At 61.1% G+C, this 227,165-nt stretch carries 210 protein-coding genes, 4 tRNA genes and 1 other annotated feature (2 of these 215 cut by a window edge); of the genes, 114 read left to right on the top strand and 100 right to left on the bottom strand.

Annotation, left to right across the window (positions count from 1 at the left end):
• Nucleotides 1-1,072: the 3' portion of a selenium metabolism membrane protein YedE/FdhT gene (gene yedE / locus ACJ8IM_RS09285; RefSeq protein ID WP_016929320.1), read on the top strand. The gene continues 143 nt to the left of window position 1, outside the view; only the last 1,072 of its 1,215 coding nucleotides appear in the window; its start codon lies beyond the left edge, outside the window; its stop codon occupies nt 1,070-1,072.
• The gene (yedF, locus tag ACJ8IM_RS09290; RefSeq protein WP_004933486.1) at nt 1,069-1,308 is read left to right on the top strand and encodes a sulfurtransferase-like selenium metabolism protein YedF; all 240 of its coding nucleotides are present in this window, start codon (nt 1,069-1,071) and stop codon (nt 1,306-1,308) included. Before yedE ends, yedF begins: the two co-directional genes overlap by 4 nt.
• Before the next feature lie 38 nt (nt 1,309-1,346).
• On the opposite strand, the gene ACJ8IM_RS09295 is transcribed toward yedF, so the two are convergent.
• On the bottom strand, nt 1,347-2,360 hold the full coding sequence (locus tag ACJ8IM_RS09295; protein WP_172448237.1) for a luciferase-like monooxygenase: 1,014 nt from the start codon (nt 2,358-2,360) through the stop codon (nt 1,347-1,349).
• Nucleotides 2,361-2,590: 230 nt separating this feature from the next.
• Between ACJ8IM_RS09295 and ACJ8IM_RS09300 the strand changes: the two genes are divergently transcribed.
• The 4 genes from ACJ8IM_RS09300 (at nt 2,591) to ACJ8IM_RS09315 (ending at nt 6,363) form a co-directional block, all read left to right on the top strand.
• Complete coding sequence (locus ACJ8IM_RS09300) at nt 2,591-3,562, top strand: HlyD family secretion protein (RefSeq protein WP_033636831.1); 972 nt, start codon at nt 2,591-2,593, stop codon at nt 3,560-3,562.
• Nucleotides 3,544-4,698 carry an ABC transporter permease gene (locus tag ACJ8IM_RS09305; RefSeq protein ID WP_033652764.1) on the top strand — a complete coding sequence of 385 codons (1,155 nt, stop codon included), beginning with the start codon at nt 3,544-3,546 and terminating at the stop codon, nt 4,696-4,698. Before ACJ8IM_RS09300 ends, ACJ8IM_RS09305 begins: the two co-directional genes overlap by 19 nt.
• Nucleotides 4,695-5,834, top strand: coding sequence for an ABC transporter permease (locus ACJ8IM_RS09310; RefSeq protein WP_033648660.1), 1,140 nt, complete (start codon nt 4,695-4,697; stop codon nt 5,832-5,834). Before ACJ8IM_RS09305 ends, ACJ8IM_RS09310 begins: the two co-directional genes overlap by 4 nt.
• A 157-nt stretch (nt 5,835-5,991) precedes the next feature.
• On the top strand, nt 5,992-6,363 hold the full coding sequence (locus ACJ8IM_RS09315) for a hypothetical protein (protein ID WP_144337664.1): 372 nt from the start codon (nt 5,992-5,994) through the stop codon (nt 6,361-6,363).
• Between the two features lie 308 nt (nt 6,364-6,671).
• Here the strand turns inward: ACJ8IM_RS09315 and ACJ8IM_RS09320 are convergent, their stop codons facing one another.
• The gene (locus tag ACJ8IM_RS09320) at nt 6,672-7,550 is read right to left on the bottom strand and encodes a U32 family peptidase (RefSeq protein ID WP_033652765.1); all 879 of its coding nucleotides are present in this window, start codon (nt 7,548-7,550) and stop codon (nt 6,672-6,674) included.
• A gap of 11 nt (nt 7,551-7,561) precedes the next feature.
• Nucleotides 7,562-8,557 (bottom strand): ubiquinone anaerobic biosynthesis protein UbiU, encoded by a 996-nt coding sequence (gene ubiU / locus ACJ8IM_RS09325; RefSeq protein ID WP_033648657.1) that lies wholly within the window; start codon nt 8,555-8,557, stop codon nt 7,562-7,564.
• Nucleotides 8,558-8,815: 258 nt separating this feature from the next.
• On the opposite strand from ubiU, the gene ubiT reads away from it, so the two are divergent.
• Together ubiT and ACJ8IM_RS09335 are read left to right on the top strand one after the other, a co-directional pair.
• A complete protein-coding gene (ubiT, locus tag ACJ8IM_RS09330; protein ID WP_033633544.1) occupies nt 8,816-9,337 on the top strand; it encodes a ubiquinone anaerobic biosynthesis accessory factor UbiT in 522 nt (173 codons plus the stop codon).
• On the top strand, nt 9,331-9,834 hold the full coding sequence (locus tag ACJ8IM_RS09335) for a GNAT family N-acetyltransferase (RefSeq protein ID WP_033648656.1): 504 nt from the start codon (nt 9,331-9,333) through the stop codon (nt 9,832-9,834). The genes ubiT and ACJ8IM_RS09335 overlap by 7 nt, the downstream gene beginning before the upstream one ends.
• On the opposite strand, the gene ACJ8IM_RS09340 is transcribed toward ACJ8IM_RS09335, so the two are convergent.
• The 4 genes from ACJ8IM_RS09340 to speFL form a co-directional block, all read right to left on the bottom strand.
• Nucleotides 9,821-10,126, bottom strand: coding sequence for a GIY-YIG nuclease family protein (locus tag ACJ8IM_RS09340; protein ID WP_139291246.1), 306 nt, complete (start codon nt 10,124-10,126; stop codon nt 9,821-9,823). The two genes, ACJ8IM_RS09335 and ACJ8IM_RS09340, sit on opposite strands and share 14 nt — an antisense overlap.
• Before the next feature lie 86 nt (nt 10,127-10,212).
• On the bottom strand, nt 10,213-11,529 hold the full coding sequence (potE, locus tag ACJ8IM_RS09345) for a putrescine-ornithine antiporter (RefSeq protein WP_025305085.1): 1,317 nt from the start codon (nt 11,527-11,529) through the stop codon (nt 10,213-10,215).
• 62 nt (nt 11,530-11,591) lie between these two features.
• Nucleotides 11,592-13,754 carry an ornithine decarboxylase SpeF gene (gene speF / locus ACJ8IM_RS09350; RefSeq protein ID WP_033652766.1) on the bottom strand — a complete coding sequence of 721 codons (2,163 nt, stop codon included), beginning with the start codon at nt 13,752-13,754 and terminating at the stop codon, nt 11,592-11,594.
• Nucleotides 13,755-14,028: 274 nt separating this feature from the next.
• A complete protein-coding gene (gene speFL / locus ACJ8IM_RS09355; protein ID WP_004933443.1) occupies nt 14,029-14,133 on the bottom strand; it encodes a leader peptide SpeFL in 105 nt (34 codons plus the stop codon).
• 433 nt (nt 14,134-14,566) lie between these two features.
• Here speFL and ACJ8IM_RS09360 point away from each other — a divergent pair, with 433 nt between their 5' ends.
• On the top strand, nt 14,567-15,007 hold the full coding sequence (locus ACJ8IM_RS09360) for a YhbP family protein (RefSeq protein WP_033652767.1): 441 nt from the start codon (nt 14,567-14,569) through the stop codon (nt 15,005-15,007).
• Between the two features lie 30 nt (nt 15,008-15,037).
• A complete protein-coding gene (locus ACJ8IM_RS09365) occupies nt 15,038-15,670 on the top strand; it encodes an NAD(P)H-binding protein (protein WP_033652768.1) in 633 nt (210 codons plus the stop codon).
• Here ACJ8IM_RS09365 and phnP read toward each other — a convergent pair.
• The 11 genes from phnP to phnF are packed head-to-tail and all read right to left on the bottom strand — an operon-like array spanning nt 15,627 to nt 23,930.
• Nucleotides 15,627-16,409, bottom strand: coding sequence for a phosphonate metabolism protein PhnP (gene phnP / locus ACJ8IM_RS09370; RefSeq protein ID WP_033641671.1), 783 nt, complete (start codon nt 16,407-16,409; stop codon nt 15,627-15,629). The two genes, ACJ8IM_RS09365 and phnP, sit on opposite strands and share 44 nt — an antisense overlap.
• 12 nt (nt 16,410-16,421) lie before the next feature.
• Nucleotides 16,422-17,024: a DapH/DapD/GlmU-related protein gene (locus ACJ8IM_RS09375; protein WP_033652769.1), complete on the bottom strand. Its 603-nt coding sequence runs from the start codon at nt 17,022-17,024 to the stop codon at nt 16,422-16,424.
• Nucleotides 17,021-17,590, bottom strand: coding sequence for a ribose 1,5-bisphosphokinase (gene phnN, locus ACJ8IM_RS09380; RefSeq protein ID WP_033652770.1), 570 nt, complete (start codon nt 17,588-17,590; stop codon nt 17,021-17,023). The genes ACJ8IM_RS09375 and phnN overlap by 4 nt, the downstream gene beginning before the upstream one ends.
• Complete coding sequence (gene phnM, locus ACJ8IM_RS09385) at nt 17,590-18,726, bottom strand: alpha-D-ribose 1-methylphosphonate 5-triphosphate diphosphatase (protein ID WP_033652771.1); 1,137 nt, start codon at nt 18,724-18,726, stop codon at nt 17,590-17,592. The genes phnN and phnM overlap by 1 nt, the downstream gene beginning before the upstream one ends.
• A complete protein-coding gene (gene phnL / locus ACJ8IM_RS09390) occupies nt 18,726-19,430 on the bottom strand; it encodes a phosphonate C-P lyase system protein PhnL (protein ID WP_033652772.1) in 705 nt (234 codons plus the stop codon). Before phnL ends, phnM begins: the two co-directional genes overlap by 1 nt.
• A 16-nt stretch (nt 19,431-19,446) precedes the next feature.
• Entirely contained in the window at nt 19,447-20,235 is a 789-nt protein-coding gene (gene phnK, locus ACJ8IM_RS09395) for a phosphonate C-P lyase system protein PhnK (protein ID WP_033652773.1), read from the bottom strand.
• Nucleotides 20,235-21,095: an alpha-D-ribose 1-methylphosphonate 5-phosphate C-P-lyase PhnJ gene (locus tag ACJ8IM_RS09400; protein WP_016929301.1), complete on the bottom strand. Its 861-nt coding sequence runs from the start codon at nt 21,093-21,095 to the stop codon at nt 20,235-20,237. Before ACJ8IM_RS09400 ends, phnK begins: the two co-directional genes overlap by 1 nt.
• Complete coding sequence (locus ACJ8IM_RS09405; RefSeq protein ID WP_033652774.1) at nt 21,088-22,173, bottom strand: carbon-phosphorus lyase complex subunit PhnI; 1,086 nt, start codon at nt 22,171-22,173, stop codon at nt 21,088-21,090. The genes ACJ8IM_RS09400 and ACJ8IM_RS09405 overlap by 8 nt, the downstream gene beginning before the upstream one ends.
• Entirely contained in the window at nt 22,173-22,754 is a 582-nt protein-coding gene (gene phnH / locus ACJ8IM_RS09410; protein ID WP_033652775.1) for a phosphonate C-P lyase system protein PhnH, read from the bottom strand. The genes ACJ8IM_RS09405 and phnH overlap by 1 nt, the downstream gene beginning before the upstream one ends.
• A 3-nt stretch (nt 22,755-22,757) precedes the next feature.
• Nucleotides 22,758-23,201: a phosphonate C-P lyase system protein PhnG gene (gene phnG / locus ACJ8IM_RS09415; protein WP_033652776.1), complete on the bottom strand. Its 444-nt coding sequence runs from the start codon at nt 23,199-23,201 to the stop codon at nt 22,758-22,760.
• On the bottom strand, nt 23,202-23,930 hold the full coding sequence (gene phnF, locus ACJ8IM_RS09420; protein ID WP_033648644.1) for a phosphonate metabolism transcriptional regulator PhnF: 729 nt from the start codon (nt 23,928-23,930) through the stop codon (nt 23,202-23,204).
• Nucleotides 23,931-24,157: 227 nt separating this feature from the next.
• On the opposite strand from phnF, the gene ACJ8IM_RS09425 reads away from it, so the two are divergent.
• Both ACJ8IM_RS09425 and ACJ8IM_RS09430 read left to right on the top strand, forming a co-directional pair.
• Nucleotides 24,158-25,213 (top strand): permease, encoded by a 1,056-nt coding sequence (locus tag ACJ8IM_RS09425; RefSeq protein WP_033652777.1) that lies wholly within the window; start codon nt 24,158-24,160, stop codon nt 25,211-25,213.
• Between the two features lie 45 nt (nt 25,214-25,258).
• Nucleotides 25,259-25,456 carry a hypothetical protein gene (locus ACJ8IM_RS09430; protein WP_229601672.1) on the top strand — a complete coding sequence of 66 codons (198 nt, stop codon included), beginning with the start codon at nt 25,259-25,261 and terminating at the stop codon, nt 25,454-25,456.
• Between the two features lie 131 nt (nt 25,457-25,587).
• Here the strand turns inward: ACJ8IM_RS09430 and ACJ8IM_RS09435 are convergent, their stop codons facing one another.
• The 4 genes from ACJ8IM_RS09435 to ACJ8IM_RS09450 all read right to left on the bottom strand — a co-directional run bounded on the left by ACJ8IM_RS09435 (nt 25,588) and on the right by ACJ8IM_RS09450 (nt 30,506).
• Nucleotides 25,588-26,361: an LEM-3-like GIY-YIG domain-containing protein gene (locus ACJ8IM_RS09435; RefSeq protein ID WP_033652779.1), complete on the bottom strand. Its 774-nt coding sequence runs from the start codon at nt 26,359-26,361 to the stop codon at nt 25,588-25,590.
• 215 nt (nt 26,362-26,576) lie between these two features.
• A complete protein-coding gene (gene nrdG, locus ACJ8IM_RS09440) occupies nt 26,577-27,041 on the bottom strand; it encodes an anaerobic ribonucleoside-triphosphate reductase-activating protein (protein WP_033652780.1) in 465 nt (154 codons plus the stop codon).
• A 167-nt stretch (nt 27,042-27,208) separates the two neighbouring features.
• On the bottom strand, nt 27,209-29,347 hold the full coding sequence (gene nrdD, locus ACJ8IM_RS09445) for an anaerobic ribonucleoside-triphosphate reductase (protein ID WP_033652781.1): 2,139 nt from the start codon (nt 29,345-29,347) through the stop codon (nt 27,209-27,211).
• A 244-nt stretch (nt 29,348-29,591) separates the two neighbouring features.
• Nucleotides 29,592-30,506 (bottom strand): LysR family transcriptional regulator, encoded by a 915-nt coding sequence (locus tag ACJ8IM_RS09450; protein WP_033652782.1) that lies wholly within the window; start codon nt 30,504-30,506, stop codon nt 29,592-29,594.
• 106 nt (nt 30,507-30,612) lie between these two features.
• Here ACJ8IM_RS09450 and ACJ8IM_RS09455 point away from each other — a divergent pair, with 106 nt between their 5' ends.
• Nucleotides 30,613-31,137 (top strand): NAD(P)H-dependent oxidoreductase, encoded by a 525-nt coding sequence (locus ACJ8IM_RS09455; protein WP_033652976.1) that lies wholly within the window; start codon nt 30,613-30,615, stop codon nt 31,135-31,137.
• 29 nt (nt 31,138-31,166) lie between these two features.
• On the opposite strand, the gene treC is transcribed toward ACJ8IM_RS09455, so the two are convergent.
• The 3 genes from treC to treR all read right to left on the bottom strand — a co-directional run bounded on the left by treC (nt 31,167) and on the right by treR (nt 35,593).
• Complete coding sequence (treC, locus tag ACJ8IM_RS09460) at nt 31,167-32,831, bottom strand: alpha,alpha-phosphotrehalase (RefSeq protein ID WP_033652783.1); 1,665 nt, start codon at nt 32,829-32,831, stop codon at nt 31,167-31,169.
• A 269-nt stretch (nt 32,832-33,100) separates the two neighbouring features.
• A complete protein-coding gene (gene treB, locus ACJ8IM_RS09465) occupies nt 33,101-34,516 on the bottom strand; it encodes a PTS trehalose transporter subunit IIBC (RefSeq protein ID WP_033636857.1) in 1,416 nt (471 codons plus the stop codon).
• A 129-nt stretch (nt 34,517-34,645) separates the two neighbouring features.
• Nucleotides 34,646-35,593 carry a trehalose operon repressor TreR gene (gene treR / locus ACJ8IM_RS09470; protein WP_033652784.1) on the bottom strand — a complete coding sequence of 316 codons (948 nt, stop codon included), beginning with the start codon at nt 35,591-35,593 and terminating at the stop codon, nt 34,646-34,648.
• 423 nt (nt 35,594-36,016) lie between these two features.
• Here treR and mgtA point away from each other — a divergent pair, with 423 nt between their 5' ends.
• Together mgtA and ACJ8IM_RS09480 are read left to right on the top strand one after the other, a co-directional pair.
• The gene (mgtA, locus tag ACJ8IM_RS09475; RefSeq protein ID WP_033652785.1) at nt 36,017-38,725 is read left to right on the top strand and encodes a magnesium-translocating P-type ATPase; all 2,709 of its coding nucleotides are present in this window, start codon (nt 36,017-36,019) and stop codon (nt 38,723-38,725) included.
• 211 nt (nt 38,726-38,936) lie between these two features.
• Nucleotides 38,937-41,327 carry a family 20 glycosylhydrolase gene (locus ACJ8IM_RS09480; RefSeq protein WP_033652786.1) on the top strand — a complete coding sequence of 797 codons (2,391 nt, stop codon included), beginning with the start codon at nt 38,937-38,939 and terminating at the stop codon, nt 41,325-41,327.
• Nucleotides 41,328-41,363: 36 nt separating this feature from the next.
• On the opposite strand, the gene ACJ8IM_RS09485 is transcribed toward ACJ8IM_RS09480, so the two are convergent.
• The 6 genes from ACJ8IM_RS09485 to argF all read right to left on the bottom strand — a co-directional run bounded on the left by ACJ8IM_RS09485 (nt 41,364) and on the right by argF (nt 49,594).
• Nucleotides 41,364-44,351: a non-ribosomal peptide synthetase gene (locus ACJ8IM_RS09485; protein ID WP_033652787.1), complete on the bottom strand. Its 2,988-nt coding sequence runs from the start codon at nt 44,349-44,351 to the stop codon at nt 41,364-41,366.
• 204 nt (nt 44,352-44,555) lie between these two features.
• The gene (ridA, locus tag ACJ8IM_RS09490; RefSeq protein ID WP_033636862.1) at nt 44,556-44,942 is read right to left on the bottom strand and encodes a 2-iminobutanoate/2-iminopropanoate deaminase; all 387 of its coding nucleotides are present in this window, start codon (nt 44,940-44,942) and stop codon (nt 44,556-44,558) included.
• Between the two features lie 157 nt (nt 44,943-45,099).
• On the bottom strand, nt 45,100-45,564 hold the full coding sequence (gene pyrI, locus ACJ8IM_RS09495; RefSeq protein ID WP_033636863.1) for an aspartate carbamoyltransferase regulatory subunit: 465 nt from the start codon (nt 45,562-45,564) through the stop codon (nt 45,100-45,102).
• A gap of 12 nt (nt 45,565-45,576) precedes the next feature.
• The gene (gene pyrB, locus ACJ8IM_RS09500) at nt 45,577-46,512 is read right to left on the bottom strand and encodes an aspartate carbamoyltransferase (protein ID WP_033636864.1); all 936 of its coding nucleotides are present in this window, start codon (nt 46,510-46,512) and stop codon (nt 45,577-45,579) included.
• A 298-nt stretch (nt 46,513-46,810) separates the two neighbouring features.
• Nucleotides 46,811-48,379, bottom strand: coding sequence for an ABC transporter substrate-binding protein (locus ACJ8IM_RS09505; protein WP_033652788.1), 1,569 nt, complete (start codon nt 48,377-48,379; stop codon nt 46,811-46,813).
• Nucleotides 48,380-48,574: 195 nt separating this feature from the next.
• The gene (gene argF, locus ACJ8IM_RS09510) at nt 48,575-49,594 is read right to left on the bottom strand and encodes an ornithine carbamoyltransferase (RefSeq protein ID WP_033652789.1); all 1,020 of its coding nucleotides are present in this window, start codon (nt 49,592-49,594) and stop codon (nt 48,575-48,577) included.
• Nucleotides 49,595-49,756: 162 nt separating this feature from the next.
• Between argF and rraB the strand changes: the two genes are divergently transcribed.
• Both rraB and miaE read left to right on the top strand, forming a co-directional pair.
• Nucleotides 49,757-50,182 carry a ribonuclease E inhibitor RraB gene (gene rraB, locus ACJ8IM_RS09515; protein WP_004933365.1) on the top strand — a complete coding sequence of 142 codons (426 nt, stop codon included), beginning with the start codon at nt 49,757-49,759 and terminating at the stop codon, nt 50,180-50,182.
• Between the two features lie 179 nt (nt 50,183-50,361).
• A complete protein-coding gene (gene miaE / locus ACJ8IM_RS09520) occupies nt 50,362-51,126 on the top strand; it encodes a tRNA isopentenyl-2-thiomethyl-A-37 hydroxylase MiaE (RefSeq protein WP_015376459.1) in 765 nt (254 codons plus the stop codon).
• A gap of 15 nt (nt 51,127-51,141) precedes the next feature.
• Here the strand turns inward: miaE and ACJ8IM_RS09525 are convergent, their stop codons facing one another.
• The 5 genes from ACJ8IM_RS09525 to pepA form a co-directional block, all read right to left on the bottom strand.
• On the bottom strand, nt 51,142-52,749 hold the full coding sequence (locus tag ACJ8IM_RS09525) for a GMC family oxidoreductase (protein ID WP_033652790.1): 1,608 nt from the start codon (nt 52,747-52,749) through the stop codon (nt 51,142-51,144).
• A gap of 225 nt (nt 52,750-52,974) precedes the next feature.
• Nucleotides 52,975-53,478 (bottom strand): GNAT family N-acetyltransferase, encoded by a 504-nt coding sequence (locus ACJ8IM_RS09530; RefSeq protein WP_033636872.1) that lies wholly within the window; start codon nt 53,476-53,478, stop codon nt 52,975-52,977.
• A 200-nt stretch (nt 53,479-53,678) separates the two neighbouring features.
• Nucleotides 53,679-56,555, bottom strand: coding sequence for a valine--tRNA ligase (locus ACJ8IM_RS09535; RefSeq protein WP_033648627.1), 2,877 nt, complete (start codon nt 56,553-56,555; stop codon nt 53,679-53,681).
• Between the two features lie 12 nt (nt 56,556-56,567).
• Complete coding sequence (locus ACJ8IM_RS09540) at nt 56,568-57,017, bottom strand: DNA polymerase III subunit chi (RefSeq protein WP_033631663.1); 450 nt, start codon at nt 57,015-57,017, stop codon at nt 56,568-56,570.
• Nucleotides 57,018-57,101: 84 nt separating this feature from the next.
• Entirely contained in the window at nt 57,102-58,613 is a 1,512-nt protein-coding gene (gene pepA, locus ACJ8IM_RS09545) for a leucyl aminopeptidase (protein WP_033636874.1), read from the bottom strand.
• A gap of 282 nt (nt 58,614-58,895) precedes the next feature.
• On the opposite strand from pepA, the gene lptF reads away from it, so the two are divergent.
• Nucleotides 58,896-59,990: an LPS export ABC transporter permease LptF gene (gene lptF, locus ACJ8IM_RS09550; protein ID WP_033652791.1), complete on the top strand. Its 1,095-nt coding sequence runs from the start codon at nt 58,896-58,898 to the stop codon at nt 59,988-59,990.
• Nucleotides 59,990-61,060: an LPS export ABC transporter permease LptG gene (gene lptG, locus ACJ8IM_RS09555; RefSeq protein WP_033636876.1), complete on the top strand. Its 1,071-nt coding sequence runs from the start codon at nt 59,990-59,992 to the stop codon at nt 61,058-61,060. Before lptF ends, lptG begins: the two co-directional genes overlap by 1 nt.
• Before the next feature lie 59 nt (nt 61,061-61,119).
• Here lptG and ACJ8IM_RS09560 read toward each other — a convergent pair whose 3' ends face one another.
• Complete coding sequence (locus ACJ8IM_RS09560; RefSeq protein ID WP_033636877.1) at nt 61,120-61,878, bottom strand: DeoR/GlpR family DNA-binding transcription regulator; 759 nt, start codon at nt 61,876-61,878, stop codon at nt 61,120-61,122.
• A 200-nt stretch (nt 61,879-62,078) separates the two neighbouring features.
• Here ACJ8IM_RS09560 and ACJ8IM_RS09565 point away from each other — a divergent pair, with 200 nt between their 5' ends.
• Entirely contained in the window at nt 62,079-62,795 is a 717-nt protein-coding gene (locus ACJ8IM_RS09565) for a helix-turn-helix transcriptional regulator (RefSeq protein WP_033636878.1), read from the top strand.
• On the opposite strand, the gene ACJ8IM_RS09570 is transcribed toward ACJ8IM_RS09565, so the two are convergent.
• The 9 genes from ACJ8IM_RS09570 to ACJ8IM_RS09610 form a co-directional block, all read right to left on the bottom strand.
• Nucleotides 62,796-63,488 carry an acyl-homoserine-lactone synthase gene (locus tag ACJ8IM_RS09570; RefSeq protein WP_080289878.1) on the bottom strand — a complete coding sequence of 231 codons (693 nt, stop codon included), beginning with the start codon at nt 63,486-63,488 and terminating at the stop codon, nt 62,796-62,798.
• 1,210 nt (nt 63,489-64,698) lie between these two features.
• A complete protein-coding gene (locus ACJ8IM_RS09575; protein WP_033652793.1) occupies nt 64,699-65,091 on the bottom strand; it encodes a VOC family protein in 393 nt (130 codons plus the stop codon).
• A 1-nt stretch (nt 65,092) separates the two neighbouring features.
• Entirely contained in the window at nt 65,093-66,424 is a 1,332-nt protein-coding gene (fucP, locus tag ACJ8IM_RS09580; protein ID WP_033648624.1) for an L-fucose:H+ symporter permease, read from the bottom strand.
• Nucleotides 66,421-67,950 (bottom strand): xylulokinase, encoded by a 1,530-nt coding sequence (locus tag ACJ8IM_RS09585; RefSeq protein WP_033652795.1) that lies wholly within the window; start codon nt 67,948-67,950, stop codon nt 66,421-66,423. The genes fucP (ACJ8IM_RS09580) and ACJ8IM_RS09585 overlap by 4 nt, the downstream gene beginning before the upstream one ends.
• Before the next feature lie 66 nt (nt 67,951-68,016).
• Nucleotides 68,017-68,730 (bottom strand): deoxyribose-phosphate aldolase, encoded by a 714-nt coding sequence (gene deoC / locus ACJ8IM_RS09590; RefSeq protein WP_197668561.1) that lies wholly within the window; start codon nt 68,728-68,730, stop codon nt 68,017-68,019.
• A gap of 191 nt (nt 68,731-68,921) precedes the next feature.
• On the bottom strand, nt 68,922-70,307 hold the full coding sequence (locus ACJ8IM_RS09595; protein ID WP_074027173.1) for a GntP family permease: 1,386 nt from the start codon (nt 70,305-70,307) through the stop codon (nt 68,922-68,924).
• A complete protein-coding gene (denD, locus tag ACJ8IM_RS09600) occupies nt 70,307-71,272 on the bottom strand; it encodes a D-erythronate dehydrogenase (RefSeq protein WP_033652796.1) in 966 nt (321 codons plus the stop codon). Before denD ends, ACJ8IM_RS09595 begins: the two co-directional genes overlap by 1 nt.
• Nucleotides 71,273-71,302: 30 nt before the next feature.
• Entirely contained in the window at nt 71,303-72,070 is a 768-nt protein-coding gene (locus tag ACJ8IM_RS09605; protein ID WP_033652797.1) for a DeoR/GlpR family DNA-binding transcription regulator, read from the bottom strand.
• 55 nt (nt 72,071-72,125) lie between these two features.
• Nucleotides 72,126-72,380, bottom strand: coding sequence for a hypothetical protein (locus ACJ8IM_RS09610; RefSeq protein WP_144337666.1), 255 nt, complete (start codon nt 72,378-72,380; stop codon nt 72,126-72,128).
• A gap of 82 nt (nt 72,381-72,462) precedes the next feature.
• On the opposite strand from ACJ8IM_RS09610, the gene ACJ8IM_RS09615 reads away from it, so the two are divergent.
• The 5 genes from ACJ8IM_RS09615 (at nt 72,463) to ACJ8IM_RS09635 (ending at nt 80,683) form a co-directional block, all read left to right on the top strand.
• Nucleotides 72,463-72,547: transfer RNA gene (locus tag ACJ8IM_RS09615), tRNA-Leu, on the top strand.
• An 885-nt stretch (nt 72,548-73,432) separates the two neighbouring features.
• On the top strand, nt 73,433-74,923 hold the full coding sequence (locus ACJ8IM_RS09620) for an ATP-binding protein (protein ID WP_080289880.1): 1,491 nt from the start codon (nt 73,433-73,435) through the stop codon (nt 74,921-74,923).
• Nucleotides 74,913-77,666: a Z1 domain-containing protein gene (locus tag ACJ8IM_RS09625; protein WP_144337668.1), complete on the top strand. Its 2,754-nt coding sequence runs from the start codon at nt 74,913-74,915 to the stop codon at nt 77,664-77,666. Before ACJ8IM_RS09620 ends, ACJ8IM_RS09625 begins: the two co-directional genes overlap by 11 nt.
• A complete protein-coding gene (locus ACJ8IM_RS09630; RefSeq protein WP_072008375.1) occupies nt 77,659-78,627 on the top strand; it encodes a PD-(D/E)XK motif protein in 969 nt (322 codons plus the stop codon). Before ACJ8IM_RS09625 ends, ACJ8IM_RS09630 begins: the two co-directional genes overlap by 8 nt.
• Entirely contained in the window at nt 78,620-80,683 is a 2,064-nt protein-coding gene (locus tag ACJ8IM_RS09635) for an AIPR family protein (protein WP_051917585.1), read from the top strand. Before ACJ8IM_RS09630 ends, ACJ8IM_RS09635 begins: the two co-directional genes overlap by 8 nt.
• A gap of 91 nt (nt 80,684-80,774) precedes the next feature.
• On the opposite strand, the gene ACJ8IM_RS09640 is transcribed toward ACJ8IM_RS09635, so the two are convergent.
• Nucleotides 80,775-82,433, bottom strand: a complete 1,659-nt coding sequence (locus tag ACJ8IM_RS09640) for a DNA cytosine methyltransferase (RefSeq protein WP_229601673.1) — start codon at nt 82,431-82,433, stop codon at nt 80,775-80,777.
• On the opposite strand from ACJ8IM_RS09640, the gene ACJ8IM_RS09645 reads away from it, so the two are divergent.
• Nucleotides 82,416-82,874, top strand: a complete 459-nt coding sequence (locus tag ACJ8IM_RS09645) for a very short patch repair endonuclease (protein ID WP_071845097.1) — start codon at nt 82,416-82,418, stop codon at nt 82,872-82,874. The two genes, ACJ8IM_RS09640 and ACJ8IM_RS09645, sit on opposite strands and share 18 nt — an antisense overlap.
• A gap of 41 nt (nt 82,875-82,915) precedes the next feature.
• Here the strand turns inward: ACJ8IM_RS09645 and ACJ8IM_RS09650 are convergent, their stop codons facing one another.
• Both ACJ8IM_RS09650 and ascF read right to left on the bottom strand, forming a co-directional pair.
• Nucleotides 82,916-84,346, bottom strand: a complete 1,431-nt coding sequence (locus ACJ8IM_RS09650; RefSeq protein ID WP_033652799.1) for a 6-phospho-beta-glucosidase — start codon at nt 84,344-84,346, stop codon at nt 82,916-82,918.
• 16 nt (nt 84,347-84,362) lie between these two features.
• Nucleotides 84,363-85,805: a PTS cellobiose/arbutin/salicin transporter subunit IIBC gene (gene ascF / locus ACJ8IM_RS09655; protein ID WP_033652800.1), complete on the bottom strand. Its 1,443-nt coding sequence runs from the start codon at nt 85,803-85,805 to the stop codon at nt 84,363-84,365.
• 284 nt (nt 85,806-86,089) lie between these two features.
• Here ascF and ACJ8IM_RS09660 point away from each other — a divergent pair, with 284 nt between their 5' ends.
• The 8 genes from ACJ8IM_RS09660 to ACJ8IM_RS09695 all read left to right on the top strand — a co-directional run bounded on the left by ACJ8IM_RS09660 (nt 86,090) and on the right by ACJ8IM_RS09695 (nt 96,628).
• Nucleotides 86,090-87,112 (top strand): LacI family DNA-binding transcriptional regulator, encoded by a 1,023-nt coding sequence (locus tag ACJ8IM_RS09660; protein ID WP_122302052.1) that lies wholly within the window; start codon nt 86,090-86,092, stop codon nt 87,110-87,112.
• Between the two features lie 111 nt (nt 87,113-87,223).
• Nucleotides 87,224-88,102, top strand: coding sequence for a helix-turn-helix transcriptional regulator (locus ACJ8IM_RS09665; protein ID WP_033652802.1), 879 nt, complete (start codon nt 87,224-87,226; stop codon nt 88,100-88,102).
• Nucleotides 88,103-88,202: 100 nt separating this feature from the next.
• Nucleotides 88,203-89,879, top strand: a complete 1,677-nt coding sequence (locus tag ACJ8IM_RS09670) for an ATP-binding cassette domain-containing protein (protein WP_033652803.1) — start codon at nt 88,203-88,205, stop codon at nt 89,877-89,879.
• On the top strand, nt 89,869-91,506 hold the full coding sequence (locus ACJ8IM_RS09675; protein ID WP_051917587.1) for an ATP-binding cassette domain-containing protein: 1,638 nt from the start codon (nt 89,869-89,871) through the stop codon (nt 91,504-91,506). Before ACJ8IM_RS09670 ends, ACJ8IM_RS09675 begins: the two co-directional genes overlap by 11 nt.
• Nucleotides 91,507-91,593: 87 nt before the next feature.
• The gene (locus ACJ8IM_RS09680; protein ID WP_193145599.1) at nt 91,594-93,732 is read left to right on the top strand and encodes a TonB-dependent siderophore receptor; all 2,139 of its coding nucleotides are present in this window, start codon (nt 91,594-91,596) and stop codon (nt 93,730-93,732) included.
• Nucleotides 93,732-93,980 carry a hypothetical protein gene (locus tag ACJ8IM_RS09685; protein WP_033652804.1) on the top strand — a complete coding sequence of 83 codons (249 nt, stop codon included), beginning with the start codon at nt 93,732-93,734 and terminating at the stop codon, nt 93,978-93,980. Before ACJ8IM_RS09680 ends, ACJ8IM_RS09685 begins: the two co-directional genes overlap by 1 nt.
• A complete protein-coding gene (locus ACJ8IM_RS09690; RefSeq protein WP_051917588.1) occupies nt 93,977-95,398 on the top strand; it encodes a PepSY-associated TM helix domain-containing protein in 1,422 nt (473 codons plus the stop codon). Before ACJ8IM_RS09685 ends, ACJ8IM_RS09690 begins: the two co-directional genes overlap by 4 nt.
• Nucleotides 95,399-95,401: 3 nt before the next feature.
• A complete protein-coding gene (locus tag ACJ8IM_RS09695; RefSeq protein WP_033652805.1) occupies nt 95,402-96,628 on the top strand; it encodes a RhtX/FptX family siderophore transporter in 1,227 nt (408 codons plus the stop codon).
• Between the two features lie 157 nt (nt 96,629-96,785).
• On the opposite strand, the gene ACJ8IM_RS09700 is transcribed toward ACJ8IM_RS09695, so the two are convergent.
• From ACJ8IM_RS09700 to ACJ8IM_RS09760, 13 genes are all read right to left on the bottom strand, one after another.
• The gene (locus ACJ8IM_RS09700) at nt 96,786-97,208 is read right to left on the bottom strand and encodes a hypothetical protein (protein WP_033652806.1); all 423 of its coding nucleotides are present in this window, start codon (nt 97,206-97,208) and stop codon (nt 96,786-96,788) included.
• Nucleotides 97,209-97,264: 56 nt separating this feature from the next.
• On the bottom strand, nt 97,265-98,227 hold the full coding sequence (yjiA, locus tag ACJ8IM_RS09705) for a GTPase (protein WP_033652807.1): 963 nt from the start codon (nt 98,225-98,227) through the stop codon (nt 97,265-97,267).
• Nucleotides 98,228-98,248: 21 nt separating this feature from the next.
• Entirely contained in the window at nt 98,249-98,452 is a 204-nt protein-coding gene (locus ACJ8IM_RS09710) for a YbdD/YjiX family protein (RefSeq protein ID WP_004953088.1), read from the bottom strand.
• A gap of 217 nt (nt 98,453-98,669) precedes the next feature.
• The gene (locus ACJ8IM_RS09715; protein WP_033652808.1) at nt 98,670-100,850 is read right to left on the bottom strand and encodes a carbon starvation CstA family protein; all 2,181 of its coding nucleotides are present in this window, start codon (nt 100,848-100,850) and stop codon (nt 98,670-98,672) included.
• A 261-nt stretch (nt 100,851-101,111) separates the two neighbouring features.
• The gene (locus ACJ8IM_RS09720; protein ID WP_033652809.1) at nt 101,112-101,996 is read right to left on the bottom strand and encodes a LysR family transcriptional regulator; all 885 of its coding nucleotides are present in this window, start codon (nt 101,994-101,996) and stop codon (nt 101,112-101,114) included.
• A gap of 27 nt (nt 101,997-102,023) precedes the next feature.
• On the bottom strand, nt 102,024-102,716 hold the full coding sequence (locus ACJ8IM_RS09725; protein WP_019453282.1) for an MgtC/SapB family protein: 693 nt from the start codon (nt 102,714-102,716) through the stop codon (nt 102,024-102,026).
• Between the two features lie 112 nt (nt 102,717-102,828).
• Nucleotides 102,829-103,608 (bottom strand): ABC transporter ATP-binding protein, encoded by a 780-nt coding sequence (locus tag ACJ8IM_RS09730; protein WP_033652810.1) that lies wholly within the window; start codon nt 103,606-103,608, stop codon nt 102,829-102,831.
• Nucleotides 103,609-104,193: 585 nt separating this feature from the next.
• Nucleotides 104,194-105,276, bottom strand: coding sequence for a porin (locus ACJ8IM_RS09735; RefSeq protein ID WP_033652812.1), 1,083 nt, complete (start codon nt 105,274-105,276; stop codon nt 104,194-104,196).
• Nucleotides 105,277-105,308: 32 nt separating this feature from the next.
• Nucleotides 105,309-106,100, bottom strand: a complete 792-nt coding sequence (locus ACJ8IM_RS09740; protein ID WP_033652813.1) for an ABC transporter ATP-binding protein — start codon at nt 106,098-106,100, stop codon at nt 105,309-105,311.
• Between the two features lie 15 nt (nt 106,101-106,115).
• Nucleotides 106,116-107,642, bottom strand: a complete 1,527-nt coding sequence (locus tag ACJ8IM_RS09745) for an ABC transporter permease subunit (protein WP_101455731.1) — start codon at nt 107,640-107,642, stop codon at nt 106,116-106,118.
• 679 nt (nt 107,643-108,321) lie between these two features.
• Complete coding sequence (locus tag ACJ8IM_RS09750) at nt 108,322-109,011, bottom strand: trehalose-6-phosphate synthase (protein WP_033652815.1); 690 nt, start codon at nt 109,009-109,011, stop codon at nt 108,322-108,324.
• A 13-nt stretch (nt 109,012-109,024) separates the two neighbouring features.
• On the bottom strand, nt 109,025-109,429 hold the full coding sequence (locus ACJ8IM_RS09755) for a GNAT family N-acetyltransferase (RefSeq protein ID WP_229601674.1): 405 nt from the start codon (nt 109,427-109,429) through the stop codon (nt 109,025-109,027).
• A 35-nt stretch (nt 109,430-109,464) separates the two neighbouring features.
• On the bottom strand, nt 109,465-110,835 hold the full coding sequence (locus ACJ8IM_RS09760; protein WP_060438138.1) for a glutamine synthetase family protein: 1,371 nt from the start codon (nt 110,833-110,835) through the stop codon (nt 109,465-109,467).
• Nucleotides 110,836-111,080: 245 nt separating this feature from the next.
• On the opposite strand from ACJ8IM_RS09760, the gene ACJ8IM_RS09765 reads away from it, so the two are divergent.
• Complete coding sequence (locus tag ACJ8IM_RS09765) at nt 111,081-111,407, top strand: hypothetical protein (protein WP_033652818.1); 327 nt, start codon at nt 111,081-111,083, stop codon at nt 111,405-111,407.
• Here the strand turns inward: ACJ8IM_RS09765 and ACJ8IM_RS09770 are convergent.
• From ACJ8IM_RS09770 to ACJ8IM_RS09785, 4 genes are read right to left on the bottom strand one after another with little or no spacing between them, the layout of a single operon-like run.
• The gene (locus ACJ8IM_RS09770) at nt 111,398-111,793 is read right to left on the bottom strand and encodes a hypothetical protein (RefSeq protein ID WP_033652820.1); all 396 of its coding nucleotides are present in this window, start codon (nt 111,791-111,793) and stop codon (nt 111,398-111,400) included. The two genes, ACJ8IM_RS09765 and ACJ8IM_RS09770, sit on opposite strands and share 10 nt — an antisense overlap.
• Before the next feature lie 13 nt (nt 111,794-111,806).
• Nucleotides 111,807-112,199: a hypothetical protein gene (locus tag ACJ8IM_RS09775; protein WP_033652821.1), complete on the bottom strand. Its 393-nt coding sequence runs from the start codon at nt 112,197-112,199 to the stop codon at nt 111,807-111,809.
• Nucleotides 112,200-112,226: 27 nt separating this feature from the next.
• Nucleotides 112,227-112,616, bottom strand: a complete 390-nt coding sequence (locus ACJ8IM_RS09780) for a hypothetical protein (protein WP_033652822.1) — start codon at nt 112,614-112,616, stop codon at nt 112,227-112,229.
• Nucleotides 112,616-113,620 (bottom strand): hypothetical protein, encoded by a 1,005-nt coding sequence (locus tag ACJ8IM_RS09785; protein ID WP_015376494.1) that lies wholly within the window; start codon nt 113,618-113,620, stop codon nt 112,616-112,618. The genes ACJ8IM_RS09780 and ACJ8IM_RS09785 overlap by 1 nt, the downstream gene beginning before the upstream one ends.
• 271 nt (nt 113,621-113,891) lie before the next feature.
• On the opposite strand from ACJ8IM_RS09785, the gene ACJ8IM_RS09790 reads away from it, so the two are divergent.
• On the top strand, nt 113,892-114,242 hold the full coding sequence (locus ACJ8IM_RS09790) for a type II toxin-antitoxin system RelE/ParE family toxin (protein WP_033652823.1): 351 nt from the start codon (nt 113,892-113,894) through the stop codon (nt 114,240-114,242).
• A gap of 3 nt (nt 114,243-114,245) precedes the next feature.
• Nucleotides 114,246-114,545, top strand: coding sequence for a helix-turn-helix domain-containing protein (locus ACJ8IM_RS09795; RefSeq protein ID WP_019453270.1), 300 nt, complete (start codon nt 114,246-114,248; stop codon nt 114,543-114,545).
• Here ACJ8IM_RS09795 and ACJ8IM_RS09800 read toward each other — a convergent pair.
• The gene (locus tag ACJ8IM_RS09800) at nt 114,535-115,452 is read right to left on the bottom strand and encodes a LysR family transcriptional regulator (RefSeq protein ID WP_033636930.1); all 918 of its coding nucleotides are present in this window, start codon (nt 115,450-115,452) and stop codon (nt 114,535-114,537) included. The genes ACJ8IM_RS09795 and ACJ8IM_RS09800 overlap by 11 nt on opposite strands.
• A 168-nt stretch (nt 115,453-115,620) precedes the next feature.
• Between ACJ8IM_RS09800 and ACJ8IM_RS09805 the strand changes: the two genes are divergently transcribed.
• The 7 genes from ACJ8IM_RS09805 (at nt 115,621) to ACJ8IM_RS09835 (ending at nt 122,852) form a co-directional block, all read left to right on the top strand.
• Nucleotides 115,621-116,319 (top strand): CoA transferase subunit A, encoded by a 699-nt coding sequence (locus ACJ8IM_RS09805; RefSeq protein ID WP_004933280.1) that lies wholly within the window; start codon nt 115,621-115,623, stop codon nt 116,317-116,319.
• An 11-nt stretch (nt 116,320-116,330) separates the two neighbouring features.
• Nucleotides 116,331-116,984, top strand: coding sequence for a CoA transferase subunit B (locus ACJ8IM_RS09810; protein WP_033648566.1), 654 nt, complete (start codon nt 116,331-116,333; stop codon nt 116,982-116,984).
• Nucleotides 116,985-116,997: 13 nt separating this feature from the next.
• Nucleotides 116,998-118,182 (top strand): acetyl-CoA C-acetyltransferase, encoded by a 1,185-nt coding sequence (locus tag ACJ8IM_RS09815; RefSeq protein ID WP_033652824.1) that lies wholly within the window; start codon nt 116,998-117,000, stop codon nt 118,180-118,182.
• 18 nt (nt 118,183-118,200) lie between these two features.
• Nucleotides 118,201-119,124 carry a 3-hydroxyacyl-CoA dehydrogenase family protein gene (locus ACJ8IM_RS09820; RefSeq protein WP_033652825.1) on the top strand — a complete coding sequence of 308 codons (924 nt, stop codon included), beginning with the start codon at nt 118,201-118,203 and terminating at the stop codon, nt 119,122-119,124.
• Between the two features lie 45 nt (nt 119,125-119,169).
• The gene (locus tag ACJ8IM_RS09825; protein ID WP_033652826.1) at nt 119,170-120,561 is read left to right on the top strand and encodes a GntP family permease; all 1,392 of its coding nucleotides are present in this window, start codon (nt 119,170-119,172) and stop codon (nt 120,559-120,561) included.
• Between the two features lie 12 nt (nt 120,562-120,573).
• Nucleotides 120,574-121,344, top strand: a complete 771-nt coding sequence (locus ACJ8IM_RS09830; RefSeq protein WP_033652827.1) for a 3-hydroxybutyrate dehydrogenase — start codon at nt 120,574-120,576, stop codon at nt 121,342-121,344.
• Between the two features lie 371 nt (nt 121,345-121,715).
• Nucleotides 121,716-122,852 carry a porin gene (locus tag ACJ8IM_RS09835; RefSeq protein WP_033652828.1) on the top strand — a complete coding sequence of 379 codons (1,137 nt, stop codon included), beginning with the start codon at nt 121,716-121,718 and terminating at the stop codon, nt 122,850-122,852.
• A 38-nt stretch (nt 122,853-122,890) separates the two neighbouring features.
• On the opposite strand, the gene ACJ8IM_RS09840 is transcribed toward ACJ8IM_RS09835, so the two are convergent.
• A complete protein-coding gene (locus ACJ8IM_RS09840) occupies nt 122,891-123,712 on the bottom strand; it encodes an AraC family transcriptional regulator (RefSeq protein WP_033652829.1) in 822 nt (273 codons plus the stop codon).
• A 120-nt stretch (nt 123,713-123,832) separates the two neighbouring features.
• Between ACJ8IM_RS09840 and ACJ8IM_RS09845 the strand changes: the two genes are divergently transcribed.
• The 3 genes from ACJ8IM_RS09845 (at nt 123,833) to ACJ8IM_RS09855 (ending at nt 126,248) form a co-directional block, all read left to right on the top strand.
• Entirely contained in the window at nt 123,833-124,210 is a 378-nt protein-coding gene (locus ACJ8IM_RS09845; RefSeq protein WP_033652831.1) for a hypothetical protein, read from the top strand.
• Between the two features lie 10 nt (nt 124,211-124,220).
• Nucleotides 124,221-125,096: a helix-turn-helix domain-containing protein gene (locus ACJ8IM_RS09850; RefSeq protein ID WP_033652832.1), complete on the top strand. Its 876-nt coding sequence runs from the start codon at nt 124,221-124,223 to the stop codon at nt 125,094-125,096.
• A gap of 231 nt (nt 125,097-125,327) precedes the next feature.
• Nucleotides 125,328-126,248 carry a L,D-transpeptidase family protein gene (locus ACJ8IM_RS09855; RefSeq protein WP_025305160.1) on the top strand — a complete coding sequence of 307 codons (921 nt, stop codon included), beginning with the start codon at nt 125,328-125,330 and terminating at the stop codon, nt 126,246-126,248.
• Between the two features lie 124 nt (nt 126,249-126,372).
• Here ACJ8IM_RS09855 and ACJ8IM_RS09860 read toward each other — a convergent pair whose 3' ends face one another.
• Nucleotides 126,373-128,412, bottom strand: coding sequence for a TonB-dependent receptor (locus ACJ8IM_RS09860; RefSeq protein WP_051917589.1), 2,040 nt, complete (start codon nt 128,410-128,412; stop codon nt 126,373-126,375).
• Nucleotides 128,413-129,013: 601 nt separating this feature from the next.
• On the opposite strand from ACJ8IM_RS09860, the gene ACJ8IM_RS09865 reads away from it, so the two are divergent.
• The 5 genes from ACJ8IM_RS09865 to ACJ8IM_RS09885 are packed head-to-tail and all read left to right on the top strand — an operon-like array spanning nt 129,014 to nt 134,392.
• Nucleotides 129,014-129,421, top strand: coding sequence for an ExbD/TolR family protein (locus ACJ8IM_RS09865; RefSeq protein ID WP_004933244.1), 408 nt, complete (start codon nt 129,014-129,016; stop codon nt 129,419-129,421).
• 1 nt (nt 129,422) lies between these two features.
• Entirely contained in the window at nt 129,423-130,169 is a 747-nt protein-coding gene (locus tag ACJ8IM_RS09870) for an energy transducer TonB family protein (RefSeq protein WP_033636946.1), read from the top strand.
• A gap of 39 nt (nt 130,170-130,208) precedes the next feature.
• Nucleotides 130,209-132,452 (top strand): TonB-dependent receptor family protein, encoded by a 2,244-nt coding sequence (locus tag ACJ8IM_RS09875; RefSeq protein WP_033636947.1) that lies wholly within the window; start codon nt 130,209-130,211, stop codon nt 132,450-132,452.
• 46 nt (nt 132,453-132,498) lie between these two features.
• Nucleotides 132,499-133,149 (top strand): MotA/TolQ/ExbB proton channel family protein, encoded by a 651-nt coding sequence (locus ACJ8IM_RS09880; protein ID WP_033636949.1) that lies wholly within the window; start codon nt 132,499-132,501, stop codon nt 133,147-133,149.
• On the top strand, nt 133,142-134,392 hold the full coding sequence (locus tag ACJ8IM_RS09885) for a phospholipase D-like domain-containing protein (protein ID WP_033652834.1): 1,251 nt from the start codon (nt 133,142-133,144) through the stop codon (nt 134,390-134,392). The genes ACJ8IM_RS09880 and ACJ8IM_RS09885 overlap by 8 nt, the downstream gene beginning before the upstream one ends.
• Nucleotides 134,393-134,429: 37 nt before the next feature.
• On the opposite strand, the gene ACJ8IM_RS09890 is transcribed toward ACJ8IM_RS09885, so the two are convergent.
• The 4 genes from ACJ8IM_RS09890 to ACJ8IM_RS09905 form a co-directional block, all read right to left on the bottom strand.
• Entirely contained in the window at nt 134,430-135,539 is a 1,110-nt protein-coding gene (locus ACJ8IM_RS09890; RefSeq protein ID WP_033652835.1) for a DmpA family aminopeptidase, read from the bottom strand.
• A 2-nt stretch (nt 135,540-135,541) separates the two neighbouring features.
• Nucleotides 135,542-136,918 (bottom strand): APC family permease, encoded by a 1,377-nt coding sequence (locus tag ACJ8IM_RS09895; protein ID WP_033652836.1) that lies wholly within the window; start codon nt 136,916-136,918, stop codon nt 135,542-135,544.
• 223 nt (nt 136,919-137,141) lie between these two features.
• Nucleotides 137,142-138,644: a CoA-acylating methylmalonate-semialdehyde dehydrogenase gene (locus tag ACJ8IM_RS09900; protein ID WP_033652838.1), complete on the bottom strand. Its 1,503-nt coding sequence runs from the start codon at nt 138,642-138,644 to the stop codon at nt 137,142-137,144.
• 10 nt (nt 138,645-138,654) lie between these two features.
• Nucleotides 138,655-139,995: an aspartate aminotransferase family protein gene (locus ACJ8IM_RS09905; RefSeq protein WP_033652839.1), complete on the bottom strand. Its 1,341-nt coding sequence runs from the start codon at nt 139,993-139,995 to the stop codon at nt 138,655-138,657.
• Between the two features lie 135 nt (nt 139,996-140,130).
• Between ACJ8IM_RS09905 and ACJ8IM_RS09910 the strand changes: the two genes are divergently transcribed.
• The gene (locus ACJ8IM_RS09910; RefSeq protein WP_033652840.1) at nt 140,131-141,060 is read left to right on the top strand and encodes a LysR family transcriptional regulator; all 930 of its coding nucleotides are present in this window, start codon (nt 140,131-140,133) and stop codon (nt 141,058-141,060) included.
• A gap of 257 nt (nt 141,061-141,317) precedes the next feature.
• Here ACJ8IM_RS09910 and ACJ8IM_RS09915 read toward each other — a convergent pair whose 3' ends face one another.
• Nucleotides 141,318-142,445 (bottom strand): iron-containing alcohol dehydrogenase, encoded by a 1,128-nt coding sequence (locus ACJ8IM_RS09915; protein ID WP_033652841.1) that lies wholly within the window; start codon nt 142,443-142,445, stop codon nt 141,318-141,320.
• Nucleotides 142,446-142,674: 229 nt separating this feature from the next.
• Here ACJ8IM_RS09915 and ACJ8IM_RS09920 point away from each other — a divergent pair, with 229 nt between their 5' ends.
• From ACJ8IM_RS09920 to ACJ8IM_RS09930, 3 genes are all read left to right on the top strand, one after another.
• On the top strand, nt 142,675-143,433 hold the full coding sequence (locus ACJ8IM_RS09920) for a helix-turn-helix transcriptional regulator (protein ID WP_033652842.1): 759 nt from the start codon (nt 142,675-142,677) through the stop codon (nt 143,431-143,433).
• Between the two features lie 221 nt (nt 143,434-143,654).
• A complete protein-coding gene (locus tag ACJ8IM_RS09925; protein ID WP_043148190.1) occupies nt 143,655-144,956 on the top strand; it encodes an NAD(P)/FAD-dependent oxidoreductase in 1,302 nt (433 codons plus the stop codon).
• A gap of 18 nt (nt 144,957-144,974) precedes the next feature.
• Nucleotides 144,975-145,340: a cupin domain-containing protein gene (locus ACJ8IM_RS09930; RefSeq protein WP_015376517.1), complete on the top strand. Its 366-nt coding sequence runs from the start codon at nt 144,975-144,977 to the stop codon at nt 145,338-145,340.
• A gap of 38 nt (nt 145,341-145,378) precedes the next feature.
• Here the strand turns inward: ACJ8IM_RS09930 and ACJ8IM_RS09935 are convergent, their stop codons facing one another.
• The 4 genes from ACJ8IM_RS09935 to ACJ8IM_RS09950 form a co-directional block, all read right to left on the bottom strand.
• Entirely contained in the window at nt 145,379-146,185 is an 807-nt protein-coding gene (locus ACJ8IM_RS09935; RefSeq protein WP_033652843.1) for an alpha/beta hydrolase, read from the bottom strand.
• Between the two features lie 94 nt (nt 146,186-146,279).
• Nucleotides 146,280-147,392 carry a class II histone deacetylase gene (locus ACJ8IM_RS09940; protein WP_033652844.1) on the bottom strand — a complete coding sequence of 371 codons (1,113 nt, stop codon included), beginning with the start codon at nt 147,390-147,392 and terminating at the stop codon, nt 146,280-146,282.
• The gene (locus tag ACJ8IM_RS09945; protein ID WP_033652845.1) at nt 147,389-148,576 is read right to left on the bottom strand and encodes an MFS transporter; all 1,188 of its coding nucleotides are present in this window, start codon (nt 148,574-148,576) and stop codon (nt 147,389-147,391) included. The genes ACJ8IM_RS09940 and ACJ8IM_RS09945 overlap by 4 nt, the downstream gene beginning before the upstream one ends.
• A 139-nt stretch (nt 148,577-148,715) precedes the next feature.
• Nucleotides 148,716-149,363: a helix-turn-helix transcriptional regulator gene (locus ACJ8IM_RS09950; protein ID WP_033636963.1), complete on the bottom strand. Its 648-nt coding sequence runs from the start codon at nt 149,361-149,363 to the stop codon at nt 148,716-148,718.
• A gap of 482 nt (nt 149,364-149,845) precedes the next feature.
• On the opposite strand from ACJ8IM_RS09950, the gene ACJ8IM_RS09955 reads away from it, so the two are divergent.
• The 7 genes from ACJ8IM_RS09955 to ACJ8IM_RS09985 all read left to right on the top strand — a co-directional run bounded on the left by ACJ8IM_RS09955 (nt 149,846) and on the right by ACJ8IM_RS09985 (nt 157,307).
• The gene (locus ACJ8IM_RS09955; RefSeq protein WP_033652846.1) at nt 149,846-151,558 is read left to right on the top strand and encodes an arylsulfatase; all 1,713 of its coding nucleotides are present in this window, start codon (nt 149,846-149,848) and stop codon (nt 151,556-151,558) included.
• Nucleotides 151,555-152,739, top strand: a complete 1,185-nt coding sequence (locus ACJ8IM_RS09960) for an anaerobic sulfatase maturase (protein WP_101455735.1) — start codon at nt 151,555-151,557, stop codon at nt 152,737-152,739. The genes ACJ8IM_RS09955 and ACJ8IM_RS09960 overlap by 4 nt, the downstream gene beginning before the upstream one ends.
• A gap of 129 nt (nt 152,740-152,868) precedes the next feature.
• Complete coding sequence (locus ACJ8IM_RS09965) at nt 152,869-154,362, top strand: APC family permease (RefSeq protein ID WP_033652848.1); 1,494 nt, start codon at nt 152,869-152,871, stop codon at nt 154,360-154,362.
• The gene (locus tag ACJ8IM_RS09970; RefSeq protein WP_033652849.1) at nt 154,337-154,927 is read left to right on the top strand and encodes a DUF3156 family protein; all 591 of its coding nucleotides are present in this window, start codon (nt 154,337-154,339) and stop codon (nt 154,925-154,927) included. Before ACJ8IM_RS09965 ends, ACJ8IM_RS09970 begins: the two co-directional genes overlap by 26 nt.
• Complete coding sequence (locus tag ACJ8IM_RS09975; RefSeq protein ID WP_033648535.1) at nt 154,920-155,702, top strand: SDR family NAD(P)-dependent oxidoreductase; 783 nt, start codon at nt 154,920-154,922, stop codon at nt 155,700-155,702. The genes ACJ8IM_RS09970 and ACJ8IM_RS09975 overlap by 8 nt, the downstream gene beginning before the upstream one ends.
• Nucleotides 155,703-155,713: 11 nt before the next feature.
• Complete coding sequence (locus ACJ8IM_RS09980; RefSeq protein ID WP_033648533.1) at nt 155,714-156,511, top strand: molybdenum cofactor biosynthesis F family protein; 798 nt, start codon at nt 155,714-155,716, stop codon at nt 156,509-156,511.
• A gap of 4 nt (nt 156,512-156,515) precedes the next feature.
• A complete protein-coding gene (locus ACJ8IM_RS09985) occupies nt 156,516-157,307 on the top strand; it encodes an SDR family oxidoreductase (RefSeq protein WP_033648531.1) in 792 nt (263 codons plus the stop codon).
• Nucleotides 157,308-157,363: 56 nt separating this feature from the next.
• Here ACJ8IM_RS09985 and hpaR read toward each other — a convergent pair whose 3' ends face one another.
• Nucleotides 157,364-157,816: a homoprotocatechuate degradation operon regulator HpaR gene (gene hpaR, locus ACJ8IM_RS09990; RefSeq protein WP_033652850.1), complete on the bottom strand. Its 453-nt coding sequence runs from the start codon at nt 157,814-157,816 to the stop codon at nt 157,364-157,366.
• Between the two features lie 327 nt (nt 157,817-158,143).
• Here hpaR and ACJ8IM_RS09995 point away from each other — a divergent pair, with 327 nt between their 5' ends.
• From ACJ8IM_RS09995 to hpaC, 11 genes are all read left to right on the top strand, one after another.
• On the top strand, nt 158,144-158,776 hold the full coding sequence (locus tag ACJ8IM_RS09995; protein ID WP_033636979.1) for a fumarylacetoacetate hydrolase family protein: 633 nt from the start codon (nt 158,144-158,146) through the stop codon (nt 158,774-158,776).
• On the top strand, nt 158,773-159,537 hold the full coding sequence (locus ACJ8IM_RS10000) for a fumarylacetoacetate hydrolase family protein (protein ID WP_033652851.1): 765 nt from the start codon (nt 158,773-158,775) through the stop codon (nt 159,535-159,537). Before ACJ8IM_RS09995 ends, ACJ8IM_RS10000 begins: the two co-directional genes overlap by 4 nt.
• On the top strand, nt 159,534-160,988 hold the full coding sequence (gene hpaE / locus ACJ8IM_RS10005) for a 5-carboxymethyl-2-hydroxymuconate semialdehyde dehydrogenase (RefSeq protein ID WP_033652852.1): 1,455 nt from the start codon (nt 159,534-159,536) through the stop codon (nt 160,986-160,988). Before ACJ8IM_RS10000 ends, hpaE begins: the two co-directional genes overlap by 4 nt.
• 37 nt (nt 160,989-161,025) lie before the next feature.
• Nucleotides 161,026-162,099: a 3,4-dihydroxyphenylacetate 2,3-dioxygenase gene (gene hpaD / locus ACJ8IM_RS10010; protein ID WP_004933173.1), complete on the top strand. Its 1,074-nt coding sequence runs from the start codon at nt 161,026-161,028 to the stop codon at nt 162,097-162,099.
• Between the two features lie 50 nt (nt 162,100-162,149).
• Entirely contained in the window at nt 162,150-162,536 is a 387-nt protein-coding gene (locus tag ACJ8IM_RS10015) for a 5-carboxymethyl-2-hydroxymuconate Delta-isomerase (protein WP_004933172.1), read from the top strand.
• 14 nt (nt 162,537-162,550) lie between these two features.
• Nucleotides 162,551-163,354: a 2-oxo-hept-4-ene-1,7-dioate hydratase gene (hpaH, locus tag ACJ8IM_RS10020; RefSeq protein ID WP_033652853.1), complete on the top strand. Its 804-nt coding sequence runs from the start codon at nt 162,551-162,553 to the stop codon at nt 163,352-163,354.
• Nucleotides 163,355-163,432: 78 nt separating this feature from the next.
• Nucleotides 163,433-164,227: a 4-hydroxy-2-oxoheptanedioate aldolase gene (gene hpaI / locus ACJ8IM_RS10025; RefSeq protein WP_033636985.1), complete on the top strand. Its 795-nt coding sequence runs from the start codon at nt 163,433-163,435 to the stop codon at nt 164,225-164,227.
• Nucleotides 164,228-164,230: 3 nt separating this feature from the next.
• Nucleotides 164,231-165,601: a 4-hydroxyphenylacetate permease gene (hpaX, locus tag ACJ8IM_RS10030; protein WP_033652854.1), complete on the top strand. Its 1,371-nt coding sequence runs from the start codon at nt 164,231-164,233 to the stop codon at nt 165,599-165,601.
• Between the two features lie 34 nt (nt 165,602-165,635).
• Complete coding sequence (gene hpaA, locus ACJ8IM_RS10035; RefSeq protein ID WP_033636987.1) at nt 165,636-166,532, top strand: 4-hydroxyphenylacetate catabolism regulatory protein HpaA; 897 nt, start codon at nt 165,636-165,638, stop codon at nt 166,530-166,532.
• Nucleotides 166,533-166,710: 178 nt separating this feature from the next.
• A complete protein-coding gene (gene hpaB / locus ACJ8IM_RS10040) occupies nt 166,711-168,273 on the top strand; it encodes a 4-hydroxyphenylacetate 3-monooxygenase, oxygenase component (RefSeq protein ID WP_033636988.1) in 1,563 nt (520 codons plus the stop codon).
• Nucleotides 168,274-168,289: 16 nt separating this feature from the next.
• Nucleotides 168,290-168,805 carry a 4-hydroxyphenylacetate 3-monooxygenase, reductase component gene (gene hpaC / locus ACJ8IM_RS10045; RefSeq protein ID WP_033652855.1) on the top strand — a complete coding sequence of 172 codons (516 nt, stop codon included), beginning with the start codon at nt 168,290-168,292 and terminating at the stop codon, nt 168,803-168,805.
• A gap of 33 nt (nt 168,806-168,838) precedes the next feature.
• Here the strand turns inward: hpaC and ampH are convergent, their stop codons facing one another.
• Both ampH and ACJ8IM_RS10055 read right to left on the bottom strand, forming a co-directional pair.
• On the bottom strand, nt 168,839-169,981 hold the full coding sequence (gene ampH / locus ACJ8IM_RS10050) for a D-alanyl-D-alanine-carboxypeptidase/endopeptidase AmpH (RefSeq protein WP_033652856.1): 1,143 nt from the start codon (nt 169,979-169,981) through the stop codon (nt 168,839-168,841).
• 125 nt (nt 169,982-170,106) lie between these two features.
• Complete coding sequence (locus ACJ8IM_RS10055) at nt 170,107-170,865, bottom strand: FadR/GntR family transcriptional regulator (protein ID WP_033636991.1); 759 nt, start codon at nt 170,863-170,865, stop codon at nt 170,107-170,109.
• Between the two features lie 235 nt (nt 170,866-171,100).
• Here ACJ8IM_RS10055 and ACJ8IM_RS10060 point away from each other — a divergent pair, with 235 nt between their 5' ends.
• From ACJ8IM_RS10060 to fucP (ACJ8IM_RS10090), 7 genes are read left to right on the top strand one after another with little or no spacing between them, the layout of a single operon-like run.
• The gene (locus tag ACJ8IM_RS10060; RefSeq protein WP_016929185.1) at nt 171,101-171,841 is read left to right on the top strand and encodes an SDR family oxidoreductase; all 741 of its coding nucleotides are present in this window, start codon (nt 171,101-171,103) and stop codon (nt 171,839-171,841) included.
• Between the two features lie 25 nt (nt 171,842-171,866).
• On the top strand, nt 171,867-172,712 hold the full coding sequence (locus ACJ8IM_RS10065; RefSeq protein WP_033648523.1) for a fumarylacetoacetate hydrolase family protein: 846 nt from the start codon (nt 171,867-171,869) through the stop codon (nt 172,710-172,712).
• A 14-nt stretch (nt 172,713-172,726) separates the two neighbouring features.
• Entirely contained in the window at nt 172,727-174,004 is a 1,278-nt protein-coding gene (locus tag ACJ8IM_RS10070; RefSeq protein WP_033652857.1) for an L-fuconate dehydratase, read from the top strand.
• Nucleotides 174,005-174,018: 14 nt separating this feature from the next.
• Entirely contained in the window at nt 174,019-174,882 is an 864-nt protein-coding gene (locus tag ACJ8IM_RS10075) for an amidohydrolase family protein (RefSeq protein WP_033652858.1), read from the top strand.
• Complete coding sequence (locus ACJ8IM_RS10080) at nt 174,860-175,636, top strand: SDR family oxidoreductase (protein WP_033652859.1); 777 nt, start codon at nt 174,860-174,862, stop codon at nt 175,634-175,636. The genes ACJ8IM_RS10075 and ACJ8IM_RS10080 overlap by 23 nt, the downstream gene beginning before the upstream one ends.
• Complete coding sequence (locus tag ACJ8IM_RS10085) at nt 175,633-175,992, top strand: L-rhamnose mutarotase (protein WP_033652860.1); 360 nt, start codon at nt 175,633-175,635, stop codon at nt 175,990-175,992. The genes ACJ8IM_RS10080 and ACJ8IM_RS10085 overlap by 4 nt, the downstream gene beginning before the upstream one ends.
• 40 nt (nt 175,993-176,032) lie before the next feature.
• Nucleotides 176,033-177,262, top strand: a complete 1,230-nt coding sequence (gene fucP / locus ACJ8IM_RS10090; protein WP_033652861.1) for an L-fucose:H+ symporter permease — start codon at nt 176,033-176,035, stop codon at nt 177,260-177,262.
• 1 nt (nt 177,263) lies between these two features.
• Here fucP (ACJ8IM_RS10090) and ACJ8IM_RS10095 read toward each other — a convergent pair whose 3' ends face one another.
• Nucleotides 177,264-178,466 carry an MFS transporter gene (locus tag ACJ8IM_RS10095; RefSeq protein WP_033652862.1) on the bottom strand — a complete coding sequence of 401 codons (1,203 nt, stop codon included), beginning with the start codon at nt 178,464-178,466 and terminating at the stop codon, nt 177,264-177,266.
• A gap of 108 nt (nt 178,467-178,574) precedes the next feature.
• Here ACJ8IM_RS10095 and ACJ8IM_RS10100 point away from each other — a divergent pair, with 108 nt between their 5' ends.
• Nucleotides 178,575-179,486 (top strand): LysR family transcriptional regulator, encoded by a 912-nt coding sequence (locus tag ACJ8IM_RS10100; RefSeq protein WP_033637002.1) that lies wholly within the window; start codon nt 178,575-178,577, stop codon nt 179,484-179,486.
• Nucleotides 179,487-179,496: 10 nt separating this feature from the next.
• Here ACJ8IM_RS10100 and ACJ8IM_RS10105 read toward each other — a convergent pair whose 3' ends face one another.
• Nucleotides 179,497-180,693 (bottom strand): MFS transporter, encoded by a 1,197-nt coding sequence (locus tag ACJ8IM_RS10105; RefSeq protein WP_033652863.1) that lies wholly within the window; start codon nt 180,691-180,693, stop codon nt 179,497-179,499.
• 137 nt (nt 180,694-180,830) lie between these two features.
• Between ACJ8IM_RS10105 and ACJ8IM_RS10110 the strand changes: the two genes are divergently transcribed.
• Nucleotides 180,831-181,427, top strand: a complete 597-nt coding sequence (locus tag ACJ8IM_RS10110) for a TetR/AcrR family transcriptional regulator (RefSeq protein ID WP_033652864.1) — start codon at nt 180,831-180,833, stop codon at nt 181,425-181,427.
• A gap of 13 nt (nt 181,428-181,440) precedes the next feature.
• Here the strand turns inward: ACJ8IM_RS10110 and ACJ8IM_RS10115 are convergent, their stop codons facing one another.
• Nucleotides 181,441-182,343, bottom strand: coding sequence for a GGDEF domain-containing protein (locus ACJ8IM_RS10115; protein WP_371514369.1), 903 nt, complete (start codon nt 182,341-182,343; stop codon nt 181,441-181,443).
• Between the two features lie 442 nt (nt 182,344-182,785).
• On the opposite strand from ACJ8IM_RS10115, the gene ACJ8IM_RS10120 reads away from it, so the two are divergent.
• Complete coding sequence (locus tag ACJ8IM_RS10120; RefSeq protein ID WP_033637006.1) at nt 182,786-183,070, top strand: DUF1435 domain-containing protein; 285 nt, start codon at nt 182,786-182,788, stop codon at nt 183,068-183,070.
• An 89-nt stretch (nt 183,071-183,159) separates the two neighbouring features.
• Here ACJ8IM_RS10120 and ACJ8IM_RS10125 read toward each other — a convergent pair.
• From ACJ8IM_RS10125 to ACJ8IM_RS10140, 4 genes are all read right to left on the bottom strand, one after another.
• Nucleotides 183,160-183,246: transfer RNA gene (locus ACJ8IM_RS10125), tRNA-Leu, on the bottom strand.
• 42 nt (nt 183,247-183,288) lie between these two features.
• Nucleotides 183,289-183,375, bottom strand: a tRNA-Leu gene (locus tag ACJ8IM_RS10130).
• Between the two features lie 36 nt (nt 183,376-183,411).
• Nucleotides 183,412-183,498, bottom strand: a tRNA-Leu gene (locus ACJ8IM_RS10135).
• 72 nt (nt 183,499-183,570) lie between these two features.
• Nucleotides 183,571-184,515 carry a LysR family transcriptional regulator gene (locus ACJ8IM_RS10140; protein ID WP_033652866.1) on the bottom strand — a complete coding sequence of 315 codons (945 nt, stop codon included), beginning with the start codon at nt 184,513-184,515 and terminating at the stop codon, nt 183,571-183,573.
• Between the two features lie 118 nt (nt 184,516-184,633).
• On the opposite strand from ACJ8IM_RS10140, the gene ACJ8IM_RS10145 reads away from it, so the two are divergent.
• On the top strand, nt 184,634-185,626 hold the full coding sequence (locus tag ACJ8IM_RS10145) for an aldo/keto reductase (RefSeq protein WP_033649117.1): 993 nt from the start codon (nt 184,634-184,636) through the stop codon (nt 185,624-185,626).
• Nucleotides 185,627-185,676: 50 nt separating this feature from the next.
• Here the strand turns inward: ACJ8IM_RS10145 and rsmC are convergent, their stop codons facing one another.
• Complete coding sequence (gene rsmC, locus ACJ8IM_RS10150) at nt 185,677-186,717, bottom strand: 16S rRNA (guanine(1207)-N(2))-methyltransferase RsmC (RefSeq protein ID WP_033652867.1); 1,041 nt, start codon at nt 186,715-186,717, stop codon at nt 185,677-185,679.
• 146 nt (nt 186,718-186,863) lie between these two features.
• On the opposite strand from rsmC, the gene ACJ8IM_RS10155 reads away from it, so the two are divergent.
• From ACJ8IM_RS10155 to yjjJ, 16 genes are all read left to right on the top strand, one after another.
• The gene (locus tag ACJ8IM_RS10155; protein WP_033637012.1) at nt 186,864-187,301 is read left to right on the top strand and encodes a DNA polymerase III subunit psi; all 438 of its coding nucleotides are present in this window, start codon (nt 186,864-186,866) and stop codon (nt 187,299-187,301) included.
• Nucleotides 187,246-187,689, top strand: coding sequence for a ribosomal protein S18-alanine N-acetyltransferase (rimI, locus tag ACJ8IM_RS10160; protein ID WP_033649119.1), 444 nt, complete (start codon nt 187,246-187,248; stop codon nt 187,687-187,689). Before ACJ8IM_RS10155 ends, rimI begins: the two co-directional genes overlap by 56 nt.
• Before the next feature lie 154 nt (nt 187,690-187,843).
• Entirely contained in the window at nt 187,844-188,149 is a 306-nt protein-coding gene (locus ACJ8IM_RS10165; protein WP_033652868.1) for a helix-turn-helix domain-containing protein, read from the top strand.
• Nucleotides 188,150-188,152: 3 nt separating this feature from the next.
• Nucleotides 188,153-189,418, top strand: coding sequence for a type II toxin-antitoxin system HipA family toxin (locus ACJ8IM_RS10170; protein ID WP_033652869.1), 1,266 nt, complete (start codon nt 188,153-188,155; stop codon nt 189,416-189,418).
• Between the two features lie 146 nt (nt 189,419-189,564).
• Complete coding sequence (gene prfC / locus ACJ8IM_RS10175) at nt 189,565-191,154, top strand: peptide chain release factor 3 (protein ID WP_004933094.1); 1,590 nt, start codon at nt 189,565-189,567, stop codon at nt 191,152-191,154.
• A 516-nt stretch (nt 191,155-191,670) separates the two neighbouring features.
• The gene (gene osmY, locus ACJ8IM_RS10180) at nt 191,671-192,285 is read left to right on the top strand and encodes a molecular chaperone OsmY (protein WP_033637016.1); all 615 of its coding nucleotides are present in this window, start codon (nt 191,671-191,673) and stop codon (nt 192,283-192,285) included.
• A 161-nt stretch (nt 192,286-192,446) separates the two neighbouring features.
• Nucleotides 192,447-192,608, top strand: a complete 162-nt coding sequence (locus ACJ8IM_RS10185; protein WP_004857650.1) for a DUF1328 domain-containing protein — start codon at nt 192,447-192,449, stop codon at nt 192,606-192,608.
• 68 nt (nt 192,609-192,676) lie between these two features.
• The gene (locus ACJ8IM_RS10190) at nt 192,677-192,862 is read left to right on the top strand and encodes a CsbD family protein (RefSeq protein WP_033649120.1); all 186 of its coding nucleotides are present in this window, start codon (nt 192,677-192,679) and stop codon (nt 192,860-192,862) included.
• Between the two features lie 10 nt (nt 192,863-192,872).
• Nucleotides 192,873-193,991, top strand: a complete 1,119-nt coding sequence (locus ACJ8IM_RS10195; protein WP_033652870.1) for a patatin-like phospholipase family protein — start codon at nt 192,873-192,875, stop codon at nt 193,989-193,991.
• Entirely contained in the window at nt 193,988-194,770 is a 783-nt protein-coding gene (locus tag ACJ8IM_RS10200) for a TatD family hydrolase (protein WP_033652871.1), read from the top strand. Before ACJ8IM_RS10195 ends, ACJ8IM_RS10200 begins: the two co-directional genes overlap by 4 nt.
• A 183-nt stretch (nt 194,771-194,953) precedes the next feature.
• Complete coding sequence (locus ACJ8IM_RS10205) at nt 194,954-196,231, top strand: NupC/NupG family nucleoside CNT transporter (protein ID WP_033637021.1); 1,278 nt, start codon at nt 194,954-194,956, stop codon at nt 196,229-196,231.
• Nucleotides 196,232-196,601: 370 nt separating this feature from the next.
• Nucleotides 196,602-197,381: a deoxyribose-phosphate aldolase gene (deoC, locus tag ACJ8IM_RS10210; protein ID WP_033652872.1), complete on the top strand. Its 780-nt coding sequence runs from the start codon at nt 196,602-196,604 to the stop codon at nt 197,379-197,381.
• 66 nt (nt 197,382-197,447) lie between these two features.
• On the top strand, nt 197,448-198,770 hold the full coding sequence (deoA, locus tag ACJ8IM_RS10215) for a thymidine phosphorylase (protein WP_033652873.1): 1,323 nt from the start codon (nt 197,448-197,450) through the stop codon (nt 198,768-198,770).
• Nucleotides 198,771-198,840: 70 nt separating this feature from the next.
• Entirely contained in the window at nt 198,841-200,064 is a 1,224-nt protein-coding gene (gene deoB / locus ACJ8IM_RS10220) for a phosphopentomutase (protein WP_033652874.1), read from the top strand.
• A gap of 107 nt (nt 200,065-200,171) precedes the next feature.
• On the top strand, nt 200,172-200,903 hold the full coding sequence (gene deoD, locus ACJ8IM_RS10225) for a purine-nucleoside phosphorylase (protein WP_033652875.1): 732 nt from the start codon (nt 200,172-200,174) through the stop codon (nt 200,901-200,903).
• Nucleotides 200,904-201,040: 137 nt separating this feature from the next.
• Nucleotides 201,041-202,384, top strand: a complete 1,344-nt coding sequence (gene yjjJ, locus ACJ8IM_RS10230; protein ID WP_033652876.1) for a type II toxin-antitoxin system HipA family toxin YjjJ — start codon at nt 201,041-201,043, stop codon at nt 202,382-202,384.
• Between the two features lies 1 nt (nt 202,385).
• Here the strand turns inward: yjjJ and ACJ8IM_RS10235 are convergent, their stop codons facing one another.
• On the bottom strand, nt 202,386-203,069 hold the full coding sequence (locus tag ACJ8IM_RS10235) for a YtjB family periplasmic protein (RefSeq protein ID WP_033652877.1): 684 nt from the start codon (nt 203,067-203,069) through the stop codon (nt 202,386-202,388).
• Between the two features lie 110 nt (nt 203,070-203,179).
• Between ACJ8IM_RS10235 and serB the strand changes: the two genes are divergently transcribed.
• From serB to ACJ8IM_RS10255, 4 genes are all read left to right on the top strand, one after another.
• A complete protein-coding gene (gene serB / locus ACJ8IM_RS10240) occupies nt 203,180-204,157 on the top strand; it encodes a phosphoserine phosphatase (protein ID WP_016929162.1) in 978 nt (325 codons plus the stop codon).
• Between the two features lie 19 nt (nt 204,158-204,176).
• The gene (gene radA, locus ACJ8IM_RS10245) at nt 204,177-205,562 is read left to right on the top strand and encodes a DNA repair protein RadA (protein WP_025159617.1); all 1,386 of its coding nucleotides are present in this window, start codon (nt 204,177-204,179) and stop codon (nt 205,560-205,562) included.
• A 58-nt stretch (nt 205,563-205,620) separates the two neighbouring features.
• Nucleotides 205,621-206,895 carry a multifunctional transcriptional regulator/nicotinamide-nucleotide adenylyltransferase/ribosylnicotinamide kinase NadR gene (gene nadR, locus ACJ8IM_RS10250; RefSeq protein WP_033637030.1) on the top strand — a complete coding sequence of 425 codons (1,275 nt, stop codon included), beginning with the start codon at nt 205,621-205,623 and terminating at the stop codon, nt 206,893-206,895.
• 132 nt (nt 206,896-207,027) lie between these two features.
• Nucleotides 207,028-208,461 carry a glycosyltransferase family 39 protein gene (locus ACJ8IM_RS10255; RefSeq protein ID WP_101455736.1) on the top strand — a complete coding sequence of 478 codons (1,434 nt, stop codon included), beginning with the start codon at nt 207,028-207,030 and terminating at the stop codon, nt 208,459-208,461.
• Between the two features lie 31 nt (nt 208,462-208,492).
• Here ACJ8IM_RS10255 and ACJ8IM_RS10260 read toward each other — a convergent pair whose 3' ends face one another.
• Nucleotides 208,493-209,494, bottom strand: coding sequence for a zinc-binding alcohol dehydrogenase family protein (locus ACJ8IM_RS10260; protein ID WP_043148173.1), 1,002 nt, complete (start codon nt 209,492-209,494; stop codon nt 208,493-208,495).
• Between the two features lie 97 nt (nt 209,495-209,591).
• Here ACJ8IM_RS10260 and ACJ8IM_RS10265 point away from each other — a divergent pair, with 97 nt between their 5' ends.
• Nucleotides 209,592-210,503, top strand: a complete 912-nt coding sequence (locus tag ACJ8IM_RS10265) for a LysR family transcriptional regulator (RefSeq protein ID WP_033652881.1) — start codon at nt 209,592-209,594, stop codon at nt 210,501-210,503.
• 41 nt (nt 210,504-210,544) lie between these two features.
• Here the strand turns inward: ACJ8IM_RS10265 and ACJ8IM_RS10270 are convergent, their stop codons facing one another.
• Entirely contained in the window at nt 210,545-211,540 is a 996-nt protein-coding gene (locus ACJ8IM_RS10270) for an NADP-dependent oxidoreductase (protein WP_101455737.1), read from the bottom strand.
• A 13-nt stretch (nt 211,541-211,553) separates the two neighbouring features.
• Entirely contained in the window at nt 211,554-212,522 is a 969-nt protein-coding gene (locus tag ACJ8IM_RS10275) for an SDR family NAD(P)-dependent oxidoreductase (protein WP_033652883.1), read from the bottom strand.
• 163 nt (nt 212,523-212,685) lie between these two features.
• On the opposite strand from ACJ8IM_RS10275, the gene ACJ8IM_RS10280 reads away from it, so the two are divergent.
• A complete protein-coding gene (locus tag ACJ8IM_RS10280) occupies nt 212,686-213,591 on the top strand; it encodes an AraC family transcriptional regulator (RefSeq protein ID WP_033652884.1) in 906 nt (301 codons plus the stop codon).
• A 29-nt stretch (nt 213,592-213,620) separates the two neighbouring features.
• Here the strand turns inward: ACJ8IM_RS10280 and ettA are convergent, their stop codons facing one another.
• The 4 genes from ettA to ACJ8IM_RS10300 all read right to left on the bottom strand — a co-directional run bounded on the left by ettA (nt 213,621) and on the right by ACJ8IM_RS10300 (nt 217,822).
• Nucleotides 213,621-215,288 (bottom strand): energy-dependent translational throttle protein EttA, encoded by a 1,668-nt coding sequence (gene ettA / locus ACJ8IM_RS10285; protein WP_025159620.1) that lies wholly within the window; start codon nt 215,286-215,288, stop codon nt 213,621-213,623.
• A gap of 142 nt (nt 215,289-215,430) precedes the next feature.
• Nucleotides 215,431-215,928 (bottom strand): OmpA family protein, encoded by a 498-nt coding sequence (locus ACJ8IM_RS10290; protein ID WP_033649136.1) that lies wholly within the window; start codon nt 215,926-215,928, stop codon nt 215,431-215,433.
• Between the two features lie 38 nt (nt 215,929-215,966).
• Nucleotides 215,967-217,214, bottom strand: a complete 1,248-nt coding sequence (locus ACJ8IM_RS10295; RefSeq protein WP_033637037.1) for a diguanylate cyclase domain-containing protein — start codon at nt 217,212-217,214, stop codon at nt 215,967-215,969.
• Nucleotides 217,211-217,822, bottom strand: coding sequence for a YfiR family protein (locus tag ACJ8IM_RS10300; protein WP_369783288.1), 612 nt, complete (start codon nt 217,820-217,822; stop codon nt 217,211-217,213). Before ACJ8IM_RS10300 ends, ACJ8IM_RS10295 begins: the two co-directional genes overlap by 4 nt.
• Before the next feature lie 633 nt (nt 217,823-218,455).
• On the opposite strand from ACJ8IM_RS10300, the gene sltY reads away from it, so the two are divergent.
• Together sltY and trpR are read left to right on the top strand one after the other, a co-directional pair.
• On the top strand, nt 218,456-220,384 hold the full coding sequence (gene sltY, locus ACJ8IM_RS10305; protein WP_033652886.1) for a murein transglycosylase: 1,929 nt from the start codon (nt 218,456-218,458) through the stop codon (nt 220,382-220,384).
• Between the two features lie 54 nt (nt 220,385-220,438).
• Entirely contained in the window at nt 220,439-220,768 is a 330-nt protein-coding gene (gene trpR / locus ACJ8IM_RS10310) for a trp operon repressor (protein WP_004933017.1), read from the top strand.
• Nucleotides 220,769-220,779: 11 nt separating this feature from the next.
• On the opposite strand, the gene yjjX is transcribed toward trpR, so the two are convergent.
• Nucleotides 220,780-221,298 carry an inosine/xanthosine triphosphatase gene (gene yjjX / locus ACJ8IM_RS10315; RefSeq protein WP_033637040.1) on the bottom strand — a complete coding sequence of 173 codons (519 nt, stop codon included), beginning with the start codon at nt 221,296-221,298 and terminating at the stop codon, nt 220,780-220,782.
• Between the two features lie 101 nt (nt 221,299-221,399).
• On the opposite strand from yjjX, the gene gpmB reads away from it, so the two are divergent.
• On the top strand, nt 221,400-222,047 hold the full coding sequence (gene gpmB, locus ACJ8IM_RS10320) for a 2,3-diphosphoglycerate-dependent phosphoglycerate mutase GpmB (RefSeq protein ID WP_025305227.1): 648 nt from the start codon (nt 221,400-221,402) through the stop codon (nt 222,045-222,047).
• Here the strand turns inward: gpmB and robA are convergent.
• The gene (gene robA, locus ACJ8IM_RS10325; protein WP_033637041.1) at nt 222,044-222,913 is read right to left on the bottom strand and encodes an MDR efflux pump AcrAB transcriptional activator RobA; all 870 of its coding nucleotides are present in this window, start codon (nt 222,911-222,913) and stop codon (nt 222,044-222,046) included. The genes gpmB and robA overlap by 4 nt on opposite strands.
• Before the next feature lie 342 nt (nt 222,914-223,255).
• Here robA and creA point away from each other — a divergent pair, with 342 nt between their 5' ends.
• Nucleotides 223,256-223,735, top strand: a complete 480-nt coding sequence (creA, locus tag ACJ8IM_RS10330) for a protein CreA (RefSeq protein WP_033652887.1) — start codon at nt 223,256-223,258, stop codon at nt 223,733-223,735.
• A 51-nt stretch (nt 223,736-223,786) separates the two neighbouring features.
• Here creA and arcA read toward each other — a convergent pair whose 3' ends face one another.
• Nucleotides 223,787-224,503: a two-component system response regulator ArcA gene (gene arcA / locus ACJ8IM_RS10335; RefSeq protein ID WP_004933003.1), complete on the bottom strand. Its 717-nt coding sequence runs from the start codon at nt 224,501-224,503 to the stop codon at nt 223,787-223,789.
• 629 nt (nt 224,504-225,132) lie between these two features.
• Between arcA and ACJ8IM_RS10340 the strand changes: the two genes are divergently transcribed.
• From ACJ8IM_RS10340 to thrA, 3 genes are all read left to right on the top strand, one after another.
• The gene (locus tag ACJ8IM_RS10340) at nt 225,133-225,819 is read left to right on the top strand and encodes a tRNA/rRNA methyltransferase (RefSeq protein ID WP_033652888.1); all 687 of its coding nucleotides are present in this window, start codon (nt 225,133-225,135) and stop codon (nt 225,817-225,819) included.
• A 212-nt stretch (nt 225,820-226,031) separates the two neighbouring features.
• Nucleotides 226,032-226,100: a thr operon leader peptide gene (thrL, locus tag ACJ8IM_RS10345; protein WP_086581142.1), complete on the top strand. Its 69-nt coding sequence runs from the start codon at nt 226,032-226,034 to the stop codon at nt 226,098-226,100.
• Nucleotides 226,039-226,156 (top strand) — a sequence feature (Thr leader region). It overlaps the preceding gene by 62 nt.
• A 24-nt stretch (nt 226,157-226,180) precedes the next feature.
• Nucleotides 226,181-227,165 carry the 5' portion of a bifunctional aspartate kinase/homoserine dehydrogenase I gene (gene thrA, locus ACJ8IM_RS10350; RefSeq protein ID WP_060422500.1) on the top strand. It continues 1,475 nt past the right edge of the window, so the window shows 985 of its 2,460 coding nt (coding positions 1-985); it begins with the start codon at nt 226,181-226,183; its stop codon lies beyond the right edge, outside the window.

Raw genomic sequence — 227,165 nt, forward strand, 5'->3', positions numbered from 1 at the left:
GGGCGGCCATGTGCTGCAGTGGTTCGGCCTGCACCCCGAGCAGTGGGGCTATTTCAAGGTTATCGGCCTGCAGGGCACGCCGCTGGAGCGCATCGACGGGCGCATGATCATCGGCATGTTCGCCGGCTGCATCGCCGCCGCGCTGTGGGCCAACAACATCAAGCTGCGCCAGCCGCAGCACCGCATTCGCATCGTGCAGGCGCTGCTGGGCGGCATTATCGCCGGCTTCGGCGCGCGCCTGGCGATGGGTTGCAACCTGGCGGCATTCTTCACCGGCATTCCTCAGTTTTCGCTGCACGCCTGGTTCTTCGCGCTGGCGACCGCCGCAGGTTCGTACTTCGGCGCCAAATTCACGCTGCTGCCGATGTTCCGCATCCCGGTCAAATTGCAAAAGGTGAAGGCCGCCGCGCCGCTGACGCAGAAGCCTGAGCAGGCGCGCCGCCGCTTCCGGCTGGGCATGGCGGTCTTCGGCCTGGCGGTGGCTTGGTCGCTGTGGACGCTGTTCGATGCGCCGAAGCTCGGTATCGCCATGCTGTTCGGCATCGGCTTCGGTCTGCTGATCGAACGCGCGCAGATCTGCTTTACCTCGGCGTTCCGCGATCTGTGGATCACCGGCCGCACCCACATGGCGAAAGCCATCATCATCGGCATGGCGGTGAGCGCCATCGGCATCTTCAGCTACGTGCAGCTCGGCGTGGCGCCGAAAATCATGTGGGCCGGCCCGAATGCGGTGCTGGGCGGCTTGCTGTTCGGCTTCGGCATCGTGCTGGCCGGCGGTTGCGAGACCGGCTGGATGTACCGCGCGGTGGAAGGGCAGGTGCACTACTGGTGGGTGGGGCTGGGCAACATCATCGGCGCCACGCTGCTGGCCTATTACTGGGACGATCTGGCGCCGGCGCTGGCGACCGACTACGACAAGATCAACCTGCTCGACACCTTCGGCCCGATCGGCGGCCTGCTGGTGACCTACCTGCTGCTGGCGCTGGCCTTCGCCGCCATGCTGTGGTGGGAGAAACGCTTTTTCCGCGCCCGGCCTGAGGCGCAGGTGGTGAATTTGAGGAGCATGCCATGAAAGAGACGACGATAGTGCCGGACTACCGGCTGGACATGCTGGGCGAGCCTTGCCCGTACCCGGCGGTGGCGACGCTGGAGGCGATGCCGCAGCTGAAGCCGGGGGAAATCCTGGAGGTGATCAGCGATTGCCCGCAGTCGATCAACAACATTCCGCTCGATGCGCGCAACCACGGCTACAAGGTGCTGGATATCCAGCAGGACGGGCCGACCATCCGCTATCTGATCCAGCGTTAACGCCGAGGCGGTGGGGTTCCCCACCGCCTTTTCGCGTTTTATCCCTTCACGACATCGCCTTTCACTTCGGCAACAATCTCGAACGAACGCAGCCGCGCCTGGTGATCGAAGATCTGGCCGTTGACCATGATCTCGTCGGCATCGGTTTCACGCAGCAGCGTTTGCAGCCCGTGGCGCACGGTTTTTTCATCGCCGACGATCGACATCCGCAGCGCCTGCTCGACGCCGTATTGCTCACCGGCGGTCCACAGCGCGTGGATGTTATCCACCGGCGGCGGCAGCGGGCCGGGCGATCCGCGGCGCAGGTTGATGAATTGTTGCTGCATCGAGCTGAACAGGAAGCGCGCATCGCTATCGCTGTCGGCGGCGATCACGTTGACGCACACCATGGCGTGCGGTTGCGCCAGCTGTTTGGACGGTTTGAAGTTTTCGCGGTACAGCTGCAGCGCCTGGAACAGCATATCCGGGGCGAAGTGCGAGGCGAAGGCGAACGGCAGGCCAAGCTGCGCCGCCAACTGCGCGCTGTAGAGGCTGGAGCCGAGCAGCCAGAGCGGCACGTGCAGCCCCTGGCCCGGCACTGCCTGCACCGGTTGGCCGGGCTGCGCGTCGCAGAAGTAGTTTTGCAGCTCCTGCACGTCGCGCGGGAAGGTATCCACATCGCCGGACAGGTGGCGGCGCAGCGCCATCATGGTGCGCTGATCGGTGCCGGGCGCGCGGCCCAGCCCCAGATCGATGCGGCCGGGATAGAGCGACTCCAGCGTGCCGAACTGCTCGGCGATCACCAGCGGCGCATGGTTCGGCAGCATCACGCCGCCGGAGCCGAGGCGAATGCTCTGGGTGCCGGCGGCCAGATAGCCCAGCAGCACCGAAGTGGCGGCGCTGCCGATGCCGGTCATGTTGTGGTGCTCGGCCAGCCAGTAGCGCCGGTAGCCCCAGCGTTCGGCGTGCTGTGCCAAATCCAGCGAACAGTGGAAAGCGTCGCGCGCTTTGGCCCCTTGCGGGATTGGCGATAAATCCAGTACCGACAGCGGTACCGCAATGTTTTCAGTCATAACATCGTCCATCAGAGAGTGGATCGCTTAAAGGGCGATTGCAGGAATCTGCATACCAAAAAGCCGAAAATGATGCTTTTTAGTGTTAAAAGCATAATCCAATTTATAGTTATAAAAGAGGAGATATGTGCTTGTGATATCCTCATGAGAGCAATGGTGTTTTTTGGAGCAATTTGAGATATGGAAATGATGATCCCCGCCCGCCGCTTACCGTTCCGGGAGCCGACATAATGAAAAAAAAGACGCTGTTTACCCTGTTGCTGATGATGGTGGCGATCGCATTGGCGGTCCTGTTCCGCGCGCACAATCAGGATCTGTTACTGCAGGGTGAAGTGGACGCTCCCGAAGTGATCGTCGCTTCCAAGGCGAAAGGCCGGGTGGTTGAACGCCTGATCGAACGCGGTGACGACGTGAAAAGCGGCCAGCTGATTATCCAGCTCGACAGCCCCGAACTGATGGCGCAGCTGCGTTCCGCGCAGGCCACGCGCGACGAGGCCAAGGCGCAGCTCGATCAGTCGCTGCACGGCACCCGTGAAGAGAGCATCCGCAACCTGCGCGCCAATCTGGCGCAGGCCGAAGCGCAGTACCGCAATGCGCAAAACGACTACAACCGCAACCTGAGCGTGGCCGGCAAGGGCTATATTTCGAAGTCCGAGCTGGATGCTTCGCGCCGGGCGCGCGACACCGCCTTCCAGCAGGTGCAGGCGGCCAAGGCCAACCTGGACGAAGGTATCAACGGCGACCGCGTCGAGCTGCGGCAACAATACGCGGCGGCGCTGCGGGCGGCGGAAGAGAACCTGCTGCAGATCCAGGCGCAGAGCGACGATCTGCAGGTGAAAGCGCCGGTAGACGGCGAAGTGGGGCCGATCCCGGCCGAAGTGGGCGAATTGCTGAACGCCGGCAGCCCGCTGGTGACGCTGATCCGGGTGCCGGACGCCTACTTCGTGTTTAACCTGCGCGAAGACATCCTGGCCCACGTGCGCAAAGGCGACAAGGTCAAGCTGCGGGTGCCGGCGCTGAAGGACAAAATGATCGACACCGAGGTGCGCTACATCGCGCCGCTGGGGGATTACGCCACCAAACGCGCCACCCGCGCCACCGGCGACTTCGACCTGAAAACCTTCGAAGTGCGCCTGTATCCGTCACAGCCGGTGGACGGCCTGCGTCCGGGGATGAGCACCTTATGGCAATGGAAAGAGTAAGGGCCGGCTGGCGCTGCTTCAGTCACGCGTTCGACAAAGAGTGTCGCGTCGCCTTTCGCAGCCCGGTGGTGCACTGGCTGAGCTGGATTTTTCCGCTGATCCTGTTTGGGCTGATCAGCAGCAACTTCTCCGAAGGCACGCTGCTCGATCTGCCGGTCTCAGTGGTGGACAGCGATCACAGCCCGCTGTCCAAGTCGCTGACGCGGCGGCTGGACGCCGGGTCACACGCCCACGTCGAGGCCTACGGCGGCGGGCTGCCGGAGTCGCTGAACCGCCTGCGCAGCGCGCAGGATTACGCGTTGCTGTACATCCCGCCGGACTTTGAGGCCAACGCGCTGTCGGGCAAGCAGCCGAGCGTGGTGATGTACTACAACGCGTTGTTCTACGGCGCCGGGCTGTACTCCACCCAGGACTTCGGCGGCCTGATGAATGAAATCAACGCCAGCACCCGCAGCATCATCGCCACCGAGATGGGCAAATCGCTGCCGCCGCTGGCGGACGTAACGCTCTCTTACGGCAGCCTGTTCAACGCCAGCGGCAGCTATATCTATTACCAGCAGTTCGCCGCCACCATCCATCTGCTGCAGTTGTTCGCGGTGACCTGCATGATCTACGTGCTGGCGCGCAGCAAGTCGCTGCTGCAGGCCAAGCCGTTCAGCCTGGCGCTGCTCGGCAAGCTGGCGCCGTACACGCTGTGTTTCACCACCCTGCTGATGGTGGAGATCGCGGCGCTGGTGGGCATCTTTGACGCCCGCGTCAGCGGTAACCCGCTGTTTATGCTGATGATCGGCCTGTTTTACGTGATGGCAGCGCAGAGCATCGGCCTGCTGCTGTACACCTTTACCGGCAGCACCATCACCGCCTACAGCCTGATCGGTATTTTGGTCAGTATCGCGATGACTTTCTCCGGCATGGCGGTGCCTGAGCTGTCGATGCCGCTGCCGGCGCGCATCATTTCCAACATCGAGCCGCTGACCCACGCGCTGTACGCGATGTTCGACGTGTTCCTGCGGCAGGTGCACGCCAGCGCCATTTTCAGCGTGTGTGCGCTGCTGGCGGTCTACCCGCTGGTGGCCGCGCTGCTGGTGCGCAATCGCCTGCCGGCGCGGCTGGCAAAAGAGGGGAACGCCGGATGAAACTCTATTGGCAAACCTTCGTTAAGGTGCTGCTCGGCATGCTGGAGCGGCCGGTATGGCTGATGCTGATCCTGTCGCTGTGCATCATGAGCATGGTGTACGCCAACCGCACGGTGTGGGATCTGCCGGTGGGGGTGGTCGATCAGGATCACAGCACCGCCAGCCGGCAGCTGATCCGCCAACTGGACGCCACCTCCAAGATAGCGATCGAAACCTACGACAGCCTGGAGCAGGCGCAGCGCGATCTCAGCTGGCGCAAGCTGTTTGCGGTGATCATCATGCCGGTGGATCTGGAGAAGAAGATCCTCAGCGGGCAGAACATCGTGGTGCCGGTGTACGGCGACGCCACCAACCGCCTGGCCAACGGCCAGATCCAACAGGACGTGGTGGCGGCCTACCAGCAGCTGCTGACGGAGTACAACAACGGGCTGCTGCTGCGCAGCGGCTTCAGCGAACGGCAGGCGCAGATACTGCTGACGCCGATACTGGGGCAAACGCTGGACGTGTTTAACCCCGGCATCAGCTTCGCGGCGATCATCTTCCCCGGCCTGCTGGTGATGCTGTTGCAGCACTCGCTGCTGATCGCCTGTATCCGCGTCAACATCGCCATGAAGAGCATGCCCGGCGGCAAGGCGCCGCTGGCGGCGCACCTCGGCGGGCTGACGGCGCTGCTGCCGATCTGGCTGTTCCTGTCGATCGTGCTGTTCGTGCTGTGGCCGTGGGTATTGGGCTACAGGCAGACGGCGAACATCGCCGAACTGCTGCTGCTGACCTTCCCGTTCCTGCTGGCGGTGCTGGGGCTGGGCAAGCTGGTGACCGAGTGCCTGCGCAGCGTCGAGATGATCTACCTGACGCTGGCGTTCATCACCACGCCGATCTTCTACCTGTCCGGCACCATCTGGCCGCTGCAGTCGATGCCGGCCTGGGTGCGCGCCATCTCGTACAGCATTCCTTCCACCTGGGGCACCAAGGCGATCGCCGGCGTCAACCAGATGGGGCTGTCGCTGAACGAAGTGTGGGGCGACGTGATGATGATGCTGGTGCTCGGCGTGGTCTACACCCTGCTGGGCTTCGGCGTCGGCTTCTTGCGCAACAGCGTGGCGCTGCGCGGGATGTTCAGGAAACGGCGGGCGTAGGGGACCAATAAAGGCGCCATATTCGGCGCCTTTATTATTTCGTATTATCGATATGTTTAAGGTTGTTTATTTAGCGGGATGTCTATTGTTATTTTGATTTAATTTCTTATATTGACTTTGGTAATTGTCATTGTCGGCCGGTTTAGGGAACTAATGGTTGACGTTAGTTTTATCTATAACGTGTTATTTAAAGGATGATATAAATATGTCAACAATAAGAGAGCTTGCTTCTGATGAGATGAAACTGATTGGCGGTTGTGGTGATGGAAATAACGGCGGCGATCGTGACAGGCCAAGCAGAGGTGCACCAAACTCCTGTGCCAATCAGGTTGGAATGGGTATCATCATTGGCGCATTTACCGGTTTTTCAGGTGGCCCGCCAGGGATGATAGGTATGGCGGTTGCCGGTGGCTTGATGGGGGCGGTCTCTTGCGCCGATAACAGCCCCGCAGGGAATAATAAGAATAACGGTGGTGCCTTGGGTGGCAATAAAAACGCCAATAGCGTTAATGGGCAGTGTCGATGGTGATGAGAACATCGCTTTTACCGTTTCAACAATAGAGGGTGGGTTATGGCCAATAGACGTCTTTTAGACCCGCTTTGTAATATGATGGCGCTAACGTTGAGCATGTTACTTGTCTCGTTCTCCTCGCTAAGTATTATTTCATACGGAGAACATTTGGTAGATGCGGTCATCGCGGTTTTTACTTATTTTGGTATCAGAAGCTGCTGCCAGATGTGTGTAAATTTATTCCATTGGTTCCACGGCGGAAATAACCGTATTCATCTTGATAAATAAACAATGCCGGCGGCAGTGCGCCGCCGGCGCTTACCTCGCTAAGACACCAACTCCAATCCCGCCACGCGGCGCCAGTAGCCGTTGCAGTCGGCGTGATCGGTCAAGGCCAGCGGCTTTTCGCCGCGTTCGTTGGCGCGGAAGGCATCGATTTGCGCCAGCGTCTCTGCACCCTGCGGCGACAGCCGCACGATGTCCACCAGCCCCTGCATGCTCGGCAGGTCGTTGCCGAGGTTGTAGCAGTAGCCGCTCATGGTCTGAATGCCGTTGAGCACGAACACCTGCTGCTGTTCCTGCGAGCGCATCATGCGGCCCTGCGGATACTTGATGCAGCAGGTTTCGCACTCGTCCTTGCCGCGGTTCTCCGAGCGGGCGGTGAAGCAGCGCGCCGAATAGGCCAGCGGCAGGTGGCCGTAGCTCAGCACCTCCACCTCGAAATCGTGGCGAAAGCCCAGCTCGTCGCACTGTGCCAGCAGGTTGGTCAGCCAGTCGCGCGACAGCTCGACCGGCATGCACCAGCGCATCATGCCCTGGCGGCGCAGCAGGCGCAGGGTATAGGCGTTGTAGCAGTTCAGCGCATGGCCGGCGACGAACGGCAGACCGCGCTCCGCCGCCATGTTCACCGCGCCCAGATCGTTGGCTTCAAACAGGAACTCGCCGTTCTCCACATAGCGTTTCAGCTCATTCAGCTCGGACGGCGCCTGCAGCAGCGCCAGCGTGGAGATCACCACCTGCTTACCGCTGCGGGCGATTTCGCGCGCCAGCGCCAGCCAATCGCCGACCTTCATCTCGCGCCGCTTGGTGCAGACGCTCTCGCCGAGGTAAATGATGTCGGCGCTGCTCTCTGCCGCCTGCTGATAGAACGCCGCGATGTCGTTTTTCGGCCAGTAGTAGAGCACCGGCCCCAGTGCGTATTTCATGTTTCCTCCGGCTACTGCCATTTGCGGTGATAGGCGCCCAGCGTGGTCTGGGTGCCCTCGGACATCGCGCCCAGCGTCTCCATCCAGGCGGCGTCGGCACGGTAGGCGGCCGGATCGGCCTGGCAGCGATCGAGCGCCTGGCGCCAGACGCGCGCCACCTGGCTGACGTAAGCCGGGCTGCGCTGGCGGCCTTCGATCTTCACCGAGGCGATGTTGGCGGCCAGCAGCTCCGGCAGCAGCTCCAGCGTATTGAGGCTGGTGGGCTCTTCCAGCGCGTGGTAGCGCACGTCGTCCACCAGATAGCGGCCCTTGCACAGCGTCGGGTAGCCGGCGTTTTCATGGTCCTGGTAGCGGTCGATCAGCACGTCGTTCAGGCGCGACTCCATGCCCTGCGGGGTTTGCTGCCAGCGCACGAACCGTGCCGGCGAACAGGCGCCGACGGTGTTCGGCGATTCGCCGGTCAGGTAGGAGGAGAGATAGCAGCGTCCCTCGGCCATGATGCACAGGCTGCCGAAGGCGAACACTTCCAGCGGCACCGGGCTGGTGCGCGCCAGCTGTTTCACCTGATGCATCGACAGCACGCGCGGCAGTACCACCCGGCCCACCTCGAAGTTGCGCTGGTAGAAACGGATCGCCTCCTCGTTGGTGGCGGAGGCCTGCACCGAAACGTGGCGCTCCAGCTGCGGGTAGCGCTGGGCGGCGTATTCCAGCATCGCCAGATCCGCCAGAATCAGCGCGTCGGCGCCCAGCTGGGCTGCCATATCCACCGCGCGCTGCCAGCGGACGTAGCCGTCGGGATGGGCGAAGGTGTTGATGGCGATATGCAGCTTGCGGCCGTGGCGATGCACGTAATCGACCGCTTCCTGCAGCTTTTTCTCGGTGAAGTTGAGGCCGGCGAAGTGGCGCGCGTTGGTATCGTCTTTCAGGCCGATGTAAACGGCGTCGGCGCCGTTATCCACCGCGGCCTTCAGGGCCGGCAGGTTGCCGGCGGGACAAAGCAGCTCCATAGATTTATCCTGGCTTAGCCGTGCACCCGGCCGGGCGCACGCTGTCTTTAAAGGTTGCCGACGGCGGTGTTCCGCCGGCAAACGCGAATCGGGGAGGCCATTTTAGGCAAAGGGGCGCACACAGGTTTTGATTTGGGGCAGCTTATGGCGTATTGATAAACATGGCGGTGAAATGCACTATTTGTTGATATAGACCGCTGAAGCCGCGCGCCAGTGTGGCAAAATAGCGGTAGTCCGTATTGAAAGGAGTGGATGACCGTGTTGGAACAACTACGAGCACGCCTTGTGCGCCAGGGGCCGTCGCTGCTGCGCATCCCGCTGAAATTCACGCCGTTCGCCCTGCAGCGTCAGCTGCTGCAACAGGTGCTGAGCTGGCAGTTCCGCCAGGCGTTGGCGGATGGCGATCTGGAATTTCTCGAATCGCGCTGGCTGAAGATCGAAGTTCGCGATCTGGCGCTACACTGGTTTATGACGGTAGAAAACGACAAACTGGTGGTCAGCCAGCACGCCGAAGCGGACGTCAGCTTCAGCGGCGACGCCAACGATCTGATCCTGATCGCGGCGCGCAAGCAAGATCCGGATACGCTGTTCTTTCAGCGTCGGCTGCAGATTGAAGGGGATACCGAATTGGGCCTGTATGTGAAAAATTTGATGGACGCCATCGAGCTGGAAAGCATGCCTGCGCCGCTGCGCATGGGGCTGTTGCAGTTGGCTGATTTTGTCGAAGCAGGGTTGCAGGAGGGCACGGCGTCGGCTTCCCGTGTGGCGGTATCATGCTGATCCGCGTAGAGATCCCGGTAGACGCGGCGGGCATCGATGCCTTGCTGCGCCGCGCCTTTGGCCGCGACGACGAAGCCGATCTGGTGCAGCAGCTGCGCGAAGACGGCCTGCTGACGCTGGGCGTGGTCGCCACTGACGACGAAGGCGGGGTGGTGGGTTACGCCGCGTTCAGCCCGGTGGACGTGGCCGGCGAAGATCGCCAATGGGTGGCGCTGGCGCCGCTGGCGGTAGACGAAAGCCTGCGCCGCCAGGGGCTGGCTGAAAAGCTGGTGTACGAAGGTTTGGATTCGTTGAACGAATTCAGCTACGCCGCGGTGGTGGTGCTGGGCGATCCGGCCTACTACGGCCGCTTCGGTTTTAAACCGGCCGCCGCCTATGGCCTGAACTGCCGCTGGCCGGACACGGAAAGTGCGTTCCAGGTGTATCCGCTGGCGGAAGACGCCCTGAATGGCGTCAGCGGCGAAGTGGCTTTTTCGGCGCCGTTTAATCGCTTTTAACGACCGGCAATAGATACTCCAACGACAGCGGCGGGTGATTCACCAGCCGCTCTTTTTGTATTTTGCTCAGCTGCTTGACGCGGTATTCCAGCTTCAGCGCCGTTGAGCGATCCCCCACCTGGCAGTGAAACGCCAGCGTCAATTCCCCTTTGCCGCGCAGCGCCTTGGCGCCTTTGCCGGCTTGATGCTGCGCCAGGCGGCGCGCCACGTCGGTGGTGATGCCGGTATACAGCATGCCGCTCGGTAAACGCAGCATGTAGAGGTGCCAGGGAGTGGGGGAGGTGTCGGTCATCGTACGCCGCTTTGGTGGCCAGGGTCGGCGTATGATGGCATGTTCGCCATCACAATCCCATCCCCGGCCGCCGGTGCCCTACCGCTTTACCCCTTTTTTCCCGCCAGCTCGAAGCGCGGCGAGACGATGCCGTACAGCGTCCAGCCGAGGAAGGTGGCGATGGCGCCCCACATCATCGCTTCCTCACCGGAGCTGTAGAGCGCGTAGAAGCTGTACAGCGCGCCGATGCCGGCGATGATATTGGCGATGCGCGCCTTGTTGTCCGGCACCTTCGCCACTTTCTGAATAATGACCAGCGCCGCCATCGACAGGATGTAAGGGATGATGTTGGTCACCACCGCCAGGTTCACCAGCACGTTGAACTGCTTGTTCAGCGACGGGCTGATGGTCATCAGCGACAGGCCGCTCTGGATGACGACGATGGTCAGCATGCCTTTAACCGGCGCGTCGGCCTTGCTCAGCTTGGAGAAGATTTTCGGGAAGAAGCCGCTGTCGGCGGAGGATTTGAACACCTGAGCGATGGTGAACTGCCAGCCGAGCAGCGAGCCGACGCAGGACATGACCATCAACGCCATGATGATCTTGCCGACCGTCGGGTTGAACATGTGGGAGAACGCCAGCCCGAATGGGGCGGTAGAGTTGGCCAGATCCATGTTCGGCACGATGCCGGCGATCACGTTGGTTGAAATGATATAGATCACCGCCGCGCTGAGGGTGCCGCCCAGTACGGCGATCGGCACGTTGCGCTCCGGATTTTCCACCACGTCGGTATTGGCGCAGGCGGATTCCAGCCCCAGGAACGCCCACAGGGTCATTGAGATGGAGGCGCCGATGGCTTCGAAGGTTGGCACCTGATGCGGGTTCCAGGCGGCGACGTAGGCGCTGCCGCTGAACCAGTACCAGCCGATGACCGAGATGCCCACCACCGGAATGATTACGCCCCAGACGGTGATGCCGCTGATTTTGCCGGTGATGCGCGCGCCGCCGAAGTTGGCGACGGTCGCCAGCCACAGCACGCCGATGGTGGCGATACAGATCCCGAGCGGGCTGAGGGTGGTGTCGAACAGCTCGGTGCCGTAGCCGACGGCGGAAATGGCGATGGCGATGTTGGCGATCAGCAGCGAAACGCCGTAGGTGTAGTTCGCCATAAAGTTGCCCGATTTGCCGAAGGCGTATTCGGCGTAGCCACCCATGCCGCCGGATTTACGGCTGAACATGCCGCATTTGGCGAAGGCGTAGGCCAGCGCCATCGAGCCGACGGCGGTCACCAGCCAGGAAACGATCGAAATCGTGCCCACTTCGGCCAGCTTGGTCGGCAGCATAATTATGCCGGAACCCATCATATTCACGGCGGTCAGGATCGTTAATTGCACGACACCCATTTTATTATTGGACTTACTCATGATCATTTTCTCTTTTAGGATGCGAACCGGGCGGCGAGAATCATCGCCGCCCCGTAAGGTGATTAATTTTTCATGACGTAGCCGTAAGCGCGGTTCCAGCCGTCCTCATCCTGTTGGATATAAACGCCCTGCAATTCCGGCGCGAATCCCGGCAATAAGTTGATGCCTTCTTCCAATGCCAGGAAATAACGCTGCGCGGCGCCGCCCCAAATTTCACCGGGCACCACGCACAGCACGCCCGGCGGGTAAGGCAGGGCGCCTTCGGCGGCGATGCGGCCCTCGGCTTTAGCCAGCGAGACCAATTCCACATTGCCGCGCACGAACTCGGTATTGGCGTCCTGCGGATTCATCACCACGCGCGGGAAATAACTTTTGCGGAACATCTCTTTTTGCAGTTCTTTAACGTCGTAGCTGACGTAAAGGTCGTGCATTTCCTGGCACAGCTGGCGGATGGTGTAGTTTTTGTAGCGCTGCTGGTGGTTTTTATAGACCGCAGGCAGCACCTCGCTGAGCAGGGAGTTTTGCTCGATGTGCTGCTCGAAGCGGGCGATCAGGGCCACCAGATGCTGCATCTTGGCGATGTCTTCCGCCGGCGTCAGCAGGAACAGGATCGAGTTGAGATCGCATTTTTCCGGCACGATGCCGTTTTCACGCAGGTAGTTGGCCAGAATGGTCGCCGGGATGCCGAATTCGCTGTAGCTGCCGGTGGCGGTATCGATGCCCGGCGTGGTGAGCAGCAGTTTGCACGGATCGACGAAGTACTGTGATTCGGCATAGCCCTCAAAGGCGTGCCATTTCTCGCCGGGCACGAAGTTGAAGAAGCGCAGATCGTTGGCCATCGCCGCGGTGTCATAGGCCTGCCACGGCTTGCCGTCGATCTGATCCGGCACGAACGGTTTGATCATCGTACAGGTGTCCAGCAGCATTTTGCGCGCTTCGATCCCCACGCGCACGCACTCCTGCCACAGACGCTGGCCGCTCTTGCCCTCGTGCATCTTGGCGTTGACGTCCAGCGCGGCGAACAGCGGGTAGAACGGGCTGGTAGAGGCGTGCAGCATAAAGGCGTTGTTGAAGCGCTTGTGGTTGCAGTAGCGGCTCTGGCCCTTGATGTGCCTGTCTTTTTTGTGGATCTGCGAGGTTTGTGAGAAGCCGGCCTGCTGTTTGTGCACCGACTGGGTGACGATGATGCCGGGATCGTTTTCGTTCAGCTCCAGCAGCAGCGGCGAGCAGTCTTTCATCATCGGAATGAACTGCTCATAGCCTACCCAGGCGGAGTCGAACAGGATGTAATCGCACAGGTGGCCAATCTTGTCGACCACCTGGCGGGCATTGTAGATGGTGCCGTCGTAGGTGCCGAGCTGGATGATCGCCAGGCGGAACGGGCGGGCTGCGTTGGCGCGTTCCGGCGCCACTTCGCGGATCTGTTGGCGCAGGTAGCGTTCGTCAAAGCAGTGCGCGTCGATGCCGCCGATAAAGCCGAACGGGTTGCGGGCGGTTTCCAGATACACCGGCGTGGCACCGGCCTGGATCAACGCGCCGTGGTGGTTGGATTTATGGTTGTTGCGGTCGAACAGCACCAGGTCGCCGCGCGTCAGCAGGGCGTTGGTCGCCACCTTGTTCGAGGCCGAGGTGCCGTTGAGCACGAAGTAGGTCTTGTCGGCGTTGAACACCTTGGCGGCGTGTTGCTGCGCTGCGCAAGGCGCGCCTTCGTGGATCAACAGGTCGCCCAGTTTGACGTCGGCATTGCACATATCGGAGCGGAAAAGCGTTTCGCCGTAGAAGTCGAAGAACTGGCGGCCCGCCGGATGTTTACGGAAGAACTCGCCGCCCTGGTGGCCTGGGCAGGCGAAGGTGGCGTTGCCCATTTCCACGTACTGCGTCAGCGTATTGAAGAACGGCGGCAGCAGCTCGCTCTCATATTTGGCGGCGGCGGCCTCCAGCTGTTTGCCGTAGAACTGGGTATTCTTGCCGCACAGCTCAAACACGCCATGCAGCGCCGGCAATACGGCGTTATCCAGCTCTTCTTCGCAGCAGACGGCGACGAACAGCGGAATGTTCAGGCCGTGCTCTTCAATGCGCGCCACCATGCCGTGCGTGACGTCGTCTACCGACAGCACGATGGCGGCGACGTCATTGAAATCGCTGTGATGCACATCGACGATGTCGCGTTCAGTTTCAAAGCAGCCGAGGGTTTGGGTGTTGGCGGCAATTTTTAATTTTTTCATTTTTCTCATTCTTCAGGCAAAGGCAGTCCGTCGGCAAATAATTCCATTTGCCGCTAACGCCTTCACGAAAATAAAGGTGTGCGAGAACCCAGCGATGCCGAAAGGCATTAACTGTGTTCGTTGTTTTATTTAGCTTGGATGCGCTTGGCCGAAATTAATAATGAATTGCGTGTCCTTCCCGGTTAGCGAGAAAGCGATATTATCACCGGCGTGCGGAGAATAAATAAAAACGCAATGACACTCTTATCAACGGCGTAAGAGCGAGGGGAGAGGGTTATCTGTAGTTGAAGAATGCGAAGCTAAAGCAGCTGCGATGAGCCATCATCATAATATGGGTTGTGCGCCTGATATGCGCCATTTTGCGGTTATTGTTTTCCATTTTCTAATCCACCTTGCTGAGTGAAAAGATGGCGCTATTTTAACGCAAGGTTGGCTAAAAATCGTGATGAATGTCACATAAATGCCGGTGTTTATAAATAACTATTCACCTGTTATGCAATGAATTGCATAAACAGCGTTCAGGTGGGCCAACGGACTTGTAAACGAATTGCTAATCGACTCCGGGCGGGTGCGCTAAATTTGCGTGTCGTCAGGATGGGAATAAAAGAACCGGTCGAATAAGTGGTTGCATAACGATCAAATAAATCCGTCTTGTATTTTTTATGTTATAAATATTTTCCTGGCCTAAGTTAATAAAAATGCATTTATTGTGTTTTTATATTCAATTTGGGTTTTTGATGATTATCGTTATTTGTGACTCGCCTCAACAACGCAGGGTAAGATGAAGTGAGTGAACAAGGAGGCGAGTAACCTTGAATACCCCAGAACAACGGCAGCAGATTGCGGATTTCATCGGCAAACAACACGTCTTGACGCTGTGCGCCGGCGACGGCCTCGACATGTGGTGCGCCAACTGTTTTTACGTGTTCGACGCCGCGGCGATGGCGCTGTGGCTGATGACCGAACCGCACACCCGTCACGGCGGGTTGATGCTGAACAACGGCCGGGTGGTCGGCACCATCGCGCCGAAGCCGAAAAGCATCGCGCTGATCCGCGGCGTGCAGTACCGCGCCGAGGCGGTGCTGCTGAGCGGCGAAGAGGCCGACGCGGCGCGCGCGCGTTACTGCAAGCGCTTCCCGATCGCCAGGGCGATGAAAGCCTCGGTTTGGCGGCTGGATCTGCACGAGGTGAAGATGACCGACAACACCCTCGGCTTCGGCAAGAAGCTGCATTGGGCGCGGTCTATACTTTAAGTTGACGTATTGATTACAACGGGGGATTGCATGGCGCGAGCACTGTTAGTCGGCGCAACCGGGCTGGTGGGGCGCGAGTTGTTGCAGCTGTTGCAAAGCGATCCGCAGATAACGGCCATCGTGGCGCCGACGCGCACGCCGCTGCCGCCGCACGGCAAGCTGACCAACCCGGTCGGCGATGCGCTGTTCGAACTGCTGAGTAGCCTGCAGCAGCCGGTCGATCTGGTGTTCTGCTGCCTGGGCACCACCCGCCGGGCGGCGGGTAGCGCCGATGCCTTCCGCTACGTCGATTACCAGTTGGTGGTGGAGAGCGCGCTGACTGGCCGCCGGTTGGGGGCGCAGCACTGTCTGGTGGTGAGCGCGTTGGGCGCCAACGCGGATTCCACCTTCCTGTATAACCGCACCAAAGGCGAGATGGAGCAGGCGCTGCGCGAACAGCACTGGCCGCGCCTGACGCTGGTGCGGCCTTCCATGCTGGTGGGGGATCGCCCTGCGCCGCGCCTGATGGAGCGCCTCACGCTGCCGCTGTTCAGGCTGCTGCCCGGCAAATGGCGCGCCGTCTCCGCCAAAGACGTGGCGCAAACGCTGCTGCAGCAGGCGTTTACGCCGGGCGAAGGGGTCAGGGTGCTGGAGTCGGATCGGCTGCACTGCTACCGAGGCTGACGCTGAGGTGGTCGAACGCCAGCTCCAGCCCGGCGGGCAGTTCGTTGTCCAGCAGCCACAGATCGAGATGATGGCTGATGTGCGTCAGCAGCGTGCGTTTGGGCTGCAGCAACCGCTGCGTCTCCTGCGCGCGGGTCAGGTCGTTGTGGTTGCGCGGCGCCTGCGGCTGCGGCGGCAGGCTGCAATCGAGCACCAGCAGATCCAGCGCCACGTTCTGCAGATAGTCGGCGGTGGCCGGCGGCAGGCCGACGGTGTCGGTCAGGTAGGCCAGCGCAGCGCCCGCCGCCTGGATCAGATAGCCGTGGGTCAGTTTGGAGTGTTGCAGCGGCAGCGGGGTGATGCGCATGCCGCCCAGTTCGACGGTGGCGAAGGGCGCCAGCGGCGGCTGAAACGCCAGAATGCCCGGGTGTTTGAACAGATCGTCGCAACCCTGTTCATCCGGCGGGCCATACACCGGAATGGAATTTCCGCACCCCCAACGCAAAGGAAATAACCCCTGAACGTGATCCATGTGGTAATGTGTCAGTAAAAAACGTTGAATTTGCCCCGCCGAAAATCGCCGCTCCAAAGCCGGCAATCCCGCATCCAATAAGGTCGTTTCCCCCTGATAGTTAAGCATGGCGCTGCATGCTCGCCGCCGAAATGCCGGCTCGCGCCGCGCCCGTTGGCAGATCAGGCAGTCGCAGCCGAACACCGGCACCTGCTGCGCGCCGCCGGTGCCGAGAAAGGTCAGTTGCATCGCTCCCCTCCGTTAAAGGTACTTCTGCGCAAAGCGGTTGATGTCGCGAAAATCCGCCAGCCGCGCCTGCAGCGTGGCGTGATCCCAGTGCCACCACTGGCTGCGTTCGATGCGTTCTATCAGCGCGTCGTCAAAGCGCATGCCGATCTTCTTGGCCGCCACGCCGGCGACGATGCTGTAAGGCTCCACGTCTTTGGTGACCACCGCCGCGCTGCCGATCACCGCGCCGTTGCCGACGCTGACGCCCGGCATCAGGATGGCGTTATGGCCGATCCACACGTCGTGGCCGACGGTGACGTGGTGCTCGCGCCGCCAGTCGAAGAACGCCGCGTCGTCTTCCCCCAGCCCGTATTCGGAGGCGCGGTAGGTAAAGTGGTGCTGCGCGATGCGCTGGTAGGTCGGGTGGTTGCCGGGATTGATGCGCGCATAGGAGGCGATGGAGACGAACTTGCCGATGGTGGCGTAAAAGATCTGGTTGTGCCCGGCGGTGTAGGAGTAGTCCCCCATCTCCACTTCTTCCAGGATCGCATCGTCGGCCAGATGCACATACTGGCCGAGCCGGGTGCGGTTAAGGGTCACGTTGTTGCCGATTTTCGGCTGGGCAAAGTCGTTCATGGCGTCGCGTCCTGAGCTTGTCGGGTGGCGGTAGGCAGCAGCGCCAGCAGCGCCGCCAGGGTGTCGTCGAGTGGGCCATCGTTGTGCAGCAGCCGGCAGCCGGCGGGCAGACTCTGCTGATATTCCGCCGCCCGCGCCAGCCGCTGCTCGATCTGTTCGGCGCTTTCTCGCCCGCGTTCCTGCAGGCGGCGGCGCAGGATCCCGGCGCTGACCTGCAGGCACACCGGCAGCAGCTGCGTACCATAGCGCTGCTGCGCCTGCGGCAGGTGGGCGCGCGAACCGTTGACCGCCACGTCGATCCCCTGCAGCAGCCAAAGATCCACTTCGATCCCGAACGCGTAGCGCTGCTGGTGGGCCTGCCAGTCGAGCGCGAACAGCCCCTTGGCGCGGCGGCGCAGAAATTCCGGTTCGCTCAGCGCGATGTGATTCTCGCAGCCGGCGTCCGCCGGCCGGGTGATGTAACGGTGCGCCACCAGCGGCGCACTGTCGGCGTCGGCCCGCAGCGCGGCCAGCAGGCTGTCCTTGCCTGCGCCGGAAGGCCCCATCAGGTAGATGAGCCGCGCCATCAGAACACCTGCCGGCCCTGGCGCCACACGTTCTGCACATAAACGTGCTCGCCGTGCGGCCGCGCCAGCACCAGATCCGCCCGCAATCCTTCGGCGATGGTGCCGCGATCCTGCAGATCCAGTGCCCGCGCCGGGTTGCGGGTGATCATGCGCACCGCCTGGGGCAGGTCGTAGGCGTTGCGTTCGTCCGCCGCGAGGCGAAACGCCGCGTCCAGCAGGCTGGCCGGGTAATAATCGGAAGAGAGAATATCCAACACCCCCAGCGCCGCCAGATGGTGCGCCGCCACGTTGCCGGAGTGGGAGCCGCCGCGCACGATGTTCGGCGCGCCCATCAGCACCTGCAGGCCCTGTTGGTGCGAGGCGCGGGCGGCCGCCTCGGTGGTGGGGAACTCGGCGATGGCGCTGCCCAGCGCGCAGGATTCGGCAACGTGCGCGGCGGTGGCATCGTCATGGCTGGCCAGCGAGATGCGGCGCGCGCGGCAGTGGGCGGCGATCGCCTCGCGGTTCGGCGCGGCCCAGCGGGCGGACAGGGCGACCTGCTGCTCCTCGTACTCGCTCATCTGCTGGTCGTTGAGGTGGTATTTGCCCTGATAGTATTCGCGGTACTTTTCGCGCGAGGCGAACTGGCGCTGGCCCGGCGAATGGTCCATCAGCGACACCAGCGACACGCCCGGCTTGTCCATCAGCTGTTCGAACAGCGGCAGCGTGCTCTCGTGCGGCAGCTCGCAGCGCAGGTGCAGCCGGTGCTCGGCGCGGTTCACCCCGGCGCGCTGGCTGTGGATCACCGCGTCGATCATCTTCTGCAGGTTTTCCAGCCGGTGGCCGCCGTCGCGCACGTCGCCGATCGCTACCGCGTCCAGTACCGTGGTGATGCCGTTGGCCACCATCAGCGCGTCGTGGCTGCTCATCGCCGAATGGGCCGGCCAGTCGACGTTCGGGCGTGGGGTGAAGAACTTGTCCAGGTTGTCGGTATGCAGTTCGATCAGCCCCGGCAGCAGCCAGCCGCCGTCGCCGTCCAGCGCCTGCGGCAGCCGGCTCGGGCCGTCGGTGAAGCTGCGGATCACGCCGTCCTGCATCTCCAGCGAGCCTTGCACCACCTGGTCATCCAGCACCAGCTTAACGTTATTGACGATCATCAGAGGGCCTCCAGCGCCTGCGGCGCCTGCATGTCATAAAGCCGGTCGGCGACCTGTTGGCGGACGCCTTCATCGTGAAAAATGCCGACGATCGCCGCGCCGCGCGCCTTGGCGCGTTCGATAAGCTGCACCACCGCCGCGCTGTTGCGGCTGTCGAGCGAGGCGGTCGGTTCGTCCAGCAGCAGAATGGGGTAATCGACGATAAAGCCGCGCGCGATGTTCACCCGCTGCTGCTCGCCGCCGGAGAAGGTGGACGGCGCCAGCGGCCACAGGCGCTGCGGCACGTTGAGCGCAGCGAGCAGCGCCTCGGCGCGGTCACGGCACTCGGCGCGCTCGACGCCCTGTTCCAGCAGCGGCTGCATCACCACCTCCAGCGCGCTGATGCGCGGGATCACCCGCAGGAACTGGCTGACCCAGCCCAGCGTATGGCGGCGCACCGCCAGAATTTGGCGCGCGTCGGCGCTGACCATGTCCAGCCAGTCGCCCTGGTGGTTGATCCAGATATGGCCGCTGTCCGGCAGGTAGTTGGCGTACAGCGAGCGCAGCAGGGTGGATTTGCCGCTGCCGGAGTGGCCGTGCAGCACCACGCATTCGCCGCCGTGGACCGTCAGGTTGGCGTCGTGCAGCACCGGCAGGCGGGTGCCGTACTGCTGGTGCAGCACGAAGGTTTTACTGAGATGTTCAACTCGGATTTGCATAGTCATCTGTTATCGCCTTGGGTTACGACAGCACCGAAGAAACCAGCAGCTGGGTATAAGGATGGTGCGGATCGTCCAGCACCCGGTCGGTCAGGCCGCTCTCCACCACTTCGCCCTGTTTCATCACCAGCAGGCGATGGGCCAGCAGCCGCGCCACGCCGAGATCGTGGGTAACGATCACCGCCGCCAGCTGCATTTCCACCACCAGGTTGCGCAGCAGATCGAGCAGGCGCGCCTGCACCGACACGTCCAGCCCACCAGTCGGCTCATCCATAAACACCAGCTTGGGGTGGGTGACCAGGTTGCGGGCGATCTGCAGCCGCTGCTGCATGCCGCCGGAGAAGGTGGTCGGCAGATCGTCGAGGCGCGACAGCGGGATTTCGACGTCTTCCAGCCACTGGCCGGCCTGGCGGCGAATGTCGCCATAGTGGCGCTGGCCGATGGCCATCAGCCGTTCGCCGATGTTGCCGCCGGCGGAGACCTGCGGCCGCAGCCCGTCGAGCGGGTGCTGGTGCACCACGCCCCAGTCGGTGCGCAGCAGGCGGCGGCGATCGCTCTCCGCCATGGCGTACAGGTCGTGTTCCTGGTCCGCCTGCGGGCGGTACAGGATCTGCCCGCGCTGCGGCACCAGCCGCGCCGAGATCGACTTCAGCAGCGTGGTTTTGCCGGAGCCGGATTCGCCGACGATGCCCAGCACTTCACCGGGGTAGATGTCGAACGACACGTCGCTGAAGCCCTTGCCGGGGGCGTACAGGTGGGTGAGCCGGTTCACCGACAGCAGCGGAGTGGTGCTCAAAGGGGTGGAAGTCATCAGTGCTGCGCCTCTTGCGAAGATTGCGCCAGCTGCTGCCGGCAGTAGTCGGTGTCCGAACAGACGAACATGCGGTTGCCCCGATCGTCGAGCACCACCTCGTCCAGGTAGCTGTGGCGCGAGCCGCACAGCGCGCAGGGTTCGTCCCACTGCTGCACGCTGAACGGATGGTCGTCGAAGTCCAGGCTCTCCACCTTGGTGAACGGCGGCAGGGCGTAGATGCGTTTCTCGCGCCCGGCGCCGAACAGCTGCAGCGCCGGCATCATGTGCATTTTCGGGTTGTCGAATTTCGGGATCGGCGACGGATCCATCACGTAGCGATCGTTGACCTTCACCGGGTAGGCATAGGTGGTGGCGATGTGGCCGTAGCGCGCGATGTCCTCATACAGCTTCACCTGCATCACGCCGTACTCCTCCAGCGCGTGCATCTTGCGGGTCTCGGTTTCGCGCGGTTCGATAAAGCGCAGCGGCTCCGGGATCGGCACCTGATAGATCAGGATCTGGTCTTCGCGCAGCGCGGTTTCCGGAATGCGGTGACGGGTTTGGATCAGCGTGGCCTCCGGCGTGCGTTCGGTGGTGGCCACCCCGGCGACGCGCTGGAAGAAGCGGCGGATTGACACCGCGTTGGTGGTGTCGTCGGCGCCCTGGTCTATCACCTTCAGCACGTCGGCGCGGCCGATAACGCTGGCGGTGAGCTGAATACCGCCGGTGCCCCAGCCGTAGGGCATCGGCATCTCGCGGCCGCCGAACGGCACCTGATAGCCGGGGATCGCCACCGCCTTGAGGATGGCGCGGCGGATCATGCGCTTGGTCTGCTCGTCCAGATAGCCGAGGTTATAGCCGGTCAATACTTCACTCATCGCGGGCCTCCTGACGCTCGCTGTATTCCTGTCGCAGCCGCTTGAGCAGCTCCAGTTCGGCCTGGAAGTCGACGTAGTGCGGCAGCTTGAGATGGGAGACGAAGCCGGCGGCCTCGACGTTGTCGGCGTGGGCCAGCACGAACTCTTCGTCCTGCGCCGGGCCGGCGACGCCTTCGCCGTAGTCGGGGCTTTGCAATGCGCGATCTACCAGCGCCATCGCCATCGCCTTGCGTTCGGCGCGGCCGAACACCAGTCCGTAACCGCGGGTGAAGTGCGGCGGGTGGTCCTTTGGATCGACGAAGCCGTTGACCATTTCGCACTCGGTCAGCAGGATTTCGCCGATATCGATGGCGAAACCGAGCTCTTCAGGCACGATCTCCACCGAAACGTGGCCGGTGCGGATCTCGCCGGCGAACGGGTGGTTGCGGCCGTAGCCGCGCTGGGTGGCGTAGCCGAGCGCCAGCAGAAAACCTTCGTCGCCGCGCACCAGCTGCTGCAGGCGCGCCGAGCGCGAGCAGGGGTAAACCGGCGGGTTGCGGGTGATGTCGTCCGGCGTGCTGCCGTCGTCCTGTTCCTCCCGCGCCAGCTGCTGGCGACACAATAGATCGAACACGTGGCTGCAGTTGTCCGGCAGCGGTTCGTCGGCCTGTGGCGCGCGCGGCGCCTCGCCTTCCGCCAGCAGCGCGAAGTCCAGCAGCCGGTGGGTGTAGTCGTAGGTTGGCCCCAGCACCTGCCCGCCGGGCAAGTCCTTGTAAACCGCCGAGATGCGCCGCTCCAGCCGCATGTTTTCGCTGGCCAGCGGCTCGCTGACCGCCAGGCGCGGCAGGGTGGTGCGATAGGCGCGCAGCAGGAAGATCGCCTCCACCAGATCGCCGCTGGCCTGTTTGATGGCCAGCGCCGCCAGCTCGCGATCGTAGATGCCGCCTTCGGTCATCACCCGATCCACCGCCAGCCCCAGCTGCTGTTCGATTTGTTCCGCGCCGAGCGCCGGCAGCGCGTCGTCGCCGCGCCGCAGCTGTTCCTGCAGCTGATGGGCCGCCTCAATGGCTTTTTCGCCCCCTTTTACCGCTACGTACATCAGCACACCTCCACGCGGGTGGTCCGCGGGATCGCCAGCAGGCGATCGCCGCAGGTCAGCAAAATATCCAGCCCCAGCGGGAAGCGCTGCGGGCGGTTGACCAAATAATCCAGCAGCGCCGGCGGCAGGCGCGGCGCAATCAGGCGTTGGCTCTCGATGCCGGGGCCGGTCAGGCGCAGCGCGGCGCCGTTCTCCAGCTCAGCAAGCTGCACCACCACCGTGGCGCCGAATTCCGGCGAGATTTCAGTGCCGTGCGGCAACGCCTGCAGATCGGCGGCCTGCACGTGCTCATCGAACAGGGCAAAACAGACCTCCTGCGCCGTGGCGGCCAGCGGCGCACCGCTGTGAAAACGAATGTTTGTTAGCACTTGCTCACTTTTAAGCGCTGCGCACAGCTGCAGCGGCGTTTCCTGATCGGCCAGCGTCAGCAGAGCGGCGGTGCTGGCGGCGTTCAGCGGCGCCCAGGCCGGGCCGTTCGGCAGCGTCACCCGGTGGCCCGGTTCGCTCAAGGCTTTAAGAATCAAACGGAAAGCGTGCTGCGATTGGTCTATCGGTTGTTCAAAACCGGTCAATAAACTCATGGCTTAATCCCCTCGCACCAGCGTAAAGAAATCCACCCGGCTGGCGGCGATCGCCCGGGCGCGCAGCTGGCGCTGCTCGTGCTGCAGTGCGGCCAGCGGCGCGATCAGCTGTTGTTGCAGGCGTTCGCCGTGTTCCGGCTGTTGCAGCAGCGCATCGGCCAGCGCGCACAGCTCGGCGTGTGCCTTGTCGCGCCCGGCGATATAGCTGTAGCCGTAGCCGCCGTTGTCCAGCTGCACCACCGCGCGGGTGACCGTCATGTCCCCCAGCACGAAGCGGCGGCCGGTGGCGCCCATGCGCCCCTGCAGCTGGGCCAGGCCGATCTCTGGCGCGCGGATGCTGCGGTAACACGGGCTGAGGTTCAGCGCCTGCCAGTGGCTGCGCAGCTGCTCGGGCCGGCTGTGCGCCAGCACCGACATCCAGCGTTGTCTCGACTCTAAGGCTTGCATTCAGTGCTCCATCGTCAGTTCAATCATGTCGGCGCGGGCCAGGCTGACGGAGTATTCCGCCACGTCTTCGCCGCCGCTGCGGACGTTAAGGGTGCGCACGCACAGCAGCGGCGCGTGGGTGGCGATCTCCAGCAGCCGGCTCTCTTTGGCCTGCGCGCGGCGCGCGCTGATGCGCGTCTGGCGGCGGGTCAGCGCCTGCTGGAGGTGCTGTTCGATAAACTGGTGCAGCGAACCGCTGTGGAACTGCTGCAGCGCCGGCCACCAGTCCAGATCGGGCAGATAGTGGTCGATCACGCTCATCGGCACGCCGTTGACCCGGCGCAGGGTGCGCAGGTGGATCACCATTTCGCCTTCTTCACGCGAGAGCGCGCTGGCGACATGCCCATTGCACGGGCGCAAGACGGCGAGTAAGCGCTCACTGGTGGGGTGGCTGCCCTGCTCGAACAGGTTCTGGCTGAAGCGGGTATTGGCGTGCAGCGGGTAGTCGTAAGGCCGCATCAGCACCAGAATGCCGACGCCGTGGCGGCGCTGCAGCCAGCCGCGTTCTACCAGTTGATCCACCGCGCGGCGCAGGGTGTGGCGATTGACCTGGTAACGTTCGGCCAGCTGCTGTTCCGAAGGCAGGTAGTCGCCGCAGCGGTACTGCGTGCGCAGCTCCTGTTCCAGCTGCGCGGCGATCTGCTGATAGCGGGTGGGGTAAGTGGTCGGATGTCTAGATAACTCCATCATAATAAAAACCTCGTCATACCGATGGCTGTGCGATGAAGGCGAAAGCGGTGCGTTTCATCGTGCGTCTACCCTGTGGTTTTCAAGTTGGCATCATGGTGCCGGGCGCAGATGACAATCGCGTTACGCCGCGGTGGCGAACAGATGAACTATTTAGGACAGCCCTGGCGTGCACGGGCGGCGGCGGCGCGCTATGCTGGCTCCTTTGTTGACTGACTCTGGCCGCTACCATGCCGCAACCTCTGAACGCCCCTGAACACGCCCCACGCGCCTGGCCGCTGTGGAAACCGATCCTGTTTCTGCTGGTGGTGGCCATCGGCCTCTACTACGTCAAATGGCAGCCTTACTACGGCAAGGCCTTTGTGGCGGCGGACAGTCACTCGATCGGCAAGTCGATCCTGGCCGACGGCGCCGCGAGCCCCTGGCTGGCGGCCTGGCAGTACGCGCTGGTCTACTTCACCGCGGTATGGAAGGCGGCGCTGCTCGGGGTGCTGTTAGGTTCGCTGGTACAGGTGCTGATCCCGCGCGACTGGCTGGCGCGCACGCTCGGCCACCGGCGTTTTTCCGGCACCGTGCTGGGGGCGCTGATCGCGCTGCCGGGCATGATGTGCACCTGCTGCGCCGCACCGGTCGCCGCCGGCATGCGCCGCCAGTCGGTGTCCAGCGGCGCCGCGCTGGCCTTTTGGCTCGCCAACCCGGTACTGAACCCGGCGACGCTGGTGTTCATGGGGTTTGTGCTCGGTTGGCCGTTTGCCGCCATCCGTCTGGTGGCGGGCGTGGTGATGGTGTTGGGCATCGCCTGGCTGGTGCAGCGCGTGACCGCCAACGACCCGCAGCCCGCCGCGCCTCAGCCGCCGGTGATGACGGCGCAGAACGACGAGCAGCCGTTCCTCGCCCGCTGGGGCAAAGCGCTGTGGGCGCTGTTTTGGTCGACCATTCCGATCTACGTGCTGGCGGTGCTGGCGCTGGGCGCGGCGCGGGTCTGGCTGTTCCCGCACGCCGACGGCGCCGTCGACAATAGCCTGCTGTGGATCATCGGTCTGGCGATCGTCGGCTGCCTGTTCGTTATCCCCACCGCGGCGGAGATCCCGATCGTGCAGACCATGATGCTGGCGGGCATGGGCACAGGCCCGGCGCTGGCGCTGCTGATGACCCTGCCGGCGGTCAGCCTGCCTTCGCTGCTGATGCTCAACAAAGCCTTCTCCGCCCGGGCGCTGTGCCTGACGGCGGCGCTGGTGGCGCTGTGCGGCGTACTGACCGGCGTGGTGGGGATGGGGTTGGTGTAACTTGCCGTTGCTGATGAGTGGCCCGATGCTGTCACAAGGGAGGAGATGGAAATGGAACAGCGGAATAAACTTGAAATGGACGTAGAGGCGATGTTGCTGGAGCAAGCGTTGCGTGAAAGGGTGGATGCCGCCTTTGAACGCTTAAAAAACGGCACCGCGGTTTATCTCAGCCATTCGGAGGCAGAAAAACGAATGGCTATATTTAAAGCAAAAATCATGGCGCGCTATCGGCGGGGGTGTTGAGGGGGATTCGTTTAGACCTGGGCTGGCAGTGTCTACGGATAGAACTGCCAGGCTGCTTTGAGCGAGGAGCGGAAGTTGGTACTTTTCCCAAAAGGTGACTACAGAATTAGTAGCTATTCACCATTCCGAAATCAAAAACCTGGAGAATATTTCACAGGAGACATAGCACCTTTCTTTCTTAGAATATCCGGAATCTTTTTACCAAGATAAATCTTCGTTATCTCTGGGGGGGCGACTCTTCCTCGGAACCCAAAGCGGGATTTTTGAGTAGATTCAAACTCATCGTCTGCATCCCATGAAGGCATCTCTGGAAAATTCTCACGAGTAGATTTGAGCCACTCATCAGCGATATAAACCCCTCTTACGATCCCCCTCACTGTAGCTAGTATGACCTCAGCTTTACAGGCACGCTCAATGCTGACACGCCAGCTAAAACGTACGGCATCATAGAGGTCTACATCCTTTGAACTTCTATTAACTGATATCATCAGAACTTTATGCTGGAACACAACTGTTTCAGGTTGGTATGTAGCGATTAACTCTTTGATGTGCGCTGCACCATATTCATTGCTGCCAGCACCGTTCATGATGTTAGTTAAACCAGGATAGGCGTCTATAAGTGCGGCTTCAACCTCGTAAGCAGTCTTTTCATCAGCCATTCCGTGCCGATGGATAACATGGATGACTTCGAGACCTGCTAGTCTTATCTCTCTAAGTTGCTTGAGTTTGTTACTAAGCAGTTCATTATCATCAGCTATTGCGACCTCACCGCGCATATGAGCAAATACACGATTACCTTTTCCCTTCCCCACATAGAAAGTACTTCCATCCCTTGGATCAATCAATCGGTATACATACCAACCAAGATGTTCCATAACTCCCGGTGGAAACTCATTAATATCCATGTCAAAACACCTATCACTCGATTTATAAAACATACTTTAAACATAGTACTGTCGATTAATGACTAATAGTACCCAATAATTTTTCCCTGTGATTGATACAGCGGGGAATTAGCAAAATATGCTTCTGGCACAAATACGCCCGTCAGATTGGCTCCATGCTGCAGATGTGTCAGATCGAATCTGGATGAATACCTATTGAAACGTGTGTTGATAGCTCATCGCAACCTATGCACCACCTGGTTGCTGCTGCCGCGCCAAATCAGCGCCGGGTCTTTCAAATCCTGCACGAACTTGCCGTCGATCAGCACGTTGATCCTGTCCACCACCTGCATTTGCTGCGCGTCCAGCTCCGCCAGCCGGTAGCCGGTCCACAGCCAGATATCTTTGCCGGGGCACTCGGCGCGCACCCGTTTCACCAGCGTTAAGATGCTCGGCACGTTGGCCGGGTGCAGCGGATCGCCGCCGGAGAGCGACAGCCCTTGGCGCGGCACGCGCGTATCGTTCAGATCGGCGATGATGCGGTCTTCCAACTCCGGGGTAAACGGCTGGCCGGAGTTGAGCCGCCAGGTGCTTTTGTTGTAGCAGCCGGGGCATTGGTGCACGCAGCCGGCGACAAACAGCGTGCAGCGGGTGCCGGGGCCGTTGACCACGTCGATCGGGTAATACTGGTGATAATTCATGTGAGGCCTGCCCATCAGGCTATTTTACTGGCCATTTTGCCTCCGGCAGTGCTCCCAATCCTTACGTACTGCGTGTACGCTCCGGTTGGTGCGCGCTGGCCGAAGGCAAACTGGCTGCGACAATCACGCCTGATGAACAGGCTTCTGCCTGGGTTGCGCGGCGTTTCTCAGCCGAGCTGCCCATTACCGAGGTGTTTCACCCGGCGTTTCACCTCTTCCTGCTTGCCGGCGTTGAACGGCCGGGCATCGGGGCTGCCGAGGTAGCCGCACACCCGGCGGGTGACCGAGACCTTGGCCGAGTCGTGGTTGCCGCATTTCGGGCAGGTGAAGCCTTTGCTGGTGCAGGAGAATTCACCGGTGAAGCCGCACTCGTAGCACTCGTCGATCGGCGTGTTGGTGCCGTAGTAAGGCACCCGGCTGTAGCTGTAGTCCCACACGTCTTCCAGCGCCTTCAGGTTGTGCTGCAGGTTCGGGTATTCGCCGTAGCAGATGAAGCCGCCGCTGGCCAACGGCGGGTAGGGCGCTTCGAAGTCCAGCTTGTCGTACGGATTGACCTTCTTCTCCACGTCGAGGTGGAAGCTGTTGGTGTAATAGCCCTTGTCGGTGACGCCCGGCACCACGCCGAAATCAGCGGTGTCCAGCCGGCAGAAGCGATCGCACAGGTTCTCGCTCGGCGTGCTGTAGAGGCTGAAGCCGTAGCCGGTTTCGTCTTTCCAGGCGTCGACGGCGGCACGCAGCCGCGCGACGATCGCCACCGCTTTGGCGCGCAGCGCCTCGTCGTCATACACGTGGTTTTTGCCGCCGAACAGCGCGTTGATGGTCTCGTGCAGGCCGATGTAGCCCAGCGAAATCGAGGCGCGGCCGTGCTTGAAGATATCGGCGATATTGTCGTCGGCCTTGAGCCGCACGCCGCAGGCGCCTTCCATGTACAAGATTGGCGCCACCCGCGCCTTGATGCCTTCCAGCCGGGCAATGCGCGTCATCAGGGCCTTTTTCGCCAGCTGCAGGCGCTGATCCAGCAGCGCCCAGAAGCGCGACTCATCGCCCATCGCCTCCAGCGCGATGCGCGGCAGGTTGAGGCTGATGACGCCGATGTTGTTGCGGCCGTCGTGCACCAGCTCGCCATCCTGCTCGTAGGTGCCGAGGAAGCTGCGGCAGCCCATCGGCGTTTTGAACGAGCCGGTGACCTTCACCACCTGATCGTAGTTGAGGATGTCCGGGTACATGCGCTTGCTGGCGCACTCCAGCGCCAGCTGCTTGATGTCGTAGTTCGGATCGCCGTACTGGTGGTTGAGGCCGTCGCGGATGGCGAACACCAGTTTGGGGAACACGGCGGTCTTGCGGTTTTTGCCCAGCCCGGCGATGCGGTTTTTCAGGATTGAGCGCTGGATCAGGCGCGATTCCCAGCTGGTGCCAAGGCCGAAGCCGAAGGTGACGAACGGCGTCTGGCCGTTGGCGGTGTGCAGGGTGTTGACCTCGTACTCCAGCGACTGGAATGCGTCGTAACACTCTTTCTCGGTGCGCGCCATAGCATAGCCTTTGGCGTCCGGGATCTGCCACGCTTCCGCCACCAGCAGGTGTTTGCGGAAGCTCTCGTCGACGAACGGCGCCAGAATTTCATCGATGCGGTTGATGGTGGTGCCGCCATAGATATGGCTGGCGACCTGGGCGATGATCTGCGCGGTCACGGCGGTGGCGGTGGAGATCGACTTCGGCGGCTCGATCTCGGCGTTGCCCATCTTGAAGCCGTTGGTCAGCATGCCTTTCAGATCGATCAGCATGCAGTTGAACATCGGGAAGAACGGCGAGTAGTCGAGATCGTGGTAGTGAATTTCGCCGCGTTCATGGGCCAGCACCACGTCGCGCGGCAGGATGTGCTGCTTGGCGTAGTGTTTGGCGACGATGCCCGCCAGCAGGTCGCGCTGGGTGGGGATCACCTTGCTGTCCTTGTTGGCGTTTTCGTTCAGCAGCGCGCGGTTGCTCTGCTCGACCAGGCCGCGAATCTCCTGGTTCAGGCGGCCGCGCAGCTCGCGCGCCACGTCGCGATCGTGGCGGTATTCGATATAGGCGCGCGCCAGCTGTTTGTATTCGCCGGCCATCAGATGGTTTTCCACCGCCTGCTGGATCTCGTGGATATCGACGCGCGGCTGCTGCTCCATGCGCTGAGCGACCACGCGGGCGACGGTGGCGCAGTAGTCGGCGTCGACTACGCCCACCGCCAGCGCGGCGCGCTCGATGGCCTGCGCGATGCGCGCTTCGTCAAAAGGTACCTGGCAACCGTCCCGCTTAATCACTACTGGTTTCACGTTGTACTCCTTGTTCCCCGAGGGAGCGTTCATACCCGCCTGGCGTGGCGAGCAACCGTCAAATTTCGCTTATCCACAGGGCAAAGCCGCAGCGCGCAAGGGCTGTGGCGGCGTGTGGATGATTTTGTGGATAACTACTATATATAGGTGTTCGCAATTCTTAATGCACTATATATAGATATTGGCGAGATTCTTTTGATGTAGAACAAGGAAAACGGAAGAGCGTGCGCAAGCTGAACAGTCGTCAATCGCTCACTGGCCGATCGCGAAAATGTTCCAGCAGAAAGTCGACCCAGACGCGCACCCGCGGCGGTAGATCCGCCGAGGCGTAATAGAGCCACAGCTGCACCGGGCGCGGCCAGCACTCCGCCAGCACTGGCCGCAGCGTGCCCTGCTCAAAGTGCTTTTCGAGGTACCAGCGCGCCAGGTTGACGATGCCGAGCCCGGCCAGCGCCGCATCCAGCAACATTTCCGGGCGGCTCACCACCAATCGGCCGCTCAGATCCAGCGCCAGCGTTTCGCCCTGATGGCGCAGCTGCCATTTGACGTGGCGGCCGTTGCTGGGGTTGCGGTGCAGCAGGCAGTCGTGCCGCAGCAGGTCGTGCGGCGTTTGCGGTTCACCGCGCCGCGCCAGATAGTCGGGCGACGCCGCCAGCGCCATATGCATCGGGTAGAGCGGGCGCGCCACCAGCCGGCTGTCGGGATCGACCCGGCTGCCGATGCCGACGTCGAAGCCTTCGCCCACCAGATTCACCACCCGGGCGTCCAGCGACAGATCGAGATCGATCTGCGGGTAGCGCGCCAGAAATTGCGGGATCAACGGCATCAGCATCTGGCGGCCGAAGCCGGGGATCATCGTGACGCGCACCACCCCGGCCGGCGCCTGCCGCTCGCCGCCGGCGCTTTCCAGCGTCGCCGCCAACGCCTGCCACAGCGGCGCCACCTGCGCCAGCAGCGCTTTGCCCTCGTCGGTCAGCAGCACGTTGTGGGTATTGCGCTGAAACAGCCGCAGCGCCAGCTTATCTTCCAGCGCGCGGATATTTTTGCTGACCGCCGCCGGCGTGACGCCCAGTTGGCGGGCGGCGGCGGAGAAATTTTGCGCCTGCGCGGCGGCGAGGAAGGCCGGCAGCAGGCGGTGCACGTCAAAGGGCAGCGACATAGTGGTTGATACTTTCGGTTGAAATTGAAGTGACCTTGAACAGCCTACACCCGAAGCGGCAGAAATGGAAAAATGCCTCATCTTCTTTACGTTCAAGGAATCCTTTATGTCACGCATTTTAGTGTTAACCGCCCACCGCACTCCCGACGAGTCGCGCATCAACCAGGCGCTGATCGAGGCCGTGCGCCCGCTGCCTAACGTGACCGTGCACGAACTGATCCGCGCTTACCCGGATTACCGCATCGACGTGGCGCGCGAACAGGAGCTGCTGGAAAGCCACGATGCGGTGGTGATGATGTTTCCGTTTTTCTGGTACAGCTCGCCGGCGATCCTGCGCGAATGGCAGGACGCGGTATTAACTTATGGTTTCGCCTACGGCAGCGAGGGCACCAAACTGCACGGCAAGCCGCTGCAGCTGGTGGTGAGCACCGGTGGCAACGCGCAGGCCTACACGCCGGCAGGCTACAACCGCTATCCGGTGCAGGATCTGCTGCTGCCGTTCCACGCGCTGGCTAACCTGACCGGCATGGATTATCTGCCGCCGCATCTGGTGCAGGGCGTGAGCGACATGAGCGATGAGCAGTTGGCGCAAGCGGCCGCCGGGGTGGTGGCGCTGATGGGGACATTGTAGGGCGCAGTTCATCGCTGCGCCCTGCGGGGTCAGTCTTCGAGCAGCCACCACACCGCTTCGAACGGCCGCAGCGTCAGCGCCTGCGGCTGGTCCTCCGAGTCGCTGTAGTTGCTCATCAGCGGGCGCCATTGGGCGGAGGCTTCCACGCCTTCCGCCGTCCAGGCCAGCGGTTCGCGGCTCAGGTTGGCCACCACCAGCAGGCGCTGGCCGTTCCAGCTGCGCTGATAGCACCACAGCGCCGGGTGATCCGGCGCCAGATCCTGATAGTCGCCGTGGGTCAGCAGCGGATACTGCTTGCGCAGGGTGATCAGCTGGCGGTAGGCGTAAAACACCGAGTCGAGGTCGGCCAGCGCCGCGTCGGCGTTGATCTGCGGGTAGTTCTCGGCGCAGCCGATCCACGGCGTGCCGGTGGTGAAACCGGCGTGCGGCGCGGCGCTCCACTGCATCGGCGTGCGGCCGTTGTCGCGCGATTTGTCCGCCAGGATCGCCAGCAGTTCGGCGTCGCCGCGGCCCTGGGCGCTCAGCTCGGCGTACATGTTCAGGCTTTCCACGTCGCGATACTGCTCGATGGCGCGGAAGCCGGGGTTGGTCATGCCGATCTCTTCACCCTGATAGATATAAGGGGTGCCCTGCATGCCGTGAAGCACCATCGCCAGCATTTTGGCGGCCGGCACCCGCAGTGCGCCTTCATCACCGAAGCGCGACACGATGCGCGGCTGATCGTGGTTGCACCAGAACAGCGCGTTCCAGGCGCGGTTATGCATCCCCTGCTGCCAGTGGCGGAAGATCTGCTTCAGTTCCACATAATCCGGCGCCGCCCGCGTCCATTTTTCACCGCCGGCGTAGTCCACCTTCAGATGGTGGAAGTTGAAGGTCATCGACAGCTCTTCGCCGCTCTGCGCCGCGTACTGCCGGCAATGCTCAAGCGTGGTGGAAGACATCTCGCCCACCGTCATCAGGCCGCGCGGCTGGAATACGTCGCGGCTCATTTCCTGCAGGAATTCGTGGATGCGCGGGCCGTCGGTGTAGAAGCGGCGGCCGTCGCCCTGGCTGTCGGACGGGAAGTCCTGCTGCTTGGACACCAGGTTGATCACGTCGAGGCGCAGGCCGTCGACGCCTTTGTCCGCCCAGAACTGACACACTTTCTTCAGCTCTTCGCGCACCGGCGGGTGTTCCCAGTTGAGATCCGCCTGCTCGACGGCGAACAGGTGCAGATAGTACTGGCCACTGTCGGCGTGCCACTGCCAGGCGTTGCCGCCGAATTTGGAGCGCCAATTGTTCGGCGGCATATCCCCTTCGCCGTCGCGCCAGACGTAAAACTGGCGATACGGGCTGTGGCGATCCTGCGCGGCCTTGAACCACGGGTGCTCGGTCGAAGTGTGGTTGAACACCATGTCCATCACGATGCGGATGCCGCGCCGGTGGGCGGCGGCGACCAACTGCTCGAAGTCCGCCATGGTGCCGTAAGCCGGATCGATGGCGCAGTAGTCCGCCACGTCATAGCCGTTGTCCACCTGCGGCGATACATAGACCGGCGTCAGCCAGATGGCGTCGACGCCCAGCTCCTGCAGATAGTCCAGCCGCCGGGTCACGCCGGCCAAATCGCCGTAGCCGTTGCCGGTGCTGTCCTGAAAACTCTTCGGATAAATTTGGTAGATGACGCCGTTCTGCCACCAGGGGGTTGGGTTGCTCATAGCTGTATACCTTTGAATCGTGACAACGGGCCTGTACCCTTCATCTTTCAAACTGCAGCGTTGTTGGCTGCCGGCGCTGCACCCCAGTCACTTACTTGAGTAAGCTCCTGGGGATTACGAGCCTCGTCCTGAGGCTCGCCCTTTGGGCCAGCGCAGGCGCTGTTCAAATCGGTTCCCGACCGATTTGTGACACCCTTGCCGCCTAGCTGCAGCTCGAAAGCTATAGGGTATTTCCAGCCCCTACATTCATGTTGCGTATTTTGCGTCAATTAAACCGGCAGCTCGCCGCGGGCGGCCTTGCGTTTGTAGACCATGATGGTCAGCACCAGCGGGATGACGATCGCCACCAGAATCGCCAGCGAGTAAATCAGCCAGAACTGCGGCTTGATAGACAGGATGCCCGGCAGGCCGCCGACGCCGATGCCGTTGGCCATCACGCCGTCCAGGCCGCAGATCAGGCCGGCGATCGCGGAGCCGATCATCGCGCACAGCATCGGGAAACGGTATTTGAGGTTGATGCCGTACATCGCCGGTTCGGTCACGCCGAGATAGGCGGAGATCGCCGCCGGCACCGAGATTTCACGCTCGTTGGCCTTGCGGCTGATGATGATGATGCCGAGCACCGCCGAGGCCTGCGCGATGTTGGACAGCGCAATCAGCGGCCACACCGGGGTGCCGCCCATGCTCTGGATCATCTGCATGTCGATGGCCAGCGTGGTCTGGTGCACGCCGGTGATCACCAGCGGTGCATACAGGAAGCCGAACAGCGCGGCGCCCACCGGGGCGAAGCTGCCGGTCATCACCGCTTTCACCGCCCAGGCAACCCCGTCGCCGATCATGCGGCCGAACGGCCCGATCAGCGCGTGCGCCAGGAACACCGCCAGCAGCAGCGAAACCACCGGCACCACCACCAGATAGAGATAGTCGGGGACGATCTTTTTCAGCCGGGTTTCGATCCAGCCCAGCGCCATGCCCGCCAGGATCGACGGGATCACCTGCGCCTGATAGCCGACTTTCTGGATCACGAACCAGCCGAAGTTCCACACTTCCGGCGTTTGCTGGCCGAGCAGGTAGGAGTTCATCAGCTGCGGCGACACCAGGGTGACGCCCAGCACGATGCCGAGCACCGGGGTGCCGCCCATCTTTTTCACCGTCGACCAGCAGATGGCCACCGGCAGGAACATGAAGATCGCTTCACCGAGCAGCCACAGGAAGTCGTAAATGGTTTTCCACGCCGGGTGCATCTGCGCCAGCGTTTGGCCGCCGGACATCGGGATATCGCCTATCACGTTGCGGAAGCCAAGGATCAGACCGCCGCTGATCAGCGCCGGCAGCAGCGGGAAGAAGATCTCGGCGAAGTGGGAGATGGTGCGCTCGGTCCAGGTCATGTTCTGGCGCGCGGCCACCTTGGCCTGTTCCTTGTCGGCCTCGTTGACGCCGGTGCTGGCGATCAGCGCCTGATAGTAGTCGCCGACGTCGGTGCCGATCACCACCTGGAACTGCCCGGCGTTGGTGAAGCAGCCTTTGACCATCGGCAGCTCTTCGATTTCCTTGGGGCTGGCCTTGCTGGGGTCGTTGAGGACGAAACGCAACCGGGTAATGCAATGGCTGACGGTGGCGATGTTTTCGCGGCCGCCGACCAAAACAATCAGGCGATCAATATCCTGCTGTTTTACTTTGCTCATTATGGGATACCTGCAGAGGTGTTGGCTGAGTAATGATCAAAGCTTAGTCACTCGGATTTTTTTATGGAATGGGAACGTTCCCGGTTTGGGGCGAGGATCACAAAATGACAAAAAATGGTCGTCTTTTAATCAGGAAAGTTTGCTGGGCACCACCAGGCGGCGGATCCCCTGTTCACCGTTGAGCTGCGCCAGCAGCTGTTGCGCCGCCAGCAGGCCGGCGCTGCCGTAGCCGAACTCCACCGACAGGGTGTCGGGGAACAGAAAGCTGAGCAGCGGGGTGTTGCCGATGGCGCACACCTGGATGGCGTGCGTCGGCTGCTGCTGCAGGTATTTGATTGCCCCCAGGGCGATGCTGTCGGAGGCGCAGATCAGCGCGCTGGTGTGCGGGTCGATCACCTCGGCGGCGTGTTGGAAACCGCTCTGGTAGCTCAGCTCGCCCAGCGTGGCGCGCGGCGTGAGCTTGAGGCGCTCGCAGGCGTCGAGATAGGCCTGGTAGCGGCGCTGGCCGGTGGTGGCGTCGCTGAGCTGCACCCCCAGATAGCCGATGTGCCGGTGCCCTTGCCGATACAGGCGATCCATCAGCAGGTTCACCGCGCCGGCGTCGTCGTAGCAGACGGACGAAAAGCCGTCGTATTCGCGCACCATCACCACCATTTTTTCCTGCCACGGTTTGAGCATCGCCGCGGTCAGCCCGGTAAAGCCGAACAGGATCACGCCGTCGACGTTGCGCTGGCGCAGCACGTGCAGGTGCTCCTGCACCAGGCGGGTTTCGAACTGGCTCTCCATCACGATAGGATCGAAGCCCTGCTGATACAGCAGCGGCAGCATGGTGCGCACCGCCTGGTTTTCCGACGGCGAATCGAGACGGGAAACGATGATGCCCACCACTTTGTCGCTCTGGCCGCGCATGGCGCGCGCCGACTTGGAGGGGGTAAACCCTTGCTGACGGATCACCGCCTCCACCCGTTCGCGGGTCTGCGGGCTCACGCTGCCTTCGTTGTTCAGCACCCGTGAGACGGTGGATTTGCCTACGCCGCTCAGGCGTGCGATGTCCTTGATGGTCAGCCGGTTTTGCATGGTTTACTTTTCGTTGAGGTGGACAGGCGTAACATAATGGCCTGTAAAACAATGCCCGTCAGCATAGCTCATTTTCCCACGCGGATCTTGAGGCAATACGGGATTGTTGCACTGCGCTGAACGGCCGCTCCTGCCGCTCTGTTTTTCCCTTTACCGGAGGTGATTCCCCATATGGACCCCGACCCGACCGCTTTAGACACTCACTCGGTTCACCGGTAAAACCTTTCCGCCTGGCGCTGCTGTTTTACCGGTGAAGTACATCACGGTAACCGGTGGCGCGCGCTTCGTCGTTCGCTCCTGCTGCTGAAAAAAGAATAAGGATCTGCGTTGGCAGAGGCTTTTTGGCGCACCCGCCATCCGTCCGGCCGATGACGATCCCCGTTTACCCGCTGCCGTGAGGCACCGGGCGACGAGGTGCGAACCATGAAACTGAAAAAACTCCCCCGTCAGCTGCTGGGCCTGTTCGCCCGCGGCCTTCCGCGCCGTTTGGTGCGCCGCGACAGCCTGCTGGACGGCGTCGGCGGCGCTGCGCACGATATGCCGGCCGGCCTGGCGCAACAGCGGCTGGAATGCGCCGCCGCAGAGACGATGCAGCTGTTTGAGCGTTTCCACAGCCACCCGGAAGGCATCACCGCCCATGAGGCAGAGCAGGTGCGCCGGCGCTGCGGCGAGAACGTCATCGACGATCAGCAGAAAGAGGCCTGGTGGCAACACCTCTGGCACTGCTACCGCAACCCGTTCAACCTGCTGCTGACCGCGCTCGGCATGATCTCGTACGCCACAGAGGATCTCACCGGCGCGCTGGTGATCGCGCTGATGGTGCTGATCTCCACGCTGCTGAACTTCATCCAGGAGGCGCGCTCCAACCGGGCGGCCGATGCGCTGAAAGCGATGGTGAGCAACACCGCCACGGTGATCCGCAGCGATGCGCTCACCGGCAAGAGCGAACACGTGGAGCTGCCGATCGCGCAATTGGTGCCGGGCGATATCGTCAAGCTGGCGGCCGGGGACATGATCCCGGCGGATCTGCGCCTGCTGTCGGCCAAGGATCTGTTCATCAGCCAGGCGGCGCTGACCGGTGAATCGCTGCCGGTGGAAAAATCCGCGGCGCCGCAGGCGCTGGCGGCCGATCCGCTCGACTGCCAGAACCTGTGCTTCATGGGCACCAACGTGGTCAGCGGCACCGCGCTGGCGATGGCGATCGGCACCGGCGGCGGCACCTATTTCGGCCAGCTGGCGCAGCGCGTCACCAGCCAGGAGCAGCAGCCGAACGCCTTCCAGAGCGGCATCAGCAAGGTCAGCTGGCTGCTGATCCGCTTTATGCTGGTGATGACGCCGATCGTGCTGCTGATCAACGGCTACACCAAGGGCGACTGGTGGGAAGCGGCGCTGTTCGCGCTGTCGGTGGCGGTCGGGCTGACGCCGGAAATGCTGCCGATGATCGTCACCTCAACGCTGGCCAAAGGGGCGGTGAAGCTGTCGCGCCAGAAGGTGATCGTCAAACGCCTGGACGCCATCCAGAACTTCGGCGCCATGGATATTCTGTGCACCGACAAGACCGGCACCCTGACCCAGGACAAGATCGTGCTGGAACGCCACACCGATGCGTTCGGCGCCGGCAGCGAGCGGGTGCTGCGCTACGCCTGGCTGAACAGCTTCTACCAGACCGGGCTGAAAAACCTGCTCGACGTGGCGGTGCTGAGCTGCGCGGAGCAGAATCGGCAACCGGCGGCGTTGCAAAACTACCGCAAGGTAGATGAGATCCCGTTCGATTTCGTGCGCCGCCGCATGTCGGTGGTGGTGGCCAAGGACAACGAGTATCACGAGCTGGTGTGCAAGGGCGCGCTGGAAGAGATGCTGGCGATTTGCAGCCACGTGCGCCACGAAGACGAGGTGATCCCACTGAGCGAGGCGCTGCTGGCGCGCATTCGCCGCATCACCGACGATCTCAACCAGCAGGGGCTGCGGGTGGTGGCAGTGGCCAACAAGCTCCTGCCGGCGCAAACCCATGAATACGGCGTGGCGGATGAGTCGGATCTGATCCTCGAGGGCTACGTCGCCTTCCTCGATCCGCCGAAGGAGAGCACCGCACCGGCGCTGGCGGCGCTGAAACAGAACGGCGTCACGGTGAAGATCCTCACCGGCGACAACGAGCTGGTGGCCGCCAAGGTGTGCCGGGACGTCGGGCTGGAGGCCGATAGTCTGCTGCGCGGCAGCGAGATCGAACAGATGGACGACGAGCAGCTGGCGCAGGCGGCGGCGCGCACCACGGTGTTCGCCAAGCTGACGCCGCTGCACAAGGAGCGCATCGTCAAACTGCTGCGCCGCCAGGGGCACGTGGTGGGCTTTATGGGCGACGGCATCAACGATGCGCCGGCGCTGCGCGCGGCCGATATCGGCATCTCCGTCGATTCGGCGGTGGACATCGCCAAGGAGGCGGCGGACATCATTCTGCTGGAAAAAAGCCTGATGGTGCTGGAGCAGGGGGTGATCGAAGGGCGCCGTACCTTCGCCAACATGCTGAAATACATCAAGATGACCGCCAGCTCCAACTTCGGTAACGTGTTCAGCGTGCTGATCGCCAGCGCCTTCCTGCCGTTTCTGCCGATGCTGCCGCTGCACCTGTTGATTCAGAACCTGATGTACGACATCTCGCAGATCGCCATCCCGTTCGATAACGTCGACGACGATCAGATCACCCAGCCGCAGCGCTGGAACTCCGCCGATCTGGGGCGGTTTATGGTGTTCTTCGGGCCGATCAGCTCGATCTTCGACGTGCTGACCTTCAGCCTGATGTGGTGGGTATTCAAGGCCAATACGCCGGAAATGCAGACGCTGTTCCAGTCCGGCTGGTTCGTGGAAGGGCTGCTGTCGCAAACGCTGATCGTGCACATGATCCGCACGCGCAAAATTCCGTTTATCCAGAGCCGCCCGTCCTGGCCGCTGTGCATCATGACGCTGGCGGTGATCGCCACCGGCATCGGCCTGGTGTTCTCGCCGCTGGCCGGCTTCCTGCAGCTGCAGGCGCTGCCGCTCGGCTACTTCCCGTGGCTGGTGCTGATCCTCGCCGGCTACATGGTGCTGACCCAGTGCGTGAAAGGCTGGTTCGTGCGCCGCTACGGCTGGCAATAACCCGTTCGCCCCCTCCGGCCGGGAGGGGGCAACTGTGATCCCGTCCGCTTTTTCACCGCAACGGTTGGACATCTGTTCTGGGCTGAGTCTTTATCTACAGCGTTGGCTGTTTTCCCCTGCGCCTTTCAAGCCACCGCGTTGTTGTTTATCGCCTAGCGGTGGTTTGAAATTCATTGGGGATATTTTGTTTTTTTCCTCTGAGGAATTTCCGATGCACAGACCTTTCCGTTATACGCTACTGGCTTCATCGTTATGGTTTTCTTGCGGCGCGCTGGCGCAGCCGGCCGGCGATCTGCCGCTGATGCCCTGGCCGCAGCAGGTGGAAGTAACGCAACCGGCGGGCAAGCTGGTGCTGGATCACCGTTTGTCTCTGACGCTGCAAGGCGACGATCTGGGCGACGCGCTGCCGCGCTGGCGCCAGCGCATCGAACTGCAGACCGGCTGGACGCTGGCGCCGATGGAAGAAGCGAACGGCGCGGCGATCAAGGTGGTGATCAAGGACCGGGTGGCGGCGCAGCCGCTGCCGGGCAGCGATGAGAGTTACCGGCTGGCGGTCACGCCGCAGGGCGCCACGCTGACCGCCAACACCCGTTTCGGCGCGCTGCGCGGCATGGAGACCCTACTGCAGCTGCTGCAGACCGACGGGCAAAATACCTTCCTGCCGCTGGTGGATATCCGCGACGTGCCGCGTTTTCCGTGGCGCGGCGTGCTGCTGGATTCGGCGCGTCATTTCCTGCCGCTGCCGGACATTCTGCGCCAGCTCGACGGCATGTCGGCGGCCAAGCTTAACGTGTTCCACTGGCACCTGACCGACGATCAGGGCTGGCGCTTTGCCTCCGAGCATTATCCCAAGCTGCAACAGCAGGCCAGCGACGGCCAGTTCTACACCCGCGAGCAGATGCGGCAGGTGGTGGCTTACGCCACGGCGCGCGGCATTCGCGTGGTGCCGGAGATCGACATGCCGGGGCATGCCTCCAGCATTGCGGTGGCCTATCCCGACCTGATGAGCGCGCCGGGGCCGTATCGGATGGAGCGCGAGTGGGGCGTGCATAAGCCGACGCTCGATCCGACCCGCGACGAGGTGTATCAGTTTGTCGACACGATCGTCGGCGAGCTGGCGGCGATCTTCCCCGATCCTTATCTGCACATCGGCGGCGATGAGGTGGACGCCAGCCAGTGGCGGGCGTCGCCGTCGATTCAGGCGTTTATGCAGAAGAACGGGCTGGCGGATACCCATGCGCTGCAGGCCTACTTCAACCAGAAGCTGGAAAAGATCCTCGAGAAACACCAGCGGCAGATGGTCGGCTGGGACGAGATCTATCATCCGTCGCTGCCGCGCTCGATCGTCATTCAGTCCTGGCAGGGGCAAGACTCGCTGGGCGCCAGCGCGCAGGACGGCTATCAGGGCATCCTCTCCACCGGTTTCTACCTCGATCAGCCGCAAAGCACCGCCTATCACTACCGCAATGAAATTCTGCCGCAGCCGCTGGGGGTCGAGACGGCGGTGCAACCTGGCGAGCAGGCGCAAAGCTGGGGCTTCAGCATGCCGCGCCTGAAGGGCAGCGCGGTGGAGGGCAGCTTCACGCTGATCGAGGGCAAGCAGGGCTGGCGCGGCTTTATCGATTTCAACGGCAAATCGCGCCGCGCGGTGCACGACATTGTCTGGCGCACGCCGCAGCAGGTGACGTTCCGCGTCGATACCTGGATGGGTGACACGCGGCCGGTGTTCACGCTGCAGCAGGACAAGCTCAGCGGCTATACGTTGGTCGGCAACGTGCTTTACCCCACCCGCGGCGACAAGCTGGCGGCGGTGCCGGCGGGCAAGATGCCGGTGGTGCCGGACGAGAAGGGGCAGGCCAACATTCTCGGCGGTGAAGCGGCGCTGTGGGCGGAAAACGTGCGCGCGCCGCTTCTCGATCTCAAGCTGTGGCCGCGCGCCTTCGCGGTGGCGGAGCGGCTGTGGTCGGCGCAGGACGTCACCGACGAAAACAACATGTACCGGCGGCTGGCGGCGATCGACGCCTGGTCGGTGGTGTCGGTCGGCCTGCAGCAGCACGCGGAAACGGCGCGCGAATTCACCCGGCTGAGCAACAGCGTGCAGATCGTGCCGCTGCAGATCCTGGCCGAGGCGGTGGAGCCAGCGCAGTATTACACCCGCCAGCACCTGAAGTTCCAGGCCGGCAACTATCACCAGTTCGAACCGCTGAACCGCTTTGCCGATGCGCTGCCGCCGGAGAGCGGCGCGGTGCGCGACATGCAGGCACTGGTCGCAGCCTTGTTGAAGGATAAGCGCGATAAGGCGGCGGCGCAGGCGCTGCGCGAACGACTGCAGCGCTGGCAGGCGAACGGCGCGGCGCTGCAGACGGCGATCGCGGGCAACCGCACGCTGCGAGAGCTGGCGCCGGTGGCGCAGGACGTCGATGCCTTGGCCACGCTGGGCTTAATGCTGCTGGATCGCCATCAGCAGGGCAAACAGCTGAGCCGGGCCGAGGCCGAACAAGCGCAGCGCCAGCTGGATGAGGCGGCGCAGACGCGCGACGAGGTGGTGATTGCGGCGGTGTACCCGCTGGAGGCGCTGCTGCGGGGGCTTAAAACGGAGTGAGGGTGACGGGGCTCGGCCAGCTGAGCCCCGGTCTCGTTACGCCCGAAGCGACAGCGGCGCATACCCGATGGCGTGCTGCAGGTAATTCAGCAGCAGCTGGCGGGTGAAGCGCGGCTCATCGATACCGCTGCCCTGCAGGAAGCGTTGCAGGTTGCTGCAGTCCCACCGATAGGTGTCTTGATAGAGCTCCACCGTCGATAGCTCGTCCACCATAGGATCCTTGAACAGGCTGAGCAGCGGGTACAGCGGCGCGTCGCTGTCGTTTTCCCATTGGGCTCGCCACTGTGCGAAGGGCAGAGGATGAAAGCGATAACCGAACTCGCGCTCCAGCAGGCTGAAAAACTCACGCAGCGTCAGATTATTGTCACCTTGATGGATCAGGTTGAATTTCTGCCCCAGCGCCTGCGGGTTGCGAGAGACGTGGGCGATGGCCCGGGTCATGTAATCCACGGTGGTCAACCCTTCGCGCAGATCCCGTAAATCCGGCACCGTGCCGCTGCTGATGCAGGTTCTCACCAGCCGCGCCCACCATTGGTAATCGGCGTTGACGCCGGTGCGGCTGTGGCAGGTGGCGTAGCCCAGGCGGAACGTCATCAGCGGCAGGCCTTGCTTCGCCGCCAGATCGGCGATTTTCTCCATCACCCATTTGCTGCGCACGTAGCCGATATCGCGGCTGACCGCCGGCAGGTTTTGATCGATATCGTCGCTTTCCCGCATCACCCGCTTACCGGTGTGCAGATGCCCCCAGCTGTAAACGGAGATGGTCGACAGCAGCATCAGCGGCTTGGTGCGGCTATGCGCCGCGAAACGAATGATTTCCCGCAGGCCCTGTACGTTGTCGCGCTTCATGTAGGCGTAAGGCTGGATAAAATTCACCGCGCTGGCCGAATGGTAAATCAGATCGATATCCTGACTTAACACCCGGTAAGCCGCCGGGGCCAGCGAGAAATGGTGTTCCGCCACGTCGCCGGGCAGGATATGGAGGCGTGCGCGCTGCCCGGCGCTCAACGCGATCCGGTAGCGCTGCAGCACCGCCTCCAGCCGCTGTCTCGGCGGCAGTTTGGTGCCGTCGCGCACCAGACAGTACAGCTCGGCGTCGGTGGTGTGCAGCAGATCGGCCAACAGGTGCGCGCCGACGAAGCCGGTGGCGCCGGTCAGCAAAATGGCGCGCGGCGCGCTGATTTGCCGCGCATCGAACGTCGGATCGACGACGAGATCCGACGGCAAATACACGTCATCCTGCAAGGCGCGTGCCTGCTCGCCGTCTTGAGGTTCAGGCGTTTGTTCTTGTCCCTGGCGTTGCGCCATCGCCTGCGCCAGCGTCTTCAGGTTCGGGTATGCATAGATATCACGCACATAGGTTTTGACCGCGAACGCTTTACCCAGTTGGTTTGCCAGGTTTGCCGCCAGCAGCGAATGCCCGCCCAGCGCGAAGAAATCATCGTCGGCGCGGATATGATCGATTTTCAGCAGCCTGCGCCACAGATCGGCGACGATCCGCTGGTGGCCGTCGAGCGGTTCAGCAGGGGCCGGCTGAGCCTCGGGCGCCAGGGCCAACAGCGCCGCCTGGTCGATTTTACCGTTGGCGTTGATCGGCAACCGATCCAGATGCCGGTACTCGGCGGGCAGAGAGTAGGCGGGCAGCTGATCCTGAAGCTGCCGTTTAACCCGTGCAATGAGATCGCCGCCGGGATCTTCACCGGTCAAAAACGCCAGGATCCGCTTGTCGCTCGGATTGTCCGTTTGATTGACGAGGGCGATGGCGGTTTTTACGCCGGAGACCTGCGTCATCAGGCTGCCGATTTCACCGAGTTCCACGCGATTGCCGCGGATTTTGACCTGGGCGTCGAGGCGCCCCAGGTACTGAATGCGGCCGTCAGGCAAGCGGCGCGCCCGATCGCCGCTGCGGTACAAGCGCTGGCCGCCGACGTGCGGCGAAGTGACAAAACGCTCGGCGGTCAGCTGCGGGGCGTTCAGGTAGCCGCGCGCCAGGCAGAGGCCGCTGATGCAGAGCTCGCCAGATTCGCCGTCGGTTACCGGCCGCAGGCGCTCGTCGAGGATGAATACCTGCGTATCGGCGATGGGCCGGCCAATCGTGGACGGCGGGTTTTGCGTCGCGCAGCGCACGCGGTTGCAGGTGGCGAAGATGGTGGCCTCCGTCGGGCCGTAGTAATCCACCACTGCATAGCCGATGCCGCGCAGCTCGAGCGGATTCAGCTTTTCACCGGCGGTGAACAGGTATTTCAGCGCCAGCCCGGCGGGCTGCGGCGCGCCGATGACCTCCGGCACCAATACCGTAGGGACAAAGGCGTGGGTGAGGCGATGCCGGGCGAAGAAGGCCAGCAATGCGTCCGGCTGCAGGCGGGTCTCCTCGTGCGGCAGATACAGGGTGCCGCCGCCGATCAGCGGTGCCCAGATTTCCCATTGCGCCACGTCAAAACCGACGCCGGCAATCAGCGTGGAACGGCTGTGTTCATCCATCGCGAAACGTTGGTTATGCCAGAGGAGCAGGTTTAACAGCGAACGGTGTTCGATCATGACGCCTTTGGGCGCGCCGGTGGTGCCGGAGGTGAAAATAATATAGGCAAGCGCATCGGAGGGCGGAGGGGAAAATACAGTTATGGAAACTTTAGTCAGGGAAATATTATCAATGGAAAGGACTTTGCGCGGGAGGTTGTCGATATTTACACGAGCATCATGGTTGCTGAAGAGGATTATCGGCGAGCCACTTTGTTCGATAATATTGCGAATGCGCCGTTCGGGATAGCGGGCGTCAATGGGAATATAGCAGGCTCCGGCCTTGGCGATCGCCATCATGCCGATCGGTAATTCCACCGTGCGCTGCGCGACCAGCGGCACGGCATCGCCGGGCCGAACCCCTTCCTGTTTCAGGCGCGTGCACAGTGTGCTGCTGGCTTCATCCAATTGACGGTAGGTCAGATGTTTATTATCGCCGACGACGGCGGTTTTTTCCGGATAACGGGAAGCTTGTTGGATAAAATAATCCAATACGCTAGGTGCCATGGTTATCTCCTGCCATTATTCACGGAGTGAACGAAATGAAACAGCAATGACCCGGCCGGGTGAGAAATAATTATAGGCGTGTTTTTATTGTGGGATTGTAAATGTGAGCGGTATTACGCTATCGCTATAAATTAATTGGATTAATAAAATTCTTACCAATGAAAACGGCCAGCCGAAGCTGACCGTCATTCGCGTGCGTGTCGATTAACGACGCACGGCGATGGCTTCGATTTCGATCTTCACGTCTTTCGGCAGACGCGCCACTTCCACGCAGGAGCGGGCCGGGAACGGCGCGCTGTGCTCGGTGAAGAAGGTTTCGTACGCGGCGTTAACGGTGGCGAAGTCGTTCAGATCTTTCACGAACACGGTGGTTTTCACGATGTCGGCGACGATCAGGCCGGCGGCTTCGACGATCGCTTTGACGTTTTCCAGCGACTGGCGCGCCTGAGCGGCCACGTCGTCGGCGACGGCGCCGGTTTTCGGATCGACCGGGATCTGGCCGGAAGTGATGATCATGCTGCCCAGATCAACGCCCTGCACGTAAGGACCAATGGCTGCCGGGGCGAGTTCAGTGCTGATATTACGTGACATGTTTTCTCCTGATAGACCCGTTGTCTTTCACGCCGCCGCGCGGTCGGCCGCAGCTTGAAATTCGGTGGGTAGCAACGTGGGTAGAGTTATTTTCAGGCACCCATTATAGGGAGTGACGCGCAGATTAACAGCGCCGCTCCCGTTAAAAGGGCAGAATTCAGTCGGCCTGCAACACCACCTGATGCTCGAACTCTTTCTCGCAATAGCGGCACTTCAGGTGCACTTCGCCGTCGCGCGGCTTCACGCTGAAGCTTGACGCCACCGGCTCGCTGCGGCTGATGCAGTTGCTGTTCGGGCAGGTTAGCACGCCGTCGATGTGATCTGGCAGGCTGAGGGTCAGCTTGCGCACCACTTCATAGTTATCGATGCGGTTCACCGTGGCCTTCGGCGCGTACATCGCCAGCTGGTTGGCCTGCTGCTCGGTCAGGAAGGTGTTCTCGATCTTGATCAGATCCTTGCGGCCCAGCGCGTTGGAGGGCAGGTTCAGGCCGATGGTGATGCGCTGGTCGGTGGCGGTCAGCTTGAACAGCGTCAGCAGTTTGAAACCGATCTGCGCCGGAATGTGGTCGATCACCGTGCCGCATTTGATCGCTTCGACCTGCAGTTTGTTGTCGTGAGTCATGGCGGTTCCCCCTTAAAGAGCCAAATCTGCGTTGAGCACCAGCGCAAGCAGCGCCTGGCGGGCGAAGATGCCATTGCCCGCCTGCTGGAAGTAGTAGGCATGCGGCGTTTTATCCACGTCGGTGGCGATCTCGTCGATGCGCGGCAGCGGGTGCAGCACCTTGAGGTTGGCGCGCGCGCCGGCCAGATCCGCGGCGCGCAGCACGAATTGCGCTTTCACGTTGGCGTACTCGGACGGGTCGAGGCGCTCTTTCTGTACCCGGGTCATGTAGAGAATATCCAGCTCCGGCACCACTTCTTCAATGCTGCTGTGCAGGCTGTACTCGATGCCTTTCTCTTCCAGCATTTTCAGGATGTAGGCCGGCATCGCCAGCGCGTCCGGGGCGATGAAGTAGAAGCGGTTGCCTTCGAACTTGGCCAGCGCCTGAGTGAGCGAGTGCACGGTGCGGCCGTACTTCAGGTCGCCGACCATGGCGATGCTGAGGTTGCTCAGGCGCCCTTGGGTTTCCTGGATGGTGAACAGATCCAGCAGGGTCTGGGTCGGGTGCTGGTTGGCGCCGTCGCCGGCGTTGAGCACCGGCACATTGCCGGAGAATTCAGCGGCCATGCGCGCCGCGCCTTCCTGCGGATGGCGCATCACGATGGCGTCCACGTAGGTGCTGATCACCGAGATGGTGTCAGCCAGGGTTTCGCCTTTCTTGCCGAGCGAAGTGTTGCTGCCGTCGGCGAAGCCTACCACCGAGGCGCCGAGGCGGTGCATCGAGGTTTCGAACGACAGGCGGGTACGGGTCGAGGCTTCGAAGAAGCAGCTGGCGATCACCTTGTGTTTCAACAGTTCCGGCTGCGGATTGGCTTTCAGACCGGCGGCGGTGCGCAGCACCAGCTCCAGATCCTCACGGCTGAGATCGTTAATAGAGATGATGTGTTTGTGATACAGCGGGTTGGCCATTTTTCACTCCTCCTCGACGCGTGCCCGTGGCGCGGGACTTTGGGATATTCTCAAGGCAAAAAAAAAGCCCCTCAATGAGGGGCTTGAAACGATCGGTTTAGCAACAGGAGAAACAACGGCAGCTGGCCGCCGATAGGCAGTCGGTTTTGTCGATTGCGGCTAACAAAACAAACGTCGTTTTTCATGCTTTCTCCTGGCAAATTGTGGCGCATTATACTCGCGCTTTTCGCCACTGCAAGCGTTAAAACGCCGTTTTTGCCGCCCCGCAATCGATTGGCCGGCGATGGGCGCCCGCCGGCTATTTGCTGACGCGATCGTAGTAGACCATGTCGGCGTTCAGCCCCTGCTGGTAGCCTTTGACGTTGTCGCGCAGCACCACTTCGGTTTTGGCCTGATCGATAAACACGTACGGCGAACTGCGCTGCAGTTCCTGCTGCATGGCGGTGTACAGCGCGCGGCGCTTGGCCGGATCGGCTTCGGCCAGCGCCGCCAGAGTCTGCTGGTTCAACTGCGGGATCTGCCAGCCGTTCAGCCCGGCCACCGTGCTGCTTTTGCCGTCGTTGTAGGCGAAGGCGCTGGCGTTGGAGTGGGCGTCGAAGTAATCCGGGATCCACAGGCGGATCGCCGCCTGATGCTGCCTGGCGCGCACGCGGGAGTAAACCTGGCTGCCCGCAGCCGGCAGCAGCTCGACCTTCACGCCAGCGGCGGCGAAGCTGCCCTGCAGCGCCTGCGCGATAGTGATGAACGGCGGTTTGTTCTCTACGTCCAGCGTAAAGGTGGCGTGGGTGATGCCTGCCTTGGCCAGGATGGCTTTCGCCTTGGCCGGATCGTAGCTGAACGGGTTGGTCTCCAGCGCGCCCGGCAGCCCGACCGGCAGGAAGCTCTGGTGCACGAAGTATTGGCCCTTCAGCAGATCCTTCGTGATGCCCTGATAATCCACCAGATAGCGCGCCGCTTCCCAGAAGGCCGGGTTGTTCAGCAGCGGATTGGCGCCGTTGCCGGTGTTGAACACCAGGTAGTTTTGTTCGGCGGACGGGATCTCCAGCACCTTGACGCCCGGTTGGTTTTTCAGCGTGTCGGTCTGATCGGCGCCCAGTTCGCGGGCGATATCGGCGTCGCCCTGCCGGATCAGCAGGCGGCGGGTGGCCGGATCCGGCACGTTTTTAATGATGATGTTTTTCAGCTGCGGCTTGTCGCCCGGCGTGGTGGGGTTGGCGTCCAGCACGATCGCCTGATGCGGCTGATAGACGCGCATCTTGAACGGGCCGCTGCCGGCGGAGTGCATTTTCAGCCAGGCGTTGCCGAAGTCGCCGTCTTTGACGTTGGCCAGCGCCGCCTTGCTGTCGACGATCGAGGCGATCGGCGTCGAAAGAATATTCAGCGCCACCGCCGGGCTGACGTCCGCCGTCCAGCGCAGCTGCACGGTATGTTCGTCGATCTTCTTCAGCTGCGCGTCGATGTTGTCCGGCTGCCAGCCGAGCACGTTGAGGATGAACGCCGGCGACTTGTTCATCTTGACCGCGCGGCTGTAGGAAAAGATCACGTCGTCGGCGGTCAGCGGGTTGCCGGAGGCGAACGCCGCCTGCGGCCGCAGTTTCACCGTCAGCGTTTTGGCCGCCGCATCGCTCTGCCAGCTTTCCGCCAGCACCGGCGCCACCTTGGCCGGATCGTCGCGATCCGCCTGCACCAGCCGCTGATACAGGCTGGGCACCGTCTGGATGCTGGAGAGTTCGTTGGCTTCCGCCGGATCGAGGCTGACGATGTCATCCAGCGATTGCACCACCACCAGCGTATTCGGCGGCGTGGCGGCTAACGCGGCGGCGGGCAAGGCGGCGAGCAGGAACAGCGGCAAGAGTTTGGCTTTCATCGGTGTGTATCCCCTGAAGGCGCCGCCAGGCGACGCTGAGAACGGTTTGTTATCGTTGGTTTTTACGGCGCGGGCGCCGTCGGCCTGTCACGGTAGAGCCTTTGCCGGCGGTGAGCAAAGGTCAATCCGCTATTTGATATTCCTGGAATATATTAGCCGCCCTGGCCGGGGGCGCCAGGGCGGAGGGGAGGACGGTCAGAGGGTTTCGCTCAGCGTGGTGACCAGCACCGCCTTGATGGTGTGCAGCCGGTTTTCCGCCTGATCGAACACCACGCTGTGCGCCGACTCGAACACTTCGTCGGTCACTTCCATGCCGCCGTGCAGATCGTACTGCTGCGCCATCTGCTTGCCGAGCGTGGTTTGATCGTCGTGGAACGCCGGCAGGCAGTGCAAGAACTTCACGTTCGGGTTGCCGGTCAGCTTCAGCATTGCCATGTTGACCTGATACGGCCGCAGCAGCGCGATACGCTCCCGCCAGGTCTCTTTTGGTTCGCCCATCGACACCCACACGTCGGTGTAGAGGAAGTCGGCGTCTTGCACCCCTTCGGCGATGTCTTCGGTCAGGGTGAGTTTCGCGCCGGTTTGCTGCGCCAGCGCCTGGCACTCGGCCACCAGCTCCGGCTGCGGCCAGCAGGCCTTAGGCGCCACCAGCCGCAGATCCATGCCCGCCAGCGCGGCGGCTTCCAGCAGCGTGTTGCCCATGTTGTTGCGCGCGTCGCCGACGTACGCCAGCTTCACTTCACTCAGCGCCTTGCCCGGCAGGTGCTCCTGCACGGTGAGCAGATCCGCCAGCAACTGGGTGGGGTGGAACTCGTCGGTCAGGCCGTTCCACACCGGCACGCCGGCGTGCTGCGCCAGGGTTTCGACCAGCGCCTGGCCGTAGCCGCGATACTGAATACCGTCGTACAGGCGGCCCAGCACCCGGGCGGTGTCTTTCATCGACTCCTTATGGCCGATCTGGCTGCCGCTCGGGCCGAGGTAAGTGACCTGCGCGCCCTGATCGAATGCGGCAACTTCGAAAGAGCATCGCGTGCGGGTCGAGTCTTTTTCGAAGATGAGCGCAATGTTTTTGCCCTGCAGCCGGCGCTGTTCCTGCCCCTGCTTCTTGGCCTGCTTCAGCTCGGCCGCCAGTTTCAGCAGCGCCTGCAGCTCGGCGGGGGTGAAATCCATTAACCTCAGAAAGTGACGTTGGTAGAACGCATTGCCGGTGCTCATAGTCCGATTCCCTGATTGCTTAATTGAATTAAAATTCACTTTATATGTATGAATATTCAATTTCAACCCCGGCGAGGAAATCTTTCACGTTTATCGTGGAAGCAATGTCGGCGGTGTGTGAAAATAGAAGGAATGAAGGCCATTTGACTTGAGGATATAGGCATGGCAAACCGCGAATTGCTGGAAGAACAACGTGAAGAGACCCGCCTGATCATCGAAGAACTGCTGGAAGACGGCAGCGATCCGGACGCGCTCTACACCATCGAGCACCATCTGTCCGCCGAGAAATTTGAGGTTCTGGAGCAGGCCGCCGTTGAAGCCTTCAAGCTGGGCTACGAAGTGACCGACGCCGAAGAGCTGGAAGTGGAAGACGGTTCGCTGGTGATGTGCTGCGACGTGATCAGCGAAGTCGGCCTGAACGCCGAACTGATCGACGCCCAGGTCGAGCAGCTGGTGGCGCTGGCGGAACGCTGCGGCGTCAACTACGACGGCTGGGGCACCTACTTCGAAGATCCGAACGGTGAAGACGGTGAGGATGACGAAGACGGCGACTACATCGACGAAGACGACGACGGTAAACGCCACTAATCCCTTTCCGATTAATGCCTGTGGGCCGGCTCTCGCCGGCCCCTGATATCCCCGTCGTCTTTCAAGCTACAGCGTTGTTGGCTGCACTCTCTCACCCCAGTCACTTACCTGAGTAAGCTCCTGGGGATGAGTGAGCTGGCCGCCTAGCTGCAACTTGAAATACATAGGGCAATGACGCCATGACATACCAATCCCTGTTAGCCCCGATTTTAAGCTTCCTGCACTGTGAAACTCCTGACGCCTGGATCGACGCCGCGCGCCGTCCGGAAAACCTGCAGCTGTTGCTGACCGACCACCTGGTGTGCGAGCTGAAAGCCGCGCAGACCGGCATGTGGCTGATCCGCCGCTACGTGGCGGACAAAGAGAGCGGCGACGCGCTGTTGGCGCTGCTGCGCCCTTACGAGGCGTTTCTGCACGAAGCGCAGGGCGCGCCGGACACGCTGTTTCGCCAGGGCCAGTTCACCCGCAAGATCCTGCCGAAAAACGGCTCGGCCTACGGCCAGGATCTGGCGGATCGCATGGTGCTGTTGATCAAGGAAGAGCTGCATCACTTCTCGCAGGTGCTGGAGATCATGCAGGCGCGCGGGATCCCGTATCGCAAGATCACCGCCAGCCGCTACGCCAAGGGGATGATCCGCGAGATCCGCACTCACGATCCGGCGACGCTGATCGACAAACTGATCTGCGGCGCTTACATCGAAGCGCGATCCTGCGAACGCTTCGCCAAACTGGCGCCGCACCTGGACGACGAGCTGAACCGCTTTTACGTCTCGCTGCTGCGCTCCGAAGCGCGCCATTATCAGGACTACCTGACGCTGGCGGAACAGATCGCCGGCGGCGACATCAGCGAACGGGTGGCGCATTTCGGCCGCCTCGAAGCTGAACTGATCCTGTCGCCGGACAGCGAGCTGCGTTTCCACAGCGGCGTGCCCGCCGCCGCCTGACGTTGAGGCGCGCCCTTACTGCGGCGCGCCCAGCAACAGATCCACCGCCTTTTCCGCCAGCATGATGGTCGGCGCATTGGTGTTGCCGCTGGTGAGCTGCGGCATCACCGAGCAGTCGATCACCCGCAACTGCTCAAATCCGTGCACCCGCAGTTGCGGATCGGTCACCGCGTCCTGCGGCGACGGCCCCATGCGGCAGCTGCCTACCGGGTGATATACCGTCTTGCAGAAGTTGCGCACGAACTCTTCCAGCTGCGCCTCATCACGCGTCCACTCCGGCTGCGGCATCAGCAGATCCTTGATCAGAGGCTTCAGCGCCGCGGTTTGCAGGAAGCCCAGGCCGAACTTCACCGCGCGCACGCTGCCGGCCAGATCGTCCGGGTGGCCGAGGTAGTTGGCGTGCAGCTTGACCGGATCGTGCGGGTTGCTGCTGCGCAGCAGCACTTCGCCGCGCGCCTTCGGCTGCAGGTAGCCGACCTTGAGCGTGAAGCCGTGAATGTTCGGCAGCGGTTCGCCGGGCACGTCGTCCCAGCTGTCCAGCAGCGGCAGGAAGTGGATCTGCACGTCCGGCCGGCCGTCGCCCTGGCTGTCGGTGAAGGCGGCGCCTTCCAGCACGTTGGACGAGAGCACGCCGCTGCGAAACGCCAGCCACTGCGCGCCGTGGCTCAGCGCCTGCAGGCCGCGATCGGCGCCGAACAGGCTGATCGGCTCGCGGGTGCTGACGTTGATCGACATGTGCAGATGGTCGTGGAAGTTTTTACCCACCGGCAGATCCGCCCGCACCTCGATGCCCAGCTGCTGCAGGTGGTCGCGCGGGCCGATGCCGGACAGCATCAGCAGCTTCGGCGAACCGACCGCGCCGGCGCTGACGATCACCTCTTTGGTGGCGCGCGCGGTCACTTCCGCGCCGCCGTTCTGGCTGTAGACCACGCCGGTGGCGACGTTGCCCTCGAAGGTCAGCCGGTGCGCCAGCGCGTTCAGTTTCACCACCAGCCGCCGTTCGTCGCGCACCGCCTTCAGGTAGGTGCGGGCGGTGCTGGCGCGTTCGCCGTTGTGGGTGGTGGTTTGGTAGAAACCGACGCCGTGCTGGCTGTCGCCGTTGAAGTCGTTGCGATAGGGCAGGTTCAGCTCCTGGCCGGCGCGGATAAACGCCATGCTGAGCGGGTGGCGGTAGCGGTTTTCGCTGACCGGCAGCAGCCCGTCAGCGCCGTGGTAGTCGTCCGACAGGCTTTCGTTGGCCTCGGCGCGTTTGAAATAGGGCAGCACCTCCCGGTAGCTCCAGCCGGCGCAGCCATAGCGCTCGGCCCAGTCGTCGTAGTCCTGCGGCTGGCCGCGCAGGTAGATCATGCCGTTGACCGAACTGCTGCCGCCCAGCACCTTGCCCTGCGCGATCTGCATGCGGCGGTTGTTGGCGTGCGGTTCCGGCTCCGTTTCGTAGGGCCAGCTCTTTTTGGCGATGATCTTGGCCACGCCGGCCGGCATCTTGATGAACAGGTTATTGTCGTCGCCGCCGGCTTCCAGCAGCAGCACCCGCGCCTGGGTGCGGCGGATCAGCTGCGCCGCCAGCACGCAGCCGGCGGAACCGGCGCCGACGATGATGTAATCAAAGGTATTTTCCGACATGACAGCTCTCCGTGCGCGATTGGGATACTGGCAGAGTAACGCGGGGGAAAAAGCGGTCAATTTGCGATCGTTAATTTATTAACGAACTTCACATTAAATTTGCATCGTGGTTTTTAACGTCAGTTTATCTGCTTGAAATACGGCGTTATAGCGAGTTTTACTGATTGATTGCGATATTAATAAAAAAGGCGCAGCAAGCTGCGCCATGATGTGCAGGCGGGGCGATTACAGCGTTTTCAGCATGGTGACTTCGCAATCGACGTGGCCGGTAGCGCCCATCGCGTGGTCGATGTGTTCGAAGCCCAGATGTTCGTACAGCGCAACGGCCTGCGTCAGGCTGGCGGTGGTCTCGAGGTAACAACAGCGGAAGCCGTGCCGGCGGGCGAAATCCAGCGCCTGCAGCGCCAGGCGTTTCGCCAATCCCTTGCCGCGCAACACCGGCAGGAAATACATCTTCTGCAATTCGCATATATCGTCTGCGCCGCCCTGCAGCGGCGCGATGCCGCCGCCGCCGGCGACCTGGCCGTCTACCTCGATCACCCAGTAAGCGCTGCGCGGCAGGCTGTAGAGCTGATACAGGGCGTCCAGATTGGGATCGGAGACGGTATAGCCTTTATCCGCCGTCAGGCCGTGCTCGGCGGAGACTTCGCGAATGACGTGAGCAATGGCGGCATTGTCTTCCGCCGTGATGGGGCGCACCAGCAGGCGCGCCGGGGTTGCTGTTGTCATGTTTACACTCGCCATTGAAAGAGACCACGTTCGTTTTTCGTTTTTATCGCAGCACGAAACGCGCCGGGGATTATTTCCCGGCGGCGTCCCTGCAGCAGTAATATCTTGTAATAACACCTAACCCGGCCCGGATGCAACGGCGATAAAAAAACAGCGGGGAAGACCCCGCTGTTTTTCAGGCGTTGGCGTGAGCCGGTGGATTACAGCGCGGCGATGGTCGCCTGCTGTTCCTGCAGCTTCACTTTGCCTTCTTTGCAGGCCGCCAGACGATCGCGTTCTTTGGCGACCACCGCTTCCGGCGCGCGCGCCACGAAGCCTTCGTTCGCCAGCTTGCCTTCGATCGCGGCGATTTCCGCATCCAGTTTGCCCATCTCTTTCGCCAGACGCGCGATCTCGGCGTCTTTGTCGATGAAACCGGCCATCGGGATCAGCAGCTCGGCGCCGTCCACCAGTTTGGTGACGGAGACCGGGCCTTTCTCACCGGCCGGCAGCAGCGCGATGGATTCCAGGCGCGCCAGACGGGCGATAAAGCTTTGGTTCTCCTGCACGCGGCGCTGGGCGTCGGCGCTGCAGTTGCGCAGCAGCACGTCGAGCGCTTTGCTTGGCGCGATGTTCATCTCGGCGCGGATGTTGCGCACGGCGATGATGGTTTGCTTGATCCACTCCAGATCGTTCAGCGCCTGCTCGTCTTCCAGCGCGGCGTCGTAGGCCGGGAACGGCTGCAGCATGATGGTGTCTGCGGTCGTGCCGGTCAGCGGCTTCACGCGCTGCCAGATGGTTTCGGTGATAAACGGAATGATCGGGTGCGCCAGGCGCAGCAGCGCTTCCAGCACGGTGATCAGCGTGTGGCGGGTGCCGCGCTGTTCCGCTTCGCTGCCGTTGCTCACCACCGGCTTGGTCAACTCCAGATACCAGTCGCAGAACTGGTTCCAGGTGAATTCGTACAGGATGTTGGCCGCCAGATCGAAGCGGTAGGTGTCCAGCGCTTCGCGGTAGGCTTTCACCGTGCGGTTGAATTCGGCCAGGATCCAGCGATCCGCCAGCGACAGCACTTTCTCGCCGCCGTTGAAGCCGCAGTCGTGCGCTTCGGTGTTCATCAGCACGAAGCGGCTGGCGTTCCACAGCTTGTTACAGAAGTTGCGGTAGCCTTCCAGGCGCTTCATGTCCCAGTTGATGTCGCGGCCGGTCGAGGCCAGCGCCGCCAGGGTGAAGCGCAGGGCGTCGGTGCCGTGCGGCTCGATGCCGTTCGGGAACTGCTTCTCGGTGCGCTTGCGGATTTTCTCCGCCAGCTGCGGCTGCATCATGTTGCCGGTGCGTTTTTCCAGCAGATCTTCCAGCGAGATGCCGTCGACCATGTCCAGCGGATCGATCACGTTGCCTTTCGACTTGGACATCTTCTGGCCTTCGTCGTCGCGGATAAGACCGGTCATGTAGACGGTCTTGAACGGCACCTGCGGCTTGCCGTTTTCATCCTTGATGAAGTGCATGGTCAGCATGATCATGCGCGCGATCCAGAAGAAGATGATGTCGAAGCCGCTGACCATCACGCTGGTCGGGTGGAAGGTTTTCAGCGCCTCGGTCTGCTCCGGCCAGCCCAGGGTAGAGAAGGTCCACAGGCCGGACGAGAACCAGGTGTCCAGCACGTCTTCGTCCTGGGTCAGCACCACGTCGGCGCCCAGGTTGTTCTCGCTGCGCACTTCTTCTTCGCTGCGGCCCACGTAGACTTTGCCGTTCACGTCATACCAGGCCGGGATACGGTGGCCCCACCACAGCTGACGCGAGATGCACCAGTCCTGAATGTCGCGCATCCAGCTGAAGTACATGTTTTCGTACTGCTTCGGCACGAACTGGATTTCGCCCTGTTCGACCGCTTCCACCGCCACCTTGGCCAGCGGCGCGGTGCGCACGTACCATTGGTCGGTCAGCATCGGCTCGATCACCACGCCGCCGCGGTCGCCGTAAGGCACCGTCAGGTCGTGCGGTTTGATCTCGTCCAGCAGGCCCAGATTATCGAAGGCGGCAACCACCGCTTTACGCGCCGCGAAGCGCTCCAGGCCGCGGAACTCGGCCGGGATCTCGTTGCAGTAGTCGGTGCAGACTTCGCCCAGGGTGTTGAACACTTCCGCTTCCTGGCGGATGTCGCCGTCGAAGGTCAGAATGTTGATCATCGGCAGGCCGTGGCGTTTGCCGACTTCGTAGTCGTTGAAATCGTGCGCCGGGGTGATCTTCACGCAGCCGGTGCCTTTTTCCATATCGGCGTGTTCGTCGCCGACGATGCGGATGCGGCGGCCGACCAGCGGCAGAATGATCTCTTTGCCGATCAGGTCTTTATAGCGCGGATCTTCCGGGTTGACCGCCACGCCGGTATCGCCCAGCACGGTTTCCGGACGGGTCGTGGCGACCACCAAGTAGTCTTTGCCCTCGGCGGTTTTCGCGCCGTCGGCCAGCGGGTAGCGCAGGTGCCACATGGAACCTTTGGATTCGCGGTTTTCCACTTCCAGATCGGAGATGGCGGTGCGCAGCTTCGGATCCCAGTTCACCAGGCGCTTGCCGCGGTAGATCAGGTCTTCTTTGTGCAGACGGACAAACACTTCGCGCACCGCGTTCGACAGGCCTTCGTCCATGGTGAAGCGCTCGCGCTCCCAGTCCACGGAGTTACCCAGACGGCGCATCTGGCGGGTGATGGTGCCGCCGGACTCCGCCTTCCACTGCCAGATCTTGTCGATGAACGCGTCACGGCCGTAGTCGTGGCGGGTTTTGCCTTCTTCCGCGGCGATCTTGCGCTCCACCACCATCTGGGTGGCGATGCCGGCGTGGTCGGTGCCCGCCTGCCACAGGGTGTTTTTACCCTGCATGCGCTGATAGCGAATCATGGTGTCCATGATGGTCTGCTGGAACGCGTGGCCCATGTGCAGGCTGCCGGTGACGTTCGGCGGCGGGATCATGATGCAGAAGCTTTCCTGGCTGGTGTCGCCGTTCGGCTTGAAGTAACCCTGATTCTCCCAGTGATCGTACAGCTTCTGTTCGATCTGCTTTGGGTCGTATGCGGTGTCGAGCTGACTGTTTGTCTTTTCCATTCTTTATCGTATTCAGTGAGTTGGCGGCGTAGCCGTGGTCAAATGGAAGCCGACGCTGCGATAGGCCTTGTAACGGTCGCGCGCCAACTGTTTCAGAGTGTCTTCGTAAGGAACGAAGTCTACCACTTCATGGAAAGCGGTAGCAAAATCGGCAAACTGCGGCAGCAGGGCGATCAGCAGATCGCGCGGGGCGTTGCCGCGCTTGCCGGGCCAGCACAGTTCCACCGGCGCGCCGTAGTGCGGCCCTTCGCCGGCCAGGTTGTGCGGCACGAATTCATGCGGCTCGCGCTGCCATAGCGCTTCGTCCAGCCGCTGGGCCTGCTCCTGGCTCTCGCAGGCGATCAGCACCCGTTTGCCGGAACGGAAGCCGTTGGCGGCAACGGCGCAGGCCACGGCCTCATGGGCGCTGAGCGCACCAGACGGTTCCGCGTTGTCGAGCAAATAAAACGTCGCCTGTTTCATTAAGGATCCACCGCTGCCGATAAAAAAATGTAGGGGCACAGCATGCTGTGCCCCTTGGGATTATACCTGAATTACCGCTCAGATTTAATCGTCGCCGTTCAGGCCCGCGCGGTTCAATAGGAACTGCGACAGCAGCGCCACCGGGCGGCCGGTCGCGCCCTTGGCTTTACCGGAGCGCCAGGCGGTGCCGGCGATATCCAGGTGCGCCCAGGTGTACTTGCGGGTGAAGCGTGACAGGAAGCAGGCGGCGGTGATGGCGCCGCCAGGGCGGCCACCGATGTTCGCCATGTCGGCGAAGTTGGAGTCCAACTGCTCGTAGTACTCGTCGGCCATCGGCAGGCGCCAGGCGCGGTCGCCGGCCTGCTCGGAAGCGCCCAGCAGTTCGTGCGCCAGCGGGTTGTGGTTCGACATCAGGCCGGTGATGTGGTGGCCCAAGGCGATCACGCAGGCGCCGGTCAGGGTGGCGATGTCGATCACCAGCTCCGGCTCGAAGCGCTCGACGTAGGTCAGGGTGTCGCACAGCACCAGGCGGCCTTCGGCGTCGGTGTTCAGCACCTCGACGGTCTGGCCGGACATGGTGGTCAGCACGTCGCCCGGACGGTACGCCCGGCCGCCCGGCATGTTTTCACAGCCGGCCAGCACGCCGATCACGTTCAGCGGCAGGTTCAGCTCCGCCACCACGCGCATCACGCCGTACACGGTCGCCGCGCCGCACATGTCGTATTTCATCTCGTCCATGCCGTCGGCCGGTTTGATCGAGATGCCACCGGAGTCGAAGGTCAGCCCTTTGCCTACCAGCACGATCGGCTTAGCGTCCGGATTTGGGTTGCCCTTATATTCCATCACCGACATCAATGATTCGTTCTGCGAACCGGCGCCGACCGCCAGATAGGCGTTCATGCCCAGCTCTTTCATCTGCTGTTCGCCGATGACGCGGGTGGTGATGTGGGTGCTGAAGGCGTCCGCCAGCTGGCGGGCCTGCGAGGCCAGGTAGCCGGCGTTACAGATGTTCGGCGGCATGTTGCCGAGATCTTTGGCCGCCTTGATGCCGGAAGCCACCGCCAGGCCGTGCTGGATGGCGCGCTCGCCGCTGGTGAGCTCACGGCGGGTCGGCACGTTGAACACCATTTTGCGCAGCGGACGACGCGGCTCCACCTTGTTGCTTTTCAGCTGATCGAAGGTGTAGAGCGTCTCTTTGGCGGTTTCCACCGCCTGACGCACTTTCCAGTAGGTATTGCGGCCTTTTACATGCAGCTCGGTCAGGAAGCAGACCGCTTCCATCGAGCCGGTGTCGTTGAGGGTATTGATGGTTTTCTGGATCACCTGCTTGTATTGGCGCTCATCGAGCTCGCGCTCTTTGCCGCAGCCGATCAGCAGGATGCGCTCGGAGAGAATGTTGGGCACATGGTGCAGTAGCAGCGTCTGCCCGACCTTGCCTTCCAGTTCGCCACGGCGCAGCAATGCGCTGATATAACCATCACTGATTTTGTCGAGTTGTTCTGCGATAGGGGACAGGCGGCGCGGTTCGAAAACGCCGACTACAATACAGGCACTGCGCTGTTTTTCCGGGCTACCGCTTTTTACACTGAACTCCATGCACTCTCCTGAATCTTAAAGACAAAGGCGGACGCTACGGCTAGAATAACCGACTCCGTAACGATCTCCCGCCATTTGAGTTAACGGATTATGTTAACCTGAACGGCGTAAATTGCTCTGTTTTGGCGACTATAAGCAAGTTCCTATAGGACACCCAAACGGCTTGATGTTGTAATACTATTTTAGCTGTGAAGGTTGCCATATGATGAGAATAAATGGCGGATTAGCGATGAAATTATCGATTTTCCTGCAAAAAGACAAGTTTTCACAGGCGTAATAAGCGTGATCATCATAAGATATCTGGTACGGGAAACGCTCAAGAGCCAAATCGCCATCCTGTTCATCCTGCTTCTGATCTTCTTTTGTCAGAACCTGGTCAGGGTGTTGGGCGATGCGGTGGACGGCAATATCCCGACAAACTTAGTCCTCTCCCTGCTGGCGCTGGGCGTGCCGAAAATGGCGCAGCTCATCCTGCCGTTGAGCCTGTTTCTCGGCTTGCTGATGACGCTTGGGCGGTTGTATACCGAGAGCGAAATCACCGTTATGCACGCCTGCGGGCTGGGCAAACGCACCCTGATTATCGCCGCCATGATCCTGGCGCTGTTCACCTCTGCGGTCGCGGCGGTGAACGTGTTTTGGGCCGGCCCCTGGGCTTCGCGCTATCAGGACGTGGTGGTGAACGAAGCCAAGGCCAACCCGAGCATCGCCGGGCTGGCGGAAGGGCAGTTCAAACCCTCGCAGGACGGCAACGCGGTGCTGTTTATCGGCAACGTGAAGGGCAGCACCTTCAACGACGTGTTCCTGGCGCAACTGCGGCCGAACGGCAACCAACGCCCGTCGGTGGTGGTGGCCGAGCACGGCAACATCGTGCAGCAGAAAGACGGCTCGCAGGTGGTGACGCTCGACAAGGGCACCCGCTTTGAAGGCACCGCGCTGCTGCGCGACTTCCGCATTACCGACTTCAACGACTACAAGGCGGTGATTGGCCACCGCACCGTGGCGGCGGACAACACCGAATCCGAACAGATGTCGATGCAGACGCTGTGGGAGTCCGACGATCCGGACGCGCGCGCCGAGTTCCACTGGCGCCTGACGCTGGTGGTGTCGGTGGCGCTGATGGCGCTGCTGGTGGTGCCGCTCAGCGTGGTGAACCCGCGCCAGGGCCGCGTGCTGAGCATGCTGCCGGCCATCCTGCTGTATCTGATCTTCTTCCTGCTGCAGACCTCGCTGCGCTCCAACGCCGGCAAGGGCAAGCTGGATCCGATGCTGTGGCTGTGGCTGGTTAACGGCGTTTACTTCGCGATCGCGCTGGCACTGAACCTGTGGGATACCGTGCCGATGCGCAAGCTGCGCGCACGCCTGAGAGGAGCGGCCTGATGTTTGGCGTATTAGACCGGTATATCGGTAAAACGATTTTCAACACCATCATCATGACGCTGTTCATGCTGGTGTCGCTGTCCGGCATCATCAAGTTCGTCGATCAGCTGCGCAAGGTCGGCCAGGGCGAATACACCGCGTTGAGCGCCGGCATGTACACCTTGCTGAGCGTGCCGAAAGACATCGAGATCTTCTTCCCGATGGCGGCGCTGCTCGGTGCGCTGCTCGGCCTGGGCCAGCTGGCGACGCGCAGCGAACTGGTGGTGATGCAGGCTTCCGGCTTCACCCGCCTGCAGATCGCCGGCTCGGTGATGAAAACCGCCATTCCGCTGGTGCTGTTGACCATGGCGATCGGCGAGTGGGTGGCGCCGCAGGGCGAGCAGATGGCGCGCAACTACCGCGCCCAGCAGATGTACGGCGGCTCGCTGCTCTCCACCAAGAGCGGGCTGTGGGCGAAGGACGGCAACGACTTCATCTACATCGAGCGCGTCTCCGGCGATAAAGAACTCTCCGGCGTGAACATCTACCACTTCAACGATCAGCGTCGCCTGGAGACGGTGCGCTATGCCGCCACCGCCAGCTTCGAGAACGGAGTGTGGCAGCTTTCGCAGGTGGATACCTCGGATCTGACCGACCCGAAACAGGTGACCGGCACCCAGACGCTGACCGGCGAATGGAAAACCAACCTGACCCCGGACAAGCTGGGCGTGGTGGCGCTGGATCCGGATTCGCTCTCCATCAGCGGGCTGCACAACTACGTGAAGTACCTGAAGCAGAGCGGCCAGGAGGCCAGCCGTTACCAGCTCAACATGTGGAGCAAAATCTTCTCGCCGCTGTCGGTGGCGGTGATGATGCTGATGGCGCTGTCGTTCATCTTCGGCCCGCTGCGCAGCGTGCCGATGGGCATCCGCGTGGTGACCGGCATCAGCTTCGGCTTCCTGTTCTACGTGCTGGATCAGATCTTCGGCCCGCTGAGCCTGGTGTACAGCATGCCGCCGGTGTTGGGCGCGCTGCTGCCGAGCATGCTGTTCCTGCTGATCAGCGTGTATATGCTGCTCAAACGCAAGTAGCGGGGCGATCGGTAGTGAAGAAAGGCGTGGCCGCGGGGCCGCGCCTTTTTTGTTGGGGGTTAGCTGACGCTCAACAGCGCAATGCCGGCATCCTGATAGGCCTGCGCGTCTTCCGGCAGGCGATCCAGCACCAGGGTGTCGATCTGGGCAGGGGAGGCGAACTGCGCCAGCGAGGTGTTGCTCAGCTTGGAGTGATCGCACACCACGATCACCTGATTGGCATGTTCCACCATCGCGCGCTTGGTTTCGGCCAGCATGATGTCGGCCACGCAGGCGCCCTGTTTCAGCGATAGCGCGTTGGCGCCCATAAACGCCTTGTCGATGTTCAGCGTATCCAGCAGCGAACGGCCGTTGATGGCGACCGCGCAGTGATAACCCTTTTTGACGATGCCGCCCAGCAGGATGATCTGGATCGATTCGACGTCTTCCAGACTCTTGGCGATCATGAAATCGTTGGTGACTACGGTCAGGTTGCGGCGCTGGCGCAGATGGCGGGCGATCTGCAGGGTGGTGGTGCCGGTGTCCAATACGATGATGTCGCCGTCTTCCACCAGGCCGGCGGCCAATTGACCGATTTGCTCCTTGGCGCTGAGGTTCACCTCTTCACGCTGATCGGAACCGACCTCGAAGCTGGCGCGGGTGCGCAGAATGGCGCCGCCGTGGGTGCGCGTCAGCATGCCGGCGTCTTCCAGAATGCGCAGATCGGTGCGGATGGTGGCGCCGGAGACGTTAAAGCGCGAGCTCATTTCCCCCACGGAGAGCTTGCGCTTCTCCTTGAGTATGGCGAGGAGTTTTTCCTGGCGCTCTTCTGCGAACATGCTCACTCATTCACTCCTGACAGGCACAATGGACGTGCGGCTAATATACCCCGCGCATCGGCGGCAGGCAAAGCGCTTGCCGGCCGCCGCTGGCAATATTCCAGCGGGCATTATCCGTGCGAGATGCGAAGGTTACGGCGCACCGATCCTTTTTGGTATAGTCTACCCTGCGGTGTATTGGGTAGCGGGGCAGGCAGTTAATGGAATATGAAGAAAATATCAGTCACATTATCAGCAAGCATCTGGAAGCAGCATTAGGCGATTTCGGCGAGCTTATCTGGGCCTACGTGGTGTTATCCAAGAAAGATATGTCATGTATTTTTGGCGTCACCAATTACCCCGGTGAATGGGTAAAGCAATATAAAGAGCAAGGGCTGCAATATACCGATCCGGTGGTTATTACGGCGCTCAATCGCCTGACACCTTTCGCCTGGGATGAGAATCTCATGGCTGGCGCCGGCTTCCGTTTTTCTGAGTTGTTCGAGCAAGCACGCGAATTCGGCGTAGCCGATGGCTATACCTTCGTGTTGCATGACTTTAATAATAATCTGGTGACCCTTTCCTTTACCCTCGCTGCCGAGCGCAAGGCGGAAACCATGCAGATGCTGAATCAGCATAAAGGCGATATTTCGTTGCTGCTGGCATCGACCCATGAGATGTATTTAACGCTGACTTCACTGTCGGAAAAAAACACCGCGCGCCAGGAAAAAAACGCCCGTTTTACAGAGAGAGAGAACGAGATCCTCTATTGGGCCAGCGTGGGGAAAACCTACCAGGAAATGGGCATGATCCTGGGGATCAAAACCTGCACCATCAAGTTTCATATGGGGAACATTGTCAAAAAACTGGGGGTGGCGAATGCCCGGCATGCTATCCGTTTAGGGATGGAACTTCAGCTGATTAAACCGGTGGGGTGATTAGAACGCAGGTTCGTCGCTCAACGGCCAGGCGTTTAGCATGTGCTCGTCTTGCGTATTCAACTTTTTGAATATTCTGTTTTTTAATGCCTCCTGGCTCTGACGGTCAACGTGGCCCAACAGCAAATGAACGGGCTCGTTCTTTTCCGACATGCCTGTCTTCAACTGCGTGACGTTCCAGCCGGAGCTTTTGATGATATGCAACATCGGGTGGCTGGAGACTGCCAATATGCCGTCATAACCGTGTTGCCGCGCATAGTTGATTAGCGACAAGAACAGCGCCAGGGTCACAGGGAACCGGCGGCCCAGCAGAGACTGGGTCCTTTCCTTATCGACGAAAAAGCGTGTGGACTCGATGAAATTCCCCTCTGGAATGACGACGTCATGAAAGAAAGAGGAAAATGCGCTGTTCAGCATATTCTTGTGTTTCATATCAATCATCCTCGTACCACAAATTATCATGTTGTCCTTTACGCCAAATATATAGTTTGTCTTATCATTATCAAACTCATCCAGCTCCTTGCCGTCTGAACAGTTCACGGCCCATTGCAGCCTGTCTTTAAAGACGTTTTTCCTTAAAACATAAAGATCTGCTGATTTTTCGGTGCTCATTGATGCGTAGTTGGTGCTGTAAATATTAAACATAATGTTACCTTTGAATAAATTAAGAGAAATAACTTTATCCAGTAACATCAGAGAAGTTTCACTACGAGCATGCCGGTGCATGAGAATGATAAGGCTTTTTAAGCGATCGGCGCTAACCTTATTATGCCGTGCGGCGAGGCAGCTTCAGGGCAATTGAACGGTGAACAAAGCAGGTCGACGAGATTGAACGGCTTGGCCGATTAAAGGCTGGAGAGGATTGACTATCAATGACTGCCGAGCCGTATCTGCCATGGTGAAATATTAATTATTGACGTTATAATTTAGGGGGATTTTATTATTTTAATAAATTAATTCTTACTATTTGTTACTGGGGGGTGTCGATAGGGCATGGATTTGCCGTCCGGCAGAGGAATAGGAGTGAAAAGAGCGGCTGGTGTGATTTCTACAGTACGTCCTCGGACCTGTCTTCATGCAGTGGTAAAATGCGATATTAAAAAATATCTGATAGAGATCACATTATTTTAATGACAGGACCGGTGCTATTTCTCGACGGCTCTGCGGGTATGTTGGGTTGCTGAGTAAAATGAGCGGTGTATGGTGGCCATGGTAGAACGCCGTGGCTGCTGAGATACAGAGCGAAAAATAGTGCTGGCACCTGATTTCTGCTATGTGAAATAATAACCCAACTGAACTGATGAAGGTCTAGTTGGGTACTATACTTTAGTCTAACTAGCTTCTAACTCCCTAAGGCGATACACTTTTCTAGTCAATTTTCGACGAAAAAAACATAAAAAAAACCTGACCTCGTAGGGTCAGGCTGCCAAGATCGGCCAACACCAGGGAAAATTTTCTTACACCATCTTAAAGCTATCAACTCAGCAGAGGCAAGTGTTCTCTGCTGGTTTTTAGCTTTGGGTTGCTGTTTTGTTACGTATGCACGCTATTTTCTGTTGGTTCCAGATAAAATCCCATCTAAAGAAATAACATCTATCCCCTGACAACCCCGTTCCCATTGGCTTATTCCAGTCATGACTACCATAAATGAAAAAATATTGTTCCTGCAATGTTAAGTAAACTTATTCTTTATTGGCTGACACATGGATATGCAATTATTTGCAGTGTTGCCATTGCGGTTGGGGATTATTTGGCGCAGCCTGGTAGGGCGCTTGAGGGAATGTGGGCGATGGCCGATAAGGCGCATGGCTATGGCGGTAAAGGCTCGTGTGCTGACAAAAAATCGAATGAGGCCCGATGGCTTATCACAGCCATCGGGCCTTGTGCTATGGGGGAAGAAACATTACAGCGGCTGGCTGAACTCCACCCGCTCGCCGTCCGGCCCGGCGATCATCAGATAACGCACGCCGTTGGCACCGCTGGGCTGCAGCGTCGGCCCTTCAATCACCGGATACCCCAGCTCCGCCAGCCAACGCTGCGTGGCCGCCAGATCGATGACCCGCAAAGCGATATGGTCGATACCATAGGCGCTAGGGGAGCGAGTCAGCCCTTCGTCAGGTAACTGGTATAACTCCAGCGTTAGCTCACCCAACTGCAAAAACTGTACGGCGACGGGGCCGCCGAGCGCCAACGTTTGCCGGGGTTCGAAACCGAGCGAGCGATAGAAGCCGGCGGCTCGTTCGATATCGGCGCAGCGCAGACCGACGTGCATCAATCCGTTAATCCGGTGTGCCATATCAAATCCCCTTGCGCGCGCAGTAGAAGCCATAGAAGGCGACGTAGGCGAAGCAGACCAGCGGTACTGCGAAGGCGATCTGCATATCGCCGCCGTTGAGATCGGAGATGATGCCCATGAGTAACGGCACCACCGCGCCGCCGATGATCGACATCACCACGATCGAACCGGCCACCTGAGTTTCTTCGCCCAGCCCTTTGATCGTCAGGCCAAAGTTGGTTGGCCAGCACAGCGCCATGCAAAAGTTAACGCCCATGATCGCCACCACCGCCAGCAGGCTTTGGATGTTGACGGCCAGCAGCAACAGCAGCACGCATACCGAACAGAACACGCCGAGCAACCGCGCCGGGCTGAACTTTTTCATCAGCGCGGTGGTGACCACCTTGCCGGCCGAGTAACAGACCAGCGTGGCCAGCAGCCAGTAGGTGGCCGAATGCTCGGTTGCCCCCTGTTCAATCATTTGCACAAAACGAATGGTGAAACTCCACAGCCCTACCTGCGCGCCGACATACAGGAACTGGGACAGCACCCCCAATCGAAAGCGCGGCAGCGCCAGCAGGATCTTCAGCGATTGCATCAGCGGCTTGCCCGCTCCCTGGTGCGAGCGTTGGGTTTTGCAGGCGGGGAATTTCACCGCCACGAAGATCAGCGCCAACACGATCAGCACGCTGCCGATGATCAGATAAGGCGTGACCACCTGCGACACCATCTGGGTGCGCGCCGCTTCGGCCACAGCCGGTGGCATTTGCAGCAGCTCGGCGTGGCTGGGATCGTTTTTGCCGAACACCAGCTGCTGGCCGATCAAGACGCCAAAAATGATCCCCAGCGAGTTGAAGATCTGCGAGAAGTTGATGCGCTGGGTGGAGGTTTCCAGCGGCCCCAGCAGGCTGGAGTAGGTATTGGCGGAGGTTTCGAGGAACGACAGCCCGGTAGCGATCACCCCCAGGCAGGCCAGGAAAGCGCCGTAGGTCATGATCTGCGCCGCAGGAATAAACAGGAAACAGCCGAGTGCGTACAGGCACAGGCCGATCACGATCGCCACCTTGTACGAGTAGCGTTTGATCACCGCTGCGGCGGGCAGCGCCATCACAAAGTAGCCGAGGAAGAAGATCGACTGCACCAGCGCGGTTTGGGTATCCGACAGATCGAACCCCTTCTTGAACTGTGCGATCAGAATATCGTTCAGGTTGCCGGCCATGCCCCACAGGGCGAACAGGCAGCAGACCAGCATCAGCTGCAGCCAGGGCGTGGCGGGCAGATAAGCGCTGCGGTCGATACTTTCGGCCGCGGCGTGCTGCGCGATGTCGCCCTTGTTAATCAGAGAGTCGCTCATTGCGGTGTTCCTTCATCCGGAGAAAAAGAGAACGAGCTAATAACGTCAAGCTGTTCGTAGAGGGGTTGCGCCTGGCGGTAGAGCTGTTCGAACAGCTCGAAGCAGCGCAGGTAGTGTTCGTGCTGGCGCGGATCGGGGGTAAATTCGCGCTCGATGCTGACGGTGCGGCTCACCCCCTGGGCGAAACTGCTGAACAGCCCGACGCCGACCCCGGCGACGATCGCGCAGCCGGTGGTGCCGTTCTCCTGATTGCGCGTCTGCAGCAACGGCAGGTTGTAGACCGAGGCCTTGATCTGCAGCCACAGCGGGCTGCGTGCGCCGCCGCCCGAAGCGATCATTGCCTCCGGCTCCTGCGCGTGGCGCCTGAGCTGCTGCAGATTACGCAGGGAGGCCAGCGCTACGCCTTCCAGCACCGCGCGGTAGAGATGCGGCTGCCTATGCTTGCGCTGCAGGCCGAAGAACTGCGCGCGCGAGTTGGTGTGTTCCGCCAGCCGCTCGCCGGTCAGGTAGGGCAGGAACAGCAGCCCCTCGGCACCCGGCGGCACCTCGGCCGCCATATCGAGCATCTGCTGATGGCTGAGTTGGCCGGCGTTCAGCGCCGAACGCGCCCAGCGCATGGCGTCGCCACCGGCATCGAGCAGGGTAAAACCGCCCCAGGCCGAGTTGGCCAAGTGCAGGTTGTTGACGCCGGCGGAGAGCAGCGGGTGTTCCGAGACCACGGTGAGCAGCGTCGAGGTGCCGGTGCTGTCGGAGGCAATGCCGGCCTGATAGACGCCGGAGCCGAGCAGGGTAGCGGCCATATCCGCCGTGCCCGCCACCACTGGCACCCCCGGCGGCAGACCGGTAACGCTTGCCGCTGCGGGCGTAATGTGGCCAATCACCTCGCTGGAGAGATGGATGGCGGGCAGCTGATCGGCGCGCAGCCCGAACTGCCGCAGCGCCTCTGGCGACCACTGCAGCGTGGCGCTGTCCATCAGGTAATAGCAGGAGGCTTCGCTGTAGTCGGTGGCGCGTACGCCGCAGAGCCGGAAATTGACGTAATCCTTTGGCATCAACACCGTGGCTATGCGCTCCCACTGCGATGGATGATGCTCGCGCAGCCAGGCCAGCTTGAACGCCGGCCAGGCGGCGGTGGGGGGATTGTTCAACAGTTCAAGCCAGGGCTGCGGCGGCTGTTGGTGGCTAAAGCGCGCCACCTGCGGCTGCGCGCGTTTGTCGTTCCACAGCATGGCGCGATCGACGACCAGCTCGCCGTCGGTATCGAGCAAAACTGTGCCGTGCATCTGCCCGCAGGCGCCGACGGCGGCGATACGCGGCCAGTATTCGGCGTAGCGCGCGTACAGCTCCTGCGTACATTGGCAGACACTCTGCCACCACAGTGAAGGCGGTTGTTCCGACCAACCGGCCTGCGGCGTGATCTGCTCGTACTCGCGCTGCGCGAAGCCAAGGATTTCCCCGGTGTTGGCGACCAGCCCGGCGCGGGTGCTGCCGGTGCCGATATCAAGGGTAAGAAGTAAATCTTTCATTGTTATCACTCCCGTGGCGGATGGCGCGGGCCACCCGCAGAAGCGTGCGCTGGGATCGCGCAGGATTTAGTTATCGTTCAGTTCCGGGAACAGGCCTGGATCCTGTTCAAGCTGCTCCAGCACGCGCTGGGTGGCCGCCGCGCTCATGCCAAAGCGGCGTACGCCCAGCCGATACAACGCGCGCACCGTGTCCAGATCGCGAATGCCGCCGGCCCCTTTGATCTGGATGCGGCCACGCAACTGATCGGCGATGATCGCCACTTTCTCTACCGTGGCGCCGGTCGGTGCCCAGCCGGTGGAGGTTTTCACCCAGGCCATGCCGACTTCGACGGCGATATCGCACACCCGACGGATCTGCTGCTCGTTCAGATAGTGCGTCTCCAGAATGACTTTGGCCGGCACCGGCGCGGCGGCCTCGACTACCCGGCGCAGATCTTCGCGCACGTAGTCGTAATCCCCCGACAGCACCTTACCGATGTTCACCACCATATCGACCTCGCGCGCGCCCTCGGCGATCAGCTGGCGCACCTCCTGCACCTTGAGATCGGTGGTCTGCCCGCCGCCGGGAAAGCCGACCGGCCCGCCAATCATTACGTCCGCCTGGCCGCGCTCCGGCAGCAGGGTGCTGAGGAAACGCGTCCAGCACGGCAGCACGTGTACCGAGATGATGCGATAGCGGCTGGCCAGCGCGGCGCAGTGGCGCACGTCTTCCTCGGTATTGGTGGCTTGCACCGCGCTCAGGTCGATCAACCTGGCCATGCGTCTGGTTGTTTCATTCATTGCGTTTATCCTTCTTTTATTTTCATTTGATTTTATTTATTCACCTTATTCTCTTTCATATGGCTTTAAAATCAGCATTTGGTGAAATTGTGATCGGATCTGCGGTTTTGTGGTGAGGGGCGTGAAAGGGAGAAGAAAAAAAGGGCGCGATCTGGCAGATCGCGCCCTGGGGGTTGACGTTGGGGGAAGCGTTACAGCAGCCAGTCCAGCAATACCACGCCGCACAGGCTGATGGCCCAGGCGATAGTGGTGGGCACCGACCACACCATCATCTGCTGGCGCACGTCCTTGATGCCCATCATGCGGTTGACCACCCAGAACATGCTGTCGTTGAAGTAGCTGAAGAACAGCGCGCCCAGGGTGGCCGCCTGCGCCGCCGCCAGCATATTGACGCCGGGCAGCAGGCTGACGATCGGCGCCGATATTGAGGCGGCGGTGATCATCGCCACCGTGCCGGATCCCTGTATCACTCGCACCAGCGTGGCGATGACGAACGGGATCAGCACCGGCGAGATCGGCAGCCCGGCGACCTGTTCCGCCAGCTGCGTGCCGGCGCCGCTCTCGCGCAATACCGCCCCCAGCGCGCCGCCGGCGCCGGTAACCAGCAGGATGATGCCGGCGGTCTGCAGGCCTTCTTCCAGCCGCTCCAGCGTGTCGTGCTTGTTGGCGTGCGGCATCAGGGTGTACACCGCCAGCAGCACGCTGATCGCCAGCGCGATCATCGGCGAGCCGAGAAACGCGAAGCTTTGGCCCCACAGGCTCTCCGCCAGCCAGCCCATGCCCTCGCGCTTGGCCAGCATATTGTTGACCGCGTTGACGAAGATCAGCCCGATCGGCGTCAGGATCGGCAGCAGCGACAACATCAGGCTCGGCAGCGCCTTGCCCTCTTTCTCCGCCAGATACTGCTGATGCGCGGCGCGCAGATCCTGCGGCGCTTCCTCTTCCTGCGGCATAAAGTCCGGGTAGCGCGCGCCCAGCCAGCGCGCATACAGCACGATGCCGATCACGCAGGGAATGGCCAGCACCAGCCCGGCCAGCATCATGGCGCCGATATCCACGCCGAAGATGCCCGCCACGCCCAGCGGCCCCGGCGTCGGCGGCACCGCGTGGTGGGTGAGGATCAGCCCGCCGGCCAGCGCGACGCCGAGCGTCAGCAGGTTGCGCTTGCCCTTTTTCGCCAGCGCCTTGACCAGCGGATAAAGGATGACGAACGCCGAGTCGACGAAGATCGGGATGCTGACGATATAGCCGGTGATGGCCAGCGCCCACTCCTCGCGCCTTTTGCCCAGCCACTTGATAAAGCTGTAAGCGATCTGCTCGGCGGCGCCGGAGACCTCCAGCACCCGGCCCATCATCACCCCCAGCCCGATGACGATGCCGATGCTGCCGAGCGTGGAGCCGAAGCCCTTGGTGATGGCGTCGACGGTTTGCGTGGCACCCATGCCGCCGGTAATGCCGGCGATGGAGGCGGCGATCAGCATGGCGATCAGCGCATGCACGCGGGTGCGCAGCACCAGGAAGATCAGTGCGAACACCGCCACCGCCAGCCCGATGATTGGGGTATACATCGCCATGATCAGCCCCCGCCTTGCGGCATGTCGTCGCGGATAAAGGCGCGGATAGCCTGCTCGAAGCTTTCATCGGCGGTGAAGCCCAACTGCTGCGCCCGCCGGGTGTCGAACTCGCCCGGCCAGCCGGCGACGATGCGGTTGATGGCGGCGTCCGGCTCGAATCGCACCCGCGCGGCGACGGCGTCACCGGCCACCGCGCGCAGCGCTTCGAGCATCTCCCGCACGCGCACGCTGATGCCGGGCAGGTTGAGCGTGCGCAGCGCGCCGAACGCCGAAGCGGGCAGCGTGGCGGCGTGGATGAAGTTGCTCACCACCGCGGCCGGGCTGGAGAGCCACAGCGCCAGCTCGGCGTCTACCGGGCACACCGCCGGCTCGCCGTGCAGCGGCTCGCGGATGATGCCGCTGGCGAACGACGAAGCCGCCTTGTTCGGCTTGCCCGGCCGCACGCTGATGGTGGGCAGGCGCAGCACGCGGCCATCGACGAAGCCTTTGCGCGCATAGTCGTTGATCAGCAGCTCGCACATCGCCTTCTGCGCGCCGTAGGAGGATTGCGGGGTGACCGCACAGCGATCGTCGATCACCGGCGGCAGCTCGCCGCCGAACACCGCCAGCGAACTGGTGAAAATGAACTTCATGCCCGGCGCACGGTGGCGCGCCGCTTCCAGCAGTTGGCGGGTGGCATCGAAATTGACCTGCATGCCGAGATCGAAATCGCTCTCCGCATGGCTGCTGACGATGGCCGCCAGGTGGAACAGCACGCCGCAGTCGGCGTCGATCAGCCGCTCCGCCGCGCCGGGCTGCGACAGATCGAGCGCCAGACACTGCAGGCGCGCATCCGGCAGCGGGGCGGGCGGCGGGGTGATGTCCGCCAGGATCAGCGTGTCGAAGGCCAGCGGGCAACTGCCGTGCAGCAGCGCTTTCGCCAGCCGCTGGCCGAGAAAACCGGCGCCGCCGGTGATGACGATGTTCATATGGTGCTCCTTTCCCTAGCGTTGTTGTTATCAGAGTTGGACGTTGTGCAGTTGCAGACCGCGCTCGCGCAGCAGCTGCTGCGCCTCCGGCGGCAGCGCGGCGTCGCAGATGATGTCGCTCAGCGCCTCCAGCGGGCAGACGCGGAACATGCCGTATTTGCCGTACTTGCTGCTGTCGGAGACCAGCACCCGGCGGCGGGCGACCTCCAGCAGCGCCTGCTTGACCAGCACCTTCTCCTCGTGCGGCGTGGAGAGGCCGTGTTCCAGATCCCACGAGCTGGTGCTGATGAAAGCCACGTCGATATTCAGGCTGCGCAGCAGCATGGCGGCGCTGTTGCCGACGCAGGAGTAGTTGCGCTGATCCACCTGGCCGCCGGTGTGGAACAGGCTGAGCTGCGGGCGATTCATCAGGTGCTGGATGATGGAAAAATCGTTGGTGACTACCGTCAGATTGAAACGCTCCGCCAGGCTGCGGGCGATCTCGAAGGTGGTGGTGCCGGCGTCCAGATAGACCACCTGGCCGTCTTCCACCAAGCTGGCGGCGTATTTGCCGATCTCGCGCTTGTGGCGATGGTGCAGCTGCGCCTTCTCGCAATAGGCCAACTCCTGGCGCAGCGCCTCGCTCAGGCGCACGCCGCCGCTGACGCTGACCACCTTGCCTTGCTCTTCCAGCACGCGGATATCGCGCCGCACCGTCATGTGGGAGACGCTCATCAGCTCCGACAGCGCGCTGATGCTCGCCAGCTGATATTCATGCACATAGCGATAGATGTAATCGCGGCGTTCAGACGGGATCATGTTCGCTCCTGTGGCTCCGGCGGCGGCAGGGGCGCCGCGAAGTTGTTATTTTTTGTTATGGAGGAACATCTTCAACCATCGCGATTAACAAGTAAGCGACAGTTATCACAAATGCCGGCGTGGGGGTTGGGGCGGTTTTGTTATTTAACTTTATGATTAATTGCTTATTATTGGGTTTTCTCGGTGTTTTTTCTCGCAACACCATGTTGTGATAATTAATGTGACGCGCCACAAGGTTTGTGAAGCGGGCGGGGTGGGAAAGCGGCGAGGAAGGGCAGGCAAACGTGCGCTGCGGCGCTTTTTTCGACACTTAACTCATTGAACAACGGATAAGTGTTGCGTGACGATCGCGGGAAGGTATAATGCACCCGTTTTCCGCATACTACTTCAGTGCCGAAGTGGCGAAATCGGTAGACGCAGTTGATTCAAAATCAACCGTAGAGATACGTGCCGGTTCGAGTCCGGCCTTCGGCACCATTAAGTACTGCGCGAACAAGAAGCCACCGAGAGGTGGTTTTTTTGTGTCTGGAATCTGCACGCTGCCACTCCTGCCCATCAAATTGACGCATTCACCATTCCCGCTATAAGTATCCTGTTATCTCCCCCGGAAATATCAAAAAATGCGCCGAACTGAAACAAGTGTACTTACGCAATTACCGATCAGCCTCGCGGTTGTCCTGCCTGAGCCACCGAACTGAGTGTGCACGTAGGCGCCGAAAAAAAATGCCTTATTCGTATTGGAGGAGTCGGGGTTCCAATCCAGACTGCGGATCTTTTTGCAGCACGGTAAATATATTCTGGCTACCGCCTACATGGAATGGGCTGGATAAATTCACAGGGTATTGTGGTGAGGGATGTGACTAAGATTGCATAAAAAATGAAATTTGTATGTGTAGAATTGCCTTATATGGGGATGTTTCATAGGTCTGTGATTCGCTGTTAATCTCCCGAATTTTATTGTAAATGACTATTCATGACGGTAACCTCTGTTGTAGCCAGTGGCAACAATATGTATAGATTCTTGCTAGCGTGGTTTGTAATTGATAATTTTATATAAAAATTATCCTATTTATACCTCGGTGGTTGCTTAAGTTAAATGTGAACAAAATGTGCTCGTATCATGGAGTGCTTCTATTTGCTTTTGGGTATGGGAATTATTATAGCGCATCATCTTTGGGGAGGTTAGATAGAGAGTTTTTCTTTGTAATATGCGTAATTAGTGACTGTGGCCAACGTATTTATAAAGTGATCTATGCTTAAATATCCCTCATCATTAATGGCAAAAAAATAATTACATGTGAAATTATTAACAAATGAACCATGCGGCGATTTTTTTGTATAGAATGGGCTTAGGAGAGGAAAATGAGGGTTTCAAATCCCCCCCAAGCAAGAGACCTGATGGTAACTGCTCGGAGTTTTGGCAACTATGATCTTGCAGCAGCTCTTGCTGATCTGATTGATAACAGTATCAAGGCTAAGGCTACTCGGGTAGATATCAATTTTGAACTAGAGAAAACCGGTAAAGAAGTGGTTGTTAGGATTCGGGATAACGGCCTGGGGATGACTCTGGATGCTCTAAAAGTGGCTATGCGTCCCGCAAGTACCAACCCAGAAGATGACAGGGAACCGGACGATCTTGGAAGATTTGGTTGGGGGTTAAAATCTGCATCTCTTTCGCAAGCTCGAATGCTCACAGTTGTTTCTTGGTGTGATGGGGTTATTAGTGCTGCGCGATGGGATATCGATGATATTGATGATTGGGGAATGGAAGTCATGGAAGGAGCAGAAGCAGAAAGTCTTTTGTCTGTTCCATGCAAATCTCAATCGGGAACTGAAGTAATATGGACTCGTTGCGATCGAGTACTTAATAGTGAAATCAACTCCTCTTTTGATGACTCTCTTACTTTTGCTATTGCACATTCAAATCAACAGCTTTCATTGATCTTTCACCGATATCTTGCTGGGGAAGCAGATAGGCGTTTGACAATCGCGGTTAATAGTCGCCAGTTACGCCCAATCGATCCATTCATGATATCTCATAATGCTACACAGACCTTAGATGCTGAACTTATTAAGACAGCGAATGGAGCTGTAATTAGTATTCAGCCCTATATTTTGCCGCATTTCTCAAAGTTAACTGTTGAGGAACAGAAAGTACTTGGTGGTTCTGAAGGGATGGTCCGTAATCAAGGGTTTTATGTATATCGAAACAAGCGATTAATCATCTATGGGACCTGGTTCCGGTTGATTCCGCATGGTGAACTTTCTCAGTTGACTAGGATCAGAGTCGATATTCCAAATAGTGCTGATGCTGAATGGAGAATCACTGTAGATAAATCGGATGCACAACTCCCGGTTGCTCTTAAACGCCGTCTCCAAGACGTTGTCAAACGTTTCAATCTGCGTTCATTCTCGGTACATCGTAAAAAAGGAATTTCTCTAGATGTTCCGAAAGTCCATTCTGTATGGCTCCGCCATATAAAACATGGTCAGATCTATTATAGAGTAAATCGAGAGCATCCTATCGTAGCGAGCCTATTAGATATGGAGTGTGTCTCAAATAATGCTGATGCCGTGCTTCGGTTACTGGAGTCTTATTTTCCAACAGACAGATTTATTGCTGATGCTAACGGTTCTGGTGTCAGTCAATGTTCGACATCAACTGAAGAGTTTGAATCTATTGTCGACCAATGTGTTATAAATTTCCTTCAAAGTAATGATGGATCCTTTGAAGTTGATACCTTTTTAGATTTTATAAGAGATGTAGAACCTTTTTCCAGTCAATGGATATACACGGAGAGTTATGTTCGAAAAAATACAGCCGAAAAGTGGGGTATGAAAAGTGGATTTTGAAGCTGCTCTTAGTTTTCTTCGTACGGAGATCGACAAATCTATAAAAGGACGGTTTCCTGTTCCTAAAGGATTCCTTGAAAATCATGTTAGAGAAAAATCAGGTATTTCAAAGATTCTCGAAAAAGGATTGGCTGACCGACTTATTCGGCATCTTGAGACGCTGTATGGAACGAGCCAAGATAAAGGTCATGTACTAAAAACCGACTTCGAAGAGTGGTACAGAAAACGTCAAGGAGAGATAAACTCCTACTTCTGGCGTCGATTGCAAAAATACTGGTTGGATCACTCAATACTCCCAGTTCAGGTTGTTAAAACCGTTGATAAGGTAACAGACGAAATTGTTGGCTACCTAGGTGATCCTCTGGAGAATAAGTCATGGTGCCGTCGTGGCCTTGTTATGGGGCATGTGCAGTCAGGTAAGACGACAAATTATTCAGCACTCATTGCCAAGGCTGCAGACGCCGGTTACCGAGTCATTATTGTGTTGGCAGGGCTTACTAATTCACTTAGATATCAAACTCAGGTAAGGCTAGATCAGAGCTTTGTGGGGAAATCTTCACTTGGTGATACAGTGGCATCGGTTATTTACCCTGTATCTCATGTTTTTAAGGGGATCGAAGACGAAAACTCTGACATTCGACATCCATATTGTGGAACAACGCAAGTTTCAGATTTTAATGTTGGGAAGGCGACAGGAATAGGCGCTACAGAAGAAAACTTTGCTGATCCTATATTGTTTGTGACGAAAAAACACAATAAAGTACTTGAGCAGCTTGCTATTTGGCTTAGAGGGTTACGCCAAGGTGGACAACTTGAAGGGCCGATGTTGTTAATTGATGATGAAGCTGATAATGCATCGATAAATACCGAAAAAAACCCTAATGCTACATCAACAATCAATGCTCGTATCCGTGAGTTATTAGATTGTTCCCGACGTTCATCATATGTTGGATACACTGCGACGCCATTTGCTAATATTTTTATTGACCCTGACACAAATGACGAAATGCTCAAGAATGATCTTTTCCCTGAGCATTTCATCAAGTCACTTGAACCACCAGAAAACTATATTGGTGCTGATAAATTGTTTTCTGAAAATGGTAAGTTCTATAAGACTTGTGTAAGACCTATCCCTGATGACTACAAGGATCTTCTGCCACTTAAGCATAAGTCAGGATATATAGTTACAGCATTGCCTCAAAGTCTCAAAGATGCGGTTTTCGAATATGCACTTTTCAGATGCCTTCGAACGCTAGCCGGTGAAGGAGGGCGACATTCGTCAATGCTTGTGAATGTCAGCAGGTTTAATGCAATTCAACAACAGGTACACAATGAAATTTATCGCCTTGTTCAAGAAATGAAAGCTGCTATCGATGTATGGGCTGTGAACCCAACTTGGGAACGTTCCGAGATTCTAAGTCGTATGTACAAGGTTTGGTGTAATGAATACGAGATGTATTCAGAATTTAATTGGGATGAAGTTAGAGAGGTTCTAAAACAGGCAGTTTCATCTATTGAGGTTCGTCTAGTTAATATGCGTGGTGGCGGATTGGACTATGATAAGGCACCTGAATTTGGCCTTCATGTAATCACTGTCGGTGGGTTGGCACTTTCACGTGGTCTCACCTTGGAAGGGCTTGCTGTCTCATATGTACTTCGTAATGTCGGGGCCGCCGATACTTTACTCCAAATGGGACGATGGTTTGGTTATCGCCCTGGATACGAAAAACTCTGTCGTATCCATGCAACGACGGATATGCTTGGAGATTTTCGTGAGGTCAGTGGCTCAGTTGAAGAGCTGCGAGGTGACCTTGTGCGAATGGAAAAAATGGGGCTTACACCAGATCAGTTTGGCCTCAAAGTTCGTCAGAGTTCAACAGGTATTGCTATCACTGCGGCGAACAAAATGAGGGCTGCAAAACCACTTCTGATTGCCTTGGATCTGTCCGTTCGCCATCTTCAAGCATACGAATTGTTTAATAGCTCCGAAATTAACCGCAAACATCTCGATGCTGTCACTTCTTTAGTCAAAATCCTTAACTCAGAAATTCCTAATAAGCGAGTGAGTGATGAATCTGCGTTTGTCTGGTCTCGTATCAACGTTACCGTCGTGAAAGAGTTTCTTCAAAAATTTAAATTACCGCAACTGGAGTTTGCTTTAGGTAACGAAGAAAGAAGCTTGGCTTTGGATTATATCTCAGATCGTGCTGCAGGTGAGCTAGCTAGTTGGGATATAGCGATTCCTTTTAGAAAAAAAAGCTCGTTAAAATTCCCCTTGGATCTCGGTATTGAGGGGGCTGAGAGTGTTTTTTGTCGTGAGCGCCACAGCGGGATTCCAAAGTCAGATGACCCTGATGTTGTAAAAGTTACAGAGAAAAATATAGTAGCAGATAAAGCCCCCACTGATCTCAAGTATGGTGAAAGAGGGGAAAGTCTGGAGGGTAAAATAAAAAAAATTAGAGAGGGGGACTCAAAAATTCGTGCTGAGAAAGCCTGTTTACTTTCTAGAGAGCGCCCTTTACTTGTAATTCATTTGTTTGATTTCGAATTTGATCTTGAGAGAGGTAAGGATAAGTCACTAAAATTCGAGAAGAACTTGCCTGTAGTGACATTGAGTTTGGCTTTTCCTGAAACTAGCGTTCAACCGATACAACGTGAATATGCTATTTCTGTCAGAATGCGCCAGCTCTTGAAGCAGCAGCTGGAGGAAGCCCAAACCGATGAGGATATATTCGATGAGTAGTGAATTTACGGGGAAATGGGATGAAATAGCTGGGCGAGGACACAGTGCAGGACGTTTTCGTGTTTGCCCTGATCACCAACTTGATCTTTTTATAGGTTTTTCATTAGTCGGAGAACGAGAGTTTACGTTGGAGTCTTCTACAGTGGACTTTGATGTGGGCGAGCTCCCCATATTCGAGAATATGGCTGTCCAACTTGAATATGAAAACGGTATTTATTGCCTTACTTTAAGATTGATAGAGCGTGCTTTAACTGATCTATTCTCAATTATTTGCAGCGATCTTGTAGAAGCTTCATCAGTGGCGGAAAATGCGGGCAGTGCTATTCAGATTTTTGTGAACAGACTTAATCGCTGGGCGGAATTGCTGCGTCGTCGACGTACTCGTGAACTTTCTTTCAAGGAGAGACTGGGTCTTCTGGGGGAACTGAGTATGTTGGTTTGGGTTATTAAAGTCTGTGGTGTTGATGCCCCATTGGCCGTCCGTGGGTGGAGAGGGCCAGATGACGATACCAATGATATCGGTTTGAACAATGTACGTATAGAAGTTAAAGCGCAGCTTTCGACCCAACGGCAATCACTGAAAATATCTTCGCTTGATCAATTGGACTGGGATAACCGAAATCTGTTCATCGCAGTAAACCGTTTCAGCCCTTCCGATGATGGTGTGAGTCTATCGTCTTTGTCCTTGGCTGTGTCCTCAATGTTAGCAATCAACAGTCATGGGTTTATGGAGTTTCAGCGCAAATTGATCGTTGCAGGTTACGATCCAGATGCTGATTATATTCATGATGCATTCAAGCTTGAAGAATTAAGTGTTTATAGAGTTTCAGAGGGGTTCCCGCGCTTGATTCCAAGCAATGTCCCGCTTGGAATTATCAAGGCTAGGTATGAAATTTCCTGTGAAACGATAAAAGATTTTCTGATAACGTCATCGGAATTAGAGGCCCTGATAAATGGTTGAACTTCAAGATGAATACTTGTATCTACATGAAGAGGTTCGCGTTGGTAGCATTGCGAACCACGAGCTTCAGATTACGGAGTTTTTTCGAATCTACTCGTCGCTTGCTGCAGAGAATGGAGATACACCAGATATGGAGTATTGCCCGGTTCTTAGGGAGGGATTGGGGGGATACCGTGTTGATGGTTACGCACTAGATATACTAGAAAGTGAAGCCAGTGAGTCTGGTGATCTCTACTTGGCTGTTTGTGACTACCGCCAAGTAGAAGAACTACCAGCAATCAACAGCCGGGACATCGAGCGTGTAGTCGATGGTGTTGAGCGATTCTTCAAGGCTGCAACAAGTCGAAAATTTCTTGATAGCCTAGAAGAGGCTAGTCCAGCTTATCAACTTGTTTTACTTATTCAGCAATATAGCACGAGAATTAAGCGACTTCGCGTCATCATTTTTACTAACGGTCATTTGCGTATCCGCAAAAGCATCTTTGAAACGAAAGATCTTGATGGCATTACCATGCATATCAATGTCCTTGACTTAGAACGCTATTCAAAGATTTCTTCAACTGGCGGGGAACCTGTTGAGATTGATTTTGATGAAAACTTCGATGGTGCTATCGAGTGTTTACCAGCCTCGGTTGGTGCAGATAGCTATCAGAGCTATCTCTTTGCGATCCCTGGTTCAGTGTTGGCAGCAGTTTTTGCAGCATTTGGAAATCGTTTACTTGAGCAGAACGTCAGAACTTACCTTCAGGCAAAGACTGGTGTCAACAAAGGTATTCTGCGCACAATTGCAGAGGATCCAAGTATGTTCTTTGCCTACAATAATGGCGTTACTGCAACGGCATCTTCTGTGCTAACACGAAGGCTTTCTAATGGTGCATTGGCTATATACCATATCAAAAACTTCCAGATCGTGAATGGTGGGCAAACCACAGCATCACTTCTCTATGCTCGTGATGGTTTAGGTAAGAAGCTTGACCATGTTTATGTTCAGGTGAAGCTATCGGTAGTTGATGAAATGCGTTTGGCTGATGTCGTTCCGCGAATTTCAGAGTACGCCAACACGCAAAATAAAGTTTCTTTAGCTGATCTTGCCTCCAATAGTCCGGTACAAATTCGAATTGAGCGTTTTTCCAAAGAGATCTCCGTACCACAAAAAGCCGGTGAGTTGCATACTAGTAAGTGGTTCTATGAGCGTACTAGAGGCCAATACAAAAACCTCTTTGCCTATAAAACCAAGTCTGAACGCAACAAACTCGAGTTGATGTACCCGAAAACAAGACTCGTGACAAAGACAGATCTAGCTAAATATGAGTTGTCTTTTGATGGGCGGCCTCATTACGTTAGTGAGGGTGCTCAGAAATGTTTCAACCGCTATACGACATTGGTACTCTTGAAACTTGGAGACGGCACTTTACTTAGTGAAACATGGTTTCGCAGAGCAATGGCTAAAGCATTACTATTCATTGGCCTTGATGAGGCCATTCAGAAGTCATCGTGGTATCTGATGGATAGAGGTTACAAAGCCCAAATAGTTACGTATACGATCGCAGCCTGTGCGAATGAGTTTCGTATAAGAAGCCAACAGATAGATCTAGATCGGATATGGCGAGAGCAAAGTATCCCAATCTCATTGCTTGGCTGGATGCTTAAAGAAGCGAGGCAGGTTGCAAAAATTTTGAGATCTCCCCCTGACAATGTCAGGAACATATCGGAATTTGCAAAACGAGACTTTTGCTGGGAGTTGTATGTGAAGGGAAAAATCGGTTCACCGGATGACTCTATTCTTCAGTTCGGCGTTTCTATTGAAGATTACAATGATGAAACAAGACAAGGCAGTCGTGAAACAGCTAGGCGATTAGATATTGACTTCGATATTAAGGTAACTGGTTTGGTACATCGAGCGAATGACATCATCATTCAGGCTAATAAAATTGGTGCTGCATCTCCCCAAAACATAAGTGCCTTAACCAAGGTTGCTGCGGGTAATTTAAGTCTATCCAAAGGGGAGAAAACCGCTCTTAAGTATCTGCTGGAGCGGTTGGAAATCGAATATTAAAATTGATTAGTTACGGCCATTGCAAGCTGTTTACTGAGGTAATGGCCGATATGTAAATTGTCTAGAATGCTGGAGGTTAGTCTTGGAGCTTCTATGCCAAAATCTTGGCTACGATTCCAGCAATTTGATTCGCCAAAAGTGGCGGCACTGCATTCCCAACTTGGTGGTACTGTTGGGTACGACCACCCTGGAAAAAGTAGTTGTCTGGGAAAGTCTGTAGCCGAGCAGCTTCTCGCACAGTCAGGCTTCTACACTGTATCGGGTCATAATGAATGAAATAGTGTCCATCTTTAGATATGTGACTTGTAATCGTTGTCGACGGGTTATCTTTAATTTGAACCCTAAATCTGTCCGAAAACTTGCCTGACTCCCAGTTCTTATGAGCAGGAGCGAGTCTTGGCAAATTAAATTCCTTATGTCCCTTTGGCGATCTTTTGTGAACAGAAGCGAAGGTTGCGGCATAACCATAACGGGCAAGATCATCTATGCGATGCCCACGAGTTTCATGGTTAAGCCAGACATTTAGGTAGGAGTCTAATAACCATTCATCTAATTTATCATGTCCTGTTTGTCCTAAATAACCGGCTTTTCTAGGTAGCCTTATACTTCCTGTGGCTTGGACGCAGCCGATGCTGGAAGCGGTTTTTTGTAGATAAGGTGCTAAATTTTTTACGGTATCGTCAGATGTCGATGCAGCCTCTGCCAGTGTTTGCAGTTCCTTACCAACTAGTTCTGCCCATAAAGTATTGGAGTCCTTTTCTTTGCTTAACAAACTTCTCAAAGCAGGGAGACCTCCAATAGCATCTTCGACTGATACTGAGTTTTGGCAAGACAACTTGGGCAACTTGTCTTGATAGCGATCTTCTCTTATCCCTAATAAAATGACTCTATGGCGAGCCTGCGGTATGCCAAAGTCTTCGGCACGAATGATATATTTCGTTAGATCCAGCTGACTCGGATCATCACCATCACTAAACACTTGATCGCTGACGAGTGACACTATGTGATAGCGCTGACCTTTTTTTTCTGCACTCAAGGCAGCATTTGGATTGGCAAGGTCTTTCAGGATTTCATGGAATATTTTTTTGCCATTTATGGTCGACGAGAGAATTCCTTTAACGTTCTCCATGACAAAAATATCCGGTTGGTAGTTTTGTATGATCCTTAAGTATTCACGATAGAGAAAATGGCGATGATCATCTTCAGCCTTGTAGTCAGCGTTACCTTTGTTTCTGGCTCTACCTACCAGTGAATACGCTTGGCAAGGCGGCCCACCAATTAACACCCAGGGTTCTTCAGGGGGGCGTTTATCTAATGCTGCTTTAATTGAAGCATCAAGAGTAGCATTTCCATCAACGCTGCCAATTTCTATGCACATAGCTTCTTTACCGGCCTTATGCCAAAGATCTTCTGTTTCAGAGCTGTATGGTTTTTCGGCTTGGCCATTGCAAAAGCGATAGTAATCACCCAGTTTGCTTGGTCTACTACTACAGAGTAATCGATAGAAGGCTCGGAGACGGAGAGTTTGGTGAGCAATAGGATCCTTTTCAGCCGAAACTGCGATCTGGAACGCGGTCCCGTTTTTCAACGAAGAGAAGCCTTCACCCAAGCCACCAGGTCCGGCAAAAAGATCTACTATTGGAATCGGTAATGAAGTTGTACTCATGAGTTCTTTTTGTAGTTTTAATAAGGTAGCCAAGATACCAGGAAGAGACACAAACGGGAAGCAATCATGGATGTCGTCGACCAAAAAACACGCTCTAGAATGATGTCAGGCATCAAAAACAAGAATACGCGGCCGGAAATGCTCGTACGTAAGTACTTACATGCGAAAGCTTTTCGATTCAGACTGCACGTTGCAGATTTACCCGGAAAACCCGATTTGGTTCTTCCCAAGCACAAATTGTGCATCTTTGTGCATGGCTGTTTTTGGCATCGCCATGAAGGATGTCGTTATGCTACGACTCCGGCTACTCGCACTGAGTTTTGGACTAAAAAACTTGCATCGAATAAACAACGCGATATTCGCGTCAAGATGCAACTGCTTGACGCTGGATGGCGAGTCTTCGAAATCTGGGAGTGCGGTCTTAGAAAGAAAGATGGTGATTCCTTAAGTTGGTTGCCAGAGTTTATCAACAGCGATGTTCAGACTCTTAGTTGGCCTGACTATGTTTGCAGTGGGGATATGTAGTCAGGTGACAAGCTAATTTGATCTTGGTTAGAACTTCCCCACTACCCCAAATCCCCCCCATTGCTGGCAATCACCTTCTTATACCACCAGAACGATTTCTTGCGGGTGCGGGCGAGGGTGCCGTTGCCTTGGTCGTCGCGGTCGACGTAGACAAAGCCGTAGCGTTTGCTCATTTCGCCGGTCGAGGCGGCCACCAGGTCGATGCAGCCCCAGGTGGTGTAACCCAGCACCGGCACGCCGTCGGCGATGGCGTCGGCCATGGCGCGGATGTGTTCGCGCAGGTAGCTGATGCGGTAGTCGTCTTCTATCTCGCCTGCTGCATTGAACTCGTCGTGCGCGCCCAAGCCGTTTTCCACCAGAAATAGCGGCTTTTGGTAGCGGTCGTACATCATGTTCATGGTGATGCGCAGCCCCAGCGGATCGATGCCCCAGCCCCAGTCGCTGCGCGGCAGGTGCGGGTTCGCCAGCGATTTCACCACGTTGGCGGCGCTGCTGTTGTTGTCGTTCATGTCGGCGGAGGCGCAGCGCGAGGCGTAGTAGCTGAAGGAGACGAAGTCGACGGTGTGCTTCAGGATGTCGGCGTCTTCCGGCGCCATCGCGACGCTCACGCCTTTCTCGCGGAAGACGCGAGCGGCGTAGGAGGGGTAAGCGCCGCGCGCCTGCACGTCGATAAAGAACAGGTTTTCGCGATCTTTCTCCAGCGCGGCCCACACGTCTTCCGGCTTGCTGGACCACGGGTAGAAGTTGCCGCCGGCCAGCATGCAGCCCACCTGGTTGGCGGGGTTCACTTCGTGGGCGATGCGCGTCGCCAGCGCGCTGGCCACCAGTTCGTGGTGCGCGGCCTGGTATTTCACCTGTTCGGGGTTTTCGTCCGCTTCAAACACCAACCCCGCGCCGGAGAACGGGCTGTGCAGCAGGATGTTGATCTCGTTGAAGGTCAGCCAGTATTTCACCAGCCCGTCGAAGGCTTCGAAGCAGGTGCGGGCGTAGCGGGTGAAAAACTCCACCATCCTGCGGCTGCGCCAGGAACCGTATTCGGTCACCAGATGCATCGGCACGTCGAAATGGCACAGGGTCACCAGCGGCTCGATGCCGTATTGGCGGCACTCTTCGAACAGGCTGCGGTAGAAGGCGATGCCTTCGGGGTTGGGCGTCAGCTCGTCGCCGTTGGGGTAAATACGGCTCCAGGCGATGGAGGTGCGAAACACGGTAAAGCCCATCTCCGCCATCAGCGCGATGTCGTCGCGGTAGCGGTGGTAGAAATCGATGGCGTCGTGGCTGGGATAAAATTCGTCGTCGCGCAGGCTAAAGCGCTTCTCCAGCCCGAGTTTGACCGCCATGCGGTGCGGGCCGTGCGGGATCATATCGACGGTGGTCAGCCCTTTGCCGCCCTCGCGATAGCCGCCTTCCGCCTGGTTGGCGGCTAAAGCGCCGCCCCATAAAAACCCTTTAGGGAATGTTGAGTCAGACATGCAATCCTCTGGTGTCTCAATGCGTTGCGCTGGCGGCGTTCGCCGCCGGTGCGGTTTGGCCGGGTGCGGCGGCGTTTTCCGGCAGATCCTCGAAGCCCAGCATTAGCGTGAGCGCGAACGACAGCACCACCGAGAGCGCCATCACCGCCACCACCCACACGATGCTCATCGGGTTGGCCGGATCGAAGAACTGCACGCTGGTGAACAGCCCGGGCGAGGCCATCGAATGGCTGGCCAGCCCGCCGATGCCGGCGACCGCGCCGCAGACGAAGCCGCTGATCAGGCTGGCGACCAGCGGCCGTTTCAGGCGCACCGCCACGCCGTACAGTGCCGGTTCGGAAATCCCCGCCACGATGGCGGAGGCGGCGGCGGCCAGCGCGGTCTGGCGCAGCTCGCGGTTCTTGGTTTTCAGCGCCACCGCCAGCGAAGCGCCGCCCAGCGACAGGTTGGCGCCGATCTCCGAAGGCATCACCATGCCCTCTTTGCCGGTCTCGGCGATGGTCTGGATGATGGTCGGGGTAAACACCCGGTGCATGCCCGTGATCACCAGCAGCGGCCAAATCGCCCCCATGATGGCCACGGAGAGCCAGCCCAAATAGCCGTGCACGGTGTAGACCAGCGCAGAGATGCCGCTGCCGATCCAGATGCCGAGCGGCCCGATAAGCAGAATGGCGATCGGCGCGGCGATCAGCACGATCAGCATCGGTTTGAGGAAGTTCTTGGTCACCGCCGGGGTGATGCGATCCACCCCGCGTTCGATGTGCGACAGGATCCAGGTCATCACCAGCGCCGGGATCACCGTGTAGGTGTATTTCACCGCCGTCACCGGGATGAAGGCGAATTCCACCGCCTGGCCCTGTGCCGCCTTGGCCATCAGATCGATAAAGTTGGGATGCACCAACACCCCGGCGATGGCGATCGCCAACGACATGTTGGTTTTGAACTTCAGCGCCGCCGAAGCGGCGACCATCACCGGCAGGAAGAAGAATGCGCCGTCGCCGATCACGTTGAGGATGACGAGGGTCGAGGAGCCTTTTTCGAATACCCCGGCCATGTCCAGGATCATCGCCAGCAGCTTCACCATCGAGCCGCCGATGATGGCGGGGATCAGGGGCGACATGGTGCCCACCAGCGCGTCGAGAATGCCGGCGACGATGCCCTTCAGGGTGAGTTGGCGTTTCACCGGGGTGGCGGGGGCCGCCGCGCCCGGCATGCCGAGCGCCAGCACCGCCTGATAGGCCTTGGCCACCTCGTTGCCGATGATCACCTGGCACTGCTCGCCGCTGTGCACCACGCCCAGCACGCCGTCGATAGCTTTCAGCGCCGGGGTGTCGATCCGCGTTTTGTCTTTCACCACGAATCTCAGGCGGGTCATGCAATGGGTCACGGCCTCGATATTGCCCGCGCCGCCCAGGGCGGCCACGATGGCGTGCGAGATCTCTGCGTAGTTCTTCGGCATGGCGTGTCGTCTCTCAGATAGCAATTCGGATAGCCTAAAGGCGAATATTTACTGCCTGGGCGATCCGTCGTTCCATCCGTATGAAACGCCCATAAGAAACCGGTTTCACAAAATCATGTATTGGTGTTTTATTGTTGGCAAGAACTATGATTTTTGGCGTTTCGTTTTCGTGATCTGGATCGTCAGGGATAAGTGCGCACCGACGCACAGGGGGGCGAAAGCGTTCCAAACGCCGGGCGTCTTGGGTAGACTGCGCTGAACCCATGGATTTTGGCGGCGCACAGATGGCAACGATACTCGAGGTGGCGAAAAAGGCCGGCGTTTCAAAGGCGACGGTGTCGCGCGTGTTGTCCGGCAGCGGCTATGTCAGCGAGGAGAAACGCGCGTTGGTGGATAAAGCCATCGCAGAAACCGGCTATCGGCCCAACCTGCTGGCGCGCAGCCTGGCGACCAACACCACCCAAACCCTCGGCCTGGTGGTCACCAACACCCTCTACAGCGGCAACTATTTCAGCGAACTGATGGCGCAGTCGGCGCGCATCATGGAGGCGAACGGCCGCCAGCTGATCCTGGCGGACGGCAAGCACACCGCCGAAGAGGAGCGGGCCGCCATTCAGTTTTTGCTGGATCTGCGCTGCGACGGGGTGATCATCTATCCGCGTTTTCTGTCGATCGCGGAAATGGACGAGATCGTCTCCCAGCACCGCCAGCCGATTCTGGTGATCAACCGGCGGCTGCGGCTGAACGACAGCTACTGCATCTTCAGCGATCAGCACGCCGCCGGCGCGGCGGCGGTGGCGCACCTGATCGCGCGCGGGCATCGCGACATCGCCTTTATCACCGGCTCGCTCGATTCCCCCACCGGGCTGGAGCGGCTTTCCGGCTACAAATCCGCGCTAGCGCAGCAGGGCATCGCGGTTAACGAGGCGTTGATCGTCGAGGGGAAATGGCACGCGCAAAGCGGCGTGGCGGCGGTCGATGCGCTGCTGGCCGGCGGGCAGCCGTTCAGCGCCATCGTCGCCGGCAACGACGAGATGGCCATCGGCGCGATGAAGCGGCTGGCAGAGCGTGGCGTGGCGGTGCCGGAGGCGGTATCGGTCATCGGCTTCGACGACATCCCGCTGGCGCCCTATACCGTGCCGTCGCTGTCGAGCATGAAGATGCCGGTCACCGAGATGATCCAGGAGACCATCAACCGCCTGCTGTCGATGCTGGACGGCGGCGAGCTGAGCAAGCGCCCCAGCTTCCCGGCCAGCCTGATCGAGCGCGAGTCGGTGGCGGCGGGGCCGTATTGGGGTGGTAACTGATCCATCCGCGCCTCAATAGACAAACCCGACGGCCGGCCTTATATTGCTAATGAGAATCACTATCAAAAACCTCGCCGACGGTCGGCGTCATCATTCACAGGCAGGGCGAACATGTCTACGTCCCCCCAGCGGTTACTGCAGGAATATCATCAGCAAGCGCAGGACTATGCGCTGTCGGACATGCTGCGTGCGCGGCGCGGCGTGTTGGCCGCCGATGTCGACATCGAGCTGGATGAACCCCACCGCGCGGGGCTGAAGATCGTGGTGATCCGCCGCGGGCGTCTGCGCTGTGAAAGCGGAACGGGGCCGCAGGTGGAGCTGAACGGCCCTTCGCTGTTGCTGGCCGCCGGGCGGGACGACTTCGTGTTGAACAACCTGTTCCAGGCCGGCGAACCGCTCGATTATACCCTGCTGCAGTTCTCAGCCGCCTGGCTGGAGCAGAACGATGTCCGCCTGCCGCCCGGCCTCGATGGGCGGCGGCATGCGCAGTTGGTGCCGCTGGCGGCGCCGACAGCGCTGATCGGCCAGGCCCGGCAACTGTTCGCCTGCCCGCTGCACGAGTCGCAGCGCGGGCTGTGGTTCAGCGCCAGGGCCAACGAGCTGGCGGCGCATTGCCTGCATCAATGCTGGAACCGCAGCGCTGCCGCGCCGTCTGTTGGCGTGCACCTGGCCGCGCGCGATGTGGCGCGCCTGCAGCTGGCGCGCGAAATCCTGTTGGCGGAGATGGAGCAGCCGCCGAGCCTGGATCAACTGGCTCAGCGCGCCGGGTTGAACACCCGCAAACTCACGCAAGGGTTCCGCCAGCTGTTTGGCGCCAGCGTATTCGGCCTGCTGCAGGAGCACCGGCTGCAAACCGCTTGGCGCTTGCTGAGCGAGCAGGATCTGCACGTTTCCACCGTCGCCTGGCAGGTGGGTTATACGCCGGCGCACTTCTCCGTCGCCTTCCGCAAGCGTTTCGGCGTCATGCCCTGCGACGTCAAAAAGCGTTAGCCACGCAATCGAAAGAAAAAGTCTCGCCGGCGAAAGCCTTTACGGATGAGGACGTCCGCCGCTTTTGGCTACAGTAAGCGCCTTTGCTGTGGAGGATCTCATGCTGAGTGACCTGCGGGCGCTGACGCGTCCTTTCCGCATCATGCTGTATTCCGCGCTGGCGCTGCAGGCGCTGGCCGGCGTCAGTTCGCTGTTTCCCTGGCTGGCGATAGCCCGGCTGGTGGACGCCGATCCGGCGACCTATTCCTTCTGGCTTGGCGTCGCCGCCGGTGGCCTTGCGCTGTGGCTGTTCGCCCAAACGCTGGCGCTGCACCTCACTCATCTGCTCGACGCGCGTTTGTGTCATCGGCTGCGCAGCCAATTGGCCGCCAAGCTGGTGCGTCTGCCGCTGAACTGGTTTGTGCGGCAGGGCGAGAGCGGCGCCGCCCGGGCGCTGTCGCAGGACATTCAGGCGCTGCATCAGCTGGTGGCCCATGCGCCGGCGGAGTTGGTGCAGTTGGCCGTGGTACCCGGCTGCGCGCTGGCGCTGCTGGCGGCGGTGCAGTGGCCGCTGCTGCTGTTCGCGCTGATACCTTTGCTGGCGGCCGCGCTGCTGTTTCGCGTCATCCGTTCGCCGCGACTGCGGCCGGCGTTTGAACAACGCGATCGGGCGTTTCGGCAGTTGAACGACGATTATCGGCAGCTGGCGGCGCATCCGCTGTTGGCGCGCCAGTTTCCCGGTGCGGGCATCGAAGCGCGTGCGCGGCAGAGCCTGCGGGGCTTTCTCGCCGCCTTTCACCGTTGGCTGCGGCGTATCGGCGCGCTCGGCGCCGTGACCCAATTACTGCTCAGCGCCGCGCTGTCGGCCGGTTGGCTGTTGCTCGGCGCCCGCTGGCTGGCGCCCAATCTCACGCTGGCGGAGCTGGCGCTGTTCGTGTTGCTGTTGCGCAGCGTGGCGCAACCGGTGATGGCGATGGGGCACGGCGGCGATGCATTGCGCGCGGCGACGCTGGCCGCCGGCCGCATTCGGGCGCTGCTGGCGCATCCCGAAATTCGCTGGGGAGGGCGCTCGACGATCGCTTCGGCGCCGCAGGGGGCGGCGCTGCAGCTGAGCGATCTCGGTTGCCGGCAGGACGAACGCTGGTTGCTGCAGGGCGTCAATCTGGCCGTCGAACCGGGGGAATGGCTGGCGATTGTCGGGGCGTCGGGCAGCGGTAAAAGCACGCTGCTGCGGTTGATCGCCCGTTATAGCGAGCCGGATAGCGGAACGGTATCGCTCGACGGCGTGCTCGCCGACGCGTTCTCGGCGCAGGCATTCAATCAGATGGTGGCCGTGGTGCCGCAGGAGAATACGCCGCCGGCGATGTCGCTGCGTGACAACCTGACGCTGTTCGTCGACGGGGCCGACGATGCGCAGCTGCGGCGCGTGCTGGCCGCGCTGGGGCTGGCGGCGCGTTTGCAGGATAGGTTGGACGATACGCCTTCGCTTTCCGGCGGGGAGGCGCAGCGTCTCGCCATCGCCCGGGCGTTGCTGGCGCGGCGGCCGCTGCTGTTGGCCGACGAACCGACTTCGGCGCAGGATCAGCAAAATCGCGAACGCATTCTGACGGCGCTGGCGCAGCTGCCCGCCACCCGGCTGGTGGCAACGCACGACGCGGAACTGTGCCGCCGCGCCGATCGGGTGGCGGTGCTGGCGGAGGGGCGGTTGCTGGCGGTCGGCACGCCCGCCGAGATGGCGGATCATCCGGCATTGTTGGCGGCGTTGGCCGAGCGCCAGGAGGCGGACGATGAAGTTTGAGTTGGTGAAAGCGTTGGCCCCGGCGCTGTTGCTGATGGCGCTGGCCGCCGCGTTGGATGGCGTCTGCGCCTTGCTGCTGGCGGCAGCGGTGGCGAACTGGCAGCAAAATCCCGGCCATTGGCTAGGGCTGCTGGCGCTGGCTACGCCTCTCTTGCTGGCGGTGCAGTATGCGGCGGCCTCCCGCGGTTTCTTCGCCGGCGGCGCGGTGATGAGCGCGTTGCTGCGGGCGCTGTTCCGCCGTCTGCCGCGCACGCTGTCGCCGCAGGAGCAGGCACCGGGTCTGTTGGCCGGGGCCATCGGTCAGACGATGTCGGCACCCGCGCACCTGCTGGCGCCGTTGGTTGGCGCGGTCGTCACGCCGCTGGCGCTGATCGCCGGGCTGGCCTGCCTGAGCCCGGGAGTGGCGCTGATGCTGCTGGCGGCCTGCGTGCTGTTGATGCTGGTGTTGCGCGGTTCGGCGGCCCGGCTGCACCGGCGAGAGCGAGAGCTTGGAGAGGCCAATCAGAGTATTGAAGGGGCGCTGATGCAGTTTGCCCGTCATCAGGCATTGCTGCGCTTCGGCTACGGGCAGGCGGCCGCCGCCGAGGCGTTGACGCAACGGTTGGATGACCATCATCGGGCGCACGCCGCGCTGCTGCGCCAAAGCTTGCCATATCACCTGTTGTTCAGCGCCGGGCTGCAGCTGACGCTGTTGGCGGCATTGTGGTTCGGTGCCCATGAGGTGCTGGCGCAGCGCCTGAACGTCGCCCAATGGCTGGCGCTGATGATTGTTCTGGCCCGCTTGTTGGAGCCGTTGCTTCAGCTTTCTCACCTCGATCAGGCGCTGCGTCAGTTGAAGAGCGCGTGGGCGCAACTGCGGCAGGCGCTGGCGTCGCCCGCGTTGCCGCTGCCGGAACGGGACGGCGCGGCGCCGCAGGACGACGGCATCGCGCTTGAGGCGCTGAGCCTGGCGGCGGCGCACGGCGGCTGGCGGCTGCGGGAAATAGGCGGAGCCTGTGCCGCCGGAGAGATGTTGGCGATCGTCGGCCCTTCGGGCGCCGGCAAAAGCAGCCTGCTGAGCCTGATGGCGCGCACGCAGGATCCGACGGCGGGGCGGGTGTTCTACGGCGGCCGTGACGTGCGCGCGCTGTCGGCGCGGCAATTGGCGGGCGGTCGCGGCGTGATGTGGCAAGACAATCGCCTGCTGCGCGGCAGCGTGCGCTGGAATCTGACCCAGGGGCGAACGGATATCGGCGATGAGCGTCTGCTGGCGCTGTTGGCGGCGCTGGATCTGCCGCCCGACGTGCTGGAAGAAGAGGTCGGCAGCGACGGCGATCGTTTCTCCGGCGGGCAGAAGCAACGGCTGTGCCTGGCGCGCACGCTGCTGCAGGGGGCGCCACGATTGTTGTTGGACGAACCGGGCGCCAGTCTGGATCTGCGCAACGCCGAGCGCGTGGCGGCCCTGCTGGCCGGCTGGCCCGGCACGCGGGTCGTCGTCACCCACGATCCCGCGTTGGCCTGTCGGGCGGATCGAGTGTGGGTACTGGAAGGCGGGCGGCTGACGGCGGCGGGCAGCCCGGATGCGCTGCGCGAGGCGGGGGGCTGGTTCGCCCGTTTCTGCCAGGCGAAAATGACCGGCGATCGATAGAGAAACTCCGGCAATCGAAAAAGTCGCGGCGGCCGTTTTGTTAGATTGATAACGATTATCATTTAACAATAACAATCAGGGAAAAACATGCGACTCATTCACCTCTCACCAGTGGCGGCCGCGATGCGCCGCGGCGCGTTGCTGTGCGCGCTGTGCGGCACCGGGGCGCTGGCGCAGGATGCGCCGGCCAAAACGGACGTAAAAGAAGATACCCTCACCGTGACCGCCGGCGCGGCGGCGCGGGATGACTATGTGGCTCCCGGCGTCACCACGCTGGGGAAAATCCCGCTGAAACCGCGTGAAGTGGCCCAGTCGGTCAGCGTGATCGATCGCCAGCAGATGGAGCAGCAGAATCTCACATCGCTGGATGCGGTGATGACGCGCGCCACCGGCGTCACCAGCGCCCCCTTCGTGTTGCTGACCACCGCGTGGTATGCGCGCGGCTTCAAGATCGATTCGTTCGAACTGGACGGCGTGCCGACGCTGCTGGGCAATACCGCCAGCTCGCCGCAGGACATGGCGGTGTATGAGCGGGTGGAGATCCTGCGCGGCTCCAACGGCCTGCTGCACGGGCTCGGCAACCCGGCGGCCACGGTCAACATGGTGCGCAAGCACGGACTGGCGCAAAACCGCGCGCAGTTTACCGCCAGCGCCGGGAGCTGGAATCAGTATCGCGGCGAAGCGGACGTGGGCGGCCCGCTGAACGCGTCGGGCAGCGTGCGCGGCCGTGCGGTGATGGCATGGGAAGATCGCGATTATTTCTATCGCGTCTCGGATCAGAAAACCCGTTTGCTGTATGCCACCGTCGACGCCGATCTGACGCCGGATACCCTGCTGCGTGTCGGCGCGCAGTACCAAACCATCGATTCCGTCACCAATATGGCCGGGGTGCCGATGGGGAAAGACGGCAGCGATCTGCACCTGCCGCGCAGCACCTATCTGGACGTGGACTGGGATCGCTTCAAATGGGACACCACGCGGCTGTTCGCCGCGGTGGAGCATCGGCTGAACGACGACTGGCAGGCCAAGCTGAGCGGCGACTATCTGCACGCCAAGTCTCGCCTGCTGTATGCCGGCGCCTGGGGCAACGTCGATCCGGCCACCGGCGACGGCGCGGCGCTGATGGGCGGCGCCTATCGTTTTCGCAATCAGCAGCTGGGGCTGGACGCCAGCCTGAACGGCAAGATCGACGCCTGGGGGTTGCGGCACGAGCTGGTCGTCGGCGCCAGCTACACCCATGCCGAAGAAGAACAGTTCACCGCACGGTTTGATTCGGTGTTTCAGGTGCCGGTGAACGTCTACCGCTGGGATCCGCACGGCGTGCCGAAGCCAGCGATCGGCGCTTACAGCTCGCCGGGGTCGACCAAAACCGTTCAGCACGGGGTGTACGGCATGGGCCGCATTAAACTGGCGGAGCCGCTGACGCTGGTGGCCGGCGCGCGCGAAAGCTGGTGGCAACTGCGTTCGCCCAGCGACACTCTGGAAGAGAACGCGCGTCTGACCCCCTACGGCGGCCTGATCTGGGATTTCGCCAAAGACTGGTCGTGGTATGCCAGCTACGCCACGGTGTTTCAGCCGCAGAGCGGCAAAACCTGGAGCGGGCAGATGCTTAAGCCGGTGGAGGGCCGCACGTTGGAAAGCGGGGTGAAGGCGTCGCTGATGAATGGCGCGCTCAACCTCTCGGCCGCGGCGTTCCGCATCGATCTGGAGAACAACCCGCAGGTGGATCCCGATCACCCGGGCGGCGGTTTCGATACCTGGTATATCAGCGGCGGCAAGGCTCGCAGTGAAGGCCTCGAGCTGGAAGGGCGCGGATACCTCACGCCATGGTGGGACGTCACGCTCGGCTACACCTATACCGACACGCGCTACACCCGCGACGCCGGCAACCAGGGGCGCGCCTACAACAGCCTGACGCCGCGTCATATGCTGCGGCTGTGGAGCGATTACGACCTGCCGTGGGATCAGCGCAAGTGGAGCATCGGCGGCGGCATCCAGGCGCAGAGCGCGTTCAGCAGCGCCAATGGCGCGACGACGCTGCGCCAGGGCGGCTATGCGCTGGTCAACGCACGGCTGGGGTATCGCATCGACGAGACCTGGTCGGCGGCGCTCAACGTCAACAATCTGTTCGATCGCCGCTACTACGCCGGGCTTTTCTCGCCGCAGTGGAACAACCGTTACGGTGAACCGCGCAACCTGATGTTCACCGTCAAGGCCGAGTTTTGATGAATATGCGCGTATGGGCGGCGTGCCTCGGCAGCGCCATGGGGGGCGTTACCCTGGCGCTGCTGTTGGCGCGCGGCTATCCCTCGGCCGACCCGCTCGATCGGCTTTACGGCGCGCTGTTTCTGGCGTTGTTCGGCGGCATCGCGTTGCTGACGTATAGCCTGCTGGCGCCGGACTGGCGTCGCACGCTGCTGCGCGCCTGGTTGTGGTGGCCGCTGCCGCTGGCGCTGCTGGAGGCGTGGCGATGAACGCCGTCGCGCGACGGGCTTTGGCGGCGCTGCATCGGGGCTGCGGCGCGTTGTTCGGCTGCGCGCTGTTCGTGGTCCTGTTCACCGGCTGCTGGAGCCTGGCCGGCGACAGCTTCACGCTGTGGTGGAACGGCGTGACGATGAGCGGCGAGCAACGGCCGTTGGCGCAGCTGCTGGACGACGCGAAAGCCTACGGTGAAGACGGCGCGGCGCCTTACGTCATGCTGCCGAGCGCGCGTTATCCGGTGATTCGCTTTTGCCGCGCCCCGGACGACTGCGCCCTCGCGTTGAGCGCCGTCAGCGGGCGGCTGGTCAGCCTGACGGCGCCGACCACGCTGTTGGTGACGCTGCACAAGAACCTGTTTCTCGGCTTTCCCGGTCGGGTGTTTCTCAGTTTGTTCGGCATCGCGTTCGCTTTGCTGCTGATCAGCGGGATTGCGCTGCATGGTCGACGGCTGCGCCAGCTGTTGCAGCTGCGGCGGCGTCAGGGGCTGCGGGTGCTGCTGTTCGATCTGCACAATCTGTTGGGGCTTTGGTGCTATCCGTGGCTGGTGATGTTCGCTTTGACCGGCGCGTTATCCGGCCTCGGCGCGCTCGGTACTGTGCTGCTGGCCGACCGCGTCAGCCCCGGTGCGCCGCAGCGGGTGATGGCGCAGCTGATGGGCGGTGCGCAACCTGCACCGCCCTTGCCTGACGCCGGGCGTACTCTTGCGCAGACGATGGCGGCGCTGCGGCGCCAGGCACCGGAATTTACGCCGCAAACCCTGCAGCGCGCGCCGGATGGTGCATTGCTGGCGGTGGGCGGCGTCACTCGCGGTATTCCCAGCAGCGCGCTGTTCGAGCAATTTCGTTTCGGCAGCGGCGAGCAGCCGGCGCTGATGCGGCGCAGCGCCGCTCATCAGGGGCCATGGACGCGCGCGTTCATCGCCGTTCAGCCGCTGCACTATGGCCAATACGCCTGGTTGCCGCGGGCGGCGGCGGCGGTGAGCGCGCTGCATTTTTTGGCCGGGTTCGGCGCGGCGACGCTGGCGCTGAGCGGGCTGGGATTGTGGTGCCTACGGCAGCCGCAGCGCCGTGCCGCGCGCTTTATCACCGGCGTCTGCTGTGGTCTGACGGTGGCGGGAAGTCTGCTGTTGGCCGCCCGGCCGCTGGCGGCGTTCCCTGCCGCCTGGCTGTTTTGGGGAATGTGGGGCGCGGTGGCGCTGTTGGCGTGGCGAGTTTGGCCGGGGTGGTTATTGTTCCTCAGCGGAATGGCCAGCGGTACGGCGCTGCTGGTGGCGGCGCTCGGCCATATACTCAGCGCCGGCCCCGGCCTGTACTGGCTGGACAGCGCTTTACTGTTAGTCAGCGCGGCTCTGTTCGCCGCCGGCTCCTTGTTATGGCAATCGCGCGGCGCCTGGCCGCGCCAATTGGAGTAAAACATGCGACAACTATTGCAACATCGGCATCTGGTGCTGACCCTGGGGCTGCTCTATTTTAGTCAGGGCATCCCGATCGGCATCGCCATGGATGCGTTGCCGACCCTGCTGCGCCATGACGGCGCCAGCCTGCAGGCGCTGGCATTTTTGCCGCTGGTGGGGTTGCCCTGGGTGGTGAAGTTTCTTTGGGCGCCGCTGGTGGATAATCACTGGTCGCCACGCTTCGGACGCCGCCGCAGTTGGATTATTCCGCTGCAGTGCGTGGTGACGATGTGCCTGATCCTGCTCAGCGCGGTCGGCATTTCCGCGGCGGCGGCAGGGCTGTGCGTCGCGCTGCTGGCCGTCGCGTCGCTGGCCAGCGCTACGCAGGATATCGCCACTGATGGCATGGCGGCGGAACACGTCAGCGGTGAGTTGCTGTCGCGCGTCAATGCCATTCAAATCGCCGGGGTGATGAGCGGCTTCTTCGTCGGCGGGGCGGGCATGATGATGCTGAGTGCCCGGGTAGGCGTGCAGGGTGCGCTGCTGGCGATGGCGATCTTCCCTGCCGTCAGCCTGCTGGCGATTGGCCGCTTCCGACAACACGCCGATCTGCCGCCCGAACGCGCCGATTCGCGTCCGGCCAGCCTGCTGCGCACGCTGCGCCGTCGCGGCGCGGCGCGGTTGCTGACGCTCACGCTGCTGTCGGCGGTGACCGCGGTATCCGGCTTCGGGTTGGCCAAGCTGTTTTTAACCGATCACGGTTGGACGCCGGCGCAGGTCGGCCAGATCGGCATGGCCGGCGGCATGGTGACGCTGGTGCTCGGGTGCGGTGGCGGCGCCTGGCTGGTGAGCCGGCTCGGGGTGTGGAAGGCGTTCGCGGTTGGCCTGGGTTGTGCGCTGTGCGCCTCGCTGTGCTGGCTGGCGATGGCCAACTGGGGTCTGCAATCCGGCGGCGTGATCGCCGCGGTGATGGGAGGCGCGCTGGCTTCCGGAGTGACCTCGGTCGCTATCATGACTGCCGGCATGCAGTTCGCTGCGCAGGGCGATCAGGCGGGCACAGACATGACCATGGTGCAAAGCTCGCGCGATATCGGGGAAATGGTCAGCAATATGCTGATGGTGGGGATGACCGCCAGCCTGGGCTACCGTTTTTCCTTCGCGTTGGCGGCCGCTTTGGCCGTGCTGCTGCTGGGCATCAATCTGGCCAGCAACCGGCACCCTGCGGCGGTGCGGCGGCAAGAAGAGTAGAGGAGATAGTTGGGGCCGGTTAAACCAGCTATCGATGTTTAACTGCGGCGAGCTGAGCAAGCGCCCCAGCTTCCCGGCCAGCCTGATCGAGCGCGAGTCGGTGGCGGCGGGGCCGTATTGGGGAAAGACATAATCGCGTACCCGCCTTTTTCAGGTGCTACAACGCTTGAACCCGTCCCTTCGACAAAGCAAAAATCCCCAGCGCGCTGCCCAACGCCAGGGCGCTGGCGGCTGCCGTGGATAGCGCGAACTCGCGCGTGTAGGGCAACAGCAGGCCAGCCGCAGAGATGCTGCCCAGTAGCAGGCTAAAGAACAGCGCTTTTTTACGATAGGGCGCCTTTAGGTTGAGATAGGCGGCGACGGCGCAGACGATAAGTGTTCCGCCGACGACGACCAACAGCGGCAGGATAATGAATGCCCCGGCGAGGAGATTGGACAGCCCAACGTCCCCCACGCCGGCGTAAGAGACAATAAGGAACATGATGCCGATGGCTAATACCGTGCTCAGTTTGATGACGATATAAGTGCTCGCGCACAGGTTAAGCGCCTTTAATGCTACTAGCATCACGTTGTTTGCCATCGTTCATCCTTGAGTTTGTCGGATAGGGGCCGCGTTGGTCTGGGGAATGGTTTATCTTACCCCAACCCCCCAATCCTTCCACGAATCTCCTCCTCCGGCAGATCCACACCAATAAATACCAAGGTGCTCCGACGTTCCTCATCAGGCAGCCACTCCCGATCCCAGTCGGCGTTATACAGGCGCTGTACGCCCTGGAAAAGCAGGCGGCGCGGCTCGTCTTCGATAGACAGGATGCCTTTGTAGCGCAGCAGGTTGTCGGCGTATTCCAGCAGCAGGCCTTCCATCACGTCGGAGATTTGCATCAGCGGCAGCGGGCGCTCCAGCGTCACGACAATTGAGCGGATGTCGCTCTGCGGCTGCGGGATGCGGCGGAACAGCGGGGCGTGCGGCGTCAGGTTCAGCTTGTCGTTCAGCGTGAAGCCTTCGATGTCGAACAGCACGCTCAGATCGATATCGCCGTGCGTCACCTGGTAGACCGGCGCGCGGGCGTTCATCCGCTGCAGCCGCTGGATCAGCGCCTCGCAGTCCGGCGCCACGTCGGTTTTGGTCAGCAGGATGCGGTCGGCGTAGCCCACCTGCGCCTGGGCGATGCTGAACTGGCTCAGCTGCTGCTCGGCGTGTACCGCGTCCACCAGGGTGATGATGCCGTCCAGCAGGAAGCGCTCGCACAGGATCTCGTGCGAGAAAAAGGTCTGGGTAATCGGGCCGGGATCGGCCATACCGGTGCATTCGATGATCAGCCGGTCGAACGCCAGCTGGCCGCTGTCGACGCCGTCCAGCAGATCCAGCAGCGCGTCCGCCAGTTCGTTGGATTTGCTGCAGCAGATGCAGCCGTTGCTCAACGTGGTGATGCGGCTGGCGCGATCGCCGATCAGCGCGTCGTCGATCGGCACTTCGCCGAACTCGTTCTCGATGACCGCGATTTTATAGCCGTGTTCGGCGTTCAGGATGTGGCGCAGCAGGGTGGTTTTGCCGGCGCCCAAAAAGCCGGTCAGGATGGTGACTGCAATGGGTTTCATACGGGTCCTTGTGACTGCGGGTTAACAGCAGCGCATGCCGCCTTTGCCGTCGCCGCCGTAGCGCGCTTGCTGGCGCTCGCGGAAAAATTCTTTATAGGTCATCACCGGCTTGTCCGGGTGGTTGTCTTTCATGTGCTGGACGTAGGTATCGTAGTCAGGCACGCCCACCAACATGCGCGCCGCCTGCCCGAGATACTTCCCCGCCTGGCCGAGATTTCCGAACATAAGCCTTCTCCAACTTTACCCTGCATCACTACAGCGCTTGCTTAAGCCTGATATTAGGGGAAGCCGGGGGATGGGGTTCCCGCAGGGATGCCCCACCTCCGGGTCGCCCCGGGTATCTCGATTGCATCGCGCCGCACGCCTGGCATCTTGCGATACGCAGGCCGTGCGGCTTTGGGTACTGCTTAACGTTATTATGCAGGGTATCCGTTAAATCACATCAATGCTGGGTCGAAACTTTGACTTCCCCCTCAGTTACGCCGTCGGTAGGCGCGGCCTGCGGCACCGGCACGTAAGGTGTTTCCTGGTCGGTGCGTTTCGGGTTCTTGTGCGCCGCCATCGCGGTTTTCACCCCGTAGAAGATGATGCTGTACACCACCAGCAGGAACAGAATGCTCAGCCCGGCGTTGGTGTAGTTGTTCACCACGATGTGGTTCATGTTGGCGATCTGCTGGGCGCTCAGCTCGGCGCCGCCTTCGGCGATCTTGCGCTTGTACTCGCCGGCCAGGAAGAAGAAGCCTTCCAGCTGCGGGTTGTCGCTGAACAGCTTCAGGCCCAGCGCGTAGGTGGTGCAGATCAGCAGCCACACCGCCGGCAGTACGGTCACCCAGATGTATTGGGTACGCTTCATCTTAATCAGCACAACGGTGCCCAGCACCAGCGCCACGGCGGCCAGCATCTGGTTGGAGATGCCGAACAGCGGCCACAGGCTCTTCACGCCGCCGAGCGGATCCACCACGCCCTGATACAGCAGGTAGCCCCACAGCCCGACGCAGCCGGCGGTGCCGACGATGCCGGCCACCAGCGAGTCGGTTTTCTTCAGGAACGGCACGAAGTTGCCCAGCAGATCCTGCAGCATAAAGCGGCCGGAGCGGGTGCCGGCGTCCAGCGCGGTCAGGATGAACAGCGCCTCGAACAGAATGCCGAAGTGGTACCAGAAGCCCATGTTGGCGCCCGGAATGATCTGGTGGAACACGTGGGCGATGCCCACCGCCAGCGTTGGCGCGCCGCCGGCGCGGTTCAGCACCGAAGGTTCGCCGATGTCGGTGGCGGTCTGCAGGATCTGTTCCGGGCTGATGACGAAGCCCCAGGAGCTGACCGCCGCCGCCGCGTGCACGGTGACGTCCTTCAGCGAAGCCATGATCATCGGCGCGTCTTCGGTGCCCAGGCGGTGCAGATCCGGCATGGTGATGCCCAGCGCCGCCGGCGGGGTGTTCATGGCGAAGTACAGGCCCGGCTCGATGATAGAAGCCGCCACCAGCGCCATGATGGCGACGAAGGACTCCATCAGCATTGCGCCGTAGCCGATAAAGCGCGCGTCGGTCTCATTGGCCAGCAGCTTCGGCGTGGTGCCGGAGGCGATCAGCGCATGGAAGCCGGAGACCGCGCCGCAGGCGATGGTGATGAACAGGAACGGGAACAGGGTACCTTTCCACACCGGGCCGGTGCCGTCGACGAACTGGGTGACCGCCGGCATTTTCAGCTCAGGGTTGAGGATCACGATACCGATCGCCAGCCCGACGATCACGCCGATTTTCAGGAAGGTCGCCAGGTAGTCGCGCGGCGCCAGAATCAGCCACACCGGCAGCAGGGCGGAGACGAACGCGTAGCCGATCAGCGTGAAGGTGATGGTGGTGTCTTTAAAGGTCAGCGCCGGGCCCCAGTACGGGTCGTGCGCCACCACGCCGCCGAACCAGATGGCGGCCACCAGCAGCACGATGCCGATGATTGACACTTCACCCACGCGGCCGGGGCGCAGGTAGCGCATGTAGATGCCCATAAACAGCGCGATCGGCACGGTGGAGCAGACGGTGAATACCCCCCACGGGCTCTCCGCCAGCGCTTTCACCACGATCAGCGCCAGCACCGCCAGGATGATGATCATGATCAGGAAGCAGCCGAACAGCGCGATGGTGCCCGGTATCGGCCCCATCTCTTTTTTGATGATCTCACCGAGCGAGGCGCCGTTGCGGCGCGAGGAGATGAACAGCACCATAAAGTCCTGCACCGCCCCCGCCAGCACCACGCCGCCCAGCAGCCACAGCGTGCCGGGCAGGTAGCCGACCTGCGCGGCCAGCACCGGCCCCACCAGCGGCCCGGCACCGGCGATGGCGGCGAAGTGGTGGCCGAACAGCACGTTCTTGTTGGTCGGCACGTAGTTCAGGCCGTCGTTGTTGACCACCGCCGGGGTGGCGCGGCCGGCGTCCAGCTTCATCACCTTGGTGGCGATGTACAGGCTGTAGTAGCGGTAGGCCACCAGATACACCGCCACCGAAGCGACGACGATCCACAGCGCGCTGATGTGTTCGCCGCGGCGCAGCGCCACCACGCCGAGGCAGGCTGCGCCGAGTATCCCCAGCAGCATCCACGGAATGTGCTTTAAAATCCCCTCTCGTTTCATGAGGTATCCTTAATTCCAGTCTGCAAAATATGAATGAACTCATCCGCTTGTAAGAGATGTCAGAGTGGCGCGGCGAGCCGTAGCGTCTTTCCCGAGGTAAGGCGGGTTTAGGAACAGCTCATCATCGCCGGGGGTAAGGGGGGAAGACAGGCGTATTTCGGTCAGCGGTCAGATCCGCCGGGTGAACGGTTGGATTGGCGGGGTAAGCGGTTGGCGGCCTGAGCCAGAGAGTCGGCCGCCGGCGGGCAGCGGCCTGTCTCCTCAGGCCGTCTGCATGGCCTGCAGCAGGTGGATAAACGCGGCGCTGAGCGGCGGCGTCGCCGGCTCATGGCGGGTAAAGACGTAAAAGCGCGCGCTGATGTCTATCTCCTGCGTCGGGATTTTCTGCAGGTGCAGCTGCGGGGCGTAGTGTGCGACCACCCGATCGCTCAGCAGCGCGATATAGCCTTGCTGCCTGACCAGGCACCAGGTCGCCAGAAAGGAGTCGGTCTCGACGATCTGGCCGTGCGGCGTATAGCGTTCGGCGATCTCGCGGATGGCGGCATGCCCCACCGAGCAGGAGCGCGGCACCACCCATTTGGCCTCGGCCGGCGGCTGCCCGGCTGCGGTAAGATCGCCTCCCTGATAGAGCGAGAAGCGCTCGCTCTTCAGCGCCTGCATGGCCAGATCGGCGCCGCCCGCCGCGCCGTTCAGGCTGCTGACCGCCAAATCCAGCTCGCAGTTTCGCAGCCGGGCCAGCAGGCCTTCCGGGCCGTCCTCCACCACCGTCACCCGGGTATGCGGGTAGCGGCGGTTGAAGCCTTCGAGCACCTGAGGCAGGTAGCACAGCAGCGGATCGACGCTCATCCCCACCCGCAGGCGCTTCTCGCCGTCAGCGCTCATGCCGCGCAGCTCGTCAAACGCGTTGAGCAACTGATTGGTGGCGGCGTCTATTCGCCGGTAAAACAGCTCGCCGACCGCCGTCAGGCGCACGCCGCGGTTGCTGCGCTCCAGCAGCCGCGCACCGATGGTCATTTCGAGCTCTTTAAGCACCCGGCTGAGCGTCGGCTGCGAGATGGCCAGCTTTTTCGCGGCCTCGTGCAAACTTCCACAGTGGACAATGTCTTTGAACATCGTCAGATGCGCCAGCTTTGGCATGGTTTTCATGGTTGATCTCCCTGGAAGTGAAAGGCATCAGCCGGAGCCGGCGATGCGGCTGTAATAGGCCTGTTTCATCATGCTGTCGTTCAGCAATTTATTGATGGTCTGGTCGAGCACCGGCGTGGTGACGGAGGCCGGCATCAGCGTGGCGGTGATCTCCACGTCGTCGTCGCCAAAGGGTTCGATATCCAGATGCGAGATAAAGCAGTTTTCCCCTTGCAGCACCTGTTTGAATTTGGCCAGCGCCTCACGCTGCTCATGCTCGAAGGCAATGACGCAAATCTGGTAGGTAGACTCGCCGTTAACGTCATTGAAGGGCTGTTTGTTGACCATATTGACCAGCGGGCGCAACAGGGTGTTGGCGGCGAGCACAAACAGCGTGGCGGCCAGCGCGTCACCGTACAGGCCGCAGCCGGCGCAGGCGCCGACCGCCGCGGAGCCCCAGAGCGTGGCGGCGGTGTTCAGGCCGCGGATGTTCATCCCTTCCTTCATGATGGCCCCGGCGCCGAGAAAGCCGACGCCGGAGACCACGTAGGAGATGACGCGCACCGCGCCGCCGCTGCCGTCGATGGTCATGGCCAGATGGACGAAGATCGCCGCGCTGGTGGCCACCAGCGTGTTGGTGCGCAGCCCGGCGGTGCGCTGGCGGAACTGTCTTTCGTAGCCGATGGCGGCGCCCAGGACGGACGCGGTCAGCAGCGTCAGCAGTGTATGAATGAAATGCATGATAATAACTCGATGTATTATCCGCTTATCATGAGCCACCCGTGGCGGGGTAACTCTTGATAAACAGGTAGTTAAGTTGGCGGGATTCCGTCCCGCCAGGCCAGGGCGGCGCTCAGTGCGCGGCGGCGATCTGCCGGCTGAGCGTCTCGCTGATTTTGTCCGTCAGCGGCTGCATCCCCTCGTGGGTGCGCGCCTCGCGGCGCTGCGTGATGTGATAGCAGCCGTCGAGGGTGCCGGCGCCCAGCAGGAGGACGCGGTCAGACATCATCACCGCCTCCTCTACGCTGTGGGTGACCAGCACGATGGAGCGGGTTTTGATTTGGCGCGTGCTCCAGATACGCAGCAGATCGCTGCGCAGGTGTTCGCCGGTATAGACGTCCAGCGCGGAAAAGGGCTCGTCCAGCAACAGCAGCATCGGTTCTACCGCCAGTGCGCGCGCGAAGCCGACCCGCTGGCGCATGCCGCCGGAAAGCTCGCGCGGGTAGGCGTCGCGGTAGGGCGAGAGCCCGACCAGATCGAGCATTTTCAGCGTCTGGGCTTCGACCACCTGCGGCGGCAGATCCTGCGCCTGCAGCCCGAAGGCGATATTTTGGTAGACGTTCAGCCACGGGAAAATGGCGAAGGTCTGGAACACCATGTTGATCTGCGGATTCGGCCCCGAGACTTTTTTATCCCCCAGCATCACGGTGCCCAGATCCGGCGCGATCAGGCCGGAAAGAATGCGCAGCAGGGTGGATTTACCCGAGCCGGACTGCCCCAAAATGCTGACGACCTCGTTGTCGTAAAGGCGCAAATTGATTTCATTCAGCACCAGACGTTTTTCTTTACCGGTAGGCTGAACGCTTTTGCTGACGTTATTGACCGTCAGCAGCGTGGTTTTTTTTACCAACATGATCTGTCTCCACCCAATTAAAAATATGAGCATGGAAAAAGGGCCGATATTTATCGCCGGGCAGGCGTAAAATAAATGCGGGTGCAAATAAGCCTGACCGTTATCGGACTGTTAATACGCTTATGCTGGAGGGGTTAGCCCATCGGGCGTGCCGGTGCGGCATGCGCGGAGGCCAGAGGCTGAAGGGTAAAGCGAAGGGATGCTATAACTGACTCATATCCTGACACTTTCAGGATGCAATGGGATGACTATTGCTCCTGTGACCTCAGCGATTCCAACAATAAAATAAACAACCAACTGTCGCCGTCCATATCATTCTCCCGTTATTTTTCGTGTGGCCATAATACGCGTGCCATAGCCTGTTATTCAATGTGGTTACGCCGAATTATGGCGGCAAAATGTAATTTAATATGAATGCGGGAAAGATTTTCTTTGTTCATTAAACGGGGCGTAAACGGAAGGTGCGAGAATGAATATAGGCATCATTTTATGGAAATATAAACCTGAATTAAACGAGAGAATAAGAGGCCAGCGGAAAGTCACATAATAAACCGGCCGGAGAGCGCCCTCCGGCCGGGATGAGGATCAGAACTGATACATGATGCCGGTTTCGACGATGTCGTCGGCGCCGGCGCCGACGGCGTTCTGCCGTTGCAGCAGGTTGAGTTTGTACTCCACGTAGGTCGACATGTTGGCGTTGAAGCTGTAATTCAGCGCCAGATCCAGGTATTTGACCAGATCGGCGTCGCCAATGCCGGGCAGGTTGCGGCCGCGCGTTTGCAGGTAGGCCACCGAGGGCGTGACGCCGGAATCGAAGTGATACTGCGCGACCGCCTCAATAGCGTCCGCGCGGGGGGCGAAGCCGGCGTAGCGATCGCCGTCGACGTAGGTCATGTTCTCGGTGCGCGCGTAGCTTGCCGCCAGGTAGAGGTTGTCCTGGTCGTATTTCAGCCCCAGGGTCCAGGCCCGGGCGCGATCGCCGTCAGCCAGGCCGAAGCGCTGTTGCGCCACGGTGCGCGCAGAGTTGGCGTAAGCGGCGCCAACGTTGAGCCCCACGCCGGTGTCGTAGGTGGCGGAAAAGGCGTAGCCATCGCCGTTTTGCGTCTGGATATCCTTCGCCCGTTGAGCGTCGTCTCCCCGATTCTTCCCCTGATATTGCAGGCCGAGATCCAGGCCGTCGACCAGACCACCCAGGCTGCGGCTGTGGTAGGTCAGCAGGCCGTTGGCGCGGCCGGTCATAAAGTTGTCGGCCGCTTCGTAGCTGTCGTTGCCGAATTCAGGCAGCACGTCCGTCCAGCCGGCCACGTCATACAGCAGGCCGTAGTTGCGGCCGTAATCCAGGCTGCCCCAGTGGCCGAACGTCAATCCGGCAAAGCCCAGGCGGGTATAGCTGTCGCCCGGCCCGGCGCTCTCCGGCTGATCGAGCCCTGCCTGATATTCCCATTGGCCATACCCCGTCAGCCCGTCGCCGATCTGCGTCTCGCCTTTGAAGCCGAAGCGGGTATAGGAGCGGTCGCCGTTATTGTCGGCGTCGCTGCTGAAGTAATGCACGCCGTTCAGTTGGCCGTACAGATCCAGTTTATTGCCGTCTTTATTGACGATTTCCGCGCCGGTGGCGGCCGCCGGCAGCAGGATGACCAGCGTCATCAGCACGCTTTTATGGTTCATTTCAGTTCCCCAAGTGGATGAAAACAGGGCCGTTAACCGGCTGATTGCGCTTGCGCGATTTTTTTGTACAGGCAGCTGCGGATCCGATCGGTGAGGTGCCGCAGGCTGTCCCGGTTGCGCGCCGCACGCGGGATATTGACGCTGAACTCGTCGTCGATCCGTTTGCTGGTCGCGTCCAGGATCAGCACCCGATCGGACATCAGCACCGCTTCTTCGACGTCGTGTGTCACCATCACCATGGCGCGCGTGCGCAGCCGGTTGTCTCCCCACAGCGTCAGCAGGTCGCCCCGCAGTTTTTGCGCGGTAAAGATATCGAGGGCGGAGAAGGGTTCGTCCAGCAGCAAGAGGTCGGGCTCTACCGCCAACGCCCGGGCGAAGCCCACCCGTTGACGCATGCCGCCCGAGAGCTCGCGCGGCCAGGCGTGCTCATAGCCGGTCAGGCCCACCAGGCGCAGCAGCGCTCCCAGCCGCTCGGCGATCGTCTGCGGCGGCAGCCGTTGCGCCAGCAGGCCGAAGGCGATGTTGTCGTACACCGTTAGCCAGGGATAGAGCGCGTAGGACTGAAACACCATGCCGACGTTGGCGCTCGGGCCGTCGACCGGTTTGCCCGCCAGCGTGAGCGTGCCGCTGTCCGGTGGGATCAGCCCGGCCAGCATGCGCAGCAGCGTGGACTTGCCCGAGCCGGATTGCCCCAGAATGGTGACGAACTCGCCGGCGTGCACGGTCAGCGTCACGTCGCGCAGCACGGGTTTGGGGCGCTTGTTTTCGCCGATAAACGTCTTGTTCAGCCGGCTGGCGCTGATAATTACCTCTTGAGTCAGCATGTTGTTCCCCCTTGATCAGTCATATTTGAATTTGGTTTCCGCGATGCGATACAGCGGTTGCCAGACGAAGATGATGCACAGCGCCACCAGCGCGCACATGGCGGCGCAGCCCAGCGCGGACTCCGGGTTCTTGCCGGCGTCGGTGACGACAGAAATGAACGCGCCCAGCCCGGTGGCGCTGAGGGTGGTGCTGCCCCACTGGATCACCTCGGCGGCGATGGCGCTGTTCCAGGCGCCACCGGCGGCGGAGATGATGCCCGTCACGATGTAGGGGAAAATCGCCGGCAGCATGTAGTAGCGCCACCAGCGGAAGCGGCGCAGCCCGAAGGTTTCGCTGACTTCGGTGATCTGCGTCGGAATGGCGGATACGCCGGCGATCACGTTAAACAACACGTACCACTGGGTGCCCAGCATGATCATCGGGATGGCCCACCAGCCGAGATCCTGATGATAAATGGCGATGAAGGCGGCGATCAGCGGGTAGAAAATGTTGGGCGGAATGGCCGCCAGGATCTGGATGATCGGCTGGAAGATCTTCACCAGCCGCGGATTCATGCCGATCCACACCCCCAGCGGCGTGAAGATCGCCACGCTGAGCAGCATGGCCGCGGCCACGCGCGCGGTGGTGAGCAGCATCCATTCCGGCAGCATGGCGAAGTACTGTTTGGGGAAGTATTCCCACAGCCGGTAACCGAACCAGACGCAGGCCAGCACCACGCCGAGATACCACAGGCTGCGCCACAGCCAGTTTCCCTTGGCTGCGAGCCTGAACAGGCGGTGCAGGCCGAGGGCGTACCACAGCCGCGGCAGCTTGAACAGCCACAGGTCAGCCAGCGCGCGCAGCGTGTGGCCCAGTGCCGCACCGACGTGCGAAAAGGCCAGACTGTTGTAGAACCACGGATTGCCGAACGGCCGGCTGGCGGTGACGTCTTCGTATTTGAAGCGCGCGGTGTAGCGCACCAGCGGGCGGAAAACCAGCTGATCGAGCAGCACGATGTTGGCGGCCAGCGCGACGATCGCATACAGGATCGCCGGCACGTTCTGCTGCGCCAGCGCTTCGGCAATATAGGAGCCGACGCCGGGCAGTTCGACCGAGCGATCGCCGACCGGAATGGCTTCGGAGGCCACCAGGGCGAACCAGGCGGCGGATTGCGACACCATGGCGTTCCACAGCAGGCCCGGCACCGAATAGATGAACTCCAGCCGCCAGAAGCGTTGCCACGGGTTGTAATTGAAGCTGCGGGCGGCTTCATCCAGCTCCTTGGGCACGATGCGCAGCGTCTGATACAGCGTCAGCATCATGTTCCAGGCCTGGCCGGTAAACACCGCGAAGATGGCGGTGCACTCCAGCCCCATCACGCTGTGCGGGTAGAGGTTGAGAAAATACACGGTCGTGAAGGTCAGGAACCCCACCAGCGGCACCGACTCCATAAAGTTGACGAAGGGCAGGATCACCCGGCGCAGCGGCGTATAGCGTGCGGCCAGCACGGCGAATACCACAGAAAACAGCAGCGACCAGGCCATGCCGAGGAGAAAGCGCATGCTGGTTCTGAGCGAATAATAAAGCAGGTTCCAGGCATCAAGACTAATGGCAGAGACGTTTTGTTCATTGAAGTCACCGTGCATGTCACCCCAGGCACGAATAAAAAAGGCAATGAAAAAAACACCGATGGCGATAACGATAAAGTCATTTAAATAAGACTTTCTGAAAACAGATGTACCCCGGTTATTTTGCATAACGCAATACCTTATTTTTCCCATAAGAAATCCGTCGGCGCTCGGGGAATATGCCCGGCGACACCAGATAAATACCGCCGTAGCGGCTGAGACAGACGTTGTTTTCGCAGCGGGGCGATGGGTGGGCCGGCAGAGTGGGAAAGGCCGTCAGAAGGGGAACGGTTGCCGCATTCCGTGTCTTTCAGAATGCAACGCGGATGGCATTATTGAAAGACGCCCAATAGCATTAGCGTAAAACTAAAACTTTCATCGCCCATGGGGCCCTCCTCGGTTTAAATATGGCAGGGAGAGGGTAATGTTTTTCGCCAATAAAAAGCAATTGGCGCCGCGCGGTTTTTACGGTTGATGTGTAACAGGATAAATATTCATTTTTTAATCGCTATATCCGGAAAATAAATTAACGCATGGTGATGGCAATAAAGACGGGAAAAATAAATCGCGGCGAAATAAAACGGCGCGCCTGAAGGGTGCGCGCCGCCGTAAATCAATAAACCTGCCTGCCGTTGATGCCAGCGGGGAAAATGCCGGTGGCGAAAATATGCCCGTTGGCCTGGATCTGGTCGTCGGGCAGCATCTCCAGCGGGAACTCGGCGGCCAGGCAGCTGAGAAAGGCATTGCGATCGTCCGTGGTGGTAAAGCCAATCAGATCGTAGAACAGCAGCGAGGCGATCAGCTGGCGATGTTCCGGGATGCGCCGCAGCAGCGCCGCCGACGGGAACGGCAGGTGGAAGAAAAACGCGCAGGCGTTAAGCAGCCCTTGCTCCTTCAGCGCCTGGGCGCAGGGCAGCAGCTGGTAGTCGTCGATGCAGACGGTATCGCCGGGGCACAGGTGCTCGCAGGCGATATCGGCAAACCGGCGGTTCAGCTGCCGATAGGCGCGGTAGTTTTCCGGCGTGAAGTGCGCCTTCTCCGGCTGGTTGTGGAACACCGGCCACAGGCCGTCGTGGTAATAGCCCTGATAGTGGCGGCGAAACTCCTCGATCGACAGCGGAAAGGTCACCTGATCGTAACCGGCGCGCTGCCGGCAGCTGATCGGGCGCTGCGCGAAATTCTGCACGTCGCCGTTCCAGCCGAGCCACAGCCCCGGTTCGGCATCGGTCGCCAGCGTCTGGCCGGCGCAGGCCAGATCCTTACCGTCGCACTGCTTGTTGGAAATCAGCACCAAACGAGACATGGGGGCCTCCTCATCAGTGAAGGGCGCGCAGGGCGTGTGCCGAACCATCGGCGCGCCAGGGTGCTTGCAGGGCGGGCAGCGTGACGCGCAGGCCGCGCAAGGCCGGATGCGCCAGGCAGCAGCGCGTCAGCCAGCTTCCCAACCCGACGCCGCGGTATTCGGCGCTGATGAACAGTTCGCTCACCGAGGCGAAGGTGGCGTAATCGGTCACCATGCGGGCGAAGCCGAGCAGGTGGCGCTTGCGGTACAGGCCAAAGCACAGGCCGTGGTACACCAGGCGCTCGGCCGCCGCCCGATCCGGCAGGCTGAGAAAACGTTGGATCGCCTCGATATCCAACAATTGCCGATCGGTGCTGATATGAAAAACGCCTTTACGCCAGCAGAGTAGCGGCTGCACGGGCGCTCGTTGCGGTTGCATATTCATGATTATCCTTAGGTTAATGAACCGGGGGGTTACAGCATCCAGCCGAGTTCGGCGGCGGTGACCTGTTCCTCGAAGCGGCGCAGTTCGGCGCTTTTGCAGGTGTGCCACAGGGTGCAGAACGCCGGGCCGAGCAGCTCACGCAGCGGATCGCTGTGGCGGAACAGCGCCAGCGCCTCCTGTTGGCCGAGCGGCAAGGGCGCGGCGTTGTCGCTCTCGCAGCCGTTGGCGGCGGGCGGCAGCGGCAGCGGCTGTTCCAGCCCGTGCAGCAGGCCGCCGAGCATCACCGCCAGCGCCAGATAAGGGTTGGCGTCGGCGCCGGCCAGGCGGTATTCGATGCGCTGGTTGGCGCTGTCGGCGCAGGGCAGGCGCAGCGCCACCGTGCGGTTGTTGTGGCCCCAGGAGGCGCGCAGCGGCACGTGCATGCCGGGGCGGAAGCGGCGAAACGCGTTGATGTTGGGCGCCAGGATCGCCATCGACGCCGGCATCAGCGCCAGCATGCCCGCCATCGCCTGCTGCATGTTGTCGCTCAGTTCGCCCGGCGCGCCGGTCAGCAGGTTCTCGCCGTGCTCGTTCTGCAGGCTGATGTGGAAATGCAGCCCGCTGCCGGCGGCGTGGGCGCAGGGCTTGGCCATAAAGCAGGCGTGCTGGTGATGTTGCTCGGCAATCTGCCGCGTCAGGCGCTTTAGCGCCATGATCTGGTCGCAGGCTTCCAGCACGCGCCGGCTGTGATGCAGATTCAGCTCGTATTGGCCGGAGGCGGCTTCGGCCACCACGCCGGTCAACGGCAGGTTTTGCAGGCGGGCGTGCCGTTCGATGTCGCTCAGCAGCGCATGGTGGCGCTCGGGCGCATCCACCGCGAAGCTCTGCGTCGGGCAGGTTTCCGCCGCGGCGGGGTGCTGCGGATCCTGCAGGTAGAACTCCAGTTCGGCCGCCACCACCGGGAAGCAGTTGCGCTCGTGCAGGCGCTTCAGCACCCGTTGCAGCACCACGCGCGGCTCCAGCTCGCAGGCGCCGCCGTCGGCATTTTGCATCGTCAGCAGCAACTGGGCGTGGCGTTCGGGATCGCGCGCGCAGGGGCGCAGCGTGCCGGGCACCGGCAGGCACAAGCGGTCCGGTTCGCCCGCCCGCTGCCCCAGCCCGCTTTCTTCAATCACCCGGCCGTGCAGATCCAGGGCGTAGATCGACAGCGGGAAGTAGCAGCCTTTCTCCAGCCCAAAGGCTTCGGCGATCGGCAGCCGCTTGCCGCGCAGTTGGCCGTTCAGATCGTGCAGATAAATATCCAGCTGTTCGGTCTGCGGATAGCGCTGCAGGTAGTGTTCCAGCTCTTTGTGGAAGGCGCGCGTTGGCGAAGCGGGCAGCTCCGCCAGCAGCGGATTGAAGCCGATGATATTAGAATGCATGGCGCGCTCCAGAACGACGACCGGTCACGGCCAGAGGCAGGGATAAACGCATGGGACAACTCTCTTGTGAGGCCATAGCGGCGATGTGAAAAGGGTATCTGCGGCGGCAAAAACTGTCTGTAAAAACGCCGTAACGTTAACGGGGCGCGGAATAAAAATGCCGTAAAGAGCGTGGCGGCGTTGGCGGGTTGGCCGCGCCGGCACGGTCTATACTGGCGAGACGGGCCGTTGAAGGAGAGATAACGATGAAGAGAATAGGGCTGCTTATCGCCGCGCTGGCCGCGTTCAACGCCACCGCGTCTTCCCCACAGGCGTGGGCCGAGAGCGAAAGGGCGATGCGCGCCGCCTGCCTGAAAGCCAGCGGGCTAAAAAACGCCAGGGTGGAAGGGGCGATCGTTCACTACGGCGACGACGTCGGCTATTCGGCGCTGTTTATCGGCGGGCGCTACCCGCAGCCGTTTATGAAAAACAAGCCGGGCAGGGAGCTGTGCTTATATCAGCGCGCTACGCAGAAGGCGGCGGTGCAGGCGGTGCAGGCGGTGGAGGGGAGCAACGCGTCTGCTCAACCTTGATGCTTGATGAGGTAAATAAAAATACAGCCCACGGTGGTAATAATGGCCTCTACGAGTAAAAGTATAAAATCCATCGCCAGCCATTTCTGTAGCTCAGGAGAGGCGGTTTTTTGCACGAAATCATAGGTTTTCGCATCGAGCCAAACCTGACCCCTAATCTTGATTTTTTTCCTCTTCAGGATCCAAAGAAACCACTGTACCTTCAATGAGGTACCTAGCATGCCGAGGCCGTCGGCAAAGGCGAGGTAGGGCGGAATAAAATGTCCACTGCCGGCGTAATGTTGATAGAACGCGTCAAACTCTTTTTTATGGCGACGGTAGCCAATGAATTGGATGCAGGCGCTTAAAACCAGCAGCGTTAAGCATAATATGACAAGGGTTTTCATTGAGCAGCCTGAATCACGACATTCTCGCTATTATCATAAAGATCAATGCCATGATGAAGAGCACGCCTTCCAGCGCCAAAAGCGTGCCGTTGTTTTTCATCCAGGTCTGCAAGCGTTCAGATGATGAAAGACGAACAAATTCATAGGTCTTGGCGGGAAGATATTGGTTTTTCTTTACCTTGATTTTCTTCCCGCAAAGGATCCATCTGAACCATTGGGCTTTGATGGAAGTACCTAAAGAGCCAAGGCCATCGGCAATCGCGACGTGAGCAGGGACAAAGTGGCCCTGTTGGGTATAGCGTTGATAAAAAACATCGAACTCGCGTTTATAGCGACGAGAGTAAATATATTGAACAAGCCAACAAAGTAAGAGCAGCACGGCTGCAATAAGTGATGCTGTTTTCATAAGCCACCGGCTAAGGTTCAAGGGGCGTTATGCCTTGCTCAAAAAAGCAAAGATACACATCAACGCCAAACACCCCATTTTCAGCACGCTTAAGATGAAGTCTTTTCGAAGCCAGTTTTTGAGGCGTTGAGATGTGTTTTCATTCACGAATTCGTAGGTTTTTGGGCTCAGAAAAGCGTTTTTCCCTATCTTTATTTTTCTGCCATTCAATATCCAACGGAACCATTGCGCTTTGATAGATACACCGAGCAAACCAAGGTTATCCGCGAAGATGACAAATGGAGGCAAGGGATGGGCGCTTTGTACATAACGTTGATAGAATTCAGAAAATTCTTTTTTATAGCGCCGATAGTAAAGGTACTGAACCAGGGCGCTAATCAATGTCAGAGTGAAGAACAGGACGATAGCGATTTTCATTATTCACCAAAAATGAAACCAGTAATGCTGTCGGCGGCTACACCGCCACCCCAACTGCCAGCTGCGCCACCCAGAGCAGCGCCTGCTATACCGCAAGCTAAAATACCGGTACCAAACGTGGAGGCGCCTAAGACGATACTACAAGCTGTCATTGCTAACATCGCACCACCTTCACCCCCCAAAATCCCCGCCGCAGTACTTGCCGCAAAATGACTGTATCCCTTCACCGCGATCTTGGCGCACTCCTGTTCACGGCCGGTGGTGCAGGCGTTGTAGACGTCGTTGGTGGTGTTCAGCCCACTCAATCCGATGCCGATCCAGCCGCCGGCTTTCATAAACTTGGCCGCACGGCTGGCGCTGTCGACGTAGTTCGAATAGCCCTTGATGGCACCGACGCCGGCAGTGCTCCATTCATGCACCAGCGATTTACTGGAGAGCCCCAGCGCGTGTTTGATTTGCGCATACTCTTTCATATTGAGTTGAGCACGAGTAAGGCGATTCAGTAATGGTTTTAATGTACCGAACAGCCGCGCCCGTTCCACCTGAAACTGCGTGCCAATCAAAGCGCCACTCGTGCGGAACTGATTTTGGTAGGTTTTTTCAATCTCGACCAGGATATTTTTGATCTGGCTGAAGTAGCGTTCTCCGGCATCCGAAGCCAGCCCGACGACCGTTTCCCCATAGCTGGTGAAGGCGGCGATAGCGGCGTAATTGCGGTGCAAGAAGGTGGAGAAATCGCTGTCACCGGCTTTCACCGCTTTGCTGGTGCGGCTCTTGGCCTGCATCAGGGCGGCGATCTGCGTAGATTGATTATGATTGCGCGGATCGGCGACGATCAGCATTTGCCCCGGTTGAACCAGCGGCGTATCGGCATTGAGCTGCATAAAAAAGCGTGCCGCTTCCGATGGCTTGCCACCGAACAGGTAGTTGGCGTGGAAGGCGAGCGGGCCGGTTTGTTGGGCGATGCAATAGCCCGGTGCGATGCTGCTGGACTTCTGTTCCATGTCGAAAAGCCTCCTTATTTTTAGGAAACTTAACATTTTCTACAGGGTGGTAACAGGTTCTGGCTCACGCTCTCGATCGGAGAATCATCTGAAAACAGCGGTATTTCGCTAAATCTGCCACTCCTTTCCTCTTTTCGATTGAATTGCTGAATGGTGTCTTATCGGTTTCTTTTGCGAGCTGCCAGGCAAAACGCCAACGGCGGTCTGGAGAAAATTATATATTCCGGTCTATCGTCTTGCCATAGATTGTACTCTATAATCAGGAGATGCCATGTGGACGGTAATGACAGCGGAAGAGTTTGATCGGTGGCTCTGTGAGCAGGATGAATCGACGCAGGAAAAGGTGTTGGCCGCGCTGGTGATGCTCGAGCGTGCAGGGCCTTCTCTTCGGCGGCCTTTTGTCGACGTGCTGAAAGGCTCGTTGCATCCCAACATGAAAGAGCTGCGTATTCAGCACAAAGGGCGGCCGATTCGCGCTTTTTTCGCCTTTGATCCGGCGCGGCAGGCGATTGTGCTGTGTGCGGGCGACAAAACGGGTAATGAGAAGCGGTTTTATAAAGTGATGCTGCCCATCGCGGATGCGCAGTTCACCCAATATTTGATGTGTTATTTCAAGGAGTAACCCATGAGCACCTTAAAGCAACTGCTGGCCTCCCGCACCCCGGAGAGCCGCCGGCGCATCGAGGAAATGGCCGAAGAGATGCTGTTTGAAGCGCACCTGCACCAGCTGCGGGAAGCGCTGAATATTTCCCAACAGGAACTGGCGAAAACGCTGGGCATTTCCCAGCCTTCGGTCGCGGCCATCGAAGGGCGCGGCAACGAGCTGAAGATTTCGACCCTGAAACGCTACGTGGAAGCGATGGGCGGCACGCTGCGCCTGGACGTTGAGCTGCCGGGCGGCAAGCACGTCGGGTTTACGGTCTAAGCGCGGGCTGCGCGCCACTCTCCGCCATTTCCCGTTCGATCACGGTCGCCAGCGCCTGCGCGGCGGAAGAGAGTTGGTGCTGCGCCAGGCGGATCAGGCCCACGCGCCGTTCGATGATCGGGCCGATCAGCGGCACGCAGACCGCCCCCAGCTCATCCATCTGTTGCTCGCACAGCGCCGGCACCGCGCTGGCGCCGAGGCCGTTGGCCACCATGCGCCCGACCGTCACCAGCTGGTGGCTTTCAAACGCCACCTCCAGCGTTCGCCCGCTGCGGGCCAGTTCCTGTTCCAGCAGCAACCGCACCGCCGATGGCCGCTGCAGGGTGATGAAATCCAGCGTCAGCAGCTCCTTCCAGCTTACCTGCGCCTTGCGCGCCAGCGCCGAATCCTTCGGCACCACCGCCAGAAAGCGATCGCGGCACAGCGGGGTGAAGTGCAGGGTGTCGCTCGGCTCCGGCTCGAAGGCGATGCCCATCTCCACCCGCCCTTCGCGGATCATTTCAAACACCTGCTCGTTGATGACGTCGTGCACCGCCACGTTGATGCCGGCGTAACGATCGCGAAATGCCTTGAGGATCGGCGGCAGCGGGTTGCCGGCGAACGACGGCATGGCGGCGATCGCCACCTTGCCCATCTGCAGGGTGAAGCGCTGGCGCATCGCCTCTTCCGCGTTGTCCCAGTCCGCCAGCAGCTGGCGCGCCATCGGGAAGAAGGTTTCCCCCTCCGGCGTCAGCGTCACCCGGCGGGTGGTGCGCAGCAGCAGCGGCCCGCCCAGCGCGTCTTCCAGCCCACGGATCGCCAGGCTGAGCGCCGGCTGCGAAATATTCAGCCGCTCGCTGGCCTGGGCGAAGTTCAGAGTGTGAGCTACCGCTAAAAACGCGCGTAACTGTTTGATGCTCATTTTCATTTTGGTTGGCGTTAACTCTTTGTTAATTGTCGGTTAACGTGTGATTAATAAAAATTCTAAATGAATGAGGCATAAAAACAAAATTAACAAATCATTTTTGTGACCTGAAGATGCCCTCACGCAAGCCAGGGCATTTCGCCCTGCGCCGCAACATGCAGGGGCAACGATATGGCAGGGCTCGACAAACGCGTCGGCAGCTACCAGGAAGCGCTGGCAGGCCTGACGGACAACATGACGGTGCTGGCGGGCGGCTTTGGCCTGTGCGGCATCCCGGAAAATCTGATCGAAGAGATCCGCCGGCGCGGCGTGCGCGGGTTGACGGTGGTCTCCAACAACTGCGGCGTCGACGGGTTCGGCCTCGGGCGGCTGCTGGAAACCCATCAGATCCGCAAGGTGGTGGGATCTTACGTCGGCGAAAACGCGCTGTTCGAGCAGCAGGCGCTCAGCGGCGAGCTGGAGGTCGATCTCACGCCGCAGGGCACGCTGGCGGAGAAGATCCGCGCCGGCGGCGCCGGTATCCCGGCGTTCTTCACCGCCACCGGTTACGGCACGCCGATCGCCGAAGGCAAAGAGGTGCGCGAGTTCAACGGCCGCCCCTACATCATGGAAACCGCCATCACCGGCGATTTCGCCATCGTGAAAGGCTGGAAGGCCGATCACTTCGGCAACGTCATCTACCGCCACACTGCGCAGAACTTCAATCCGCTGATGGCGACCGCCGGGCGCATCACGGTGGTGGAAGTGGAAGAGATCGTGGCGCCGGGCGAACTGGATCCGGCGGCGATCCATACCCCCGGCATCTACGTCGATCGGCTGATCCAGGGCACCTTCGAGAAGCGTATCGAACAACGCACCCTGCGGGCATAAGGAGAATTCGCATGCTTACCCGGGAACAAATGGCGCAGCGCGTGGCGCAAGAGCTGAGGGACGGTTACTACGTCAACCTGGGCATCGGCATCCCGACGCTGGTGGCCAACTATGTGCCGGCGGGCATGGACGTGATGCTGCAGTCGGAAAACGGCCTGCTGGGGATGGGCGAGTTCCCGACCGAGCAGCAGCTGGACGCCGACATGATCAACGCCGGCAAGCAGACGGTCACCGCGCGCCTCGGCGCGTCTATTTTCGATTCGGCGCAGTCGTTCGCCATGATCCGCGGCGGCCATGTCGATCTGACCGTGCTGGGGGCGTTTGAAGTGGACGTCGAGGGCAACATCGCCTCGTGGATGATCCCCGGCAAGATGGTCAAGGGCATGGGCGGCGCGATGGATCTGGTGGCGGGGGCGGAGAACATCATCGTGGTGATGACCCACGCCTCGAAGGGCGGTGAGTCCAAGCTGCTGCCGCGCTGCACGCTGCCGCTGACCGGCGCCCGCTGCATCCGCAAGGTATTGACCGATCTGGCCTACCTGGAAATTGAAGACGGCGCCTTCGTGCTGCGCGAACGCGCGCCGGGCGTCAGCGTGGCGGAGATTGTCGCCAAAACCGCCGGCCGGCTGATCGTGCCGGATCAAGTGCCGGAAATGCGTTTCTGAGACGGAGGTGAATGTGCAACAACGTGAAGTGGTGATCGTGGCGGCGACGCGCACGCCGGTCGGCAGTTTTCACGGCGCGTTGGCGCCGTTGACGGCGGTGGAATTGGGCACGGCGGCGGTGCAAGGGCTGCTGGCGCAAAGCGGGGTGGCGCCGCAGCAAATTGATGAAGTGATCCTCGGCCAGGTGCTGACCGCCGGCTGCGGGCAGAATCCGGCGCGCCAGACCGCGCTGAATGCCGGGCTGCCCGTGACGACGCCGGCGCTGACCATCAACAAGGTGTGCGGCTCTGGTTTGAAGGCGGTGCATCTGGCGGTGCAGGCGATCCGCAGCGGCGACGCCGAGGCGGTGATCGCCGGCGGCCAGGAGAGCATGAGCCAGTCGCCTTACCTGATGGCCGGCGCGCGCGCCGGTCTGCGCCTCGGCCACGCGCAGATGGTGGACAGCGTGATCCACGATGGCCTGTGGGACGCGTTCAACGACTACCACATGGGCATCACCGCCGAGAACTTGGCGGAGAAATACGCCATCAGCCGCGCCGAGCAGGACAGCTTTGCGCTGCGCTCGCAGCAGAAGGCGCAGGCGGCGCAGCAGGCCGGGCGTTTCGCGCAGGAGATCACGCCGGTGACGGTGCCGCAGCCGAAGGGCGAGGCGCTGCTTGTTAAGCACGACGAGCAGCCGCGCGACACCAGCCTGGAGGCGCTGGCGCGGCTGCGCCCGGCGTTTCGCAAGGAGGGCACGGTGACCGCCGGCAACGCCTCGTCGCTCAACGACGGCGCCGCCGTGGTGTTGCTGATGAGCGCGGAAAAAGCCGCTGCGCTGCGCTTGCCGGTGCTGGCGCGCATTGCCGGTTACGCCTCGTCGGGCGTCGATCCGGCGATCATGGGCATCGGCCCGGCGCCGGCCGCGCGCCGCTGCCTGGAGAAAGCCGGCTGGCGGCTGGAGGAGGTCGATCTGATCGAAGCCAACGAAGCCTTCGCCGCGCAGGCGCTGGCGGTGGGCAAAGAACTGGGCTGGGAGGCGGAGCGGGTCAATGTCAACGGCGGGGCGATCGCGCTGGGGCATCCGATCGGCGCGTCCGGCTGCCGCATTTTGGTGTCGCTGCTGTACGAAATGCAGCGCCGCGGGGTGAACAAGGGGCTGGCGATGCTGTGCATCGGCGGCGGGCAGGGCGTGGCGCTGGCGGTAGAGCGCCCGTAAACAACCGAGGAGGGCACGATGCAGTCATCTGACTATGCGGTACTGGGCGCCGGATTGATGGGGGTGGGCATCGCCACCCACTTTATTCGCCACGGCCATGAGGTGCTGCTGTACGACCCGGATCCGCAGCGCCTGGCGGAAGCGCCGGCGGTGGCGAGCGGCATTCTGGCCGAGCTGAGCAGCGTCGGGCAGTTTGATAACGCTGAGCGCGACGCGGCGCTGGCGCGGCTGCGCGTGACCGGCGATCTGAACGACGTGGCGCGCGCCCGGCTGCTTATCGAGGCGATCCCGGAACGGCTCGAGCTGAAGCACGCGCTGTATGAGCAGTTGGAAGGGCTGATCGCCGACGACGCGGTGATTGCCAGCAACACCAGCGGCCTGCCGCCGGACGAGCTGGCGGCGCGCATGACCCACCCGCAGCGCCTGCTGATCGCCCACTTCTGGCACCCGCCGCACCTGATCCCGCTGGTGGAGATCGTACCCGGCCGCGCCACCGATCCGCGCCATCTGGCGGCGATGCAGGTGCTGCTCGGCGGGATGGCGCTGGAGGCGGTGCTGCTGGAGCGCGCCGCGCCGGGGTTTGTCGGCAACCGGCTGCAGTTTGCGGTGCTGCGCGAGGCGCTGCACATCGTCCACAGCGGCATCGCCAGCGCCGAGGTGGTGGATCAGGTGATGCGCGCCTCGCTGGGGCGGCGCTACGCCATGGTCGGCCCGCTGGAGGCCGCCGACATGACCGGGTTGCCGACGGTGGCGGACATCGCTCGCCACCTGTTCCCGGAACTGGCGACCGGCGACGAGATGATAGCGCTGGTGGAACAGCGGCTGCAGCGCGGCGATACCGGCCAGCGCAGCGGCCGGGGATTTTATCTTTGGGATGACGCACGCAGGGAACGCATTCAACGGCGACGGGCGCATCAGCTGCGCTTTGCGCTGAAACCGTAATTTCGCACTCCGTACCTGACAATAACAACGATACTGAGGTGACCGATGAGCGTTTTGATTGCCCTGGCAGCACTGGGATTACTGATGCTGGCCGCCTACCGCGGCTACAGCGTGATTTTGTTCGCCCCGATCGCCGCGCTGGGCGCGGTGCTGTTGACCGATCCCGGCGCGGTGGCGCCGACCTTCACCGGGCTGTTTATGGAGAAGATGGTCGGCTTCGTGAAGCTCTACTTCCCGGTGTTCCTGCTGGGGGCGGTGTTCGGCAAGCTGATCGAGCTGTCCGGCTTCTCCCGTTCGATCGTCGCGGCGGCGATCCGCATTCTCGGCCGGCGTCACGCCATTCCGGTGATCGTGCTGGTGTGCGCGCTGCTGACCTACGGCGGGGTGTCGCTGTTCGTGGTGGCGTTCGCGGTCTATCCGTTTGCCGCCGAGCTGTTCCGCCAGAGCGGTATCCCCAAGCGGCTGATCCCGGCCACCGTGGCGCTCGGCGCCTTCTCCTTCACCATGGACGCCTTGCCCGGCACGCCGCAGATCCAAAACATCATCCCGACCAGCTTCTTCGGCACCAATGCCTGGGCCGCGCCCTGGCTGGGGCTGATCGGCTCGCTGTTCATCATCGCGGTCGGTCTGCTGTATCTTGAACGCCAGCGGCGTAAGGCGCAGCTGAAGGGAGAAGGGTACGGTACCGATCTGCTGAACGAGCCGGAAACTCCGGACGACATCAACCTGCCGAACCCGCTGATCGCTATCCTGCCGTTGATTTTGGTCGGGGTATTCAACCTTGGCTTCACCCATTGGATCCCGCAGTGGTACGGCGCCAGCCACGAGCTGACGCTGCCGGGGCTGGCCAAGCCGATCACCACCGACGTGGCGAAGATCACTGCCATCTGGGCGGTGGAAGCGGCGCTGGTGTCGGGTATTCTGCTGGTGGTGGTGTTCGGCTTTCGCAATATTCGCGGCCGGCTGGCGGAAGGCAGCAAGACGGCGGTCGGCGGCGCGATCCTGGCGGCGATGAACACCGCCTCCGAATACGGCTTCGGCGCGGTGATCGCCGCGCTGCCGGGCTTTTTGGTGCTGTCGCAGGCGCTGTCGGCGATCCCCAATCCGCTGCTGAACGAAGCGATCAGCGTCACCCTGCTGGCCGGCATCACCGGGTCGGCCTCCGGCGGCATGAGCATCGCGCTGGCGGCAATGGCCGATAATTTCGTTGCCGCCGCCCACGCCGCGCATATCCCGCTGGAAGTGCTGCACCGGGTGGCCTCGATGGCCAGCGGCGGCATGGACACCTTGCCGCACAACGGCGCGGTGATCACCCTGCTGGCGATCACTGGCCTCAGCCACCGGCAGGCCTATGGCGGCATCTTCGCCATCACCCTGATCAAGAGCGCCGCGGTGCTGTTCGTGATCGGCGTGTTCTACCTGACCGGCATTGTTTAAAGGAGCGATACCATGAGTGTACAAGGCAAAACCGCGCTGGTGACCGGCTCGACCAGCGGCATCGGCCTCGGGATAGCGTCCGTGTTGGCCGCCGCCGGCGCGCGCGTGATCCTCAACGGCTTCGGCGACGTGGAGCAGGCGCAAGCGCAGGTCGCGCAGCTGGGCGCCGCGCCGGGGTATCACGGCGCCGATCTCGGCGATGCTGCCCAGATAGCGGACATGATGCAGTATGCCGAACGCGAGTTCGGCGGCGTGGACATTCTGGTGAACAACGCCGGCATTCAGCACGTGGCGCCGCTGGATCAGTTCCCGGTGGAGAAATGGAACGCCATCCTCGCCATCAACCTGTCGGCGGTGTTCCACACCTGCCGATTGGCGCTGCCGGGGATGCGCGAGCGCAACTGGGGGCGCATCATCAACGTGGCGTCGGTGCACGGGCTGGTGGCGTCGAGAGACAAGTCGGCCTATGTGGCGGCCAAGCACGGCGTGGTGGGGCTGACCAAGACGCTGGCGCTGGAGACCGCGCGCACGCCCGTCACCTGCAACGCCATTTGCCCCGGCTGGGTGCTGACGCCGCTGGTGCAGCAGCAGATCGACAAGCGCATTGCCGCCGGGACCGACCCGCAGCGGGCGCGCGATGAGCTGTTGGCGGAGAAGCAGCCGTCGCAAGAGTTCGTCACGCCAGAGCAGCTCGGCGAGCTGGCGCTGTTCCTGTGCAGCGATGCGGCGGCGCAGGTGCGCGGCGCCGCCTGGAACATGGACGGCGGCTGGCTGGCGCAGTAGTGAATTCTCTTTCCCGGAGCGCGCAACGCGCTCCGTCGTTATCTCCCGCCATGAGTTAATTCTCCTGCGTGACGGTTTACCTGCGGCAATAATATTTATTTGTTATTTGCTATCTTTATTTCCAGATAATAACGCCGGTTTATTTTGGGTGAAACGTGCGGATTGGTTTGTTTCGTGCTGCGGTTATTACATTATTTTTCTCTGCGTTACAGATGAACACGTTTTTGCTGAAATTAAATCCAACCTGAAATAATGGCAGGTTATGGCGTGAATTTTTATATCTTGCGTGCGCTGTTCACATCGGGTAATTATTTCCGCGTGGCTTAAGACCACCGTGTTTATAACAATAATTTTTTCGGGCAGGGGTAATAATGAGAAAAAATACAACGCCAATATTCATTGGCGGCGTCTTGCTGTCGGCGTTATCCGCCGGCGCACAGGCCGAGATCACCATTCTGGATAAAAACCCGCAGAGCAATGTGTTGCTGGCACCGCTCAGTTTAAAGGTGGGCGGCAGCATTCGCCCCGAGTGGATCTTCAATAACGGCCCGGAGCCGGGCTATGACAAAAACGGCCACGACGGCGGCACGCGTTTTCGCTTCAGCGGCGACTATGCGCTGACGCAGAACACCTCGATCATCGGCTATTACGAGTGGGGCGTCGATCTGGCGCACGCGCTCAGCTGGGACGGGCACTATAACGAAGACGGCAAGCGCGACTATCAGCGCCAGCTGTACGCCGGTTTCAAAGACGATCGTTACGGCACCCTGACCTACGGCCATCAATACGGCATCTATTATTCGGTGGTCGGCATCAAAAGCGACGTCTGGGATAACGATGGCCACGCGGGCGGCACCGGCATCGGTATTTCCGGCGACTACGATGGCGGCAATAAACCGAAAAACAGCATCAAGTACACCAATGATTTCGGGCCGGTAACGCTGTACGCCAACTATTTATTGCCGGAAGACGATCTGCACACCGCGGATAACCTGATTTATCGCCGCAAGGGCGGGGGCGGGCTGGGCTTCGATTACAAGGTGACGAAGGATTTCACCTTCAGCGCGGCCTACAGTTATACCGACGCGAAGATCAAAGACAATCTGTACAACGAAAAGGATTATCACCAGCAGCTGTCCGGTACCGCGTTGACCTGGCAGCCGAACAACTGGTACATCGTCGGCACCGCCAGCTACTACAAAGACTATGTGCCGAGCACCCGCCAGCGCATGCTGTCGCACTTCTTCGCCGGTGACGGCTACGGGTTGGAAGGCTTCGTCGGTTACACCTTCAATATCGACAAGCCGTTCCTCAAATCGATCCAGCCATACGTGGCGGCGGACTCGCTGCGGCTGAAAGGGGACGAGGCGTATCACGCCAACCACGTTTACCTCGGCGCGGGCACCACCATCGGTTACGGTCTGTCGGTGTATGTGGAGCGCACGCTGGCCAACAGCAGCGACAACGAGCCGGACTCCACCTGGATTACGGTGTTCTACGACTTCTGATTTTCACCTGCTCCAAGCCGGCGCCTGCGCCGGCTTTTTCACATGGTAATTGCGCCGCCCAGGGTTTCTCCAGAGGCGTTGCGCTCCGCCAGGTAGCGCGCCGGCGGTTTGCCTACCGCCTTTCTGAACATGGTGACGAAGCCGCTGGCGCTCTCGTAGCCCAGATCCAGCGCCACCGTCTGCACGCTCTCGCCCTGCGTCAAGCGCTGCAGCGCCAGCATCACGTGCAGCTGGCGCCGCCAGTGGCCGAAGCTCATGCCCATCTGTTGTTGCAAGGTGCGGCTGAGGGAGCGCTCGCTCATGCCGATGCGCTGCGCCCACTGCCCGAGGGTGGATTTGTCCGCCGGGCAGCTCAGCATGCCTTCGGTCAACTGCCGGATGCGCGCGTCGTCGGATACCGGCAGGTGCAGATTTTCGATCGGCGCGGCTACCAGCTGATCCAGCAACACCGCCGTCAGGCGCCCTTCGGCGCCCTGTTCGTCGTAGAGCGGTTCGAAGGTGGTGGCCTGCAGCAGCAGCTCGCGCAGCAGCGGCGAGACCGACAGCGTGCAGCAGTTTTGCGGCAGACCGGCGGCGGCATGTTGATCGACGAACAGGCAGTAGGCCTCGGTGGAGCCGGCGCCCTGGGCGTTGTGCAACACGTTGCCCGGCATCCACAGCGCGCACTGCGGCGGCACCAGCCACAGCCCGTTTTCCGCTTCGCAGCGGATCATGCCGCGCACGGTGTAAATCAGCTGCGCCTTCTGGTGGCGGTGCGGCTCGATTTCCCAATCCTGCTCGAGGGTCGAACCTTGCAGGGCAAACAGCGGGCGCGGCACCTGATCGATATCCAGACAGCGGCGGGGGATCTGTACTTTCATGAGAACAATTCTCAATTTGGCGGAATTGAAAAGTATTATGTCCTGATTGCGCAATGCGGTCTAGCGCCGGTGCCGATAAAGTAAGCGCCAGCCCTAAACCATTTCCTGAGGAAACTGATTATGTCATTGGATACCGCCGATTTTCCGCTGGTATGGATGCGCCAAAACGGGCGCGATACCCAGGCCGAGCTGGCCGAATTCAGCGCGCTGCTGGCGCGCGCCGAGCCTTTTGTCCTGATGACCGACCGCAGCGTCGGCGATGAAGGTGAAGAACACGATCGCGATGCCCGCACCCAGGTGGCGCTGTGGAAACGCGATAACCGCGAGGCGCTGAAGCTGTGGGTGAAAGGCATGATCATGCTGGAGCCGGACGACGCCAAACGCGCGGCGGCGGAAGAGTTCGCCGAATATGGCGCCAAGTTCTGGGGCTATCCGGTGCTGGTGGCCGCCGATGAAGCCGCAGGCCGGGTATTGGCGCAGACGTTATTGTTAAAATAAGGGGAATACCATGCACCAGCAACAGGTGATTGAACAGCTGCTGGCCTGGATCGAGCAGAGCCTGGATCAGCCGCTGACGCTGGACGACATTGCCGCCAAGTCCGGCTACTCCAAGTGGCATTTGCAGCGGATGTTCAAGCAACATACCGGCCATATTCTCGGCACGTACGCGCGCCGCAGAAGGCTGACCGCCGCCGCGCGCGAACTGCGCCTGACCGGCACCAGCGTGGCCTGCATCGCCGACACTTACCAGTTCGATTCGCAGCAGACCTTCACCCGTTGCTTCCGCAAACAGTTCGGTCTGCCGCCGGCCAGCTATCGCCGCAGCCAGGATTGGTCGAGCTATGGCCTGCAGCCGCCGCTGCGGCTGACCGAAACACCGTTGCCGCAGGCCGATATCGTGACGCTGCCCGCCATGCAGCTGGTGGGCAACACCCAGCGCCGCAGCTTTACGCTGGGGCAGCTGGCGGCTTCCAAGTGCGAGCTGCGCCGCCACGCCTGGCGGCAGCTGCTGCAGCCGCAGGCGCTGCCGGAGGTGGTATACGGCCTCACCAGCCTGGAGGTCGACCGGCAACGCCGGGGTAATCCGCGCATGGCCTATACCGCCGCTCTGCCGGACGAAGGGGCGATGGGGGAGCGGGTGACTATCGAACAGGGGGAGTATGCCCGTTTCACCTATCAAGGGCAGGCGGAAGGGTTACAAAACTTTATCGTGCGGCTGTACGACACCGCGATGCCGCAGATGAACGCCGTCCGCCGGCCGGGGCAGGATATCGAGCGTTTCTACCCGGCGCAGGAGGGCAGCTGCCCGCTCGGCGGCGCGGCGATCCGCTGCGAATATCTGATCCCTATTCGGCGGGTGGAAGCGTTGGCCGCCGCCGGTTAGACGGCGGTTCTCGCAAAAAATCGCCTTCGTGGCGCTTCAGGTTACAAAAAATTGCGATATTACATCGGTAATGGTTCACACTTTGATTGATGTGCACATATAATGCGCATCCGGTCAAATCCCCCCTGTTTTTCAGGCCGCAGCGCTTGGCTGCCGGCTGAAACCCATCGGGGTAAAAGTGGCCGTAGAAACCGATCCCCCTAATCGCCAGTGGCCTTGACCAACACGAAGATGAAAATGAGCATTCGCGCGTTATTAACCCTGTTTACGGCACTGGTTGCATTCAGCCAGGCTGCCTTCGCCGTCGTTTACCCGCTGCCGCCAAAAGACAGCCGTTTGGTGGGCGAAAATATCCAAATCACCGTACCGGAAGACAGCAAACTGCCGCTGGAAAGCTTCGCCGCCCAGTATCAGATGGGGCTGAGCAACATGCTGGAGGCCAACCCGGGCGTGGATCCGTTCCTGCCGAAGGCCGGCAGCACCCTGACCATCCCGCAGCAGCTGATCCTGCCGGACGCGCCGCGTGAAGGCATCATCATCAACAGCGCCGAGATGCGTCTGTACTACTACCCGAAAGGCTCCAACACCGTGGTGGTGCTGCCGATCGGTATCGGCCAGTTGGGTAAAGACACCCCGCTGAACTGGACCACCACCGTGCAGCGCAAGAAAGACGGCCCGACCTGGACGCCGACCGCCAAGATGCGCGCCGAGTACGCGGCCGACGGCGAGATCCTGCCTGCGGTGTTCCCGGCCGGCCCGGACAACCCGATGGGGCTGTATGCGCTGTATGTCGGCCGCCTGTACGCCATCCACGGCACCAACGCCAACTTCGGCATCGGCCTGCGCGTGAGCCACGGCTGCGTGCGTCTGCGCGCCGACGACATCAAGTACCTGTTCGAGAACGTGCCGGTCGGCACCCGCGTGCAGTTCATCAACGAACCGATGAAAGCCACCGTCGAACCGGACGGCTCGCGCTACGTGGAAGTGCACAACCCGCTGTCGGCCAACGAAGAGCAGCTGCAATCGAAAGATCCGGTGCCGCTGACCATCTCCGCCCCGGTCGGCAAAGTGCTGATGGACGCCGGCGTCAACCAGAGCGAAGTGGACGCGGCGATCAAGGCCCGTTCCGGTATGCCGGTGAAAGTGAACTGATCGCGGCGTAAAAGCCTCTGGCCCGTCATCACGGGTCTCGTGTCAGAGACTAAGGTCCAAACTCAGTTTGGACCTTTTTTTACATCGAATGAACCCGTTTTCGGGCTGCTGTTTCGACGGTGGACTAGAAGCGATAGGATGCGGAGAGATTTATTTGACGCGGCGAACCAGGCTGGATTTGTGCGGCGCTCGTTGCACTGAGGTAATACCTATTATCCAACACGTTTTCGGCACTTAACTGCAGATCCCAGCGTTTCCCGCCATAACCGATACGCACGTCATACCTCTGATAGCCGGGTAACGCAGTGGTGTTTTGATTGTCGGCGAAACGCTTACTTACTGCTGTTACACCGGCCTCACTGAACCAGCCTGACTTGTCTCTATAGCCTATATACAACTCACCGTTGCGCCGCGACACATTATTGGGGCGCTTGCCCTGGAATTGTTCCTCTGCTTTGAGAAACGAGGCATTTTGCAACGCCATACCGCCGCGCAGATAAAGGTTTGCTGTGAGGTTGGCGTTCATGCTCAGTTCCAAGCCATCGGTACGTTGCTGGCCCGTCAGTTGCAATATGTCTGGATTCTCCGGATCTCGGGTGCGGCGGTTATACATTTCAAGCCGGTAGAGGGAAAGCGTAGTGGTGACTTGCTGCTCCAACCAATCGCTTTTTACGCCAGTTTCAAATTGACGGGTATATTCCGGCGACAGGCGGTTATTTTTATTCTCTGGCGTTATGCCGATCAATCCGCCGCCGACGGGAGCATAGGTTTTGCTGAAAGACGTGTACAGAGCGTGTGCCGCAACGGGTTGCCATACCACGCCCAGCCTGGGGCTGATGTTGTTGTTGTTTCTGGACTCCTGAAGGTTTCTATCGTACCGATTGCTGGTGACGTGGAAGCGATCGCCGCGCAGGCTGGCGACGAGGTGCCAGTCATCTATTGCCATCTGGTTCTGCAGGTAGAATGCGCTATTTCGAACCTGATGGCGGCTGTGACTGGCCAGCAGCATATTACCGTCATGCTGTTGTCGTAATTTTTCTGGCGCGAATAGATTTTTGATAGGGAAGGGGCGATTATTGCGGTAGAGTTTTGGGTTGCGATTTTGCCAGCTTTGTTCAATGCCGATCAGAAGTTGGTGTTCGAATGCCCCAGCATGTACCAGCCCTTCGGCTTCAAGATTGCTGCTGATATTTTTGGCGTGCAGGTCTTGTTGCCATCGTGCGCGCCTGACGTTATCTCCGCTAACGCCAGTGACGTAGGTGTTATCGAACTGGCTATTGAGCGAGCTGAACATGAGCAGGTGACGCAATTGCCACTGGAGGTTCAGTTCATAATTCAGGCGCGAACGTAACGAGTGGAATCGGTCATGGATATAGTCGTTTTCGGTATCGCTGTATACACTGCCGATGGGGACGTTAGCGGGGCGACCGTTTACCGCTGGAATGCCGCGATCGGGCGTACGTTTGCTACTTTGATAATCGTATTGCAACAACCCATTAAGCCGCGGCGTGATTTTCCATAGTCCTGAAGGAGCCAGTAAGATTTTGTCGCGTGAGACGCCGTGGCGAAAGCTATTTGCCTTCTCCTGAGCGACATTAAAGCGAAAAATTGTGCTTTCATCGAGATCGTAGTTGATGTCGGCGTGCAGGCGTTTAAAACCGTATTCTCCTATTTGCGTAGTGACTTTCGAACCTTTACCTTTCTGCGGTTTCTTACTGATGCGATTAATAATTCCGCCACTGCTTCCTCGTCCATATAATACGGCGGCCGGCCCTTTCAGCACATCGATACGCTCAATATTGCTCAGATCGCGCGTATATTGCATATCATCACGAAACCCGTCCAACAGTAAGTCATTACCGGCGGAAAAACCGCGAATTTTGACGTTGTCAAAACGGGTGTCTCCACTGGCGTTAACGCCGGGAACGCCACTCAAAGCTTCGCTTAATGTTGGCTGGCCAAAGGCGGTGGCCTGGTCAACATAAACGCTGTCGACAGTTTGCGGTATCAGCTTTAATGGCGTCATGGTTCGGGTTGCGGTGGACGTTTCATTGATATGCGTACTTCTTTGCTCAATAACGAGAATGTTTTCCTCTTCTGATTTTGCTGAGTGGCAAGAAAACAATAGCGTAAGACACATGGCGATACGACGATTCCTTTTCATCTTATTTCCCTAGTGAATATATATTAATGGATTTTGCGCCAGTGCTTATATTTTATGTTTATAGGGCGTTTGTTCTTATTTAAAAATTATTGGTTGGTCTTGATTCATTTTTCTTGGTTATTAAAAGTGGTGCTCATGGGTTAATACATTGCCAGATAGGACAATAATGATTGTCTTACTCTGTTTCAACGCTGCATTTAGCGTGGTTTTTTGAATGGTACGAATATTTTGAGAAAGAAGTGTATAGAGGGGAGTCTTATTCTTTTACTCTCTGTGAAATATCCCGTTGCTCGAAGGTATAAAGGCCTGGAAGGCTCACAAGCGTTGAGGAATGGCGGCATGTCATTTTGAGGGGCGCAATGATTGTTGATGTCACTATTCTCACATTGCTCTCTCTGTTGTTGCCAAGTCAATATACCCGCCTCGCAATTATTCCAATAAAAACTATCGCTAATTAATAAGTTATATCTCTTCCGTTATCGCCTGCCATTGAAAAAATTCTCGCAAAAAATCCACACTGTGAAAATAAGATCACACAAGCGTAACAAAAGGTAAACAAACCCCTCCTATATTGGCTGCTTCGCTTTTGGGAGGGAGTGTCATGCGTAACTGGAACGAACCGAAAAAGAACAAAGCGCACATCGAACTGATCCCGATGATCGACGTGATGATGTTTTTATTGGTGTTTTTCGTCTTGATTAGCCTGAACGTCATTCCTGCGCTCGGGCTGAAAACGCAGCTGCCGTCCGCCGGCAGCGCGCAGCAACTGAAACCGCAGAAGAAAGCGATCATCACGCTGGGGGCCGACGAACAGCTGCAGCTGGATGGCCAGCCGATCGCGCTCGACGCGCTGGTCAACACGCTGAAGCAACAGCAGCAGGCCAACCAGACCACCACCATCATCGTCAACAGCGACAAGGGCGTGGCGGTCGAGCGGCTGGTGGCGGTGATGGACAACCTGCGCCAGGGCGGTTTCTTCTCCGTCTCCATCGCGACACGGAAGCTGTGACATGTATCTGCTCTATCGCTCACGTCATCTTTTCAGCTGGTTGCCGGCGCTGATTGTCGCCGGTTGCCTGCTGTTCGCCAGCCAGCAGGCGGCGCTGAAGATCCAGCCGCGCTACGACGAAACCGCCATCGAACTGGCGCTGGTGGAGCCTGAACCGGCGCCTGAACCTCAACCGGAAACGCCGCCGGAGCCCCAGCCAGAACCGCCGCCGCCCGAGCCGGAGCCGATCCCCGAACCGGTAGTGCCGGCGCCGGAACCGATCGTGGAAGCCAAGCCGGTGCCGAAACCGCAGCCGAAGCCCAAACCCAAACCGGTGAAAGAGAAAGCCAAACCGGTAGAGAAGCCTAAACCGACGCCGGCGCCCGCCGCCCCGCGCGCGCTGGTCAGCAAACCGGCGGCGCAGCCCGCACCGGCCGCCCCGGCGGCGCCGAAGGTGAATGCGCAGGCGATTGAAAACGGCTATCTGCTGGCCTTGCGCCGCGAGCTGGAACAGCGCAAGCGCTACCCAAGCGGGCGCCAGGCCTCGCTCGAGCGCCCGCAGGGCAACGTCGAAGTGTGGCTGGAGGTCGATCGCAGCGGGCGGGTGCTCTCTTCCGGCATCGCCAACAAAGCCGCCAGCATGTTGCTGAACCGCGCGGCGATGAGCAGCCTGCAAAGTATCAGTTCAGTAAAGCCGTTCCCGAGCGAGGCGTTCGCCGGGCAAACAACCAAAAGATTTACCGCGACGTTCAATTATCAGGCGCCTTAGCGCAAGGGTTAATCGTTTGATTTTTATGGGATGCACACAATGAAATCGTTTAATCGTTCTGGGATCTATCTGGCGGTGATGTCGGCGATGCTGCCGGGCGCCGCGCTGGCGGCCGACGCCACCGATGTCGGCACCATCAGCGTCAAGGGGCAGTCGCTCGGCGGCGGCATGATGGTGCAGGATGACAGCGCCAAGGCGCGCTCCACCGTCACCAAAGAAGCGATGGACAAAATGCCGTCGGCGGCCAACGCCATCGATAAGCTGAAATACACGCCGGGCCTGAACGTCAACAGCAACGACGCCAGCGGCCTGAGCGGCGTGGACTACACCATGCGCGGCATGAACTCGGATCAGATCGGCCTGTCGATGGACGGCATCCCGATCAACGACTCCGGCAACTACGCGGTATACCCGAACCTGCTGGGCGATGCGGAGAACCTGGAAGAGGTGTTCGTCACCCAAGGCTCCTCCGAAGCGGACGGCCCGCACATCGGCTCCAGCGGCGGCAACATCGGCCTGGTGACGCGCCGCCCGGCGAAAGACTTCGGCGGTTTCCTCAAGCAGACGCTGGGCAGCAATAATCTGAGCAAAACCTTTGCCCGCCTGGAGACCGGCGAATACAACGGTTTCAGCAACTGGATATCTTATTCGCACACCGAGGCGAAAAAGTGGCGCGGCGAAGGGCGTCTGTACTCCGACAAGTTCGAGATGAACTCGCTGTATGAAGACGGCAACGGCAACAGCAGCAATCTGGTGATGAAGTACAACCGCCAGAACAACACCAACTACAACACCCTGAGCAAGGCGCAGTTCCAAAACGATGGGCGTGGTACCGATTACGCCACCACGCCGGAGTACAACAGCAAAGGGCAGTTGAACAAGTATTACAAGATCGAACGCAACCCGTTCGAGAACTTCACGCTATCGTTCACCCAGAAACTGCAGCTGCGCGACGACCTGTCGCTGACCCTGCAGCCGTATTACTACTGGGGCAACGGCGGCAGTTTCAACGGCCAGACGGCGTCGGTATTGTCCAGCACGTCGGACAGGGCAGGGCAGTATGACCTCAGCAACCTGCAGTCCAACACCTATTACCGCCCGTCGTGGACCCAAACCTGGCGGCCGGGCATCACCACCAAGCTCAAGTGGGACATCAACGAGCAGCACAGCCTGGATATCGGCTACTGGTATGAGCGTGCGCGCCAGCTGCAAACCCAGCCGTTCATCAGCATCAAGGACGACGGCAACCCGGCGCAGATTTGGGGAAAACCTGGCGGCTCCGATCAGGTGAAGGACGCCAACGGCAATACGGTGCAGGGGCGCAACCAGTACACCATCACCCCGGCGCAGAAGGTGTGGTTGCAGGATACCTGGTTCGCCACGCCGGACTGGACCTTCGTCGGTGGCCTGGCCTATCAGTATGTGGAGCGCAAAGGGGACAACCGCGGCAGCCTGTACAATGTGCCGGAGAAGCGCAAAGCCACCTATCATGAATTCCTGCCGAACTTCAGCGCCAGCTATAAGGTGAACCAGGAAAACCAGGTGTTCTACAACCTGACGCGCAACATGCGCACGCCGCCCAACTACGTGCTGTACAACGTCGGCGACTCGCTCAGCACCAAGCCTGAGCTAAGCTGGAACCACGAACTGGGCTGGCGTTTCCAGCAAGAGGACATGCTGCTGAGCGCCACGCTGTTCTACATGCGCTACAGCGATCGCCAGATCTCCACCACCAACGCGGCCGGCGACTACGAGATGATGAACATCGGCAACGTGGAGAACAAAGGGCTGGAGCTGGAGTGGAGTGGTCAACTGCCGCATAACTTCAACTACTACACCTCGTATACCTACACCGAATCGAAGCAGAAGAACGACATCGTCAGCAACGGCGGGCTGCCGCTGCCGACTTCCGGCAAAGAGGTGCCGAACGTGCCGAAAAACCTGCTGAACATGACGCTGGGTTATGACGACGGGCTGTATTACGGCAGCGTCAGCGGCAAGTACGTCAGTGCGTTCTACGGCGATCTGACCAACGACGAGAAGATCGGTGGCCGCACGGTGTTCGATCTGGCGGCGGGCGTGCATCTGCCGGTGGACAAGAAAATCGTCAAAAGCGCCGCGCTGCGCTTTGGCATCAGCAACCTGTTTGACAAGGAATACCTGACCTCGGTGCGCACCACCACCTTCAACGCGGCGCCTTACGGCGGCGTGAGGGCCAGCACGCCGTATTACAACGTCGGCGAAGAACGCACCTTCAGCGTCTCGCTGGAAGCCACCTTTTAACTGAATGCCCCGCCGCCTGCCGGGCGGCGGGGAAGAGGACCCCTGTATGGACGCCAATCTGTTGCACGACATTATTTTCTACGTGATGTACGCCGCGCTGGCGATTGCGCTGGTGATCATCATCGAACGCACGCTGTACTTCGCCTACACCCAGCGCCAGGCGCGCCGGCTGGAGCAGGCGCTGACGCCGGACGTGCGCCGCGCCGCCGATCTGCCGGACGAGCTGACCCAGCGCAACAGCCTGCCGATGACGGTGATCGCGCCGGTATTGGCGCAGAAACACCGCGCCGGCGACCGTGAGGCGATCGGCGATCTGATCGACGCCCAGTACCTGCTGAGCAAGCCGCCGATGGCGCGCGGCCTGTGGCTGCTGGAAACCGTGGTCACCGCCGCGCCGCTGCTGGGGCTGCTGGGCACGGTGATGGGGATCATCGAAACCTTCAAGGCGCTGGCCGCCTCGGGGGTGTCCGAGCCGAGCCTGGTGTCGGCCGGGATGGGCACCGCGCTGTACGCCACTGGCCTCGGCATCGCCATCGCGTTGCTGTGCCTGGTGGCCAACAACTTCCTGCAGAGCCGCATGGAGCGCATCAACGAACTGCTGAAGGTGCTGCTGATCCGCGCCGGCCAACCGGCCAGCCGCCCGGAGAGCGGCAGCGGCGAACAATGGGTTGACAGCGGGGCGCCGCGCTATGCCTAATGGCCATCCAGTACGGCGGCCGCTCGGCCGCCTTTATACGGCATTGTGGGGCGGTTGTTTGTTGATGTTGAGCCAGAGCGCCGCGGCGCGTTTTGCTATTCCCGGCTATGAGCTGGTGTACACCGCACCGGTGGAAACCGCGCTGCAGGCCGACGATCTGCGCAACACCGCCGAGGTGTGGCGCGAGATGTTCGACGCGGCGAAAACCCGTATCGATCTGGGGCAGTTTTACGTGGCGAATCAGGACGGTTCGCTGCTGGACGGCGTGCTGCAGCACCTGAAGGCGGCCGGCGAACGCGGGGTGAAAATCCGCTTTTTGCTGGAAGAGAAGGGCCTTCGCATGTCTACCGCCGAGACGCTGGAACAGCTGAAAGCGATCCCCAATCTGGAGCTGCGCATCATTCCTTACCAGAAGCTGAGCGGCGGCATTCTGCACGCCAAATATCTGCTGGTGGACGGGGAGCAGGCGTTCGTCGGCAGCCAGAACTTCGACTGGCGCGCGCTGGAACACATTCACGAAACCGGGCTGCGCATCAGCGACGCCAAGGTGGTGGGGCAGATCCAGGCGATCTTCGAGCAGGACTGGCAGGCGCAGGCGCTGTTGGCGCAGGATAAGCCGGTGCCGCCGCTGCCCGATTCGCCGCCGACGGCGCAGCCGCAGGGCAACTATCTGGCGGCCAGCCCGCGCGCCTACAACCCGGCGGGGGTGATTGACTCACAGGCCGAGCTGCCGCGCCTGCTGGCCGGCGCCAAGCGGCGGGTGCGGGTGCAGGTGATGGACTACGCGCCGCTGTCGTTCGGCCCGGAACGCAGCCGCCCCTTCTATGCGGTGATCGACAACGCGCTGCGCAGCGCGGCGGCGCGCGGGGTGCAGATCGAGCTGATGGTGGCCAACTGGAACACCAAAAAGCCGGATATTGCCTGGCTGAAGAGCCTGGCGCTGGTGCCGAATGTGCAGATCAAGGTGGTGACCATTCCGCCGGCCAGCAGCGGCTTCATTCCGTTCGCCCGCGTCATCCACAGTAAGCTGATGACCATCGACGATGAGATTGCCTGGGTGGGCACCAGCAACTGGACCGGCGGCTATCTGAACAACTCGCGCAATCTGGAGCTGGTGATGCACAGCGCGGCGATGAGCGGGCGGTTGGACAAGCTGTACCAACAGCTGTGGAACAGCGTCTACGCCGAACCGTTGCGGCTGGATTACGACTACCCGCCGCCCAAGCCGGGCGGCGAGTCCTGATGGTCAGGGCGCGGTTAATCCCCGCGCCCTGTGTTTTTTAGCGCCGCCAGCCGGCCTTCTCCAGCGCCGTCACCAGCTGCTCGGCGCTCAACCCTTCCGCCCGGTGGCCGTTGCCGCTGACGGTATTGGCCGCCAGCAACGCATTCACGATCGCTTCCTCCACCGCTTCCGCCGCCGCGGCGAACAGCGCCGAAATATAGTCGTTGTTCACCATGCGCAGCGGCGTGGTGAAGGCGCCTTTATTGGCGTAGTCGGCGGGCGGCAGGCCGTCGTTGCCGGTAGCGAAGGCGATGAAAATGTCGCCGCTCGAATCCTCGGTGCCGCCGCCGGTGCGGGCGATGCCGATGCTGGCGCGCTGCGCCAGCCGCGCACACTGGTGCGGCAGCAGCGGCGCGTCGGTCGCCAGCGCCACCACGATGGAGCCCATGCCGGGATGCGGCAACTGCGGCGTGAACGGCGAGGGGAGATGCCCCAGGTGCCGGCCTACCGGATAACCGCCTACCAGCAGCGACTCGCGCTTGCCGTGGTTGGCCTGCACGATGGCGCCCACCGTCCAGCCGCCCTGATCGGCGGGCAGGCGGCGCGACGCGGTGCCGCTGCCGCCTTTGAATTCATGGCAGATCATGCCGCTGCCGCCGCCGACCGCGCCCTCCTGCGGCAAGCCGCCCCGGGCCGCCTGCTGCGCCTGGCGCACGTGCTCGGCCTTGACGTGAAAGCCGTTGATGTCGTTGAGCAGGCCGTCGAAGGTTTCCATCACCACCGGCATATTCCAATACACCGCGTTATCGCCCGCGGGCAGCGTTTCACGCTCCAGCGCGATCAGCGCATCGCGCACCACGCCCACGCTGTGGGTGTTGGTGAAGGCGATCGGGCTGGTCAGCAGGCCCGCTTCGCGCACCCATTCCAGGCCGGTGGCGTCGCCGTTGCCGTTCAGCACGTGCACCCCGGCGAAGCAGGGCGCGTGGCGCGCGGAACCGGGGCGCGGTTCGATCACCGTCACGCCGGTGCGCACGCTGCGCCCGTCAGCCAAATCGGCATGAATGCTGGCATGGCCGACGCGCACGCCGGGCACGTCGGTGATGGCGTTCAGCGGGCCGGGCGTGCCCTGTCCGATGATAATGCCCAGATCCTGAGCGCGCTGCGTCATGGTTATTCTCCTTCTATTGAGGGGGCGGCGAGGGGCGCCGGTTGGCGGCCGCGCAGATGGTTCAGCGCCAGCCCGAAGCCGATGATGCCGGCAATGATAATAAAGTCTTTCAGGCTGCTGGCGATCAAAATCGTCCACAGCACGTACAGGCAGCACAGCAGCGCCACCACCACCGGCAGCGGCCACAGCGGCATCAGGTACGGGTGGTGGAAGTGGCGGCGACGGCGGCTGATCAGCGCCGCCACCGCCATGATGATGTACACCAGCAGCAGCAGGATCACGGTGAACGAGGTCAGCGATTCGAGATCGGAGCAAAACGCCAGCAGCGCCGACGGCACGCCGAACAGCAGGGTGGCGATCCAGGGAGTGCCGAAGCGCGGGTGGATGATTTTCAGCGCCCGGTTAAACGCCGGCAGCCAGAAACCGTCACGCCCGCTGGCAAACATCATGCGGCTGAACTGCGCCACGATGGCGATGATGGCGTTGAACACCGACAGATAAATCGCGCCGCTTACCACCCGCGCCAGCGTCGGGCCGCCGAGCTGGGTGACCACATAGCCGACCGGATCGGCCTGTTTGGCCATCTCCGTCAGCGACGGCGAGCCGATCAGCAGGGCAGTGAACGGCACCAGTTCCACCAGCACCACGATGGCCAGCGTCAGCATGATCGCGATCGCCATCGGCCTGCCCTGTTCGCGCATGTCTTCCGCCATGTACACCGCCGCGCCGTAGCCGTTGTAGGAGAACAGCGCGACTCCGACCATGGCGACGATCAGCGGCAGTGACACCGGCGCCAGGCTGCCCTGCGCGTCCAGCATCACCGGCGCGGTGAGGATCTCCGTGCTCTGATGCGGGTGGCTGAAGCCGAGCCAGGCGATCAGCGCCAGCACCGCCACTTCCACCACCAGAAAGGCGCCGGTCAGCAGGGCGTTGGCCTTGATGTTGAAAATGGCGCAGATGCCGCCGACCAGCACGGTGAGCATGCCGGCGGTCGAGGCGTCGAACTGGGTGCCCAGCGCGGTGTTCAGGTAGGGCACCGCGCCGGTGGCCAGCACCGCCGGCACGAACAGCGAGGCGCTGAGGATAAACAGATAGGTCTGCAACCCGCACAGGGTGCCGAACAGGCGCTTGATGATGCTGTATTCGCCGCCTGCGCTGGGGTGTGCGGCGCCGAGTTCGGCATAGCACAGCGCGATGGCGGCGGCGACGCAGGCGGCGATCAGAAACGACAGAAAGGCGCCGCTGCCGGCGTTGGCGATCGCCAGCGGGGCGATGACGAAGATCGAACTGGCCGGCGTCACGCCGGACGCGGTGATCATCACCACGTCGAGGACGCTGAGATTGCCTTTGAAGGTGTGTTCAGGGGCGGACTCTTTCATGGGATAACGACTCCATTAACGTGTGAGTGAATTATTGTTTTGCTGCACAGGCTGTACGCAGGAATCAAATGGAGCGCGCGGAAAATCCCCTGCGCCTTTCAAGCCGCAGCGTTGTTGGCCGCAGATCATTCGCACCAGTCACTTACTTAAGTAAGCTCCTGGAGACGAATGACTTTGCCGCCTGGCTGCAACTTGAAATTCGTTGGGGATAAGTTTGTTATTTTTATCCCGACGGGAAGCTGAAGCTGGCGCGCCGGGCATCGCCGGAGGACGGCCAGCGCTGGGTCACGGTCTTGCGTTTGGTGTAGAACCTGACGGCGTCCGGGCCGTAGGCGTGCAGATCGCCGAACAGCGAGCGCTTCCAGCCGCCGAACGAGTGGTAGGCCACCGGCACCGGCAGCGCCACGTTGATCCCCACCATGCCGACCTGAATGCGGCTGGAGAAGTAGCGCGCCGCCTCGCCGTCGCGGGTGAACAGACAGGTGCCGTTGCCGTATTCGTGGGCGTCGATCAAGGCCATCGCCTCCGGCAGCGACGCCGCGCGCACCACGCCGAGCACCGGGCCGAAGATCTCCTCCTGATAGATGCGCATGCCGGGCGTCACGCGATCGAACAGCGTCGGGCCGAGGAAATAGCCCTGGCTGGGGCGGCCGTCCGCGCCGGTCACGCGCAGTTCGCGGCCGTCCACCAGCAGCTCGGCGCCTTCGGCCACGCCCTGATCGATATAGCCTTTCACCTTCTGATAATGCTGTTGGGTCACCAGCGGCCCCATGTCGTTGCGGTTGTCGCTGCCGGGGCCGACGCGCATGGCGGCCATCTGTTGCCGCAGCCCGGCGATCAGCGCTTCGGCGGTGCCGTCGCCCACCGCCACCACCAGCGGGATGGCCATGCAGCGCTGGCCGCAGGAGCCGAAGGCGGCGCCCATCAGCGCGCCGACCGCGCCGGGGATATCGGCGTCCGGCAGCACCACCGCGTGGTTCTTGGCGCCGCCCAACGCCTGCACCCGTTTGTTCTGCGCGCAGCCGGTGTGGTAGATGTGTTCCGCCACCGGCGTCGAACCGACGAAGCTGATCGCTTTGACGCGCCCGTCATGCAGCAGCGTCTCCACCGCTTCGCGATCGCCGTTGACCACGTTGAGCACCCCCGGCGGCAGCCCGGCTTCCGCCGCCAGCCGTGCGATATACAGCGCGGCGGAAGGCACGCGCTCGGAAGGCTTCAGCACGAAAGTGTTGCCGCACGCCACCGCCATCGGCCACATCCACAGCGGCACCATCGCCGGGAAGTTGAACGGCGTGATGCCCGCCACCACCCCCAGCGGTTGAAACTCGCTCCAGCTGTCGATGCCCGGGCCGGCCTCTTTGCTGTGTTCGCCCTTCAGCAGTTCCGGCACATAGCCGGCGTATTCGATATTCTCGATGCCGCGCTGCAGTTCGCCCAGGGCATCGCTGAGCACCTTGCCGTGCTCGGCGGTGATCAGTTGGCAGATGGCATCGGCGTGCTGCTCCAGCAGATCCTTGAGCTTCATCATGATGCGCGCGCGCTTCAGCGGCGGGGTGTCGCGCCAGGCGGGATAGGCCTGTTCGGCGGCGGCGATGGCGCGCTCCACCGTGGCGCGGTCGGCCAACTGCACCTCCTGCGCCGATTGGCCGGTGGCCGGGTCGTAAACCGGCTGGCTGCGTTCACCGCCGGCGGCGGGCTCGCCGTTGATCCAATGGGTAATGGTCATGGTTCTCTCCTTATTCGGTGGCGTTGAGGGCGTCGCCGACGGCGTTAATCAGCGCATCGATCTGCGCTTCGCTGCTGATGAACGGCGGCGCCAGCTGCAGGGTGTCGCCGCCGTAGCGCACGTAAAATCCGCTTTCCCAGCAGCGCATCGCCGCCTCGAAGGGGCGCCGCGCCGGTTCGCCCGGCCGCGCTGCCAGCGTAATGCCGGCCGCCAGGCCGATGTTGCGAATGTCGGCGACGTGTTTGGCTCCCTGCAGGCTGTGTACCGCGCGCTCGAAATAGGGCGCCAGCGCTTGTACGCGCTCCACCATCTGTTCGCGCTGCAGGATGTCCAGCGTCGCCAGCGCGACCGCGCAGCTGACCGGGTGGGCGGAGTAGGTGTAGCCGTGCGGGAATTCGAGCTGGTAGTCCGGCTCGCCGCCGTTCATGAAGGTGTGGTAAATCTCCGGCCGCACCACCACTGCGCCCATCGGTTGCGCGCCGTTGGTCACCTGTTTGGCGATGTTCATGATGTCCGGCGTGACGCCGAACGCCTCGGCGCCGGTCATCGCGCCGCAGCGGCCGAAGGCGGTGATCACTTCGTCGAAGATCAGCAGGATGTCATGCTGGGTACAGATTTCGCGCAGGCGCTGCAGGTAGCCGACCGGCGGCACGATCACCCCGGCGGAGCCGGAGAAGGGTTCGACGATCACCGCGGCGATCGTTGAGGCGTCGCGCAGCGCGATGATGCGGTTGAGCTCTTCCGCCAGCTCCGCCCCCTGTTGCGGCATGCCGCGCGAAAAGGCGTTGCTGGCCAGCAGGGTATGCGGCAGGTGGTCCGCCTCGGCGCCGGCGCCGAACGTTTTGCGGTTGCCGGCGATGCCGCCGACCGAGATGCCGCCGAAGTTAACGCCGTGATAGCCCTTTTCCCGGCCGATAAAGCAGGTTTTGCCCGCCTGGCCTTTGGCGCGCCAGTACGCGCGCGCCATTTTCAGCGAGGTGTCCGCCGCTTCCGAGCCGGAGCCGGTGAAGAACACGTAATCCAGCCCTGCCGGCGTCAGTGCCTTGATCTTGTTGGCCAGTTCGAACGACAGCGGGTGGCCGAACTGAAACGCCGGCGAGTAATCCAGCGTCGCCAGCTGGCGCTGGGCGGCATCGGTGATTTCCTGCCGGCCGTGCCCCAATCCGCAGCACCATAATCCGGACAGGCCGTCGAAAATCTTTCTGCCGTCATGGCTGGTGTAATACGCCCCCGCGGCCTGAGTAATGATGCGCGGCTGCGCTTTAAAATTACGGTTGCCGGTAAAAGGCATCCAATGGGCCTCTAACCCTTCGGCATCGAGACTATTTAGCGGGTGATTTTCAGCGGCCATGTTTTCCTCCGAACAGGAAAATAAGAGCGATTAATGAAATAAACCGAGTTGTTAACGAATTGTTGTGCGAAATTGACTATGTACCGCTTGTTCTCTACTGTGAATAATCATATGTCGAAACTTACTTAAGGTTTTATGCAAGTAAAAAAGCGCGCGCTGTTAGGGCAATTGTCGGATATGGATCTGCGTTTGCTGCGGGTATTCAAGGCCGTGGTCGACTGCGGCGGCATGAGCGCCGCCGAACTGGAGCTGAACATCAGCCTGTCGACCATCAGCAAGCACATCAAGGATCTGGAACAGCGGCTGGGTCTGACGCTGTGTCAGCGCGGGCGCGAGGGCTTTGCGGTCACCGACGAGGGGCTGTTGATCTACCAGGAAACGGTCAACCTGCTGGCGGCCACCGAGGCGTTCCGGCGCGGGGTGGACGAGGTACACCAGCGCCTGGGCGGGCAGCTGCACGTGGCGATATTCGACCATACGGTCAGCAATCCGCAGGCGCAGATCGGCCGGGCCATCGCGTTATTCAGCGAGCGTGCGCCGGAGGTTTCTTTGCAAATGTACGTGGAGCCGATTAATACCATTGAACGCGGCGTAATTGACGGGCAATTTCAGGTTGGCGTTATTCCCATGCACCGCAGCGCGGAAAGTTTATCTTATCATTCGTTATTCAGTGAGAGGATGTTCTTATATTGCGGCGCGCAGCATGAATTATTTTCCGCCCCTCATGAAACATTAAATTGGGATCTGCTGCACAATTATGCCTTCGCTGGATTAGGCTACCATTCGCCGAATATGGAACTGAGCCTGCAGCAACATTTGCATCGCAAGGCGACGGGGTTCGCGCAGGAGTCGATCGCCACGCTGATCCTCTCCGGCAAATACGTCGGCTTTTTGCCGGATCACTACGCGGCGTTTTTCGTGGCGCAGAATATGATGCGGGCGATCAAACCGGCGCTGTTCCGCTATCACTGCGAATACTCCAGCGTGCTGCGCCGCTCGCCGGTGCCGCAGCGGGTGGTGAAGCTGTTCCATGAGTGCCTGCTGGCGGCCCACGGAACAGCGTGACGCTTACTGCTCTTTCTTCTTGCCGAAGATTTTGATCAGCGCGCCGACCAGGATGCCGACCGCGATGCCGGCGAAGATCCAGCCGATGATGCCCATTTCCTTACTCCTGCTAGTGCGTTGATCTGATTATACCCGTCATACTTGAAACTGCATCTGTGTTGGCTGCGAGTGCGTACGCCAGTCACTGACTTGAGTAAGCTCTGGCGAGCCGCCTCTTGCCGCCGGGATGCCGCTCCAACTATTTAGGGTAGAAATAATCATTCGACGCGAAACGCCTCTTCGATCATCCGTTGCCGCTGCGCCGGCGCATAGTCGATCCAGGAATTCTTGCTGTTGGATTTGTCCAGCGCCACCGCCAGTTCCTGGCCGGAAATCGGCAAATCGTCCAGCCAGAACGGCGCGATGGCGTGGCGGGTGATGAAATCGGTCAGGTAGCTCTCCGGGCTGCCCTGCCAGTGCGGATACAGGCGCGCGGCCAGCTCGGCCATCAGCGCGCGTTGCTGCGGCTGTTCGCTGCTTTCCAACAGGGCGAGGAACGGCAGCAGCAGACGGCCGCAGACCTGGCCGTGGTGGTAGTCGCGCAGCGCGCCAATCTCGCCGGCGATGCCGTGGATCACCCCCAGCCCGGCGGCGCTCAGCGTCAGCCCCCCAAGGTACGAAGCTTGCATAATCGCTTCGCGCGCCGCGTCGCTGCGGTTGAGCGCCGGCCAGGCGGCGAGGAAGTGGCGGATGCCGCTCAGCGACATGTCGCGCGTCATGGCGCCGGCGGTTTTCGACAGATAGGCCTCGAACAGGTGGGTGAAGGCGTCGATGGCGCAGTAGGCCAGCACCTTGTCCGGCGCGCCCGCCAAGAGCTGCGGATCGAGAATGGCGGTGTGCGGCACGAAGTTATTGTGGCGCAGCGAGGCCTTCACTTTGCTGACCTGGGTGTCGGTGATCACCGCGTTCTGCGTCACCTCGCTGCCGGTGCCGGCGGTGGTGGGAATGGCGATCAGCGGCAGGGTGGCGCCGCTGATTTTGCTGTCGCCCACCTTTTCCATATAGCGCAGCGTTGGCAGCGGATGCTCCACCAGCGCGGAGAACGCCTTGGCGGCGTCCAGCACGCTGCCGCCGCCGATGGCCACCACGCGCCGCGCCTGGCCGCGCCAGCGCGCCACCCAGGCGTCAATTTCCTGCGGTGACGCCTCGTGGCTGACGATCTCGGTGCCGATGAACAGTGGCGCCAGCGATTCGCGCAGGCCGGCGTACACCGGGCCGTTGAGAAAAGATCGGCAGCTGAACAGCAGCGTTGGCTGCGGATCGGCAAGCAGCAGCGGCGGCAGTTGCCGGATGCTGCCGTGGCCGAACCAGGTCTGGCGGTTGGCGATGATGTGGCTGACGGACATGAGGTCTCCTTGACGGCGTTGCAGGGCGCTATGCCACAGCATAAGCCAGCGGGCGCAGAGCGGCCACCGCTTTCCCCGCTGCGGCAACTTGTGAGTTGTTTAACATGTAAACGATCGCGTTCTTGCATTTCGGCGCGCCTGATGCTTTTTTTAACAGTACCGGCCGTCATGCGGCCAAACCCATCCGAAATCGGTAGATTGTTAATGTATTAATAATGGCGAGGCGGGTATGGATATTCAGGTTGAACGCTTGTCTGCGGTGATCGATGCGGTGGCCAGCCCGCGCTTTTATCCCAGCCTGTTGAACTGGCTGGAAGGGTTTTTCGCCTTCGACAACGCCATTGTCTATGCCTTCGAACGCGGCCGGCCGCCGCGCTGCCTGATCAAAACCGAGCGGGAAAACAGCGATGCGGTCAACCAGCTCTACCAACAGGGCGCCTATCTGCAGGATCCGTTTTACCGCGCGCTGAACGACGGCGGCGCAGGCGAGGTGCTCACGCTGCGCCAGCTGGCGCCCTGCGGGTTTTATCACAGCGACTATTACCGTAATTTTTATCGCAAGACCGGCTGGCACGACGAGGCCGGCGTGCTGCTGCAGCTGACGCCGGAGCGCGGGCTGGGGGTGTTCTTCGGCTCGGCGCGCCGCACGGTGGCGGTGCGCTACCCGCAGCGGGCGGATCTGCGCAGCGCGCTGACGCTGGTGAAAAGCGTGGCGCGGCTGCACGGCGAAGTGGTGGCGGCGCCGGCCGAGGCCGCCACGGGGAACGACGATGGCGCGCAGGCGCGCTATCTGCTGACGCCGCGCGAGCGCGAGATTGTCGATCTGATCCTCGCCGGCTGCGGTTCGCAGCAGATTGCCGACCGGCTGTTCATCAGCCTCGGCACGGTAAAAAATCACCGCAAGAACATCTACGGCAAGCTGAACATCGGCTCGCAGGCCGAACTGTTCAGCCTGCTGCTGACCGCCCCGCAGCGCCGCAGCGCGTGAATGTATCGATCTATCCCCTATAGCTTTCAAGCTACAGCTAGGCGGCCAGGACGAGCGTCCCCAGGAGCTTACTTAGGTAAGTGACTGGGGTGAACGTCAGCAGCCAACAACGCTGTAGTTTGAAAGATGAAGGGGGACGAATGTCCCTAAGGGGACATAGCGGCACGGCTGCCGCCTCCCGATAATCCGATGTCATGGCATAGGCAATCGGGAGTGCGGCAGTGAACAACGAAATCGAGTCCTTAACCTACTACGCGGCGACCAAAAAATACGATCTGCGCTTCCCGACGCTGGAAGAGGATCTGGACGTCGACGTGGTGATCATCGGCGGCGGCTTCTCCGGCATCAACACTGCGCTGGAGCTGGCGGAGAAGGGCATCACCAACATCGCCATTCTCGAAGGCCGCTATCTGGGTTACGGCGGCACCGGGCGCAACGGCGGCCAGGTGATGGCCGGCATCGGCCACGATCTGGAGAAGATCAAGCGCCACGTTGGCCCGGCCGGGCTGGAAACCATCTTCAAAATCAGCAACCTCGGCGCCGGCATCATCCGCGAGCGCATCAAGAAATATGACATCGACGCCGACTTCTGCTTCGGCTACGGCTACCTCGGCAGCAACGCGCGCCAGGAGAAGACCCTGCGCGGCTGGCTGAAGGAGTTCAGGGCGGTAGCGCCGCAGGAGGAAATTGAGCTCTATACCGGGGCGGAGGTGAAGCAGGTGGTGGGCTCCGATGCCTACACCTGCGCGCTGAAACACATGGGCGGCGGCCACGTGCATTCGCTCAACCTGCTGCTGGGCGAGGCCAAGGCGCTGAGCGGCTATGGGGTGAAAATCTTCGAGAACAGCAGCGTGCTCAACGTGGAGTATGGCCCGCGCATCACGGTGCGCACCGCTATGGGCTCGGTGCGCGCCAACAAGATGCTGTGGGCCTGCAACGGCTTCCTCAACGGCATGGAGCCGCAGATTTATCGCAAGACCATCAATACCTACGCCTTCCAGCTGGCCACCGAGCCGCTGTCTGACGATCTGATCCGCCAGATCAGCCCGATCCGCGGTGCCTACAGCGACATCCGCCCGGTGATCGACTATTACCGGGTGACCAACGAAAACCGGCTGCTGTTCGGCAGCGCCACCCGCCTGATCGAATACTTCCCGTCGGATCTCAAGGCCTGGAACCGCAACCTGATGCTGAAAGTGTTCCCGTACCTGAAAGACGTGAAGATCGATCTGGCCTGGGGCGGCCCGCTGTGCTGCAGCGCCAACCTGTTCCCGCAGATCGGCACGCTGCCGGATCGCGACAACGTGTTTTACGTGCAGGGCTACTCCGGCTTCGGCGTGACGCCGAGCCACATCGTGTGCAAGGTGCTGGCGGAAGGCATGAGCGAAGGATCCGATCGCTACGATCTGATGAGCTCGATCCCGCACGTCAACATCTTCGGCAAGGACAAGCTGCGGCGGGTGATGACCACCGCCGGTAAGGTTTGGCACCAGACATCCGGCTACTGGAAAGGCCGCCGTTAACCCTCAGAGGAGAATGACATGAAACCGTTACTGCTTAAACAACCGCTGCCGGAACTGCTGGAGATCGGCAGCGTCAGCAACCTGGGCGCCACGGTGATCGCCGGCACGCCAAACGTCGGCGTGGCCAGCATCTTCGGCGAACCGACCGACAACCTGAACTGCGGCGTGTTCAGCTGCACCCGCGGCAGCTTCGTGATGGAGTACCCGTTCGCCGAGCACGCCACGGTGTGGGAAGGCAGCGCGACCCTGACCAACGAACGCACCGGCGAATCGGTGCAGTATCAGGCCGGCGACTCCTGGTTCGTCGAGAAGGGCACCCCGGTGCGCTGGGACATCACCTCGGACCGCTTCGTCAAACACTACCTCGCCATCGTCGAGGGATGACGCTTTTATGCCCCCTCAGCATGCTGAGGGGGAACGCCTTAGCCCAGCGCCCGCGCAATAAAATCGGTCACCCGCTTGAGGATCTGATCCTTATTGGTTTCGTTAAAGCTCTCGTGCCGCCCACCCGCATTGATCATCCGTTCGAAATTGTCGCCCTGCAGACGATCGAGCGCGGTTTGCGTTTCGCTCATCAGCACCAGCCGATCGTCGTCGCCGTGGATCCACAGCGTGGGCAGCGCGCCGAAGCCCGGCCCGGCGTTGATGGCGGCGAGGATCCGCTGCATGGCGCGCAGGGTGGGGCGCTTGAACGGCCCGTGCCACACCAGCGGATCTTCCTGATACGCCGCGCCAACCGCCGGATCGCGCGCCAGGGTAGCGGTATCCAGCGGCGCGTCGGGGATCGTCGGCAGTTCGGCCAGATCGGAGATCGCCGTTCTGTCGCCAAGCAGCGGGCCGGACAGCACCAGCGCGCGCACCTCCTCGCCATAGCGCTGCACGTAGCGGGTAGCGATCATACCGCCCATCGAGTGGCCGATCACCACCAGCGGCAAGGTGGGGTATTGCTGCCGGAAATGGCTGACCACGCGCTGCACGTCGTCGACCACGGCGTCATAATCCTCGATCAGCACGCGTTCGCCCTGCGACAGGCCGTGGCCGAGATGGTCGGGGCCAAACACCCGCGCGCCCTGCGCCTGTAGCGTGCGCGCCACGTATTGGTAACGGCCGAGATGCTCGCCGTAGCCGTGCACCAGCAGCGCCAGATAGCGCGGCTGGTCATTTCCCCAATCATGCACGGCGATGTCGCCGTGACGGCCTTTGATAAAGCTGACGGTTTGTTCGGGCATCTTATTGTTCTCATGGTGGTAGGGTTGCCCTTCAGCGTAGCGGCTGGCGACGAAGTTGTCAGGGGCGCCGGGTGCGGCGCCCGCAGAGAGGGGATTACAGGCCGAACTGGCGCGCCAGTTCGTCGAGCGCTTCGCGCTGGAAGCGGTTGAAGGCGTCACGCGGCTGTTGTTGCTGGATGAACGCCAGCAGCGGATCCTGCACTTCAGTGCGCACGCCGCTCAGCTGTTCCATTACCGCCAGCCCGCAGAACGGCACGTAGGATTCGGCGTAGCCGCCTTCGTGCACCATCACCAGTTTACCGCCGCACAGCCGGTCGGCGGCGTCCTGCACCAGCGCGGTCATGGCGCGGAAGCTGTCGCTGTGCAGCTGCATGCGCGCCAGCGGATCGAGGGCGTTGGCGTCGTAACCGCAGGCGACGATGATCAGCTCCGGCTCGAATTTTTCCAGTGCCGGGATGATGATGCGCCGCATGGCGTGCAGGTAGCCGTCGTCGCCGGCGCCGGCCAGCATCGGCACGTTAACGTTGCAGCCCGTCCCGGCGCCTTCGCCGCGATCCCGTTCGCCGGAATAGCCCGCCGGGAAGCAGCCGTCCTGATGCAGCGACAGCGTCAGCACGTCGCCGCGCTGCCAATAGATGTGCTGGGTGCCGTTGCCGTGGTGCACGTCCCAGTCGAGTACCGCCACCTTGCCGAGGCCGTAGCGGGCCTTGGCGCGCTCGATGGCGATCGGAATATTGGCCAGGAAGCAGAAACCCATCGATTGATCCGGCAGGCAGTGGTGGCCCGGCGGGCGCGATAGCGCATAGGCATTATCCAGCTCGCCCTGCAGCACCGCCTCCACCGCCGCGCAGGCCAGCCCGGCGGAGAGTTTGGCGATCTCATAGCTGCCCGGCCCCAGCGGTGCTTCCTCTCCCAGCAGGCCGCCGCCGCTGTCGCTCACCTGTTTGAAACGCTGCAGGTAGTGGGCGGGGTGAATGCGCAGCAGGTCTTCTTCCGTCGCCGGTTCGGCGCTCAGCAGGGTGAGCTGGCGCGACAGGCCGGACACGTCCATCAGGTTCTTCATGCGCCGTTTGGTTTCCGGCGACTCGGCGTGGCCGGCGCCCGAGGGCGGTTGTACCCAGCCGCCGACCGGCAGGGTGGTGGCGTGCAGGCCGGTGCTGTGCCAGAAACAGCGTTCATCAAACAAGAAACCGGTTGTTCTTTTCACCTTTCTCCTCCTGTTATACGGCGCGGTGCGCGCGGTGAAGCCAGCGAAATCAACAGCAGCGACAGCAGCGCGCAGCCCAGCGCGCCGAACAGCAAGGCGTTGAAACCGCCGGAAGATTCGATCAGAGAGCCGGCCAGCGTCGGGCCGATGGCCATGCCGCCGCCGATCACCAGGTTGATGCCGTTCATCAGCTTGCCGTCGTTATCCAACCCGGCGACGCGCGCTAGAATGAACGGCAGCACGAAGGTCCAGGTGAATTTAAACAGCAGGGCCGCCAGGGCGAAGCGCAGCAGCAGGGGCTGGCTCGTCAGCAGCGCCACGCTGGCCAGCAGCAGGGCGTACCCCAGCACGATCGGGCGTCCACTGCCGAAGCGCGCGCCGATCAGCGCCGCGGCCCCCGCGCCGACGATGCCGAGCAAGGTGGCGACGGCCAGCACCTGGCCGCTGTGGGCCGGCGACAGCCCGGCGCCGGCGGCGATGCCGCCGATAAAGGTCCAGACCGCGCTCAGGCTGATGTAAAAGGTCAGCACCGCCAGCACGGCGCACAGCTTGCGCGCCAGCGAGGCGGCGGGGCCGCTGCGGGCGGCGCGGGCAGCGGTGAAACCGTTGGGGAACGCCGGGATGAGCGGCAGGCAGCACAGCATGATGGCCGCCAGAATCAGGTAGACCGCCATCAGGCCGAAGTGCGCGAACAGCGGCGGCAGCACCAGCAGCCCGACCGCGCCCAGCACCAGCTGGCCGAGCACCCAGAAGGCATAGACCCGGCTGGGATTGGCGGTGCCGGCGGCGCAGGTGATGCACAGGATCATCAGGGTGCCGCCCGCCAGCGAGGCGATAAAGCGCAGCGGCAGCAGCAGGGTAAAATCCTGCGCCAGCGCCGAAGCCAGGTTGCCGGCGATAAACACCAGCGCCGACAGCGTAGCGACCCGCCGCCAGTTGATGCGCCCGATCCACCACCACGCCGGCAGCGTGGCCAGGCTCATGGCGCCGAGTTCGGTGGAGAACAGGTGGCCGATCTGCGCCGGGCCGAGCTGCCACTGCGCGGCGAGCTGGGCGGCCACGGCGGGGGCGGTCATCAGAATGCCCGGTGCGATGGCGGCGAAGACGATAATGGCGGTCAGCAGCCGCGGCGGGCAGGGGAGCGCCGCGCCGACGGCGGTCGCGGAAACCGAATCACTGGACATAAACCTTTTCCCCAAGTGTTGAGTGACGATGAAATATCCCGCCCGGCCCGATTGCGGGCAGGGGGAGGCCGCGCCATAAATGGCGAATACGTTTTGGCGTTATTTTCCGGCCGTCGGCAGCGGCGGCCGTTATCGGGCGTTAACCGTGGGCGAGAAAGCCGCCGGCGACCAGTTCGGTGCGGTTCACCACGTCGGTTTTGGCGAAAATATTGCGCATATGGGTTTTCACCGTGGACAGCGAAATACCCAGCTTCAGGGCGATGCGCTTATTGCTGGCACCTTCGCGCACCAGGTTGACGATCTCTTGCTCTTTGGCGGTCAGCATCTGCGCCTCGCCGTCGGGCAGCAGATCGCGCGTCGCCAGCTCGATCAGCGGCAGCACCGCGCGCAGGCGGCCGCGCTCCACTTCGGTAAACGGCGTATCGCGGATCAGCGATACCCCGGCGACGATGCGCTTACGCTGGCGGATGAAGATCTCCGTCATGTCGCGCATGTCGTTCGGCAGCATAAAGTCGTGGTAATAGCGGCGGTTGCCGGCGATCGCCGCCGGGCTCATGCCGACCATGGTGATGTCCTGGCGATGGAAATTGGCCGGCTGCAGCGGGTCTATCTGTTGGAAGTGGTTCAGATACTGCTGATGCGTTTTATCGGGCATGCCATACAGGATGTAGTGATCCGGCCGCAGGTCGCGATCGACCAGATAAAACACCCCGGCGGACACCGGGATCAGGTGCGTAATGGTCGCCAAACAACTGTTGATAAAGGCATCGGATGCTGTGCTGTGCATGATTCGTGTTCCTCCCTTTATCGTTCAATCTGGAGAAGGTTGGCGGTCAATATATGAACGATACAAGCATAGTTGTAGCAATTTGGCAACACAATAAAAACATATTAACAACGTGAGGCCGATTGCAATAAAACACATAAATAACAAGATGACACTGCGTTAATCAGGGCTTTTCGGTTCGGATTTATCGCGATTTTCATTAATAGGTTAATGAAATAATTCACCGCTTTTCCCGCTGAATTTACAGCGCTTTTCAATGTTTGCCCGGACGAAGCCCTCGCCGCCCTGCGCGTGCTACAGCCGATGCCGTCGCCGTCGTCCCTCGTTCTTAAGAACGATAGCCAGGCTTTTCCGCCGCTTCCTACACTGCGAATTGAAGATAGCGCCAGGCGGCGCCAAACGTATAAGACGAAAAAATGATGACCTTTCTCGGGCTGAGGCGTCGGGTTGTTCAGTCCGCATGACCATACGGGGAACGAACGATGCAGAAAAAAACGTTGGCGGTGGCGTTGAGCGGCGCCTTATCGGGCCTGGCGCAGGGGGCGGACGCCGATCGCCCCAATGTGCTGATCATTCTGGTAGACGACATGGGCTACTCCGACATCAGCCCGTTCGGCGGTGAGATACCGACGCCCAACCTGCAGGCGTTGGCCGAACGGGGCGTGCGCATGAGCCAGTACTACACCTCGCCGATGTCGGCGCCGGCACGGTCGATGCTGATGACCGGCAACACCAATCAGCAGGCCGGCATGGGCGGCATGTGGTGGTATGAGAGCACCGCCGCGCAGCCGGGCTATGAAATGCGCCTGACCGACCGCGTGACCACGCTGCCGGAGCGTTTTCGCGACGCGGGTTACGCCACCATGATGGCGGGCAAATGGCATCTGGGCTATGTCGACGACGCCAAACCGACCGATCGCGGCTTCGAGCGCGCCTTCGCCTTTATGGGCGGCGGCACCAGCCATTTCGACGATGCGAAACCGCTGGGCACCGTGGAGGCGTTCCACACCTTCTACACCCTGAACGGCAAACGCGTGTCGTTGCCCAAAGATTTCTACTCCAGCAAGGCCTATGCCGATCAGCTGGAACAGTGGATCCGCGATACGCCGCAGAATAAGCCCGTCTTCGCCTATCTGGCGTTCACCGCGCCGCATGATCCATTGCAGGCGCCGGATGACTGGATCGCCAAATTCGACGGCAAATACGACGCCGGTTACCAGCAGGCCTATCAGCAGCGCATTCAGCGCCTGAAAGCGCTGGGGCTGATTTCCGAGCGTACGCCGATGCCGACGCTGGCGCTGGATAAGGCCTGGAACGCGCTGACGCCCGAGCAGCAAAAATATGAAGCCAAGACCATGCAGGTGTACGCGGCGATGATCGCTTACATGGACGATCAGGTCGGCGCGGTGCTGAACACCCTGAAGCAGACCGGCCGCGACCAAAATACGGTGATCGTGTTCGCCACCGACAACGGCGCCAACCCCGCCAGCGGCTTTTACTACGGCTCGAAGCCGGAGTATTGGCGGCAGTTCGACAACAGCTACGCCAACCTCGGCCGCAAGGGCTCGTTCATCTCCTACGGGCCGCACTGGGCCAACGTCAGCAACGCGCCGTACGCCAATTACCACAAAACCACCAGCGCGCAGGGCGGCATCAATACCGATTTCATCATCTCCGCGCCGCGGCTGAAGGGGCGCGGCGGCATCGACCGCACGCCGATGGCGGTGTATGACATCGCCCCGACGCTGTATGACTATGCCGGCATCGACGCCAACAAACCGCTGAAGGCCAAACCGACGCTGCCGATGGTCGGCGTCAGCTTCAAACGCTATTTCAGCGGCGAGGCTGACCGCGTGCCGCGCGCGACCTACGGCGTGGAGCTGCATAACCAGGCCGCCTATGTGGACGGCGTCTGGAAGCTGCGGCGGTTGGTGAAGGCCGGGCCGACGGCGCAGATGGCGCCGTGGGGGCTGTTCAACCTGCATGACGATCCGCTGGAAACGCGCGATCTGGCCGCCGCCAACCCGGAGAGAGTCAAACGGCTGAGCGAGGCGTATCGCCGCTTTGCGCAGCAGGGCATGGTCATTGAAGCCAAAGGCGCAGCGATCGACTACCTCGGCGTTGACGCCAGCACCGGCGACTACATCGGCCTGGATCCGCTGACCCACAAACCGTTGCCGCAGGCGGCGCCATGAACCTGGCCCAGCTGCGCGCGCAGCAGATCCCGGTAGAGAGCGAACCGCGCGCGGCGGCGCCTTTTCATCTGTTGGTGAAGCCGATCGGCGCCGGCTGCAACCTGGGCTGCCGCTACTGCTACTATCCGCAGCGCCAGCAGGAGCGGACGCGCAAGATGGACGACGACCTGCTGGCGGAATTTATCCGCGGCTACATCGCCGCCCAGCCGCGTTACAGCCGCGAGATCAACTTCGTCTGGCAGGGCGGTGAGCCGCTGCTGGCGGGGATCGGTTTTTACAAGCGGGCGCTGGCGTTGCAACGCCGCTACGCGCCGCCGGGCGTGCGGATCAGCAACAGCCTGCAGACCAACGGTACCCTGCTGAACGACGCCTGGTGCCGGCTGTTCCGGCAGCATCACTTTATCCTCGGCGTCAGCCTGGACGGCGATCGCGAGGTGCAGGACGCCCACCGGCCGGACAAGCGCGGCGGCGCCAGCTATGACGCCGCGCTGCGCGGCATTAAGCTGTTGCAGCGCTATCAGATCGACTTCAACCTGCTGATGGTGGTGCACGACGGCGTCGCGGATCGCGCCGAGGCGATCTACGATCATGCGGTGGCGATCGGGGCGCGCTATCTGCAGTTCCAGCCGCTGATGCTGGAAGGGGATGCGCCCACCGCCGGCTATGGGCTGAGCGCCGCCAACTGGGGGCGCTTCATGCTGGCGGTATACCGCCGCTGGCGCAGCCGCGGGCACGTCGGCCAGGTGTTTGTGATGAACATCGAACAGGTCTACGCGCAGTATTTCACTCACATCAGCCCCAGCTGCGTACACGCCGAACGCTGCGGCGGCAATCTGGTGATGGAGCCGGACGGGCGGCTTTACGCCTGCGATCATCTGATCAACGCGCAGCACCTGCTCGGCCATGCCGATCGCCACACGCCGCTCGCCACCTTGGCGGCAAGGGCGGCGGAGATGCCGTTCGGTAAAAACAAGAGCCTGCGCCGCGAGTGCCAACGCTGCAGCGTGAAAAGCGTCTGCCAGGGCGGCTGCCCGGCGCATGTGAGTGAAGATCGTTACAACCGGCTGTGCGCCGGCTATTACGCCTTCTTTTCCGCGCTGCTGGCGCCGCTGCGCGCCTACCCGCGCAGCCCGCAGGGGGCGATGCAGTGGCGCGCCGCCGTGAGCACGGCCGCAGGTTGAAACCGTCTCGTCCTTAAGGACGATAGTCAGCATTTTCCTTTCCTCTCTATAGTGAGATGACCGCCGCTGGCGGTGAAAAACCTGCAAGCACCTGCATGCATCAGGCCAAAACTATAAGAGGAAATAACCATGAACCTGTCGTCGCGGTTGCACGCCCACCTGGCTCGAGGCAAGGTCGGCTTTCCCACCACCCTGGCCAGTTCGGTCGGGGTGATCATGGCCAGCCCGGTGATCCTGACGGTCACCAGCGGCTTCGGCATCGGCGGCGACACCTTCGCGCTGGCGATGCTGATCGCCTTCATCATGATGCAGGCGCAGCTCACCACCTTCTCCGAAGCGGCGGCGCTGCTGCCGACCTCCGGTTCGGTTTACGACTACATCTCCTGCGGCATGGGGCGCTTTTTCGCCATCACCGGCGCGCTGTCGGCCTACCTGATCGTGCACATCTTCGCCGGCACCGCCGAGACCATTCTCTCCGGCATCATGGCGCTGGTGAACTTCGAGCACCTCAACACCCTGATGGAAAGCCACAACGCCTCCTGGATGGTCGGCGTCGGGCTGGTCATCGTGTTCGGCCTGCTCAACGCGTTCGGCATCGAGGCCTTCGGCAAGGCGGAGATCGTGCTGACCTTCGCCATGTGGAGCACGCTGGTGATTTTCGGCATCGTCGGGCTGCTGTCGCCGCATGCGGTGCCGCTCGAGGGCTGGTTCGGCAGCACGCTGAACCTGAACGATCCCTTCGCGGTGTTCAGCCTGATCGGCATGGCGATGTTCATGTTCGTCGGCTGTGAGCTGGTGACGCCGATGGCGCCGGAGATCAAACGCTGCGATCGGGTGATCCCGCGCGCGATGGCGCTGGGGCTGTGCGGCGTGGCGGTGTGCATGGCGCTGTATGGCGCGGCGCTCAGCCACCAGGTGGAAAACGTGGTGATCGACGCCGCCAGCGGCGCGCGCCTGCTGGAAACGCCGATGGCCATCCCGGCGTTCGCCGGCCAGGTAATGGGCCAGTTCGGCAAATACTGGCTCGGCGTCGGCCTGCTGTTGGCGGGCGCGGCGACCATCAACACGCTGATGGCGGCGGTGCCGCGCATTCTGTACGGCATGGCGCTGGACGGCGCGCTGCCGCGCATATTCGCCTATCTGCACCCGCGTTTTAAGACGCCGGTGGTCGGCATTCTGGTGGCGGTGTTGATCCCCTGCGTACACGCTTTCGCCATTCAGGGCAACCTCGACAGGATCATTCCGCTGGTGCTGGCGGCGGTGTGCGCCTGGGGCGTGGCCTACCTGCTGGTGACCTGCTCGGTGGTGATCCTGCGCGTACGCCGCCCCGATCTGCCGCGCGCCTATAAATCGCCGTGGTTCCCGCTGCCGCAGATCGTTTCCAGCGTCGGCATCGTGTTGGCCATCGTTTACATCACGCCGCCGGGAATGAACCCGAGCGACATCTACATTCCCTTCGGCTGGATGATCGGCCTGACCGCCGCCTATGCGCTGTTCTGGACGCTGTGCGTGCAGAAAGTGAATCCGTTCAAGCCGGTGCCGGTCGAGCAGGTGCTGGAGAACGCGTTCGCCAAAGGTGAAAACGAGGAGGCGCAGTTTGATCGGCTTACTTCCCTCATTTAATCGTGCCTGGCGGCGAGCGCCGTCGGGCTATCGGCCGGGCGCCGCGCTGGATCGTCTGGCGCGCAACCTGGAGCCCTACGCGTGCGAACGCCTGGCGCCGGGCCTGCTGCGGCTGACGCTGCCGCAGGGGCCGCAGATCGAGATCGGCGAACAGGTGCAGGGGCTGTTTATGGCGCATATCGTCAGCCACCGCTTTCGGTTGCAGGGCGCGTGCGCAGCGCAGCCCCCGCTGACGCTGGACGTGGTGACCGGCGGCTGGCTGCGGCGGCGCGGGGTGCGTTATCTGCTGCGCCAGCGCCACGCGGCCGCGCAGCGGGTGCTGGACGGCCTGCAGCGCTACCCGCAGATCGGCGAGACGCTGGCGCAGCTGGATTTTCGCCGCGTGCGGCTGACGGTGAAAGACGGGCGTTGGCAGGTGGAGATTGAGCATTTTGCCGCGTCGGAGGTAGTCAGCCGTTTGCCGGCCGGCCGCCGCTACCTGCGGCTGGATGCCGAACAGCGGCGGCTGCTGTTGAGCAGCCTGCTGATGATCGGCCAACTGATGGAGAAGCTGAATCATGAATAGAGTGGTTGTGATTACCGGCGGCGGCACCGGCGTCGGCGCCGCCTGCGCCCGTCTGCTGGCGGCGCAGGGCGATCGGGTGTTCATCATTGGCCGCCGCCCGGAACCGCTGGCGGCGCTGGCGCAAGAGATCGGCGCGCAGGCGCTGGTGGGCGATGCCGCCAGCGGCGAGAGCTGGAACCATGCGCTGCTGCCGGCTATTCTGCGCGAAGCCGGGCGCATCGACTGCCTGATCGGCAGCGCCGGCGGCATGGGCTTCAAGCGCATCACCGAGATGACCGACGCGCAGTGGCAAGGGGCGATGGACAGCAACCTCAACAGCGCCTTCGCCAGCGCGCGCGCCTGCCTGCCGGAGCTGATTAAAAGCGGCGGCAACCTGCTGTTCGTGGCCTCGATCGCCTCGCTGGCCGCCGGGCCGGAGGTCTGCGGCTACGTCACCGCCAAGCACGCGCTGATCGGGCTGATGCGCTCCATCGCCCGCGACTATGGCCCGCTGGGCGTGCGCGCCAACGCGGTGTGCCCCGGCTGGGTGACCACGCCGATGGCGGACGAAGAGATGCAACTGCTGATGGACGCCCATCAGATTTCGCTGGAGCAGGCTTACCAGATGGTCTGCCGCGACGTGCCGCTGCGCCGCCCGGCCAGCGCCGAGGAGATCGCCCGCGTCTGCCGTTTCCTGTGTTCCAGCGAAGCTTCAATCATTACCGGCGCGGCGCTGGTGGCCGACGGCGGCTCCACCATCGTTGACGTGCCGACCCTGGCTTTCACTTCCCTGTAAGGAGCATTTCCATGAGTTCAGAAGCGGTATTCATTCAGGTTGGCGCGCTGGCGGAAGGCTTTGCGCCGCACAGCAATACGCTGGAACGGCAGCACGGGCTGGCGGGCAGCACGCTGACGCTGCGCTTTAGCGACGGCGCGACGCAGCGCTGCCGGTTTACCGACGAGCAGACGCTGGAGTGGGGCGAACGGCGCGGCGTCGCCTATCGCGCCACCAGCATTCGCCCCGGCGTGCTGTTCATCGATTTTCTCGATCCCGCCCGCGCCAACGCCAGCATTACGCTGGTATGCGACCGCAATCAGGGCAACTTCACCGCGGTATATGGTCAGCTGCCGGACGAAGCGCAGGCGCGGCTCGATGCCTTCAGCCGGGTGGAACAGGGGCTGCCGCTGACCGCGGTCGAGGCCGAGTTCCGCTTCGGCACGCTGGATGACGCCGACGTGGCGCCGCCGGGCTTTACCGATGAGTTGATCGGCATGCGCAACATGTACACCTACAGCCCGACCGAGCGGTACGAGCACATCTACCTGAACGACAACTTCTACGCCTGGCAGTGTCTGGACGGGGTGGAGAAAGGGCTGGCGGACGTCGATCGCTGCCACTACGTGAAGGTGGCAGAGCAGCTTTATCTGTTCGTCTGGCGCGAGAAGATCATCCCGACGCTGGGCGTGGTGATGATCGATCTGCAGGGCATGCGCACCGACGGCAAGATCCTCGGTTATCAGGGCAGCGATTTCAGCACGCTGAGCAACTTTGCGGTCGGTGCCCATGCGCAGGTGCTGAACACCACGCGCCACCCGCGAGGATAGGGCGATGAGCGCAACCTATGCGGCCGACGCCTTCGCGGGGCAGGCGGTGCTGGTGACCGGCGGCGCGCAGGGCATTGGGCTGGCGATCGTCAGCGCCTTTGCCCGCCTGGGCGCCGAGGTGACGATCGCGGACGTGCAGCTGCCGCAGGCGCAGGCGGCGGCGCAGGCGCTGCGGGACGAAGGGCTGAGCGTGCAGGCGCTGGCCTGCGATCTGGCCGAACCGGGGCAGATCGCCGAGCTGGTGGCGATGGTGGGCGAGCGGCATCAACGGCTGGACGTGGTGATCCACAACGCCGCTTACTTTCCGCTGACGCCGTTCGCCGCTATCGACGCGGCCCTGCTGCAACGCACGCTGAGCGTCAATCTGATGGCGCCGTTCTTTCTGGCGCAGGCGGCGCTGCCGTGGATGCGCCGCCGGGGCGGCGGCTGCCTTCTGGTGACTTCGTCGGTGACCGGCCCGCGGGTGGCCTACCCGGGGCTGGCGCACTACGCTGCCTCCAAGGCCGGGGTGAACGGGTTTATTCGCGCGGCGGCGCTGGAGCTGGCGGCGGAGAAAATTCGCGTCAACGGCGTGGAGCCGGGGATGATCCGCACGCCGGCGATGGCCAACCTGGGCGACGCGCAGGTGAATCAGGCGATCGCCGCCTCGGTGCCGCTCGGGCGGCTGGGGGAACCGGAAGACATCGCCGCGGCGATGGTGTTTCTCGCCTCGCCGGCGGCGGCCTACATCACCGGCCAGACGCTGGTGGTGGACGGCGGCGCGCTGTTGCCGGAAACGAATTCTCTGCTTACTTGACGCTGCAGCGTTGTTTGCTGCAACGCCAATTCATTTGAGAATTCCGGTTGGTTAAATCACTTCTTAGTGGGATGCGCGGTGACGTTGGCGGGCAGGCTGTCGCCCAGGGTGATCAGCTCGTCCAGCAGCGTCATCAGCTGGTCCATTTTCTGCCGTGAGAAAGCGGCTTCAATCTCGGCGTAGCCCTGTTCCACCTGGTGGCGCGCCACTTCATACAGATCCTGGCCCTGCTGGGTCAGCGACACGTACAGCTTGCGCTGATCGTTGACCGGCTTGAGGCGGAAGATCAGCTTGTCACGCTCCATGCGCGACAGAATGCCGGTCAGGCTGGGGCGCAGGATGCAGGTTTCCGCCGCCAGCTCGTGGAATTCGATCGAGCGGTTGTTGGCCAGCACGCGGATGATGCGCCACTGCTGTTCGGTCAAATTGTGGCTTTTCAGGATCGGGCGGAAGAACCCCATGGCGGTTTCACGCGCCTGCAGCAGGGCGATGGTTAACGATTCATGCATAAGTTTGGCCTTAGCTATCAAGGTGTTCGTTGTTACGGCGCTCGTTATGGGGGCGCCCGCCCCGCAAAGCCCGATTTTGTTAATAACTTAATAGTAGCCAAAGTTACCCGTAGGGATAAAGCAAAAATGCGTGCCGCAGCGAAAAATGGCGAGAAAAATGATTAATACGTTGAATAATCACGCTAATGTTCGTTATTTGTGAATATTTTGTTATCACGATCACAAATCACTCCAAGCGCGTTGCGTAAAAGCTGCACAGCGTATAAAAGTAATCATTAATATATTAATGAACGCCGGTTGTCATGTTTTGCCATTGGAGGAGTTCGCATGAAAGGCACCGTATTTTCCGTTGCGCTGAACCACCGCAGCCAACTGGACGCCTGGGATCAGGCGTTTCACCAGCCACCGTATCAGACCCCGCCCAAAACCCCGGTGTGGTTTATCAAACCGCGCAACACCCACCTCGCCAACGGCGGGGCGATCCCGTTTCCGGCCGGTGAAACCGTGCAGAGCGGCGGCACGCTGGCGGTGATCATCGGCGATACCGCGCGCAAGGTGCCGGTTGAGCAGGTGAGCCGTTATCTGGCCGGCTACGCGTTGGCCAACGACGTCAGCCTGCCGGAAAGCAGCTTCTATCGCCCGGCGATCAAGGCCAAATGCCGCGACGGGTTCTGCCCGCTGGGGGAGATCGGCCAGCTGGAGGCTGCCGATCGGCTGGAGATCGTCACCGAGATCAACGGCGTGGAGCAGGATCGCTGGTCCACCGCCGACCTGGTGCGCTCGGTGCCGGAGCTGATCGCCGCCATCAGCGATTTCATCACCCTGCAGCCGGGCGATGCGGTGCTGATCGGCACCCCGCACCAGCGGGTGGAGATCAAACCGGGGGATGAGGTGACGGTGCGCGCCGCCGGCCTGCCCACGCTGACCAACCGCGTCACCCAAGCAGGAGCCGCATCATGAAACATGCCCGTATTCGCCATCATGGCCAGGCCGTCAACGTCCAGGTGGACGACCAGCTGCGCGTCACGCTGCCGAACGGCGAGGTGCTGCAGGAGCGCGAAGTGGAATGGCTGCCGCCGGCGCAGGGCACGGTGTTCGCCCTCGGGCTGAACTATGCCGACCACGCCAGCGAGCTGGAATTCAAGGCGCCGGAGGAACCGCTGGTGTTCCTCAAGGCGCCGAACACCCTGACCGGGCACCGCCAGGTGTCGGTGCGCCCGGCCGGCGTGGAGTACATGCATTACGAAGCCGAGCTGGTGGCGGTGATCGGCAAGACCGCGCGCAACGTAAGCCGCGAGCACGTCATGGAGTACGTGGCGGGTTACACCCTGTGCAACGACTACGCCATCCGCGATTACCTGGAAAACTACTACCGGCCGAATCTGCGGGTGAAGAGCCGCGACACCCTGACGCCGATCGGGCCGTACATCGTCGATCGCGACGACGTCGCCGATCCGCACCGGCTGGCGCTCAGCACTTACGTCAACGGCGAGCTGCGCCAGCGCGGCAGCACCGCCGACATGATTTTCGACATTCCGTTCCTGGTCGCCTACCTGAGTGAATTCATGACGCTGCAGCCGGGCGACATGATCGCCACCGGCACGCCGAAAGGGCTGGCCGACGTGCAGCCGGGTGACGAAGTGGTGGTGGAGATCGAGGGCATCGGCCGTCTGGTTAACCACATTATCAGTGAAAAAGATTACGAGGAGAGCCTGCGATGAAAACCATCAACCATTGGATCAACGGCAAGAACGTCGCCAGCAAAGAGTATTTCACCACCACCAACCCGGCGAACGGCGAGGTGCTGGCGGAAGTGGCCTCCGGCGGCCAGCTGGAGATAGATCAGGCGGTGACGGCGGCGAAAGAGGCGTTCCCCAAGTGGGCCAACACGCCGATGAAAGAGCGCGCGCGCCTGATGCGCCGCCTGGGCGAGCTGATCGACCAGAACGTGCCGCAGATCGCCGAACTGGAAACCGCCGACACCGGCCTGCCGATCCACCAGACCAAAAACGTGCTGATCCCGCGCGCCTCGCACAACTTCGAGTTCTTCGCCGAGGTGTGCCAGCAGATGAACGGCAAGACCTACCCGGTGGACGACAAGATGCTCAACTACACGCTGGTGCAGCCGGTGGGGGTATGCGCGCTGGTGTCGCCGTGGAACGTGCCGTTCATGACCGCTACCTGGAAAACCGCGCCTTGCCTGGCGCTGGGCAACACCGCGGTGCTGAAGATGTCCGAACTGTCGCCGCTGACCGCCGATCGCCTGGGCGAGCTGGCGCTGGAGGCCGGCATTCCGGCCGGGGTGCTGAACGTGGTGCAGGGCTACGGCGCCACCGCCGGCGACGCATTGGTGCGCCATAAAGACGTGCGCGCGGTCTCCTTCACCGGCGGCACCGCTACCGGCCGCCGCATCATCGAAAGCGCCGGGCTGAAGAAATTCTCCATGGAACTGGGCGGCAAGTCGCCGGTGCTGATCTTTGAAGACGCCGACATCGAGCGGGCGCTCGACGCCGCGCTGTTCACCATCTTCTCGATCAACGGCGAGCGCTGCACCGCCGGTTCGCGCATCTTCATTCAGGAGAGCATCTACCCGGAATTCGTCAAACGCTTCGCCGAGCGCGCCAACCGTCTGCGCGTGGGCGATCCGCAAGATCCCAACACTCAGGTGGGGGCGCTGATCAGCCCGCAGCACTGGGAAAAAGTCTCCGGCTATATCCGCCTCGGGGTGGAAGAAGGGGCGACCCTGTTGGCCGGCGGCCCGGACAAACCGGCCGGTTTGAGCCACGGCAACTTCCTGCGCCCGACGGTGCTGGCGGATGTCGACAACCGGATGCGCGTGGCGCAGGAAGAGATCTTCGGGCCGGTGGCCTGCCTGCTGCCGTTCAAGTCGGAAGAAGACGGCCTGCGTATGGCCAACGACGTGGAATACGGCCTGGCGTCGTACATCTGGACGCAGGATGTGAGCAAGGTTCTGCGCCTGGCCCGCGGCATCGAAGCGGGCATGGTTTTCGTCAACACCCAAAACGTACGCGATCTGCGCCAACCGTTCGGCGGCGTGAAAGCCTCCGGCACCGGCCGCGAAGGCGGCGAATACAGCTTCGAAGTGTTCGCCGAAATGAAGAACGTGTGCATTTCCATGGGCGACCACCCGATCCCGAAATGGGGCGTCTAAGCCTCGGGCCACAATAATAACGAAAGAGATGAGAACAATGACGACAAAACTTACCACTAATGCTGTCCCTGCTCCCGACGTCGTGCGCTGTGCCTACATGGAAATTCAGGTCACGAACCTTAAAGCCGCACGCGAATTTTACGTCGATATCCTCGGCCTGGTCGTGACCGCCGAGGATGACAAAACCCTCTACCTGCGTTCGATGGAGGAGTTCATTCACCATAACCTGGTGCTGCGCGAAGGCCCGGTCGCCGCCGTTGCGGCGTTTGCTTTCCGCGTGCGCACGCCGGAAGACGTCGATCGCGCCGAAGCGTATTTCAAGGCGCTTGGCTGCCGCACCGAGCGGCGGGTGAACGGGTTCGCCAAAGGCATCGGCGATGCGGTGCGGGTCGAGGATCCGCTCGGCTTCCCGTATGAGTTTTTCTACGACGTGCAGCACGTCGAGCGTCTGGCCTGGCGCTACGATCTGTATACGCCGGGCGCGCTGGTGCGCCTCGACCACTTTAACCAAATCACCCCTGACGTGCCGCGCGCCGTGGAATACATCCAGGGGCTGGGCTTCCGCGTAACGGAAGACATCCGCGATGAAGACGGCGTGGTTTACGCCGCCTGGATGCGCCGCAAGGCGACGGTGCACGATACCGCGATGACCGGCGGCGCCGGGCCGCGCATGCACCACATCGCCTTCGCCACCCATGAAAAGCACAATATTTTGGCCATCTGCGACAAGCTCGGCGCGCTGCGCAAATCCGATTTGATCGAACGCGGCCCCGGCCGTCACGGCGTCTCCAACGCGTTCTACCTCTATCTGCGCGATCCCGATGGCCACCGCGTGGAGATCTACACGCAGGATTACTACACCGGCGATCCGGACAACCCGACCGTGACCTGGGACGTGCATGACAACCAGCGCCGCGACTGGTGGGGTAATCCGGTGGTGCCGAGCTGGTATACCGAAGGATCGCTGGTGCTGGATCTCGATGGGCAGCCGCAGCCGGTCATCGAACGCAGCGCGCCCAGCGAAATGGCCGTCACCATCGGCGCAGACGGTTTTTCCTACACCCGTGAGGGCGATACGGAAAAAGGTTTCAAACTTGGCAATACGCTGTAAATGCCGCTGCGCGGGCCGCGCCCGCGCCTATGCGCCGTCTGGAGAACGCTATGCCCCATTTTTACGCTGAATGTACCGACAACATCCGCCGCGAGGCGGATTTGCCCACCCTGTTCGCCAAGGTCAACGAGGCGCTGGCGGCGACCGGCATCTTTCCGCTGGCCGGCGTACGCAGCCGCGCCATCTGGCTCGACACCTGGCAGATGGCCGACGGCAAGCAGGACTACGCCTTCGTGCACATGACGCTGAAGATCGGCCACGGCCGCAGCCTGGAAAGCCGGCAGCAGGTGGGCGAGATGCTGTTTGCGCTGATCAAGGAACACTTCGCCGCGCTGATGGCGCAGCGTTACCTGGCGCTCTCTTTCACTATGGAAGAGCTGGATCCGGTGCTGAATTACAAACAGAACAATGTCCACGCGCTGTTCAACAAGGCGTGAATAAGGGGTCGTAAATGCTGGATAAAGAGCAGGTTAACCGCGCCGTACAGCGCCTGCATCAGGCGGAAAAGAGTCGTGAACAGATCCGCGCGCTGTCGCTCGATCATCCCGAGATCACCATCGAGGACGCCTACGCCATTCAGCGGCAGTGGGTGGAGCTGAAGATCGCCGAGGGGCGCAAGCTCAAGGGCCACAAGATCGGCCTGACCTCGCGCGCCATGCAGGTGAACTCGCAGATCACCGAGCCGGACTACGGCGCGCTGCTGGACGACATGTTCTTCAACGACGGCAGCGATATTCCGATCGATCGCTTTATCGTACCGCGGGTGGAGGTGGAGCTGGCGTTCGTGCTGGCCAAGCCGCTGCGCGGGCCGAACTGCACGCTGTTCGACGTCTACAACGCCACCGACTACGTCATTCCGGCGCTGGAGATCATCGACGCACGCAGCCACAACGTCGATCCCGAGACGCAGCGGCCGCGCAAGGTGTTCGACACCATCTCCGACAACGCCGCCAACGCTGGGGTGGTAATGGGCGGGCGGCCGATCAAGCCGGATGCGCTGGATCTGCGCTGGATAGCCGCGCTGCTGTACCGCAACGGCGTGATTGAAGAGTCCGGCGTGGCGGCGGCGGTGCTCAACCACCCGGCCAACGGCGTGGCCTGGCTGGCCAACAAGCTGGCGCCGTATGAGGTGGAGCTGGAAGCGGGGCAGGTGATCCTCGGCGGCTCCTTCACCCGGCCGGTGCCGGCGCGGCGCGGCGACACCTTCCACGTCGACTACGGCCCGATGGGCTGCATCAGCTGCCGCTTTGTCTAATAAGCAGGCTCGGCGAACCGGGCCGCAATAAACCGGGCGGGGGGCCACGCGCCGCGCCCGCTTGTCAGGGAGAATGCGATGTTAACCAACCACTTCAAGCGTGCGCTGCAGGAAAAACGCCCGCAGATCGGGCTGTGGCTCGGGCTGTGCAGCAGCTACAGCGCCGAGCTGCTGGCCGGCGCCGGTTTCGACTGGCTGCTGATCGACGGCGAACATGCGCCCAACAACGTGCAAACGGTGCTGGGGCAGCTGCAGGCGGTCGCGCCTTACCCGAGCCGGCCGGTGGTACGGCCGCCGTGGAACGACGCGGTGATCATCAAGCAACTGCTGGACGTCGGCGCGCAAACCTTGCTTATCCCGATGATCCAAAACGCCGAACAGGCGCGCGATGCGGTGCGCGCCACGCGCTATCCGCCGCACGGCGTGCGCGGCGTCGGCAGCGCCCTGGCGCGCGCTTCGCGCTGGAACCGGGTGCCCGATTACCTGCAGCAGGCCGACGAGCAGATGTGCGTGCTGGTGCAGATTGAAACCCGTGAAGCGGTAAAAAACCTCGACGCCATTTTGCAGGTGGAAGGGGTGGACGGCGTGTTTATCGGCCCGGCGGATCTCAGCGCCGATATGGGCTTCGCCGGCAATCCGCAGCACCCGGAGGTGCAGCGCACCATCGACGACGCGATTGCGCGCATCCGCGCCGCCGGCAAGGCGCCCGGCATTTTGATGGCCAACAAGGCATTGGCGCAGCGCTATCTGGAAGCCGGCGCGCTGTTCGTCGCGGTGGGGGTGGACACCACCCTGCTGGCGCGGGCGGCGGAAGCCCTGGCTGACGAGTTCAAACAGGGCGGGGTGCAAGCGCCTTCATCGGGAGTTTACTGAACCATGAACCACGTCGATTCGCTGCCGCCGGCCAACCCGGCGCAGCAACATAAAGCGTTAACCGCCGCCGAGCAATCGGTGATTAAAAAGTTGTTTCGGCGCCTGATCATTTTCCTGTTCGTGTTGTTTGTTTTCTCTTTCCTCGACCGTATCAACATCGGCTTCGCCGGGCTGACGATGGGCAAAGATCTCGGCCTCAGCTCGACCATGTTCGGGCTGGCGGCGACGTTGTTCTATGTCACCTACGTGATCTTCGGCATTCCGAGCAACATGATGCTGAGCCGGGTCGGCGCGCGGCGCTGGATCGCCACCATCATGGTGCTGTGGGGCATCGCCTCCACCTGCACCATGTTCGCCACCGGGCCGACCAGCCTGTACGTGCTGCGCATGATCGTCGGCATCACCGAGGCCGGTTTCCTGCCGGGCATTCTGGTGTACCTCACCTACTGGTTCCCGGCGTTCTACCGCGCCCGCGCCAACGCCTTGTTCATGATCGCCATGCCGGTGACCATGGCGATAGGTTCGCTGGTCTCCGGCTATATCCTGGCGCTGGACGGGGTGATGAACCTGAAGGGCTGGCAGTGGCTGTTTCTGCTGGAAGGCATTCCGTCGGTGCTGCTGGGCGTGGTGGTGTGGTTCTACCTCGACGATACGCCGGCCAAGGCCAAGTGGCTGACCGACGAGGAGAAAGCCAGCCTGCAGGCGATGATGGAGGCCGACAAGCTTCAGTTGGTGCAGCCCAACGGGCCGAGCAGCCACCGCGCGCTGCAACAGCGCAGCCTGTGGCGCGAGATTTTCACGCCGATCGTGCTGATGTACACGCTGGCCTATTTCTGCCTGACCAACACCCTGAGCGCGATCAACATCTGGACGCCGCAGATCCTGCAAAGCTTCAACCAGGGCAGCAGCAACGTGACGATCGGCATTCTGGCGGCGATCCCGCAGATCTGCACCATCGCCGGCATGGTGTGGTGGAGCAAACGATCCGACAGGCTGCAGGAGCGCAAGCATCACACCGCGCTGCCGTATCTGTTCGCTGCCGCCGGCTGGCTGCTGGCGTCCGCCACCGATCACAGCCTGATCCAGCTGCTGGGGATCGTGATGGCCTCGGTCGGCTCCTTTACCGCCATGGCGATCTTCTGGACCACGCCGGATCAGTCGATCAGCCTGGAAGCGCGCGCGGTGGGGATCGCGGTGATCAACGCCACCGGCAATATCGGATCGGCGCTCAGCCCGCTGTTGATCGGCTGGTTCAAGGATCTGACCGGCAGCTTCAACTCCGGGCTGTATTTCGTCTCGGCGCTGCTGATCGTCGGCGCCGTGCTGGTGTGGCGCATCCCGATGAAGGATTCGCGCCCGAGGGCGACGCCTTGATGCACAAGTGGGCATGATTGCAGGAGGTCATGAGGTGCGGAAAAGTACCGGCTTTATCGCCAACATCGATATTTGCAAAGAGTATGACGCGCGTTACGCCGCCGACGAGGTGCACTACGAAACCTTCGCCGGGCTGGCGGCATTCTTCGGCCGCGACATGCAGGTGCACTGGCACGACTGCTTCTTTCAGGTGCATTTCCTGGAAACCGGCAAGATAGAGCTGCAGCTCGACGATCAGCACTATTCGGTGCAGGCGCCGCTGTTCATCCTCACGCCGCCGTCGGTGCCGCATGCGTTCTTCACCGAACCGGACAGCGACGGCCACGTGCTGACGGTGCGCCAGGAGCTGATTTGGCCGCTGCTGGAGCGCCTGTATCCCGGCAGCAACCTGGCGCTGGACATGCCGGGCATCTGCCTGTCGCTGGCCGACGCGCCGCAGGAGCTGACGGCGCTCAGCCACTACTGGGCGCTGATCCGCCGCGAGTTCGGCCAGAACCTGGCCGGGCGCGAACAGACGCTGGCGCTGCTGGCGCAGGCGGTGTTCACGCTGCTGCTGCGCAACACCGCGCTGGAAGACAACGCCAACAGCGGCGTGCGCGGCGAACTGCAGCTGTTTCAGCGGTTCAACAAGATGGTGGACGAGCGTTTTCGCGAGCACCTGCCGGTGCCGGAGTATGCGCAGGCGCTGGGAGTGACCGAATCGCGGCTCAACGACCTGTGCCGGCGCTTCGCCAACCGGCCGCCCAAGCGGCTGATCTTCGATCGGCTGCTGCGCGAGGCCAAACGCATGCTGCTGTTCAGCGCCTGCACGGTGCATGAAACCGCCTACAGCCTCGGCTTCAAGGATCCGGCCTATTTCGCCCGTTTTTTCAATCGGCTGGAAGGCTGTTCCCCCTCGACCTACCGCGCGGCGCAACACGCCCTTTCGTAACCGCGATCACAGTTTGCCGCGAAAGCGGCAAACTGACCTGAAAAGTACCGGCGATTGCCGCAAAAGTCTCTTCTCGAAACCGGCTTTGGCAGCTTCAATTAAGCAACCAAAAGAAAACATTATTTTAACAAATGGCCGGATCCACGGCCTGAAAAATGCCGATGACGAGGAAGACCCGATGAAACCAGAAGACTTTCGTGCCGACAGCAAACGCCCGTTTACCGGCGCCGAATACCTGAAAAGTTTGCAGGACAGCCGCGAAATCTACATTTACGGCGAGCGTGTGAAAGACGTCACCACCCACCCGGCGTTCCGCAACGCGGCGGCGTCTGTCGGCCAGCTGTATGACGCGCTGCACGATCCGGCCAGCCAGGATCGCCTGTGCTGGAATACCGACACCGGCAACGGCGGCTATACCCATAAATTCTTCCGCTATGCCCGCAGCCCGGAAGAGATGCGCCAGCAGCGCGACGCCATCGCCGACTGGTCGCGCCAAAGCTACGGCTGGATGGGACGCACGCCGGACTACAAGGCGGCCTTCGGCTGCGCGCTGGGCGCTTATCCGGAGTTCTACGGCCAGTTCGCCGACAACGCGCGCCACTGGTACAAACGCATTCAGGAAACCGGGCTCTATTTCAACCACGCCATCGTCAACCCGCCGATCGACCGCCACAAGCCGGTCAACGAGGTGAAGGACGTTTACATTCAGGTGGAGAAAGAGACCGACGCCGGCATCGTGGTCAGCGGCGCCAAAGTGGTGGCCACCAACTCGGCGTTGACCCACTACAACTTCATCGGCTTCGGTTCGGCGCAGGTGATGGGCGATAACCCGGACTTCGCGCTGATGTTTGTGGCGCCGATGGACGCCGAAGGGGTGAAGCTGATTTCGCGCGCCTCCTACGAGCTGGTGGCCGGCGCCACCGGATCGCCGTTCGACTACCCGCTTTCCAGCCGCTTCGACGAGAACGACGCGATCCTGATCATGGATCATGTGCTGATCCCGTGGGAAAACGTGCTGATCTACCGCGATTTCGACCGCTGCCGCCGCTGGAGCACCCAGGGCGGTTTCGCCCGGCTGTTCCCGCTGCAGGCCTGCGTGCGCCTGGCGGTGAAGATGGACTTCATCACCGCGCTGCTGCAAAAGAGCCTCTCTTGCACCGGCGTGCTGGAGTTCCGCGGCGTGCAGGCCGATCTGGGCGAAGTGGTGGCCTGGCGCAACCTGTTCTGGTCGCTGAGCGACGCGATGTGCGCCGAAGCCACAAAATGGGAAAACGGCGCCTACCTGCCGGATTCCGCCGCGCTGCAGACCTACCGCGTGATGGCGCCGATGGCCTACACCAAGGTGAAACACATCATCGAGAAGAACGTCACCAGCGGCCTGATCTACCTGCCGTCCAGCGTGCGCGACATGAACAACCCGGAGATCGACAAGTACCTGGCGCGCTACGTGCGCGGATCGGACGGTATGGATCACGTCGAACGCATCAAGATCCTCAAGCTGATGTGGGATGCGATCGGCAGCGAATTCGGCGGCCGTCACGAGCTGTATGAGATCAACTACGCCGGCAGCCAGGATGAGATCCGCCTGCAGTGCCTGCGCCACGCGCAGGGATCCGGCAACATGGATCGCATGATGCAGATGGTCGACAAGTGCCTGGCCGATTACGATCAGCACGGCTGGAAGGTGCCGCACCTGCGGAACAATGACGATATTAATCAGTTGGATAATCTGCTGAAGTAATTCAGGAGGAGGTTGTATGTCTCAGGAAAATGAACAGCGCCTGCGCTTTCGCGACGCCATGGCCAGCCTGTCGGCGGCGGTGAATATCGTCACCACCGACGGCCCGGCGGGGCGCTGCGGCATCACCGCCACGGCGGTGTGCTCGGTAACCGATACGCCGCCGACGCTGCTGGTGTGCATCAATCGTAGTAGCGCGATGAACCCGGTGTTTCAGGAAAACCGCAGGCTGTGCGTCAACGTGCTCAACCACGAGCAGGAGCTGATGGCGCGCCACTTCGCCGGCATGACCGGCGTCAGCATGGAAGATCGTTTCCGGCTGGAAGAGTGGCAGCTCGGCGCGCTGGGGCAGCCGGTGCTGCGCAATACCCTGGCCAGCCTGGAAGGGGAGATCGAGCAGATCCAGAGCATCGGCACCCACCAGATGTACCTGGTGCAGATCAAGCAGATCGCGCTGAGCGAAGCCGGCAACGGGCTGATCTACTTCAAGCGCAATTTCCATTCGGTGATCCACCCGATGGCGGTGCCGGCCTGAGGCGTTGGGGCGCAGCAGGCTGCGCCCCGCATATCAACTCTTGTTGGCCGCCAGATCGCTCACCAGGCGGTTGACCGGATCGCTCATGTTGGTGAACTTGCTCAGCTCAGAGCGGGTCACCACCACGAACACCCCGACGTTTTTCGCCGGGATCATCGCCATGTAGGTAATGAACCCGCCGCCGCCGCCGGTCTTCTGAATGATGCCCGGCAGCCCGTCCTTCGGCGCCATATACACCCAGCCCAACCCCAGCGCATCCGCTTGCCCCGGCACGTCCATGCCCTTCAGCGACACCAGATCGTGGCGCTGGAAGTACATGGTTTGCTCGCTGGCGGCGGTGGCTTTGCGCGGGCCGCTGGCGCTGGAGGAGAGGAACTGCTGCATCCAGCGCTGCATGTCGCGCGGGGTGGAGTAGACGCCGCCGCTGCCGGCCGCGGCGGTGGTGTCGCGGCAGGCGCTCGGGCCGGCCGCCGCCACCATCAGGCGCGAGCACTGTTCGGGGCTCGGCGTCAGCGTGGTGTCGACCATGCCGAGCGGCGCGGTGATTTTCTCTTTCAGCAGCGCGTTGTAAGGCTTGCCTGCGGCGCGCGACAGCGCGTCGGCCAGCAGGTCATACGCCAGATTGGAGTAGGCGGCTCGTACGCCCGGCGGCACCGTGACGTTGGCATGCGCCAGCCACTGCCAGCGCTGGGACTTGGTCGGCCAGGTGAACACCGGCGTTTTCGGCGGCTTTTTGCCCGGCTGCTCGCGCGGCAGCGCGCTGGTGTGCGTCGCCAGGTTCAGCAGGGTAATCGGTTGGCCGGCGTTGTAAGCCGGCACATAGGCGCCTTTGGGGGCGTACTTGCGCAGCGGGTCGGTCAGTTTGACCTGGCCTGCTGCCGCCATTTTCACCATCACTTCGCTGGTCATCAGCTTGGTGATCGACGCGATGCGGATCAGCGAATCCGGGCGCGGGCGCAGGTTGTTGCCGGGTTTGGTATCGCCAAAGCTGCGGTTAACCACCTGATTGCCGTCGATCACCACCAGCGCCATGCCGGTGGCGCCGCTGTTGTAGAAAATATGTTCGGCATACTGGTCGACGATTTGCGAAGCCAGCTGCGGGGGGGTGGCCAGCGCGGCCAGCGGCGCGGTGCACAGGCCCAGCGCCAGCAATAAAGCGGAGACAGAGTTCTTCAACGGTCGTTATCCATTTAACAATGCAGCGGGGAAAGGGCTTATTCGTCGCCCAGTGTAATGCGCTCAGGCCCCGGCTGCATGTAGAAAAAAGAGCGGTGACGATAAATTTTTTAACCGCCGGCGGCCTACTGCGCGCGGGCGAAAATGGCGATCACTTCATCGAGGTGCGCCTTCATCGCCTTGCGGGCGCCGCGCACGTCGCGCGCTTCGATCGCTGCCAGGATCGCCCGGTGTTCCAGCTCGGAACGGTGCGGCATGTCGTCCGGCGTATAGTGGCGCTGCAGCACGCGAAACATGCTGCCGTAACGGTGGCCGAGCAGGTGGCCGATAATGAACGCATAGGCCGGGTTGCCGCTGGCCTGGGCGATGCGGATGTGGAACAGCCGATCGCCGGGGTGAGTGGCGGAGCCGGCGCGGTTATCGCGGCAGTTCTGCTCGTAGGCGGCGCGGATGCCCGCCAGCTCTTCGTCGGTGGCGTGGCGCGCGGCCAGCGCGGCGGTCTCCGGTTCGATCAACAGGCGGGTTTGCAGCAGTGAAAATGGCGGCAGCTCGGCGTTGAAATCCAGTTCAATATTCAGTTCGTCGTCGATCTCCGCCCATTGGTTGCGGCCGGCCTGCGCCATCACCGGCTCCTGCGACGGTGCCAGCGGCGTTTGCGAGCGCACGATCACCCCGTTGCCGACCTTGACGTCCACCAGGCCGATCACTTCCAGCGCGATCAGCGCTTCGCGCACCGACGCGCGGCTGACCTGCAACTGCTGGGCGAGATCGCGCTCCGAGGGCAGGCGGCTGCCCGGCGGAAATTCGTTATTTTCGATCAGACGTTTGAGCTGGTCTGCTATCTGTCTGTAAATTCTTGGGTTTTCCAGTCGGGTAATCGGCATTTTTGACCTTTGACGATTCGGCGTTCAGTGATTTGGCGCACAATTATGCGATAAGGCGCTTGAGTAATCGTTATTCAAGTGTAAAAAAATGGTTAATTGAAATGCGGTTTCAAGGCTGTTTTATTAACTTCTTCCCCCAACGATAACGCGTAAAGCGTCTTTTGTCATGTTAGAGGCCTGACCTTTAATCGCCCTTAGTGGCCTGACCATTAGACCTTTAGGCCGAGGAGTCAAGATGGATTTAACCGGGAAACGCGTACTGATCACCGCCGCCGGGCAAGGGATCGGTTTTACCACCGCCAGGCTGTTCGCCGCCGCCGGTGCCGAGGTGATCGCCAGCGACATCAACCTCGAGCGCCTGCAGGGCTGCGCCGGGATCCGCGCACTGACGCTGAACGTCACCGATCCGGCCGCCATCGCGGCGGCGGCGGAAGCGATCGGCCCGATCGACGTGCTGTTCAACTGCGCCGGCGTGGTGCACAGCGGATCGATCCTCGATTGCAGCGAAGATCAGTGGGCGTTCGCGCTCGATCTCAACGTTACCGCGATGTTCCGTATGATCCGCGCCTTCCTGCCGGGCATGTTGGCGCGCGGCAAAGGCTCGATCATCAACATGTCCTCGGTAGCCTCGAGCGTGAAAGGGGTGCCGAACCGCTTCGCTTACAGCGCCAGCAAGGCGGCGGTGATCGGCCTGACGCGCTCGGTGGCGGCGGACTACGTCACGCAGGGCATCCGCTGCAACGCCATCTGCCCCGGCACGGTGGAGTCGCCGTCGCTGCGCCAGCGCATTGCCGAGCAGGCGCGCGAGCAGGGGCGCAGCGAGCAAGAGGTGTATCAGGCGTTCGTCGCCCGTCAGCCGATCGGGCGCATCGGCACCACCGAGGAAATCGCCCAACTGGCGCTGTATCTGGCCTCCGACGCCAGTTCGTACACCACCGGCACGGTGCAGATCATCGACGGCGGCTGGAGCAACTGAGCCGCCATTTTTGAGAGAGGAACGCATGAAACTTTTACGTTACGGGCAACCCGGGCAAGAGCGCCCCGGCATGTTGGATGCGCAGGGCCGCCTGCGCGATCTGTCGCAGCATATCGCCGACGTGGGGGGCGCCGCGTTATTGCCGGCGTCGCTCGCCAAACTGCGCGCGCTGGACAGCGCCGCGCTGCCGCTGGTCGAAGGGCAGCCGCGCCTCGGCGCCTGCGTCGGCGGCATCGGCAAGTTTATCTGCATCGGCCTGAACTATGCCGATCACGCGGCGGAAACCGGCGCGGCCATTCCTGAGGAACCGGTGGTATTCAACAAATGGACCAGCGCGGTGGTCGGCCCCTATGACCAGGTGGAGATCCCGCGCGGCTCGCAGAAAACCGACTGGGAAGTGGAGCTGGGCGTGGTGATCGGCCAGGGCGGGCGCTACATCAGCGAAGCGGACGCCATGCGCCACGTCGCCGGCTACTGCGTGATCAACGACGTTTCAGAACGCGAATATCAAATTGAACGCGGCGGCACCTGGGACAAGGGCAAAGGCTGCGACACCTTCGGGCCGATCGGCCCCTGGCTGGTGACCGCCGACGAGATCGCCGATCCGCACAGCCTGAACCTGTGGCTGGAGGTGGACGGCAAGCGCTATCAGGACGGCAACACCAGCACCATGATCTTCCGCATTCCGCAGATCGTCAGCTACCTCAGCCGCTTTATGAGCCTGCAGCCGGGCGATGTGATCTCCACCGGCACGCCGCCGGGCGTCGGCATGGGGCAGAAACCGCAGCCCATCTACCTGCGGGCGGGCCAGACGATGCGTCTGGGCATCGAAGGGCTGGGCGAACAGCGCCAGCAAACCGTACAGGCCTAACCGGGAGCGCCGCCATGACCACCATTACCGCACTGCGGGTTGAAGACATTCGTTTCCCCACGTCGCTGGGGCTGGACGGATCCGACGCCATGAATCCGGATCCCGACTATTCCGCCGCCTACGTGATCCTGGAGACCGATCGCGCGGATCTCAGCGGCCACGGGCTGACGTTCACCATCGGCCGCGGCAACGAGATCTGCTGCGCGGCGATCCGCGCGCTGGAGCATCAGATCGTCGGCGAGCGGCTGGAAGATATCGCCGCCGACATGGGCGCCTTCTGGCGGCGCTTCACCAGCGACAGCCAGCTGCGCTGGATCGGGCCGGACAAGGGCGCCATTCACCTGGCGACCGGTGCGGTGGTCAACGCGGTGTGGGATCTGTGGGCCAAATCGGTCGGCAAGCCGGTGTGGCGGCTGGTGGCGGAGATGACGCCGGAGGAGCTGGTGCGCTGCATCGACTTCCGTTACATCACCGACTGCATCACGCCGCAGGAAGCGCTGGCGCTGCTGAAACAGCGTGCCGAGGGCAAAGAAGAGCGCCTGGCGCGGCTGCTGCAGGAGGGGTATCCCTGCTACACCACCTCCGCCGGCTGGCTGGGTTATCCGGACGACAAGCTGCGTCGCCTGTGCCAGGAAGCGGTCGACGCCGGTTTCTCCTACCTGAAGCTGAAGGTCGGGCGCGATCTGGAAGATGACATCCGCCGGGTGCGCATCGCCCGCGAGGTGATCGGCCCGGATCGCCGGCTAATGATCGACGCCAACCAGGTGTGGGAGGTGGACGAAGCCATTCCGTGGGTGAAGCATCTGGCGTTCGCCAAACCCTGGTTTATCGAAGAGCCGACCAGCCCGGACGACGTGGAAGGGCACCGCCGCATCCGCGAAGGGGTGGCGCCGGTCAAGGTGGCCACCGGCGAGATGTGCCAGAACCGCATCATGTTCAAGCAGTTCATCATGCGCGGCGCGGTAGACGTGGTGCAGATTGACGCCTGCCGCCTCGGCGGCGTCAACGAAGTGCTGGCGGTGATGCTGATGGCGGCCAAATACCAGCTGCCGGTCTGCCCGCACGCCGGCGGCGTCGGGCTGTGCGAGTACGTGCAGCACCTGTCGATGATCGACTACCTGTGCATTGCCGGCAGCCACGAAGGCCGGGTGATCGAGTACGTCGATCATTTGCATGAACACTTTGTCGATCCCTGCGTGATCAACGGCGCGGCCTACATGCCGCCGAGCCGCCCCGGCTATTCGATCGAGATGCATTCGTCGTCGATCGAGCAGTATCGGTTCCGCGGGTGAGGCGGGAGGATCGCATGCCGCGCATCGACGCTCATCAGCACTTCTGGCGCTATCAGCCACGGCACTACCCGTGGATCGACGAGCGGATGCGCGTGCTGCGGCAGGATTTCGATCCGCCCCGGCTGCGGCCGCTGTTGCAGGAACAGGGGTTCGACGGCGCGCTGGCGGTGCAGGCGCGCCCCAGCGAGGACGAGACGCTGGGTCTGCTGGCGCTGGCGGAGCAGGGCGAGGGCGTATGCGGCGTGGTGGGCTGGCTGGATATCGCCGCGCCGCAGCTGGCGCAGCGTCTGGAAACTTTTCGTCCGCGTACCGCGCTGCGCGGGGTGCGCCATCAGGTGCAGGACGAAGCGGATCCGGCGGCCTGGCTGGCGCGGCCGGAAGTGGGGCACGGCATGCAAACGCTGCAGCGCGCCGGGTATGTGTACGAGATCCTGGTGACGCACCGGCATCTGGCGGCCGCGGCGGCGTTCGCCGCCCGCCACGATGAGCACTGGTTGGTGCTGGACCATCTCGGCAAGCCGGACATCGCGCGCGGCGCGCGGCACTGGGCGCAGCAAATTCGGCCGCTGGCGGCGCTGCCGCACGTGGCCTGCAAGCTGTCGGGGCTGATCACCGAGGCGCCGGGTGGCCGGTGGCGGGCGGAAGAACTGCTGCCGTTCTTCGACGCCGCGCTGGAGGCGTTCGGCCCGCAGCGGCTGATGTTCGGCTCCGACTGGCCGGTGTGCCTGCTGGCCGGCGATTACCGCCAGGTGGTGCAACTGTGCGAACGGGCGCTGTCGACGCTGGGGGCCGCCGAGCAGGCGGCGATTTGGGGCGACACCGCCTGGCGAATTTACGGTTTAACGGAGTCTGGTTATGGATCTGTATCTGCAAGATAAGGTGGTGCTGGTCACCGGCGGCGGTGCCGGCATCGGCGCGGCGATTGCTCATGTGCTGGCCGAAGAAGGCGCGATCCCGGTGCTGGTCACCAACGCCGCGCCGGAGGCGGCGCTGCTGGCCGATTTGCAGCGGCTGCAGCCGCGTACCGAGGTGATCCTCACCGAACTGTGCGACGAGGCGGCCTGCCGCCGCGCGGTCAGCCAGACGCTGGCGACCTTCGGCCGCATCGACGGGCTGGTGAATAACGCCGGGGTCAACGACGGTGTCGGGCTGGAGGCGGGGCGCGAAGCCTTCGTCGGCTCGTTGGAAAAGAACCTGGTGCACTACTACCTGATGGCGCACCTGTGCCAGGCGGCGCTGCAGGAGAGCCGGGGCGCCATCGTCAATATCGCCTCCAAGACCGCGCTCAGCGGCCAGGGCGGCACCAGCGGCTACACCGCCGCCAAGGGCGCGGTGCTGGCGCTGACGCGCGAATGGGCGGTGTCGCTGCGCCATGACGGCGTGCGGGTGAACGCGGTGGTGCCGGCGGAGGTGATCACCCCGCAGTACCAGCGCTGGCTCAACACCTTCGCCGAGCCGCAGCGGCAGATGGCGAAAATCACCGCGCGCATTCCGCTCGGGCAGCGCATGACCACGCCGCAGGAGATCGCCGATACCGTGGCGTTTCTGCTGTCGTCGCGGTCATCTCATACCACCGGGCAGTGGCTGTCGGTGGACGGCGGCTACCTGCATCTCGATCGGGCGCTGACGTGAGCGGCGCGGCGGCAGGGCGGCGCCGTTTCTGCCAGGCGCTCGATCTGATTGACTCACCGGCGCTGATTGCGGAGTACCTGCAGCATCATCAGCGCATCTGGCCGGGCATCGCCGCGCATTTGCGCGAGCACGGCATTCTGGACATGGAGATTTACCGGTTGGGCACCCGGCTGTTCATGATCGTGGAGGTCAGCGCCGATTTCGACGCTGCGCGCTTTGACGCCGCTAGCCTGAACAACCCCGAAGTACAGCGATGGGAAGCGCTGATGTGGCACTACCAGGCCGCCACCCCCTGGACGCCGCAGGGCGAAAAATGGGTGGAAATGGCGCGGATATTTTCTCTGCAACAGCAATAACGCCAACATCATCATCGCCAGACGATACGAGGGTATCACCATGCTTGCTGAAAAAAGTGCGGCCTCCGCGCAGCCGGGCGTCGCCGTGACCGCCAATCTGCGCTGGGCCTTTATCCTGGTCACCAGCCTGTTCTTCATGTGGGGGCTGTCCTATGGCCTGCTGGACGTATTAAACAAACATTTTCAGGAGACGTTGCACGTCACCAAGGCGCAATCGGGGCTGCTGCAGGCGGCCTATTTCGGCGCCTATTTCCTGGTGGCGCTGCCCGCCGGGTACTTTATGGACCGCAAGGGCTATAAGGCGGGCATTCTGGTCGGGCTGTGCCTGTATGCGCTGGGAGCGCTGCTGTTCGTGCCGGCGGCGTCGGCCAACAGCTTCGGCGTGTTCCTGTTCGCGCTGTTCGTTATCGCCAGCGGTTTGGGCTGCCTGGAAACGGCCGCCAACCCGTACGCCACGGTGCTGGGCGACGCGCAGGGCGCCGAACGGCGGCTCAACCTGGCCCAGTCGTTCAACGGCCTCGGGCAGTTTATCGGCCCGCTGATCGGCGGCACGCTGTTCTTCTCCGTCAGCCAGTCCGCCGGCGGCGGCGATCAGAGCGCGGTGAAAATGACCTATGTGGCGATCGCCGTGCTGGTGCTGCTGATCGCGCTGTTGTTCAGCCGCACCCGGCTGCCGGCGATCCGCGAAGAGGAAAAACCGGTGCACGGCGTGATAGCGCAGGGATTATGGCAGCATCCGCATTTCGTCGGCGGGGTGATCACGCAGTTCTTCTACGTGGCGGCGCAGGTGGGCGTGGGGGCGTTCTTCATCAACTACGCCACCGAACACTGGCGTGATGTGTCTAACCAGAGCGCCTCTTACCTGCTGTCGATCGCCATGATCTGCTTTATGGTCGGGCGCTTCTTCAGCACCTGGCTGATGGGGCGAGTCAAACCGGCGACGCTGCTGGCGGCCTATGCGCTGATCAACATCGCGCTGTGCGGCGTGGTGATGCTGAGCGTCGACGGGGTGTCGGTGGTGGCGCTGATCGCGGTATTCTTCTTTATGTCGATCATGTTCCCGACCATTTTCGCCCTGGGGGTGAAAAATCTGGGTAAACACACCAAGCGCGCCAGCTCCTTTATGATCATGGCGATCGTCGGCGGCGCCATCATGCCGTACTTTATGGGGGCGCTGGCCGACCGTTACAGCACCGCGCTCTCTTATCTGCTGCCGCTGCTGTGCTTCGCGGTGGTGCTGGTTTACGGCCTGCGGCAGCGCCGCGCCTGATTCACCCCGGCGGCGAATCGGCCTTCGCCGCCGTTGTCAGCGCCTGTGGGCGCGTTCGCATCAGGATCGCCAGCGCCAGCAGCAGCACGATGCCGGACAGCACACCGTTTATCGTCAAGCCTCCGGCGTCCACCACCAGCCCGCCCGCCAGTGAACCGCAGGAAATCGCCAGATTAAACAGCGCGATATACAGCGAAGAGGCGACCTCGACCGCGTCGGGGGCCGCCTTGAGCATCCACGCCATCAGCGACACGGAAACGCCGCCGTAGGCGATGCCCCACAGCAGGAGGAAGGCGCCGCCGCTCAGCGGCGCGCGGCCCAGCAGCGGCAGCAGCAGGACGGCGAGCGCCAGCCCGAAGGCGATCAGCGCCAGGGTGCGGCGCAGCCGTTTGGCGGCGGCCTGGCCGGCGATGAAATTCCCGACGATACCGGCGACGCCGTAGGCGAACAGCAGCGGCCCCACCCAGCGGCTCTCGATGCCGGCGACCGTCTGCAGCAGCGGGCGGACAAAGGTGTAGGCCATAAAGTGGCCGGCAACCAGCAGAAACGTCAGCAGCAGCCCGAGGAGCAACCGGCGATTCGCGCGCTGCGCGGTGAACGACCGCCAGCTCACCGCCTGCGTGACCGGCAGCGGCGGCAGCACGCACAGCAGCAGGAGCAGGGTCAGCGCCGCCAGGACGGCGACGGCCAGAAACGCCATGCGCCAGCCCAGCGCTTCGCCGAGGAACACCCCGAGCGGCACGCCGAGCACCGAGGCCGCCGCTACGCCGCCGAAGATGACGGACAGCGCCAATCCGACGGAGGCCGGCGGCACCAGACGTTCCGCCAATCCGCCGGCGATGGCCCAGATACCGCCGATGCAAAAGCCCAGCAGGATGCGCGCAGCGAACAGCAGCGCTATGGAGGTAGCGGCGGCGGCCAGCAGGTTGGCGGCGATCAGCAGCAGCAGAAAGACGATCAGCAGGCTGCGGCGATCTGTGCGCCGGGCGCCCAGCACCACCAGCGGGGCGAACAGCGCGGCAAACAGGGCAGGCAGGGAAATCAGCAGCCCGGCGCGGCCTATCGATGCGTTCAAGGTGCTGACTATCGGGGTCAGCAGCCCGACGGGCAGCATTTCTGCCGTGACGACGGTAAAGGTGGACAGACCGATGGCGAAGGTCGCCAGCCAGGGTTTTGCGCCGCCGCCGGCGTGTAAGGCACTCATAATGACTCTCCCAACAGATGAAGAGCCTCAGTGTATCCGCGCCAAAATGGCTGATAAACTGGCCTGAATGCGCAACATTGGGGACACATCGTGGCTAATTTACCGTCTATGCCGTTGGATAACCTGACCGACCTGCTGGTGTTCATTCGCGTCGCCGACGCCTGTAGCTTCACGCTGGCGGCCGAGAGGCTGGGCATCTCCCGCTCGGCGGCGGGCAAATGCGTGATCCGATTGGAGGAGCGATTAGCCACCCGGTTGCTGCAGCGCACCACGCGCAGCGTCAGCCTGACCGAAGACGGCGCGGTGTTTTACGAGTATGCGCAGCGCATCCTGTCGCAGGCCGAAGAGGCGGAAACGGCGCTCAATACGCGGCGGCAAACCCCACGCGGGCGGCTGCGGCTGGATCTGCCGGTTTCGTTGGGGCGGTTGCATATCCTGCCGATTCTGCGGGAGTTTTTGGCGCAGTGGCCGGAGGTGGACGCCGACGTCAGCTTCTCCGACGATTACAGCGATCTGGTGCGCGACGGCATCGACGTGGCTGTCCGCGTCGGCGGCAACGACGACAGCCGGCTGGTGCGGCGGGTGCTCGCGCCACATCGCCTGATCACCTGCGCGGCGCCGGATTATCTGGCGCGGCACGGCACGCCTGCAAAACCGGAGGCGTTGGGCGATCACGAGACGCTGGTCTTCAGCCATCAGGGGCTGCCGGCGCCCTGGCGCTATTTGGTCAACGGCCAACTGCACGAACAGCCGGTGCGCGGCCGGATGCGTTTCAACAACGTCGAGGCCTTGCGGGATGCGGCCGTCGCCGGAGCCGGCCTGTGCCAGGTGGGGGCGTTTCTGGTCGGCGAGCAGATTGCGGCCGGCACGCTGGTGCCGGTGCTGGAGCGCTATTGCCGCCCAGGGCCGCCGATCTGCGCCGTCTATCCCAGCCGACGCCATCTTTCCCCCAAGGTGAAACTGTTCCTGGCGGCGATCGAACGGCGCTGGCAGGGCAAGGCGATTTGGGAAACCGCTTAGCGCGAGCGATTCACGCCGCTTTCAAGGCCAGCGTTCGCCGCATCAAGCGGTAGCCGCCGGCCGCCACCAGTAGCACGATCAGCCCGGCGGTGAGCGTGACGCCGAAGCCGGCCGCTATCCCGGCGGCATCGATCGCCAGGCCCGCCAATGCGGCGCCGAGCGCCACGCCTATCCCCAGGCCGGTGACCATCCAGGTCAACCCCTCCGTCAGCCGGGAGGGCGGCACGATGTTTTCAACCAGCCCCATGGCAATGATCATGGTCGGCGCAAAAAACAGTCCCGCGACAAACATCGCCGCCGCCAGCGTCAAGACATCGTGCACCCACAGCAGCGGCACGGTGGTGAAGGCGGTGGCGAACGCCGCGTATAAGAACAGGCGAGGCAAGGGGACGGGGATCTTCATTGCGCCGAAAATCAGCCCGGCCAGGCAGGAGCCGAACGCGTAAACCGACAGCACGATGCTGGCGGCGGCCGGCTGTCCTTGCTGCTCGGCGAAGGCCACGCTGATGACGTCCACGGTGCCGACGATGGTGCCCAGGGCGATCAGCGCCAGCAGCAGGATCTGCATTGACGGCATGGCCAGGATGGCGCGCTGCCGCTGGTTATTGCGGGTGTAGACCGGGGGCTGAGTGCTTTTTTGGGAGGCGAATGCCGCAACGCCCGCCACCAGAAGCAGCGCGGCCACCAGAGGGCCGGCTTCTGGGAAGAGTGAAACGCTAAGCCCCACGGCGATCGGTGGGCCGACGATAAAGGCCACTTCATCTAACACGGACTCGAATGAAAATGCCGTGTGCAGCTGTGGTGTGCCGCGATAAATTTCGCTCCAGCGGGCTCTGACCATCGCGGAGATGCTGGGCATGCCGCCCGCAAGCGCGGCGAAGACGAACAGCGTCCAGTCCGGCGCCCGATAGTGGGTGCAGAGCAACAGCAGTAGCAGGGCGAGCGTGCTGATCCCGGTGGCATACGGCAGCACGCGGCTTTGGCCGTGACGATCCGCCGCGCGCGCGATTTGCGGCGCAAGCAGCGCCATGGAAAAGGCGAACGTCGCCGCCACCGCGCCCGCCAACCAATAAGAGCCGCGTACCTGTGAGAGCATGGTGATGATGCCGATACCGGTCATCGAGACCGGCAGGCGCGCGATCAGCCCGGCAGAGGAAAACGCCTTGCTGCCCGGGGCGTTGAACAGGTTGAAATAAGGATTTGCCATAGAAAGGGCTCCAGAAGTTGGCGGCTCAGTATTCGCTCAATGGCCATCATTGACATACGCCACGTATGTTACGTTAATTGACATACATGGCGTATGTCAATTATAACGTTCATCAATAACGAGGCGGGAGTGGACCCATGGCACGTAAAGCGCGCGCAGAAATGATTGAAGAAACCCGACAAAAACTGGTGGCTGCCGCCCGTCAGCAGTTCGGCAGCGTGGGGTATGCCGAGACGGTGATGGATGAACTCACCGCGCAAGCCGGCATGACGCGCGGTGCGCTCTACCACCACTTTGGGGACAAGAAAGGTTTGTTTTTGGCCGTCGTGCAAGAAATCGACGCCGAGATAGATGCGCGCCTGGCCGACATTACCGCGCGTACGGCGGATGACTGGGAGGCGTTTGCGGCGCGTTGTCGCGGTTATTTGATCATGATGACGGAGCCGCAAGCGCAACGCATTTTGTTGCGCGATTCACCTTCGGTGCTGGGGGCTGAATATTTGCAGGCCAGTAAGCTGCAATGCATTGTCTGGATGACGGGCGCATTGCAGGCGTTGATGGCGCAGGGGCGCATCGCCGTCGCCGAGCCGGAATCGCTGGCGCATTTGATCAATGGCGGCCTGATGGATGCCGCGCTTTGGATCGCGCACCAGCCGGATGAGAAAACCGCTTTGGAGCAGGCGTTGGCCGGTTTGTCGCTGTTGCTGAACGGCTTGCGGCCAACGGCCGCTTAACCGGGCAGGGTATTTACTCCTGCGGCAGCAGCAGGGCGGGCTGGACGTTTTGCGCCAGCTGAATATTGTTGCGGCCGCTGTGCTTCGCCAGATAGAGCGCGGCGTCGGCCGCGCCGATCGCCGATTCGACGTCCAGTTTTTCCAATGCCGAGATGCCGGCGCTGAGCGTCAGCGTACCGCTGTGCTGCGGGCTGGCGCCGTGCGGGATATTCAGTTCCGCCACCCGTTGGCGCACCCGTTCGGCCAGCTGCGCCGCGTAGCCTTCGTGCACGTTGGTCAGCAGCACCAAAAACTCTTCCCCGCCGTAGCGCACCACGATGTCGCGCGAACGCACCGCATCGCGGATGGCGATCGCCACCTGCACCAGCGCCCGGTCGCCCATGGCGTGGCCGTAGCTGTCGTTGTAGACCTTGAAGTGGTCGATATCCAGCAGCAGCACGTAGTGGCGGCCGGTTTGCGGTTCCAGCAGCATGTTGATCTTATTCTCCAGCCCGCGACGGTTATAAAGGCCGGTCAGGGGATCGAGCATGCTCAAATTATTGAATTTGTCCCGCTCGTTATACAGGTTGGCCACCAGCGCGTGGGTAAAGATTTCACTGCGTTTCAACATCAGGTGATGAATGGAGAAAGCGATAATAGGCAATAGCGTGGTGAATAATATCCGCAGGGTATTATGCATACCGTCTAAAGCCAGGATCATCATTGCGGAAGGCACAGCGTGTAAACAAAAGGCGGTAAAGTTGTCCGTCAGAGAAATAGCGCTGATAAAAAAGATGCTGAACAAACTAATTAATAAAAAATCTTGGTTATTCGGCAGGCAATATTGACTTTTAACGTAGATATGCGCAGCCCACAGCAGGCCGAGCACGCTGGCGAACAGGTTGAGTTTGTACAGGTATTGCCGCGGCGTATGCAGAGAAAATAGCGCCGCCGCCAGACAAAATAACGGGATGCATAATAAAGGCAGAGTAAAAGAAGGGACATCCCTAAAAGGGAACAATAACGTAAATATGGAAGAGGCGGCATTCATCATTAGAAAAAGAAATAATGCCAGGCGCTGCTTGCTGTTCAGTAATTCCTGATAAGAACGGGCGTTCATACGGAGGTCACTCTTTGCAAAGTCGTACTGTCGAATAATTAAGGTTGAGAAGCATTCCCTTGGCGCGAAATATCCACTTGAATTGCATGGTTGACCGTTGTGATTATTATCATGCAAACAGGACTAGGAATTTTCTTATGTCAAATTATCATTTTTTCCTGCTGGTGTCATCTGGGTTTGGTCATCGCAGCGAAAATGATGCGGCGGCCAAAAAAGTGTTATATGATATTGGTTATCATTATCACTTGAGGGGGTTGTCATGCTCACTGCCATGATTGCCGCATGCGGGCTGTGGGGCGTCAGCTGGTGCCTCGGCGATCGCCTGGCCAGCGCCTGGGGCGTTTTGCTGCCGTGCGCGCTGATGCCGCTGCTGGCCTTGATCGATCTCGATATGATGCAGCTGCGCAGCCTGATCGTGATAGCGATGTTGGCGACGCTTGTGATGCTGTTCAACAGCCGGCTGCGTCATTATCTGCTGCTGCCTTCCTGCATGGCGCTGGCGGGAGGCCTGGCGGCGGTCAGCCTCAACTTCAGCTTCGGGTAAAACGCCGGAAACGGCAAAACCACGCTTAGGCGTGTTGTTCATCAATGCGTTGGGATTTTTTCGAAGGGACTACCGGAGAGATCATCAATTGGTGCGAAGAGAGGGACTTGAACCCTCACGTCCGTAAGGACACTAACACCTGAAGCTAGCGCGTCTACCAATTCCGCCACCTTCGCACAGTCGATGTTGTTGCTTTGATTTATATTACGTCGCCAGCTTGGTGCGAAGAGAGGGACTTGAACCCTCACGTCCGTAAGAACACTAACACCTGAAGCTAGCGCGTCTACCAATTCCGCCACCTTCGCATCGATGCTGAGTGCAATATAAATCATGTGGTTATTTGGTGCGAAGAGAGGGACTTGAACCCTCACGTCCGTAAGGACACTAACACCTGAAGCTAGCGCGTCTACCAATTCCGCCACCTTCGCGTACCAGAAACATTACCGGAGTAACGTTACCACGGAGGCGAATTCTAGAGATTTTGGCGGGCACGTCAACAGTTATTTCCCCGCATTGCGGGCGTTTGCTGGAAAAACAGCCATATCGCCGCTTTTCCGCTGGTCAAACAGCCAAATCAGCCAATCAATCAACACCCTGACCCGTGGCGCCAGGAAACGGCCGGGCGGATACATGATGTAAATCGGCATCGGCGGCGGCGGCGTGTCCGCCAGCACTTCCACCAGTTCGCCCCGTTCCAGCCAGGGGGCAAGCGAATAGCGCGCCGCCTGAATCAACCCCATGCCGGCCCGCGCGCCGGCGATGTAGGCGTCGGCGCCGCTGACGCTCAGCCGGGCGGGGAGTTCGCGCAGTTCCACTTTGCCGCCGCGGCAGAATTCCAGCGGGTAATCGCGGTTGCTGGCCAGGGAAAAATACCCTACCGCACGGTGCGGCGCCAGGCTATCGATGTCGAGCGGCGTGCCGCAGGCCTGCAGGTAAGCGGGGGAAGCGCAGGTGACCTGCGGCAATTGGGCGATGCGCCGCGCCGCCAGGCTGTCGTCTTCGGTTTCCCAGGCGCGCAGCACGCAGTCCACGCCTTCGCGCAACAGATCGACGTGGGTATCGTTGGCGCCCAGCGCCAGGGTGATGTCGGGATAGCGCTGGTAAAAGTCGTCCAGCGCCGGAATGACAATCTGGCGCGCCAGCGAATGGGGCATATCGATGCGCACTTTGCCGGACGGTTGCAGCTTATGGTGGCTGAACAGCGTGTCCGCCTCCTCAAGCGCCCCCAGCAACTGCACGCAGCGTTGATAGTAGAGGCTGCCTTCGCTGGTCACCTGCACCTGGCGGGTGGTGCGGATCAGCAGGCGCACGCCCAGCCGCTGCTCCAGCCGTTTCAACGCGTTGCTGACCGTGGCGCGCGGCAGCTGCAGGCGCTCGGCCGCCCGGCTGAAGCTGCCCAGTTCGACGATGCGGGTAAAAATGCGCATGGCTTGAACCTGATCCATGTCCACTCCGGATTGTTGGTGATTTTTGAACAGTGATGTGCAATCTGCATTATTTATCTTTGTAGCGTAAACAACCAGACTTTGCTGCGTTATCCGTTCATCGCATGAGGGCAGCACAATGCAACAACGTAAACTGGGTTCTCACGGCCCCCTCGTCTCCGCCCTGGGGTTGGGATGCATGGGCATGAGCGACTTCTACTCCACCGGCGCCGATCGGCAGGAAGCCATCGCCACGCTGCACCGGGCGCTGGAGCTGGGCGTCACGCTGCTCGACACCGCCGACATGTATGGCCCGCACACCAACGAGGAATTGGTGGGGGAAGCGATCAAGGGCAAACGGCAACAGGTGTTCCTGGCCACCAAGTTCGGCATCCTGCGCGATCCGGCGGATCCTTCGGCGCGCGGCGTCAGCAGCCGGCCCGAGTATATCCGGCGCTCGGTGGAAGGCAGCCTGCGGCGCTTGGGCGTAGAAGAGATCGATCTTTATTATCAGCATCGGGTCGATCCGCAGGTGCCGATCGAAGACGTCGTGGGCACGATGGCGGATCTGATCCGCGAAGGCAAGATCCGCCATATCGGCCTGAGCGAGGCGTCGGTCGCCACGCTGGAGCGGGCGCACAAGGTGCATCCGATCACCGCGCTGCAGACCGAGTATTCGCTGTGGACGCGCGATGCCGAACAGGGCGTGCTGGCAGCCTGTGAGCGCCTCGGCATCGGCTTTGTGCCTTACAGCCCGTTAGGGCGCGGTTTCCTCACCGGCGCTATCCGGCGGCCGGAGGATCTGGCCGAGGACGATTTCCGCCGCGGCAACCCGCGCTTCCAGGGGGAAAACTTCGCCCGCAACCTGGCGCTGGTGGAGAAGGTGGGGGAGCTGGCGGCACAGAAGGGCGTCAAGCCTTCACAGCTGGCGCTGGCCTGGGTGTTGGCGCAGGGCGAGCACATCGTGCCGATCCCCGGCACCAAACGCCGTCGCTACCTCGAAGAGAACGTCGCGGCGGCGGAGATAACGCTGAGCGCGGCCGAACTGGCGGCGATCGACGCGGTGTTTCCGCTGAGTGCGGCGGCCGGCGATCGCTACGGCGCGGAGTCGATGACCTATATCAACGGCTAAAAAAAAGCGCGGCCTCAGGCCGCGCTCTGTCGTTTTCCGCCAACGGCGAATTATTTCTTCTTCGGCGCGCGCGGCGGGCGGCCGACGGTGGCCTGATACACCTTGAAGCGGCCGTTCTGCGCCAGCACTTCGTGGCTGCCGAAGGTGGCGTCCAGAATGTCCGGGTACGGCAGGAAGGCGTTGGCGACGATGCGCAGCCGGCCGCCGATCGGCAGGTGTTTTACCGCGCCGCGGATCAGGGTTTCGGCGGCGGTCAGGCTGGTCTGCAGCCCGTCGTGGAACGGCGGGTTGGAGATGATCATGTCGAAACGGCCGGTGATGTCGGAGTAAACGTTGCTGACGATCACTTCGCCTTCGATGCCGTTGGCGGCCAGCGTCGCGCGGCTGGACTCCACCGCGGCGGCGTTGACGTCGCTGAGGGTCAGTTTCACCTTCGGCGACAGCTTGGCCATCACCGAGGCCATCACGCCGGCGCCGCAGCCGATGTCCAGCACCTTGCCTTTCATGTGTTTTTCCAGCGTCGACAGCAGCAGCGAGCTGCCGACGTCCAGGCCGTCGCGGCTGAACACGCCCGGCAGCGTTTTCACTTCCAGATCGTGCAGCTGGTAGCTGTCCCACCAGTCGTCCAGGCTGAACTCGGTCTGTGCGTCCAGGCGGCCGTGATACAGGCCGCAGCGGCGCGCGCTGTCGATTTTCACCAGCGTGGCGTGGCCTTCCAGCGTTGGCTCGGCGCTGCGCACGCCGCTGCGGTTTTCACCGACCACGAACACGTCTACGCCCACCGGCAGCAGCGCCAGGATGTTGCACAGCTGGAATTGCGCTTCCTGCTTGCTCTTCGGCCAGTAGTAAACCAGCGTGTCGCAGTCGGCGACGAAAGCGGGATCGACGGTCAAACCGAACTGCACGTTATCGCCCATCGTCCGGTTCAGTAACTGCCAGTGATGGTATTGCTGAGTGTGGACGCGCACGTCCGCGGCCTCGAATTGGGCCGGCAGGCTGTCCTGCAGGTCGCCGGCAAACAGCACGCGGCGTTCGATAAATTCATCACTGTGGCGCAGCATGACTTCACTGGCGGGGGTTAATGCAGACATCAGATATTGGCTCCTGGAAATGAGACCGGGGATTATAGAGCTTTGTGGCGATATGTTCGACGGGTTTGTTGGCGCGGGCTGCGCGGGTTTGTTAGCATAGCGCGGCGCATGGCAGGCATGGCGCACCACAACGGGTAGGAATCGGCATGGCATCAAAACGCGACTGGCTGTTACAACAACTGGGTATTACGCAGTGGACATTGCGCCGCCCGGGCGTGTTGCAGGGCGAAGTGGCGGTCAGTCTGCCACCCGAGGCGCGCCTGCTGGTGGTGGCGCAGACGCTGCCCGCACCGGACGATCCGCTGTTTTGCGACGTGCTGCGTAGCCTGGGGCTGACGCCGGCGCAAACTTACAGCCTGACGCCGGAACAGGCGGCGATGCTGCCTGAAGAGACCGCATGCAACAGTTGGCGGCTGGGCGTGGCGGAACCGCTTGCGGTCGCCGGTGCGCAGCTACACAGCCCGGCGCTGGCCGAGCTTTCCCAAGACGCGGGGGCCAAACGCGCCCTCTGGCAGCAGATTTGTCATCATGAACACGATTTCTACCCTGACGGCGGCCGACCTGGCCACGGCCTTCACCATTGAGCAAGCCAGCCACGCTTTTCCCTGGACGGAAACCACCTTCGCCAGCAATCAGGGCGATCGCTACCTTAACCTGAAGCTGAGCGCCGACGGGGAGATGGCGGGGTTCGCCATCACGCAGATCGTGCTGGACGAAGCCACGCTGTTCAACATCGCCATTCATCCGCAGTACCAGCGCCGTGGCTTTGGCCGCCTGCTGCTCAACGCGTTGATTGAACGGCTGGAGAGCCGCGGCGTGGTCACGCTGTGGCTGGAAGTGCGCGCCTCCAACCAGGCGGCGATCGCGCTGTATGAAGATCTCGGTTTCAACGAGGTTACCGTGCGCCGCAATTATTACCCGAGCGCCCACGGCCGCGAAGACGCGATCGTGATGGCGCTGCCGCTGGCGTAATCTAAACACATCCTGTTTATTGTTTTCCTTTCATTTACAACAAAAAAGTTGTTTTCTGATTAATTTACATCGAATAAGTTGTTTTTTGCCATAGCGACAACTAATTTGTTGTTTATTGTTGGTGAGACAACCAATGCGTTGTTGGGAGGTGCGGATGAGAAAATTATCAGAAATATCAGCGTTGCTGAAAGAAAAACGCATTGAGTTGGGCTGGAGCCAAAAAGACTTTTTAATGAAGATTGGCATGACCCAACAGCAATATCAGCGTATTGAAACGGGTAGCGATATGCGGGTAAGCACGCTGCTACGGATATTGGCGGCGATGGATTTGGAATATGTCATCGTGCCGAAAAAGTCTGCCCGTGATGTGGAGTGCTTGCTGCAACAGGAAGTGAGTCGCGCGCCGGAAGCCGGTAAGCCGCAGAATTTCGAAAAAAAACTGAAAGATCTCGAGGACTAGCTGATGAAAGGGCAGCGACAGGTTGAATCGGTGCAGGCATTAGCCTTGATATTGCATGGCGTGCGTGTTGGCGTGCTGGCGCATTACAGCGGCGGCAGAAACATCCTGACCTTTGATCCGCACTACCTCGCTTTGCCGGAGCATGCTCGTCCCTTGTTTACGCTAAGGCAGAGGGCGCACCCGGGGTATCTTGAGCAAGTTTTACAGTCATCGCAGCGCCTGCCGCCCGTCTTATCCAATTTGTTACCCGAAGGCGCACTGCGCGGTTGGGTGGCCCAGTCGTTGAAAGCCCATGTGAACGAGGAGTTTCCCTTAATTGCCTGGGCCGGGGGAAACCTGCCGGGAGCGCTTGAAGCCCGGCCGCTGGCCGCCAGTGACATACCCGCCTGGGCGTTAACGTCGCGCGGCGAGCTGGAAGCCGTGCAAATTAATGTTGGCGTGGAGGCGCAAAAGTTTTCTTTGGCAGGGGTACAAATGAAGTTTTCCTCTGTGCGCAAAGAGGGCCGCTTCAACATTTCTTCTCAGGTCGGCGCCGATAGCTGGATCATTAAAACGCCTTCAACGGTCCATCGTCATCTCCCTGAAAATGAATATACGGTAATGCGCTTGGCGCAAGCCATCGGCGTGGATATTCCTGATATTGAGTTGGTTGAGCTGACACGACTTGAGCACTTGCCTGATATTCGCTTGGCGGATGAACCTTATGCTTATGCCATCCGTCGTTTTGACCGCAGCGAAAACGGGCGAGTACATGCAGAAGATTTTGCTCAGATATTCGAGATTTACGCGCACGATAAATACCGCGGTAAAAATTACGATCAGATAGCGGCTTATCTCTATGAGTATGGCAGTGAACCTTTAGCGGATGCGCAGCAAATGGCACGCCGTCTGTTGGCGAATATTTTGCTCGCCAATGGCGATGCTCACGTAAAGAATTGGTCCATGATCTATCCAAACCAGACCGATGTTCGGCTTTCTCCCGCTTATGACATCGTCACTACGTTGGCCTATATTCCTGGTGAATCTGAGGCCGCGCTCAATATGGCGAAGGAAAAACGCTGGGATAGGATCTCAATGCAAACCTTCGAGCGCTGGGCTGAGCGGGTCGATATTCCCTGGCCTGCGATTCGTGTGCACCTTGTGGATGCCATCGACAAGGCGCGAAATTTGTGGCCGGAATTATTGGAAAACCTGCCGATGGCGGACGATCACAAATCGATATTGCGTCGGCATTGGGCCGCTTTGTCCCCCGATTTCCGCCTGCGTTAGCGGGAAATCGGATCCATTGATTGTCACCGGTTGGCAAATCGGCGAAAATGCCCGGCTGTTATCTTTTATTCACCGCTTTGCCCGGCGCCGCGATCGGCGCGTTCTGATGATGTCGCAGGGCGGACTAACCGTAGAACCTGAAAACCATGTCTCCTAGTGAATTTGCCCGCGAAGTCTCCAAAAGAAGAACTTTCGCCATCATCTCGCACCCCGATGCCGGTAAAACCACCATTACCGAAAAAGTGCTGCTGTTCGGACAGGCGATCCAGACCGCCGGTACGGTAAAAGGCCGCGGCTCCAGCCAGCACGCCAAATCCGACTGGATGGAAATGGAAAAGCAGCGTGGGATCTCGATCACCACCTCGGTGATGCAGTTCCCGTACCGCGACAGCCTGGTCAACCTGCTGGATACCCCGGGGCACGAAGACTTCTCCGAAGATACTTACCGTACTCTGACCGCCGTCGACTGCTGTCTGATGGTGATCGACGCCGCCAAGGGCGTTGAGGATCGCACCCGCAAGCTGATGGAAGTGACCCGTCTGCGCGACACGCCGATCCTGACCTTCATGAACAAACTGGACCGCGATATCCGCGATCCGATGGAAGTGATGGATGAAGTCGAGCGAGAACTGAAGATCGCCTGCTCGCCCATCACCTGGCCGATCGGCTGCGGCAAGCTGTTCAAGGGCGTTTACCACCTGTACAAGGATGAAACCTACCTGTACCAGACCGGTAAAGGCCACACCATTCAGGAAGTGCGCATCGTCAAGGGCCTGAACAACCCGGAGCTGGATGCGGCGGTGGGTGAAGATCTGGCGGCGCAGCTGCGCGATGAGCTGGAGCTGGTGCAGGGCGCTTCCCACGAGTTCGATCAGGAGGCTTTCCTGAGCGGCGAGCTGACCCCGGTGTTCTTCGGTACCGCATTGGGCAACTTCGGCGTAGATCACATGCTGGACGGCCTGGTGGCCTGGGCGCCGGCGCCGATGCCGCGCAAAACCGACACCCGCGAAGTGACGGCGGCGGAAGAGAAATTCACCGGCTTCGTGTTCAAGATCCAGGCCAATATGGATCCGAAACACCGCGACCGCGTGGCCTTTATGCGCGTGGTTTCCGGCCGCTACGAGAAGGGCATGAAGCTGCGCCAGGTGCGCACCGGCAAAGACGTGGTGATCTCCGACGCGCTGACCTTTATGGCCGGCGACCGTTCGCACGTGGAAGAAGCCTATCCGGGCGACATCATCGGCCTGCACAACCACGGCACCATTCAGATCGGCGATACCTTCACCCAGGGTGAAGACATGAAGTTCACCGGCATCCCGAACTTCGCGCCGGAACTGTTCCGCCGCATTCGCCTGCGCGATCCGCTGAAGCAGAAACAGCTGCTGAAGGGGCTGGTGCAGCTGTCCGAAGAGGGGGCGGTGCAGGTGTTCCGTCCGATCGCCAACAACGATCTGATCGTCGGTGCGGTCGGTGTGCTGCAGTTCGACGTGGTGGTAGCGCGCTTGAAGAGCGAGTACAACGTGGAAGCGCTGTACGAGTCGGTCAACGTGTCGACCGCGCGCTGGGTCGAGTGCGACGACGTGAAGAAGTTCGAAGAGTTCAAGCGCAAGAACGAGATCAACCTGGCGCTGGACGGCGGGGACAACCTGTCCTATATCGCGCCGACCATGGTGAACCTCAACCTGACGCAGGAACGTTATCCTGACGTGACCTTCCGCAAGACGCGCGAACACTGATCAATCGGCAGGGCGCCCAGTGCGCCCTGCACGCCTCTCCTATTCCCACTGCGCTAATTAATAAACCTCCCTCATATTTTTCTTGCGAACCTAGGACACCAGGCGATGTTCGTTCGGCCTGCATTTTCTGTCTAATGGTCTATCTTTAACGGGATGTCCGCACATTGCTTGAGAGTAAATCACTGTAATATGTTGTTTGTTTGGTGAGTTATTCTGATGTGTTGCCGATAGGAGACAGTCAGTATCTTTAAATATCAATGAGATAACTATATTTCAGTTTTGTGTGACTTAGCCTGTCGTCAATAGGCGACAGTTTTTTGGCTAAAAATCCAACGTCTGATTTGTTTTCTTTGATTTTTAAGGTTTTTTTTGAGTTGGCACGGCCGTTGCAATATTCCTGTCGTGAACGCTTAATCGTATAGCGATGATGAAGTATTTACCGAGAAGGCCGCGTGAAGGTGGCCGCAGGGTTCCGGCGCTCTGGCGTTGTGAGCCCCCAACAAAAGGAAGAGATCGATGAAAAAGACCAAATTTGCACACTCGTTGATGGCTGTTGTATTGGGTTCTGTGTTGGTCAGCGGCAGTGCGCTGGCCGAAGAGAGTCTGCTCAACAAGGCGTCTAACGCCGCGGACAGTGCCGGTGCCAAAATCGATAGCTCCATGAAAAAAGTTGACGGTTACATGGATGACAGCGCGATAACGGCTAAAGTTAAAAGTGCGTTGGTGGAAGATAAAACCATCAAAAGTTCCGACATTTCGGTGAAAACCGAAAAAGGCGCCGTGACCCTGAGCGGGTTCGTCGGCAGCCAGGCGCAGGCGGAGCATGCGGTCGCTGTCGCCGGCAAGGTGGAAGGCGTCAAGACCGTCAGCGACAAGCTGCACGTGAAAGATGAAGCCAACCAGTCGATCAAATCGTATGCCGGCGACACCGCCACCACCAGCGAGCTGAAAGCCAAGCTGCTGGCCGATGACATCGTGCCGTCGCGCAATGTGAAAGTGGAAACCACCGATGGCGTGGTGCAGCTTTCCGGTGAGGTGAAAACGCAGGCGCAGTCTGAGCGTGCGGAAAGCATCGCCAAGGCCATCGACGGCGTGAAAAGCGTGAAAAACGACCTGGTGGTCAAGCCGTAATCCCGCCAGGCGCCCGTAACAAGTAACAACAAGCCGCATCGGTCGGGCCGTGAAGGCGGCCCGACATGTACCACCAAAAAAAGAAACTGATTTGCCGTCGACGCCCCGTTGTCGGGGCGGTAGACAGCAGCGAATTTTTTCACAATGGTAAGGAGAAGCTTATGTTTCGTTGGGGCATTATCTTTTTAGTCATCGCGCTTATCGCTGCGGCACTGGGGTTCGGTTCGCTGGCGGGCACCGCCGCCTGGGCGGCTAAAATCGTGTTTGTCGTCGGCATTATCCTGTTCCTGGTCAGCCTGTTCACCGGCCGCCGGCGCCCTTAGCCGGCCGGTATTTTCCTGCAAACTGTAACAAAGCTTAATTCCTTTTCTCACGTCGGGGAGGGCCGGCCATGAACAGCGACATCATCGTCGGGCGCTGGAAACAGCTGAAAGGCCAGGTATGGCAGGCATTGGCCGAATGGTCCGGCAGCGATTGCGTCTGGCTGGCCGGCAGCAATGATTTCCTCGCCGGCGTGCTGCAAGAGGATTACGGAAGAGAGCGAGACGCGGTATCCTCGGAGAAAACATCTCACTGAGGATGCCAAGTTGGGATACAGAATACCCATCACGCTCGGCAATATAGAACCGCTGGCGTCTAAGCCCTTTCGGCCAGGCAAGATGGCGCTGGTCTGCGAAGGCGGCGGCCAGCGCGGCATTTTCACCGCCGGCGTGCTGGACGAGTTTCAGCGCGCGGGCTTTAACCCATTCGATCTGCTGATCGGCACGTCGGCCGGCGCCCAGAATCTGTCTGCCTACATTTGCGGACAGGTGGGCTACGCGCGCCGGGTGATCACCCGTTACACCACCTCGGCTCAATTCTTCAATCCGCTGCGCTTCGTGCGCGGCGGGCATCTGATCGATCTCGATTGGCTGGTTGATACGGCAGCGGCGCAGATGCCGCTGGCGATGGACGTAGCGGAACGGCACTTTACCGACGGGCGCGAGTTTCTGCTGTGTGCCTGCCGCAGCGACGATTTCGAACCGACCTATCTGCCCGCGCAGCGCGAGCGCTGGCTGCCGGCCATCAAGGCGTCCAGCGCCATTCCCGGCTTCTATCGCCAGGGCGTGGAGCTGGACGGCATCAGCTATCAGGACGGCGGCATCAGCGATGCGATCCCGGTGGAAGAGGCCTATCGCCGCGGCGCCGACACCATCGTGGTGATCCGCACCGTGCCTTCGCAGATGTACTACACCCCGCAGTGGATGAAGCGCATGGAGCACTGGCTGAGCGACAGCAGCCTGCAGCAGATGGTGCGCATCCTGCAGCATCACGAGCAAAGCTATCACCGCATCCAGCGCTTTATCGAGAAGCCGCCGGGCAAGCTGCGCATCTTCGAGATCTTCCCGCCGAAGCCGCTGGCCAGCAATGCGCTGGGCAGCCGACTGGGGTCGCTCAATCAGGATTATCACCTGGGGCGCCGCTGCGGCCGCTATTTCCTGGCCACCGTCGGCCAGTGGATGGCGCAGCCGGAGCCGGACGGCATGAGGGTGAAAAAAGCGCTGTCGCGCCGCCTGATCCAGCCGGAGAACGTCAGAATGCCTTCGCCGATCGTGACCGACATCGTCATGCCGTCCGATCTTGGCGCGCAGCCGGAGGCCGCGGTGGTGGCGCCGAAGATCATTCTGCCGGGCGATCTGCCGCCGGGTGAAGGGGGCGCGCTGTGAGCTATGCCTTTACCGACACCCACTGTCATTTCGATTTCCCGCCCTTTACCGGGCATGAGGGCGAGAGCCTGGTGCGAGCGGCAAGCGCCGGCGTCACGCGCATCATCGTCCCGACGGTCACCGCCGATCGCTTCGCGCGGGTGCTGCGGCTGGCGCAGGATCACGCGCCGCTGTTCGCCGCGCTGGGGCTGCATCCGCTGTATATCGCGCAGCATCATGAGCCGCAGTTGGAGCAACTGGCGGCGCTGCTGGCCGAACGGCCGCGCAAGCTGGTAGCGGTGGGGGAGGTCGGGCTCGATCTGTATATGGACAACCCGCAGTTCGAGCGCCAGCAAAGCGTGCTGCTGGCCCAGCTGCGGCTGGCGAAACAGCATGACCTGCCGGTGATCCTCCATTCGCGCCGCACCCACGATCAGCTGGCTGCGGCGTTGCGGCGCATGCAGCTGCCGCGTCGCGGCGTGGTGCACGGCTTCGCCGGCAGCCTGTCGCAGGCGCAGGCGTTTATCCGCCTCGGCTATTACATCGGCGTGGGCGGCACCATCACCTATGAGCGGGCGCAGAAAACGCGCGGCGTGATGGCGCAGCTGCCGCTCGAGGCGCTGCTGCTGGAGACCGATGCGCCGGACATGCCGCTGGCGGGCTATCAGGGGCAGCCCAATCGCCCCGAACGCGCCGCCGAGGTGTTTCAAACGCTGTGCGAGCTGCGGCCGGAACCGGCCGACGAGATCGCCGCCCATCTGCAGCGCAATGCTCAGGCGCTGTTTGCCATGCCGGATTGATGAGGTGATAACGTGACCTGTGTCACGTTATAAGATTTTCATTTGCGTCTCGTTGTATGCATTTGTGACATAAATCGGTGCGAGAGTGACCTCGCTCAGTATAATCCCCCCGAAACTCTCCAATAGCAGACCTCTCTTTATGAGCAGGGATGTATTTTATTTTTTGCAACAGGGAAACTTTGCATGCAACTCATCATGAGCCTAGTCGGCATGGCGGTGCTGATCGCCATTGCGGTGCTGCTCTCCAGCAACCGCCGGGCCATCAAACTGCGCACCGTCGCGTGGGCGTTCATCATTCAGGTCGGCATCGGCGCGCTGGTGCTGTATGTGCCGCTGGGCCGCAGCATCCTCGGCAGTATGTCGAACGGGGTGGCAAACGTTATCGCCTACGGCAATCAGGGCATTTCGTTCATTTTCGGCGGGCTGGTGTCCGACAAGATGTTCGAGGTGTTCGGCGGCGGCGGCTTCGTGTTCGCGCTGCGCGTCCTGCCGGTGATCGTGTTCTTCTCCTCGCTGATTGCGGTGCTGTACTACCTCGGCATCATGCAGTTGGTGATCCGCGTGCTGGGCGGCGGGCTGCAAAAGCTGTTGGGCACCTCGCGCACCGAATCGCTGTCGGCAACCGCCAACATTTTCGTTGGTCAGACCGAAGCGCCGCTGGTGGTGCGTCCGTATATCGCCACCATGAGCCAATCAGAACTGTTCGCGGTGATGTGCGGCGGCCTGGCCTCGGTGGCCGGTTCGGTGCTGGCGGGATATGCGCAGATGGGCGTGCCGCTGGAATACCTGATCGCCGCGTCCTTCATGGCCGCGCCGGGCGGGCTGCTGTTCGCCAAGCTGATGGTGCCGGAAACCGAGCAGACCCACGATAAAGACGATGCGATGAAGCTGATCGCCGAAGAGGATCGTCCGGCCAACGTGATCGACGCGGCGGCTTCCGGCGCGGCCTCCGGCATGCAGCTGGCGCTGAACGTCGGTGCGATGCTGCTGGCGTTTATCGCGTTGATCGCCTTGCTTAACGGCATTCTCGGCGGCATCGGCGGCTGGTTCGATTATCCGCAGCTGTCGCTTGAACTGATCCTCGGCTGGGTGTTCTCGCCGATCGCCTTCCTGATCGGCGTGCCGTGGAGCGAGGCGATGACCGCCGGTTCGTTCATCGGCCAGAAGATCATCGTCAACGAGTTCGTCGCCTACATGAACTTCGGCGCCTATCTGCGTCCGGATGACGTAGTGGCGGCGGAAGGCCTGCAGGTGCTGTCGGCCCATACCAAGGCGATCATCTCCTTCGCGCTGTGCGGCTTCGCCAACCTTTCCTCGGTGGCGATCCTGCTGGGCGGTCTGGGCAGCATGGCGCCCAATCGTCGCCACGACATCGCGCGCTTCGGTCTGAAGGCCGTGGCGGCGGGCACGCTGTCCAACCTGATGAGCGCCACCATCGCCGGCTTCTTCCTGGCGCTGTAAGCCATCCCGAGGCCCGCGACGGCGCGACCGATCGCGGGACTCCGCCTATACTCTAAGCAACGCGGGTGCGTGCCGCACCCGCGATCTTCAGCCGCTTCTTTAGCGAATTTGTGAACGATATCGCGTTATTTTGTGATGTTCTTCACATATAATTCCGGTCTGTTACAGTGCTATTTCATATAGTGTGACGATGAACGCGAATCGCCCCCGGCATTCGTGTTCAAATAGCTATTACTGGCCGGCCGCAAGGCGGGTGGCCATGTGCGGTGAGAAGGATCTCAGTTGCCGCCGCGGGAACGCCGTTCCCCAGCGCTATCTTCATGGAACCAAGTCCGCTCGCCAACACCCAGGTACTCAGTTGGAGAGTTTTATGACCGAATTAACCGCAGCAGCGCAACGTGCGCTGAATTTGATGGATTTAACCACGCTGAATGATGATGACACCGACGAGAAAGTGATCGCGCTCTGTCGTCAGGCCAACAGCCCGGCCGGCCACACGGCGGCCATCTGCATCTACCCGCGTTTTATCCCGGTGGCGCGTAAGGCGCTGCGCGAGCAAGGCACGCCGGATATCCGCATTGCCACCGTGACCAACTTCCCGCATGGCAACGACGATATCGACATCGCGCTGGCGGAAACCCGCGCGGCCATCGCCTATGGCGCGGATGAAGTGGACGTGGTGTTCCCTTACCGCGCGCTGATCGCCGGCAACGAACAGGTCGGCTTCGAGCTGGTGAAACAGTGCAAGCAGGCTTGCCAAGCGGCCAACGTGCTGCTGAAAGTGATCATCGAAACCGGTGAGCTGAAGCAGGCCGATCTGATCCGCAAGGCGTCCGAGATCGCCATCAAGGCCGGGGCGGACTTTATCAAGACCTCCACCGGCAAGGTGCCGGTCAACGCCACGCTGGAAAGCGCCGAGCTGATGATGTCGGTGATCCGCGATATGGGCGTGGCGAAGACGGTGGGCTTCAAGCCGGCCGGCGGCGTGCGCACCGCGGAAGACGCGCTGCATTATCTGCAGCTTGCCGATCGTATTCTGGGCGAAGGCTGGGCCGATGCGCGGCATTTCCGCTTTGGCGCTTCCAGCCTGCTGGCCAGCTTGCTGGCCGCGCTGGGCTACCAGACCCAGACCGCCGGCGGCGGCTACTGATCGATTTCGTTGGCGGGCGCCAGGCGCGCCCGTCTGCACCGACTCTCGGCGACACAGGGGGATGCCTTGTTCCTGGCTCAAGAAATTATTCGTAAGAAACGCGACGGCCAGCCGTTAAGCGAAGCGGAAATCCGCTTTTTCATCAACGGCATTCGCGACAACGTGGTGTCGGAAGGGCAGATCGCCGCGCTGGCGATGACCATTTATTTCCATGACATGAGCATGCCGGAGCGCGTGGCGCTCACCATGGCGATGCGCGATTCCGGCACCGTGCTGGACTGGAAAAGCCTGGCGCTGAACGGCCCGATCGTCGACAAGCATTCGACCGGCGGCGTGGGCGACGTGACCTCGCTGATGCTCGGCCCGATGGTGGCGGCCTGCGGCGGCTATGTACCGATGATCTCCGGCCGCGGCCTGGGGCATACCGGCGGCACGTTGGACAAGCTGGAAGCCATTCCGGGCTTCAATATTTTCCCGGACGATAACGCCTTCCGCAAAATCATTCAGGACGTCGGCGTGGCGATCATCGGCCAGACCAGCTCGCTGGCGCCGGCGGACAAACGTTTTTACGCCACCCGCGACATCACCGCCACCGTGGATTCGATCCCGCTGATCACAGCCTCCATTCTGGCCAAGAAGCTGGCGGAAGGGCTGGATGCGCTGGTGATGGACGTGAAGGTCGGCTCCGGCGCCTTTATGCCGACCTATGCGCTGTCGCAAGATTTGGCGCAGGCGATCGTCGGCGTGGCCAACGGCGCGGGCTGCAAGACCACCGCGCTGCTGACCGACATGAACCAGGTGTTGGCCTCCAGCGCCGGCAACGCGGTGGAAGTGCGTGAAGCGGTGCGCTTCCTGACCGGCGAATACCGCAACCCGCGCCTGCTGGAAGTGACGCTGGCGCTGTGCGTGGAAATGCTGCTGTCCGGCGGCCTGGCGCAAGACGAGGCCGACGCGCGCGCCAAACTGCAGGCGGTGCTGGACAACGGCAAGGCGGCGGAGGTGTTTGGCCGCATGGTGGCGGCGCAGCAGGGGCCGATAGACTTCGTCGAACGCTACGATAGCTATCTGCCGGCGGCAACGCTGAGCAAGCCGGTGTATGCTGAAAAGCCGGGCATCATCAGCGCCATGGATACCCGCGCGCTGGGCATGGCGGTGGTTGCGCTGGGCGGCGGCCGTCGCCGGGCGAGCGACGCCATCGATTACAGCGTTGGCCTGACCGAGGTGGCGCGCCTGGGCGAGAAAGTGGATGCCCAGCAGCCGCTGGCGATGATCCACGCCAACGATGAAGAGAGCTGGCAGCAGGCGGCCGATGCGGTGCGCAGCGCGATGACGCTGAGCGACAAGGCGCCGGAAGCGACGCCGGTGGTGTATAAGCGCATCACGGAATAACCCAAGAATCAGGAACGGTCGCGGCTTTTTCGCGGCCGTCCAAAGCGTGAGAACACGCAGGAGAGCACAGATGAAACGCACATTTATTATGGTATTGGACTCCTTCGGCATCGGCGCCAGCGAAGACGCCGAACGTTTTGGCGATCAGGGTTCCGACACCCTGGGCCACATCGCCGAGGTTTGCGCGCGCGGTGAGGCCAACGTGGGCCGCCAGGGCCCGCTGACGCTGCCTAACCTGAGCCGTCTGGGCCTTGGCAAAGCGGCGGAAGAGTCCACCGGCAACTTCCCGCAGGGGTTGGATCGCAACGCCGACATCATCGGCGCTTACGCTTACGCCAGCGAACTTTCTTCCGGTAAAGACACGCCGTCGGGCCACTGGGAAATCGCCGGCGTGCCGGTGCTGTTCGACTGGGGCTATTTCAAGGACGAGCACAACAGCTTCCCGCAGGCACTGCTGGACAAACTGGTCGAACGCGCCAAGCTGCCGGGCTACCTAGGCAACTGCCACTCATCCGGCACCGTGATCCTCGATCAGCTGGGTGAAGAGCACATGAAAACCGGCAAGCCGATTTTCTACACCTCCGCCGACTCGGTATTCCAGATCGCCTGCCATGAAGAAACCTTCGGCCTGGATCGCCTGTACGAGCTGTGCGAAATCGCGCGTGAAGAGCTGACCGAAGGCGGGTATAACATCGGCCGCGTGATCGCGCGTCCGTTCGTCGGCGACAAGCCGGGCAACTTCCAGCGCACCGGCAACCGTCACGATCTGGCGGTAGAGCCGCCGGCGCCGACCGTGCTGAAAAAGCTGGTGGACGAGAAGGGCGGCGAAGTGGTGTCGATCGGTAAAATCGCCGACATCTACGCCAACGTCGGCATCACCAAGAAGGTGAAGGCGACCGGCATCGACGCGCTGTTCGACGCAACCCTGATCGAAATGGAAAAGGCCGGCGACAACACCATCGTGTTCACCAACTTCGTGGACTTCGATTCCTCTTACGGCCACCGCCGCGACGTGGCGGGCTACGCCGCCGCGCTGGAGCTGTTCGACCGCCGCCTGCCGGAGCTGCTGAAGCTGGTGAAAGACGAAGACATCATCATCTTCACCGCCGACCACGGCTGCGACCCGACCTGGCCGGGCACCGACCACACCCGCGAGCACATCCCGGTGCTGGTTTACGGCCCGAAAGTGAAACCGGGCTCGCTGGGCCACCGCGAGACCTTCGCCGACATCGGCCAGACCGTCGCCAATTACTTTGGCCTGTCGCCGATGGAATACGGTAAGAGCATGTTCTAAGCCCTGTCTTTCAAGCCGCAGCGTTGTTAGTGCCTAGCTGCAACTCGAAATTCAAGGCTTAGATGTTTGACGTTTTTATTAAATAAGATTTCTAAAGGAAGAAAATTATGGCTACGCCGCACATTAATGCTGAGATGGGTGATTTCGCTGACGTAGTACTGATGCCGGGCGATCCGCTGCGTGCAAAATACATCGCCGAAACCTTCCTGGAAGGCGCGGTGGAAGTGAACAACGTGCGCGGCATGTTGGGCTTCACCGGCACCTACAAAGGCCGCCGCATCTCCGTAATGGGCCACGGCATGGGCATCCCGTCCTGCTCCATCTATGCGCGCGAGCTGATCGCAGAATTCGGCGTGAAGAAGATCATTCGCGTGGGCTCCTGCGGCGCGGTGCGTGACGATATCAAACTGCGTGACGTGGTGATCGGCATGGGCGCGTGCACCGACTCCAAGGTGAACCGTCTGCGCTTCAAGGACAACGACTACGCGGCGATCGCCGACTTCGACATGGTGCGCAACGCGGTCGACGCGGCGGCGGCGCAGGGCATCCCGGCGCGCGTGGGCAACATCTTCTCCGCCGATCTGTTCTACACCCCGGATCCGGACATGTTCCAGGTGATGAAGAAGTACGGCATCCTGGGCGTGGAAATGGAAGCGGCCGGCATCTACGGCGTGGCGGCAGAGCTGTACGAAGAGTTCGGCTGCAAGGCGCTGACCATCTGCACCGTGTCCGACCACATCCTGCGCCACGAAGCGACCACGGCGGCGGAACGCCAGACCACCTTTAACGACATGATCGTTATCGCGCTGGAATCCGTGCTGCTGGGCGACAAAGCGTAACACCCCGGCGGGCGTCATCATGGCGCCCGCCCGTCAATCTATTCATTCTGCTTGGCCAGTTTTGGCTAACGCTTTACCTTTCTGCCATTTAACGCTATTACTTCCTTTATCAATCTATTCACCAATCTATTCATCCGATGCTCACCGTTGAACAAGTTTTGCGTCATGGGCCGGCTACGGCTCGTCAACTGACAGAAGCGTTAGGCATCAGCCAGCCGACGCTATCGCGCCGTCTCCGTGAACTGGCGGGCGCCGTATTGATCCTCGGTAAAGGTAAGGCGACGCGCTATGCGTTGCGGCGCGGGATCGGCGGTGAGAGGCAGTTTCCGCTATATCGGGTTGATGAACGGGGTAAGGCGCACCTGTTTGCCACGCTTTGCCCGCTGTATCCTGCCGATAACTGTGCGGTGTGCGATGAGCGCAGCGGAGAGTGGCAGCTCTATGACGGCATGCCATGGTATTTGAACGACCTACGGCCGATTGGCTTTCTCGGGCGAGCCTGGGGAAAAGCAGCGGCGCGCGAGTTGAATTTGCCGGAGGATGTGCGGCGATGGGATGAAGGTCAACGCTTGTTGGCGCTCTGCCGTTATGGCGAAGACATGACCGGCGATCTGTTGCCTGGTGCCGACAGCTATCAGCGTTGGTTAATGCGGGATACTGCCGTCGCCATCACGGTGGAAGATAAAACCGAGCGTTACGCCGCATTGTCTGTCCAGGCGCTGGCCGGGGAGCTGGTAGGCTCTTCCGCCGGTGGCGAGCAACCCAAATTTACCGCCTATGCTGAGCTGGCGCCTGGGCGCCGTGCGCATGTTTTGGTGAAGTTCAGCCTGGCGCCGACGCATGTCATTGCACAGCGCTGGAGCGATTTGCTGATCGCCGAGTCGCTGGCATTGCAGACGGTCGCCGCTGCGGGATTGCCTGCCGCATCGGCGCAAATCCTGTTCGGTGCTGACCGACAATGCTTTTTAGAGATCGAGCGCTTTGATCGCATCGGTGAAGAAGGGAGGGTAGCGATGGTGTCGCTGGAGGCGCTGGATGCCGAGTTCAGCGGCAGCGGCCACGCCAACTGGGTCGTGGCCGCCGAGCGGTTATTGCAGCTAGGGGTGATCGATCACTCAGTCTACCAACGGGTTGCCCTGTATTGGGCCTTTGGCCGGTTGATCGCCAACAGCGATATGCACCAAGGCAACCTGTCGTTCTTGCGGATAACCCAGCGGCCGGTCATGTTGGCGCCTTTGTATGATATGTTGCCGATGGCTTTTGCCCCGGCAAGCAGCGGTAATCTGCGCCACGACGCGCTGGAGATCCGTTTGAGCAACGAGGTGAGCGGCGCCGTCTGGCGGCAAGCGGAGCTATTGGCTCTCGAGTTCTGGCGGCGAACGGCGCAACATGACGACATCAGCGAGGCGTTCCGGGCGATTGCCGAGCAAATGTTGGTGCAACTGCAGAAGCTGCACGAGCGCATTCAGCGCCTGGCCTGAGTTACCCCTTCTTCGGCGCTTCCTGTTTTTCCTCAGGCGCATCCTCTTCGTCGTCTTCCACCGTATTGCCTTCTGCCAACGGCGTGTTGGCGGTCAACAGGTACGGCGACTGCTGCCAGCGGCTGCGGCGGTGTTGCAGCAGGGTGCGCGCCAGAATGATGCCGATCGCCAGCGCCAGCAGGATCATCAGGCGCAGCAGGTTGGTGGTGTTGTCCACCTGCTTGGATTCGGTCGCCAGCACGTGGGTGTCGAGGGTGATGCGGATAAAGCCGATCGGGCCGTCTTTGCCCTGAATGGATTCGACCAACTGGTGGTTGAAGTAGCTGCCGGCGCGCTTGCCGTCGAGCGACAGCCGATCGCGTATACTTATCTGCTCCCCGGCGTGGGAGACCAGCGTGCCGTCCAGCTGATACACGCTGACGTCGAGAATGCGGCTGTGATCGGTGAGCTGCTTGAGGATGGCGTCGATGCGCGGGTTGTTGCCGTCGTCGTCCAGCAGCGGCGCCAGGCTGTAGGCGACCTGTTTGGTCAGCGTCTGCGCCAGCTCTTCGACCTGTTCGGATCGCGCCATTTGGTGACTCAGGCTAAAATAAGAGGCACCCTGCATCAGGAGCACCAGCAAAGCCAGGCAAATCAGGATAATAGCGGTACGGTGCAGGCGAAATTTCAGTTTAGCGCGAGCCATGCAGGTTCCTTGGGCATCGGGGACACTTTATGTTGCCAGAACCGCTGGCGATAGGATAGCTTGATGCGTCGTTTTATCATGCAGCGTTTTTGTCCATTCAGGAGTCAATGATGTCAAACAGTCTGACCTATTGCGATCTTCCGGCGGAGATCTCTCAATGGCCGGGTCTTCCCCTTTCGCTCAGCGGCGACGAAGTGATGCCGCTGGACTACCGGGCGGGCAATACCGGGTGGCTGTTATACGGCAGAAAGCTGGACAAGGCGCGCATTACACAATTCCAACGCAAGCTGGGCGCGGCGATGGTGATCGTCACCGCCTGGGGCGTGGACGACTATCAGGTGGTGCGCCTGGCGGGCACCTTGACGCCGCGCGCCAAGCTGCTGGCGGCGGAGAGCGGGCTGGACGTGGCGCCGCTCGGCAAGATCCCGCACCTGCGCACGCCGGGGCTGCTGGTGATGGACATGGATTCGACGGCGATCGAGATCGAGTGCATCGACGAGATCGCCAAGCTGGCGGGCGTCGGCGAACAAGTGGCGGAAGTCACCGAACGCGCGATGCGCGGCGAGCTGGACTTTACCGCCAGCCTGCGCCAGCGCGTCGGCACGCTGAAAGGGGCCGACGCCAACATCCTCAAGCAGGTGCGCGACGAGCTGCCGCTGATGCCGGGGTTGACCAGCCTGGTGGGCAAGCTGCAGGCGATGGGCTGGCATGTGGCGATCGCCTCCGGCGGCTTCACCTACTACGCCGAATACCTGCGCAACCGGCTGCGGCTGGTGGCGGCGGCGGCCAATGAGCTGGAGATCCGCGACGGCAAGCTGACCGGCGAAGTGCTGGGGCCGGTGGTGGACGCGCAGTTCAAAGCCGATACGCTGCTGCGGCTGGCGGAGAAGCTGGAGATCCCGCTGGCGCAGACCGTGGCCATCGGCGACGGTGCCAACGATTTGAAAATGATGCAGGCGGCGGGGCTGGGCATCGCCTACCACGCCAAGCCGAAAGTGTATGAAAAAGCGCAGGTGGCGATCCGGCATGCGGATCTGATGGGCGTGCTGTGCATTCTCACCGGCAGCCTGAAACACGAAGTGCGATAACGAAAGATTGAGGTAAGACGTGGCAAAAGCGGCAAAACGGGCATTTGTGTGCAATGAGTGCGGGGCGGACTATCCGCGTTGGCAGGGGCAGTGCAGCGCCTGTCATGCCTGGAACACCATCACGGAAGTGCGTTTGGCCGCGTCGCCCGCAGCGGCGCGCAACGATCGCCTCAGCGGCTATGCCGGCGACGCCGGCGTCAGCAAGGTGCAGAAGCTGTCGGAAATCAGCCTTGAGGCGCTGCCGCGCTTCACCACCGGCTTTCTCGAGTTCGATCGCGTGCTGGGCGGCGGCGTGGTGCCCGGCAGCGCCATTCTGATCGGCGGCAACCCCGGCGCCGGCAAGAGCACCCTGTTGCTGCAGGTGCTGTGCAAACTGTCCGAGCAGATGAAAACCCTGTACGTCACCGGCGAGGAGTCGCTGCAGCAGGTGGCGATGCGCGCTCATCGGCTGGGGCTGCCGACCGGCGGCCTGAACATGCTGTCGGAAACCAGCATCGAGCAGATCTGCCTGATCGCCGAGCAGGAACAGCCGAAGCTGATGGTGATCGACTCGATCCAGGTGATGCACATGGCGGACATTCAGTCTTCGCCGGGCAGCGTGGCCCAGGTGCGCGAAACCGCCGCCTACCTGACGCGCTTCGCCAAGACGCGCGGCGTGGCGATCGTCATGGTCGGCCACGTCACCAAAGACGGCTCGCTGGCCGGGCCGAAAGTGCTGGAACACTGCATTGACTGTTCGGTGCTGCTGGACGGCGACGCCGATTCCCGCTTCCGCACCCTGCGCAGCCACAAGAACCGCTTCGGCGCGGTCAACGAGCTGGGGGTGTTCGCCATGACCGAACAGGGGCTGCGCGAAGTCAGCAACCCTTCGGCGATCTTCCTCAGCCGCGGCGATGAAGTCACTTCCGGCAGTTCGGTGATGGTGGTGTGGGAAGGCACCCGGCCGCTGCTGGTGGAGATCCAGGCGCTGGTGGATCACTCGATGATGTCCAACCCGCGCCGCGTGGCGGTGGGCCTGGAGCAGAACCGGTTGGCGATCCTGCTGGCGGTGCTGCACCGCCACGGCGGGCTGCAGATGTCGGATCAGGACGTGTTCGTCAACGTGGTCGGCGGGGTGAAGGTCAGCGAGACCAGCGCCGATTTGGCGCTGCTGATGTCGTTGGTCTCGAGCCTGCGCGATCGGCCGCTGCCGAACGATCTGGTGGTGTTCGGCGAAGTGGGGCTGGCGGGAGAAATCCGTCCGGTGCCGAGCGGCCAGGAGCGCATCTCCGAAGCGGCCAAGCACGGTTTCAAGCGCGCCATCGTGCCGCACGGCAACATGCCGAAGAAGCCGCCGGCCAACATGCAGGTGTTTGGGGTCAAGAAGCTGGCGGACGCGCTCGACGTGCTGGAAGAGTTTTATTAATGTCGCCGACGGCGAGTAAGATATGCTATTTTGTTTAGCATACTAAACGGAGGTGGCCATGCCGCAATTTGATTACCTGAAGACGTCCATTAAGCAAAAGGGCTGTACTTTGCAGCAGGTGGCGGATGCCAGCGGCATGACCAAGGGCTATCTGAGCCAGCTGTTGAACGACAAAATCAAAAGCCCGAGCGCGCAAAAGCTCGAGGCGCTGCACCGTTTTCTCGGGCTGGAGTTCCCGCGTAAAGAGGTCAAAGTCGGCGTGGTGTTTGGTAAATTTTACCCGCTGCACACCGGCCACATCTATCTGATCCAGCGCGCCTGCAGCCAGGTGGACGAACTTCACGTTATCTTGTGCCACGATGAACCGCGCGACCGCGAGCTGTTCGAGAACAGTTCGATGTCGCAACAGCCAACGGTCAGCGATCGCCTGCGCTGGCTGCTGCAGACCTTCAAGTACCAGAAAAACATCCATATCCACTCGTTCGACGAGCAGGGCATCGAACCCTATCCGCACGGCTGGAACGTGTGGAGCGACGGCATGAAGGCCTTTATGGAACAGAAGGGCATCGTGCCGAGCTTCATCTATTCCAGCGAAGCGCAGGATGCGCCGCGCTACCGCGAGCATCTGGGCATCGAAACCATCTTGGTCGATCCCGAGCGTTCGTTCATGAACATCAGCGGCAATCAGATCCGCCAGGATCCGTTCCGCTATTGGGACTATATCCCGACCGAGGTGAAGCCGTTCTTCGTGCGCACCGTGGCGATCCTCGGCGGCGAGTCGAGCGGCAAGTCGACGCTGGTCAACAAGCTGGCCAACATCTTCAACACCACCAGCGCCTGGGAATATGGCCGCGATTACGTGTTTTCGCACCTGGGCGGCGACGAGATGGCGCTGCAGTACTCCGACTACGACAAAATCGCTCTCGGGCAGGCGCAATACGTGGATTTCGCGGTCAAGTACGCCAACAAGGTGGCGTTTATCGATACCGATTTCGTCACCACCCAGGCGTTTTGCAAAAAGTACGAGGGGCGTGAACACCCCTTCGTGCAGGCGCTGATCGACGAATACCGTTTCGATCTGGTGATCCTGCTGGAAAACAACACGCCGTGGGTGGCGGACGGCCTGCGCAGCCTTGGCAGCGCCGCCGATCGCCTGGCGTTCCAGCACCTGCTGGAGGAGATGTTGCGCGCCAACAACATCGAGTACGTGCACGTCGAGTCCAGCGATTACGAAGAGCGTTTCCTGCGCTGCGTCGAGCTGGTGCAGCAGCTGCTGGCGGCGGACGCCGGCCGCTTGGCGAATGCGCCCGCCCATCGCCATGCCGCAGGCTGAGAAAATTAGCGGAATGTGCGGTCGCGGCGGCAGAAACGCCTCTGTGGCGCACATTTAACGGCTTGTTTAAACATGGTTCATTCGGTAGCGACTAGGTTAAGATTTTCTTTACAATAACGCTCAGAAGAAGACATGTCTTATCGCTTACTCGTTCTCTGGTTGATCTGCTATGCCGCAGCCTGGACGCTGCTGACCGTTCATCTCGATCCCACTCTGCCTTACGACGCCGTCGAGGCGCTCAACTGGGGCCTCAACGCCGAGTGGGGCTCACCGAAAAATCCTTGGCTGGTCGGTGCGGCGATGCAGCCGGCGATCTGGCTCCCGTGGCTGCCGCTGAACCTGTACTGGTATGGCGGGCACTTCATCGCCATCGCCATCGGCATGTTGGGCGTCTGGCTATTGGCGCGCCGCCTGAGCGGCAGCACCTCGCTGGCCTGGATGGCGCTGCTGACGCTCAACCTGTCCGGCATCATCAATTTCGACATCATTCCCTACAACGACAATTACCTGTTGGTGATGCTGTGGCCGTGGATGGCGCTGTTCTTCCACCTGGCGATCTCGCGTTCGGCCAACTGGTGGCCGGCTTTCGCATTGGTGGCCGGTCTGGCGATGATGGCTAAATACTCGACCTTCGCCTTCGTCTATTTCGCGGCGCTGTCGACGCTGTTCGTACCGCAGATCCGCCGCTGCTATCGCCAGCCGCAGTTCTATCTGGCGGTGGCGATCTGGTTGGCGCTGGTGTTGCCGAACCTGTTCTGGCTGTGGAACCATGACTTCGCCGCCTTCAAGTGGGTGGATTCGCAGATCAAGATGCAGCTCAACCTCGATATGCTGCAGTCGCTGCTGCTGGTGTTCTATCCGTCGCTCGCGCTGTGGGTGATCCTGCGGCGCAGCGGGGCGGTGCTGGCCTGGCCAGCGGCGTTGCCGATGCGGGTGTTGCTGTGGGTCTACCTGTTGCCGCTCGGCATCATTACCTTCTGGTTCTCTTTCAACGTCGGCGGCCGGCTGACCGAGTGGCTGCAGCCGTTCTTCATGCTGGCGCCCGCGCTGCTGGTTGGCTGCGTGCGCCAGCCGCCGGTGCGTTCGCTGCGCGCGGCGACCATCGGGCTGATGTGCGCGGCGTTGGCGGTCTATCTGGGGTATGCCGCGGTGATGCTGGGCAACGTGCGCAACGCCGGCCAGAAAATGGTGGGTATCAAGGCGTTCAGCGTCGGAGTGGAGCGGCTGTGGCAGGAGCGGTATGGCGTCAGCCTGCGCTACGTCGGCGGCGAATACCTGTCGCAGTGGATGACGGTGTACGCCGGCTCCCGGCCGCAGACCATTACGCGCTGGTCCAATCATACGCGCCCGAATATCTACAACGTCAACATCAGCTATCCGCAGATTGCGCAGCACGGCGTCGCTCTGTTCGGGCGGTTGGGTGAAGACTGCGCGCACAGCGACTTCGGCGGCGAGCTGGCCCACTGGCCGAAGATGCGCCTCGATTGGCAGCAGACGCTGACGTTCCGCGCCGATCCGCATGCCGACGAGCAGACGCTGTGCGTCGGCTTCGTTCGTCCGCAGTAACGGCGGCGCAAAACGCCGCCGCGATTCAGGCTTAGTAAGCGATAACCAGCTTGCCTTGCATATGGCCGCCGAGCAGCCGTTGATGCGCGGCGGTCAGCGTCTCTACCGACAGCCCGTGCAGGGTTTCGCTCAGCGTGGTGCTCAGCTTGCCCTCGTCCAGCAGCTGCGCCACCTGCTGCAGGATGCGCCCCTGCTGCGCAATGTCCGGGGTGGTGAACATGCTGCGGGTGAACATGAATTCCCAGTGCAGCGCGGCGCTTTTCAGCTTCAGCGCGTTTTGATCCAACGGCTGCGCGTTCTCGACGATGGTGCAGATATGGCCCAGCGGCGCGACCAGCTCGGCCATCGCCGGCCAGTGGCCGTCGGTATCGTTCAGGCACAGGATGTAATCCACCTGCTCGATGCCGTGCTGCGCCAGCTCGCCCTTCAGATCGCGGTAGTCCACCACCAGATCGGCGCCGCGCTCACGGCACCAGGCGGCGGATTCCGGCCTTGAGGCGGTGGCGATCACTTTCACCTTGCTGCGCAGCGCGGCCAGCGGAATGGCCAGCGAGCCGACGCCGCCGGCGCCGCCGATGATCAGCAGCGTCTTGTTCTCCGGCGCGTCCTGAATGTTCAGGTGTTCGAACAGCGCTTCCCAGGCGGTGAGGGCGGTGAGCGGCAGGGCGGCGGACTCGGCCCAGTTCAGGCTGCGCGGCTTGTGCGCGGCGATGCGTGAGTCGATCAGCTGGTGGCTGCTGTTGCTGCCGGGGCGGGTGATGTCGCCGGCGTACCACACTTCATCGCCGGGCTTGAAGCCGCTGACGCCGCTGCCCACGTCTACCACCACGCCGCTGGCGTCCCAGCCGAGGATGCGCGGCTGCTGCAGGCCGCTCTTTTGCAGACCGGCGTGCACTTTGGTGTCCACCGGGTTGACCGACGCCGCTTTCACTGCCACCAGCAGATCGTACTGGCCGGGAACCGGCATTTCCGGTGAGATTTCGATGAAACCGGCGGGGTTCTGCGGGTCTACGGCAATGGCTTTTATCGACATGATTGTGCTCCTTTTAAATGATGTCCCCAGTGTAGACCCGCGGCAGTGGGGTGATAAGATGGACAATATCTAACAGAGTGTTCGTTTAAGGTGAACAATGGAATTCAAACAGCTGCAGGACATGGCGCTGTTCGCGCTGGTGGTGGAGTGCGGCAGCTTCACCGCCGCCGCGCAGCGCGTCGGGTTGCCGAAATCCAGCGTCAGCCAGCGCATCAGCCAGCTCGAACAGACGCTGGGGCTGCGCTTGCTCAATCGCACCACGCGCCAGCTGAACCTGACCTTCGCCGGTGAGCGCTGTCTGGAACATTGTCAGGCGATGATGTCCGCCGCGGAACGCGCCGATCTGGCGTTGCAGCGGCTGCGCGATAACCCGAGCGGCCGCCTGCGCATTTCAACGCCCGCCGGGCTGGGGGCGACCCTAGTGGCGCGGCTGGCGGCGGATTTTCAGCGCCAGTATCCGGACGTTTCGCTGGAGGTGTCGGTGTCCGACGCCATGGTGGATCTGGTGCAGGAAGGTTACGATGCCGCGCTGCGCACCGGCAAGCCGCAGGATTCTTCGCTGATCGGTCGCCGTCTCGGGTATGCGCCGCGCTATCTGTTGGCCGCGCCGTCTTATCTGGCGCAGCATCCGCCGATCGAACACCCGCAACAACTGCAACAGCATCGCTGCATTGCCCACCGCGCCTGGACGGCCTGGAACCTGCGCTGCGGCGATGACTATTACCGCTGGCAGCTGCCGCTGGCGCACACCACCGACAACCTGCTGTATGCGCGTGAATGCGCTATCGCCGGCGCGGGGATCACGCTGTTGCCGGCGTTTCTCAGCCGCGAGGTGGTGGCGCAGAAGCTGTTGGTGGAAGTCTTGCCGGCGTGGCGCGCGGAGGGCAACGAGCTGTATCTGGTTTACCCGAGCCGCAAGCTGAATTCCCCGGCGCTGGCCTGCTTCATCGATGTGGTGCTGCAGCATCCGGCGTTCGACGACTACGCCCGCGAGCTGCCGCGGGAATAAGAACCAAGGAAGCCCAGGCCGCTCCTGGGTTAAACAAGATATTACGTCACTTGCACGATGCGCTTTCCTGTGTTTTCCCCCGCCAGCAGGCCAACCTGGGCCGCGGGCAGCAGCTCAAAACCGGCGATCAGATCTTCGATGACCGCTAATTTCTTCTCCGCGACCCAGGCCGTGAGCGCCGTCAGCGCCTGTTCTTGTCGGTGAAGGAAGTCGGCCAACAGGAACCCCCGCATCGTCAAGCTGTTGACGATCAGCAAACCGGGGATCCCGGCCGGCGCGGCCGGTGGGGAGGCCGTATCGTACTGCGACACCGCGCCGCAGCAAACAATGCGCCCCTGTTTCGCCATGTGCGGCAGGCAGGCCGCCAAAATATCGCCGCCGACGTTGTCGAACAGCACGTCAATGCCGTTGGGGCACGAGCGGCGCAGGCCGTCATGCAGATTCCCCGCCTTATAATCTATCGCCGCGTCGAAACCCAGCCTGTCCGTCAGCAGAGCCGTTTTGGCGGCGCCGCCGGCAATGCCCACCGTGCGGCAGCCGTGGAGCCGGGCGATTTGTCCGGCGAACATGCCTACCGCCCCCGCGGCGGCGGAAATGACGACGGTTTCACCGGCCTTGGGGCGTCCGCATTCCAGCAGGCCGAAGTAAGCGGTGAGTCCGGGCACGCCGTAAACGCTGAGCAAGTGCGTATGCGGAACGATGTCCGGCTGTTTGAGCGCCTCAGTTGCCGGCAGGGCCGTGAAGGTTTGCCAGCCGGTTTCCGCCAACACGATATCGCCGGCGGCCAGCAGGGGAGAGCGCGACGTGACGACTTCGGCCAGCGTCGTCGCGGCCATGATGTCTCCTGGCTGCAATCCGGAACGATAGGTGACGCCCTGCATCCAGGCTCTGCTGGCCGCATCCAAAGGCACGTAAAGCGTGCGCAACAGAACCTCTCCGGGGCCGGGGATCGGCATCGGGGTCTCGCGAGTCTGAAAACAATCGACGGTCAGCTTTCCCTGTGGGAGTTTGCCGAGGATGATTTGGCGATTCTGCATAGGGGGCTCCTGTTTAAATCTTGCCGAAGATGTCGATGCCGGTGAGTTGCGCCGACAATTCCCACAGGCGTTGGGCCTGTTCAGGATCGACGGCGTAGCTTTTTACGCCGCTGAAGGAAAAGCCCTCGTCATCGTTGCGCCGGGCGATATCGCAGTCTTCGCAATACAATCCGCCAAGGCCATTGAGTTGAGGCGATGTCGCCGCCCACACCTGGGTTGCCGCACCCTGTTGCGGCGTTTTCAGCATTTCCGGGTGTGCGGGTTTGCCGTCGGCGTCGATCCAGTCCAATGCGAGCATCTCTTCCTGCGAGAGGTAACGCTGCAGTGGTGTGGGGATCATGCCGGGATGCAGCGTGAAGGCGCGTACACCGGCGGCTCGTCCTCGTTTGTCGAGGTGCACGGCGAATAACGCATTAGCGGTTTTCGACTGGCCGTAGGCCCGCCACTTGTCATAGCCGTTGTGAAACTGCACGTCATTCCAGCGTATGGCGCTGGCATGGTGGCCGGAAGAAGAGATGACGACAACGCGGGCGCCGCCCGCCAATGCCGGCCAGAGGTGGTTCACCAGCGCGTAATGCCCCAGGTGGTTGATCGCGAATTGTGCCTCCCAGCCTGGGCCGATGCGGGTTTCAGGACAGGCCATGATGCCGGCGCCGCAGATCACCATATCGAGGTGGACGCCGGTCGCCAGAAGATGTTGCGCGAACTCTCTAATGTTGTTCAGATCGGCCAAATCAAGCTCATAAATGTCGACGTTGCTGATACCGGCGAGGGCCAGACGAGTGCGGGCGATGACGGGATCGCGGGCGGCGACAATCACCTGTGCTCCCGCCTGCGTCAATGCGCGAGTCGTTTCCAACCCCAGGCCGGAATGGCCGCCGGTGACCAGCGCCGTCATGCCGGCCAGTTGACGATCTTTGAGCACGTCGGCGGCGGTGGTGGTGGCGTTGAAGCCAGAGCCGATGGGCGTTTGTTTGTTCATTGGGGATTCCTCGCTGTGGTTGGCTGTGACACAGGGAGTGTAAATCGGCGCTATCCGGCGGATGAATGCAACAAAAACCTAATTTCTGTCGCCATCGTCCTAAAGTCTTCGGCCAGCGCATCGCGCGGGTTATGCTCTTGCAAGATCTTTATGGGGAGAGGGTATGGATCCTTTATCGGAAGTGCTGGCGCCACTGAACAGCCAGAATGCGTTTTTCGGCGGCCTGAAGGCCGGCGGCGACTGGGCCGTTCATTTTCCCGCTCCGCAAGGCGGGAAGTTCAATGCGGTGGTGCGCGGCGGCTGTTGGTTGGCGGCGGAAGGGCTGGCAGAACCGCTGTGGCTGGCGGCCGGCGACTGTTTACTGCTGACTCGCAGCCTGCCGCTGACCGTCGGCAGCGACTTGTCTCTTCCGGCGCTCGACGCCGACGCGCTTTATCTGCAGGCGCAAAACGGCGTGGCGAGCTGCGGCGAGGGGGAAACGTGCCTGTTTATCGGCGGGCGTTTTAGCTTTGGCGAGGAGGTGGAGCGGCTGTTCGGCAGCCTGCCTGCGTTGATGGTGATCCGCGGGGGCACGGAAGAGGCAGCCGTGCTGCAATGGGCGCTGCAGCGGCTGGCGGATGAGCTGGTGAGGCCTTCGCCGGGCAGTACGTTGATGGCGCATCATCTGGGGCAAATCATGTTGACCCAGGCGCTGCGGATTTACCTGATGGGGGAGGAGAGTGCGGCGTCCGGCTGGCTACCCGCCTTGTTCGATCCGCGCATCGGCGCCGCGATGCAGGCGGTACATGCCGATCCGGCCCGGCGCTGGACGGTGGCGGCGTTGGCCGACGCGGCGAGCGTTTCCCGTTCGACGTTGGCGCTGCGCTTCAAGCAGAAAGCCGGCATGGCGCCGCTCGAGTACGTGTCGCGCTGGCGCATGCTGCTGGCGGCGCGGGCGCTGCGTACCGGCGGCGAACCGGTCTCCGCTATCGCGCAGCGTTTGGGGTACGATTCCGACAGCGCTTTCAGCCACGCGTTCAAACGCGTGATGGCGTGCTCACCGCGCGACTATCGCCGGGCGCAGGCGTAAAAAAGGCGCCGCATGCGGCGCCTCGGGCATTACTTGGCGATCTTCTTGTACTTGATGCGGTGCGGCTCGAGCGCGTCGGCGCCCAGCGTACGCTTCTTGTACTCTTCGTACTCGGTGAAGTTGCCTTCGAAGAATTCCACCTTGCCTTCATCCTGGTAGTCCAGGATGTGGGTGGCGATACGGTCGAGGAACCAACGGTCGTGCGAGATCACCATGGCGCAGCCAGGGAATTCCAGCAGGGCGTTTTCCAGCGCGCGCAGGGTTTCGATATCCAGGTCGTTGGTCGGTTCATCGAGCAGCAGCACGTTGCCGCCAACCTGCAGCAGCTTGGCCAGGTGCAGACGGCCACGCTCACCGCCGGACAGCTCGCCCACGCGTTTGCCCTGATCGACGCCCTTGAAGTTGAAGCGGCCGACATAGGCGCGGCTCGGCATCTCGGTGTTGCCGATGCGCATGATGTCCTGCCCGCCGGAGACTTCTTCCCACACGGTTTTCGAACCGTCCATGCTGTCGCGGAACTGATCGACGGATGCCAGCTTGACGGTGTCGCCCAGCACGATGCTGCCGGAATCAGGCTGTTCCTGGCCGGACATCATGCGGAACAGCGTGGATTTACCCGCGCCGTTCGGGCCGATGATGCCGACGATTGCCCCTTTCGGCACCGAGAACGACAGGTCGTCGATCAGCAGGCGGTCGCCGTAGGACTTGCGCAGGTTGCTGACTTCGACCACTTTGTCGCCCAGGCGTGCGCCAGGTGGAATGAACAGTTCGTTGGTTTCGTTACGTTTCTGGTATTCGGTGTTGTTCAGCTCTTCGAAGCGGGCCAAACGGGCCTTGCCTTTGGACTGACGGCCTTTGGCGCCCTGACGCACCCACTCCAGCTCTTTCTCGATCGACTTGCGGCGAGCGGCTTCGGCGGACGCTTCCTGCGCCAGACGCGCGTCTTTCTGCTCCAGCCAGGAAGAGTAGTTGCCTTCCCACGGGATGCCCTCGCCGCGGTCCAGTTCGAGGATCCAGCCGGCCACGTTATCCAGGAAGTAACGGTCGTGGGTGATCGCCACCACGGTGCCTTCGAAGTCGTGCAGGAAGCGTTCCAGCCAGGCCACGGACTCGGCGTCCAGGTGGTTGGTCGGTTCGTCCAGCAGCAGCATGTCCGGTTTTTCCAGCAGCAGGCGGCACAGCGCGACGCGGCGGCGTTCACCCCCGGACAGGTGGGCGATTTTGGCGTCCCAGTCCGGCAGGCGCAGCGCGTCGGCGGCGCGTTCCAGCTGGGCGTTGAGGTTGTGACCGTCGTGCGCCTGAATGATCTCTTCCAGGCGGCCCTGTTCGGCGGCCAGCTTGTCGAAGTCTGCGCCTTCTTCGGCGTACAGCGCGTACACTTCGTCCAGGCGTTTCAGCGCGCCGACCACTTCCGCCAGCGCTTCTTCCACCGACTCACGCACGGTGTGTTCGAGGTTAAGCTGCGGCTCCTGCGGCAGGTAACCGATCTTGATGCCCGGCTGCGGGCGCGCTTCCCCTTCGATATCGGTATCGATGCCGGCCATGATGCGCAGCAGGGTGGACTTACCGGCGCCGTTCAGGCCCAGTACGCCGATTTTGGCCCCGGGGAAGAAGCTCAGGGAGATGTTTTTCAAAATATGACGCTTCGGCGGTACCACCTTGCCGACGCGGTGCATGGTATAGACGTATTGAGCCACGTTGCTCTAAGCCTCTCTATATCAGTATTTATAGGATGTCTGGCGGCATGAGTGTAGCCCGTTTCGATCTCGGATCCCAGACATCGCTCAGCGATCGCTAAGTATAACCGTTTATGCGCCGATAAAGGCGCATATTGGTGGCTTATGGCGTGACGACGATCGCGACGCGGCGGTTTTCCGCGCGGCCGCTGGAGGTGCGGTTATCGGCAACGGGATCGCGCTTGCCCATGCCGCGGGTTTCGATATTGGCGCGCGGAATGCCGACGCTGGCCAGCAGATCGGCCACCGCATCGGCGCGGCGCAGGGAGAGCTGGTCGTTATAGCTGTCTTCACCGTAGTTGTCGGTATGGCCGTCCAGGCGGAACTTGGTGATGCCGACGCTCAGCAGCGCGCGGCCCATCTTCTGCACCGTCTCGGTGCTTTCCGGGTTCAGCTTGCCGATGTTGTTGCCGAACAGCACTTTATCCGACAGGCCGAACTCCCAGCCGTTATCGGTCAGCTTGAAGCCCTGCGATTGCAGCAGCGCGATCTGCTCGGGCGTCAGGCCCTGCGGTTTGCTCTGGCAGCCGGCGAGCGCCAGCAGGGCGACGAACACCATCGTCAGCAGTGAAAAACGACCTTTAAACAGTTGCTGTATCATAGTCAAAATCCCTAGTTCAAGTGTTATAGCCGGGGCTCTTATTTATGTATAGCCAGCCGCCAGCCTCCGTTATAACGATGCTTTGCCTGATACATCGCATCGTCAGCTTCGTGCAAAAGACCCTGAGGCGTCGACGCGTGATCAGGGTACAGCGCAATACCGATACTCAGAGAGGTAATGACCGCCTCGTCGTTCGGCAAAATGACCGGTTGCGTCATGCAGTCGATGATGTTGTCAGCGATCTGCAGGACATCTTCCGTGCCGTGTACCGGCGCCAGCAGCACGGCGAATTCATCCCCGCCCAGACGCGCGACCAGATCGGTCTCGCGCAGCTGCGCGCGAATGCGCCCGGCAATGGTGGTCAGCACCGCATCGCCTGCGGCGTGGCCGTAACTGTCGTTCACCTCCTTGAAGCGATCGCCGTCGATAAACAGCACCGCCAATTTCGCCGGCGGTTCGATATCGCCCAGCGCCCGGCTCAGCCGCCCTTCGAAGAAGGCGCGGTTCGGCAAGCCGGTCAGGCTGTCGTGTGTCGCCCGGTGAGCCAGCGAGTCGTTCTCCTGCTTCAGATGGGCCTGCCAGGCCTCCAGCTCGTCGAGCAAACCGTTGAAATCGTTGCTGAGCTCATGCAGCTCGGCGATCGGCGCCGACGGCACCCGCAGGCCGAAGGTGCGATCGCGGCGCACCGCGTGCGCCACGTTGGCGATGTCGTCCAGCGAACTGACGATGCCGACCAGCATACGCCGTGACAACACCAGAGCGCACAGGGTGCTGAGTACCATGCAGGCGATCATGCCGACCAGGCCGCGCAACAGGAAACGCAACAGGCTGCCGCCGTTGCCGCTCAACCAGACCTGGCCGACCTGTTTGCCCCCGTGAGAAATAGGCAGGATGACCGGCTCGGGCAGCGCCCAGTGCGCAACCATCTGCTCCAGACCGTGCAGCGGGCTGTCGGAGGGATGGCGCCAGCTGGCCAGCATCTTGCCTTTATTATCCAGAATGCGTGCCTCCAGGATCTCTTCGTTGGAGGCGATCAGCATCAGCGCCTCACGCGCGGCGACGCCGTCTTCAAACACCACGGCGGCCTCGACGGTATAGCTGATGGAGCGCGCGATCAGGTGCAGGTTGTGGTCGGCATAAGCGCGCAGCGCAAACAGCGCCACCAGCGTCAAAAAGATGCCGGCGGTGCCGACGGCGATCAGCGCCAGCCCAAGATGCACCCGCTGCAGCACTCGGCCCAGCGTCGGGCGCGCATTGCCGGCGCGGTTTCTGTGCAACAGCCTCATAGCGGCGGCGCCTGTTTGCGTGCCAGCTGCAGCACGTTGGGGTGAACGCGCACGCCGCTGCGCGCCAGAGCATCCAGGTTGACCTTGAAACTGGCCTGGTCCCCATCGATCTGCAGGCAAAATGCGCTGCCGGCGGAGCATTCGCTATCGTTCTCGCTGATGCTGAGAATGGAGTTGCCGGAAATGCGCTGCATGAAATTTTGTCTCTGCGCGGCGGTGATGTTCCCTAAGTAGATGACATCGCAGCCGGTACTCAGCGTTGGGCTGTCGAACGGCACACGCTCGGCTTTAATCGGACGCGGGGCGCTCAGCAGGATCGGATCGAACAGCCCTTCGGCATACTGGGTGGGTGCGGTCACGCACAAGCGGATCGGATTGGGTTCACGCGACCAGCGGGCGTAGCTGATGATGCCTACCACCACGGTCGTCACGGCGTGCGTGCGTTTTTGATAGGGATCATCAGCGGCGCGCGCAGGCCCGGACAACGTCAGCAGCACCAACAACACGATCAGCAGCAGGCGACCGATATTCAGACGTGCGCCAAGGAAGCCCGGCACGGGGCTTTTTGCGCAACGCATCGCTATCGCGGTCTTATTCGCCATCTTCACCCGCCATTCCGGCCTGAACCACCGCCCGCAGGCCGTGGCCTGACAAGGAAAAGTTCGGCCCGCTTGAAGGGACAATCGTTTTGCTGAAAGCTGTCAGTCGCACTGCCTAATGAACACTATCTCACCCATAATTGGCGCGGATTGTATTATAAGATGTCTTCGTTGGGCGCTTTATGTGCTGTTTTCTCGGAATTATCCTACTTATTTTTGATAGTATAAAAATGCCTACCCGGGTTTGCCACCGCTTTTCTGCAAAGTTGGCGCGTTTGGCCAGCTGTCAGGCGATTTGCGCAACGGCGGCGTCATCTCACAAATGCAATAATGTCATAGCTAATAATTAAAAATTATTTTACTTCTCTTATAAATGCCGGGGTGGCTAATAAAAATCCGGTGGCTGGAAATATCCCGTCGGCCTGATTTGTCAGCCAAAGTAAACGTTTTTTACCTGGCTCCCGTCATGGCGATACACTTCTTCTTCTACAGTATTGAATGGATGAGCGATTGCGCTGTCTATGGTAGATATCTGCGTCCGGGCCGTGCGCCCGGCTTTATTTTGTCCCGCTGTGCCGTAGCGCGGCGGTCACCGGGGAGCTGGGCGGCTCCTGCGGTCCAACCAGTGAGGAAAGAGCGAGGATGGTCAAGGTGGACAAGCGACGGCTGTTGGCAATGGGCCTGTGCCTGACGGCGTTTTCAGGCGCGGCGCTGGCGGATTCTCTGGATGCGCAACGTCAGCGCTACCAGCAGATCAAACAGGCATGGGACGGCAAGCAGATGGGCGTGGTGGCGCAGCTGATGCCGACGCTGCGCGATTATCCGCTTTATCCTTACCTGGAATACCGCGAGCTGACACAGGATCTGAGCCAGGCGGGGTTCTCCGAGGTGAACGACTTTATCAAACGCAACCCGACGCTGCCGCCGGCGAAATCACTGGCCCCGCGCTTCGTCAATGAGCTGGCGCGGCGCGAAGACTGGCGCACCCTGTTGGCCTTCAGCCCGCAGCCGCCCAAACCGGTGGCGGCGCGCTGCAATTATTACTACGCCAAGTGGGCCACCGGCGATCAGCAGGCGGCCTGGAGCGGCGCCGACGAACTGTGGCTGAACGGCAAAACGCTGCCGGGCGCCTGCGATCGGCTGTTCAGCGTCTGGCGCGGCGCAGGCAAGCAGACGCCGCTGGATATTCTGGCGCGCATGAAGCTGGCGTTGAAGGAGGGCAACAGTTCGCTGGTCAGCAACCTCTACAGCCAACTGCCGGCCGACTACCAAACCATGGGCAACGCCCTGGTGCGCTTGCAAAACGATCCGACCACCGTGGAAGCCTTCGCCCGCAGCGTGGGGCCGACCGACTTTACCCGCGCCGCCACCGGCATCGCCTTTGAGCGCCTGGCGCGGCAGGATGTGGAAAACGCGCGGGCGATGATCCCGACGCTCGCGCGGCTGCAGAAAATGAGCGACGACGAGCGGCTGGGGCTGGAAGAGGCGGTGGCCTGGCGCCTGATGGGCAGCGATGCCACCTATGAACAGGCGCAGTGGCGCGATCGGGTGATTCTGCGCAGCCGTTCGCCTTCGCTGCTGGAGCGCCGGGTGCGCATGGCGTTGGGCAACGGCGATCGGCAGGGCGTGGCGACCTGGCTGGCCCGCCTGCCGGAAGCGTCGCGCAACAAGGATGAGTGGCGCTACTGGCGCGCCAGTCAGTTGATGGACGAAGGCAAACGCGCCGAAGGCGAGGAGATATTGCGTAACCTGATGACCGAACGCGGCTTCTATCCGATGGCGGCGGCGCAGAAGCTGAACGCCACTTATCCGGTGATGGTGGCGGTGGCGGCCAAGCCGCGCGCGTCGCTGGTCGACGGGCCGGAGGTTGCCCGGGTGCGCGAGCTGATGTACTGGAACATGGACAACCTGGCCCGCAGCGAGTGGGGCTCCTACGTCGCCAGCCGCAGCCGGCCGGAACAAGAGGCGCTGGCGCGCTACGCCTTTGAGCAAAAATGGGCCGATCTGAGCGTGCAGGCGACCATCGTCGGCAAGCTGTGGGATCATCTGGAGGAGCGCTTCCCGGTCGCCTGGCCGCAGGAGTTCCGCCGCGCCACCGATGACAAGGGGATCACCACCAGCTACGCGATGGCGATAGCGCGCCAGGAGAGCGCCTGGAATCCGAAGGCGCAGTCGCCGGTTGGCGCTTCCGGCCTGATGCAGGTGATGCCGCGCACCGCGCAGCATACGGTGCAGATGTTCAATATTCCCGGCTACGTCGGCCCGAGCCAGCTGTTCGATCCGCAGACCAACATCACCATCGGCACCAGCTATCTGGAGTCGGTCTATCAGCAGTTCGGCCGCAACCGCATCCTGTCGAGCGCCGCCTATAACGCCGGCCCGTCACGGGTGAACACGTGGCTGGGCAACAGCGCGGGGCGTATCGATCCGGTGGCGTTCATCGAAAGCATTCCGTTCTCTGAAACCCGCGGCTACGTCAAGAATGTGCTGGCCTACGATGCGTTTTACCGTTATCTGACGCACCGGCCGGCCAAGGTGCTGACCGACGCCGAGTGGCAGAGACGTTATTGATTTTGACGGCCCTATGGTATGCTGCTGTACTAGTTAAATAGTATGGTGGCTGCCATGACGCAATTATCGTTAAACGACCCCGCTCTTTCAGAACAAGGCAATGAGGATTGGCTGCGCTTCGTCGCGCTGCTGCAGAATTCGTTTGCGCAAGAGCTGCATCAACCGCTGCTGCAGCTGATGCTGACGCCGGACGAGCGCACCGCGCTGGGCACCCGGGTGCGGATCATTCAGGAACTGATGCGCGGCGAGATGAGCCAGCGCGAGCTGAAAAATGAACTGGGCGCGGGGATCGCCACCATCACCCGCGGCTCGAACAGCCTGAAAGCGGCTTCACCCGAGCTGAAACAGTGGCTTGAGCAGCAGCTGTTGCACGACGCGCCCTAGCGGGATCGGTGCTATTGCTGATAGATGGCGTTGTGAAACGGCACCAGCGCCAGCAGCAGCGCCTGGTGGTAAACGCTGGTGCGGCTCAGCCGGCCGTCGGTGAAGACGCCGATGGCGCCGCCCTGGCGCTTCACCTCGGCATTGCCGGTGATCGCCGCCATTTCGCTGCCCAATTCGCGACCGGCGCGAATACCTTGTAAGATGACTTCCGGCAGCATCAGGCTCGCCGAGCGGGATTCGCCGCGGATGTGCGGGTTCTCGATGGTCATCCAGGCGAAGGTCATATTCTCTTCAATCCCGGCTTCCACGCCGACCCAAAAATCGGCCTCGGGCCTGACCTGGCGCGCTTCCATGACGCGTTGACGCGAGCCGGTGCGGGTTTCGTGGTTGCCTATCGGCTGCAGCGAGACGCCGCTGGCGACGTCAACGGATTCAATGCGGTATTGGTTCGCGCCAAAGACGTCATCGAAGGCCAGTTGAATAGCCTTGATCTTTGCCGGGTTGGTAGTTGCAGCGACAACATGGTACATAACGGGTTTGATATCCTTCTGGCCGATACGCCGGGCAGCGGCAAAAGCGCCGCCGGGCCGGGGATAAACGCAAATTTCACGCAGTATAACGGAAAACAAAAATGTTACAGGTATACCTCGTTCGCCATGGCGAAACGGAATGGAACGCGGCTCGCCGCATCCAGGGTCAGTCCGACAGCCCGTTAACCGCCATGGGTGAACACCAGGCCCGTCTGGTCGCCAGGCGCGTCAGTAAGGAAGGCATTACGCACATCATTACCAGCGATCTGGGGCGCACGCGCCGCACCGCGCAGATCATCGCCGAAGCCTGTGGCTGCGAAGTGATAGGCGATCCGCGTTTGCGTGAGCTGCACATGGGGGTTCTGGAAGAACGCCTGATCGACAGTTTGACGCCGCAGGAAGAGCAGTGGCGCAAACAGATGGTCGATGGTACTCCTGACGGCCGTATCCCTCAAGGCGAATCCATGGAGGAACTGGGCGAGCGCATGCGCGCCGCGCTGGAGAGCTGCCTGATGCTGCCGGAAGGCAGCAAACCGCTGCTCGTCAGCCATGGCATCGCGTTGGGGTGTTTGATCAGTACGGTGCTGGGGCTGCCGGCCTATGCGGAACGCCGTTTGCGCTTGCGCAACTGTTCACTGTCGCGCGTCGATCACCAGCAGAGCCCGTGGCTGGCTTCCGGCTGGATCGTGGAGACGGCGGGCGATGTCACGCATCTGGACATGCCCGCGTTGGACGAACTGCAGCGTTAACGCCGAATCGGGATCAGGTAATCGCACTTGATCTCGATAGGTGCCTGATGCGGACGGCGCTCGCCTTTCGGGTAGAAGCGTTCGATGTCGTGCCCTTTGCGGCGCGTCAGTTGAAGCGCCGGCAGGCAGGTGCCGTAGACCGTCAGAATAAAGTCTTGCAGGCCCTCAGTGGGCCCTTCGTAGCTGAACATCGCAAACTCACCGCCCGGCAACACCAGCGGCTGGCCTTCCTGCGCCTTGTCAGGCACCTGATCCGGCTCCAGCGCCGTGGTGTACAGCACTTCCTGTTCGTCGTCCTTCTCCTGGCTCGGCCGCGAGTGGTGCAGCCCGTACAGCACCGGCGGCAGGGTTTCGACGTCACCGAGGAACTGGCGCCAGAACTGCGAGCGCAGCTCGGTGCGCACGGTGGTGATCTGTTCCAGCGTACAGGAGTAGCTTTGGGTCAGGCCGACCAGGCGCTTGTCCGGCAGCGAGACGAATTCCGGCTGCGGCAGGGTGAAAGCCCCCAGACGGATCGGCGGGCAGATGCCGAATGCGTTCCAGTCTTCGGCGCGGCGGTACAGCGCCGGCGTTTGCGCAAACTGTTTTTTGAAGGCGCGGGTGAAGGTCTGCTGCGAGTCGAAGCGATACTGCAGGGCGATATCCAAAATCGGCCGGCTGGTCAAACGCAGCGCGACGGCGGCTTTGGACAGCCTCCTTGCCCGGATGTAAGCACCGATGGCGTTACCGGTAATATCTTTGAACATCCGTTGCAGGTGCCATTTGGAGTAGCCGGCCTTGGCCGCCACGTTATCCAGCGACAAGGGTTGGTCCAAATGGCTTTCCAGCCAGCTAAGCAGATCACGAATGATACCGGCTTGATCCATAGATCTTCCTCGTAAAGCTTGGGGGTAGGAACCCGAACTGTTGATTCGTCACGCTGGTGCTGCGCTATCAGACCGATCCATGAGCCATTATGCGTTGCACTCTTTGCCTCTGCTGCGCTTGCCGCGCCAGAGTTGGATTGGGGTACACCGTAGTGGGCGCAAAGAAATAACGACGCCGCATCATAGCAATTTTTTTACTCCGCGACTCTCAAAGATTTTTGTCACGCTCTGTGCTAAAACGGACGGTGCGGACCCGTAAAAAACCGATTCCGTGAGCTTAGACATAAATAATGGCGATCGCCGAACCTATTTTTGCGGCAAGGTTATATCGGAGTTAAGTAAATGAAAAAAGGCTGGATATTTTTATTCGGTTTGGTTTGCGCAACCGTTGGCAGCGCGCAGGCGGAGCAGGTGGGCTCCGTTGATACCGTGTTTAAATTGTTGGGGCCGGATCACAAAATCGTGGTGGAAGCGTTCGACGATCCGGATGTTAAAAATGTAACTTGTTATATCAGCCGCGCCAAAACCGGCGGCATCAAAGGCGGCCTGGGGCTGGCGGAAGACACCGCCGACGCGGCCATTTCCTGCCAGCAGGTGGGGCCTATCGAGCTGAGCGACAAGATCAAAAACGGCAAGGCGGAAGGCGAGGTGGTGTTCCAGAAACGCACCTCGCTGGTGTTCAAGAAGCTGCAGGTGGTGCGCTTCTACGACGCCAAGCGCAATTCGCTGATTTACCTGAGCTACTCCGACAAGGTGATCGACGGTTCGCCGAAGAACGCGCTGAGCGCGGTGCCGATCATGCCGTGGGCCGAGACGAAATAAAAAAACGGGGTTCAGCATGCTGAACCCCGTTTTCATGACGGCAGGCCGTAATTACTCTTCCAGATCGCCGCAGAAGCGGTAGCCTTCGCCGTGAATGGTGGCGATGATTTCCGGCGTGTCCGGCGTCGATTCGAAGTGTTTGCGAATGCGACGGATGGTGACGTCCACGGTGCGGTCATGCGGCTTCAGCTCGCGGCCGGTCATTTTCTTCAGCAGTTCGCCGCGGGACTGGATCTTGCCCGGGTTTTCGCAGAAGTGCAGCATGGCGCGGAATTCGCTGCGCGGCAGCTTGTACTGTTCGCCGGCCGGGCTGATCAGCGAGCGGCTGTTGATGTCCAGCTCCCAACCGTTGAACTTGTAGCTCTCGACCAGGCGGCGCTCTTCGCCGAGGCTGCCCAGGTTCATGGTGCGCGACAGCAGGTTGCGCGCGCGGATGGTCAGCTCACGCGGGTTGAACGGCTTGGTGATGTAATCGTCGGCGCCGATTTCCAGGCCGAGGATTTTGTCCACTTCGTTATCGCGACCGGTCAGGAACATCAAGGCGACGCTGGCCTGTTCACGCAGTTCGCGCGCCAACAGCAGGCCGTTTTTGCCTGGCAGGTTGATGTCCATGATGACCAGATTGATATCATTTTCAGACAGGATATTGTGCATCTCTGCACCATCATTGGCTTCATGAACAATGTAGCCTTCCGCCTCGAAAATGCTCTTCAGGGTGTTACGAGTGACTAACTCGTCTTCGACAATCAGAATGTGCGGGGTCTGCATATTTGCTACCTAAAATTGCCAACAAAATAGAAAATAGGAAGTACAGAAGTCTTTGTTTTCTTAGAGGAGGGCAGAGATAGCGCCACGTTCCCTCTCAGCAAATGACTAAAGTACGTAAACTCGTTCTTGATGCACTTTCCATCTCATGTCAACAAGATCGCTAGCCTGGTGGGGATGCTGTTCCCTACAACCCCTGGGGTGCCAAATTGGCGCATATCCTAACCCCATTAACAGCAATATAACAGCGCGTGCCGAATTCATCACCCAACAAAACTACGCTTTGTTGACATATATCAAATTCAATTGTAGCACGTTAACAGATTTGTGAAAAACACTTACAGAAATGCCAGTTTAAGTCACAGAACCTCAAATTCTGTGAACGATTCAGCATTATCCGGCCCGATAGGATACAATTATTCGTTTATTGATCATCGCTTTGTTTTAACTCATTGATAAATAAATGCAGTAAAACATAAGCACGAATAATGACTATTACGACGGGTTTATTAGCTCAACGAGCCGTTTAATCTTGTTTGTTGCTATTAACGCGTTTATTGTTACGCAATTGTAAATATAAGCGGGTGCTGCGCCATCGTCAAAAGCGCAGGCCTGCCTTCGGTGGAAGAGTGATGCAGCTTCATATTGTTTTAGTGGCTCCGGCGCGGCCGGAAAATGTCGGCGCGGCGGCGCGCGCGATGAAAACCATGGGCTTCACGTCGTTGCGCATCGTCGACAGCGAGGCGCACCTGCAGCCGGCGGCGCGCTGGGTGGCGCACGGAGCCGGCGAGATCCTCGACGGCGTGCAAACGTTCGCCACGCTGGAACTGGCGCTGGCGGACGTGGATTTCACCGTCGCCACCACCGCCCGCAGCCGCGCGCGTTTTCACTATTACTGCACGCCGCCCGAGCTGCTGGAACAGCTGAGCGAGCGCAAGCAGTGGGTCGGCCAGGCCGCGCTGGTGTTCGGCCGCGAAGATTCCGGCCTGACCAACGAAGAGCTGGCGCTGGCGGATTTGCTGACCGGCGTGCCGATGCAGGCGGATTATCCGTCGCTTAACCTGGGCCAGGCGGTGATGGTTTACTGCTACCAGCTGGCGAGCCTGATGGGCGTCAGCACGCCGCAGGAAACGGCGGCGTCGGAAGGGCAGCTCAAGGCGCTGCGCCGCCGCGCCGATGCCTTGTTGAACGCATTGGATGTCGGCGATGACCAAAAATTGCGCGACTGGCTGCACCAGCGGCTCGGCGCGCTGCAACAGCGAGATACGGCGATGTTGCATACGCTGCTGCACGACATCGAAAAAAAACTCGCCAAGTGATAGCGGCTCCATCAGACGGTTACCCAGCGTGATCCACTGGTAAATCGGCTTTAAGTTGTTTTTTTGTTCTGTCGTTTTGCTTTTCACCTGTTGCATCGCGCATTACCGCCGCTGAACGGAAAATAAGCAAAAAAAAGAAATAGTTTGACTTGGGATAGCGATTGCTTTAACCAATAGAGGGGACAGAGTATTTCATGAGACAGACAGACAACATGCGCAACATCAGCCTGAAAACCACAATTATTACCACCACCGATACCACAGGTAACGGGGCGGGCTGACGCGCACAGGAAACACAGAAAAAAGCCCGCACCTAATCAGTGCGGGCTTTTTTTTCGGCTTAAATTCGGAGAGATCACACATGCGAGTGCTGAAATTTGGCGGAACCTCGGTGGCGAATGCAGAACGTTTTCTGCGCGTTGCCGACATCATGGAGAGTAATGCGCGTCAGGGACAGGTAGCCACGGTCTTGTCCGCCCCTGCAAAGATCACCAACCATCTGGTGGCGATGATCGACAAAACGGTGGCGGGCCAGGACATTCTGCCGAATATCAGCGACGCCGAGCGGATCTTTGCCGATCTGCTGAGCGGCCTGGCGCAGGCGCTGCCGGGCTTTGAATACGATCGCTTGAAAGGCGTGGTCGATCAGGAGTTCGCGCAGCTCAAACAGGTGCTGCACGGCGTTTCGCTGCTGGGGCAGTGCCCGGACAGCGTAAACGCGGCGATCATCTGCCGCGGCGAAAAGCTCTCCATCGCCATCATGGAAGGGGTGTTCCGCGCCAAGGGCTACCCGGTCACGGTGATCAACCCGGTGGAGAAACTGCTGGCGCAGGGCCACTACCTGGAGTCCACCGTGGACATCGCCGAGTCCACGCTGCGCATCGCCGCGGCGGCGATCCCGGCTGACCACATCGTGCTGATGGCTGGTTTCACCGCCGGTAACGACAAGGGCGAGCTGGTGGTGCTGGGCCGCAACGGCTCCGACTATTCCGCCGCCGTGCTGGCCGCCTGCCTGCGCGCCGACTGCTGCGAGATCTGGACCGACGTCGACGGCGTGTATACCTGCGATCCGCGCACCGTGCCGGACGCCAGGCTGCTGAAGTCGATGTCGTATCAGGAGGCGATGGAACTCTCTTATTTCGGCGCCAAAGTGCTGCACCCTCGTACCATCACGCCGATTGCCCAATTCCAAATCCCTTGCCTGATTAAAAACACCTCCAACCCGCAGGCCCCCGGCACGCTGATCGGCAAAGACAGCACCGATGACGGGATGCCGGTGAAAGGCATCACCAACCTGAACAACATGGCGATGATCAACGTCTCCGGCCCGGGCATGAAAGGCATGG

This window comes from Serratia sp. CY33525, from assembly GCF_052169115.1.
GTDB classification, from domain to species: Bacteria; Pseudomonadota; Gammaproteobacteria; order Enterobacterales; family Enterobacteriaceae; genus Serratia; species Serratia sarumanii.

Coding starts and splice junctions, on each gene's coding strand:
- ACJ8IM_RS09965 (WP_033652848.1), top strand. CDS start 152,869: ATGAACCTGTCGTCGCGGTTGCACGCCCACCTGGCTCGAGGCAAGGTC.
- phnH (WP_033652775.1), bottom strand. CDS start 22,754: ATGAGTTTATTGACCGGTTTTGAACAACCGATAGACCAATCGCAGCAC.
- ACJ8IM_RS09945 (WP_033652845.1), bottom strand. CDS start 148,576: ATGTCCAGTGATTCGGTTTCCGCGACCGCCGTCGGCGCGGCGCTCCCC.
- ACJ8IM_RS10265 (WP_033652881.1), top strand. CDS start 209,592: ATGGAATTCAAACAGCTGCAGGACATGGCGCTGTTCGCGCTGGTGGTG.
- hpaB (WP_033636988.1), top strand. CDS start 166,711: ATGAAACCAGAAGACTTTCGTGCCGACAGCAAACGCCCGTTTACCGGC.
- ACJ8IM_RS09565 (WP_033636878.1), top strand. CDS start 62,079: ATGGAATATGAAGAAAATATCAGTCACATTATCAGCAAGCATCTGGAA.
- hpaE (WP_033652852.1), top strand. CDS start 159,534: ATGAAAACCATCAACCATTGGATCAACGGCAAGAACGTCGCCAGCAAA.
- ACJ8IM_RS10260 (WP_043148173.1), bottom strand. CDS start 209,494: ATGTCGATAAAAGCCATTGCCGTAGACCCGCAGAACCCCGCCGGTTTC.
- deoC (WP_033652872.1), top strand. CDS start 196,602: ATGACCGAATTAACCGCAGCAGCGCAACGTGCGCTGAATTTGATGGAT.
- yjiA (WP_033652807.1), bottom strand. CDS start 98,227: ATGAAACCCATTGCAGTCACCATCCTGACCGGCTTTTTGGGCGCCGGC.
- ACJ8IM_RS09635 (WP_051917585.1), top strand. CDS start 78,620: ATGGTTGAACTTCAAGATGAATACTTGTATCTACATGAAGAGGTTCGC.
- ACJ8IM_RS09910 (WP_033652840.1), top strand. CDS start 140,131: ATGCAAGTAAAAAAGCGCGCGCTGTTAGGGCAATTGTCGGATATGGAT.
- ACJ8IM_RS10280 (WP_033652884.1), top strand. CDS start 212,686: ATGGATCCTTTATCGGAAGTGCTGGCGCCACTGAACAGCCAGAATGCG.
- ACJ8IM_RS09605 (WP_033652797.1), bottom strand. CDS start 72,070: ATGATCCCGTCTGAACGCCGCGATTACATCTATCGCTATGTGCATGAA.
- ACJ8IM_RS09320 (WP_033652765.1), bottom strand. CDS start 7,550: ATGAAATACGCACTGGGGCCGGTGCTCTACTACTGGCCGAAAAACGAC.
- ACJ8IM_RS09680 (WP_193145599.1), top strand. CDS start 91,594: ATGCGACTCATTCACCTCTCACCAGTGGCGGCCGCGATGCGCCGCGGC.
- denD (WP_033652796.1), bottom strand. CDS start 71,272: ATGAACATCGTCATCACCGGCGGCGCCGGTTTTCTCGGCCAGCGGCTG.
- pepA (WP_033636874.1), bottom strand. CDS start 58,613: ATGGAGTTCAGTGTAAAAAGCGGTAGCCCGGAAAAACAGCGCAGTGCC.
- ACJ8IM_RS09665 (WP_033652802.1), top strand. CDS start 87,224: ATGTCTACGTCCCCCCAGCGGTTACTGCAGGAATATCATCAGCAAGCG.
- ACJ8IM_RS10255 (WP_101455736.1), top strand. CDS start 207,028: ATGTCTTATCGCTTACTCGTTCTCTGGTTGATCTGCTATGCCGCAGCC.
- ACJ8IM_RS09405 (WP_033652774.1), bottom strand. CDS start 22,173: ATGTACGTAGCGGTAAAAGGGGGCGAAAAAGCCATTGAGGCGGCCCAT.
- ACJ8IM_RS10015 (WP_004933172.1), top strand. CDS start 162,150: ATGCCCCATTTTTACGCTGAATGTACCGACAACATCCGCCGCGAGGCG.
- ACJ8IM_RS09995 (WP_033636979.1), top strand. CDS start 158,144: ATGAAAGGCACCGTATTTTCCGTTGCGCTGAACCACCGCAGCCAACTG.
- hpaC (WP_033652855.1), top strand. CDS start 168,290: ATGTCTCAGGAAAATGAACAGCGCCTGCGCTTTCGCGACGCCATGGCC.
- serB (WP_016929162.1), top strand. CDS start 203,180: ATGTCAAACAGTCTGACCTATTGCGATCTTCCGGCGGAGATCTCTCAA.
- arcA (WP_004933003.1), bottom strand. CDS start 224,503: ATGCAGACCCCGCACATTCTGATTGTCGAAGACGAGTTAGTCACTCGT.
- ACJ8IM_RS10185 (WP_004857650.1), top strand. CDS start 192,447: ATGTTTCGTTGGGGCATTATCTTTTTAGTCATCGCGCTTATCGCTGCG.
- deoC (WP_197668561.1), bottom strand. CDS start 68,730: ATGAATGAAACAACCAGACGCATGGCCAGGTTGATCGACCTGAGCGCG.
- ACJ8IM_RS09765 (WP_033652818.1), top strand. CDS start 111,081: ATGAAGAGAATAGGGCTGCTTATCGCCGCGCTGGCCGCGTTCAACGCC.
- ACJ8IM_RS09295 (WP_172448237.1), bottom strand. CDS start 2,360: ATGACTGAAAACATTGCGGTACCGCTGTCGGTACTGGATTTATCGCCA.
- ACJ8IM_RS09780 (WP_033652822.1), bottom strand. CDS start 112,616: ATGAAAATCGCTATCGTCCTGTTCTTCACTCTGACATTGATTAGCGCC.
- ACJ8IM_RS09920 (WP_033652842.1), top strand. CDS start 142,675: ATGGATATTCAGGTTGAACGCTTGTCTGCGGTGATCGATGCGGTGGCC.
- ACJ8IM_RS09790 (WP_033652823.1), top strand. CDS start 113,892: ATGTGGACGGTAATGACAGCGGAAGAGTTTGATCGGTGGCTCTGTGAG.
- ACJ8IM_RS09505 (WP_033652788.1), bottom strand. CDS start 48,379: ATGAAAGCCAAACTCTTGCCGCTGTTCCTGCTCGCCGCCTTGCCCGCC.
- yedF (WP_004933486.1), top strand. CDS start 1,069: ATGAAAGAGACGACGATAGTGCCGGACTACCGGCTGGACATGCTGGGC.
- pyrB (WP_033636864.1), bottom strand. CDS start 46,512: ATGGCCAACCCGCTGTATCACAAACACATCATCTCTATTAACGATCTC.
- treB (WP_033636857.1), bottom strand. CDS start 34,516: ATGAGCAAAGTAAAACAGCAGGATATTGATCGCCTGATTGTTTTGGTC.
- ACJ8IM_RS09870 (WP_033636946.1), top strand. CDS start 129,423: ATGTATCTGCTCTATCGCTCACGTCATCTTTTCAGCTGGTTGCCGGCG.
- ACJ8IM_RS09695 (WP_033652805.1), top strand. CDS start 95,402: ATGCGACAACTATTGCAACATCGGCATCTGGTGCTGACCCTGGGGCTG.
- ACJ8IM_RS09725 (WP_019453282.1), bottom strand. CDS start 102,716: ATGCATTTCATTCATACACTGCTGACGCTGCTGACCGCGTCCGTCCTG.
- ACJ8IM_RS09630 (WP_072008375.1), top strand. CDS start 77,659: ATGAGTAGTGAATTTACGGGGAAATGGGATGAAATAGCTGGGCGAGGA.
- hpaX (WP_033652854.1), top strand. CDS start 164,231: ATGAACCACGTCGATTCGCTGCCGCCGGCCAACCCGGCGCAGCAACAT.
- ACJ8IM_RS10070 (WP_033652857.1), top strand. CDS start 172,727: ATGACCACCATTACCGCACTGCGGGTTGAAGACATTCGTTTCCCCACG.
- ACJ8IM_RS09760 (WP_060438138.1), bottom strand. CDS start 110,835: ATGCATTCTAATATCATCGGCTTCAATCCGCTGCTGGCGGAGCTGCCC.
- ACJ8IM_RS09340 (WP_139291246.1), bottom strand. CDS start 10,126: ATGACCGACACCTCCCCCACTCCCTGGCACCTCTACATGCTGCGTTTA.
- hpaI (WP_033636985.1), top strand. CDS start 163,433: ATGTTAACCAACCACTTCAAGCGTGCGCTGCAGGAAAAACGCCCGCAG.
- ACJ8IM_RS09575 (WP_033652793.1), bottom strand. CDS start 65,091: ATGGCACACCGGATTAACGGATTGATGCACGTCGGTCTGCGCTGCGCC.
- ACJ8IM_RS09525 (WP_033652790.1), bottom strand. CDS start 52,749: ATGTCGGAAAATACCTTTGATTACATCATCGTCGGCGCCGGTTCCGCC.
- rraB (WP_004933365.1), top strand. CDS start 49,757: ATGGCAAACCGCGAATTGCTGGAAGAACAACGTGAAGAGACCCGCCTG.
- argF (WP_033652789.1), bottom strand. CDS start 49,594: ATGAGCACCGGCAATGCGTTCTACCAACGTCACTTTCTGAGGTTAATG.
- ACJ8IM_RS10290 (WP_033649136.1), bottom strand. CDS start 215,928: ATGATACAGCAACTGTTTAAAGGTCGTTTTTCACTGCTGACGATGGTG.
- miaE (WP_015376459.1), top strand. CDS start 50,362: ATGACATACCAATCCCTGTTAGCCCCGATTTTAAGCTTCCTGCACTGT.
- ACJ8IM_RS10170 (WP_033652869.1), top strand. CDS start 188,153: ATGAAAGGGCAGCGACAGGTTGAATCGGTGCAGGCATTAGCCTTGATA.
- ACJ8IM_RS09400 (WP_016929301.1), bottom strand. CDS start 21,095: ATGAGTGAAGTATTGACCGGCTATAACCTCGGCTATCTGGACGAGCAG.
- ACJ8IM_RS09720 (WP_033652809.1), bottom strand. CDS start 101,996: ATGAAAACCATGCCAAAGCTGGCGCATCTGACGATGTTCAAAGACATT.
- ACJ8IM_RS09305 (WP_033652764.1), top strand. CDS start 3,544: ATGGCAATGGAAAGAGTAAGGGCCGGCTGGCGCTGCTTCAGTCACGCG.
- phnF (WP_033648644.1), bottom strand. CDS start 23,930: ATGATGGAGTTATCTAGACATCCGACCACTTACCCCACCCGCTATCAG.
- yjjJ (WP_033652876.1), top strand. CDS start 201,041: ATGCTCACCGTTGAACAAGTTTTGCGTCATGGGCCGGCTACGGCTCGT.
- ACJ8IM_RS09975 (WP_033648535.1), top strand. CDS start 154,920: ATGAATAGAGTGGTTGTGATTACCGGCGGCGGCACCGGCGTCGGCGCC.
- ACJ8IM_RS09900 (WP_033652838.1), bottom strand. CDS start 138,644: ATGACCATTACCCATTGGATCAACGGCGAGCCCGCCGCCGGCGGTGAA.
- ACJ8IM_RS09775 (WP_033652821.1), bottom strand. CDS start 112,199: ATGAAAACAGCATCACTTATTGCAGCCGTGCTGCTCTTACTTTGTTGG.
- ACJ8IM_RS09820 (WP_033652825.1), top strand. CDS start 118,201: ATGCAGTCATCTGACTATGCGGTACTGGGCGCCGGATTGATGGGGGTG.
- ACJ8IM_RS09905 (WP_033652839.1), bottom strand. CDS start 139,995: ATGGCCGCTGAAAATCACCCGCTAAATAGTCTCGATGCCGAAGGGTTA.
- hpaH (WP_033652853.1), top strand. CDS start 162,551: ATGCTGGATAAAGAGCAGGTTAACCGCGCCGTACAGCGCCTGCATCAG.
- rimI (WP_033649119.1), top strand. CDS start 187,246: ATGAACACGATTTCTACCCTGACGGCGGCCGACCTGGCCACGGCCTTC.
- ACJ8IM_RS09890 (WP_033652835.1), bottom strand. CDS start 135,539: ATGACGCAGCGCGCTCAGGATCTGGGCATTATCATCGGACAGGGCACG.
- ACJ8IM_RS10275 (WP_033652883.1), bottom strand. CDS start 212,522: ATGAACAAACAAACGCCCATCGGCTCTGGCTTCAACGCCACCACCACC.
- ACJ8IM_RS09375 (WP_033652769.1), bottom strand. CDS start 17,024: ATGAACGACTTTGCCCAGCCGAAAATCGGCAACAACGTGACCCTTAAC.
- ACJ8IM_RS09795 (WP_019453270.1), top strand. CDS start 114,246: ATGAGCACCTTAAAGCAACTGCTGGCCTCCCGCACCCCGGAGAGCCGC.
- hpaR (WP_033652850.1), bottom strand. CDS start 157,816: ATGCATGAATCGTTAACCATCGCCCTGCTGCAGGCGCGTGAAACCGCC.
- ACJ8IM_RS10340 (WP_033652888.1), top strand. CDS start 225,133: ATGCAGCTTCATATTGTTTTAGTGGCTCCGGCGCGGCCGGAAAATGTC.
- ACJ8IM_RS10235 (WP_033652877.1), bottom strand. CDS start 203,069: ATGGCTCGCGCTAAACTGAAATTTCGCCTGCACCGTACCGCTATTATC.
- phnM (WP_033652771.1), bottom strand. CDS start 18,726: ATGATCGTCAATAACGTTAAGCTGGTGCTGGATGACCAGGTGGTGCAA.
- treC (WP_033652783.1), bottom strand. CDS start 32,831: ATGAGCAACCCAACCCCCTGGTGGCAGAACGGCGTCATCTACCAAATT.
- ACJ8IM_RS09755 (WP_229601674.1), bottom strand. CDS start 109,429: ATGCAACCGCAACGAGCGCCCGTGCAGCCGCTACTCTGCTGGCGTAAA.
- ACJ8IM_RS10095 (WP_033652862.1), bottom strand. CDS start 178,466: ATGAGTGCCTTACACGCCGGCGGCGGCGCAAAACCCTGGCTGGCGACC.
- lptG (WP_033636876.1), top strand. CDS start 59,990: ATGTTTGGCGTATTAGACCGGTATATCGGTAAAACGATTTTCAACACC.
- robA (WP_033637041.1), bottom strand. CDS start 222,913: ATGGATCAAGCCGGTATCATTCGTGATCTGCTTAGCTGGCTGGAAAGC.
- fucP (WP_033648624.1), bottom strand. CDS start 66,424: ATGAGCGACTCTCTGATTAACAAGGGCGACATCGCGCAGCACGCCGCG.
- ACJ8IM_RS09620 (WP_080289880.1), top strand. CDS start 73,433: ATGAGGGTTTCAAATCCCCCCCAAGCAAGAGACCTGATGGTAACTGCT.
- ACJ8IM_RS09875 (WP_033636947.1), top strand. CDS start 130,209: ATGAAATCGTTTAATCGTTCTGGGATCTATCTGGCGGTGATGTCGGCG.
- ACJ8IM_RS09785 (WP_015376494.1), bottom strand. CDS start 113,620: ATGGAACAGAAGTCCAGCAGCATCGCACCGGGCTATTGCATCGCCCAA.
- ACJ8IM_RS09530 (WP_033636872.1), bottom strand. CDS start 53,478: ATGACAACAGCAACCCCGGCGCGCCTGCTGGTGCGCCCCATCACGGCG.
- ACJ8IM_RS10080 (WP_033652859.1), top strand. CDS start 174,860: ATGGATCTGTATCTGCAAGATAAGGTGGTGCTGGTCACCGGCGGCGGT.
- ubiU (WP_033648657.1), bottom strand. CDS start 8,557: ATGGAGCTGCTTTGTCCCGCCGGCAACCTGCCGGCCCTGAAGGCCGCG.
- ACJ8IM_RS09950 (WP_033636963.1), bottom strand. CDS start 149,363: ATGCACAGCACAGCATCCGATGCCTTTATCAACAGTTGTTTGGCGACC.
- fucP (WP_033652861.1), top strand. CDS start 176,033: ATGCTTGCTGAAAAAAGTGCGGCCTCCGCGCAGCCGGGCGTCGCCGTG.
- phnL (WP_033652772.1), bottom strand. CDS start 19,430: ATGACTATGCAAATCCGAGTTGAACATCTCAGTAAAACCTTCGTGCTG.
- ACJ8IM_RS09880 (WP_033636949.1), top strand. CDS start 132,499: ATGGACGCCAATCTGTTGCACGACATTATTTTCTACGTGATGTACGCC.
- ACJ8IM_RS10295 (WP_033637037.1), bottom strand. CDS start 217,214: ATGAGGCTGTTGCACAGAAACCGCGCCGGCAATGCGCGCCCGACGCTG.
- ACJ8IM_RS10155 (WP_033637012.1), top strand. CDS start 186,864: ATGGCATCAAAACGCGACTGGCTGTTACAACAACTGGGTATTACGCAG.
- ACJ8IM_RS09895 (WP_033652836.1), bottom strand. CDS start 136,918: ATGAAAGAGTCCGCCCCTGAACACACCTTCAAAGGCAATCTCAGCGTC.
- deoD (WP_033652875.1), top strand. CDS start 200,172: ATGGCTACGCCGCACATTAATGCTGAGATGGGTGATTTCGCTGACGTA.
- mgtA (WP_033652785.1), top strand. CDS start 36,017: ATGAAACTGAAAAAACTCCCCCGTCAGCTGCTGGGCCTGTTCGCCCGC.
- ACJ8IM_RS10190 (WP_033649120.1), top strand. CDS start 192,677: ATGAACAGCGACATCATCGTCGGGCGCTGGAAACAGCTGAAAGGCCAG.
- ACJ8IM_RS09810 (WP_033648566.1), top strand. CDS start 116,331: ATGCTTACCCGGGAACAAATGGCGCAGCGCGTGGCGCAAGAGCTGAGG.
- ACJ8IM_RS09745 (WP_101455731.1), bottom strand. CDS start 107,642: ATGCGCTTTCTCCTCGGCATGGCCTGGTCGCTGCTGTTTTCTGTGGTA.
- ACJ8IM_RS10120 (WP_033637006.1), top strand. CDS start 182,786: ATGCTCACTGCCATGATTGCCGCATGCGGGCTGTGGGGCGTCAGCTGG.
- ACJ8IM_RS09840 (WP_033652829.1), bottom strand. CDS start 123,712: ATGAAAGTACAGATCCCCCGCCGCTGTCTGGATATCGATCAGGTGCCG.
- ACJ8IM_RS09675 (WP_051917587.1), top strand. CDS start 89,869: ATGAAGTTTGAGTTGGTGAAAGCGTTGGCCCCGGCGCTGTTGCTGATG.
- ACJ8IM_RS09740 (WP_033652813.1), bottom strand. CDS start 106,100: ATGCTGACTCAAGAGGTAATTATCAGCGCCAGCCGGCTGAACAAGACG.
- ACJ8IM_RS09450 (WP_033652782.1), bottom strand. CDS start 30,506: ATGTCGCTGCCCTTTGACGTGCACCGCCTGCTGCCGGCCTTCCTCGCC.
- ACJ8IM_RS09425 (WP_033652777.1), top strand. CDS start 24,158: ATGCCGCAACCTCTGAACGCCCCTGAACACGCCCCACGCGCCTGGCCG.
- ACJ8IM_RS09955 (WP_033652846.1), top strand. CDS start 149,846: ATGCAGAAAAAAACGTTGGCGGTGGCGTTGAGCGGCGCCTTATCGGGC.
- ACJ8IM_RS09715 (WP_033652808.1), bottom strand. CDS start 100,850: ATGAAACGAGAGGGGATTTTAAAGCACATTCCGTGGATGCTGCTGGGG.
- gpmB (WP_025305227.1), top strand. CDS start 221,400: ATGTTACAGGTATACCTCGTTCGCCATGGCGAAACGGAATGGAACGCG.
- ACJ8IM_RS09935 (WP_033652843.1), bottom strand. CDS start 146,185: ATGCCCGAACAAACCGTCAGCTTTATCAAAGGCCGTCACGGCGACATC.
- ACJ8IM_RS09540 (WP_033631663.1), bottom strand. CDS start 57,017: ATGAAACAGGCGACGTTTTATTTGCTCGACAACGCGGAACCGTCTGGT.
- ACJ8IM_RS09750 (WP_033652815.1), bottom strand. CDS start 109,011: ATGTCTCGTTTGGTGCTGATTTCCAACAAGCAGTGCGACGGTAAGGAT.
- ACJ8IM_RS10165 (WP_033652868.1), top strand. CDS start 187,844: ATGAGAAAATTATCAGAAATATCAGCGTTGCTGAAAGAAAAACGCATT.
- ACJ8IM_RS09845 (WP_033652831.1), top strand. CDS start 123,833: ATGTCATTGGATACCGCCGATTTTCCGCTGGTATGGATGCGCCAAAAC.
- ACJ8IM_RS09670 (WP_033652803.1), top strand. CDS start 88,203: ATGCTGAGTGACCTGCGGGCGCTGACGCGTCCTTTCCGCATCATGCTG.
- deoB (WP_033652874.1), top strand. CDS start 198,841: ATGAAACGCACATTTATTATGGTATTGGACTCCTTCGGCATCGGCGCC.
- ACJ8IM_RS10105 (WP_033652863.1), bottom strand. CDS start 180,693: ATGGCAAATCCTTATTTCAACCTGTTCAACGCCCCGGGCAGCAAGGCG.
- ACJ8IM_RS10055 (WP_033636991.1), bottom strand. CDS start 170,865: ATGCCGATTACCCGACTGGAAAACCCAAGAATTTACAGACAGATAGCA.
- nrdG (WP_033652780.1), bottom strand. CDS start 27,041: ATGAATTATCACCAGTATTACCCGATCGACGTGGTCAACGGCCCCGGC.
- ACJ8IM_RS09480 (WP_033652786.1), top strand. CDS start 38,937: ATGCACAGACCTTTCCGTTATACGCTACTGGCTTCATCGTTATGGTTT.
- ACJ8IM_RS09310 (WP_033648660.1), top strand. CDS start 4,695: ATGAAACTCTATTGGCAAACCTTCGTTAAGGTGCTGCTCGGCATGCTG.
- ACJ8IM_RS09885 (WP_033652834.1), top strand. CDS start 133,142: ATGCCTAATGGCCATCCAGTACGGCGGCCGCTCGGCCGCCTTTATACG.
- ACJ8IM_RS09650 (WP_033652799.1), bottom strand. CDS start 84,346: ATGTCTGACTCAACATTCCCTAAAGGGTTTTTATGGGGCGGCGCTTTA.
- ACJ8IM_RS09300 (WP_033636831.1), top strand. CDS start 2,591: ATGAAAAAAAAGACGCTGTTTACCCTGTTGCTGATGATGGTGGCGATC.
- ACJ8IM_RS10060 (WP_016929185.1), top strand. CDS start 171,101: ATGGATTTAACCGGGAAACGCGTACTGATCACCGCCGCCGGGCAAGGG.
- ACJ8IM_RS09585 (WP_033652795.1), bottom strand. CDS start 67,950: ATGAAAGATTTACTTCTTACCCTTGATATCGGCACCGGCAGCACCCGC.
- ridA (WP_033636862.1), bottom strand. CDS start 44,942: ATGTCACGTAATATCAGCACTGAACTCGCCCCGGCAGCCATTGGTCCT.
- ACJ8IM_RS09570 (WP_080289878.1), bottom strand. CDS start 63,488: ATGTTACTGGATAAAGTTATTTCTCTTAATTTATTCAAAGGTAACATT.
- ACJ8IM_RS09435 (WP_033652779.1), bottom strand. CDS start 26,361: ATGGATATTAATGAGTTTCCACCGGGAGTTATGGAACATCTTGGTTGG.
- ACJ8IM_RS09770 (WP_033652820.1), bottom strand. CDS start 111,793: ATGAAAACCCTTGTCATATTATGCTTAACGCTGCTGGTTTTAAGCGCC.
- ACJ8IM_RS10000 (WP_033652851.1), top strand. CDS start 158,773: ATGAAACATGCCCGTATTCGCCATCATGGCCAGGCCGTCAACGTCCAG.
- speFL (WP_004933443.1), bottom strand. CDS start 14,133: ATGGAAAACAATAACCGCAAAATGGCGCATATCAGGCGCACAACCCAT.
- speF (WP_033652766.1), bottom strand. CDS start 13,754: ATGAAAAAATTAAAAATTGCCGCCAACACCCAAACCCTCGGCTGCTTT.
- ACJ8IM_RS09825 (WP_033652826.1), top strand. CDS start 119,170: ATGAGCGTTTTGATTGCCCTGGCAGCACTGGGATTACTGATGCTGGCC.
- creA (WP_033652887.1), top strand. CDS start 223,256: ATGAAAAAAGGCTGGATATTTTTATTCGGTTTGGTTTGCGCAACCGTT.
- ACJ8IM_RS09850 (WP_033652832.1), top strand. CDS start 124,221: ATGCACCAGCAACAGGTGATTGAACAGCTGCTGGCCTGGATCGAGCAG.
- ACJ8IM_RS09985 (WP_033648531.1), top strand. CDS start 156,516: ATGAGCGCAACCTATGCGGCCGACGCCTTCGCGGGGCAGGCGGTGCTG.
- ACJ8IM_RS09700 (WP_033652806.1), bottom strand. CDS start 97,208: ATGGCAAACAACGTGATGCTAGTAGCATTAAAGGCGCTTAACCTGTGC.
- ACJ8IM_RS09735 (WP_033652812.1), bottom strand. CDS start 105,276: ATGAACCATAAAAGCGTGCTGATGACGCTGGTCATCCTGCTGCCGGCG.
- ACJ8IM_RS09855 (WP_025305160.1), top strand. CDS start 125,328: ATGAAAATGAGCATTCGCGCGTTATTAACCCTGTTTACGGCACTGGTT.
- ACJ8IM_RS09690 (WP_051917588.1), top strand. CDS start 93,977: ATGAACGCCGTCGCGCGACGGGCTTTGGCGGCGCTGCATCGGGGCTGC.
- trpR (WP_004933017.1), top strand. CDS start 220,439: ATGACGCAATTATCGTTAAACGACCCCGCTCTTTCAGAACAAGGCAAT.
- sltY (WP_033652886.1), top strand. CDS start 218,456: ATGGTCAAGGTGGACAAGCGACGGCTGTTGGCAATGGGCCTGTGCCTG.
- pyrI (WP_033636863.1), bottom strand. CDS start 45,564: ATGACTCACGACAACAAACTGCAGGTCGAAGCGATCAAATGCGGCACG.
- ACJ8IM_RS09645 (WP_071845097.1), top strand. CDS start 82,416: ATGGATGTCGTCGACCAAAAAACACGCTCTAGAATGATGTCAGGCATC.
- ACJ8IM_RS09365 (WP_033652768.1), top strand. CDS start 15,038: ATGGCGCGAGCACTGTTAGTCGGCGCAACCGGGCTGGTGGGGCGCGAG.
- ACJ8IM_RS09455 (WP_033652976.1), top strand. CDS start 30,613: ATGTCACGCATTTTAGTGTTAACCGCCCACCGCACTCCCGACGAGTCG.
- hpaD (WP_004933173.1), top strand. CDS start 161,026: ATGACGACAAAACTTACCACTAATGCTGTCCCTGCTCCCGACGTCGTG.
- ACJ8IM_RS09335 (WP_033648656.1), top strand. CDS start 9,331: ATGCTGATCCGCGTAGAGATCCCGGTAGACGCGGCGGGCATCGATGCC.
- potE (WP_025305085.1), bottom strand. CDS start 11,529: ATGAGTAAGTCCAATAATAAAATGGGTGTCGTGCAATTAACGATCCTG.
- ACJ8IM_RS10100 (WP_033637002.1), top strand. CDS start 178,575: ATGCCGTTGGATAACCTGACCGACCTGCTGGTGTTCATTCGCGTCGCC.
- phnP (WP_033641671.1), bottom strand. CDS start 16,409: ATGCAACTGACCTTTCTCGGCACCGGCGGCGCGCAGCAGGTGCCGGTG.
- osmY (WP_033637016.1), top strand. CDS start 191,671: ATGAAAAAGACCAAATTTGCACACTCGTTGATGGCTGTTGTATTGGGT.
- rsmC (WP_033652867.1), bottom strand. CDS start 186,717: ATGTCTGCATTAACCCCCGCCAGTGAAGTCATGCTGCGCCACAGTGAT.
- ACJ8IM_RS10140 (WP_033652866.1), bottom strand. CDS start 184,515: ATGGATCAGGTTCAAGCCATGCGCATTTTTACCCGCATCGTCGAACTG.
- ACJ8IM_RS09730 (WP_033652810.1), bottom strand. CDS start 103,608: ATGTTGGTAAAAAAAACCACGCTGCTGACGGTCAATAACGTCAGCAAA.
- prfC (WP_004933094.1), top strand. CDS start 189,565: ATGTCTCCTAGTGAATTTGCCCGCGAAGTCTCCAAAAGAAGAACTTTC.
- ACJ8IM_RS10270 (WP_101455737.1), bottom strand. CDS start 211,540: ATGCAGAATCGCCAAATCATCCTCGGCAAACTCCCACAGGGAAAGCTG.
- ACJ8IM_RS09685 (WP_033652804.1), top strand. CDS start 93,732: ATGAATATGCGCGTATGGGCGGCGTGCCTCGGCAGCGCCATGGGGGGC.
- treR (WP_033652784.1), bottom strand. CDS start 35,593: ATGCAAAACCGGCTGACCATCAAGGACATCGCACGCCTGAGCGGCGTA.
- ACJ8IM_RS09860 (WP_051917589.1), bottom strand. CDS start 128,412: ATGAAAAGGAATCGTCGTATCGCCATGTGTCTTACGCTATTGTTTTCT.
- ACJ8IM_RS09930 (WP_015376517.1), top strand. CDS start 144,975: ATGAAACCGTTACTGCTTAAACAACCGCTGCCGGAACTGCTGGAGATC.
- ACJ8IM_RS09660 (WP_122302052.1), top strand. CDS start 86,090: ATGGCAACGATACTCGAGGTGGCGAAAAAGGCCGGCGTTTCAAAGGCG.
- ACJ8IM_RS09430 (WP_229601672.1), top strand. CDS start 25,259: ATGGAAATGGAACAGCGGAATAAACTTGAAATGGACGTAGAGGCGATG.
- ACJ8IM_RS09805 (WP_004933280.1), top strand. CDS start 115,621: ATGGCAGGGCTCGACAAACGCGTCGGCAGCTACCAGGAAGCGCTGGCA.
- ACJ8IM_RS09915 (WP_033652841.1), bottom strand. CDS start 142,445: ATGTCCGTCAGCCACATCATCGCCAACCGCCAGACCTGGTTCGGCCAC.
- ACJ8IM_RS10145 (WP_033649117.1), top strand. CDS start 184,634: ATGCAACAACGTAAACTGGGTTCTCACGGCCCCCTCGTCTCCGCCCTG.
- yjjX (WP_033637040.1), bottom strand. CDS start 221,298: ATGTACCATGTTGTCGCTGCAACTACCAACCCGGCAAAGATCAAGGCT.
- ACJ8IM_RS10110 (WP_033652864.1), top strand. CDS start 180,831: ATGGCACGTAAAGCGCGCGCAGAAATGATTGAAGAAACCCGACAAAAA.
- ACJ8IM_RS09560 (WP_033636877.1), bottom strand. CDS start 61,878: ATGTTCGCAGAAGAGCGCCAGGAAAAACTCCTCGCCATACTCAAGGAG.
- ACJ8IM_RS09865 (WP_004933244.1), top strand. CDS start 129,014: ATGCGTAACTGGAACGAACCGAAAAAGAACAAAGCGCACATCGAACTG.
- phnG (WP_033652776.1), bottom strand. CDS start 23,201: ATGCAAGCCTTAGAGTCGAGACAACGCTGGATGTCGGTGCTGGCGCAC.
- ACJ8IM_RS10075 (WP_033652858.1), top strand. CDS start 174,019: ATGCCGCGCATCGACGCTCATCAGCACTTCTGGCGCTATCAGCCACGG.
- ACJ8IM_RS09485 (WP_033652787.1), bottom strand. CDS start 44,351: ATGGCACCTAGCGTATTGGATTATTTTATCCAACAAGCTTCCCGTTAT.
- ACJ8IM_RS09830 (WP_033652827.1), top strand. CDS start 120,574: ATGAGTGTACAAGGCAAAACCGCGCTGGTGACCGGCTCGACCAGCGGC.
- ACJ8IM_RS09535 (WP_033648627.1), bottom strand. CDS start 56,555: ATGGAAAAGACAAACAGTCAGCTCGACACCGCATACGACCCAAAGCAG.
- ACJ8IM_RS09835 (WP_033652828.1), top strand. CDS start 121,716: ATGAGAAAAAATACAACGCCAATATTCATTGGCGGCGTCTTGCTGTCG.
- ACJ8IM_RS09980 (WP_033648533.1), top strand. CDS start 155,714: ATGAGTTCAGAAGCGGTATTCATTCAGGTTGGCGCGCTGGCGGAAGGC.
- ACJ8IM_RS09710 (WP_004953088.1), bottom strand. CDS start 98,452: ATGTTCGGAAATCTCGGCCAGGCGGGGAAGTATCTCGGGCAGGCGGCG.
- nadR (WP_033637030.1), top strand. CDS start 205,621: ATGCCGCAATTTGATTACCTGAAGACGTCCATTAAGCAAAAGGGCTGT.
- ACJ8IM_RS10065 (WP_033648523.1), top strand. CDS start 171,867: ATGAAACTTTTACGTTACGGGCAACCCGGGCAAGAGCGCCCCGGCATG.
- ACJ8IM_RS09800 (WP_033636930.1), bottom strand. CDS start 115,452: ATGAAAATGAGCATCAAACAGTTACGCGCGTTTTTAGCGGTAGCTCAC.
- ACJ8IM_RS10205 (WP_033637021.1), top strand. CDS start 194,954: ATGCAACTCATCATGAGCCTAGTCGGCATGGCGGTGCTGATCGCCATT.
- ACJ8IM_RS09960 (WP_101455735.1), top strand. CDS start 151,555: ATGAACCTGGCCCAGCTGCGCGCGCAGCAGATCCCGGTAGAGAGCGAA.
- phnN (WP_033652770.1), bottom strand. CDS start 17,590: ATGGCGCGGCTCATCTACCTGATGGGGCCTTCCGGCGCAGGCAAGGAC.
- ascF (WP_033652800.1), bottom strand. CDS start 85,805: ATGCCGAAGAACTACGCAGAGATCTCGCACGCCATCGTGGCCGCCCTG.
- phnK (WP_033652773.1), bottom strand. CDS start 20,235: ATGACTTCCACCCCTTTGAGCACCACTCCGCTGCTGTCGGTGAACCGG.